This window comes from Nonomuraea sp. NPDC049714, assembly GCF_044465295.1.
Lineage (GTDB): Bacteria > Actinomycetota > Actinomycetes > Streptosporangiales > Streptosporangiaceae > Nonomuraea.
Genome location: NZ_JBITLM010000003.1, coordinates 1 through 210,006 on the forward strand (window position 1 = coordinate 1; position 210,006 = coordinate 210,006).

Below are 210,006 nucleotides of genomic sequence, written 5' to 3' on the forward strand. Positions count from 1 at the left end.
CCTCAACGGCACCGACCACCGCAGCCACGATGAGCAGAACGCGGCGATCGGTGCCTACGTGCGCTGGCGCAACGCTCGCGCACAACCCAAGACAAACTTCGCGGCCAGTTCACCTATCCGCAGCTGGACCAGTTACCCGGCCAAGGTTGCGTGACGGGCCACTAGGCGTCGGTTTGTGTGGGGCGCCGACCACGTACTCAACGTTCTCCTACGAGACGTTCCGGCTGGCCGAGACCGGCGCGGTCTTCTTCGCCGTCGCCAACGTCGTCGCCTCGATCGTCGCCGGACTGGGCGCGGTGTTCATCGGCCTCACGCCGGCCCAGGCGATCGCCGGATGACACGTCTTGAGGCGGCCGGTCAGGCGCGCCATGTCGGCCCCTGGTGGTAAGAATCGCGTCACACGGCCCAGTGATCTTGCTGGTGAGCAGCAGCAGCGTTCGCCGGTCAGCTCGGACAGTACGCGGGGACTGATCAGGCCCGGAATGTCGGTGAGAAGTAGCAGCGCCCGGAGGCCCATGCTCTGCTTGCTGTCGCTTCCGCATGAAGTTGTCGGCAGGGACACACGCTGACCTGTGGAACGACATCTTGTTCTGGCGTTATAGTTCGACTATTCCGGAAATACGGAACAACGGAACAACGGAGTCAGGATGCCCATGGGACTGCTCGAAGAACGGATCGCGGAGCTTGAGCGCAGGGTCGCCCTCCTGGAGGAGGCGCCCGCCGACCGGTCACCGCCCGCGGACGCCCCGCCGCGCCCCATCGCCGACGTGCCGTTCGACCTGCTCGATCTGATCCGGTCCAGGGCCGGAAGGGAGGCCCGCCCAGGCACGGTCATGTACGGCGGCGCGGTGACCTTCGGGGACCGCGACTACATGTGGGCGATGGAGCACGCGGCCGGCGAGGTGGCGGACTCGCACTGGGCCAGGGCCGCGGCCCTGCTCGAACGCCTCGGCAGCGGGCCGCGTCTGGCCCTGCTCGCCGCCCTCCTCAAGGAGCCGAGGACCCGCAGGGAGCTTCACGAGGCGCTCGGCGAGACGTCGACCGGGCACCTGTACCACCACCTCAAGGACCTGCAGAGCGCGGGCCTGCTCATCCAACCGCGGCGCGGCGAGTACGCGATCGCGCCCCATGCCGTCGTGCCGCTGATGACGATCGTCGCCGTCGCCATGGATCTCGGCGCCGCCGAGTCACCCCAGGAGGAACTCGAATGAGAAGCGCTCTGGGCGGATTACTGGACGCCTCGTCACGACCGGCGTGGCGGGCCTGGTCGAAGGGCGATGTAGAGGGCTGCGAGCGCCACGCCGAGACCCTGTCCGGCCCTTCCCGGGATCACCTGCTCTTCCTGTGCCACTCCGTGAAGCAGGCCTACGAGAAGGCGCTGTCCCACTACGCCACCCTCGCCACGGCCGGCCGCGCGCCCAGGGCGCTGGACGAGCCGGTCGTCGAGGCCTGGATGCACCTGGGCCGCCCCGATCGGGCCGTCGAGCACCTACGGCGACGCCGTGACGCCCGGCCGCGGGCCGTCGAGCAGGCGCTGCGCGTGCTCGACCCGAGGCTGACCCGCCCACTAGGGGTGCGGCTCGACGGCGCCACCGTGCTTCCGTTCGCCGACCACGAGCTCGCGCCGTACCTTCCGGCCGTGGCGGCGACCATCGACGGCGTTGACATACTGGCGCATCTCGACACCGGCGGCACGTTTGTCGTCATGGGACCACGACGCGCCGCAGAGGCAGGCGTGGTGACAACCCCGGGCGGCACCAGCTCTCACGGGCTGCAGCGCGCCCAGCTACGTCACGGCACCATCGCCGAGCTGCGCTTGGGCGCCGCGTCGCTGACTAACGTGCCGGTCAAGGTGCTTTCCACCCTCGTCGGCCCCCAGGACCTGGTGATCATCGGCACCAACGTCCTGGAACAGTTCCTGTCCACCGTCGACCACCCCCGCAACCGCCTCATCCTCTCGCCGAGACGCCACCCCGACGCCGCCACCGAGCACTCCAGCCTCCTCACGGACAGCCCCGTGGTGGCGGAGTTCGGCTTCTACCTCTGGGCGGATCACTTCATGTTCGCGCGCGGCGGCTTCGGCCCACGCGACGACCTCACCTTCTTCATCGACTCGGGCCTGGTCTACGTGGACGACGCCGTGGAGCCGCCACGTCAGGCCTGCCTGCTGACCACGCCCCGCCACTACCGCGCCTGGGGCGTCCCGCGCCACCTGACCGGCCGCCCGCACTTCGACAGCCCCGAGCCGGTGTCGCTCGGCCCGCTCACCCGGCGGTACCCGCTCGTGGCCGTCGCGAGATCCCGGACGACGCCGTGGCAGTCCTTCGGTGGCGTACGCGTCGACGGCCTGCTGTCGCACGGCTTCCTCAAGACGTACGCATGGACGCTGGACTTCGACAGGGGACGGTACGTGTTCCGATCGGCGCCCGGCTCGGGCGAACAGTGCGATTGACACTTGCCAACGGGTCGTTTGCGCCAATGGGTTGCCAACTGCGACTGGCGTCCTCTCCGGCCAGCAGCGGATGATTCACTAAGAAGCGGAGGATGCCTGACACCACGGTCAGGCGGGGGGATCACGGCGCGGGCATGCGCGCGGCACACGGCTGGCCGCCCGCTGCCGGAGAAGGAGGAGGCCACGAGCAGGCTCACCACCTCGCTGAACCGGGCGGTCGTGATGGGCGACTCCAACGGCAATCACAAGAGGGCGGCCGAGATTGCCGATGGCCGCTGTCTGAACGCTGGAAACGCTAGGCGGGGGCTCCCCCGTGACGCATCGGTCATCGTGACCGGTGTCCGGGAAGCCGATGACTGACTTCACTTGCCGGTGCTGCGAGTCTCGGGGCGACAGATCGCGTTTTGGGAGCGCTGTTGCCCGAGGAAGTGACGCGGCTGCCGCAGGAGCCAGCCCGGGTCGACGCGCGGATATCTTGGCGAGGGCCGCTGCTGCGGGTCCGGTGATACGCAGGTCGGGCAGGGGGAGGACGGCGGCCAGGGCCAGGAAGCCGCCCACGCCGCCGATCCACGGTCGATGCCCGTTCTTATGGCGGCCTCATGATCCATACTGCATGCATCGTGCGGGCCTCGGGCGCACCATCCGCGAAGAAACCCCAACCGGCATTGCCGAGCTGGGGCTTCTTCGTATGACGCCTCAGTGAATCGCCCGGCCGGGTGCTCTTGCCGACATTCCCTGGTCCAAGGCGAGTGAGGTCAGCGCCAGGCAGGACAGCCGGGCGAGCTCGAAGGCGTCGGTCATCGTCACCTGGCGTAGCCCGAAGCCGGTGAGGACCGCCTTGGCCGCTTTGGCGATCGCCAGGCTCTGATCGGCCGTAGTCCGTTCCGATGGCCTCGCGGGATCGATGACCCGGTTCACCAGGACCGCGGCCAGCCTCTCGATCTCGTCGTCGAGGGTCTTGGTCAGTTTCTTCAGCAGCCGGTCATCTTCCAAGGCGGCCAGGATGACACGGAGCTCGAAGGCGGTCTGTGCCTTCGAGCTGTCTCCGTACGTGGCGAACCACGCGCCGACGTAGCGGTCGATGACCTCGGCCAAGGGCAGCGCGGGGTCGTGCAGCGGCTCGAGCAGCGTGTCGACGCGGGAGATGTCGTCCCCGAGGAGGGATACGAGCAGTTCGCTCTTGCTGCCGAAGATGGAGTAGATCGCCCCGGTCGTGAGGTCGGCCGCTGCGGCGATGGCCTCGACTGAAACGTCCGCACCGTCACGGGCCAGCAGCGTGCGAGCCGCATCGAGCAGGGCTCGCCGGTTGGCTTCTCGCGCTTCGGTCCGGGTGAGTCGCACGGTTCTCCTTCTGTTCATTGACAGCTTGCCATAACGAGATTACCGTAACCCAATTATTACGATAACGACATTACGGGAACTGCTGTGAGCATAGCAACGCACGCGGGCATGGGCCGGTTCTCCACACATCCGCGCATGGCGTTCGCCGCCAGGCGTCTGCGCCGGTTCATCCTGTCGCTGCTGGCTCTGGTCACCGCGTCGTTCGCGATGATCCAACTGGTGCCGGGCGATCCGGTGCGGGCCGCGCTCGGCCCCAGCGCGCCACCGGATCTGGTGGAGCAGACCCGTGCGGCGCTGGGCTTGGACAGGCCGCTGGCCGACCAATACCTCTCCTACCTGCGTGGCGTGTTCTCGGGAGACCTCGGTACCTCGATCATGTCGCGGGAGCCGGTCAGCCTCGTGCTGGAACAGCGGTTGCCCGCGACGGTCGGCCTGGCGGCGGCGGCTCTCGCGCTGACCCTGGCAGTGGGGATACCGCTGGGGATGGCGGCCGGGGTGCTGGGCCGCGACGGCCGGCGACCGGGATCGGACTTCACGTTCACCGTGGTCACCGGCCTGTTCAGCGCGCTGCCCGAGTTCCTGCTGGCCGTCGGGCTGGTGTACGGGCTGGCCGTGTCGCTGCAGTGGTTCCCGGTGGCCGGGGGTACGGGACCCGGCGCGTATGTCCTGCCAGTGCTCTCGCTGGCCGTCGGTCCCGCCACCGTGATCGCACGGATGATGCGGATCGAAACCCGACGGGCCCTGCACGAGGACTATGTCCGCACAGCGCGGAGCAAACGGCTCCGGGGCCGGGTGATCTACCTGAAACACGTGTTGCCCAACGTGCTCACCTCCACGCTGACGGTCAGCGGGCTCCTGCTGGGCGGTCTGATCGCGGGCACGGTGGTGGTGGAGAACGTCTTCGCCTGGCCCGGCATCGGCGGCGCCATCGTCACCGCGATCACCAGCAAGGACTACGCGCTGGTGCAGGGGTTCGTCCTGGTCTACGGGGCCGCGATCCTGGCCGTGAACCTGCTCGTCGATGTCGCGATCGCCGCCATCGATCCGCGATCGAGCATCCTGGAGCGCTGATGAAAAGGTCACTGCTCGTCCTCATCCTGCTCTTCCTCGTCCTCGCCGCGGTCGGGCCGGTGCTGGCCGGGCCCGCCGCCGACCGGGTCGACGTCGCGGGACTCCTGCAGGGTCCCTCCTCCCGCCACTGGCTGGGCACGGACCATATGGGCCGCGACATCCTGGCGCAGATCCTCGTCGCTTCGCGCCTGTCGCTCGGTTCGGCGGTCGCCGCGACCGCCCTGGCCGCCGTCATCGGGGTCGCGATCGGCAGCGCGTCGCTGGCTCGACGGGTCGGTCCGCTGTTCACCGCCGTGCTCAACGTTCTGGTCGCCTTTCCATCCCTGCTGCTCGCGATCTTCTTCGCGGTCATCTTCGGCGTCGGAGCTCAGGGCGCGGTGCTGGCGGTCGGCGTGGCCATGGCGCCGTCCTTCGGCCGCCTCATACAGACGCTCGGCGCCTCGGTGATGGCCAGTGACTACGTGAGCGCGGCCCGGCTTCTCGGTTTGCGGCACAGCAGGGTGCTGACCGGGTACGTGCTGCCGAACGTGGCCGAGCCGCTGATGCTCAGCCTCACCTTCGCGGCGGGCAACGCCCTCGTGGTGATGTCCGGGCTCTCCTTCCTCGGCCTCGGTGTGCAACTGCCCGACTACGACTGGGGGCAACTGCTGCAGTCCGGCCTCAGCCAGATCTACACCGCGCCGGCTGCCGCACTTGGGCCGGCCGTCGCGATCATGCTGGCCGGCATGACCCTCAGCATGGCGGGTGAACACGGCGCCGTGGCGGCGTCCGGCGTCCGGCGTGCCCTGTCATCCACCGCCCGAAGGGCCCGAAGCCCCCTGCCCGCCGTACCAGAAGAAGCGACCGTGGCCGAGGCACGCGGGCTGAGGGTCACCTTCCCGGATTCCGGCGGCCGCCCGGTCACCGTCGTCGACGGCGTCGACCTGTCCATCGGCAAGGGCGAACGCGTCGGGCTGGTCGGCGAGTCCGGTTCCGGGAAGAGCATCACCGCACTCGCCCTGGCCGGTCTCGTACCCCATCCCGGCCAGGTGACAGCGGACAGCCTCTCGGTCTCAAAGGTCAACGTCCTGGATGTACGGCGCAGTGAACGAGACCTGAAAGGCCGCGTGGCCATGGTCTTCCAGGACGCCACTCGCGCGATGAACCCGGTGCTCCGAGTCGGCACACAGATCGCGGAGGCATCAGCCGGGCACGACGTCGTCAAAGCGCTGCGCTCACTGAAGGTCGCCAATCCCGCACTGCGTGCCCGGCAGTACCCGCACCAGTTGTCCGGCGGAACCCTCCAGCGGGCCATGATCGCGATGGCGTTGACAGCGGAACCGGACCTGCTCATCGCGGACGAGCCGACGACCGCGCTGGACATGACCGTCCAGCGGGCCACGCTCCAGGTCCTGCTGGAGGCGGTCACCGAGTCGGGTTCCGCACTGCTGTTCATCTCGCACGACATCGCCGTCGTCTCGGGCATCTGCGAGCGACTGGTCGTCATGTACGCGGGAGGTGTCGTCGAGGACCTGCCGGTCCGGCTGTTGCCCGGCGGCGCCGCCCACCCCTACACCGCGGCCCTGCTGGCGACGCTGCCGAGCCTCGACGCCGATCGTGCGGCGCCCCTGCCGGTGATTCCCGGCTCGCTGCCCGCAGCCGGATCCGCCGGGACGGGCTGCGCCTTCGCGCCGCGCTGCCCGCGGGCCGCGGAACGTTGCCTGAGCGAGCGGCCCCCCTTGGCGGGCCTGGCGCCCGGCCATCGGACCGCCTGCTGGTATCCCCTGGAAGGCGTCGCATGATGAACGGCTTGACGGTCGACGGCCTCACGGTCGCCTTCGGGCACGGCAGGAACCGCCTGGTGGCGGTGGACCGGGTGAGCCTCAGTGTCCCGCACGGCGCCACGCTCGGCGTGGTGGGCGAGTCCGGGTCGGGCAAATCGACGCTCGGCCGGGCCATCGCCGGTCTGGTCACCCCTGGGGGCGGTGAGATCCGGCTCGACGGCCGCCTCCTTCCGCCCCGCCGCTCGCGCTCGGACCTGCGCCGGATCCAGCTCGCGTTCCAGAATCCGGCCAGCTCGCTGAGCCCGAGGATGCCGGTCGCGCGGATCCTCGGCGACGCGGTCGCGGCGGCGACCGTCCCCCGGGAGCGACGCCGTGACCGCATCGACGAACTTCTGGAGGCGGTTCAGCTACCGGCGATACTCCGCGACTCCCGCCCCGGCCAGCTCTCCGGCGGCCAGCGGCAGCGAGTCGCCCTGGCCCGCGCGCTGGCGAGCGAGCCGGAGTTCCTGATCTGTGACGAGGTCACGTCGGCGCTGGACGTCTCGGCACGCGGCGCGATGATCAACCTGCTGATCCAGCTGCAACGTCAGTACGGCTGGGGCCTGATCTTCATCTCGCACGACATCGCGGCCGTGCGGCAGGTGAGCGACGACATCGCCGTCATGTACCTGGGCCGGACTCTCGAGCTGGGCCCCGGCGAGGCCGTCGTCGCCGCGCCACGGCACCCGTACACGCGAACGCTCGTCGAGTCGATCCCGGTGCTGGGCGGAGCACCGGCCGACCTGCTGGATGATTTCGATCCCCCCGATCCCCGGCACCCTCCCCCAGGCTGCCCCTTCCACCCGCGCTGCCCGCTGAGACCGCGCAGCGACCCAGCAGGCACCCGCTGCGCCACCGACGAGCCGACGCCCGTCATCCGTGGCCTCCCGCATCACGCGGCTTGCCATTTCCCCCCACATTTGGAGCGCACCTGATGTTGTCCCCCAGACAAGCGGTACTCGCCGTGGCGCTGGCGGCCGTGACCACCGGCTGCTCGACTCCGCCACCAGCCGCCCCGAGCCGGACCGGCGCCACTGCCAAGGTCTTCACCCTCGCCCTCAACGCCGACCCCGGCAGCCTCGACCCGCATGCCAGCCCGCTGACCGCGGTCCAGCAGCTCGGCCTGTTCCTCTACGACCGGCTGATCCACCAGGACGGCGAGGCGTTCTCGGCGGGCCTGGCCGACAAGTGGAGCCAGGACGGCAAGGTGGTCCGGTTCCACGTCCGTTCGGACGTGACCTGCTCCGACGGCAAGCCGCTCACCGCCGAGACCGTGGCGGCCAACCTCAACTACGTGGCGGACGCCGAGAACGGCTCGCCGCTCGCCAACCTCACCATCCCGGCCGGTTCCAAGGCGACCGCCGACGCTGCGACCTCCGAGGTGGTGCTGACCACCCCGGAGCCTGCGGCCTTCGCCCTGCAGGGTGTCGCCAACCTGCCGATCGTCTGCGACCGCGGGCTGGCCGACCGCACGCTGCTGACCCAGGGGGCCGACGGCACCGGGCCGTACGTGCTCGACTCCAGCGTGGCCGGCTCCACCTACACCCTGTCCCTGCGCCCCGGCTACAGCTGGGGGCCCGGCGGCGCCACCACGGCCACGGCGGGGCTGCCCGCCAAGGTGGCCGTCAACGTCGTCACCAACGAGACCACCACGGCGAACCTGCTGCTGAACGGCGGTCTCCAGGCGGGCATCGTGGCCGGGACCGACGTGCGCCGCCTGCAGGCGGCCAAGCTCACGCGCTACAGCACGTCCTCGGTGTACGGCGAGCTGTTCTTCAACCAGTCGGCCGATTCGCCGCTCCGCCCGCAGGCCATCCGCCACGGCCTGGTCCAGGCGCTGAACCTGGCCGAGCTCATGTCGGTCTCGACCTCCGGGCTGGGCTCCGCGCCGGAGCGGCTGACCGGATCCAGCCCGTGCAAGCAGCCGACCGTGACGGGCAACCTCCCGAGTCAGGACGTCGCGGCGGCGAAGGCGGCACTGTCATCGCTGAGCGGCCGGGAACTCACCTTGCGCTACCAGTCGAAGCTGGGTCCGGCCGCCGCTACGGCGGTGCAGCTCGCCGTACAACAATGGGCGGCTGCGGGCGTGACGGTGAAGGCACACGGTGAGACCGACAGCCAACTGCTCACCTCCGTGTTCGCGACCGGGAACTTCGACATCGCCTGGGTGCCGATCGACGGGCAGAACCCGGCCCAGACGCAGGGCTATTTCTCCGGTCCGACACCGGCGAAGGGCGGCAGCAACTTCGCGAACATCCAGAACAGCACCTACGACAGCGTCGCGGCCCAGGCCGGTGCGCTGGTCGGCAACGCGGGTTGCGACCTGTGGGCGAAGGCGGATTCCGCCCTGGTCGCCGGCTCCGACGTCGTTCCGTTCGCCAACGTCGACTACTCGACGTGGAGCCCGGCCTCGGTGTCGTTCAAGACCGGCTACCACGGTGTCCAGCCGTTGAGCATCCGGATGAGCGCATGACCCCGCAGACGATGCGGCTCTCCGACGGCCGCAGGCTGGCCTGGTACGAGTTCGGTGACCGTGGTGGGGTGCCCTGCCTCTACATTGCGGGCACCCCTGAGTCCGGGCTCGCCGGTGGCTGTTATCACCTCGCGGCGGACAAGGCCGGCGTGCGGTGGATCTCCGTGGACAAGCCGGGTTATGGCCGGTCCGATCCCTGCCCTCGGCGGACTCTCGCCCAGTGGGCGGCCGACGTCGAGGAGTTCGCCGCTCACCTCGGCCTGGAGAAGTACGCGGTGGCGGGCGAGTCCGGCGGCGGCCCGCATGCCCTCGCGGTGAGCCATGCCCTGCCTGCCAGCGTGACCCTGACGGTACTGCTCGCCGCGATGGGTCCGGGCCACGAGCCCTGGGTGCGCGAGGGGATGCGCCCGACGAACGTGATGTTCCACTACCTGGCGCTCTACGTGCCCGCCGCGTTGCGCGTTCCGCTCGCCGTGATGCGGTGGGCCATGCGGGTGCCCGCGATAGCCGGGCGGATGGCGCAGGGGGGCCCGGCGGCGGACCGGGAGGCCGCGGCCGATCCCGACTACCAGATCCGCCACCTCGCCGTGCCCGACGCGTTCCGCGCCGGGACCAGGGCCGCCGCCGGGGAACTGCAGCTGCTGGCCAGGCCTTGGGAATTCGAGTTGGGGGACGTCACCGGGCCGGTGCACATGTGGCACGGAAGCGAGGACGTCAACGTCCCCATCGCGGTGGCTCGCGCCATGGCGGCCGCACTGCCGTCCTGCGTCCCGCATTTCGTGCCCGCCTCGGCCCACGCCGTCGGGTTCGAGCAGCGGGAGGCGGTCATGGCGACCATCGCCGGTCAGGTGTCGTGATGCCGGTCAGCGAATCGGCGATCACCGTGTCGACCGCCCATCCCCTCGACGCCCTGCTCCGGGTCACCCTGGCCACCCGCGCCCGCAGGCGCGTGCGGGTCACCGCCATGAGCCTGCGGGCGACTCCGCCGTACCACGGAAGCGAGATCGAACTGCGGGTGCAGGCCGCCGACCGCGAGGTCGAGCTGCTCTGCGACCGGTTGCGGCGCCTGGTCGACGTGCTCGCCGTCTCGGTGGTGACGCGATGATGCGGGCACTTTCCGACGCGTTCTATCGTGACTGGTTGACGACGCGTCCCTTCATGGCGATGGAGGACGGGATCCCGGGGTACGACCATCTCGTCCCGGACTTGTCGGTGGCGGGCGCCCGGGCGTTCGAGAGCCGATTGAGGGACCTGGCGGATCGGGCCGGCGACGGAGCTGACACGGTGACGCGCAGGGTCCTGCTGTCCGCGATCGATCGGGAACTGGAGGTCCTCGCGATCGGCGCCGTGGAGTACACGGTGTCGGTGATCGCGGCGGAGGGCGCGTCCGCGGTGCTGACCATGGGGTCGTGGAGCAGACCGAGCACTCCTGCCGACGCGGACGCCTATCTGACCCGCTGTGCGGAGCTGCCACGCTATCTGAGCGCGCATGCCGCCCGGCTGCGGGCCGGTGCGGACGAGGGCCGGACGCCCGTCGCCTCCCTCGTGCGTGTCGCGATCGGCCAGGTGGACCGATACCTGGCCGGTCAGGGCAGGGACGTACTGGCCGACGTCCCGCTCCCGGAGGGCTGGCGTGGCGCGGACCGGCTCAAGAGACTGCTCGCGGACGAGGTACGGCCTGCGCTCGCGCAGTGGCGTGACGCGGTCGCGAGCCTGCCTGCCCGCGCCGACGACGAGTGCGGTCTGCCCTACCTTCCCGGCGGCGCGGCCGCCTACAACCGGCTCATCAAGGTGCACACCACCCTGGACGTCACCGCGGCCGAGATCAATGACCTCGGGGTGTCCCAGGTCGCGGAGCTGACCGACCAGATGATCTCGCTCGGCGAGGAGCTGGGCCTGCGGGGTCTGTCCGAGGTCATGCAGGCCTTCGCCGCCTCGGCGACCGGAGGCGCGGCGGAGGCGATGGCACAGGCCCGGGTGGCGATCCGCCGGGCGGAAGCCGTGATGGCGGAGCTGTTCCCCGCGCCGATGCCGCCCCCGTGCGAGGTGGCCCCGATGGCCGTCCATCTCGGCGAGACCGGGCACGCGCCGCACTACACTCCACCGCGGCTCGACGGCAGCACCGGCGGCGTGTTCTGGTTCAATGCGCAGCACCCTGAGACCGGAAGCGGCTGGGCCCTCGAAGCGCTCGCCTTTCACGAGGGGGTGCCCGGCCACCACCTGCAGTTGTCCCGTGCGCAGCTCCTCGATCAGCTGCCGGACCTGCAGCGCTACGGCTTCGTCAACGCGCACGGCGAAGGCTGGGGCCTGTACGCCGAGCTGCTCGCGGAGGATGCCGGGTTGTACTCCGGCGTCGAAGCACGACTCGGCGCCCTGGTGCTTCGGCTGTTCAGAGCCGCCAGGCTCGTGGTCGACACAGGAATCCACGCGCTCGGCTGGTCGCGGAACCAGGCCACGACGTGGCTGACCACGACGGTCCCGCTGCCTGCCGCCTTCGCCGAGGCTGAGATCGCGCGGTACATCGCCGACCCGGCGCAGGCGCTGAGCTACGCGGTGGGACTGCACGAAATCCTGCGGCTGCGCAACGGTTTCGGGTCCGGGACGCTTCGGGATTTCCACGCTGCCGTGCTCGACAACGGGTCGGTCCCGCTGCCGGTGCTGGCGGACATCGTCACATCAGCACAGTCGAATCGACACAAGTGAGGAACTGACATGTTCTCGCATGAGGAAGTCGTCATTCGGGCAGGCGAACGCACCGGACTTCCGGTGCTCGTCGCCGTCCACTCCACCACACTGGGCCAGGCCGTCGGCGGCTGCCGCGTCAACCACTACGCCGACTGGCGAGACGGCCTGACCGATGCGCTCAGGCTGTCCCAGGCCATGACCTACAAATGCGCGATCGCCGGTCTGGACAACGGCGGCGGCAAGACGGTGGTGGCTCTGCCCCCCGGACATGTCGTGGACAGCCGCCGCGATCTGCTTCACGACGTGGCCGACGTGGTGCACTCTCTCGGTGGCCGCTATGCGACCGCTCCGGACGTCGGCACCGGTCCCGAGGACATGGCGGTCATCAAGGAGAGAACGCCACACGTCTTCTGCACCCCCACTGAGCTCGGCGGCAGCGGAGACTCCTCCCCGGGGACGGCCGCGGGAGTGATGGCCGCGCTGAGCGCGGTCTGCGCGTACCTGGGCAAGAGCGGGCTCAAGGGCCGGAGAGTGGGCCTGCTGGGGCTCGGCCACGTCGGCGCGCATCTCGCCCGGCTGCTGGCCGCCGAGGGAGCCGAACTCCTGGTCGCCGACGTCGACCCGGCCAAGCAGGCGCTGGCCGACGAGGTCGGTGCCACCTGGCTCGGCCCGGATGAGGTCGTCACCGCCGAGCTCGACATCCTCGTCCCGGCCGCGCTGGGCGGACTGCTCACCGAGGAGCTCGTGCAGGGCCTGAGATGCGTGGCCATCGCCGGACCGGCCAACAACCAGATCGCCAGTCCGTCAGTGGCCCGGATGCTGCACGGCAAGGGCGTCCTTTGGGCGCCTGACGACATCGTCAGCGCAGGTGGCGCCATCTACGCCCACGCCGTCGAACTTCGCCACGAAACCCCGGCGCAGGCCCGAGCCCGCGTGGCGGGGATCGCCGACACTCTGAGCCGGGTGCTCGACAGCGCCGAGCAGGCCGGCGAGAGCCCCTACTTCACCGCTCAGGAGTTCGTTCGCGCACGTCTGGAAGGGGCGAGCCATGGCCTCGCTCGCTGACAAGTACACCCAGACCGACGGCCGGGTGCTGATGTCCGGGATTCAGGCCCTGGTACGGCTGACGCTGGAGCAACGCCGCCTGGACGAGGAGCGAGGGTTCGACACCCGGGTCTTCGTCAGTGGCTACCGGGGATCCCCGCTCGGCGGGGTCGACGTGGAAATGGAGCGGGCCGCCCCTCTGCTCGAACCCGCCGGTGTGGTGTTCAAGGCCGGGCTGAACGAGGAACTGGCGGCGACCGCCGTCGCGGGTACGCAGCTGCTGGCCCGCGCGCCGGGACGACGCCACGAGGCGGTGACCGGGTTCTGGTACGGCAAGAACCCCGGCCTGGACCGGGCGGCGGACGCCGTACGGCATGGCATGCTCGCGGGCACCGTCCCGCTGGGCGGCGCGGTGGCCTGGATCGGCGACGACCCCGCGTGCAAGTCGTCGACGGTGCCGAGCTCGTGCGAGCAGATGTGCCAGAGCCTGTCGATGCCCCTGCTCGCGCCCGGCACGGTCGGTGAGGTCATCGAGCTGGGGCTGCACGCCGTCGCGATGTCCCGGGCCAGCGGTCTGTGGGTGGGCCTGAAAATGCTCACCGATGTCGCCGACGGTTCGGCCACCGTGGACCTGGCCGGGCTGGGCTCAGGGATCCCGCTACCTGACCGTGATCGGGCTCTGTCTCCGGGGTCGGGCGCGGCGGCGGTGGAGGCCGAGTACGACATGCGGACCCGCCGCCTGGAACTGGCCCTCGCCTACAGCCGGGCGGCCGGGTTGAACCGCATCGTCTCCGATCCGGAGGGCGCCACGCTGGGGATCGTCGCGCCAGGCACCGCCTATCCCATGGTCCTGCGCGCGCTGGCCGACCTTGGCCTGGACGCGGAGCCGTACCGGCTGATCAAGCTGTCCATGCCCTTCCCCCTGTCTGACGAGGAGCTGGTGGAGCTGACCGCCGGGCTGACCCGGGTGCTGGTGGTGGAGGACAAGGTCAGCTTCGTCGAGGCGCGCCTGAAGGAGGCGCTCTACCGGCGTCCCGGCGCGCCCGAAGTGATCGGCCGCGCGCTGCTGACCGCGCGCGGCACGCTCGGTGCGGACGACGTGGCTCGGGCGCTGACCACCCTGACCGGCCACGCGGCCCCCGCCCCTCAGCCGCTCGTACGGCGTTCCCTGCCCATGGTGGCGGCCAGGGCGCCGTTCTTCTGCTCGGGCTGCCCGCACAACATCTCGACCCGCACCGATGACAAGACTCTGGTCGGGGTGGGCATCGGCTGCCACGCGATGGTCGCCTTGGACGGCAAGGGCCGGGGCACCCAGATCGGGTTGACCCAGATGGGCGGTGAGGGCGCGCAGTGGTTCGGGATCGCGCCCTTCACCGACGACCGCCACTTCGTGCAGAACCTGGGCGACGGCACCTTCCACCACTCCGGATCCCTGGCGATCCGGGCGGCGGTCGATGCGGGTGTCACGATGACCTACAAGCTGCTCTACAACGACGCGGTGGCGATGACGGGCGGCCAACGGGTCGAGGGCCGCTTGGATGTGCCGACGCTGACCAGGTGGCTGGCGCTCGAAGGGGTCACCAAGGTCGTCATCACCACCCCGGAGCCCGGCGACTACAGAGGTATCCGGCTGGATCCGATCGCGACCGTACGGCACCGCGACGACTTCGCCGAGGCGGAGCGGGAGCTCAGCGCGCTGAGCGGGGTCACCGTGCTCATCCACGACGACCGGTGTGCGGCGGAGGAGCGGCGCCTGCGCAAGCGGGGCAAGCTGCCCACACCGAAGGAGCGGGTAGCGATCAACGAGCGGGTCTGTGAAGGGTGCGGCGACTGCGCCGAGAAGTCGACCTGCCTGTCGGTGCATCCCACCGCGAACGGCAAGACCCGCATCCATCAGGCGTCCTGCAACTCCGACCTCAGCTGTCTCAAGGGCGACTGTCCGTCCTTCCTCATGGTGACACCGGGACGCAAGGAGAAGAAGGAGCTCCCGGTCGTGCCGGTGGACTTCCCTGATCCGGTACGGCGCTTCGCCGATGTGCTGATCCGGATGCCCGGCATCGGCGGTACCGGTGTGGTGACGGTGTCGCAGGTCCTCCAGATGGCCGCCAGTCTCGACGGCCTGCACGCCGCGGGGGTGGACCAGACCGGTCTGGCCCAGAAGGGCGGGCCGGTCGTCAGCGATCTGCGGATCTCCGCCGAGCCCATCACCGGGGCGGTCAGGGCGTCGCAGCGCACTGTCGACGTGCTGCTGGGCTTCGACCTGATCGGGGCCGCCAGTGACGTCAACCTGAGCACGGCTCGGCCCGGCCACACGGTCGCCGTGGTCAATACGGCGCTGGTGCCCACTCTCGGCATGGTGACCCACCGGGTGCCCCTTCCGACCTCCCCGGCGAACGCGTTGGAGCGCGTCGAGTCGGTGGCCGAGACGCTCTGCCTGGACGCGCTCGGGCTGGCCGAGAAACTGTTCGGCGACCACCTGCCCGCCAACATGGTGCTTGTCGGCGCGGCTTTCCAGTATGGCTGTCTGCCTCTGACCGCGGACGCGATCGAGGAGGCCATCCGGCTCAACGGCGCCGCGGTGGAGGCGAACCTCGCCGCGTTCCGCAGTGGCCGCGCCTCCGTCGTCAACCCCTTGGCCACAGGGGATGTGGAGCCTGTGGAGCCCTCGGGCATGGCTGTGTGGGTCGACGACCTGACCGACTACCAGAGCTCGGCCTACGCCCGTCGCTTCACCGAGGCGGTCTCGCAGGCAGAGGCCGCCGTCGATGGCAAGGTCGACCAGGAGACCGGCAAGGAGATCGTGACGGCGTATGCCAGGAGCTTGCACCAGCTCATGGCGTACAAGGACGAGTATGAAGTCGCCCGCCTCCACCTGGACCCCGTGGAGCAGGCTCGCGTGGTGGCTGAGCACGGACCGGGCGCCAAGGTCGCCGTCCTGCTGCACCCCCCTGTGCTGCGCGCACTCGGTATGAAGCGCAAGATCAGGCTTCGCCGTACGGCGAGACCGCTCTTCACAGTGCTGCGGGCGGCCAGGAGACTTCGCGGGACCCCGCTCGATGTCTTCGGCTTCGCGCGAGTCCGCCGGGTGGAGCGGGAGCTCATCGCGGAGTACCTGCTCTTGATGACGAGCGCCTTCGCGCATCTCACCTCCGATACGGCCAAGCAGGTGCTCGGCATCGCCGAGTTGCCAGAGCGAATCCGCGGCTACGAGGAGATCAAACTTGCCCGTGTCGCAGAATTTCGTGACGAAGCCGCTCGGGCGCTCGCCCAGCTTGATGAAATCCGGACCGGTGCGTGAAAGGCGCTCATCGCGGATTCCCGGGCCAACCGGACCACCAGGTCCCGCCGCCGGTCTGCGGGTTGCGGAACATGGCGACCTGGTTCTCCGAGGCCGCGTCCACGAGAACTTCGTTGCTCCCGACGTAGTCCTCGCTCAGGACGGTGCTGTAGGAGACCTGCGGAGGCCCGAAAACCGGTCCCGCCACGTCGAGGGACCACAGTTGCTCGGCCTCGGGGTCGCCGCTCTGCTGTTCGACGACGACCTGCCCGCCGGAGGTGTCCGGGGCGGTCAGCACGTAGCCGGTCTGCCGGCTGACAATGTAGCCGTCGCTGGTCACGTTCCAGAGCTGGAGCTGGTTGGTGGCGTCAAGGGTCTGAACGACGACCCCGGCACCCTGTGACGCGTCGGCAGGGGCGAGCACCAGTGAAGCGTCCAGCCGGCTGATGATGTGGCCATCGCCGGGCACGCACCACAGCTCGTTCTGCGCGTCGGCGCTCTGCGGACCGGCGACGACGGAGGCACCGGGAGAAGGAGTGCCCTGGACCTCGAGCACGTACTGCTATTCCTGGCTCGCGACGTAGAAGATCAGGGTCGGGGAAGGTGTGGTCGCCATGGTCCACCGCTTTCTTGAGCTCGCCCGATACGGGCTTCAGAATGCGGCGGCTCGGCGAACCTGGCCGCGACACGACGCGCCACTTGAGACAACCGGCTCCACTGGTTTGCCGAAATCAAAAGCGGGCGTCACGGGTGATCACGGCATTGCTTGGATGCTTCCCGGCCGCCGCAGGCCCTGCCAGCCGATGGTGAAGTCTCGGTAAAGAGGGTGTGGCCTGCCGAGCCAAGGGCTGGGCGCTGCCGTCTGAGCCAGATCCGTGCCTGAATGGGTGACAAACTTTCGGGGCATTCGGTCCGACGGAATATCGCTCTCCGCCAGCAAGGAGAGCGGCCACCCTGGCGAACGCTCAGCCGACGGCCAGGGCGGTACGGAGCGCCTCCTCGTTGAGTTGGTGAGGGTGGCCGAGGATCCGATCCAGGTCATCACCCTCTGGGGAGAACTCGCCGCGGCTGGTCGCCTCGTACAGGTCCGATAGCGCTTCAGCGACCTCTTCGGTGGCGCCGACGCTCTTCAGCTCGGTGGCGACGCTCGCGGCGTCCACCTCGCGGAGCGCGATCTCCCGACCGGCGAGCAGCGTGAAGACCGATGCGATGCCGAGCGCGGTCAGGCCGAAGCCGGACAGCTTGAGGACTTCCCCCTCGTGACCGCCGTCAGCCAGCACGATGGCCGCCGCTTCGGCGTAATCCGTCAGCGCGGCGGGCGCCATCGAGCGCCCGCCGAACGCGCAGACGAACTCGCCGCCGGTCATGGCCAGCCGTGCGGCCGGCAGCAGCGCCTCGCTGTGCAGGTTGTTGCGGAGGATGGTGAACGGCACCCCGCTCCTGCGTACGGCGCCCTCCAGCGCGTGGTGCCACTTCAGGTTGGTGCGCTCGCTGTTGATGATGCCCAGGTGGACGAGGTGTGGTACGCCCGCCTCGGCCATGGCCTTGATGCGGGCCGCGGCCAGGTCGATGCTGCCACGTGGCGTCTGCCGGCGGATCCAGCCAGGTGGCGGATTGCTCAGCACGCGCTCGGCCTCGGCGAAGAGCACCGCCTCTCCACCTGGCTCGGCGTAGTCCTCCCGCCGGACCTCGACGCCCAGGGCGGCGAGGTCCGCGGCCTGCGCTGGATCGGTGGTGGTCACGGCCACCCGGCCGGCGGGGACGCGGTCCAGCAGATGCCGCACGACCAGGCGCCCGTAGGGGCTGGTTCCGTCGGTAACCACGATCATTGGGGCACCTTCCTCAGCGACAACTGACCGCCCGCCTCGGGCTCCTCGGCGCGCCGACGTAGCTCCGCCAGATCGACTCGGCCTTCAGCGGTGAGCAGCCCGTCTGTCCGGAGGCGTTCCTCGATGTAGTGCTGTACGGGTAGGGCAACGCCGCACAAGAGCCGACCGTCACGGTCGCGCCGGCGTTGCTCCGGGGTCGCCTCGCCCATGAAGAAGCCGGAGCACGAGCCGAAGTATCGGCAATCGGCGCAGGCGTCCTGCACCCGCGCCCGTGATTGGGCAAGAGCGAGCGCGAAGCCGGCGGATCGGCGCATGTCCGCGAAGGAGTCGCAGAAGATGTTCCCATGACGGAGCGAATCGTCGTAGGCGTCGCCGTTGCTGTACATACCGCCGTCGGTGTCGATGATGAAGACGGCCTCGCCGTGCTCTTTGTCGTAGTAGCGGTGCCCCCGACCGCACACGTGTGACAGTACGTTCGACACGTACGTCTCCACCGGCTCCACCCGGATGGGTATGGCGGAGGCGAACCACCGGTCGGTGGCGACCTTCAGTGCCGCGACTATCTCGCTGTCCGACAGCTCGTGCGGCGCGAGCTGGCCGGCGTACCCCGTGCGATAGATGGGCAGGAAACGGAAACTCAGCCGCAAGTCCTCGAAGAATGTGTAGATGTGTTCGACGTATGGCGCGGTCGCCTTGGAGAGCACGGAGATACAGCCGAAATGAATACCGGCATCCACCAGCTCCTGCATGCCACGAAGAACCTTGGGTTGGGCATCCGCGCCGAACCGATTGACCCGATTTCCGCCAAATAGATCGACCGAAACGCCGACCTCGTCGAACACGTCCCGCAGCACCGAAACAATCTCCGGCCGGACGACTGTGAGATTGGTCTGCACCGCGTTGGTGAACGGCAATTCCAGCGGGTCGAAGACCTCATGCTGGCATTGCAGCACGCGTCGGTAGAAGTCGGCCCCCATCAGCAGAGGCTCACCGCCATGCCAGACGAAATCCAGCCGACGCGGATGCTCGCGGAAATAGTCGCCTACCGTGGTGAACATCATCCGGACGTCATCCAGCGACATGGCGGCTGTGTCGCCAAGCGACGGGAACTCGTAGCAGTAGCGACAGCGCAGGTTGCAGAACTTGGAGACCTTGACCACGAACTCCGCGTACGGCGGGCCGCCGGGTGCGGGCGGCATCTACTGCTCGGCCGATTGCTGCATGCGCATGAAAGCGGCCAGCACCCGGGACTGGCTCAGCATCCGGACCCGTTCGGACACCGGACTGATCAGCTCGCCCTCGTCGACCTCACCCTCCACCTCGTCGAATTTCGGCTTTGGCGGGCCCTTGTCGAGGAACTTCTCGTGGAACGGCGGCCCGTTGTGTGGCGAGTCGACGAAGAAATCAGGATACTTCGTCGCGCCGGCCAGCCTGAGTCGGTCGATCGCGGCCATCCGGGAAGCACGAACCTCGGTTCCCTTCAATTCGGGCGGCCCGACGAATTCATGGAACTGCGCCTGCGGAGACTCCATGAAGAAATCTGCATAGGAGTCCGGCTGCGCCATCACCTCGGCCGCGTACGTCTCCTCAAGGGTCATGGCGTAGAGCCGACTGTAGGCATTGTCCGAGATGTCCGAAAGTGCGTTTGGCTGCCAGTGTTTCGGGGCGTTCTCGATGCGCGCCCGAGCGCTCGGTGCTTCGCCGCCATTGGGCGTGGTCGCGTCAGCCATTTCGGCCTCCGTTCTAGGAGCAGGCCCCCAAGCCATAGTTATCGCCGTATCGGTTCGGGTCAAGCGCCGGCGATCCTGCAAGGACGGCTCGGCGAAATTCTCGCCGAGCTACATCGGCAGGCACGGGCGGCCGGGCCGACCGGCGACCAGCGCAAAGGCCTGAGACGTGCGCCAAGTATCTGACGGCCAAGCGCGGCTGCCTCCACTACGCCGGCGCACTGGGAGTGCGTCAACGGGACGCAGTGGGGCTGCTTGGTTCAGGGCTTGGTGAGCTCGGTGCTGATTGTAGAAGTGTTCGTACTCGCGCAGGGCGTGCCGCACCTCGAGTTACTCGTCACGCGCGCCCGTGCCGAAGGCCGTTCGGGTCACGGTTTGAGGGCAAGCCGGGTGGATCGCTCGGCTTCGTCGATGATCGCTTTGACTCGCGCCGGGGGTGGGGTCGAGATCAGCTGCAGTGCAATCCCGCGGAGGAGGCCAACGAGGGACACGGCCATCGCCTCCGGGTCGGCATCTGCTCGCACCGAGCCGTCGCGGATCCCGTCGCGGACCTTGTCGGCGAGGAGCCGACGGAAGCCGGCGTCATGTTCCGCGTAGAGCGGCATCAGGACGGGATCGGCGGCAATCGCCTCGCCCCACATCTGCAGGAACGCGCCAGCAGACGGACGTCGGCTGGTGACGTTCTCGAGGTAGGCGCGAACCGTCTCCGCCAGCCAGTCCGCGGCGCTGTCCCCAAGCTCCGGGAGGGTGAAGGTCTGAGCATCGCGCATCACCGCGCGGAGCAGATTCTCGCGGCTGCCGAAGTGATGAGAGACGATCCCCCGGCTGTAGCCGGCGGCCTCACCGACCTCAGCCAGGGTGAGCGCGCGTGACCCGCGCTGGGCGATCAGCGCCGTCGCGGCGGCTAGCACCTTGCGTTCGGCCTCTTCGCGACGCTCTCGCTGCGTGCGGCGAGCGGGAGGCTGATCGGGCATCAGGACTGCTCGGACATCGAGTCGGCCAAGCATGTGGTCCGCCGGATCTGACGCAGGCTGCCGCCGCTGGCACTTCGGATCCTCATGTCGGCCAAGCATACGGCCAGGGCGGCGCGAACTGCTACGATACTTGCGTGTTAACAAACAAGTATCTGAGAGGTGGTTTTGTGTCGCGCACTCCATTCGTCCTCGTCCACGGCAACCCCGAGACCGCGGTCATCTGGGGACCGCTCATCGGGGAGCTCGACCGGGCCGACGCGGTCGTCCTGTCCCCGCCCGGGTTCGGCGTCCCCACGCCCCGCGGCTTCGACTCGTCGACGACGGCCTATCGAGACTGGCTGGCGTCTCAGCTGGAGCTGTTCCGCGCTCCGGTCGACCTGGTCGGTCACGACTGGGGCGGAATCCACGTCGCGGCGCTGGCCATGAGTCGTCCGGATCTGATTCGCAGTTGGGCCTCCGATGCCCTGGGCGTGTTCGCGCCCGACTACCTCTGGCATCCGCGGGCACAGGTGTGGCAGCAGGAGGGCCCAGGGGAAGCCTCGGTGCAGGAGTTGTGGGGAGGCGATCTGCAGCAGCGACTCGCGGTGACGTCGGCCCTCGGTATGACCGGGCGCATGGCGGAGCGGGTCGCGGCAGGCATGGATCCCGAGATGGGTCGCGCCGTCCTCAAGCTGTTGCGGTCGGCACGACAGCCGGCGATGGCCGAAGCGGGACGGCTGCTGCCGAACGCCGCACAACGTCCGGGGCTCGCTCTCATCGCCGTTGACGACTTCGAGAGAGCCAGCGGGACGTTGGTGCAGCACGAGTGGGCAGCGCGCCAATCGGGCGCAAGGATGGCGCATCTGGAGGGCGTGGGCCACTGGTGGCCGGAGGAGACGCCGGCGCCGGTTGCTGAGGCTCTGACGAACTTCTGGGCAGAGCTGCCGGATACCGAAAGGGCTCCTGCGATCGACTCCCGGGGGTAACGCCCGCGTACCCACGGCCCGCGAACCAGCCTCGCGCTTTCACGCGGGTTGTGGGCGATCTGATCGTTTACCAGAGAAAAAGGCCTCTGAGCTGGGATGATAGGGCTTTCCTAGAAGTACGTGTCAGCCCGTGCGAGAGGCACTTCTCACGTGCGGCCTATCGACCGCCGGCCGAGCGGCCGCCACGAGCGGTGCACGACCCGGGAAAGGCATCGAATGGTGCATCGAACGCACCGGCCTGACCGGCGAATTGGCAGAGCGAGCCCGCCGAGCAGCCGCGAACAACCGGTGGGACGGATCCGACAGCATGGACTTGCGCCGCAACGAATAGTCGAACGGCCTCCGGAAGTGCGGGCTGCGCGCCGCGCTGGAAGCGCCGACCCCGCACAGGCGGCGGCAAAACCACAGGTCAGTTGATAGGGCTTCCGAGCCGTGCCCACGCATGCAGGGGTGCAGAATCGGCGCCGCGGCGGCGCCGAGTCGGTTGCAGGTCCGGGCACGGCCGCCGGGCGAGCGCGATTTCCTGCTCTCCCCCGCCGGTCGGCGCGCACCAGATGCTCAGTACTGGCGCACGGGGCAGTTGTGCCCAGATCGCCCTCACGGCACCCGCCGGCGTTTTGGCAGGCAGAGGTGACCGGCGCCCGCCGCCAAGCTCAGAGTCGTCGGCGGTGCCGGTCCAGGAAGTCACGGACCGCGGCGGCGAGCTCGGCGTCCTCGGGGCTGGTGCCGCCGAAGCCGCCGTGTGGCATGGCCTCGAAGACGTGCAGTTCGGCTTCGACACCGGCCGACAGCAGCTTGCGGTGCATGCGGACGGTGTTGGACAGGAACAGGTCCCGGGTGCCGGATTGCAGGAAGGTGGGCGGGAAGCCGGACAGGTCGGCGAACAATGGGGACAGGTAGGGGTGGGAGAGGTCGTACCCGTTCGCGTAGAGCTCGTTCACCTCCCGCAGGCTTGACAGGACGTTGTCGATGCCGGCGTTGGTGTGGAAGCTGTCGCCGGACTCGGCGAGGTCGACCTCCGGTGTCCGTAGCACCAGCGCCGCCGGCATCGGAAGCCCTTCGTCCTTGGCCCGCACCAGCAGTGCGGCGGCGAGGTTGCCGCCGGCTGAGGCGCCGCCGACGAAGACGTCGGCGGGATCGCGGACCTTCAGCAAAGCCTGGTAGACGGCGAGGCAGTCATCGAGCGCGGCGGGATAGGGATCCAGTGGCGGCATCCGGTAGTCGATGCTCCAGGTGGTCATCCCGGTGTTCAGCGCGGTTTCGGTGCAGCTGTGAGCGCACAGGTCGCCGCCGCCGTAGAGGAGGGCGCCGCCGTGGATGTCGAGGTAGATCGGCCCTTCGTCGGTGGCCGTGCCGCCCTCGGCACGCAGGACGTAGGTGTGGACGCCGGCGACCTGTGTGTCCTGGGCGGCGACCGGCGACGGAAGGGCTCGGTCTGCGAGCCAGGCGCGGATGTAGCCGTCGGTCTGCTCGACCAGGCGCAGCCAGCCGTCGGTGTCTTCCCGTTCGGGAAGAGAGGGCGCCTGCGTCGGAGGCGGCTGCGTCAGGAATTGGCGGGCTGCCTTGCTGAGGTGTGCGGGGATCGGCAGCGGAGGATGAGAGGGGAGGTTCATGGGGGTGTCTCCTTCAATTGATGATCAAGGCGGAAGCCGGCTTGTTCTGTCTCCTGCTGGAGCCGATCGCCACGTCAGGCTCGCCGTGGAACGGTTTCACGGCTCTCCCTGATCTCAAGGGCGTCTCCAGTGATCGCGGGTTTCGCGTGAGCGGGGAGCAGGTCTGGACGATCGCTTCACAGCTCGATGATCGCGAACGGCATCCCCCCGCACATCCGACCATGGGCCCACAGCGGTACTGGCCGATAGTCGGAGAACGAGACCGTACTTTCGCCACTTTCGCCGCGCTCGACGGTGGACTGTGACGTCACGTGGCCCGGGGGCGTGGTGTCGGCGCTGGTCAGCGAGGTCTGGGCTGGAGGTCGACGACCTTGCTGGGGGCTGTCGGCGGTATGTCGAGCGGTGTCATTCCAGTGGGGCTGGTGCTGGGATCGGGAAGTGATCGGAGTCGAGCCGCCTTCCGGAGGACGCGGTGCGGTCGGTGTTCGTGGTAGGTGTCGCGATGACGTTCGCACCCCGACGGCTGGGACGCTCGGTCAACACCCGCACGAACACGCCGATATGCGCCCGGCTGGCCGTCACCGGGTCGACCCCCTCGCGCTCGCACACCTCCAGGTACTCGGCCGCCCGCGCATGCCGGCTCAGCACCGCAAAGATGATCAAACGGCAGATGGTCGGCCGCGCCGGGCTTCCGCTGCTACGCAAACGGGTCCTGCTCACAGCGGCAGGCCATGCACTCATTGCCCGCAACGGCGTCGGACTGGGACCATCCCAGCGTGCTGATCACGGGCTATGAGAACGATCCGCTGGTCGACGGCTCCGCGCTCCTCATCGACCCGGTCTTGTGGGCGCTCCACGCCATGATGGTCGGGGCCACCGGGCTCGATGACCCCCAGCGTGACTTCGGCGTGGACACCGAGGACGCCGAAGAACTCTGCGAGCAGTTGTTCGACCCCGACCACTGGCCCGTCTTCACGGTCCCGCTTCACAGCGGAGCCGCCCTCCACGTCATCTACCGCAACCTGGCCGACGACATGGGCCTGGACTACCTGCTCTCACATCCGGACTGGCCACACGATCTTCAGTTGGCCGCCGTTGAGGGCTCCTTCGTCGGGCCAGGACTCTCCTGGCACGAACTGATCACCATCGCCCACCAGCCACCCACCTCCGCCCCGGCCAGCACCGGGGACCCTGCCAGGCGGCTCCTCCTGCTGCTGCCCGCTCTGGGAGATGCGGACCTACCCGACAGCGCAGTACCCGCCCTCACCGCGGCGCTGACCCACACCACCGCCAGCCCAGCACCCCAGCACGTCGCCGAAACCCTGCTCCGGAAGAACCAGGCCTACTGGCAGCCCGCCCACTGGGCGAAACTGGCCAACGGCGCTCTGGTCTGCGACGAACGCTACAGTCGCCGATGCCCCTGGCATCCCCGTGCCTTCACCCCCGACCAAGCCCTTGCCATCACCCAAGCACTCACCGGAACCTGATCCCAGCCGGGCCCCCGTCAGCCGACGCCTTCACGAGATTTGGGCCAGCTCCGAGTTCCGGCACCAGATCTCGCTGAGTTCGGCACCAGCGGAATCTCGCCGATCTCGATGTTCGTGAGTTTGGGCGTCACCCCTCGGTGGTGGCGGGATACGTCTGTCGTCGGCCGGCACACCGCTCATGCAGGGTGACGGGTATCGGAGGCGGGACGCGCCTTGTCTGCGGCAGATCCGCATGGGTCAGAATGTGCCGATGACGATCTCCGCTGACGACTCCGGTCCCGTCCGGATTGTGACGGCCGTTCTTCGCGACGGCGATCGGGTGTTGTTGTGTCATCGAAGCGCTGGACGCCGTTGGTATCCCGACGTGTGGGACCTGCCGGGCGGTCATGTCGAGGAGGGGGAGGATCCGAAGGAGAGCCTTGTCCGCGAGCTTCGGGAGGAGCTGGGAATCACGGCGTCGGAGCCGTCCGGCCCGCCGATGCATGAGATCCGGACCGCGACGTTCGACATGCAGATCTGGTTGGTCGACAGGTGGACCGGAACACCCGTCAACGCCGCGCCGGACGAGCACGACGCTGTGGCGTGGTTCGAGACGTCCGACCTCGACAGCCTGCGTCTGGCCCATGAGTCGTATCTCTCGATGCTCGCCGCCGTGCTCGTCACGTGACGTCGCTCCGGAAGCCAGGGATGTGCGCTCAGTTGCCCAGACGGTGAGCATCCCCCACCTCCCGAAAGATGGCGGCGGCGTCCTGGTGGGCGGTGATCGCCTCCTCGAAGCGCCGCACCTCCTGCAGGGCGTTCCCGAGGTTGTTCAGCGCCTGGCCTTCGCCGCGCCGGTCGCCCAGCTCCCAGCCGCCGCCCGGCTGCCGACACTGCCAGGAGATCTTCAGGGCCCAGCCGCACGCGAGAGTGCCGTTCATCCGGGGGAAGCGGTGCTGCCGCTCCTTGTCCGGGTCGTAGGCGTCCGAAGCCAGTGGGATGAACTTGCCGCACAGGTCAGCGGAACGACGCAGCGGTCAAAAAGAGCTGGCTGCGCCGCTACCCGTACCAGGGTGAAGTCGAGATCCGGGGGTAGTGCTCGAGCCCAGCCGAGTACGCCGTGCCGAGTCCGAACGCGAGAACTACCTGCGGAGGCAGATCGCGCACCGATTAGGTTTCCGCGCCGTACCCGTCTGTACGTGTGAGATCGACTCACGGAAGGCTGGCACGATGCGGAAACTGATCTTCGGCATGAACGTGACCCTGGACGGCTACATCGCCGCGACCGGCGACGACATCGGCTGGGGCGGGCCGCCGAGCGACGAGCTGTTCCAGTGGTGGCTCGACCAGGAGCGGGCGAGCGAGATGTCGCTGTACGGGCGCAAGCTGTGGGAGACGATGAGCTCCTACTGGCCGACCGGCGACCAGCAGCCCAACGCCACCCCGGCGCAGATCGAGTTCGCGCGGAACTGGCGGGACACGCCGAAGGTGGTGTTCTCCTCGACGATCGACAAGGTCGACTGGAACACCCGCCTGATCACCGGCGACGCGGTCGCCGAGATCACCCGGCTCAAGGCCGAAAACGGCGGCCCGATGAGCATCGGCGGCGCAACGCTCGCCGGGGCTGCCATGCGGGCCGGGCTGATCGACGAGTACGCCCTGGCCACCTACCCGGTCCTGGCGGGCGGCGGCACGCCGTTCTTCACGGCGCTGGACAGCTGGGTGAACCTGAGCCTGGTGGAGACGCGGACGTTTCCCGGCGGCGTGGTGCTGAGCCGATACGAGACGAGGCGATGAGCACGGGCCAGATGCTCGGCTCGTGAGGCCAGGCCGAAATCCTTCCTGGCGTGCTCACCGTGCCCCTCGGCTATGAGGGAATCTTCCCAGGGCCCTTCCTTGCGTTCCGAGTGAGCTGTTGACCGACTTGCTGGAAATGAGGGACGACGGCGTCGTTGATCGTGACGATGTTCTTCGGGCATGAAGATGCCCCGCCGGCAACGCCGGCGGGGCGGTGGGGTTCGCGTTGTCGCGTTGGTGTTCAGCTGGTGGGGGTGCTCATTCCGCGGTGACTTCGGTGACGGCGGCCCGTGCGCTGGACTCGTCGACGATGGGGCCATTGTCTGATGACAGTGTCGGGGGCAGGCCCAGCCATGGTTTGTCGGTGGCGTCGAATCCGGTGAGCTCGGCGATCTTCCCGTCGACGATGTGCAGGACCGCGATGTTGAACAGCCGGTACTCCGGGTCGTCGGGGGTGCGGAGGTACAGCACGGCGGCAGGCATGCGGTTGACCGTCGTGGTGATACAGCGCCAGTCGTCGTAGCCGCGCTGGAAGAGCCCGCCGGAGACCCAGCCGTCCACCGCGTCCTTGGCCGTCATGTTCAAGGTGCCCGGCTCGGGCAGCATCGCGAAGCGCAGGTCGTCGCGCAGCAGGGACATCAGCCCGTCGAGGTCGTTGCGCTCATGAGCGTCGATATACGACTTCACCACGCCGCGCTCGTCATTCGACAGCTCGTGGGTGGCGGGGGTCCGCCAGTCGAGGCGGCGGTCGGGCAGCTGCTCGCGCATCGTCACACGGGCCCGCTGCAGTGCGCTGGTCACCGATGCGACGGTCAGCTCGAGGGCGTCGGCGGCTTTCGACGCCGGCCAGCCGAGGACGTCGCGCAGGATGAACGCCGCCCGCTGCCGCGGCGGCAGGTGCTGGACGGCGACGATGAACGCCAGCTCGATCGTTTCCCGCGCCACCACCGATTCCTGTGGGTCCTCGGGGAGCATCCGGTCGGGGTACGGCTGCAGGTACAGCACCTCGGAGCCGGGGTCCGGCAGCTCGGACGGTACGGGTGTGCGGTCGTTGCGCTTCTCCAGGAAGTCGAGGCAGGCGTTCGTCGCGATCCGGTACAGCCAGGTCCGCAGGGTCGCGTGGCCCTTGAACGACTCCCGCTTGTTCCACGCTCGCAGGAACGTCTCCTGCGTCATGTCCTGGGCGTCATCGTAGTTCGCGAGCATCCGGTAGCAGTGCACCTGCAGCTCACGCCGGTGGCGCTCCGTGATGAGTGCGAACCGCGCCGTGTCGCCTGAGCGGACCGCCGCGATGAACGTGGCCTCGTCGGCGCCCAGCAGTCTGGCGTCGGTCATGGTCATCAATCCTTCCACAGGTGCGTGAGGGCTAACAGAACTGACGATGTGGCGGAGGATTTCTGATCGGTGAGGCCGCTGACACCGGGCCGTTCGCCAGGCAGGAGGATGGGTCGGGGTCGATCCAGGGGACGTGCTCCGGGTCGGGCACACCCTCGATGTCGAGGTGGGGCCAGCACATCTTTGCCGGTCAGCCATATCCGCCCGATTTCGGCGAGTACTACGGAGAACGCCGCGCAGGTCCGCGCGAATCAGGTCCGCGCCAGCCAGGACCGTGTCGCCCATGAACGCGCCGGCCAGTCAGGTCCACGTCATGCAGAACTGCGTTGGACAGGTCCGCTCTGGGAAAGCGGCTGAGGGAGAAATCTGCACGGCCAGTAACCTCGCCGCCCTTGTTCAAGGCGGTCAGGGTGGGAGCAATGTTCAACGCCGCGACCACATCGGCAGGGGGACGCATGGGGGCGGGGACGCGGCTTACCTTCCGGAACATCGCCCACGTCGGCATCGTGGAGAAGGTCCGCTCCAACGGCACCATCACCACGATCGAGGGCAACCACGGTGACCGGGTGGCGCACGTCAAGCGCTCGGGTTCGATCGTGGGCCCACGGCTACTGGGCCTGACGACTCCTCGGCCCACGCCGGCTTCCCGGCGTGGGCCTTTGTCGCTAGATGCAGATGGGGACCGGCGGCGGGAGGCAGACGATGGGGGCGGGCGCGGCACTCGCGGAAGCTGCGGTGCCAGCGACAAGAGCGCTGGCGGCCAGCACGGTGGCCGACACTGTGAGCAGGATGCGGCGGCACATGACGTGATCTCCGTTCTCAGGAGCGGGCGGGTCCCCATGGTTATCGCCGGACTATCCGGTTACCGAACGTGCCAAGCCAGTCACTTATAGCTGTCTTCGCAGCTAGACGGGCTGTCAGCGAATACAGAGCTTCGGGCCGGTAGGGCTGGTAGGGCTGACCGCCAGCAGATACAGAAGTCGAAACAGCACAAGAGCAAAGCCCAGAAGACCAGGTCAGAGCCTCTGCATCACTTCTGGCACCGGACAGACCAGTGTGAACGGGTGGCCGGGACGAGGTCCCGCAGCCGGGCGGTGAAGACCTCGCCGTATTCGGCTGCAGCCGCAGCGTAAGGTCCCTGGCTTGCCCGATACCGGGCCGCCGTGTACGCAGCGCCTGCTGCCGCTCCGATCGTCTCGTCTGAGCTGTCCGGCAAGGCGCTGAGGCTGTTCAGCACTACGGCAGCGTGCGGGGCCAGCCGTTGCCAGGCCGACCACGTCGGCGGGTCCTCGATTTCCTCGGCGGCTTCTGCCGCGGCCTTCAGCGGGCGGGCGGCCAGTTCCGTAACAGCCAGCAGGTCCGGGTCAGGTGCCGGGCGGCTGGTGTCGCGTACCAGCGGGTGCAGCCGCGCGACCGGCAGCGCGTCCAGCCCGGCCGCGGAGTGCCAAGTCAACTTGACACTTCCTCCCGTCGCCGGTCATCGCCGGCTGTGGCGGGGATGGCGTTGTCGATGAGGACGGCGGCGATGGCGGCGGCGGCGGGGAAGGCGTCGGCGTTGAGGACCCGAGTGCGGGCCGCGGCGCCGTCGATGAGCAGCGCGAGCTGCTCGCCGAGCTGTTCAGGGTCGGCGGCGCCGGCTTCGCGGGCGGTGTCGGCGAGCCGCGCGGCGACGGCTTCCTTGTAGTCGCGTGCGTACTGGGATGCGGGGTGCTGAGGGTCATGGAGTTCGACGGCGGCGGCGATGTAGGGGCACAGGGGGGTGGTGGGGGGGATGTCGAAGGCGGCGAGGAGCCGTTCGCGGGGCGTGAGGTCGGTGCGGTCGAACAAGCCGGACAGAACGGAGGGGTCGAACCGGCGCAGGTACTCGGCGACGAGTTCGTCCTTGCCGGCGAAGTGCTGGTAGGCCGTGCGCTTGGACACCTGGGCCGCCGCGCAAAGCTGGTCCATGCCGGTGCGGTTGATGCCCTGCTCGCGGAACAGCTGCTGGGACGCGCTGAGGATGCGCTCGCGGGCGCCCCGGCCGCGGCGGCGGCCCTTGGGGCCCTTCTCCAACTCCGTCATGGGTCCATGATACCCCAGCTGGGTAACGACCGGTGTACATAGTTTGCGTCCCGGCCGCCCGCCCAGTACCGTAAGCAAACAGATCGGTGTACATAACACTGTCACCCCAGGTGCGCACGGCACCATCGACCCACAGGAGAGACCATGGGAAAGCTTGACGGCAAGGTAGCGGTCATCACCGGCGGCACCACCGGCATGGCGCTGGCCGGCGCGAAGCTGTTCGTCGACGAGGGAGCGCACGTCTTCATCACCGGCCGCAGAAAGGACGTCCTGGACGAGGCCGTGAAGCAGATCGGCCGCAACGTCACCGGCGTCCAGGGCGACGCCGCCGACCTGGACGACCTGGACCGCCTGTACGACACCGTCAAGCGGGAGAAGGGCAGCCTCGACGTGCTGTGGGCCAGCGCCGGCGGGGGCGAGCCCGCCCCGCTCGGCGAGATCACCGAGGCCCAGTTCGACACCTGGTTCGGGCTCAACGCCCGCGGCACTCTGTTCACCGTCCAGAAGGCCCTTCCACTCTTCAACGACGGCGGCTCCATCCTCATGACCGGCTCCAACGCCTCCCTCGGCGCCTTCCCCGGCTGGAGCGTCTACGCCGGCAGCAAGGCCGTCCAGCAGGCCTGGGCCCGCGTCTGGCTCAACGAGCTCAAGGACCGCCGCATCCGCGTCAACGTCCTGACCCCCGGCCAGGTCGCCACCGCCAAGCAGGAAGAACTCTTCGACGAGGCCACCAGGCGCCAGTTCGAGTCCCTCATCCCCCGCGGCCAGATGGGCCGTCCCGACGAAATCGCCACCGCTGCCCTCTTCCTCGCCTCCGACGACTCCAGCTACGTCAACGGCATGGAACTCGTCGCCGACGGCGGCACCACCGCCATCTGAACCGAACGACTCACAACCAGGGCAGGCATCTCATGAGCAACATCAGCATCATCGGCACCGGGAACATGGCCCGCACCATCGGCGCGCGGGCGGTAGCGGGCGGCAACACCGTCGAGGTCCTGGGCCGCGATCAGTCCAAGGCCGCTGACCTGGTTAAGGCTCTCGGCGGCGGCGCCACGACGGGAGAATGGGGCACCGCGCCGGCCGGGGACATCGTCATCGTGGCCCTGTTGTACGACGGTGTCGTGCCAGTCGTCGCCCAGTACGGAGACGCTCTCGCGGGCAAGGTGATCGTCGACATCAGCAATCCCTTCAACTCCACGTTCGACGGGCTGGCCCACCGCGAGGAGACCTCGATCGCGCAGGAAGTCGCCAAGGCGGCCCCGGCCAGCGCCAGCGTGGTGAAGGCGTTCAACACCATCTTCCGTCATGTCCTGGAGAAGGGTCGGCCGGACGTCTTCATCGCCGGCGACAATGCGCAGGCCAAGGCAAGTGTGGAGACGTTCGTCCAGAGCCTCGGGCTGCGCCCGCTGGACGTCGGCGGCCTGAAAATGGCGCACTGGCTGGAAGGAGCGGGCGTGGTCACGGTGGGCCTCGCCAACCACGGGGTGGGCAACTTGGACTTCGCCCTCAGCATCACCGAACTGCCCGGCTGAGCAAACGGTTGACGGGATCACCGAAAGGACCCGCCAGCGGCGATGATCACGCCGGTACGGTGACCGCGTGGGCACTATGGGCACCGTTCACCAGATCAAGGTCACCCTCTGGTGTGGCGGCGCGTCCATCTGCCGTCGACGGCGACCCTGGACCAGCCGCAGGAGGTGATCCAGGTAGCGATGGGCCGGGAGCAACACCACCTGCACCTGTTCGGCGAAGGCGATGCCGGGTACGGCGACAACGCCCGCGACCAGACGGCTGCGACGCTGGCCATGCTGATCCCTCGGGTCGGGGACGTGCTGGTCATTCCCGGCCTGGTCGGCCATGCCGTAGGCGCTGTTCGAAAAGCACGCCAGTCATCTCGGGTGGGGCTGGTCAGCTGGTCGGTGTACCGGCCGGGCGGGAGGGGACAGCGTCGAGCGCGGCCAGGGTGGCCTCGTCGAGGCTGAGTGCGCCCGCGTCGACGTTGGCCTGCAGGTGGTCGGCGTTGGCCGTGCCGGGGATGAGGTGCACATTCGGCGCGTGGTGCAGCAACCAGGCGAGACCGACCTGAGCGGGCGTGCTGCCCAAGCGCTGAGCCGCGGCGATGACGGCCGGCTCGTCGGTCACCTTCGGCAAGCCGGGGAAGGCGCTGCCGAGCGGAAAGTACGGCACCCAGGCGATGTTCTCGGCGAGGCAGAACCGGAGCAGGTCCTCGTCGTCGCGTGCCGCCAGGCTGTAGGCGTTCTGCACGCAGGCGATGCCGGCACCGATCGCTTGGCGCAGCCCGTCCAGCCTCACGCTGCTCAGTCCGATGGCGCCGATCTTGCCCTCGTCGCGCAGCGCGGTCATCTCGGCGAGCTGGTCGTCGAGGTCGACGACCTGGTCGGCGTCGAGGGGGATGCGGGGTGCGGCATCCATGCGGCGCAGGTTCACCAGCGGGATCTGCTCGAGACCGAGGCTGACCAGGTTGGCCTCGACGCTGGCCCGGAGCTCCTGCGGACGCTGGGCGGGTCGCATCGGGATGGGGCCGCCCGGGTTGGGGTCGGCGCCGACCTTGGTGGCGACGAGCACCCCGTCGTCGGGACGCAGCGCCTCGCGCAGGAGTCCGTTGACGAACCCGTCGCCGTAGAACTGGGCGGTGTCGATGTGGTCGATGCCGAGCTCGACCGCGCGGCGAACGATCGCCAGGGCGGTGCTGCGGTCGCCGTGCAGGCGCTCCAGTTGCATCGCGCCGTAGCCGATCCGGAAAACGGTGCGGCCGGCGAAGGGAGCGGTCACGGTGGTCATGAGACTGTCTCCTCAGTCGTTGATCTCAGGGCGGTGTACAGCAGTTCGGCCTGGTAGAGCGCCATGACGCGGCGGGCGATCGGGGCGGCGCGCTCCCGGGCCCCGGACGGCTCGTGGTGCTCGACCTTGACGAGCCAGGCCGTTACGCAGTCGTGCAGCAGCGTGCGCATCCGCTCGGTCATGTCGACGACGATGTCGCGGATGTCCGGGGTGGTGGTCGCCTCACCCCAGGTCTGCACGCCCACCCGGGCCTGGGAGGGGTCGATCGCGGCGATCAGGCGGGCGAGCAGTTCGTCGGGATCGGGTGGGACGTCGTCCGCGGCGTACTCACCGATGACGTCGGCGCGCTTGGCGAGCACCTCGCGGACGACGGCCCGGATCAGGTCGGCCTTGTTGTGGTAGTGCGCGTAGATCGAGCCGGCCGAGAGGCCGGACTCGGCGATGATGTCGGCGATCGAGGTCCCCTTCAGGCCGGTGCGGCCGAAGCAGCGGACGGCGGCCTCGGCGATCTGGGCACGACGGAGCTCTTTCCGCGCGTCGGTGAGCCGCGGCACCACACCCCCACAAAGAGAATAATCATTCGGTTTGCGGGGCAACACTAACAGAATCGACGTTCTTTTTGGCACGGAGGAGTCTGCCCCGGTGTCAACGCGCGCGTACGTACAGGGTGGCGACCTCGGGCAGCCCGCCTGTCATGGTGCACCGCTCGAACATTGCGTTCCATGCCCTGAGCTGCGGCTAAGCGGCGTCGAGTTCGGTCACGTCACGGGAGGGCTGCGTTGCGACGTTCGGAAGCCGCCGACGCCGGGGACTCGGCACCGTAAGGGCTGGAAGTAACGCCAGGCCGCCACCGAGACGGTCGCGAAGCCCGCGCCCGCTCGCAGGAAGAGCTGTCCCGGAAACGGTCGTCTAAGGGATGGAGGTGAGAACGCTACGGCGCGGTCCTAGAGGTCGAGGAACGGCGGAACAGCCATCAGCGGCACGGGGCTGTTCGAGCAGGTCAGGCGGTGAAGACGGCCTCGGAGCGGTCGCGGTTTTCGTGCAGGTTCCAGTACAGGGGCGCGATCTGCTCGGGCGTGGCCGTCGGGCTGCCTTCCGGGCCGCCCCCGCCGATCCAGACGTCGATCACCACGTGCGCGGCGTGCACGCCGCTGCCGGCCAGTTCCTTGTCCAGGTTGATCACCCAGTTGCGCAGAGCCGCCTGGGCCGGGTTGACGTTGCCGAACATCGGCACCGGGTCCACGGAACCGCCGCCCGCGGTGAACAGCAGGGTCCCGGCGCCCGCCTCGCGCATCGCGGGCAGCACCGCCTGGGCCGCCGTGATGGCGCCGTAGAAGGCGTACTCGATCATCGGCTGCAGATTGTCCACCGTGACCTCCGAGGGAGCGGCCAGGGTGAGGCCGGGCACCGGGGAGTGCGGGGCCGGCGAGTACTCCAGTACGTCGATGCCGCCGAAGCGGGCCTTGGCCGCGTCCAGGGCATCGGTCAGTGAGGCGCGGTCGAGGATGTCGGCGGGGAACGCGGCGGCCGTGATGCCTTCCTGGCCGAGCTGGGCGACCAGCGTTTCCAGCTTCTCCTTGGTACGGGCGATCAGGGCGACGTCGAAGCCGCGGCTGCCGAAGGTGCGGGCGACGGCCAGGCCCATGCCGGGGCCGGCGCCGACGATGGCGAGAGTGGGCACAGTGAGATCTCTTCCGTTTTGTGGCCGCCGGGACATGCGGAGATCGGATGCCCGGCTGGCGTGTGGATCAGGTGTGTAGATCAGGCGCGTAGATCAGGCGTGGGCGGCGGGAACCGCGCAGCCGTCCGGGCCGCAGATCGCCGCGTCGTTGTCGGCAACGAGAACGGTTGGGTGGGTCTCGTCCCAGACCTGGTGCAGGATGCCGAGCAGGGTGTCGGTGTCCTGTGCGCCGGAAAGGGCGTATCGGCCGTCGAAGCTGCCCTCGGTGAGCACGCGCCCGTGGTTCTTGCCCTCCGCCGAGGCGTGGGCGAGGAACTGGTGGGCGAGCCGGGTGTTGCTGACCTGCTTGTCCAGCACCCTGTAGGGGCTCAGGCCTTCCTGCTCGGCCATCGCCTCGATCTGGCGGGCTGACGCCTCCAGGCGGGCGTCGGCCAGGCCGTACTTGCGCGACATGGCCTCGCGGACGCTGATCGTGCTGCCGACGGTGACACCGTCGCTCAGCGGGAACGAGCGGTGGATCACTTCCACCTCCTCACCGTGCTCGAACCGCTCCACGGCGCGGTCCAGGCGGTGGCTGCCCAGGCCGCACCAGAGGCAGGTGATCTCGGACCAGATCTCGACTCTCATGGCGCACCCCCAATTCCTACTATTTGTGCGTAGCGCCATGATGGACCAGTATGAAAGGCCGTACAAAAGGCACATCGATGTGCGTACCGGAAGGGAATGTGCCCCATGGACGTCGCAGCCCGGTCAGGTGCCGCAGCAGAGCGAGGACCGTGCGCCGGCATCCCCGCCGAGCAGATGGACTTCATTCGCCAGGTACTGGACCGCGTCGGGGACAAGTGGAGCCTGCTGGTGATCGCCGCACTTGAGGCCGGCCCGCTGCGCTACACCGACCTGCGGCGCGACGTCCCCGGCATCTCACAACGGATGCTCACCCTGACCGTGCGCCAACTCCAGCAGGACGGCTTGGTGACCCGGACCGCCTACGCGGAGGTGCCGCCGCGTGTGGAGTACGCCCTCACGCCCCTGGGCCGCAGCCTCCACCACATCGTCACGTCCCTGATCACCTGGGTCGCCGACCACCACGGCCAGATCCGCGAACACCGGGCCCACACCGCCACCAGGCCCTGATGCCCGACCCGCTTCGGGACGTGTCGGCGGCTTGAGCGAGACAACCGCAAGAAGTTCAACGCGCAGACTTGACGGCTAACGGCAGGGACTCCCCGATCGCCCCCCATGATCACGTTCGCGGTGCCCTAACTGCTCCGCTGCCAGGTCAAGAGGCCGACGATAGGCGGGCGCGCATGCCTTCGAGGATCAGCGACAGGCCGTGTTCGAACGTCTCCTCGCCCTGAGGGTGGCCGCTTTCCAAGAAGACTTCCAGCAGGTGCGGGTGGCCGGCGAGCCATTGGTGAGCCGTATCGAGGTTCTCCCGTTGCCCCTGCGGGGGGCTCGCCTGTTCCTCCAGGACGAACCCGTTGACGTAGTTGCTGAGGGTCAGCAGGCCGCGCAGCGCCTCGCGAGGAGGGAATCCGGCGCGCTCCAGGGATTCCAGCGCGGCGTGCAGGACCGGCAGGGTGTTCAGGCCAGGCAGATCCTGCTGGTCACCCGCACGAGCCAGGCGGTCCGCGAGCGGATGGCGCGCCGTGCTTCGTCGGACATGGCATACCACCGCGCGTAGGCGTCCTGCACGACGTCCTCGGCGTCGTGGGTGGAGCCGAGCATTCTGAACGCGAGATTCATCAAGGTGACGCGATCGTCCAGCGACACGGCGGCGCGCTCGTCGAAGATCGAACCCAGGGGGAGGGCGGCCTGCCCCCGGTCGCGTGGCACGACGGCTCTCCTTCCGCGGTTCACGTGGGCGCACCACCCGAGATCACTGTTTCTCCCGGTTTACAGAGGTTATGCCGCTGTACACCGCATTCATCCCACATCCGAGACAAAAACCCGTACCCCGCAGTGCCCAGGCAGTTCGTCCGCCGCGCTCCAGGAGAAGCGGCCACAGGATGATGTCCGCGTAGATGGCGTCACGCTCGCCGTCGCGGACGGCGGTGAACGAGTCGGCGCTTACGGACGGGCCCGTTGAACTTCCCCCTGCCCAGCCGTCATCGGCCCTTGTGGCTGTTGAGCCAGTTGACGACGTCAGTGGCCGCGCCGCCTTCGTTGTGCGGGGTCAGCACGGAGTAGTGGTCCTTGCCCGGGTAGACGCGGAACTTGACCGTGGTGCCGAATGCGCGGGCGTTGCGTACCGCTTGCCCGGTCACTGCGATCTTGATGGACGGGTCCCGATCACCCTGGAGCAGCAGCATCGGGCCGGGCGTCTTCCCACGAGGCACACTCTGCGCGTCCAGCAAGGGCTGCAACTTCAGCGCGGCCTCCAGGGTCTGGGGCGTGAACTGGAAGTCGTTCAGCTTGTCGCCGAGGTCGGCGGAGAAGTCCTCCCAGATCTTCGCGGTGCACTCCTTCTCGGCCACGGGCAGCATGTGCATGGCCTGGTCGCCGAGGTAATCGTCGTACCGCAAGCTGGGGTGCAGCGTCTTCAAGCCTTGCAGCGCCAGCAGATAGAAGCCGCGGTCCACAGGGCTGGGCGAGCCGTAGTTGTAGGCCTGACCGACGTTGGTCACCGGTGCCAGCCCGACCGTGCCCCGAAAATCGAGGCCCCGGCCCCAGGTCGTGGAGAGTTCCCCGGCGGCGATGGCGGCCTGCCCGCCCTGGGAATGCCCGACGGCGAACCACGACTTCGACAGCGTGGGCTCGGCCTGGACCGCGGCGCGAACGGCATCGATCATGCCACGGCCTTCGCTGTCGGCCACGATGTAGGGATGCTCACCAAGGGTGCCCAGGCCCTCGTAGTCGGTCGCGGCCACCGCATAACCGGCCTTGAGCAGTTCGACGAGAAAACCGCTGTAACCGTACAGGTCGACCTTGCCGTCCTTGTTCGCCGTGATGGACGGAGCGCACTGGTCGTTGGTGCCGGAGGACCCGCGTCCCCACGACACCACGGGCCGGCCTCCCTTGGGCGCCCTGCCTTTCGGCTTGAGAAGCACCCCACTGACCACGATGTCAGCACCGTCCAGCGACCGGGAGCGATAGGTGATCCGATCCGCCCGCCCGGCCACCGACGCCAGCACCAGGTCGAGGGCGGCGACGGCCTTGGCCGACACCAGCTCCCCCGCGCCCTTGGGACTGGTCACCGAATGTGCCTGCGCCGCAGGCCGCTGCGCGGTCACCGGCTGTCGGCCGCTGTTCTGGACGGCGAGCGGCGTTCCCGCGGCCAGTGTCGCCGTCACGGCCGCCCCGAGGGCGAGACTGCGGAACTTCGTTGCTTGCATCGATGACCTCCCCGATCGCTCCCAGCCGTTGCAGCAGGCCAGGAGTCCTGTTGGCTACGACTGTCTCGACGACAGGGACGGGGCCGGTGTGATGATTCCCATCGAACTGTGAGGGAAGCCACACGCGGAAAGGCCCCTATAGATGCAGACGTGATCACCTCAGCCCTCGACCACGGCCCGATGTCAGTGACGCGAATCACCGTCGCAGACGCGTCCTCGCCGTCACACCGACCGGCCCGATTTCGTCATGTGAATGAGGCAAGGTCAGGGGGACCACATGCGTTCGTTGCCGGCCCAGCGCCGCTCATTTCAGTTCTCGCACTGGTCGTTCATGTTCGCGCAGATCGCCGTCTGGTCGTTCGTCGTCCTGGCGGTGACCGGGGCGGTGCTGATGGTGTTCTACGACCCCAGCATGGCCCGGGTGACCTATGACGGCTCGTACGGTCCGCTACGCGGGCTCCTCGTCAGCAAGGCCTTCGACTCCACCATGCATCTGAGTCTGGAGGTGCGCGGCGGACTGCTCATCCGCCAGATGCACCACTGGGCGGCGCTCGTCTTCATGGCGGCCGTCGTGGTGCAACTGCTGCGTATGTTCCTCACCGGCGCGTTCCGCCGCCCGCGCACGAGGCAGTGGCTGATCTGGGTGACGCTGCTGGCCCTGGGCATGGCCGCGGGTGAGAGCGGCAACGCCCTGCCGGACGATCTGCTGTCGGGTGGGAGCCTGTGGCTGATCATGTCGGTGGTGCAGTCCGTCCCCGTGGTGGGAACCTGGGTGTTCTCGCTGCTGTTCGGCCCGGAATTCCCCGGTGAGCGGGTCATTCCGGTCCTGTACGGGGGGCACCTGCTGATCGCGGTCGTCATGGCCGCGCTGCTGATCGCCCGTGAACTGCTCGTGCGGCGGCACGGCCACTCCCGGTTCATCGCCGCGATGCCGGCGCGGCGGAGCGCAGGTCCGGCGATGGCGCTCGCGACGATCGGCATGCTGATCATCCTCGGGTTCGGTTTCCAGATCGCCCCTATATGGCTGTACGGCCCCGCCACGCCGACGCAGAGCTCGGCGGGCTCGGTTCCCGACTGGTACATGGGATTTCTCGACGGCGCCCTCCGGATCATGCCCGGGTGGGAGCTCACCCTCGGCGACTACACGCTCAGCCTCGCGGTCCTCGTCCCCACACTGGTGGTGCCTGGGGTCTTCTTCACCGCCCTGGCCGCCTACCCGGCGGCCGAGCGCTTCCTCGTCTCGCGACGCGGTCGCCGGGACGCGCTGGGCCGCCCCAAGGCCACGAGCCGCATGACCCGCGAGACGCTCGCGCGTGACCTGCTCGACCGGCCACGCGACACCCCGCTGAAGAGTGCCATCGCGGTCGCCGGCGTCACGTTCTACGGCCTGCTGTGGACGGCCTCGGCCAACGACCAGATCGCCCACCAGTTCCACCTGACCGTCGAAACGGTGACGATCTTCTTCAGGTACGCCGTGGTCATCGGCCCCGTCATCGCCTTCATCGGCACACGGTGGATCTGCCTCGCGCTTCAGCGTACGGATCAGCTCGTGGCCGAGCGCGGCGTGGAGACGGGGATCATCACGCGGTCCCCGGACGGCGGATTCCACGAACGGCTGGCGCCCGCGCAGCAGGAGCGCCGCGAGCCGACGATCACTTCAGGGCGATGAAAGCGACACTGAGGATAAGAGGCGAGGCCGAAGGAGGGTCGGTCGATGCGAGGCTCGCCGGACGAGGCTGACTTCAGGTCAGGGCTCGACCTGCATCTCGACCTGACCGGTGACCGCGGGGCCGGGCGGTCGCTGGAGAACGCCCTGCGCGAGGCCGTCCGGCGGGGACGACTGACCGCGGGCACCCGGCTGCCCGGCACCCGTAGCCTCGCCGCCGACCTCGGCTTGTCCAGGGGCACGGTCGTCCAGGCCTACACGCAGCTCATCGCCGGAGGGTGGCTGACAGGCGTGCGCGGATCCGGCACCCGGGTGGCCGATGTGCTGCCGGAGTCCGGCACCAGCGAGGCCGCCGACCACGGCCCTCCGGGGCTCCGCGTCACGGCCCTCGGCGACCTGCGTCCCGGCCGGCCCGACGTCAGCACGTTTCCGCGCGCGGACTGGGTTGCCGGCGTCCGCCGGGTGATGTCGGCGATGGAGTCCGAGCAGATGGGCTACCCCGATCCGGCAGGCATGCCCGCGCTGCGCTCGGCAGTCGCCGAATACGTCTCGCGGACCCGTGGAGTGTGGGCGAGCGCCGGATCGACGGTGATCACCGCCGGGTTCACTCAGGCGCTCGCACTGCTCGCGCGCACCTTCCGCGGTCTCGGCACCCGGCGCGCGGCCACCGAGAACCCGGGGTTCGCGGTGCACCGCGAACTGCTGGCCGCGGCGGGGGTCGACCCTGTGCCGCTGCCGGTGGACACCGGTGGCTCCGATCCGGCGCGCCTGCCGGACGGCGCGGGGTTCGCGCTGCTCACTCCCGCCCACCAGCACCCGTGGGGTGTCGTGCTGGCGCCCGGGAGGCGCTCGGCGTTCATCGACTGGGCCCGGCGGACCGACGCCTACGTGATCGAGGACGATTACGACGGCGAGTTCCGCTACGACCAGCAACCGGTGGGCGCGATGCAGGCGCTGGCACCCGACCGGGTGATCTACGCGGGCAGCACCAGCAAGACCCTGGCACCGGGGGCGCGGCTCGGGTGGCTGGTGGTGCCCGCCCCCCTGCGCGGCCCGCTGCTGCAGACCGTGCGAGAGACCGGCTCGACGCCCCCGGTGATCGACCAGCTCGTGCTCGCCGACCTGCTCTCCCGTGGGAGCTACGACCGGCACGTACGGCGGGCCCGGCTGGCTTACCGGCGTCGCCGCCACGAGCTGGCCGAACGGCTGGCGGTGGTCACCGACACGCCGCTCGCGGGCGTCGCCGCCGGGTTGCACACGCTCCTACCGGTCGCCTCGGAAGCCGCCGAACGTGAACTGGTCGCCACGGCGGAGCGCGCGGGCCTGCTCCTGCAGGGCCTGCACACGGCAGATTACTGGTACCCGATGGCCGAGGAGCGGCCCGCCGCCCTGCTCATCGGCTACGCCACACCGCCGCAGCACGCCTGGCGTCAGGCGCTCGACATGCTGGTCTCGCTGGTCAGCGGGCCGTCCGGAACAAGCGGGTAGGGGTGCCACCGGCGAACGCAGCGAAGCCGTCGTGCCACAAGGGATACCTAGGCACCCAGCCGAGGTGCTTGCGGGCCTAGTGGTTGTCCGCGCCGCGCGCCCACCCGGGCCGGCCGGGGTCCGCAGTCGGCGGAGGTGGTGCGCCCACGGCCGCGCAGAAGGCGGGCACCCACTCCCGGCCCGACACCGGCTCGTCGTCGCAGACGTTGACCGCATGGCCGGCGGGCCAGGTCAGCGCCTGCACTGCCGCGATGGCGGCGTCATCGGCATGAACGAAGGAGACCACCTCGTCGTCGGCGGCCAACCTCTGTGCCACCATCCGGCGAGCGCCGGCGGCGAGTGCCGCATCGACCAGGTTGCGGGTGCCCTCCCTGCGCAGTGCCGCGTTGGCCACGACGTCACCCGCAGCAAGGTCGGTGAGCTGATGCATCACGAGGTCGGGGGCAGCCGCTCTGACGGCGGTGACGATGGCCGCGCGGTCATGGACGTCGGCCACCACCGGCTCCGCGCCCAGGGCGCGCAACGTGGCGGTCCGGTCGGGCTTCCGGGTGAGGGCGATGACCTGGTGCCCCCCGGCGACCAACCGGGGCACCACCCGCCGGCCGATGACTCCTGTCGCTCCCGCGAGGACGATCCGCATGCCGGTCGCCCTCACTACGAACGGGGAGCGCGGCGGTCACGGCGGGCCGCGAGCTCTTCGTCGTCGACGTAGGTGAGCATCGGCTCACCGGGCACGCAGAACATGACCACGACGAACCGGCTCCACCGGTCGGACAGGTTGTTGGCCGCCTGGTAGTGGATGACGTCGCCACCGGGCTCCCAGAACGCCTCGCCCGCGCGGATCACCCGTTCCGGCTCACCCTCGAGCTCGAAGATCATCTCCCCTTCGATCATGTAGCCGTAAACCGGGCCCGAGTGCCGGTGCGGCGGGGAACCGAGGTCGCCGGGCGGCAGCTCGATGAGCACAGTCATCGCATGGGCAGGATCGGGAAGCTTGAGCGGCGTCCCGTCAAGAAGCAGAGTGAGTTCGGAATTGCCTTTGAGATCCATGCCATCGACGCTAGGTGGGAAACGGACCAGTGAACTAGTCCACTTTCAGGCTGCTTGGCTGCACCACTTGCCTCAGTCGAGCGGACCAGAAGCGATCACATGAGCGAGGCGAAGTAGGGGATCACATGAGCGAGGCGAAGCAAGCGATCAGGCTCCGCGAGCTGACGCGGTCGACATCGCAAGCGTGTCGGCGCCGCTCTTGCTTGATCCCTGCGGTGTCCGCCTCACACGGGAACGCCCCTACGTCGTCGTAGAGGTATGAACGTCACACAACCTTGGGCAGTCCGGCTTCGGTGCGGCGGCTACGTGACCGTGGTGTCGGCCAACCGCCTCGCCGGAAGGATCCGGGCGGTCGACGACACGCCCCGCGGCACCGTACTCGACGACGGGCCCGGCGCCTGGTCCGACGAGCTCGGCAGCCGATACGTCCGCCGGATCCTGGGCCAGGAGCGCCGCCGGGCCGGCGCCTGCCACTGGGCCGAGCATGTCCGCCATCGTTCCGTTCGTCATGTCTGAGCCCGACCGGCCCGGGCGCTGGTCCGACGTCGGGATCAGCACGATCGTGGGCGAGCGGCGTCTGCTGGATGCGGTCGCTGAGCGTCTGCTCGGCTCGGCGCGGGACGCCGAGGACGTCGTACAGGAGACCTATGCCCGCTGGTACGCGATGCCGGAGGATCTACAGGACGAGGTCGGTTGGCCTACCGCCTGGCTCACCAGCGTCGCAAGCCGCCTGTGCTTCGAACGGCTGAACGGGGCGCGTGTGAGCCCGCTCCTCCTGGCCGAATCCCGTCACCCTGGCGAACGCGCGCCCCGTGGCGGACCGATGACGGCTCGGGTGCCCGCCTACCGGTATGACCGCATCGTCCAGGCGTTCAAGATGGCTTGCGAGGGGACAGACGGGGTCGGCGAGTTGACCGTACTGCTCGCTCCCGACGTCACCGTGATCACGGACAGCGGCGGCCGGGTACGCGCACCTCTCCAACCGATCACCGGCGCGGACCAGGTCGCGCGTTTCGTCGTCGGCCTGTTCGGCGGGCAGGCCGACGTGACCTTGGTGGCAGCGTCGATCAACGGCGGGCCGGGGCTCGTCGTCCGCGTGGGCGGCGCCACGGCTGCGGTCGTCATGCTGCGCACCTCAGACGACCGCATCCAGGACGTGTGGATCGTGATGAATCCTGACAAACTCCGCGCATGGCGGGGACACGAGGACCCCCCGCCAGACACAACGCGGACTCGATGACGCGGCCCATGGATGGCGGTGTGCCGGGCCCACGTCCTCACGTTCACGCCGGCCACATCGTCATAGAGGCATGAAGGACGATGTGCGGCAGGGGGCGTGGGCCCGTGACCATTCGGCTTCCGCCGAACGGCGGGCCCTGTTGGGGCTCGCGTACCGGATGCTCGGCTCCACCCACGACGCCGAGGACGTCGTACAGGAGACGTATTCGCGCTGGTACACGATGCCCGAGGGGGCACGGCGCGACATCAGAGCGCCCCTCGCCTGGCTGACGCGGGTGGCCGGGCGGATCTGCCTGGATCAGCTGACGTCGGCGAGGGCGCGGCGGGAACATTACGTGGGCGAGTGGATTCCCGAGCCGGTGCGGGACCTCGGGGTGTGGACCAGCGTCGTGGACGGGCTGGATGACCCTGTCGACCGGGTGACGCTGGACGAGTCCGTCAGCATGGGCATGCTGGTGGTCCTCGAGTCGTTCACACCCGCGGAACGAGTCGTGTTCGTGCTGCACGACGTCTTCCGCCTGCCTTTCACAGAGGTTGCCGAGGTGGTCGGCCGAAGCCCGGCGGCCTGCCGCCAGCTCGCCGTCAGCGCGCGGCGGAGGCTGGCAGGGGAACGGGCACGCCCGATGGCCGAGGCCCAGCAGCACCGCGATCTCATCTCGGCGTTCAAGCGAGCCTGCGAGTGCGGAGACTTCGACGCCCTGATCACCATGCTGGATCCCGGCGTGATCGTCCACACCGACGGTGGAGGCAAGGCGCACGCGGGGCGGCGCCCGATCGTCGGCGCCGGCAAGGCGGCCCGTCTGTTCCTCGGCCTGCTGCGCAAACAACCACGCATGGAACTCCGCGAAGAGGACGTCAACGGGCGACCCGGCGCCCTCATCCGCATCGACGGCGCCACCGTGGCCGTGGTCGCGACCGAAGCGCGCAGCGAGGTGCTCACCCGGATATGGCTGATCGTGAATCCCGACAAGCTCCACGGCTGGGACAGGCGCGCCGCAGGTGCCCGGCGTTGACGATGCGGAGGTGAAGCGCGGGTCCCGATCGTGGATCAAGAACCGCAGCCCGGCGATGCGCTTTCCCAGATCCATCACCAGGTCGCGGGAGCCAGAGCCGATCGGTGTGACCCCACCGCGGCCGGCCACTGAGTTGACGGCGGAGCATCAGCAGCCGCCGCGCTGATCGCGCAGCGAAATCCCAGCTCACAGTACGAAACCGTGTTTCCGAGCGGGGACAGGGTGCAGCACGGTGATCATCGCCACGTAGCCTCTCGTGCCGCGATAGCATAACATTGCAGTGTTATGCTTATGATGCCTGTCTAGAGAGGAGCAAGACCATGACCGTGCAGCTGATCCATCCCGAGCGGGTCAACCGGGTCGACGTCCACCACCAGGTCGCCGACACCCAGGGCTCCCGCACCGTGTACCTGGCCGGGCAGGTGTCCTGGGACACCGAGGGCAACCTCGTGGGCCCCGACGACGTCGCGGCTCAGGCCGAGCAGGCCTACCTCAACATCGCCGCGGCGCTCGACGCCGTCGGGGCGACGGTGGCCGACCTGGCCAAGGTCACCGTGTACATCGTGGGCCTCGACGAGGCCAAGGCCGAGCAGTTCGTCGTCGGGCGCGAGCGGGCGGCCGCGACGCTGGGCGTCGAGCTCCAGCAGCCGAGCACCTGGATCGGGGTCACCTCGCTGGCCGCGCCGGGCTACCTCGTCGAGGTCGACGCCATCGCCGTGCTGCCCTGAGGCGGGCGCAGCGCGACCCGGCCCGGCCGCGCCTCTCGTGCCCTCGCGCCTGCGGGGTTAGGCATTCGCCCGGCGGAGGCGTTCGGCTGCCTGTGCCCGCAGCGCATCGCCGCCCGCCGGGGGGCCACCGCACAGTGCCATCTCCCTGGCGTTGTACGCAGCCATCCACACGCCGGCCGCCCATGCGATCTCCATCTCCACGGGCGTGAACACGCGCTCTCGAAAGTCCTGATAAGCCACCAGGAACGCCTCGGAGCTCTCGATCGGCGCCAGCGTCGGCGGCCCTGCACTGGCGAACGACCCGCTCGCCGCTCCCACCAGCGCCGCCTCCGGCTGCCACGCCAGGCTGTCCCAGTCGTGCACCGCCCACAACCGCCGCCCCTGCCACCGCAGGTTCTGCGCCTCGAAATCGGCGTGGCCCAGCACGCACGGCAGACCGGCGGACAGCAGCCGCTCCCGGGCCCGCTCAGCCGCCTCGACAATGTGCTCGGGCAGGACACTCTGGTCCAGGCCGTCGAGGAAGTCGATCGCCGGCCACGTCTCAGAACCGATCTCGTCCCAGCGTACCCAGGGCGGATTCGGCAATGGCGGCGTGACGATCACACCGGCGAGTTCGGCCATCAGCCGAGCGAACACCTCCGCGCAACGCACGGCCATGTCCGGCGAGTCCCCGTGCAGCACCTCGCCGCCGGGCCGGAATTCCTCAGCGTGCACGGCCAGCGCACCGACACCGACCACCGGCGTCAGCGGCCGGGCACACGGAAACCCGCGCTCGGCCAGCCGGGCCTGGGCAGCGACACACGACGCCGCCCGGCCGTCGTCGGCACGCGCCTTGACCACCACGTCCCGGCCACCGGCCAACCGTAGACCGAACACCAGCGAGACCTGTTGGGACCGGAACAGCACGTCGGCGGGTTCGCCGCCCAGATGGTCAAGACACCAAGCCGGCAACCAGTTCGGCAACTCGTCCAGCGGCACGCTCATGACTGTGCCATAGGCGCGAACCCAGCGGAAGCGAGAGGTATGGACACAGGTGGCGAGGCCAAGGCATTGCTACCTCTCGCTGATGTCCCAGGCCCACCAGCCAGATCACCACGGATGCCGCGAGATGACCGCATGAAGGAGAGATGGCGGGGAGACAGGACGTCCACTTGAGTGTGCCCCCAGGGCACGGTGTTCGCTGGTGTGTGGAACAACCATCTCGACCCAGGAGGACCGCCCGATGTCCGCATCAGGACCCGGCCAGAACCCGGCCACGGCCGCGCGCCCGAGCACGCCGCACCAGGCCGACGGCCCGGCACCCGGACGTCGCGGGCCGGGTGTCGACGGCTCCCGGCCGTTCGGTGCCCACGTCCGCATGAGCTGGTGGCGGCCGCTGGTCGTCCTCGTCGTGCCGCCGGTCGTGATGGTGCTCCTGCAGATCCTGATGTACCAGGTCGTGGGCGTCATCGAGGGCAGCGACGACCCGATGTCCGCCACTTTCACCCCGCTGAAGTTCCTGGCCGTCAACCTGAGCGTGGGCATCGCGGGCGTGGTGGCGATCCTGCTGCTGGCACGGCTGGCGAAGGTGCCGTGGCGCAGCCTGATCAGCTCGCCACGGGCGTTCGACGGCCGACGCCTGGCGCAGTACCTGCTCGGCGCGGCCCTGCTGGTGGGCGCCGGCATCGGCGTGGTGGCGCTGGTCGCCCCCGAGTCCCCGGGCTGGGTCGCGTTCGGTGTCTCCGGGACGACGATCCTCATGCTGGTGATCACCGTGCTGAGCACCCCGATCCAGTCCGTCGGCGAGGAGCTGATGTTCCGCAGCGCCGTGCTGCCCGCCGCCGCGTCCTGGGTGCGCGCGGTTCGCCCGGCCCTCGCCGTCGGTCTGGTGGTCTCCAGCCTGGCCTTCGCGGTCGTGCACGGCTCCAGCGACCCCTGGCTGTTCGGCTACTACACCTTCATCGGCGTTGCCACGGGACTGATGGCGATCATCAGCCGCGGCATCGAGGCGCCGGCCGCGTTCCACGTCGCCAACAACGTCCTGTTCTCGAGCGTCAACGCGCTGATGGCAGACGGCGAGGGCTACACCATCGACCGGTCCACCGACACCGGTGACGCGGCCCTCCTGATCCTGGCCGCCGTCAACATCGCCATGGTCCTCCTCGTCTGGGTGCGCGAGCGACGTGCACGGAGCACGACCTAGAATCGGCGCCGGACGACGAGGTGAGGGCCCATGACCTGGAGCACACGCGAGATCGCCGACCTGGCGGGCACCACGGTGAAGACGGTGCGCTACTACCACCAGATCGGGCTGCTCGACGAGCCCGACCGCGAGTCCAACGGCTACAAGCGCTACGAGGTGCACCACCTGACGCGGCTCCTGCAGATCAAGCGCCTGACCGGGCTCGGTGTGCCGCTCGCGCAGGTGGCCGAGATGGGCACGAGCGGCGAAGGGCAGGCCTCGGTCTTCCGGACCGTCGACGCCGAGCTCGAGGCGACGGTCCGGCGGCTGCAGAGCATCCGGCGGGAACTGGCCACCCTGGCGCAGCCGGGTGCGTCACCGGAGGTGCCGACCAGCTTCAGCGGCCTCGTCCAGGACCTGCGCGACAACGACCGCGCCCTGCTGACGATCTACGCCCAGCTCTTCTCGGACGAGTCGATGGAGGTGCTGCGCCGGACGCTCGAGGCACGCCCGAACGACGATCTCGACGAGGCGTTCCGCGACCTGCCCGAAGACGCCGACGATGCCACCCGGCAGGCCCTCGCAGAGCAGCTCGCGCCTTTCATCGTCCCGGGCGCCACCGAGCACGGCGTGACGCTGGAGCCGCGGGCCACCACGCCAGGCCAGGCCGAGGCGGCGCGGCGCGCCGTCGGTCACGCCCTCAGGGCGCTCTACAACCCCGCGCAGGTCGACGTGCTCCGTCGAGCACACCTGCTCCACGAGGCCGACGACGACGGTGCCGACACCGGCGACGAAGCCCCATGACCCCGAGGCCGCCGGTTCCGGGCAGAGTGATCGCGAGCACCGTGCACGCCTCCTCCTGCTTCGCGGGTTACGGCCGGTCAGCCGCCGACTGCGTCTCACGAGCCAGCCGATCGAGGAGTTCGATGTCGGGCGCCCGCACGAGGTCACGCGGGGGGCCGAAGAGTCTGTGGCTGGTGATCACCGCCAGCGTCCTTCGTGCTCGGTCGGCGATAATCTGGTCCTCTACCATCGCGGCCCGGCGCAGAGCTCGCTGCACGGCACGTAAGTCGCCTAGCTCGGCCGGCACCAACCCGAGCATGAGCCCGACCACCGCACGCTTGGCAAGAGGGGCCGGGCGAGCCGCCCTGCGGTAGGCGATGACCGCGCCGAGTGTGTCACCTTGGGTGAACAGAGTGTTGCCGAGGAGCGTCAGCTCGCTCGCCGCGTGTGCCCGCTGCTCGTCTCGCCGCATACGCCCTCCGCGCCAGACTCGCCATGACGTGCTCTATATGATCCCTGTCGTTACGAGGACGCGGGCAGGACAATGGTCATTATGACGCCGAGTACCGGGCGCACCGAGCGGGCCGCTCGCTACTTCCCGTTCCGCGCCGGCCGGGACGCCGACCGCATCATTCACGACGCACCGGACACGGATCGCGACCAGCAGTGCAGGGCGGTCCGGCTGACATCCCGCCACACCTGGGCGAGGGCCGCGGCCCGCCCGATGCGGCTGCCACCGCCGATCCTGATCGGGCAAAGCGATGCACGCCCTTGCGCCGCTACTGGGTGCGCGGCGACATGCACCGATGGCGCTAAGGAACGGCTATCACGCCATGGGCGGTGTGGCCGGGCGGGAGCAGCCCGACACCACCGAGGCGACGGCCTGTTCGCGGAGCTGGGCGGCGACCACCGGATGGAAGGCGTCCTCATCGGTGCGCAGGTGTGCCCGATCCCTCCGTGGCCCCGCCCCGCGGCGTGCGCCGTACGGCCCCGCGTGGAGAAACCTGACCGTCAGGGCCAAATATCCGGGTTCCCCTGTGACCAGCAATCCTCCCTCATGTTTATGCGGATGGGGGCGGTCTGCTCTACGACCCCGTCCGAGGCCCACAGCTCGGCGACATACACGGCGGGCGGAGCCGGTGCGATCGATACGTGGACGAACCCGAGGATGGCGTTGCCGTAATTCTCTCCGGGCGAGATTGCGCCGCCGTTGCTGTATGAGCCGGGAGGCAGGTTACGAATCCCGAGCGTGATCTTGTTCTCCCACTTCCCGTAGACAGGACCGAGAAAGTACGTATTGGGATGGCCGCCGGGCGCGCACATGCGCTGCCCATGGCCGCGCAGCTCCCATGTTGCTTCGGTCGTGGCCGCCGAGGCCGGTAAGGCGCCGGACAGCGTCAGCGCTAGGCCGGCGGTGACGCCGAGCAGCAGCCTGACGGCACGTCGGATTGATCTCATAGAACCTCCCGCATAAGTGCGAAGGCACTTGACACCTTCTCTTGATCATTGTCACCTAATTGGTTGCGAATTCAAGGGTTAAACTTTTATCAATCAACATGGCCGGCATGCGACCTGGCCTGTCGCCTTCCCCACGCCCACGGGCACGCTCCCGGCGCCGTCCACCATCGAGCGGGCGCTGGCGTGCGTGCAGTCCCGCCACAGAAGGCCGGCCTGACCGTCAACGCCGAGGGCGGCCGTCTCGCTCTGCGCGCCTACCGCAAGGAAGGCGCCGCCGAGGGGACCCGCACCCGAAAGGCACCACCCGCCAGATCAAGGTCACCCTGCGCGAGGTTCACCTGCCGGTGTGGCGGCGCGACGCGTCCATCTGCCGTCGACCGCGACCCTGGACCAGCTGCACCAGGTTGTCCAGGTCGCGATGGGCTGGCAGCAGCACCACCTGCACTTGTTCGGCAACGGCCGGCCATTTCCACGGAAGACCCCGGTCTTCCCGACGGTCAGCGCGGGACGGCGATGGGCTCACCGCGAAGCAGGGCGATCCCGAAGGACACGCTGGCCACCGTGAGCAGCACGATCGGCGGCGACGGCAGCAGCGCCACGGACAGGCCGAGCATCACCACCGACGTGACCAGCCCGATCAGGATCGCGGGTCGGGTCCGGTCGGATGAGGACGCGAGTCGCCCGACGAACAGGAGCAGCACGCCGACCGTCACGATCGCCACCCCCATCGCCAGGCTGATCCCCTGCATGACCTCGTAGCTGGTGCGTTGGATACCGCCGAGTTCGAAGACATGGGCACGCAGCGCAGCGTCGACACGCTCCTCGTCGGGCTTCGGGGACAGTCGCATCGCGACGTCCAGGACAGTGTGGCCCGCCCCGCAGACGATCCACGACCAAGCGCCGATCCGGTACGCGAGGGTTGACGACATGAGGAGGCTCCGTTCGATCCAGTGACGCTACAGACGTAGTAAACACTACGGGTGTAGCATCTTGCTACATGAGCGCACGTGACCCCGATCGCAAGCAGATCTTGGCTGACGCCGCGTTCGGCATCGTGGGCGAAGCGGGCCTCAGGGCACTCACCCATCGCGCTGTCGACGTCGCCGCCGGCCTACCCGCCGGCACCTGCAGCTACCACTTCTCCACCCGCCAGGCGCTGCTGGCCGCGGTCCTGCACCGGATCGCCGAACTCGACCGGGCCGACCTCGACGCGGCACTCGCCGGCCGCACGGTCACCGACTTCGACGCCGCCGCCCTGATCGCCGACGGCACCCGGCTGCTCGCCCACTGGCTCGGCCCCGCCCGGGCGCGCAGCCGGGCCAGGATGCTGCTGACGCTCGACCCGCAGACCCGCGAACTGACCAAGGCGACGGCGGCGGCGATCGTCGCCGACCTCCAAGCCCTGGCGACAGCCGTCTTCGGCGACCCCGAACACGGCAGCCTGTTGATGGCCCTCATCGACGGCATCGTCGTCGACGAGCTCACCCACGGCCGGGAGCCTGTCGACGTGACTCGACTCCGGGCCCGATTCGGCGCCGTCGCCGGCCTGGCCCTGCGGGCCTAGTGCTCCTTCCTGATTGGGTAGATGGATCACTTGTCAGGCAATTCCGCGAGCCGCCGCAGTCTGATCGCCGGAGCCAACCCGATCAGCTCGGCACAGAACCGCTCGACATCCGACCGGATGAACGCCACACCCTCGAACTCCGCCATCCGGCAGGACTGACCTGGTCGACCCTGTGCCTGCCGAAAATTCCATCCATGCAGTTCAAGCGGGCATGAGAGAACTCGTGGAGGACTCCGCCGAGCCGGTCTCGACGGCGTACGATCAAGCTCGCGATCCGCTCTGGATCAGTGATCGGATCCAGGACGGGACGCGGTGGGGAACGTCGCACCGCTGACTCGGGTGGCCCAGGTGCCGTCGTTCGCCTTGGATACTTTCGTAACCCCAGCGCGGATTCTCCCGCGCCACAGATTCCAGACAGTCGGCTACATAAGCTGACATAAGTCTGGAACGCGACGACACGGGTGCGGGGGTTTGCCTGGAGCAGCATCGTGATGGTGTGCAGGGACAGCTTGCCAACGTGCAGCGACCGGACGCACTTCACCCGTTCGGGATCTGTGGACACGTCCGCCTGGTCCCACAGGCGCACGAACAGCGGTGACTTCTGGCGGAGCCGGCCGAGTAACGGCTCCCAAGCAGGATCTGTGACCGACTCGCCGTAGTACGCGCGCAGTTCGGCCACGATGGCTGCGCACTCCTGCTCGTGGTCGGAGTGTCCGGCGATCCAGTCGGGGTGGGTGAAGTGCAGATAGGCGCAATTGCGATCGGCCGCCGGCAGTGCCTCCACGTCATCGATCATGAAGCGGAACGGTGCGTTGTAGGCCAAGGGCTCGAACCAGGGATACATCACCACCGCCGGGTGCGGGGAGAGGCTGTCCAACAGTCCTTGCAGCTGGTCGCTGACCTTTTCGGAGCTAGAGGGCTTTTCGACGTCCGCGTGTCCGCCGAGGAGGAACAGGTGCCGGCGTTCGCCGCGCGAGAGCCGCAATGCGTCCGCGATCGCTGTCAGCACCTCAACACTCGGCTGCACGTCGCGCCCTTGTTCAAGCCACGTGTACCAGGTCGACCCGACGTTCGCGAGGACCGCGACCTCCTCCCGGCGCAGTCCCTTGACCCGACGCCGGCCGCCACCACCGAGCAGCTGTGCCGGTGGCGCGCGGGCGAGGTCGTCGTGTCGGACATGCTTCCCCGGCGCTCGGTTGAATGTGGAACAGCAACCGTGTGGTCAGCTCGGAAGGCGCCAATTGCAGATGCCCTCGATGCAGAGCTCGGTGGTCGTCCCGCGGGGGTCCGGCGCCTTGATCGATACCTTGCCGCCCCACCGGCTGTAGCGGGTGTCGACGTGGAGGGTCTTGCCCACCGGTTCGTCGAGACCACCGGCGAACGTGAACGTGCTCTGCACCCTGCTGACCAGGCCCGCGGAGGTCAGCGTGACGGTGTAGGCGAGGGTTGTGTCCGGATCCCAACCGGCGTGGGTCGAGTGCTCCGCCCAATGGGAGACCTGTTCAAGCTTCTTGAAGGTGATCGCGCCGGTGACCGTGTCCCTGCTCCGCTGCCCGTTCTTCAGCAGGGCGGCCAGGGTCGTGGATTCGGCCGGGTTAACGAGTTGCTCGTCGTAGCCGAGCAACTCGGTATGCCAGAGGTGCAACTGGTGGGAATCCTTCCACCAGGTCTTGCCCTTCTTCAGCCATTTCCCCAAGAGGCCGCCGGACCGGTAGCCAGTGCCGCCAATGGCGTGGTTGAAGCCGATGACGCGTTCACGCCCGTGCTCACCCCCGGTGGTGGTGACGTCCAGGGCCTTGACACCACCCTTGGCGTTGTACTCGAAGACCCCTTTGCGCCGGCGTTCCGCCTGTCCGACGATGCCGTCCAACAGGGTGCTCGTCTCGGTGAAGTGCACGCCGTGTCCGGGCGCCAGAACGGCCTTCAGCGCCTGAACGGGGTCCTTGATCACCGCCTGTGCCGGAGCAGCGCCCGTCAGCAGCGCACCACAGGCCACCAAAGTAGTGATCACCCTTCTCATGATGGTGATCCTGCCGCGTCCGGATCACGTCCGGAACACGGGCCAGATGCGACGATCATAAGATCGGGCAGCTGCAGCCAGCCCAAACCCATCTACACCCTCGGTTCAGCGCAGCCCGCACAGCTTGCCGTAGCGCAAAGCCGCATGGCCGGGCGAGCCACCGAGAACGCGAAGCGACGTATCCTCCGCCTGTGGGACTGCGGTTCAAGACGCGCGGGTCGGACTCGACGTGGGTCGACGCCGTGTGGACATGCACGAGTGAGCAGGTCACGGCGATGACGTCCGTCGCAGGGGTGCGTTGGGGGCTGGTGTTCTGGGAACAGGCCGGCCAGGCGTACGCGGGCATCACCGGTCCCGAGACCCGGACTGGCACGGCGCCGGTGCCGGAGGGCGCGACCTTTACGGGCATCGAGTTCGCCGTGGGCACCTCGCTGCGGGCCCTGCCCACGCCGGCGCTGGTCGACGGCGGCATCGGGCTCCCCGACACCACGCGCCGGACGTTCCGGCTGGACGGCGCGCGCTGGGAGACGCCCAGCCCCGACGACGCCGAGGCTCTGGTCGAAAGTCTCGCCCGGGCCGGGATCGTGGTCCGTGACCTGCTCGTCGCCGACGTGCTGCGGGGTCACCGCCCGGCCGTCTCGGGGCGCACGGTCGAACGCCGGTTCCGCGCCGCGACTGGACTGACGCAGGGCGCCGTCCGGCAGATCAAGCGCGCCCGCACGGCGGCGGAGCTGCTGGCTGCCGGTGCCCCGGCCGCCGACGTCGTTGCCAAGCTCGACTACTTCGACGAGCCACACCTGGCCCGGGCATTGCGCTCCTACGTCGGACGCACCCCCAAACAGCTGCGCGAGGGCGCCGGCGGCGCGATCGCCCTCGACCTGGATCACCGCTTGACGTCGTAAACCAGCTTCAGGATCCCGTTCGAGTAGCTCTGCGATTCCCGCAGCTCCAGCATGTGCTTGTCTCGGTCGGCCCGGCCGAACAGGCTCTTCCCGGCACCGAGCAGCACGGGAAAGACGAGCAGGTTGTACTGGTCGATCAGACCCGCGTCTGACAGCCGCCGAGCCAGCTCCGCACTCCCGTGGATGAAGATCGCGCCGCCCTCGCCCTCCTTGAGCGCGGCGACGTCCTCGGTCGAGCGCAGGATCGTGGTCGGCCCCCACCCGTCGACGATGGCGTCGTCAGACAGCGTGGTCGAAACCACATACTTGGGCAGCTCCTTGTAGCCGGCGTGGTCCTCCGAGCCGGGCCAGACCGGCGCGAACGCCTCGTAGCTGCGACGGCCGAACATCAGTGCCGTCGTGTCGGTGAGCTCCTCGCCCTTAAGCGACCAGGCTTCTGGGACGAACTCGAGGTCCTTGACCACCCACCCGCCGCTGCGGTGCTCCTCTCCGGGCCCGCCGCCGGGCGAGTCCACGACGCCGTCGAGCGACATGAAACCGGTGTAGACCAGGTTACGCATTGTGCTGTCTCCTCATGCTCGGGCAAGCTGCCGGGTCCACGCTAGATCGCGGCCGCGGTGGCCGTCTTGGACGGAAACGACAGCGGGTCCACAACGCGTACCTGAACACCGCCGCGACCGGCTCGTCGTTAGCCAGTGTGTGCGATGTTGATCAGGTCCAGGTGAAGGTGCGGCGGAGCTGTCGGCGGGCAGGTTGTCCGCAGGTGATCCGACGAGTATGCCGTTGACGGTGAACGGGGAAGCCACGTTGGCCGGCAGGTTACCGCCACGGACAGCCCGAGCGGACCAGGTAGAGGATCGCGTTGACAATCTCGCACCGGGGATGTGCAGCCGTACGACAGCCGGTGTCCACACTTCGGGGTGAACCCCGGTGCCCCCGCTTGATCCCTAGATCCAGCCTCGTTGTTTGGCCAGGACGGCGGCCTGGATGCGATTGACAGCACCGAGCCGGGCGAGCAGATCCGCCACATGCCGCCGATAACTCCGCAAGCTCATCCCCATCTCGCGCGCCGCGATCTCATCCTTGGCAACCGTGGCCAGCAGGAAAAGGATCCGCCGCTCTCGCGCGCTCAGCCCAGCCGACACGTCCAACTCAAGATCGATCGCATGGTCCCACACCCGCTCGAACAGATCCACCAACGGCGCCACCACACCCGACTGACGGATCATCAGCGCACCAGAGCGGCGACCGTTCACCACCGCCGGCACAAACGCCACCGACCGATCAACGATGACCAACGGCTGAACCGCGCTATCGGCGACCCGATGCCGATCCCCCGCCCTATGCAGACGCGTACCGTACTCCACCGCCTCCGCATCCTTCAGAAGCTCCCGCGGAATGATCGTGCGCCACCGTACCCCCTCACCGAGACGCCGCAGAAGACGAGACAACACCTCCGCCCCAACCCGCCACTCCTGATCACGCATCGCCAGCACCTCCCCCGCATCCAGCGCGAGCGAACAGATCCGCTCATCCAGCTCCGCCTCCTCGACCCGCTCCACAACATCGCCGAAACCCCACCCACGCCGCTCCGACATCAACGCCGGCAGCGTCTCCCACGCCTCACAAACACGACGCAACTCCGCGTTCGCCTCCAGCATCCGACGCCTGACCAAACGCGTGATCCCGACCTCCGGCCCCACCGCGACCGCCCCCTCGCCCCCATCCAGCCGGACCAGCCCCAGCTCCACCAACCGCGCAATCGCCACCCGCACGCCCTCGGGCGCACCCTCCGCCACCCCTCCACGCAGCAGCGCCCGATACACCTCCTCCTCAAACTCGGTCACACCGACCCCAGCAAGGCTCACAACAATCCCCCAAAAAAAGCATCAGAAAATGCGCCATTACACGAGATGACACACACAACCCGGCGGATGTGACCCACCCTGACCTTCCTCGATCAGGCCGTAGGCGAGGGCCGAGCAGCGTCACGATGGGCCAGCCCAACCCCTCCCGCACGCCACGCGAACGGGGTGGGAGTCGCCGATTCCCAGCCGTTGCCCCGGAACCGGCGACCCCGACGTAGGCAGGGAAGGTCTCGTAGGTGACCACCCATGAGACCCCGGGATCCCACAGGGGCGCCCGCGTAGCGCTCGGGAACTCGCTCCGAAGCGGGAGCCATCAAGGAGTCCACGACGTGGACTGCCTCATCACCTCACGCGGGGCCGCAACCGCGCCCTGTTCCTTCCCGTACACCTCGCTGACCGCGTCCAAGCCCGCCACGTGTGTCATGGCTTCTACCCTGCTGACCAGGTACGGCGCGGACCAGAGATACGGTCACGCGTGTGCCGTGACCTCATCATGATCCGGACGCTGATAGACATATCCCTGTGATTCGTGTGCTTCTAGCCGAGGACCAGCACGTCATCAGGGGCGCCCTGGTCGCACTGCTCAGCCTCGAGCCGGACCTGGAGATCGTGGCCGCGGTCGAGTCGGGCGACGCCGCCGTCTCCTCGGCGCTGGTTCACGGCCCGGATGTCGCGGTACTCGACATCGACATGCCCGGCGCGCTCGACGGCTTGGCCGCTGCGGCTGAGCTGCGCGCGAAGCTGCCGTCGTGCCGCACGCTCATGCTGACCGGCCATGGCAAACCGGGCCACCTGCGCCGCGCGCTCGCGGCTCAGGTGGACGGGTATCTGCTGAAAACCGCGCCGCCGGAGGAACTGGTCACGGCGATCCGCGCAGTCACATCGGGCGAACGGGTACTCGACCCCTCCCTGGCGGTGACCGCCTGGGATCTGGCCGACAACCCGCTGACGCCCCGGGAGGCGGACGTGCTGCGCCTGGTGGCAGGCGGCGCCGACGCGACCGAGATAGCGGCCCAGCTCTTTCTCGGCGCGGGGACGGTACGCAATTACCTGACCGCCATCGTCGCCAAGCTCAACGCCCGCAACCGCACCGACGCCGTCCGCATCGCCGCCGAGGCGGGCTGGATCTAACCGACCGGCGAGAAGCTCGGCACCTGGGCCGTCAACTCGAACCAGCCGTCTTCACGAACCGTGCCGAGCCCGCCATCCAGCACCGCCAGGCGGGTGGTGAGGTTGCCGATCCCGGCCGAACCCGGCCGTCCCCCTGACGAACGCACGCCGTCATTGCGTACGCGGAGTCGTACCACGCTCTCCTCGACCACCGTCGTGATCAGGCAATACCGAGCCGAGCTGTGCCTGAGCACGTTGGTCACCGCTTCCCGGAGCACGGTGCCCAAGACGTTCTCCACCTCGGGCGACAGCTCTTCGTGCGCGAAGTCGAGCTCCACCTCTATATCTGCGGCGGCCAGCACCGACCGTGCCGATTCGCCCTCCTCGGCCAGTGACATCGCCGGCCGCCCACCGGACACCACCCGCAGATCCGCCTCTGCCTTCTCGGCCATCACCAGCACGTCCTCCAGCTCGGCACGGGCCCGAGCAGGATCCAGGCGTCTGGCCAGCTCGCACTTGAGCAGGATCGCGGCCATGCTGTGCCCCAGCAGGTCGTGCAGGTCACGAGCGGCGCGCAGGCGCTCCTCGACCACAGCAGAGCGGGCCAGCGCCTGCCTGACCTCCTGCAATTCTTTCACCAGCCGGGCGAGTTCGAGCAGTCCGTACACGACCAGCCCGGTCACAAGCGTGCTCGCGGTGAAATTGACCGTCAGCGGCAAGGGGAGGCCGAGCAGCACTGCGCTCACCGCCACGCTCGCCATCACGCACCCGACCAACGGCCAGGCCACAGCCCACGGGAACGCGAGCAGGACCGGACCGGCGAGGAACCCGGCCGAGCCGAGCCAGGCCCTCCCGAACACCGGGATCGGCAGGTAGGCGAGCAGCACCAGCAACGCGAGCGCACCCATGTGACGCCCGCTGATCCAACGGATCTGCATGATGACGATCACGGCGAGACACGCCGCTGCGGGCACCACCAGGTTCGCGGGGACGAACAGTAGCGCCTTGATCGAGAACCCGACCAGCACGGCGGTGAGCAGCGCGACGGACAGCCTGTACGCGCCCGGATCCTCGGTGGCCTCCGCCGGGCTCTCGGGCAGTACGGCATCGACGGCCAACCAGCCCTCGGCGGACAGGCCCGTGGTCAGGCGGCCACCGGCTTGACTCAGTTGCCGAGCCAGGTCGGCCAGGCCCTCGTCCTCGACCGTCCGGGCGCCGTCGTGGCTGACGCGTAGCCGTACCATCCCGTCAGCCGTGGTGGTCTCGATGACGCACGTTCTGGCCGTGTTCTGCCGTACGGCCTCGGTCACCACCTCTCGCAGCACCGACGCGAGCAGCGCGCCCGCTGGGCCGAGCGGCTCGGAGTGTCCGACACGCGTCTCCGCCTTGATCGCCGCAGCCGTCAGCATCGCGCGGGCGGTCGTCATCTCGGGCACGAGTGACGTGGCGCGGTAGCCGGCGGCGGCGTTCCTCGCATCGGCCAGGAAGCCGCGGGCGGTGCCGACGACCTCGCCGAGGATCTCCACCGAGCCTTCCGGCCGATCCATGACAGACCGGACGCCTGTGGCGATAGCCGTCAGCCCTCTGCCGAGACCGTCGCTCAGCCCGGTGGCGATGCGCAACCGCTCCTCAGCCGCTGCCGCCAGCGCCATGGCCAGCCGGGCGGCATGCATCTCCTCCACTCGATCGGTGAGCCGAGTGAGACCGTAAACCACCAGGGCGACCAGCACCATGCTGATCGCGGGATCAGCCGGACCGACGACGGCGGCACTGACGGCCACCAGTGGGGCCAGCGGCCATGCCGGGGTCAGCAGCAGCGACCCGCCCAGAAAGCCGAGGAGCCCGACCGAGGTGCCGAAGCCCAGCGTTGCTGCGTAGCCGACCAGTGCCTGCAGGATCAGCAGCCACGGTCGCCTGAACCGCCGCAGGGAGCGCAACACGTAGACGAGTTGCAGCCCGAACGCCACGATCGCGAGTGGCGAGCCCGCCAGCAGATAGACGGACGTGAGCCCGGCGAGCACCACGACGACGATCGCTCGCGCCAGGCGCGGCACCGGAACCTGCGACACCCCACCCCCCGCGTCAGACCTGGGCAAGCCTACAGGCGAGGAGGTGAGCGTTACGGGGTGCGGCCGACTTCGTCAGATGAGCGTCTTGTCCAGTTCGTGATGAGGCCACGGGTCTTCGTTGACGCGGTCGCTGGTTCGGAGATCCGCGGTTCGGCAGAGTCGTCGACACACCGCCAAGCCCGCGTTGCGCCGCGGCGTGCTGCTGATCATCCCCGGCGGGCCGGGCAGCCCAGGCCTGAACCGGCCCAGCGTCCAGGTGACAGCAACGACGATCCCGTGTCGAGCCGCCGCACCTGACGTGCACGAGCTGATCCTTGTCGTACAACCGCAGGCGTTAGATCTTCCAGGGGCGGACGGCGGCAAGCTCGATGGGAGTGCACGGCGGCGCTAGGCGGCAGGGCGGGCGACCAGCGCGGTCCCCCGAGAGCAATGGCATCAGGCTGCACGCCTGTGCAACTTGATGCCGAGGGCACGGTCTTGCGGAGGTCACACCGCACCGCCCCATAATGATCTCGTACGCACGAGATCAAGGGGGAAGGCGAGCTGTCCGCGTCCGCCCTTAATACGGAGAACGTCCTAGCGTAGATAGAGCGCATAACCGGACCCTCTAATTGAGGGCACCAATACGGCCCCCCACGGCGCAAACTCATGCAGCCGTGCGCCGGATACTCGAGGCCGACGACTAAAGCGCAGCTCCTCAACCAAGCGCGCCCCCGAATTGTGCCTCCGATTTTCTGCTTAGAAATCTCCGACCAATGCCTTCGCCATGGCTTATATTCAACCGACCCCACAGGTCAGAACCATCTTTACTCGCCCCATTGACACCGAGAAATTACCAGTTTACGGTTTGGACCGTAATAGTCAGGAAAAACGCCCGACCATCCATCCCACACCTGCACAAGGGAGTAATTCATGAAGCTGGCCACGCGCATCGCAGCTGGGTCAATCTCGACTCTTGCGATACTGGGTACGCTACTCGCCACACCGGCAATGGCCGCCGGGCCAAGTCACGACTACCTGGCCAAATATGGCAATAGCTTCACGGAAGGAACCGTGTCCTGGTCTGACTCCGGGTACGACGTCACGATCACCGGCAAGATGCACGTCGCGGCCGGCGCCAGCTGTGGGCAGACCGGTTTCGAGGGCTGGGCCGGCTACTACGTGGATGACAGGGATTCCACTGGTTCGATGTGCACGGCAGGTGACTTCACTGTCAAAGAGACGCTGACGACCGACAGAAGAGGCGGGTTCGATAAAGTCTGGGTCGAATACAAAGTGGGCGGCACTGTCCGAGCCGAGGGTTGGTGCTACAGGACGACCGGCTGCAAGTGGATCTAAATCCATAGCCACCGCTCCCGGCCTGCTTGATCGAGCCTGAAGCGGCAAGGTCGGCTTAGCGGGGCGGAATGCGCGGCGATCGGATCGCACTTCCGAGAAGGCCTACGGGTCCCGGCATTCGCAGTGTGGATCCTCGAACACAAGCCCCGACCTCGTCAACCGCTGATCCGTTCCCACGGTCAAGCCCCCTGGGCGCGTCATCGCCCAGGGGGCTCTCGCGTTGTCGGCCGGTAGCGCCGGCGGCGTATGTATCGCGGCCGGCCCAGCGCGTCGATCCCACTTTGAGCAAGGGCCCGGAAATCTCAAGGGCACCCTGAAGTAATGGCAAGTTCCGGCCGATGCCGAACCTGGAGGCTCTCATGCGCAGACTCCTCATGCCCCTACTCTTCACCCTCCTGATACCTTTCCTGTCCACCCCCGCGACCGCCGTCGCCGTCGCCCTGCCTGGTGGGAAAGCGAATTTCGTCGTCGCGATCGGATCCCTGTCCAGCGGCTCCGCCAGGGACAACTGGGTGCGTCTCGGCAACTACCAGTTCTCCACCGACGGGTCCGTCCGCGCCAGGACGTACCTGTGGTGGCAGCGTGCTCCCGTCGACCGCCAGAGCACCGGCACGAAACCGGATGGTTCCTGCTCCACCAGCAGGCTGGCGGTCGGACAGACACTGGTACGCACCTGCAACGTGCTGACCGCCGGAGGCTACATGGCCAATCCGACGGAAACCAGAACGGGCAGGTTCGCCATCACTGACAGCCGCCTGCACATCACCTGGAACACCGGCCAGGAATGGTCGGAGCAGTGGACCATCGCCTCGCACCCCGACGGCAAGCTCGCCCGCCTCGACTTCGCGTTCAACACCCTCGCCAACTACGGGTACGCCTACGGCAGCAACGCGCCTTTGACCGCACGTCGAGCCATGGACAGTGTGAAGACGTACGTCGGCGAGCTGGCACAAGACCAGGTCAACTGGGCACACGACAAGATCGCCAGAACCCCGGCAGCGGGCGGCGCCTTCAATCTCCCCGTTTTTCGAAACTGCTCGACCACGACCTGGTGCCTGACCTACCTCCAGCCCAGCTCCATGAACGCCTGCCAAGAGAGCGGCGGCTGCGAAGGCACCGGAGGCGGAAGCACGATCAATGACAGCTCGCTTCAGAACTACATCGTTCAGGTATCCAGCGGCGACCGGCGTGACACGCACTGGCACTGGTGCACCTGCCGGACCAGGAACAAGAACGGCACCGACAAGGAAGCATGCTACGGCGGCAATTCCCATGTGAAACCGATGATGCAGATCATCGACGACGACTCCGGCTTCCGCGGCTGGGTCGGCGTAGAGGCGTCCTTCTACCCCTTCCATGACATCCCGGACCCGCGCGAGAGCGACATGCTCTCCGTCTTCCGAGTCACCGGCTTCCGCTAGTCCGCATCAGCGAACCCCGGCGTGCTGCAGCTCGTCGGGGGGGCCGTAAAGGCAGACGCGCAAGGTCCTCCTACCATGGCTACGGGCTACTCGCTAATGACGACGGCACGATCGAACGCGACGAACTTGGCAAAGTCCCTGCCGACCCGCTTGACGGCATCCGCGTTGGGTGCAACGTACGCCCAAGCGACATCCTTCGGGCCGCCGACGAGGGAGTGATACTCGGCCTGCCCCTTCCAGGGGCAGGTGTACACAGTGAGTGGCGAATGCAGCTAGCGCGTGCCGCACTGCGTACGCAGGACTCCCTCACATCCATAGCAGCGGCCATCGGATACCAGTCCGAAAGTGCATTCAGTACCGCTTTTCGGCGCGTTGTTGGGATGTCACCACGAGAGTTCCGCGTCTCACTTCATGCGCAGCCGAGGGACCGTAGGTCCGGTAATGCTGTGCCGGTAGGGCCGTCCGAGGTTGACAATCTGGAGTCCAGAGACGACGACTGAGCCTGGATCGGGAGTGGAGGTCTTGACGCTTTGGGCGTCGATGACGCCGACGCTCGGGTCGGGATTTCGCCCGTCGGCCGGGTTGGGCCGCGGCCGGGGGTGTACGACGGCGATGAGGCGGCGGGTTTCAGGGCGGGTCACCGGGGCCACCCGTTACGGTGTCCCCGCGGTGTTCTCCAGGAGGTGCTTGAGCACGGTGAGGTTTTCGGCGACGGCTCGTTTGACGGTGGCGGTGGCGAGTGCGGAGAAGGCGCGGAGTAGTCCGCGGCCTACCAGTTCGATCTCGTTGGTCAGCCTGGTGGTTTCGCCGTTGGACTCGAGCGTGTAGGTGGAGGTGCCCTCCAGATCGCCGAAGCCGCCGGTGACGGCCAGCAGTCGGTCGGGTTCGTAGCGGGAGATCTCAAGGGTCTCCTGCATGGGTCTGGGCAGCGTGCGCGTCTGCAGGTAGGTGCTTCCGTGGGCGGGCGGGCCGGGCGAGATCTTCCGTGTCTCGGCGATGGCGTAGTTCCAGCGGGGAAGGTTCTCCAGATCCGCCAGATATCGGAACACCTCGCGGGCCGGACGGTTGATCACCAGGTCATTGTGGAACTGCATGGCGGCGTGTCCTGTTCTCGTTCTTGCGGTTGGCGTAGCAGGTGGGCGTGAAGAACGGCACGAGCGGGGAGGCGGCGAGAATCAGCGGAGAAGACTTGGCTGGCGCGGCCGCTACCGGCATCAGCCATGCGAGGAGGACGAGCATGCGTCACTAGCCTCGGGCTTTCGCGGGGAGCTTGAGCCGGGCTGCTCGTTTACATGAGAAAGGTGCCTTTGAACTGGGAGGATGGGGCTCTTCTAAGGTCCTGTCCACGCCAGTTCCGAAGCCTGCTTTCCGAGTACGCGTCACCCCCGGCAGTGCGATGCGCAGCGTCTAATCGCGTCCGCCGATCGCCTCGGCGGGGTGTTGCCGGAGCGCCAGCCGCGCCGGAAGGGCGGTCGCCAGCAGCGCCAGCGCCGTCACAGCGGCGATCACCGCCGCGTAGGTGCTGAGGGGCATGTGCGGCAGCGCCGAACCGGTCATCCCGATTCCGAAGGCCGACAGCGTGGCCAGCGAGATCGCGGTCCCGGCCGCCACCGAGATGAGCACCGAGGTGAGGGTCTCCAAGCGCAGCATGCGCAGGACCTGCCGCTTGGTGGCGCCCACCAGGCGCAGCAACGCCAGCTCGCGGGTGCGGTCGGCGCTGGACATGGCCAGCGTGTTCACCACGGCGATCGCGGTGAACGCGATGATCAGGCCCATCGCGACGTAGTTGACCTCGGCGTTGGGCGCGCTGATCTCGACCGCCTGTGCCTGGTCCAGGATGGTAGCGGCGGGCAGCGCCTGGCGCAGGCCGTCGGCGGTGCCGCCGGCCACCAGCAGCGTCCCGGACGGATCGTCCACATGCCCCGCCACGAGCGGGCGGGCAACGGTGAGCTCGCCGAAACCGAGACCCCGCGAGTAGATCGCGGCCACCTTGAGCGTGGCGGGCGTGCCGTCCCCGAGGGTGAGTTCGAGCTCATCGCCGACGTTCTTGTCAAGCCGGGAGGCGGCCGTCTGGCTGAGGGCGACCGAGTTCGTGCCGAAATCGTTGATCGAGCCCGCGGTGATACCGAGATCCATGGTGCGCGGGTCGACGTCGGCGGCTTGGGCGCTGTATTTGGTAAGCCCGACCCGGACCGACGTGCGCAGCACCTGGCTGACCGCGACCACGCCGGGCACCTCACGGACGGCGGCCGCACTGACGCCGGTGACCACGTGATCCGCCCGGCCGCCCGCGGCGACCTGCTGCTGGGCGGCGTGGCCCAGCGTGGTCTGTACGAACAAGATCGTGCATGTGAGCGCCACCATCAGCGTGAGAGGGGAGATGACCGAGGCCATGCGTTTGGTTCCGGAGCTCAGGTTGCGGGCGGCCAGGTAGCCGCCGACGCGGGAGGTGGCCAGCGGCCGCGCCAGGAGCGCCAGCGCGGCGCGGGCCGGCAACGGGCCCAGCAGGGTGACGGCGGTGGTCCACACCAGCGCGGTCAGTAGGGTCACCGGGCTGGAGGCGGCCTCGGTGGTCAGGAACGACAACAGGATCGTCAACGCGGTGCCTCCCGCCACGCAGACCAGCCCCGCGATCAACCGCCCCGTGGGCAGGCCGGGGCGTTCCAGCGCCGCCTCACCCAGCGCTTCAACCGGCCGGATCCGGTTGGTGCGGCCGGCCGAGACGCGGGCCGCCACCCAGGCGGCGGCCACCGTGGCGGCCAGGGCGCCCACGGCGGGGAACGGGCTGACGACCAGATGGAGATTGGCGGGCATCGCGCCCAACTCCACGAAACGGGAGCGTAGCCAGAAACCCACGCCGATCCCAGCGGCCGAGCCGAGCAGCCCGGCGACCACGCTGATGGTGAGGGCTTCGCCGCCGAGGAGCCTGCGGATCTGCTGGGGGGTGGCCGCGATGGCGCGTAGCAGGGCGAGCTCGCGCTGGCGTTGCTGAATGGACAGGGCGAACGTGCCGACCACGACCAGGATGGCCACCAGGAGCGAGGTGGCGGCCAGCGCGCCGCCCAAGCTGATCAGCTTGATCCGGGCGTTCTCCGCGCCCAGGAACTCCACCGTGCCGCGTTCGTCACCGGTGTAGGTGAGGGCGCCTTCTACGTGGACGTCCCTGTGGGGGAAGACTCCGATGGCGGTGAGCTGACCGGGTCGTCCGGCGAGCTTGCGGGCTTGAGCGGTGGTGAAGAACAGGGTGTCTTGGCTGGGCAGCGCCTGCGCGGTAACGCCGACCACCTGGTAGCCGGCCAGCTTGGTACCGACCGCGTGAGTGTTGCGGGCATCGACCACGACTTCGTCGTCGCTCTTGGGTTCGCGGCCTCGGGCGATGGTGAACGGGGTCAGTTCCGCCGACTCCCACCCATGCCCGAGAAAACGTCCCGCGAACGGGAAGCTCACCTCCGGCACCACCCTGGTGACCCCGGGCGTCTGGCGGAGTCGGTCGGCCAGTTCGGCTCGAATCCACCTGCGCTCCGACAGCGCCTTGGCCTTGGTCTTGGACTTACCGCTGGACTTCACGACTGTCTCGCGGACGAACTGGTCGCCGGCCACGATCACCGGCGCTCCCGCGTACCGTTCCGGTGCCACGCTGCCGCGCAACCCCGTCTCCAGAAGCATCAAACACGCGCACACCAGCGCCGCCGCGCACAGCAGCGCGACGAACGCGCCCGCGAAGGCGGCCTTGCGGTGCCGAATCATCTTCCACGCGATCACTTCCATGCCCCCAGCCTGGTCATCCGCTCAGCTACCTTGTCCGCGCCCGGCGCGCTCATCGCATCGACGATTCGGCCATCGGCCAGGAACAACACACTGTCGGCATAGGAGGCGGCCACCGGATCGTGGGTGACCATCACCACCGTCTGCCCCAGGTTGTCGACCACTTCACGCAGCAGCTTCAGCACCTCGCGGGCGGTCATCGTGTCGAGAGCGCCGGTCGGCTCGTCACCGAAGACCACCTCGGGCCGGGTGACCAGCGCCCTGGCGATCGCCACCCGTTGCTGCTGGCCGCCCGACAGCTGCGCCGGCCGTCGCTCGGTACGGCCTGTCAGACCGACCCGGCGCACGATCTCGGCCAGCCAGGCGGGGTCTGCCTTGACGCCGGCCAGGCGCAGCGGCAGGGTGATGTTCTCCGCCACGGTCAGCGACGACACGAGGTTGAACGCCTGGAAGACGAAGCCGACCCGCTGGCGACGCAGCTCGGTCAGCTGCGTTTCGGACATGTTCGCCAGTTCGGTGCCGCCTAACCGGATCGAGCCGGAGGAGGGCACGTCCAGTCCGGCCGCGCAGTGCAGGAACGTGCTCTTGCCCGATCCTGAAGGCCCCATCACGGCGGTGAAGGACCCGCCGACGATGCTCGCCGACACCTCACGCAGGGCCGCGACCGCGCTCTGGCCTTTGCCGTACACCTTGCTCACCGCGTCCAACCGCACCACGTCTGTCATGCCTGCAAGCCTGCCGACCAGGCCACCCGCGGAACAGAGAGCCGCTCACGTGCTGACCATGACATCGTCATAATCCGGACACTGCTCGACAGCGCCCGTCGTGACAGGCGCGGCCAGGCGAGTAGGGCTGGGCTCCCGCAGCAGTACCGCCGCCGAGTTGGGGCCGCGAATGCTGCCCGGCCCTCCGCCGCCGCGTAGAGGGTGGCTCCCAGCGACCACAGATCGGCCGCTGGATCGTCGGCCTCGCCACGTAACCGCTCAGGTGCGATATAGCCGGGCGAGCCGTTGAGCAGTCCAGCAACGTCTGCCGGCCACGCGGGCTGATTCGTAGCCCATTATGGGGCGACGCGCTGTGATGTCCGCACGATCTGCTCTTGGCATGAGGCTGCACGGTTTGGCAGCCTCATGCCAACCGAGAGGTTATCAATACGCCCTAATGATCAGATGTGTTGCGATAAGCACGAGAGCTAGTCGGCGTGCTCATCCGGTGGCTGACGGTCGGTCTGTGTGGGTGTGATGTCGTCGACTCGACTTACTCCCGATTCGTACGCTATACAGAACCTCCACAGAAACGAATAAAGAAAGGGGTTCATCCCCTTTCCTTCACCGCTACTATGATCGCCGCATTAGCCGCCGGGTTCATGGGATACGCCACACAAACCTAAACAGGCCGTGCAAATCAAGCATCCCGGTGAGGGGTCACACCACGTCATGGAGGCTTCGTGATCAGTAGACGTCAGCTCATGCGTACAGTTGCGGTCGGCCTGCCGACCGCCGTGCTGGGCGGAACGGTATTGCAAGTGTCCACTGCCCAAGCCCGCTCAGGGACGACATCGATCACAGCCGAAGGCTACGAGGCGCAGGCGTGCGCTCCGGGCGAAGGCAAGATCATCCAATGGGGTCCGGCCAATGCCCCGGCAGTGCCCGAGGCGGGGCTCTCGGGAGTGACCGCCGTTTCCGCCGGGGCATGCGCGAACCTGTACAACCTGATGCTCAAGGACGGGCGGGTGACCACCTGGGGAAACTTCAACCTCCAGGATCCCAACCAGCAAAGGTTGTCTCGAGTACCTGTTGCGGCGACCAAAGACGTCACGGCGATCGAGACGGCCGGCCGCTATTCCTTTGCGCTCAGAGACGGGGGCGTAATCGTCTGGGGCGGCACCCGCGACGGCGAATTAGTCCTCCCTGAAGCTACCGAATCCGGTGTCACCGCAATGGCCGGCGCGAATGGCGGAAGCTCGTACGGGCTCTTTCTCAAGGACGGCGGCGTCATCCAATGGCGTGGATTCGTCGCCGTTCCTGACGAAGCGAAGGAGGGTATCGTCGCGATCTCTGCCAGGCAACATGCTCTTGCGCTGCGGGAGGACGGCCGCGTCATTACTTGGGGACCCGACCTTCCTGCGAACCTGACGGTGCCCGCCGAAGCGCAGTCCGGTGTCACCGCCATCTCCGCAGGCCCCGCGTTCAGCCTCGCCCTCAAGAACGGTGCCGTGATCGCATGGGGAAACAACGAGTACGGACAATTGGAAGTCCCGTACGAGGCGCAGTCCGATGTTGTCGCGATCTCCGCGGGGAACGGGGCCAGCATGGCACTCACCGCCGGTGGAAGGATCGTTGTCTGGGCGTACAACGTCTACGGGCAGCTCGACATCCCCGCTGAGGCGCACTGCGGAGCGAGCGCCATCTCGTGCGGGTACGTCTGCATGGTGGTGCTGTGACGGAACTCTGGGACTGAGCCGACTCGGTTGCGGCCACCCCGCCGGTGATCCGTTCGATGCCGGCCAGGAGCGCGTCGTCAAGGCACGAGCGTGCCCTCGGCCGCCGTCGGCTCGGACGGCCGATCCATACGGCCCCTCATTTTCAGGAGGAACAGATGGCGGCGGACCTTACGTCGGCCGGGGTTCGACCGCGTTCGGCTCGCTCATGCCGCGATGACGCGCGCTGCCACGCACCGGGGGTACGGCGATGATACTGGCAGGCCGCTATTCGCTGATGTCGCAGCTGGGTCAGGGCGGCATGGGCACCGTGTGGCTGGCCGTCGACGAACTACTGCGTCAGCAGGTCGCTATCAAGGAAGTACGGCTGCCGGCAGACCTGGACGAGGCGGCCAGGACGGAACTGACCGAACGGACCCTGCGTGAGGCCCGTGCCGCAGCGCGGCTGCGGTCTCATCCGTCGATCGTCACGGTGCATGACGTCGTCATGGACAGCGGCCGGCCGTGGATCGTGATGGAGCTGGTCAACGGCCGCTCTCTCGACCGGATCGTACGCGAGGACGGACCACTGCCACTCGCCCAGGTCGCCTGGATCGGGCGGCACATGCTCGACGCGCTGGCCGCCGCGCACGCGATGGGGGTCCTGCACCGCGACGTCAAGCCGGGCAACGTCCTGATCACCCAGGACGGACGTGTGCTGCTGACCGACTTCGGGATCGCCACCGTGGCGGGGGACGCCGCGCTGACCCAGACCGGCCTGCTGAACGGCTCCCCCGGCTACATCGCGCCGGAGCGGCTGCGCGGCGAAACCGACGGCCCGGAGGCCGACCTGTGGTCACTGGGAGCCACCCTGTACGTGGCGGTGGAGGGCACCGCGGCCTACACCGGCCCCAATGCGGCCGCCGTCATGGCCTCCGTGCTCCTGCGCGAGCCCGCGCCCCCTCAGCGTGCGGGTCCGCTCGCGCCCGTCCTCGCCGGGTTGCTGGAAAAGGAGCCTCAGCGACGCTGCACCCTCGAACAGGCGTCGGCGTGGCTTGAGATGACGTCCCGCGGCGAAGCTCCCGAGATCACCCGGCCCCCGGCGAGGAGGTCCACCCCCACGCTGCGCCGGTTCGCCGTCGTGGGGGGCGCGGTGGCGATCGCGCTGAGTCTCGCGACGGGTGCGGTGATCTGGGGGATCTCCCGCCCCGAAGCCCTCGGCGCGGCCGGTGAGCCAGGCCGCACCACCACGCCGTCCGCGCAGCCAGTGACCACCTCGCCGACCGGAAAGCCGCTTTTCACCACCAACCTGCACTCATGTCGCGTGCTGACCGCGGCTCAGGTACGCACGCTGCTCGGCGACGGGCTCGAAAGCGATCATCGCACCCGGGTGATATGCCAATACCGAGGCGCAAACGGCTCCTACGCGACCGTCTCCGTCTACCGGCTCCCCACCCTCAAAGAAGCCAAAGTCAGCTTCGTCGGCATAAAACAGACCTTGCAGGACCAGCGGGACGAGCACCCGGACATCACATTCTCCCGGACACCCTTGGTCGGCGAGGAATCCTTCACCTCTGTCCACAGGGAGAAGCACGGCATGTACGTGGCCTACATGATCTTCCGCCTGTCCAACGTCACGGTGACCCTCTTCTACAACGGGCGGCGACCAGGGACCAGAGCCGTCGAACGCGCCGCCGCGTCCGTGGCCACGGCGCTGGAGGCGGCACGCCCGGCAGGGCATTGATCCCGGGCCCTTCGGCGGCGCCGCACGTCCTCGATCCTCGCGCCCTCCCGCGCCAAGCTGTCGCCACCGAACCAGCGCCTGGATCCGCCGCGCCGGCGTGTTGCGCGCCGACACGGGCAGCCCCGCGCCTGGGATCGTTCATCTTGCCGGAGTCCAGCGCCGCCCGCTTGTCGGCGTCGCTCAGACCGAACGCCCGGCGCTCGCCACCGACGCAGAGAGGGCTGCCCCTGCTCTGGTGTCCGCTGCCGGCCGGCGTGATGCAGCGTCAGGTTCGGCAGCTGATCTCCATGCCGTCCTCCACGGGGAACGCGATGGTGACGTATCCATGCGCGGGGTCGCGAACGTAGGCGAGATAGTCGGCCATGCTCGCGAAGGTGGTGTCGTCGGCGACGATGAGGGCGGCCGGGGAGAGGCGGTCTTCGAGCAGCCGCAGCACCGGAAGACAGAGGTCTTTCCAGCCGTCGAGCAGCAGCAGGCCGATGGGCCCGCGAACCTCGGCCAGAGTCACGAGAGCGTCGCCCGCCAGGATCGTCACGTGCTGGGCCACGCCGGCCTGCTCCAGGTTGCTACGCGCGGCGTCGACCTTGGTCTGGCTGAGTTCGGTCGTCCATACGTGGCCGACGCCATTGTCCGCGACCGCTGCGGCCAGGTGGATCGTGGAGGTGGCGTACGAGGTGCCGAACTCGACGATCGTCTCGGGGCGGCCGTTGCGTACCAGCGCGTAGAGCAGCTGGCCGCCTGACCTGGAGATCGGCATGTACTCCCCCGCCAGCGCATCGGCGCGCTGTTGCGCCGAGGCGTCGGCGAAGGGCGTGTCCAGCGGCCATGGTGCGGGGTTCGCCTCTTCGAGATCGGCGGCCGCGAACAGCCGATCCAGAACAGCGGCTGTGCCAGTCGTTGTGAGTGTGTTCATGGCCTCTACTGTAGACACACCGTTGCGTCTACACAAGATGCTAAGCTCAGGTGGTCGAAGGGAACGGACCTATGGGCACTGCGGCGAACAGACACCGCGGGAACAGGCACGGCCGCAGCGAAGAAGCACGCCAGAGCGTGCTCGAAGCCGCCGACGACCTGCTGGTGGAGGTCGGATACACGCGGCTGACCATCGAAGGGATCGCCGAACGCGCGGGTGTGGCCAAGCAGACGATCTACCGCTGGTGGTCGTCGAAGAACGACATCCTCATGGACGCCTTCGTCCAGGACGCCGCCGAAGCCCTCATCCCATCAGACACCGCGGACCTTCGACAGGACCTGCGTACCCACGCCCGCAAGATCGCCCATTTCCTGACCGAGTCCGACGCCGGCGCGGTCTTCCGCGCCCTCACCGCCCAAGCCCAGCACGACCCCGCGCTCGCCGCCCGGTTGCGCTTCGAGCACCTCAGCAAACAACGCGGCTACGACCGGCTTCCCTTCGAACGCGCGGTCGCCCGGGGCGCACTCGACCCCGGCATCGACATCGACCTCGCCGTCGACCAGATCGTCGGGCCCATTTACTACCGCGTCCTCGTCACCGGCCAGACCGCGTCTCCGGAGTTCACCGACACGCTCATCGACGCCGTCCTCACCCAGCTGACGCCAGCACACACCGGTGCCTGAACGACCCGGTGCGCTTGTCGGGCATCGTCCGTCGGCCCCATCGAGACCCAGGCGGTCGCGGATGGGCGCTCCCCTTGTTGCTGACCCACGGCTGGCCGGGCTCTGTCCTCGAATTTGAGAACGTCCTCGGGCCGCTCAGTGATCCGGTCGCCCATGGCGGTTCCGCGAGTGACGCCTTCCACGTCATCGTCCCGGCCCTGCCAGGGTTCGGGTTCAGCGACCGTCCACGCGAGCGCGGCTGGCACCCCCGGCGTGACATTCATCTCGCGGACGGATACGGCTTCGGGATGATCATGGGCACGCGCCCGCAGACGCTCGGCTACTCCCTGCTCGACTCGCCCGCCGGCCTGGCGGCGTGGCTCGGCGAGAAGTTCGCCGTCTACTCCGACACCCGAGCGGAGGCCGGCGGCGGGGTGAGCGCGTCGCAACAAGTGGACAACATCGCCCTGTCCTGGCTGACTGGGACGGGCGCCTCCAGCGCTCGCTGGTACTGGGAGGCCATGCGGTGGGTACCACGCAGCGCCGAAGCAGAGCGGCCCTGGTGCCCGCTGACCGAGGGATGCCTTCCAAGCTGCTATCACCGGCTCGATCAGCGCCCGCGGTTGCCCCGGACGTGCTGTGGGTCGGCGACGGCACGCAGATTCGACACCGACGAGAGGCCGCCGTACCTGGCCACCGTGGAGGACCTGTTCGCCCGGCGGCGTCTCGGCTACGCCATGTCAAAGCATCACGACGCCGCGCTGACGGTCGCCTGGCCGCAGATGGCGATGGGACTTCTACAACACCAGTAGGAGGCACAGCGCCAACGACGGACTGCCGCCTGTCACATTCGAGCGTCGGATGAACGGGGAGAGAAAATCATCCACAACACATTCGAGCGTCAGATGAACGAGAGAAGAAAAGCATCAATAGCCCTGCTGGGGCCGCTTTGACATAGAGCCGTCTCCACACTTTCAGGGATTGACGGCTTTCCCAACAACCCTTACCGTGAAGAAGAAAACATACCTACGCGAATCCGAGGAGCATGATGCGCGCGAAGTTTAAATCTCTCGCGGTGACGGCCGCACTGGCGACTGCTTTCACGCTGGCAGCGCCGGCAGGCAGCGCTTACGCCATCAACAATGTCCCGTGCGGCGATCAAAATTTTGTTGAACTGTGGGGACATAACGGCAACACATGCTTCGCTAATGCCGGGACATGGAAGTCGTACGATTTCACCGGATCGCCGAACTGCTGGTGGGCGAATAAAATTTCCACGGGAAACAACGACATCACGTTCTGGGACGATCATTCGACGAATCCAACGTACATCCCCAGGCGCACCATCATGACATTCCCGACGGTGGGTTGGGTATGTGTCGGAACACTTCGGATTCACTGAGCCCGGCTCCACCGAAGCAGATCTGAGGAAGACTTCCTGAAATACCGAGAGGTACCCTCAGGCCTGGGATGATGGGAGTCATTCACGCTTCCAGCAACCCGTCCGGACAGGTACCTCTCGCGTACGATTGTTTTATGCCTCGGCCAAGAGCCACCCGACTTCCGACGACGAGCACCTGATCGGCTACGCCGGGCTCGCGCCGATGCGACTCGTCGAACGTTGCGTCCTGCACACACTGTCCGCCGCACACATCACCGCCGCCGAGTCGCCTGCGGAGCCCGAGGCGGTGTCTTCAGAACCCGGATGCCCATACTGGTGACCACCTCATCGAACGCAGTGGTGAACTTCGCATCCTGGTCACGGATGACGAACCGGAAGCCCTCGGACCGATCTCCCAGCTCGACCAGCCGGCTCTGGTACGTCGTGCGCCCGGCGGTAGGCCACTGGAGACAGGCCCATGTAGATGCGGGACTGTTTGCGCAGTGCGACCGGGTCGCCGAAGCCGCAGGCGATGGCAATGCGTGCGATGGTCGGTTCGGCCAGCTGTTCCAGTGCCCCCCTCCAGCTCCAGCCCCTCTGGGCGCTCCCGCCCTCCTGCTTCTGTACTGGGATCGTCCGGCCCGCCCTTTTCGCGGTATGCGACCTGGTCGCGTGACTTCCGCAGCCCCACTCCGAGAACAGCCTTCGGGGTGGGGCAGGGTGTCAGTGTGCTGTGGTGGATGCCGGCGGGGTGAGTGCGGGTCCGGTTCTGCGGGTGCGCCAGATGATCGCGGTGATGACGATGACGGCGAAGGTAGGGATGAGCTGGGTAGCGGATCCGGCGCCGGCGGAGCGGTCGGCGAGCTCGGCGCCGAGGTCGATACGCATCAGCGGGGCACCGAGGAAGGCGACCGTGTTGAGGACGGCATGGAGGACGACCGCGATTTCCAGGCCACCGGTACGCCAGGTGATGATGGCCAGGCACGTCCACAGCACGAAGTACCAGATGTTGATGTAAGGGTCGGTGGACCCGTGCGCGGCAGTGAACAGCGCGCTCGAGACGAGCACTCCGGCGATCAGCCCGGCCCGAGGACTGCGGGTCCAGCTGCCGACGACGCGGAAGAGCAGCCCGCGGACACCGTACTCCTCCCCCGTCGTCTGCAGGGGTGTGAGCAGGAGGGTGCCGATGAAGATGCCGATGAGATCGAAGCGCGACCAGGGCGCCTCGGTGCTCGGGGCGAAGAATCCGATCACATTGACGATCAGCCAGGCGGGGCCGAACACGATGAGCGCTTTGCCGAACAGATCGAACCGGAACCGGGAGGTCACCGAATGCAGTGAGGCGCCGGGGACGCCGTAGAGCCAGCGCTGGATGAGCATGCTCCATGGGATGAGCAGCCCAAGGGCGATCATGGAACCGGCGTGGTAGAGGGGTGTGTAGTCGGTGCCGCCGAGGATGGGTGGCGTGTTGCCCATCTGTACGTCGATGAGTCCGAGCGCCATGCCGATGCCGGTGGGGAAGAGGACGAACCCGGCCATCAGGAGCACGATCGCGAGGATGCCGCGTCCCATGCGGCGCTTGTCTCCGGCGAGGACTCGGTGGTACTCGACCCCGTCGGGCACAGTTTTCGCGTTGCGCGGGTCGCCGGGACTGACCAGCCAACCTGGTGTGGTCATCGTAGTTGCCATGGGCTTCCTCCTTGCTTGGTCAGTTGCCGGCCATGTCGAGCAGGGGCGTGTAGCGCAAGCGGAGTGCACGCTCCATGCTCGCCAACACGGCCCCCGCGCCGAGGGTGATGTTCAGCCACAGCGGCAGTCGGATGGGGGATTCGAATGTCCCGATGCTCGCCGCGATCGGAGGGATCTGAGAGATCGGTTCCGCGAGTTGGAGCATGTTCAGACCTACACCGATCACGAGCGTCAGGACCGAGACGACACCCATCCCCCTGCTCAGTGCCGGGTGCTCCGCATCCAGGCGGGCGCGGCGTCCCTCGGCCGATGCGGGGTCCGGTGTGAGCCGGCGGGACGCCTCGGCAGTGGCGACGTAGTGGCAACGCTTGAGCCCATAGGCGCTCATCGCCACCTCGAGGGTGCCGCCCTCGACAGGAAACGACGCGGGCAGCTTCGACTCCGCCGCATGCCTCCCGTTCACGAACAGGTGCGCCCGGACCTTGCTGTCATCAACCCGCGCCCAATGCCGCACGTCGACCGCGTAGGTTCTGACGTGGTCATCGTCACCGGTCAGTCGCAGCCAGAACAGTGACCGGAGTGGCAGCTGCCACCAGCGGAATCGCTGCAATTCCCGCCCGTCTCCCGGTTTGAGGCGCTTCGACGCCCACCACTGCTTTCCTGCCATTGGCTCCGATCCCTTCTTTCCTCGCATTACTAACACACTGTGCTAGTGCACACGCTATCACACCGTGCTAGTACACTGACATGGGGAAATCGTGCGTATCTGGAGCAGGGATGACTATGGACTCGCGGGAGAAGATTCTCAAAGCGGCAGCCGATATGATCGCCGAGGACATGACGGCGAAGCTGAGCGTCCGCGCAGTCGCGGCGCGGGCCGGCGTAAGCACGGGCTCGCTCCGGTTCCACTTCCCCACCCAGCGTGCGCTCCAGGACACCGTGCTGGCGAGGATCTACGAGCACATGATCCCGGACGACCCGATCCGGGATCGGTCTCTCCCCGCCCGAGATCGGCTGGTCAACTGCCTGCGGCAGGTGCTCGCGCCCGCCGGCGTCGGCGAGGGTGCACGAAAAGCGTGGGGGGCGGCGTATCAGGCCTTCATCGCACCCGACCCGACCGAGCAGGTACGCACGGCCTTTCTCGCCTACGAACGGGAGTCTGCACGCCGCGTCGAGTACTGGCTGAGCGTGCTCGCCGACGAAGGCGTACTCCCCCAGCAGGACCACACCCGAAAGGTGAGATTCTTGCTCACCATCCTCAACGGGCTCTCCATCGAGCGCGCGCTCCCCGCCGACGAGTCCATCCTGAGAACCGAGACCGAGACGCTCTACACCGCCGTCGACTGCGTCCTCGAGCCGAGCACCACATGACAACGTCCGGCCGCAGCTCGCTCCCCTGCTCCGCGCGCGATGAGAACCCGCACAGGCCGCACCCGATCGCGGCGAACATCGCGACGGCCTGACCGACGGTCGTCCCCCATCAGTTCAGTGACGCCCTCACGCAGAGAACGGGGCGAGGTGTTCGCCAGCACCGCGCACGTTAACCAGCGTTGGTGACGCCCGAAGCGATGGGCGCAGAAAACGCGCGGCAGCGAGGACAGGAAGCGGCGAGAAAGGTTCGATCCTCGGGCGCGCATCCCACCCGGTGTCGTCGCCGAGTTGCCGGTGCAGGACGGTGGTCGGGGGGCAAGATCAGACTGCTCGCAGTGCCGGGCCACGAGGACTTCGCGGCCACCTCAGGACAGTAGGCTAGCCTGCGGGGAGGAAGTTGTGGATCATCAGTCCGAAACCGGGATACGTATCGAGGCTGAGCGCTTGGTCCTGCATGCGGACGCGCCCCCGACGCTGGCACCGCGAGATCCTTGACTCCTTGCCCGAGGTCGCCGACCTCGTTGAGGTCCCAGATGACGGCGAAGTCCAAGCTCGATGAGTAGAGGTCGCCGATCAGGCGTTCGGCTTCCCGGGATGGGGAAGCCACCGGCCGAGTCGGAGACGAAGGTGGCGACGGCGAGCTTCGCCTCATGGCATCGACCGTCGACCCAGGGTGGCCGGGATCGTGAGGCTCGTGGAGGCGTGAGGTGGGGCGAGGCAGAAGGCTCGTCGGGTATACAAGCGCGCCCCTGCGAGGCCTGGCGTTGGCAGGGCTCGCGCTGCTGGGACCGCCGCTCCTGGTCGTGATCTTCGTGGGCGCGCACGCAGGCCTGCCGTCTCCGGCGTTCTTCGTCGAACAGGGCCGCCGGCTGCCGGCGCTGGCCCGGCGGCTGGCCGCCCGGTGGGGTGGCGTGGAGATCGCCTCGCCCTACCGTCCGGCTCCGCCGTCGCCCTTACGCGATCCCGACGGCTGGTATCGCGACGGCGACGCCCTGTTCCGCTCCGCGTTCCTGCCCGCTTACCTGGCGCGGCTGCGGTGGATCGCCCGCGATCCGGCGACCGCGCGCGACCTGTCGTGGATGATGCTCAACCCGCTGGTCGGCGGCGTGCTGGCGGGGCTCGCGCCGGCGCTGATCGGCGGCGGACTCGCGGCGGTGTGGTTGCACCGCCCGGCCGGCGCCGCAGCGATGCTGCTCGGCCTCGCGCTCGGGCCCCGGCTGCTGCACCTGCACGCCCGCTGGACCAGGGTGCTGCTCGCGCCGTCGTCACGCCGCGTGCCGGGCCGCGTCGCGGCGGCCGTCGGGGCGAGGGTCGTCGCCGGGGCGCGTCTGTGCGCGAGCGTCGCGCTGTCCGGGGTGGCGATGGTGTTCGCCGTGGCACAGGTGGTGGCGATCGGGTTGATGCCGGTCCGGCTGTGGCCTGAGACGGTGCTGGGCTCGCGTCGTTTCGTGTCCTGGCGCCGGGCCCGGATCGGCGAGTGGACGGGCGTGCGGATCGCCGAGCCGTACCGCCCCGAGCCTCCGCTGCCCGACCCTGAGCCGGACGGGTCGTACCGGCTGGGATGGGGGCCGGTCGGCACGGTCTATCAGACGCGGGGAGCCGCGGTGCGGGCGCGGCGGTTCGGGTGGATGGCAGGCGACCGGGCCTCGTGGCGGGATCTGGTGTGGTTGTTCCTGGAGGTGCCCGTCGCCGCCGTGCTCTTCGGCGGGCCGGCCGTGCTGATCGTCGGCGGGCTGGCCGTGCTGTGCTGGCTGTGGTTGTGGACCGAGGCGCTGGGCCTCCTCACCGGGCTGACGTGGTCGCCCGACGACCTGCTGCACGCCGCCGTACCGGCGTGGTCGGGCGTCCCGGCTCCGGTGGCCGGTCTGGTCGCCGCCGCCCTTGGCATGGCGGTCGCGCCGGCCTTGCTGCGCTGCCATGCCCTGCTGAGCCGGTCACTGCTCGGCCCGACCAGGGCGGCGCTGCTGACGAGCCGGGTGGACACGCTGACCAGCAGCCGCGCCCAGATTCGGGACGCCCAAGCCGCCGAGCTGCGCCGGATCGAACGCGACCTCCACGACGGCGCGCAGGCCCGGTGGGTGGCCGTCGGGATGACGCTGGGGGCGGCGGAAGGGCTCTTCGATCAGGATCCCGAGGCGGCCAAGGCCATGATCGCCGGTGCCAAGGACATGTCGGTGGTCGCGCTCGGCGAGCTGCGCGAGCTCATCCGGGGCATCCATCCGCCGGTGCTCGCCGACCGCGGGCTCGCCGACGCCGTACGTACCCTGGCGATGGACGCTCCGCTGGAGGCGGAGGTTCGCGTGCTCCTGTCGGGCCGGGTGGCCGCACCGATCGAGGCGGCGGTCTACTTCGCCGTGTCCGAGCTGCTGACCAACGCCGCCAAGCACGCCGCCGCGTCAAGGGTCCTGGTGGAGCTGCGCCACGCGGACGGCGTGCTGTCGGTCACCGTAGCCGATGACGGGCGGGGCGGCGCCGTGGCCCTGCGCGAGGGCGGGCTGCACGGCATCCGCCGCCGCCTCGACGGATTCGACGGAGTTCTGATCCTGTCCAGCCCACCGGGCGGACCGACCGTTGCTACCTTGGAGATTCCATGCGCGTTGTCCTCGCCGAGGACGTCTACCTCCTCCGAGAAGGACTCACCCACCTCCTGAGAGCTCACGGCATCGAGATCGTGGCCGCGGTGGACACCGGCGAGGCATTACTCGACGCCCTGGCCAGGCACCAGCCGCACGCCGCGATCGTGGACGTGCGCCTGCCGCCCAGCTACACCGACGAAGGGGTGCGAGCCGCCATCGAGGCCCGCACCCGCCAGCCCGGTTTTCCCGTCCTGGTCCTGTCGCAGTACGTCGAGCAGATCTACGCCCGCGAGTTACTGGCCGACGGCGCCGGAGGCGTCGGTTACCTGCTCAAGGACCGGGTGTTCGACACGGGCCACTTCGTCGACGCGCTGCGCCGGGTCGCGGCCGGCGGCACCGCCATGGACCCGCAGGTGATCTCGAAGCTGCTCGGCGGTACCTCACCCCTGCACCCGGTCGCGTCGCTGAGCCCGCGCGAGCGCGAGGTGCTCCAGCTCATGGCACAGGGTCGCTCGAACGCCGCCATCGCCGGCCAGCTCAACATCAGCGAGGGTACGGCCGGCAAGCACATCGCCGCCATCTTCACCAAGCTCGGCCTGGAGGCCACCGACGACACCAACCGCCGGGTCCTGGCCGTGCTGGCGTTCCTCAACCACGCACGGCCGGGGCCGCCGCCCTCCGCTGGGCCGTGATCAACGGGTGGGCCGGACGGACAGGGCATGCCGGAACACCCCGCGCGGGTCCCAGCGTGCCTTCACCCGCTGCAGCCGCGGGTAGTTGCCGCCGTAGTAGAGCGTGGACCAGGGCACGCCGGAGGTGTTCCACGCCGGATCGGCCAGATCGATGTCGGGATAGTTGATGTAGGCGCCACCGTTGGCGCCGCCCGGGACCGGTACGCCGCCCGTGTCGGCGTACATCGTCTGGTAGAAGCGCCGCACCCACGCGATCCGCTCGGCGCTCTCCCCTTCCGTCCAGGTGCCCAGATAGAGCGCCTTGAGGATCGAGTCGCGCTCGGCCACGGCGGTCGCGTCGGCGGCCACGGTGTTGACCTGCCCGCCGTACGACGCCAGCAGCATCACTCCGCTCGAAGATGCCGGACCGGCCACGCTGAGGTGGTCGTAAGCGACCCCGATCTGCCGATCGGTGAACCGCCGGCGCAGCTGGGCGGATTTGGCCTTGAACCTCCCGGACTCCTGGTCGCTACCGAGCGCTTGCGTGCTGACCGCGTGGTACCACGGCAGCCGTCGCACCGGAGGGATGTACGCCCGCGTCCGCACTCCTCGCGTCAGCGCCGCGAAGTACTCGGTGAGCAGGCGGTCGGCGTTCGGAACGGAAGCGTCCATCATGGTCGGCAGGATCATGCCGCCGGGATCCGCCCCCTGGGCGCGGCTCTGGATGATCAGCGCGCTCCAGAGCCCCGCGTACGGCGAGCCGGGGGCGCTGTTGCGCTCGTGCCACTCGCCGTGGTTGCGCAGCAAAGTGGTGAAGGACTCCCTGGTCATATCGCTCCACGACCAGGCCGGGTGGCAGACCAGCAGGGCCGGTGGCGGCTTGGGCAGCAGCGTACGGGGATCCTTGCCCTTCGCCTTCGGGTCGCGCATCCAGTAGCGCGTCACGACGCCGAAGTTCCCGCCTCCGCCGCCTGTGTGCGCCCACCACAGGTCATGGTTGGGGTCGGACGGATTCCTCGTGGCGACCACCGCTCGTGCCCGCCCCGAGCGGTCCACCACCACGACCTCCACGGCATGCAGGTAGTCGACCACCGCGCCCAGCCGGCGCGAGTGCTGGCCGTAGCCGCCGCCGGCGATGTGGCCGCCGGCCGCCACCCCGCCGCACTGGCCTCCGGGAATCGTCACCCCCCAGCCCAGGTACAGCTTCCGGTACACCTGCATCAACGTCGCGCCCGCCTCGATCGCGAACGCGCCCCGCTTGTCGTCGAAGTACACCTCCGACATCTCACACATGTCGATCACGACCTGTGCACCGTCACCGACGAAGTTCTCGTAGCAGTGGCCACCGCTGCGCACGGTGACCCGCTTACCGGCTCTGACCGCCTCCTCCACGGCCTTCTCCACCTGCTCGGTCGAGCCGACCACATGGAAGTACTCCGGTCTGGGGTCGAACCGCTGATTCGTCCGGCGTACGACGAGATCCGCATAGCGTGGATCACGCGGGGCTATCCGGACCGGCCCCAGTTCCTGAGCCCCCGCTCCTGACGGCGTGCCAAGGCCCAGCGCCGCCGTTCCGCCGACTGCCACCGCCCCGCCCATGAATCCGCGGCGAGTCACCTTGCTCACGATCGACCACCTCCTGCTCGCAGCTGAAATCCGTGCGATGGCAACGCTAGGAGCGTGATCACCGGGCGGACAACGGCCTTGGCACCCGTCTGAGATGGGAGATAACCCCCAGTCAGCCGCCGAAGAGCCGCTGACGGCGGTGGCCGCCGCGGCTGATCGCCGGACCGCTGGTGGTGGCCGTCTGCGGCGGCGTCTTCATCACCGTGCCCCCTTCGCTTATCGAAGGAAGCTCGTGTCAACGTGTAAGAGGTCGCAAGCCAACAGCCCCTTCGCTTGCAGGGGTAGAAACGTCCGCCACGAGGTATCGAGGCTTCGGGGCGCCGGACCCTGTCGGCGAGAGCGCAGAATCCGCCGCACGGTCGCTTCGCTGCTCTGGAATCCGAGTCGAGCCGGCTCCGATACCCCACCTCGGGTTCTCGCGTGCCAGACGAAAGACCAGGTCCCGGAGGAGACCCCGCAGGACCGCCTCGAATATCCGGATCCAACTGGAGAAATGGGCGCTCGGGCGCACCGGCCCGATCGACGGCGACGGCAGTCTCTACCAGGTGGCCGCCTTGCGCGTCGGCGGCACGGAAATGGCGGTGATGTCGTTTCTTCCCGACTCCGCTTCCACCTAATTTCCTGACTCGGGCACAGCTCGCCGGGTGGCCCGGCGGAGTCTCACCTTCCCAGCGTGCGGACAGGTCGGCTGCCGATGCAGTAGCCCGGTCCACCACCGTTCGGCCTTCTTGACTGACCACAGCCGTTCGAACGGGGATACAGGCACTATCGGTCTCGCGCCCCGAGGCTGGCCTGATCCGCGGCGGTACGGCCGGCCGCCCAGCCCTCCCGGTCCCAGGACGTGCGGACCGCGTGCGAGACCAGGTTCGGGAACATGCGCTCGACCGCCTGCTCCACCTCCTGTTCGCGGGCCGCCAGCACCGGCACCAGGTCGGTGCCCCGGCTGGCGCTCTCCTGCGAGACCGCGGCCGCCGTCGCCTCGGCGAGCCGCTCCCCGATCCTGGAAGCGAACGCCGACAGGAACGACTGGCGGAACGCCTTGTTCCTCGACCTGCCGGTGCCGTGCTTCTTGGTGGCCGAGTTCACCAGCGCGGTCTGCGCCTGCACCAGCAGGGAGGTGAAGAGCATCTCCACCCAGGACAGGTCCGCCCGGAACCCCAGAACGGTGGCGAACCCCAGCTCCTTCGACCAGATCACCCGGCACCTGTTGGCTTCGGCGATGAGGTTGAGCAGCATGGCCTTGGGTTGCTCGTACGGCGCGTCGATGCCGACCCGGATGCCCGCCGGGGCCTCCCCTCCACCTGGCTGCGCGTCCAGCATCGCCTCGTCGATGCTGTACTTCGCCATCAAACTCTGCGCCGCCGACGTGAACGTCTCCGCCTCCGCCTCGTACGTCGTCGACTCCGCCTTGGCAAGCAACGCCCGCACCCGCGTGAGCGTCTTCTCGCTGACCGCGTGCGAGCGTGCCTGGACCCTACGGCGAGCGGCCCCGGGCGGCGGGCTCAACGACTCAAGCCGCGGCAGTCCGGTCAGCGACCCCAGCAGTTCCAGCACACCGGAGACGGTCACCAGCCGGCCGGCCCCGTCGCGCGCCTGCCGCGCCGCCAGGTAGCCGCCCTTCCACCACACCGCGGCCTCCAGGCCGGCGAGTTGGTCGCGCCAGCGCTCGTCCACCGTGGCCGGCGCGTAGGCCCGCATCTCCCAGGCGATGAGGTCAGCCGCCGCCCGCCCGTGCCAGTCGGTCAGCCGTCTGGCCGCGATCCTGACCACGTCGGCGGGCTGCCAGCCGTTCCGCCACAACCCTGAGATCGCACGGGTCACGACCTCCACCAGCACGCGATCGGCATCATCCCGGTCGGCCAGGAAGGCGGCGGCGGAGTCGAAGGCGGCCTGATCCTCGCAGGCAAGCGCCTCCATCGCCGCGCCGATCAGCTCATCAGCCTTACTCACACGTGCCGTCCACCTTGAGGAAAGTCCGCCAGAACCCTACCGTGACGGAGCCTCGTCCCTGCTCACCGCCTCGGTGGAAGGCGGCGAGCGGGCCGTCCAGGTTTCCATCGACCAGGCCTGCCGGATGCTTCGCCTGCCCACCATCCGCAATCACATGTTGCGCTGCGCGGAGGGCTCAGCGGGTCTTGTGGTGGCGTCGTTTCGCCTGGGGCCGCGATCGCACATCGGGCAGGATCCACGGAGGCTGGCCGTGACGGAGGTGACCGGCGAAGAGCACGCCGATCCCCCTGGGCATGAAGTTGGCGGCATGGATAGCGGCAGGGTTGAGTTCAATGCCGTCCCAGAAGCATCCGTTGGGTGCTGGAATGCCGAATCGCCAATCGCGACTGCGGCGTGAGTCGTCGTGATCTGCGATATGGGCCACGAACACGTACTCATCGTGGTCGCCCGTCCGGTCGATGTGAATGAGCGGACCGATTGTCACCTCGATGCCAAACTGCTCGTGCAGAATACGTCGCAGAGCGTCCTCGCAGGTCGCCGTGGAAGCATCGACCACACCACCGGGCAATAAGTGGCATGGGGCGTTGTCGGGCAAGCCTTGTCCCAGGGCCAATAGCCGCCCGTCCGGCGTTCTGACGACGGCGCTCAAGCGAACAGTCATCATCGGCCCCTTCTGGTTGCTCACCTTCGATCTTCCATGAACGGGGCCGAGTTCCGGCCCGCTTCGGTGCCCTTGGTGACCATCAGATGCGGGTTACCGGGGCGCAGGTTCTCGCAGTGTGCCAGACACCACTGCACGATGGTCCAACTGACCGGGTCCAGGGGCAACGGATGGGGGCGTTGCCCGAGACGGATGGCGCAGTCGACCGGATCGATGTCGGCCGGCCGCAGGTGGCGGATCTCGCCACTGGAGGCGCCATGCAGCAGGGCGAGAATGCCCAGCGATGCCTTATGACTCTGGGCGAAGCGGAGGACTTCTCACCATGCCGCTGCCGAGCGGCGGCTCCTTGGCGCCTCCGCCGCTCTGTACCTGCCGAAAAGCCCCATCCACGCAGATCAAGCGGCGTTTGAGTAGTCGTGGAGGATTCCGCCGACCCGGTCTCGTCGGCGCGTAGTCGACGCGGCCACCGTGAGCGCGCGGGCGCTCGGCTTGGACGAGCGGGCGGTGTTCCAGTGGTGCAGCAGACGGCCGGGCATCATCAGGGCGCCGGCGTGGGCCCGGTCGGTGAGGAAGTCATCCGGGTGCGGCACTTTCCCGATGATTCTGCTGCTCATGATGACAACCTCGGTGGAAGAGGGAACAAAGGGTCAGGGCCACGCCTGGAGCTCCTCGCCGTGCGGATCGGCCACCACGCTCCACTCGCCGTCGATGCGCATGGTGGCCCGGCGCCCGGTGTCGTAGCGGTCCCAGCCGGGATCGCCGGTCGTGGCGAAGGCCACCCAGGCCGCGTGCATCCGGACGGTCAGGTCCGACGGCGGCTCGTCCGGACCGAGCAGGGCCTGCGAACCGCGCAGCCGGGGCAGGTCGGTGACGTCGAAGACGAACGGCAGCTCCACCGCGTGGGTGGCGCCCAGCTCGCCGCCCAGCGCGTTCGAGCGCCACGCGAACGAGTAGCGGTAGGTGGCGGCGCCCCGCCCCGCATGCGCGTCGGCGAGGCGCCGGCTTCCCACGCCGAACAGGGCGTCACCCATGATGGCCGAGCGCAGTTCCCCTTCGGACGCCTGCGGCCTGGCCTTGCGGTAGATCTCGACGAGGCGGGCGGGCCGCGGGTGTGAGCGGGCCGCGGCGGCGTCCACGTCCGCCGCCGTCGAGGTGGACAGGTTCCCGAACGGTGCCAGGTAGAGGTTGCCCTCCTCCGTGTTGGTGCCCACCAGCAGGTCCACGCCCGCGCCTCGGCCCGCGGCGACGGCGTCGGCCGGCTGCCGGTCGAGCACGACGCTGAACGGGCTGAGTCCGATGAGCGGGTCACCGTGGGTCTCGGTCCGTAGGTCGATGCCCGACAGTTCGGACATGACCTCGACCAGCCGCTGGTCGGGAATGCCCGCGAAGGCGTCGGCATGAGGCTGGACCCCGAGCGCGTGCGCCGTGGCGCGGGTCACGCGGGCGGCCTGCTCAGGCGTGAAGGCACCCAGGCCGCTGCCGCTCTGCACGATCGCACGCCGGAACAGCCCCTCGGCCTCGGGCGCGGCCAGCACACCGCCCACGATCGTGGCGCCCGCGGACTGGCCGGACAACGTGACGCGGGCCGGGTCGCCGCCGAACGCGGCGATGTTCTCCCGTACCCACCGCAGAGCGGCGATCACGTCGAGCAGGCCGCGGTTGGCCGGCGCACCGGGCAGGTCGAGGAAGCCCGCGATGCCCAGCCGGTAGTTGAGTGTCACGAGCACGACCCCGTCGCGGGCGAAGGCGGACCCGTCGTAGATCTCCGACCGGGTGGAGCCCGCCACGAACCCGCCGCCGTGCACGAACACCATCACGGGCAGCCGCTCCCTGGAGGCCCCCGGCGTCCACACGTTGACGGTCAGGAAGTCCTCGCCGGGGATCCAGCCCGGCCCGAAGTACGGGGCCATGTCCACGCTGCCGAGCCGGCGTTCGGCCTGCGGCGCGGTCGGCCCTGGCTCCGTGGCGTCCCGTACACCGTGCCAAGGGGCATGCGGGCGTGGGGCGGCGAATCGGGCGGCGCCGGTCGGCGGAGCGGCATAAGGGATGTTCAGGAACATGGTCGTCCCGTCGCGCCTCAGGCCGCGCACGGCGCCTTGCGCTGTGACGACGGTGTCTGCCGTGTGGTGGTTCATCGGGCGTCCTTCGAGGTCTCGGAGTAGGAGTCGAACGGAGCCCAGCTCTTGATGGCGAACCCGCTCCCTTCGCGAACCACCTCGGCGGCGCCGTGCCCGCCCAGGTGCGCGGGGATGACCAGGGCGTTGTTGTCGGCGGCCCAGCCGAGGACCTTGCCACGGGAGGCGCGGGCGCCCGCGGGGTCCTCACAGAAGCAGCTGTTGGTGTCCGGCTCGATGAGCTGCACCGGGTTGTGCAGCATGTCTCCGACGAACACCGCGAGGTCGGTGCCCGATCGGAGGGTGAGCACGGAGGACCCCGGGGTGTGCCCGGGCGCGAGGTCCAGGCGCAGGTTGGCGTCGATCGTGTACGTGTCCTCCCACAGCAGGGTCAGGCCCGCCTCGTGGACGGGGACGACGCTGTCCTCGAACACGTTCTGGTTGCCCCGCCCGAACACCGTCGGATGCTCGTTGACCGGGTTCCAGAAGTCGAAGTCGGCCTTGGGCATCACGTACGTGGCGTTGGGGAAGGTCGGCACCCAGCTGCGGCCGTCCAGGTAGGTGTTCCAGCCGACGTGGTCGATGTGGAGGTGGGTGTTGATCACGAGGTCCACGTCCTCGGGCTGCACGCCGGCGCGGGCCAGGTTGTCGAGGAAGTCGGTATCGAGGTGGCCCCAGACCGGCGCGTAGGGCCGCTCCTTGTGGTTGCCGACGCCGGTGTCGACGAGGATGTTCCTGCCTTCGCTGCGGAGCAGCCAGGTCTGGATCGCGGAGTTGACGATCCGCGTCTCGGGGGCCACGAAGTGCGGCTCCAGCCAGGAGGAGTGCTTCTCCCACGTATGTGGCGAGGTTTCCGGGAAGAACGTCTCGGGCGTCATCTCGACGGGCCCGTAGTACTCCCAGATCCGCGTGATGGAGACGTCACCCAAGGTGATCTGGTTGGCAGGCATGAGTATTCCTCAATGAGACGAGTGGTGATGAGTGCGGTGAGATCCGCCGCCCGTCCATCGTGCGCCGCCGCCCGGGGCCGGCGGTATGCGTCAGGTGACTGCATCCGCTGCGGCCACGCGCTTGCTACCGTGGCAGAAAGGGGAACGGACCTGCGATGACCCTGCGGTCCTGCTCGATGAGATCTTTGGAGGGCCTGTGCACGAGCGAGCGCCGGGCTCCCGCGTCACGGCGGAACGTGACGCGATCGTCGGGCGGGACGCCGAGGTCGAGCGGCTCTCCACTCTGGCGGCGGACGCATCCGGTGGCGGCCGGGTCCTGCTCATGTCCGCAGCCGCGGGGATGGGCAAGAGCACGCTACTGGAGTACGCGGCCCGCCGCGCCGAGGAAGCAGGCCATCGGGTGCTGCGGGCGAGCGGTCGCGAGTCGGAGCGAGACCTGGCCTTCGCGGGCCTGCACCAGCTTCTTCGGCCGGTGCTGGACGAGGCGGCCCACCTGCCGGATCGACAGCGCCGGACGCTGCTCGGCGCCTTCGGGTTCGTGCCCGACGCCCCCGATCCCCTGCTGACGGGGGTCGCCGTCCTGACCCTGCTGTCCCAGGTGGCCGAACGGGCGCCGCTCGTGGTCGTGCTCGACGACGCCCAGTGGATCGACTCCGCCTCCGCCGACGTCCTCGCCTTCGCTGCTCGCCGGCTGGACGACGACCCCATCACCCTGCTGGCCGCCGTACGCGACGACGACCCCGGCGCACCGCCGCTCGGCGTACGCGACGGCGGGCCGGGCTTCGGCCGGGGGCGGGACTTCGGCGAGGGGGCACCGACGCTCGTGCTGCCCCCGCTCGACCCCATGGCGTCCCGGCGGCTGCTCGGCCTGCGCGTGCCCGGCCTGACGGGCAGGATCAGGGAACGCGTGCTCGACCAGGCCGCGGGAAACCCCCTGGCCCTGCTCGAACTGGCCGAGAACGCATCGCTCAACCCGGACGACCACGGCCCGCTGCCGGTCGGCCAGCGGCTGGCGGCCATCTACGCCGCCCGGCTGGCGGAGCTGCCGGAAGCCGCCCGGCGGACCTTGTTGCTCCTGGCCGCCGCCGACTTGGAAGATCCGCCCGACGCCGTGCTGGCGCTGCTGCCCGACGCCGACGACAAAGCCTGGCCCGCCGTCGAGGAGTCCGGGCTGATCCGCCGGGCAGGCCGTCACGTACGGTTCCGCCACCCGCTGGTCCGCTCCGCGATCTACCACGCGGCGCCGTTCGACGCCCGCATGGAGGCCCATCGCACGCTGGCCGATGCCCTGCGTGACGAACCGGACCGCCATGCCTGGCATCTCGCCGCCGCCACCCTCCACCCCGACGCGGAGGTCTCGGCCGCCTTGGAGCAGACGGCCGACAGGGCTCGCAGGAGAGGCGGCTACGCGGCGGCGGCCAAGGCGCTGGCCCGCGCGGCGGAGCTGCGTCCCGAGCGCGACGACAGTGCCCGGCTGCTGGCGGACGCGGCCGGCCTGGCCGTCTTCACCGGGGACCTGTCCTGGGTGGAGAAGCTGGCCGACCGGGCCCGCGCCCGTACCGACGACCCGGTCCTGCTCGCCACCGCCTCACTGCACGTCGGGCGACTGTCCGCGCTCACCAGGCAGCACGCCGCCGGCTTCAACGGCATGGCCGCGATCGCCGGCGACCTGGCGGCCACCCACCCCACCATCGCGCTCGACGCGCTCGCCGCCGCCGCGGTGCTGCGCTTCTACTCAGGCGAGGAGTCCCAGCGGCGGGAGATCGACCGGCTCCTGCCGCGCCTGCCCGCCGGAGCGCTGCGGGAGTGGGCGCGCATCGTGTCGGACCCGTTCGGCAGCGGACGCGAACTGGCGCCCCGGCTGCCTGACATGATCGCCGCAGCCGGGGGCGGGCTTTGGGCGGGCGATCGCGGAGGGGTCGGCCGCGGCGCCGGTGCGGGTGCCCGACCCGAACGGTTGACCGCGCTGGCCATCGCGGCGTGGGTGCTGGACGAGACCCCGCTGGCGGTCCGGACGTTCGACGAGGCCGTCCAGTCGTGGCACACCGCAGGACCGCTCCCCGACGGGCTCGGCGGCGTCATCGCGCTGGCCTACTTCGAGTATGGCCGCTGGGATCAGGCCCGCGCTGTCTGCGCCGCCCTCGGCGCACTGCCGGCCGCGGCCGGACTCGGCCACGCCGTCGCGTGCGCGCACGCCATCGAGGCCATGGTCGTGGCGTCCCAGGGCGATGCGGCAGGTGCCCGCGCGCTCGCCGACGAGGCGTTGCGCCTGGTGGACCCGCTGGAGAGCCGATCGGTCGCCGTGTACGCGCACCGCGCCCTGACCGCCGCCGCCATGGTCGAAGGCGACCACGAGGCCGCCTACGAGCACGCGCGGATGGTCTTCGACACCAACGGCGATCCCGTCCATTACCACGCCTCCTACCCGACCCTGCCGGAGCTGGCCGAGTCCGCCGCGCGCAGCGGCCATCACGCCGAGGCGTTCGAGATCGTCGAGCGCTCGGCCCGCGCCCTCGCCAGGGGCGGCTCGCCCCGCCTGCGGAGCCTGGTGCACCGCAGCCGCGCCTTGCTCGCCGAACCCGAGCACGCCGAGCCCGCCTTCCTGGCGGCCCTGGCCGATCCCACGCTGGAACGCTGGCCCTTCGAGCGCGCGCAGACGCTGCTGGAGTACGCGGAATGGCTGCGCCGCCGTCGCCGGATCGCCGAGGCGCGGCCGTTCCTCACCTCGGCGTACGACACCTTCCGCCGACTGGGCGCGCGGCCGTGGAGCGAGCGCGCGCAGGCGGAACTGCGAGCGGCCGGTCTGGACGTCCACCCGGCCGATCCCGGAGCCATCGCCGGCCTTTCTCCGCAACAGCAGCAGATCGTCCGGCTCGCCGCCCGCGGGCTGACCAACCGCGAGATCGGCGAACGACTCTTCCTGTCGCCGCGTACCGTCGGCTCCCACCTCTACCGCACCTTCCCCAAGCTGGGCGTCACCGCCCGCTCCCAGCTTCGCGACCTGGTGGAGGCGGTGGCTGTGGACGGCGGCATGCCGGACTAGGGCGCGTTTCAAAAGTGGATCTTGATGTGTCAAGATCCACTTCATGGAGAGGCATGACCTGACGGATGTGCAGTGGGCGAAGCCGGCGCCGCTGCTCCCGGTCGGAAGGAAGCCTGGACGGCCACCAGTGCGCAGGAAGCGGCAGCTGATGGACGGCATACGATGGCGCACTCGTGCTGGTGCTCGAGCAGATGCCGGCCGAGGCCGCCGCCGAAGGCCTGATCACCTGGGACGTCTCGGTGGACTCGACCATCGCCCGCGCCCACCAGCATGCGGCGGGTGCCCGCAAAAGGGGGATCTGCAGATCGAGCCGCCGAGTGGTGTGTTCACCGAGCCCGACGATCACGGGCTCGGACGTTCCCGGGGCGGGCTGACCGCCAAGCTCCACCTGGCCTGTCGAGCAGGCCCAGAAGCCGATGTCGCTGGTCATCACGGCCGGACCGGCCTGCGGATCTTTAGAACGAGGCGGGCGGGAGAAGGGCGGGGGACGCGTCCAGCAGCTGGAATCGGTTGTCCCACTGCTGGACGCGTCCGCCGGTGGGATGCGTGAAGTGGGTGCCCAGCAGCAGGTCATCGGTACCGGCCAGCTCGGTGAGCAGGTGGCGGCGGGTGGTTCGCGCCTCGGCGGGATCGACGTCGCCGACGCTGCCCATGTCGGGGTACGCCAGTTGCACGGGATGATGCAGGCTGTCACCGCTGATCAGCGCATTGCGGCCGGTGCCTGTCAGCTTGACCGACAGGTGGCCGGGCGTGTGGCCGCGTGTCGGTACCAGGCGGACGCCGTCGGCCACCTCAAGGCCTGAGGCGGGGATGTCGAGCAGGTCGTACAGGCCGTTGTCACGGATGGGTCGCAGGGAGTCGCGGTGCACCTGGGCGACTTCCTCGTCGCTTTCGGCGGTGGCGGTCCAGTAGTCCCATTCTCTGCGGTCGGTGAGGTAGCGGGCGTTCGGGAAGGTCGGTGTCCAGCGGCTGTCGACCAGGTGAGTGTTCCAGCCGACGTGGTCGACGTGCATGTGCGTGGTGATCACCAGGTCGACGGTGTCCGGGGCGAAACCCGCGGCGGTTAGCCGGCGCAGCAGCGGGGTCTGCAGGTTGTCGGCGTCAGGTATCTGCCGGGGCTTGTCGTTGCCGATGCCGGTGTCGACCAGGATGCGCTTGCCGTTCACCTCGATCGCGAAGATGTGAACGTGCATCGCGAAGGCCGTGCCGTCGGTGAAGTCGGGTTGCAGCCAGGGGTGGTGCAAGTGTTCCGGTGTGGCATCGGGCAGCAGCCATTGACTGGTTGCCGGTGACATGTCGATTTCGTCGACTCGGCGCACAACGATGCCTCCGAGGTCCCAGCCCAGGAAGGCCGGGGATACACGGCTTGTGAGCACTTTGAATCCATTCGTCTTGTTTGACTGCCGGTTCCGTGGGTCGACTCTAGGACTGTCGGTGACCTTTCGTAAGTACGTACCTTTTTGTAAGCTGGTGGCATGACGGTGAGTGAGCAGTTGAAGGATGTTTTCGCCCAGCTTCCGGCAGGCTCTTTCGACAAGGACTGCCCGACGCGGCCGGTGATGGCCCAAGTGACCGGCCGGTGGGGTGCGTTGATCATCGCTGCGCTGGTTCCTGGACCGATGCGCTTCTCCGGCCTTCACCGGCACATCGGCGGCATTAGCCAAAAGATGCTGTCGCAGTACCTCAAGTCGGTGGTGCGGTACGGGCTGGTCGAACGCCTGGTGGAGCCGACCGTCCCGCCGCAGGTCACCTACAGCCTGACGCCACTCGGGCAGAGCCTGGCGCAGCAGCTGTGCGCGCTGCTGAGCTGGTTCAGCGCCAACACCCCGGCGCTGGAGGCCGCCCAGCAGCGCTACGACGCTGCCGATTCCCCGGCCCGGTAGCGTGTCACGGGACTGCTTGCCGGCGCGCCATCGGCCTCCTTGCCGCGGTCTGACCTGACTTATGAAACATGCCTTAGGTCGTCGTGCAGAGGACGCGGCCGCCGTCGAAGGTCTGTGCCAGCTCGGCCGTCGCCTTGTCCAGGCGGTCCACGTGAAAGAGTTCGCGCGACGTACGATCGCCGCGCCACCTGCGGTCCGCGGCCAGCCGCGCCAGCGTGCGCCGGTCGTCGTGGCAGGAGATCGCGGGCCACTCGCCGGCCTCCATGAGGCGGATCGCTTGGTCCAGGTTGGCCCGGATGCGCTCGACGGCGCGGACCTCGCACCCTGCCTCGCCCGTCTGAGCCGCGGCGGTCACGGCGGCGAGACTGCGGACGTGGTAGGCACACGACTCCAGCAGGGCGAGCAGGTGGCGGGCGCGGGCTCGGCGGGCTCGGCGCGGGTTCAGCGGGTGGGTCAGCGGGCGAAGGGCGCCGCGCAGGTCCTCCAGAGCCCGATCCAGCTCATGGGCGTCGAGCAGCGCGTCCCCTCCCGGGGTACGCGTACGCCGAAGGGCACGCAGCACCTCAAGCAGCCGCTCGCCACCGGCCCCGCGCACGGTCGTAGGCAGCACGAGCGCCCCCGCCGTCACCCCGCACAGCACCCCGAGCGCGGTCTCCCAGGTGCGCAGCGCGAGCAGTTCGGCCGAGAACGTGCCGAGCAGGACGAACGCCATGGCGATCAAGCAGGTGATGAAGAACGTCACGACCCAGTAGGCGTTCGACGGGGTGCGGAAGACTCCGAAGACACAGACCAGCGACACGATGAGGACCAGCGGCACGTCGCCACCGGCCACGGCGGCCATCGACAGCCCGCACGCCACGCCCAGCACGGTGCCCAGCAGGCGCTGGAAGCCCTGGACCAGAACCTCACCGAAGCTCTCGGTGTTGACGAAGACCACCCACGCGGTGAGCACGGCCCAGTACCAGCGTTCGGAGGACGTCAACTCGCCGATCAGGACGGCGATGGCCGCCGCCGCGGCGGCTTGGACGGCCTGCCGCGTCGCGACACGCCTCAGCCGGTGAGCCGCGCCCTTCGTACGAGGGCCGCGGTCCGAGGGGGCGTCGGCGACCGATCGGAGCCCGTCCACGGCACGCATCAGCTCGCCGATCGCCTGGTGGACGTCCAGGAGCGCGGCAGGGGCTCGGTCGCGCGTCGTCCCCATGAAAGCCGGAACGGAGCGGACGGCCAGCACCGCCAGACGCTGCGCGGCCACTTCGGCTCTCACGATCCCCTGCCGGGCCGAGTCAGCAGCGTGTCCCCGGCTGAGGAGATCGGTGATCATCAGCGTGCTCCGGTGCAGCCTGGCGATCCGGCGTTCCAGTGACCGCGTCAGGCGCGTGTCGTCCCGTCCCGCCCGTACCACCTCGATCGCCCCGAGCACGACGTGCTCCAGATGAAGGTCGAAGGCACGCCACAGCCGCCGCAGCTTCCTGGCGGGGGTCGCCCGCAGCAGGCCGAAGCCCACCAGCGCTTCGGCGGCGAAACCGACGCCCACGGCAGCGTACAAGCCGGGCAACTGGCTCAGCCGTGTGTCGAGGAACTGGGTCAGGAAGTACGCCATGAAGGCGAAGATCCCCAGCGCCTGTCCTCGTGGCCCATACCTGCGGACGAACACCGCCCAGAAGATCAACAGGACGAAGACGGCCTCGGCCGCCACCCGGAAGGGCGCGAGCGCGGCACCCACGAGGAGGACGGCGGACACCAGCGGAACGGCCGCGCCGACCATGAACACCTGCTCTCGCGCGGGGCTGTCACCGACGGCCAGCGCGACGGTGAAGGGGGCGAAGCAGCCCGCGACGAGGAACGCGGCAGGCAGGTCCGTGAAGGACAATACGGCCAGGGTGAGCGCGATGCCCGCGACGGCTCTGAGCGCGATGGTCGTGCCGACGAGCCCGGGATCGCCTGCGCTGAGGCGAGCCCACGCGCGTGCCGCCCGCCGGAGTTGAGTGCCCATCGGTTTCCTCGCGATCGTCCGGTTCCCCGGCCATCATGCGGACGCGCGACCCGCCCGGGGTATCGGACGAATGACTGCACTTCACAAGGACAGGGGCGCAGCGCTCGTCGCCGCCGCTCCGCCGGGCAGTTCGAACATGCCTCGCTCCAGGCGTTTCCTCTCATGCACCGTGACGATTACCCGCTGATGGCCGGTCAGCCGAGGATGACGCCGTACATCGCCTCGATGATCTTGATGGGGATGTCCAAGGTCTTCGGCTCGATGTTGGTGTGGATGGCGACGCGTCGCCGGCCGTCGTCGGTGCTCAGTGCGAGGGTGAAGGATCCCGGGAGGGTGCCGCTGACGCCACGGACGGTCAGGCCGTCCATTCCCGCGCGGTCGAACTCGATCACGCCGAGGCCGTAGCGGGCGTGCGGCAGCCAGACGACGCTGTCGCCGGCGACCGTGGTCCACATCTCGTGGTGCTGAGCCGGGGGCAGGAGGCCGCCGGTCGCGATCGCCTGGAGAAAGCGGGTCAGGTCTTCGGTGGTGGAGACGATGCCCCCGGCCGCCCAGCCCCATGAGGTGTTGAGCGCGGTGACGTCGACGGGCGGCTTGTCGTGGTCGATCATCGACGCCCAGTTCTCAGCGGTGAGCGTCGCCGGGTCGACGCCGTCCTTGAGTGCGCCGGCGACGTAGCTCGTGGGATGCGGGTGGGGATAGCCGGTGGCGTCGGCGGGCCGTACGTAGGTGTGGGTCAGGTCGAGCGGCCGGATGACTGTACGTTCGACCTCGGCGGCGTAGGTGTTGCCGGTGACCTTCTCGATGATCGCGCCGGCCAGGTAGTAGCCGCCGTTGGAGTAGATGAACCGCTCGCCCGGCTCGCCGACCGGCGGCTGGGACACCGCGAGTTCGATCAGCTCGGAGGTGGTCCAGATGCGGTCCGGCTGGGTGGCGATGCTGTTCTGTAGTTCGGGTGCGAGGCCGGTGAGGAACAGGCCGCTGGTGTGGTTGAGCAGATGCCGGATGGTGATCTTGTCGCTGTCGTAGCCGCCCGTCTCCATGACGCCGGGCAGCCACGTGTTCACCGGGTCCTCGAGGCTCAGCCTGCCTTCGGCTGCCAGGGTCAGCACGGCGGCGGCGGTGAAAGCCTTACCTGAGCTGCCGATGTGAAGGTGTTCCCCGGGCTGGCGCCGATGGCCGGTGGCGAGGTCGGCCACTCCTGCGGCGCCGAACCATGTTCCGTCGGCGTCGTGAACCTCGGCGACGATACCGGGAACGCCGTCCTCGGCCACGGCCCAGTTCAGGACCTGCTGCACCTTCTCGCGGGTGTTGTACGTCATGTGCATGCCTTTCGAAGGAGAACCATTGGAGGAGAACAAGACGCAGTGGCCAAGAGCGGCACACTGACCAGGGAGCCGGTGCCGTTGTGCCCGAACGGCACCTCCGCCTGACACCTGGATCACGCTGCCGAAGACGTATCCGACCGGCCGCCACGATCTCCCAAATTTGGGTACGTTGTACGCGGTTATGGCAGTCAGACTAGATTACTGGGTACGATGTACGCAAGTAGAAGGTGCGTATGGCTGCCTTCCGGGGCAACACGGCAGGGCCGTACCTGTTCAGCCGTTCATCTCTGCCTGTCCTCCGTCACGGAAGAAACTCCGCAACCGTTGCGCGACGAGCTCCGGCTTGCCGCCGTTGTCGGCGGCCAGGTGGCCCAGGTGGGGCAGTTCCGTTCGTCGGGCGTGCGGGATGGCGGCGTGCAGGGCGCTCAGCGCGTCCTTGAAGGGCTGTGCGCTCCTGCTGCCGCCGAGCAGAAGGACCTCGGCCCGTACGGCGGTGGCCGCGGAGATCAGGTCGGTGGCGTCGAGAACGAGGCGGGCTTCCTGGCGCATGGTGGGGATGAGGTCGTTGAGTGTGACCTCGCCGTCGGCCTGCCGAGCTTGAGCGCGCATCCCCAGGCTCATGAGCGGTACCAGGACGGCTCGGGGCAGCATCCTGATCACCCGCGAGTCGTCGTTGGTGCCCTTGGCGACGGTCACCAGCGCCGCCGCCGGCCGAGCTCGGGCCATCTCCCGCTCGTAGCGAGGCAGCCATGCCACCGGCGAGTGGTCGCCGACAGGCAGCGGGGGCTCGTACAGAGCGATCTTGTATTCTTCGGGGCAGGTCAGCGCCCACCGCAGGATCGGGATCGCACCGGCGCTGAGGCCGAAGACGTTACGCGCCCCGGTCTGCTCCGTCAGGGCCTGCACGTCCTCGGTGGCGTGCCGCAGTGTGAAGCCGGGCCCGTAAGGGCCGCTCATTCCCCGGCCCCGGCGATCGGGCAGATAGACGGTGAAATCGCCGCTGAGCGCCGCGCCCAGTCGCATGAAGCTGTGGGAGGCCATCATCGAACCGTGCATCAGCACGACCCCCGGCCCCGTCCCGAACCGGCGATAGCCGATGAGGGTGCCGTCCTGAGAGGTCACCGACCCGGTCTCGTAGGAAGTCTCCGCTGCCTCACCCATCGAGTCTCAGACCTTCGCACATCGCGCGCGGATGGTGGTGCGATCCGCGCCGAGCGTGTCCAGCAGAACCGCTGCCGGATCAGGGCGCTGGTTGGACAGCAGGCTGAGCAGGACGTGATGGATGCCGATCCGCTCCCGGCCTGCCTGTTTGCCCAGGCCGGTGAAGACCGCCTTGGCCGCCGGGGTCAGCGGGAGGCGGTCACGTTCCCGGCCCGGAAGGACCGGCCCGGCGGACGTCGCCTGGACTCCCGCCGACGCCAGCGCGTCCTGGTCGAGGCTCTCCAGTGCCTCGCGCGCGGCGTCCAGGCTCACTCCCAGACCCTGGGCAGTGATCGAATCGGGGTCGATCAGCAGCGCCAGGAGCACGTGCTCGGTGCTCACCTTGCGGTCGCCCCTGCGCAGGGCCTCGGCGTTGGCGTCCAGGTACACCTGGCCCATGCCGAACGGCGGCTTCAGTCTCACCATGGCTGCCTCACTTCCCGTACTTGGTGTGAATGGATTGGCGGGTGACGCCCAGGGCGTCACCGATCTGCTGCCAGGACCAGCCCGCACGACGGGCGGCGGCCACTTGATTGGCCTCCATCCGTTCGGCGAGCCGCCGCAGGGCCAGCACCGCCCACAGACCCTTCGCGGGATCATCGGACGTCAGCGCGGAGGACAGACGATTCACGGACATGGTGTCAGTTTGATTTGACACTCCAGCGGATGTCAAATCAAACTGACACCGACTGGCCGACGTTTCTGGGGACCGCCGGGAGGGTGGCTGATGACCGTCCGGGCGTACGCACGCGTCGCGACGCGTGATCAGAACCGCAGCTCCAGCCCGACGCTCTGGCGGCCGGCGGTTACGACGAATCGGCCACGGAGAAGGAGCCGGGCAAGCGCGGGGTCGCGCGACCGGCGCGGGAGACGCTCCTGGCGCTGCCGAGCTGGAGCTGCGCGCAGAGCGCCAGGCAGAAGTGGGCGTGCCGGGGTGTCACCTGACGGCCGCGACGAGTTCGTCGCGGCCGCTCGTGCCGGTCTTGCGGAAGAGCGCCTTGATGTGGTCGCTGACCGTGTAGACGGACAGATCGAGCGCACGGGCGATCTGCTTGGGCGCGGAACCGTTGTAGAGGTGCTGCATGATCTGGCGTTCGCGGGTGGTGACCCCGTACCAGTCGCAGAACGAGGGGATCAGCAACGTACCGCTCGCGCGCTGGATCATGACCGCCACGTCGCCGTCGTCGCCGAGCGGCTGGGCCTCGATGGCGGTCCACCAGCCGCATCCCACCGAGGGGACGCACAGCCGCAGACACCGCGGGTGCTCACGCGCCGCTGCCGCCAGAGACGCGAACGAGGATTCGACCAGCCATTCCGGTATGGCCAGCTGCGCCTTCATCGTTCTCAGCCACGGCTGCGCCTGGGGCGTCATCGTCCCGATCCGGTTGTCGGATCCGATGACGAGCATGCCCGGCGGCGGCTCATGCGCGGAGGGCTTGATGGGCTGCGCCGTCACATAGCGGCGAAGCGCGGCGGCCAACGAGGGCCCGACCCCCGCCAGCCGCCGCGCGTCCGCGTCGTCGAACGGCCGCCTGCCCGTCGCCCGCACCAGGCAGAGCACTCCCCAAACGCCACGCGCGTCCCGCAGCGCGAGGCACAGCTCCGCACCGGCTCCGTACTCCGCCAGCAGCCGATCATGCGCGCCCGGGCGGAGCCGACGGTCGGCCACGGCCACCGGGATGTGCTGTTGCGCCAGGCGAGCCAGCTCCCGCACGGCCGATCCCACGCTGTCCGGCCTCAGCAGCTCGCGACCGACATCGGGCGCGTACCCGTGCCAGAACGCCAGCGTGGTGACGCCCACGCCCGACGACGGATTGTTCGCCCCGCAGCGCAGCGCGTCATGCGGCACCACCGGCGCGATCACCCGGGACAGCTCCGCCGCCACCGCCTCCAGCCCGGCGCCGGGGATCAGCGCCGCACACAGATCTTCATACAGTCGACTACCTACCGTCACCATGCCTCCAGTGTGCGCCAGGGCGGATCGCGCGGGCCGGCGAATATGCGCGCTCGCCTGCACGTGCTGACCGCCGGACGGCAGGGCGCACCTCACCGCCCCCACTCATGACGCAGGCCGGCTGATGTACGCCGCATTCCCCAGAACAGAGCCAGGTCTGGATCGGCCTAACGACGACGATCGCATGCGAGGCGTCCAGGTGGCCGTGGCCGTGCTGGTCGGCCCGCGCCGGACCGTGGGTGGCAGGGCCCCAGGGCGTCATCGGAGGGGCTCCGCACCGGGGCGTACTCCCGGTGCGGAGCGCCGGTCCAGTCAGATGTCGTGCCGGAAGTCCCCTCCGAAGCCGGCGATGAAGACGTGGCTGTTGCTCGCACCTGCGGTGAAGAACAACGAAATCCCGCACCCCCAGCCGATGCCGTCGCGGCCTACCGGAAAGACGTTGTTCCCGTCGATGCCGTGCGAGTGATCACCTTTGATCTCGAGGTTGTCTCTGACCAGGATTTGGTTCGGGCCGTCCCAGACGTGCACGTGGAGAAGCGCGCTGGTCTCTCGTGCGTTGAAGAAAATCAGCACCCTGTCCAGGCCGGCTCGACGGTCTTCGACGATGACCGGGGTGGGAATGGCCAGGTGGATCCAGTCGCCCCCGTTCGCCGGAAGCGTGAAGGTCACGCCGAACCCCTGGCGCAGTGCGCTCGTGCTGGGCTTTTCGGCCACGGCGGTGAACCCGTGCTGCCATGACGCGTACAACTTCGACATCGTCGTACTCCTTGTGGCTGGTTGGCTGTGGATCTTCGGGAGCCGGATTCGTTGGGGGGCAGTTCTGTTTCGCATGCCGGCTTTGCATTTCGAGGCTTTCGGCGTCCCGGTCGCTCCACGGTAAAACGCCTTAGGGAAAGCTCGACATCCCCAATATCAGGGATATTCATCTCGCCATAATTGCGAGGGAAATATATTTCTATGGGACGAAACGTAACAGCCTATATCGTCCTTTTAATCCATATATCCGGATTCGATTTCACAGGCGGTAGACCCGGGTGGCCGTTGCGGTGAACACGTCCCGGATCTCTTCCGCGGATCGGCCGGAGAGCACGTTCTGCCAGGTGGAGACCAAGGTGGCCAGGTCGGTCCAGAGTTTCTCGATCGGGAAGTTGCTGCCCCACATGCAGCGGCGGGAGCCGAACAGGTCCAGGCAGGTGGCGGTCACCTTCTCGATCAGCGGCCGGTCCACGCGATGCACGAAGGTCCCCTGACCGGTGAGTTTCACCACGACGTTGGGCTGCTCGGCCAGGAGCCTCATGCCGCGGGTCCACTCGCCGATGGCCGCCGGCCCTGAGCCCACCGGCATCCCGGCGTGGACGAGCACGAATGTCACGCCGGGGAAGTCCTTCGCCAGGGCCGCGGCGTCGGCCGTCTGCGCGGGGAACACCTGGAGCTCGAACAGCCAGCCGAGGTCGGCGAGCGCTGCGATGTTGCGCCGGAAGACAGGGTCCTTCATCCGATCGGGGGCGGAGGCGAAGCGGAACTCCGGCCGCTCGTGCCAGTGCAGTTGCAGACGGGTACCGCGGACGAGCGGGGTGATGGCGGCCTGGCGGCGCATGACCTCCACCGCGCCCTCGTCGAACAGGTCGGCGGAGCCCACAACGGCAGCGGGCCAGCCGGTTTCGGCGCGGACGTCGCGCAGCCACCGCACCTCGTCCACGCAGCGGTCGAGCGGCCAGTTGGCCTGGACGTAGACCGCCGAGGTGATGCCGCAGGCGGTGGCCTCCGCGGCGTACTCGGGCGCGAGATAGTCACGGCGGATCGGCTCGTACGGGCCGAAGATGCGCGGAACCATCTCCCCCTGCAGCCAGGGCAGGTCGGCGGCGCGCCAAATGTGGTGATGGGAGTCGACGATCCCGTGGGAGAGGGAGAAGGTCATCGGGTTGTTCCCCTGGGTCGTGGGACGGACCAGCGCCTCGCCGCGAGGTGGCGGGGGCCGGACAGGACGGTGGGGAGGCGGCGGACCTCTTCCAGCGCGGTAGGCAGATCCCGGACGCCGCCGAGGTGGTCCAGGCTCGCGAGCTGGGCGGCCATGGCGCGGGTGACGGGGCGGTAGGCCGGCGAACAGGCCAGCGGGGACCACCAGACGAGCCGGTGGCCGAGCCGGGACAGGCGTGCCGCGGCGCGCACCATGGGAGCGTGATCGCCGCGTTCGAGCCCGTCGGACAGCACGACCACGAGGGCGCCGCGGGCGAGCGCCACGAAACGCGGGTTGCCCAGGAAGCATTCGAGCGCCGCGCCGATCGCCGTACCGCCGTCGGCGTCCGTGACCAGCCTCGACACGGCTCGCAGCGCCTGGTCGGCGTGCGGGTGCGCGAGCGCGGCGGTGATCCGGGTGAGCCGGGTGCCGAAGGTGAACACCTCGGTGCGGGCCGGCGCCGCGCGCAGCGCGGTGTGCGCGGCGCGGAGCAGATCCGGGGTGTGCTGCCGTAGCGAGCCGGAGACATCGATGAGGATCAGCAGCCGACGCGGGCGCGGTGGGCGGGCGAGGCGGCGCAGCTGGATGAGCTCCCCGTCGTGGCGGAGGGCCCGTCGCCACGCGTGCCGTACGTCCAGCCGGTCTCCCGACCGGGCCGGGCGTCGCCGCCGTGACGGTACGGCGGGCAGCACGGCGGGCCAGGCGGCTTCGAGTGCGCGCATGAACGCGGTCCGGCGTTCGCCGGTCCGGCCGAAGTCACGTGTGCGGTGAACGCTCAGGGCGCCGGCCTCGACACCGTCGCCCGGCCGCGCCTCGCGGGGCGGCGGATCGTCCTCCCCGGGTCCTCCGGAGGACTGCGCGCCGCCGTCGTCCGCTTCGAGCGGCGGGTCTGCGGGTCCGGGGCCGCCCTGCCGGAACCAGGCGTCGAAAACGCGGTCGAAGGCGGGCAGGTCGCTCACGTCCTGGAGCAGGGTGATCCGGGCGTACCAGTACAGCGCGGTCAGGTCGGGCGGCGAGGTCTCGGCGATCGTCCGCAGCAGGTCCGCCCGCTTGGTCGGCGCGGTGGGGAGGCCCGCGCCGCGCAGCGCGGTCAGGAACCCCCACAGGTGGTCGGCGGCGAGCACGACCGGGTCAGGCATCGCCGAACACGTCCTCAGCATGCGCGAGGGCATCGCCGAACACGTCCTCGGCATGCGCGAGGAGCAGCCGGGTGTCCTCCTCGTCCTTGATCAGCAGCCCGAGGGCCCGGCGCAGTGCCACGGGCCACGGGCTGCCGCCCTCGGCGAGTGCCATCGCACCGCGGCCCCACTCCACCGACTCGGCGATGCCGGGCCGCTTGAGCAGCGGAAGACGGCGTACGCGCTGCACCGCACCCACCAGCCCTGCCGCGGCCTGTTCCGCCAGCCCGGGAACCGCCATGCGCAGGATCGCCCGCTCGCGGTCCGGCTCGGGGAAGGCGATCCAGTGGTAGAGGCAGCGTCGCTTGAGCGCGTCGTGAAGCTCGCGGGTGCGGTTGGAGGTCAGCACCACGATCGGCGGCGTGCGCGCCCGTACGGTGCCCAGTTCCGGGATCGTGATCTGGAAGTCACCCAGGAACTCCAGCAGGAACGCCTCGAACTCGCTGTCGGCCCGGTCGACCTCGTCGATCAGCAACACCGCACCCTGCTCGGCCCGCACGGCGCGCAGCAACGGCCGGCGCAGCAGGAACTCCTCGCGGTACAGGTCGCCGACGTCCTGACCGCGGCTCTCCGCCACCCGGACCTGGAGGAGCTGCTTGGGGTAGTCCCACTCGTACAGGGCCTGGCCGGAGTCCAGCCCCTCGAAGCACTGCAGGCGGATCAGGTCCAGCCCGGTGACGCGCGAGAGCACCGAGGCCACCTCGGTCTTGCCGACGCCGGGCTCGCCCTCCAGCAGCAGCGGCCGGCCCAGCCGCAGCGCCAGGTGGATGGCCGTGCACAACCCCTCGTCAGCGAAGTAGCCCTGCGCCTCCAGCGCGGCGGCCAGCTCGCGCTCGCGCAGGAGACCGGGCACGGCGCCGTCGGTGGTCACAATTGTGCGTGCTCGGTGGTCAGGAGGTGGACGCGCTGGGAGGTGTGCGCGGCAGCGTCGGCCGCCGCGGCCTTGCCGTGCTCGGAGCCGAACGCGGCGGCGCGGGCGTCCTCGTCGTCGAAGTACAGCTCGTTCACCGAGTCATACGCCCCGCCGTCGCCGTTGGTCACGCTCACCGTGTACTTCCGCAGGCCGGGCAGCTTCCTGGCGAATTCGACGTGGTCCTCCACCACCCACTTCGCGAACTCCTCGTGCGACAGGCCCTCGGCACGCTTGAGCAGCGAGACGACTTTCAACATGGTTCCTCCTCAGATTTCCGGTTACCTCGGGCGAGCAGGGCGTCCAGCCCGCGCAGGACACGCTCGGGGGTGAACGGCATCGTGTCCAGGCGTACGCCGCACGCGTCGAAGATCGCGTTGGCGATGGCCGGGATCGGGGCGTTCGCCGTCATCTCGCCGATCCCCTTCGCGCCGTACGGCCCGTTCGCGGCCGGGCGCTCCAGGAACAGGCTGTGCTGGACCGGGATGTCGGCGGGCCCGGGCATCAGGTACCCGGCGAAGTCGCGCGGCCCGTGATCGCGCCAGGGGTAGTAGGGCTCGGTGGCCTCGAACAGGGCGTGCGACACGCCCATCCAGGCCCCGCCCTCCACCTGTTGCGTCGCCATGGCCGGGTTGAGTGCCCGGCCGACCTCGTACGCGTTGTACAGCTCCAGCACCTCGACCACCCCGGTCTCGTCGTCCACCTCGACGACGGCGGCCGTGCACGCGTGCGCCTGGCAGGAGTCGGGGTCCATCTCCCCCGTCTCGGGCACCGGCACGCTCGGCTCCTTGAGGTAGATGCCGCGGCCGGAGATCGTCCGCCCGTGCTTGAAGTGCGCGGCCAGCGCCAGATCGGTGATGTGGATGCCCTTCTCCGCCGCGCCCTTGAGCCTGATGAAGCCGGTGCCGTCGGTCTCCAGGTCCCCGGCGTCGACCTCCAGCTCCTCGGCGGCGACCTCCAGCATGACGGCGCGCGCCTCGGCCGCGGCCATGATGACGGCGTTGCCGACGCGGTGGGTGCCGCGGCTGGCGAAGGTGCCCATGCAGTGCGGCCCGGTGTCGGTGTCGGCGGTGTCGACGAGCACGTTCTCGATCGGCAGGCCGAGGGTCTCCGCGGCGCACTGGGCGGCGATCGTCTTGATGCCCTGGCCCAGGTCCACCGAGGACAGCGAGATCACGAAGGTGCCCGTGGTCGTGGCGTGGATCAGCGCCTGCGAGGGATCGCCGCCGAGGTTCATGCCGGTGGGGTAGTTCACCGAGGCGTACCCCCGTCCGCGGAGCTTCGCCATCGTTACAGCCCTTCCCGGGTCGTGGAGGACATGCGGCGGTACGCCTCGGGCAGCTCGTGCCCGGCCATCTCCGCCACCTTCTGGATCACTTCGACCAGGGCCGTGCCCTCGGCGACCTTGCGGTGGGCCTTGAGGTCCCCGTCCCGGTAAGCGTTGAGCAGACGCAGCCGCAGCGGGTCCAGATCCAGCGCTCGGGCGATCCGGTCCATCTGCGACTCCAGCGCGAAGTCGGCGATGGTCACGCCGAAGCCGCGCATGGCGCTGGACGGCGTGCGGTTGGTGAACACGCAGTGGCAGTCGGCCCACACGTTCGGGATCGAGTAGGGGCCGGGCAGGTGCGCGGCGGCCTTCGTGGTCCCGTACGGGCTGTGGCGGGAGTACGCGCCGGAGTCGACGTACAACGTGACCTTGCGTCCGATGATCCGGCCGTCGTTCATGACCGCATCCTTGATGTAGATGCGCTCGGCGGCTCGCGGCGAGGAGACCTGCATCTCCTCGGCCCGGTCGTAGACGAACTTGACCGGGCGGTCGACCAGCATCGCGCTCACACACGCGACCGGCTCGACCACCACGTCAACCTTGCCGCCGAAGCCGCCGCCGACCGTCCCGCCGACGATGCGTAACTTGTTGAACGGCGTCTCCAGGATCAGGGCGGTGTTGTCCAGGGTGAAAAAGCACGCCTGGGTGTCGGAATGGATGCGCAGCCGCCCGTCGGCCTGCGGCACGACGACGCAGCCGGTGGTCTCGACGGGAGCCTGCTCGATCGGCGCGGACTGGTAGCGCCACTCGAAGACGTGGTCGGCCCGCGCGAACGCCTCCTCCACATCGCCGAACCGGATCCGCCGGCAGTGGTGGCCCTCGTAGCGGAAGTGGTTCTGCCCGTGGTACTCGTTGACCAGCGGCGCGCCCTCTTCCAGAGCCTCCTCGACGTCGAAGACCGGTGGCAGGTCCTCGTAGGTGACCTTGATCCGGGCCGCACCCTCCAGCGCGGCCGCCTCCGTCTCGGCGACCACGGCGCAGATCGGCTCGCCGAGGTAGCGCACCTTGTCCACGGCCAGGATGGGTTCGTCGTCCGGCCCGACGCCGATCAGTTTGAGCGGGGTGAAGAGATTGTTCGGGATGTCGGCGTGGGTGAGGATCCGCAGGACGCGGGGCACGGCCAGGGCCTCGGTCAGGTCCACGTCCAGGAGCCTGGCGTGGTGCCGGGCCGAGCGGTGCATCTTCAGGTGGGCGAGCCGTGGCGGGGACACGTCCTCGAAGAACTCGGTACGCCCCGTGACGTGCCCGCGCGCGTCGGAGCGCTGGACCGCCGAGCCGATGACGGTGAGGTCGCCTTCGTCCGTACCCGTACCCGTACCCGCGGCGGCCCGTTCGGCTGTGAAGGTGCTCGTGTCGATCGGTGCGAGCCTGTAGGTCATCGCGACGCCGCCTCCTGCGTGGCCTGCTCGCGGCGGCGCCTGGCCGCCTCAAGGATGGCGATCACGATGGGCCGGTAGCCGGTGCACCGGCAGACGTTGCCCGAGATCGCCTCGGTGACGTCTTCGTCGCTCGGATCGGCGTTCCCGTCGAGCAGCGCCTCGGCGACCATGATCATGCCGGCTGTGCAGAAGCCGCACTGGGTGGCGAAGCAGTCGACGAAGGCCCTCTGCACCTCGTCCAGCTCACCGCCGGCGCCGACCCCCTCCAGCGTACGGATCGAACGCCCCGCGACGGTCTCCACCGCGACCAGGCAGGAGACCTCGGGCCGGCCGTCGACCAGGACGGTGCAGGTGCCGCAGGCGCCCTGCGCGCAGCCCCGCTTGGCCGCGGTGAGTCCCAGCGACTCACGCAGGCTCGCGAGCAGTGTGGCGCCCGGCGCGGCGATGAACTCCCGTTGCTCGCCGTTGACGACGAGCGAGACGATCTGTGACGGCACGGTCCACCTCTCACTGATGCGGCTGACTGATGCGGCCTTGCTGGTGAGCGCTGCTAGGGGAGGAAGGCTCGGCGCAGATGCACGGGCAGGACCCGCGCCCGGTACCACGCGCTGGCGTAGGCGTCGTCGAAGGGGTCGATGTCGCCGCGGGCCGCTTCGCCCGCCTCGGTGAGGACCTCAGGGGTCAAGGGCCGGCCCTGCAGCAGGTGCTCCGCCGACACCGCGCGCACCGGCCGTGGCGCGACGCCGCCCAGCGCGATCCTGGTAGAGGCGACCACGCCGCCGTCGGCGCGGGTGACGGAGGCGACGGTCACGATCGCCGCCGAGTTCAGGCGACGGCGCATGGCCTTGTGGTAGTACCAGGTGCCCGGCTGGGGCAGCACCACCCGCACCGCCACGACGACCTCGCCCGCGGCGACCCCGGATGCCAGCACGCCTGCCACTGGTGCGTCGCGCCGGCCGTCCGGCCCGGCGATCTCGCACGTCGCGTCGAGGGCGAGCAGACAGACGGCCAGATCGCCGTACGGCTGCGCGACGAACAGATTGCCGCCTACGGTGGCCTGGTTACGGATGGTCGGGAAGGCGATCGTCCGCAGCGCCGGACGCAGGAACGCGAGCTCCGGCTGCTCGCCGACAGCGGTGAACGTGGCCGCCGCCCCGATCGTGGCCACACCGTCGCGCACCTCTACGCCGTCCAGCCCCGCCCGGCGCAGGCTCACCAGCTCGGACACGGGCGCAGTCCCGCTGTTCACCAGCGACATCACGACGGTGCCGCCACCCATGATCCAGCCGCCTCCCGCCAAGCAGTCGACCGCGGCATCGGCTGACTCCGGGACGTGCACCGCGCAGATCACCATGTGCGATCCTCCTCGGTGAAGGTATTATCGATAATTGATTATCGACTGAGAGGCGTCAAGGGATCCGGCAGGACGATCGATAATCGGTAGGATCACCTCATGACCGAGGAGCCCGCCAAGCTGCCACGCCTCACGCTGGCGCGGCAGATCCGCGACTCGCTGGTCGCCAGCATCGTGTCCGGCCACTTCGGCCCGGGCGAACGGCTGGTGGAGACGCGGCTCGCGGCGACCTACGGCACCAGCCAAGCACCCGTCCGCGAGGCGCTACGCGAACTGGAGGCCATGCGGCTGGTGGAAACCCAGCCGCGCCGCGGCACGTTCGTGCGGCCCTTCGTCCAGGAGACCCTGCGCGAAAGCTACGTCGTACGGGCGGCGCTGGAGGAGACGGCCACCCGGCTCGCCCTGCTGGCCGGGACCGTACCGGTAGAGGCCATGCGGGCGGACGTGGCAGCGATGCGGGCCGCCGCCGAAAGCGGCGACCGAGAGGCGTCCGCGCGCGCCAGCGTGTCCTTCCATCGGCGCATCGTCGAGGCCGCGCACAACGAGCTGCTCAAGCTCACCTGGGAGAGCCTGCAGATCGAGGCGCGGACGTCAGTCACGATGGTCGCCGCCGAGGTCGACCTGCTCGACATCGTCCAGGACCACGCCGAACTGCTGGCCGCGATCGAGGACGGTGACCTGGAGGTGGCGTGCCGGTATGCCCGCGACCACCAATGGCACTACGCCGACCTCCCCCACGACGCCCACGGCCGCGCACGCGACTCCGCCGCAGGCTGACCGGGCGCGGGCGAAGGCCGCCGAGCAGGCGATCGAGAAGCTCACCGTCCAAAAGGACCCGGCTGCGAAGGACCGAGACGCCGACCCGCCCTCCGTGGGCGAACCAGTTTTGCCCACGGAGGGGGGACGACGAGAGGAAGGACCGCGTTGCCCGGCCTGGCCGGTCAGCCGAAGTTGATCCAGGCGCGGGTCGCGCCCGTTCCGGGGGCGACGTCGAGGTAGTCGGCCCGGCCGTCGGCGTTGAGGTCGGCGAACTGGATCCGGCTGCCGTCGACGCCGACACCGCTGGCGACCTCGCCGCCCGGAGCCCAGTACCAGTCGCCGCCGCCGGGTTTGGGGCCGCCGTTCTGCCAAACGTGAACGGAGCTGTCGTACTTCACAGAGCCGCCCAGTTCAGGATCCATGGGGTTGGTCCCACCCAGTTCAGGATCCATGGGATTGGTCCCACCCAGTTCAGGATCCATGGGATTGGTCCCACCCAGTTCAGGATCCATGGGATTGGTCCCACCCAGTTCAGGATCCATGGAGTTGAGGCCGCCGATGAGGATGTAGTCGGCAGCCCCGGTCCCGTGAAGCGGGGCGAAGCGGATCCGGTGGCCGGGCTGGCCGATGCCGCCGGCGATGGTGCCCTGGGGCCGCCAGAACCAGTCGCCACCGTTGGGGTTGGGGCCGCCGTTGATCCAGGCCTGGACCGAGCTGTCGTCGTTGACCTTCACGTAGTCGGCCCTGCCGTCACCGTTCAGGTCGGTGAAGCGGATGTTGGCTCCGGGCGCGCCGACGCCACCGGCGATGGTGCCCTGGGGAAACCAGAACCAGTCGCCACCGTTGGGGTTGGGGCCGCCGTTGATCCAGGCCTGGACCGAGCTGTCGTCGTTGACCTTCACGTAGTCGGCCCTGCCGTCACCGTTCAGGTCGGTGAAGCGGATGTTGGCTCCGGGCGCGCCGATGCCGCCGGCGATGGTGCCCTGGGGAAACCAGAGCCAGTCGCCGCCGTTGGGGTTGGGTCCGCCGTTGCGCCAGGCCTTGACCGAGCTGTCGTCGTTGACCTCGATGTAGTCGGCTCTGCGGTCGCCGTCGAGGTCCGCGTAGATGACCCTGCTGGTGTCTCCGCCGTTGGTCCCGGACGCGATCGTGCCCTGGGGGAACCAGCCTCTGATGGGGGCGGGAGCCGGGTTCCCGCCGCCGGGTGCGCCGATCCAACCGCCCCGTCCCACCTGCACCAGGCCGTGGTAGAACGCTCCCGCCATCTTCAGGTAGCCGGAGTCGTTGGGATGCAGGAGGTCGGTCAGGTCAGTGAGCGTCACCGAGGTCATGTTGACCATGTAGACGTGCTTGCCGGAGGCCCACCGCGCCCCTATCTCCGGCCGGATCGCCTCGTTGAACCGCCGGATCCGCTCCTGGGTCGTCCCCGAGTTGGACGGGACGATCGTCGAGACGAGGAGGGTCACGTCGGGGGCGGCCCGGAAGATCTGGTCGATGAGGGCTCCGAGCCTGGCCGGCGCGCCACCCGGGTCGTCGTTGTTGCTCATGTCGTTGGTGCCGATGTGCAGCAGCACCACGTTCGGCCGGTATGTGGCCAGCGCCGAGTCGGTGATGCCGGCGAGCTGGGAGATCCCCCAGGTGGGGTGTCCCTCGTGGGCGTCGGGCGCAGGACCGGAGCGTTGTGAGCCGACGAACGTGACGTTGGCCCCCTCCTCCCTCAGCAGGTTGTTGAGCATCGGCCGGTAACCGCCGCCGTTCGAACTGCCCGCGCCGGCGGTGATCGAGTCACCCAGCGCCATGATCCGTACATCCCGCTGGAGGTTCGATGCATGCCCGCCCCATGACTCGATCGCTTCGTCCAGGAGATTCATCAGCTCCTCGCTACCGAGCTGCTGGGCGAGATTCTCCGCACTCTCGGCGGTCGCGCCGCCGAACCAGCGTCCGAGCCAGGGCACCTGGTTCCTGAGCCACGTGCCGGCCTTCCCGATCGACGTGGCGAAGCTCTCCTTCGCCCACGGGCCGAGGTACTTCTCCCACACGAAGCCACTCGCCAGCCCGAGCAATCCGGCGATGATGATGTCCCTGATCGCCTCAGTGGTACCCAAAGTGCCCGCGAACAGGTGCGACAGGAGCGCCGCCATGATGCCCATGATGGCGTTCCCGAAGGGGGTGCAGATCATCGGAACGAGCGCGGCGCCCACACCGCTGGACGTCAGGGCGCCGATGCACAGCATTCTGAACCCGTATCCGACGATGACGCCGATGGCGGTGGCGGCGACATTGGTCCAGAAGCTGGAGCTGGTGATCTCCCCGGCCGGGACGGTGAGGACCACCCCGCTGCCGTTCGGAGTCAGGTTCACCGTGCCGTCGAAGTCGGGCCACACCGAGGGGTCGACCCGTTCGGGCAACGGGGACGTGCTGTCCGCGACGGCCTGCTTGAGCATTCCGCCCAGGCTGCCGTGTTCCCTGATCTCCGCCTGCAGCTCTACGGGAAAGTACCGCCGGTCAGATGGTCGTGATCAAGGGGCGGATGGCCCGAGCGTGAACACAGTGTGACATGTTCCCGGCTGCGGTCAGCTCGCCAGGTGGCAGGCCGCCAAACTCGCCCGGCCGCCGGTGTGACGCTCAGGATCCCCAGGTGGCACCCGTGACACCGCACGCATGCACCTCTCGGCACATCCGCGGCAACCCCGCCGGCCAAGCCGCTTACCTGGGCTGGTCCTTGAGCTTGCGCCACCCGCCGGCTCGGTTGTCGGCGATGATCTGCCGGAACATGGCGGTGAGGGCAGGAGCGTTGATCGTTTCACCTTCGCGGAAAGCCACCGTACGGGCGGTCTTGTTGTGGTGGCCGGCCGTGATGATGCCTTCGGGGTCGGGGACGATGCCGCCGTCGTACAGGAACACGTTGACGTGGTCCTTGGCCGCGAGCAACGCGCACACGTTGCCCTGAAGCACGAAGTAGGGCCGGACGGTTCGCTTGATGGTCTCGGTGACCTCGGGGTCAGCGGCGTGGATCAGGTCTCGGACCTGCCGGCAGATGTCCTGCTGCCACTCGGGCAGAGCGTTGATGTAGTCGTCCACGCGCGGGTCGGTCTCGTAGGGTCGTACGTCGTTCACAGCCAGGCCCCCACAATCGCCGAGGTGACGAGAATCTTGATCAGCCAGTCGCCCGCGTGCAGCGCTGCGGTGGCGGCGGGTGTCTTCTCCCACATCATGGACCCGGTGAGCAGCACTGCCGGGAACCCGACCCAGAGCACCAGGCCGAGCACCACCACCGACCACACACCAGTGAGGCCGGCGTACCGGGCCAAGCCCGCGATCACCGCGGCGACCACGAGGCTGCGCGCCAGCTCCAGAAGGATCTTCAGCGGCGGCGGCCGATCGCCCCGATCCGGCGAGCGCTCACCCAGCAGGCGCTTTTCGACCGGTGTGAGCAGGGCGTAGTAGGCCGAACTGAGCACGAAAACCACGATTGACGCGGTGACGACGGAGATCGAGCTACCCACGCGTTCACCTCCAAGTAAACTACACGGTATCGTTTCATCGTGAGAAAACTAAACCGGGTAGTGTTCTCTGTCAAGGAGGTAGTTCGTTGACCACTTCGACACGGGCAACGGCCCGCTCGGCGCGCAAGCGCCAGGAGATCCTCACGGCCGCCCGGTCGGTGTTCACGGCCCACGGCTACGTCGGCACCAGCATGGACGCGGTGGCCGCCGCGGCAGGCGCCTCGAAACGGACGGTGTACCAGTACTTCGCCGACAAGGAGGAACTGTTCGCCGGCGTCGTGTTGGACACCGTCGATCGCGGTTATGAGTACTTCAAGCCCGTGATCCTCGCGCTCGCGGAGGTGGACGACCTCGAGACCGCCCTGCGGGACCACGCTCGGATGACGCTCGCCGGGTTGATGAACCCGGAGATACTCCAGATGCGCCGCCTCGTCATCGCCGAGGCGGAGCGCTTCCCGGCCATTGGCCGCGAGTACTTCGAGCGGAGCTGGGGCCGCACCCTGAAACTCCTCGCGGAGACCTTCGCGAAGCTCACCGAACGCGGCCTGCTGAACACGCCCGACCCCGAGCGTGCCGCCTATATGTTCACCTGGCTGATCATCTCGATCCCCACCGGCCGAGCAGCCTTCCTGGGTGACGCGGCCGTCGGCTCCCCCGAGGAACTGACCGACCTGGCCGACGAGGGCACCCGCGTCTTTCTCGCCGCTTTCGCCCGCCGGTAGCTCGGGGAGCGGCTCGCCCGGGTGCCCACCCGTACTGCAGGATGTCGCCGCCCGGCCCGTCCTTGAGCCGGGCGATCTCGGCGACCACGTCGCCGCTGATGACGGTCGTGTTCTCCCGGTCAGCTTCGTCCAGAGCGGTCGAGACGATGTACTTGGACACGGAATTGATCTTGCCGGTGTACGGGTCGCCGGATCGTCCCTGGGCGCTGTTCCGGCGCCTGTCGATATTCGCCGGAGGCTTCGACCTCGCGGCGGACCCCGGCCACACCGCCGACCTGCTCGGGCGCGACTGGTGGACAAGAGCCTCGTCGCGGGTCCCTGTCCGCCTCCCTCATCGAGATCCTCGGTGTGCGGGACGTACCGGAGCCCGACCTCCGGACGGCGGTGGCGGAAGCCGTCCACATCATCGAAGTGATGTGCTCGCGGCTGTGGGAGCTGATGGACGAGCTGACCGGGCACGACGCCACAGCGGGGTGATCACGGCGACGGTTCAGGTCACGTAACCGGTCGCGCCTGCTCGGCAGCGGTGGCCATGATGTGGCGGGTGCGGTCGCGTAGCAATTGGTGCGTGCGGTCGTGGTGGTTGCGGGGATGCCACGCCATGCCGATCGTCGCGGGCGGCAGTGTGAGCGGGATCGGGAACGTACGCAGCCCGAGCGTGTCCAGCATCAGCCGTCCCAGCCTGGCCGGGGCGACGCAGACGAGGTCGGTCTCGCGGGCCAGGAACAGCGCACCCGCGAAGGCGGGGACCACCGCGACCACACGCCGGCGCAGGCCCAGTTCGGCGAGTTGCTCATCGATCGGGCCATGGGTTCGCCCGCGCCGCGACACGACGATGTGGTCGGCCGCGGCGAACCGCTGTGGCGTGACGGTCTTCGTCCTCGCGAGTGGGTGATGCGGCCGCACCACGCCGATCAGGACCTCCGTGAGGAGGGTTTCCGAGCGAATCTCCGGATCACCGGGGCGGATGATCCCGATCTCCAGATCCACCAGCCCTTCGCGCAGGACCGGGGTGTCCTCGAGGTTCTCCGGCCGCAGCCGCAGTGAGATGCCGGGCGCTTGAACCCGCAGGTCGTCGATGAGGGACGGCATGAACGTCGTGGACAGCATGTCACTGACCTGCAGGTCGAACATGCGCACCGCGGTCCGCGGATCGGCGGCGTTCGACGGCTCGAACAGTCCTCGCGCTCGGGTGGCGACCGCGTGCACCTCACCGCGCAGTTCCAGGGCCCGGGGCGTGGGCACGAGATCGCGTCCGGCACGCACGAGAAGCGGGTCGTCGAAGGCGCGGCGCAACCGGGCCAGGGCGCGGCTCATCGCCGGTGCCGACGTGTGCAGGCGCGCCGCGGCCTTCGTCACGCTGTTCTCGGCGAGCAGCGCGTCCAGCGCCACGATCAGGTTCAGGTCGACATAGTCCACCTGCCGATTATCACATTCGAAATAACTGTGTACCAATCTTGCACTGGTGTGAATCGGCTGCCGTTCCTACCTTTGACGCAGACCTGACGAGAACGCAGTGGAGTTCGACATGACCGGAAGTGAGTTGTGATGCGGGCTGTGGTGATCGGTGCCGGAATCGTGGGCCTGACGAGTGGGCTCGCGCTGCGCCGCGCCGGGATCGAGGTGGTGATCTACGAGCACGCACCGGAGATCCGCGCCGCCGGGGCCGGCTTGGGACTCTGGGCCAACGCGCTGGCGGTGTTCGACGAGCTCGGCATCGGCGCGGAGGTGCGCGCCATCGGCAAACCCAGCGAGATGTACTTCCACGACCCGGCCGGGCGGCTGCTCGAAACCCCGGAATTCGGCGTCGAGGACCACCGGTATCTGCTGGTGCACCGGGCGAAGCTGAACGATCTGCTCGCCGACGCCGTGGGGCGGGAGAACATCCGCCTTTCCACCGGGTTCGACGCGTACGACGAGCACGCGGACCATGTCACGGTCCGGTTGACCGACGGCAGCACGGCGAACGCCGACGTGCTCGTCGGGGCGGACGGGGCGTACTCGGCGGTGCGCGAGCGACTGGTGCCGGGCGCCGTCGCGCAGGAACACCCTGGCCACCACGTCTGGCGCGCGGTCATCCCGACCACCGGCCTCACGGTGCCCGAGGACCGGCTGATCCTGGGCACCGACGGCTGCCGCGGCGGGTACGTACGCACCCACGACGGGAACGTCTACTGGCTGCTGAACCAGTTCAACTCCCCCGAGCCGTCCGGCACCCGTAAGCAGCAAGCCCTGGAACGGGTCGTCCACCTCCAGGAGGGAGGAGGGAACGCGCTCCTGACCGAGCTGATCGCCGCGACGCCCGAGGAGCAGATCCTGCACAACCAGATCATGCTCGTGCCGCCGCTGCCTCACTGGGTCTCCGCGCGGGTCGTGCTGGCCGGTGACTCGGCCCACGCGATGTCGCCGCACATCACCGCCGGCGCGACGCTGGGCATCGAGGATGCCGCCCTGCTCGGCCGCCTGCTCTCCCCCGCCGGCGACGTTCCCGCCGCGCTGGCCGCCTACGAGGCCGACCGGATCCCGCGCTACGCCCACGTCGCGCGACTGTCCGCGGCGGTCGAGCACGCGCCCACGCCGCAGGAGTTCGCGCTGCACTACGCCGCCTTCAGCCACTGGATGATCACCTCGCGGTCCCAGCGGCCGGAGAAGGACCGGGTGCGGGCATGACGTTCGCCGTGGAGGTGGACGTGCCGGTGCCGATGCGCGACGGTATCGCTCTGGCCACCAACGTGTGGCGGCCTGCCGGGCCGGGACCGTTTCCCGTGCTGCTGGTCCGCACCCCCTACGGTAAGGACGACGCCGGACTGTACGGCAACCCGAAGCTGCCGGACGTGTTCGCTCTCGTGGCCGCCGGTTACGCGGTGGTGGCCCAGGATGTCCGCGGGACCTCCCGCTCGCCCGGCACGTTCGTACCGCACGCTCACGAGGGCCGTGACGGTGTCGACACCCTCGCGTGGCTGGCGGGGCAGCCGTGGTGTGACGGCGCGGTCGGCATGTGGGGCGGGTCCTACATGGGATTCACGCAGTGGCAGGCGGCCGTGGGTGACGCACCGGCGCTGCGGGCGATCGCGCCCGTGATGAGCTCCGCCGACCTGTACGGGGCGCCGTGGTACTCCCCGGGCGGTGCGTTGTCGCAGGACGCCGTCCTGACCTGGGGCACGCTCTCGGCCCTGCGCAACCTGCGCCGCGACCTCGCCGACGGACACGGTGACCCGGCTGACGCCCACGTACTCCTGTCAGGCCTGTCTGATCCGGGGACGCTGCACGACCCGCTGCCGGTCGCCGACCGAGGCGCACTGACCCGCTGCCTGCCCTGGGTGGGTCAGGTGCTCGGCCATCCGGAAAGGGACGCGTTCTGGCAGGAGGTCGCCGCGATCGACCACTGCGGCGGCATCACCGTCCCGGCGCTCCACGTGGGCGGCTGGTACGACGTGTTCATCGGCGAGACCGTGCGGTCCTACACGATGATGCGCCGCCACGGCGGCAGCGCCGCGGCCCGCGACGGTCAGCGGCTGCTCATCGGTCCCTGGTGCCATGCCGACGGCACCGACCTCGGCACCTTCCCCGACCGGTCGTTCGGACTCGACGGCAGCATCAAGTCCGCCGATGTCACGGGCGCCCACCTGCGGTTCTTCGACCGCTGGGTCCGCGGCCGGACGGACACCCCGGACGACACCCACCGGGTCCGGATCTTCGTCATGGGCGTCGACCAGTGGCGTGACGAGGTGGACTGGCCGCTGCCCGACACCCGCTACACCGACTTCTTCCTCGCCGGGGGCGGCCGTGCCAACACCGCCACCGGCGACGGCCGCCTGACGCGCGATGCCGCATCGGTGGAGGCGGCGGACACCTTCCTCTACGACCCGCGCCGCCCGGTCCCGAGCCTGGGTGGCACCGTGCTCGCCGCCGCGTCCGGCGCCTACCCCGGACCGGCCGACCAGGCGGTGGTCGAGACGCGCGAGGACGTGCTGTGCTTCGCCACCGCCGTCCTTCAGCGTCCGGTCGAGGTCACCGGCCACGTCACCCTGGTCCTGTACGTCTCCTCCTCGGCGCCGGACACCGACTTCACCGGCAAACTCGTCGACGTGCACCCCGATGGCAAAGCGATCATCCTGTGCGAGGGCCTCCAGCGCGCCCGCTACCGCAGGTCGCTCACCGACCCGGCGCCCTTGGAGCCGGGGACGGTCGACGAACTGACCGTCGACCTGTGCGTCACCTCGAACGTCTTCCTGCCCGGGCACCGCATCCTGCTCGAGGTCTCCAGCAGCAACTTCCCCCGCTACGACCGCAACACCAACACGGGCGGGACGATCGCCACCGACGGCGAGGACGACCTGGCCGTCGCGGTCAACCGAGTCCATCACGGGCCGGCCCATCCCAGCCGTCTGATCCTGCCGCTGATCGAACGGCCGGACTCGCGACACCCTGCGACGGCCACGGAAACGGAGGCGCGGGCATGAGCGCACTGGAGGATCTGGTGGACCGGGCGGCTGTCGCCGAGGTCGTCGCCGGTCTCGCCCACGCCCAGGACGACCGGGACTGGACCGCTCTGCGGCGACTGCTCGCCGATGAGGTGCTGCTGGATCTGTCGACCCACCACTTCGGCAGGCCACCGACGACCGTGACGGCCCCCGACCTGGTCGAGCTGGCCCGCGGCACCCTGGAGGGCTTCGACTGCACCCATCACGCCGCCTCCAACCTCGTCGTGCGGCTGTCGGGCGACGAGGCCGAGTGCCGCACGCACATGGTCGCCTACCACCACGTCCCCGCCGCACCCGGTGTCGTCGACTACTGCACGATGCGTGGCTACTGGCAGCTCAAGCTCCGCAGACTCGGCGGACGCTGGCTGATGACCCACTGGGCCGTGGTGCGCACCGCCCCGTGGGAGGGGTCTCCGGACGCCTATGCGCTCGCCGCCGCACGCGTCGCACCCCGGTCCTGACAGGAGAAGCACCGATGTTCTACGAGATCCGTACGGAGCACGCCCGCGCCGGCCGCGGCACCGAACTGGCCCGCTACATGGACGAGACCGTCATCCCGCTGCACCAGGAGATGGGGATGCACGTGGTGGGAGCGTTCACCGTGATCGGCGACGAGGACGCCTTCGTCTGGATTCGACGCTTCGAGGACGCCGCCGACCGCGAACGCACCCTGGACGCCGTCCATCGGCATCCCCGGTGCGCGGCCATGATCGACACCGTTTCCGCGCTGGTGGGCGGGACCGAGTCCACGGTCCGGCTGGCACCGACCCCCGCGTCCCGGCTTCGCTGACCTGACACGCACCCACATCGAGGAGGACACACCGTGAACGCGACTGGCGCATACCGGCAGAGCCGGGACCAGTTGCTGCGACTGCGCGGCGACCACGCCCGCGCCGTGGCCGAGTTCCGATGGCCGGAACTCGGTACGCGGTTCAACTGGGCGGTGGACTGGTTCGACGCTGTCGCGAGCGGCAACGACCGCCCGGCTCTCGTCGTTGTGGAGGAGGACGGGTCCGCGACCGAACGCACCTTCGCCGAGATGTCCCGCGCCTCGGATCGCCTGTCGTCGTGGCTGGCCGCCGGCGGCGTCCGCAAGGGAGATCCGGTCCTGCTGATGCTCGGCAACCAGGTCGAGCTGTGGGAAGCGATGCTGGCCATCATGAAGCTGGGTGCGGTGATCCTGCCGACCACGACCGCGGTGGGGCGGGCAGATCTCGCGGACCGGATCGCCCGTGGCCGCGTCCGGCACGTGATCTGCGACGCCGCGGACACCGGCACGTTCGGCCAGGTGCCCGGCGACTACACGCGGATCAGCGTCGGTGCGGCCGAGGGCTGGTCCGATCTGCGCGAGGCCGCGGACCTGGAGCACACGAGCGTCGGGCACCCGGGCACGACGCCGGACGATCCGCTGCTGCTGTACTTCACCTCCGGTACGACGTCGCGACCCAAGCTGGTCGAGCACACGCAGGTGTCCTACCCGGTCGGTCATCTGTCCACGATGTACTGGCTGGGTCTGCGGCCCGGCGACGTGCATCTGAACATCTCCTCACCGGGCTGGGCCAAGCACGCCTGGTCCTGCTTCTTCGCGCCGTGGATCGCCGAAGCGACCATCGTCGTCCACGACTACCGCCGCTTCGACGCGGCGGCGTTGCTGGATCAGTTGCATCGCAGAAAGGTCAGCTCGTTCTGTGCTCCACCGACCGTCTGGCGGATGCTGATCAATGCCGAGCTCGGCGAGCGCCCGGAGGCTCTGCGTGAGGCGATCAGCGCCGGGGAGCCACTCAACCCCGAGGTCATCGAGCGGGTCCGGCGCGCATGGGGCGTGACCGTGCGCGACGGATTCGGCCAGACCGAGACCACCGCCCAGGTGGGCAACACCCCGGGCGCCGGCGGTTATTACCACACCGGTGACGTGGCGAGTCGGGACGCCGAGGGCTACATCACCTATATCGGCCGTACCGACGACGTGTTCAAGGCGAGCGACTACAAGATCAGCCCGTTCGAACTCGAGTCAGCGCTCATCGAGCATCCGGCGGTCGCCGAGGCCGCGGTGGTTCCGGCGCCGGACCCGGTCCGGCTGGCCGTGCCCAAGGCGTACATCGCGCTGGCGCCCGGCCACGAGCCGACGGAGGAGACGGCGCTGTCGATCCTGCGGTACGCCCGTGAGCACCTCGCCCCGTACCAGCGCGTTCGGCGGATCGAGTTCTTCGACCTGCCCAAGACCATTTCCGGGAAGATCCGGCGCGTCGAGCTCCGGGCCCGGGAGCAGGAGCTCGCGGACGGCCGGCGGGCGAGCGCCGAATGGCGGGACGACCAGTTCCCCGGCCTCAAAGGCTGACCCGGCCGGGCATTCCCCGATGTGCCGACGCCCATCCCGGAAGGAATCACCTGTGACGATCCATCTGCACCTCGCGACAACGGGCGGCGGCCCATGATCGACTGGTTACAGCTCGCCGAATCGCTCATCACCTCACCCTGGCTGTACGCGGTGCTCATCGCGGTGTCCTGCCTGGACTCCTTCCTGCCGCTGATCCCGAGCGAAGCCGTCGTGGTCGTCGCAGGGGTCTACGCCGCCGGCGGACATACCAACCTCCTGCTCGTCATCGCCGCCACGACGCTCGGCGCCTTCCTCGGCGACATGGTCCCCTACGCCGTCGGACGACTGCTCGGTGTACGCGTACTCAAGCGTCTGCCACCCGGCACCAAACGACGAGCGGCGCACGACTGGTTCACCCGCCAACTCGACGCCCGCGGCGGCTTCGTCCTGGTGACCACACGATTCATCCCGGTCGGGCGCTACCTGGCCACCTTGTCCACGGGGATCGTCGGCTATCCGCTGGGCAAGTACGTGCTCTTCGTCGGGTTCGCCACCGCTGCCTGGAGTGTTTACACCGTGCTCACCGGATACCTCGGTGGCGTCGTCTTCCAGGACAACACGCTGCTCGCGATCACCGTCGGTATCGTGCTCGCGTTCCTGGTCACCGGTGTCATCGAAGCCGTACGCCACCTCCGCCGTCGCGCATCCATGCCGCCGACCGAAGCACCTCCATGGTGAAGGGGCGAGGCCGGGTGAAAGGGCTGTTCGTCCACCCGGTGAAAGGGCTCAGCGCGCAGCCGCTGGACCGCGTCGCGCTCCGGCCGGGCAAGGGGATTGCGAACGACCGGATGTTCGCGTTCGCCCGGCCGGAGGGCAGGTACCGGCCCGGGACGCGTGAAGGACTGCCGAAGCAGGAGTTCTTCGCCCTGGTCTCGGACCACCGCTTGGCCGGACTCGACACACACCTCGATGCGGAGACCGAGGTCCTCACCGCGCGCGTCGCGGGTCACGACGTGCTGAAGGCCGACCTGAACACCGCGCAAGGTCGCGACGAGGCGGTGCGGTTCTTCACGCGCGTCCTCGACCTGCCCGCCGGCGTCATGCCGTTGCTCGCGCGGGAACCGGGCAGGCGCTTCACCGACGCGGCCGCGGCCGGGGACGGACCGATGGACTGGATCTCGCTGGTCAACCTGGCCTCGGTCCGAGACCTGGAGTCACGCACGGGCGCCGTGGTCGATCCGCTGCGGTTCCGGGCCAACGTCCTCGTGGACGGCCTGCCGGCGTGGTTCGAATCGGACGCGATCGGTCAGGAGTTCGGCCTGGGCGGCGTGCGGGTGCGAGCCGTGCGCCGGACCAAGCGCTGCGTCGCGACCGAGGTCGATCCGGAGACCGGCCGCCGCGACCTGCCGGTGGTGACCATGCTCGACAGGACGTACGGTCACCGGTTCATGGGAATCTACCTGGAGGTCCGCACAGCCGGAGTCGTGGAGAAGGACAGTGAGTTCGTCATCTGAGCTGCGACTGCGGGTCAGCGAGTCGGCCGACCTCACGCCGACCGTCCGCCGTTTCGTTCTGCGGGACCCCAGCGGGTTCGCGCTGCCGGCATATGAGCCCGGTGCGCACATCGTGGTGACCACCCCAGCCGGGCACAAGCGCGGCTACAGCCTTGTCGAACCGGGCGGTGCCCGGCCACGGGAGTATGTCGTGTGCGTGCGCCGCGACGGCGACGGCCGGGGCGGTTCGGTGAGCATGCACGATGACGTGCTGGTGGGCACCGATCTCGTGGTGTCCGCGCCGGCCAACAGGTTTCCCCTCGAACCCTCGCCTCGGTACCTGTTCATCGCCGGGGGCATCGGCATCACGCCGATCCGGGCGATGGTGCGCCGGTTACGCGCCGAGGGCCGCACCGGTGTGCGGCTGCTTTATCTGACGCTGTCCGCGGCGGAAACCCCGTTCCTGCGGGAGTTCGACGGTCCGGAGGACACCGTGCACCACAGTGACGACCGTGGGCTGCTCGACCTGTGGCCGTACCTTGCCGTTCCGGACGACGACGTGCGCGTCTACTGCTGTGGGCCCGCTCCACTCATGCGGGCCGTACAGACGCTGACGGCCCACTGGCGCATGAGCAGGATCCACATGGAGGAGTTCGCGGCCGGTCACACCGGAATGTCCCTGCCGTTCACCGCGGTCTGGGCCCCCGATGGGCGGCGGGTGGACGTTCCCGCACACCTTTCGCTGCTCGCCGCCCTGCGCCGTGACGGCGTTCGCGTCGAGTCGTCCTGTGAGGCCGGCGTCTGCGGCACGTGCCGCCTCGCGGTCCTCGACGGCGAGGTGGATCACCGTGACTCCGTGTCGACCGAGAAGGAACGCCTATCGAGCGTGGTGGCCTGTGTGTCGCGGGCCAGGTCACCCGAGATCGTCGTCGGCCCCTATGAGAACGAGGAATCGGCGTGACCATCCACGAACTGCATCCCGAGCCCGGATTCACGACGGACGTGTTCGACCGTGACGCGCCGCCCGTGCTGACCGTGGACCCGGGCGACACCGTCGTCGTACGATCACTCGACGCGTCCGGGTTCCTCGAACGGCAGCACTCACCAGGCGAGCAGCGGCCGACCATGTTCGACGGGCGGCGCGGCCACTGCCTCACCGGTCCCATCGACGTGCGCGGTGCGGAGCCGGGGAACGTGCTCGCGGTCCGCATCGTTTCGGCCACCCCGGGCGACTGGGGCTGGACCGTCGCCGGTGCCAAGGACAACGCGCTGAATCGCGCGCTCGGTCTCACCGGAGCGCCCACCTGGCTCCTGTGGGAGATCGACGCCGCCGCCGGGACCGCCACCAGCGACCTCGGTCACACCGTACGGCTCTCGCCGTTCCTCGGCGTGATCGGCATGCCGCCGAACGAGCCGGGCCGGCACTCCACGATCCCACCGCGATCCGCCGGCGGTGGGAACATCGACTGCCGTGACCTGACCGCGGGGGCGACGTTGTTCCTGCCGGTCACCGTACCCGGCGCGCTGCTGCACCTCGGCGACGGCCATGCCGCGCAAGGCGATGGCGAGGTGTCCGGCACCGCGATCGAGTGTCCTATGACAACGGAAGCGGTGCTCGACATCGTCACCGACGTTCCCGTCCCCGGCCTGCACGCCGTGACTCCCCACGGGCGGATCACGTTCGGGTTCGACGCGGACCTCAACGCGGCGATGACGGAAGCCCTCGCCGCGATGGTCACGTGGATGCAGGATCTGTACGACGTCGACAGGGGCACAGCCACGGCACTCGCCAGTTCGGTCGTGGACCTGCGCGTCACACAGGTGGCGAACGAGACATGGGGCGTACATGCCGTCCTGGCACAGGGGGCGATCACCTGAATCAGGGAGAAGCCCTGATCGGTCCCGGCACACGTCTGTCGCGGCCACGGAACGTGGCGCGGTAGGCGCTGGGTGAGACCCCCAGTTCGGCTTGCAGACGCAAGCGCATCGAGCCGGCGGTGCCGAAGCCCGCAGTGACGGCGACCTGGTCGATGGGCATATCGGTGCGCTCCAGGAGGGCGCGGGCTCGTTCGATGCGCTGTTGGGTGAGCCACCGTCCCGGCGAGGTGCCTAATTCGTCACGGAAGCGTCGGGTGAATGTTCGCGTGCTTGTCGATTCCCGGGCGGCCAGCTCCTGCAGCGTGACGGGCCGGTGCAGGTTCTCGAGCGCCCATTGGCGGGCCTTGCTGGTCGAGGAGATTCTCGGGTCCGGCATCGGTCGCCGCACGTATTGCGCCTGCCCGCCTTCGCGGTGTGGCGGGACGACGCTGCCGCGCGCCACTTCGTTGGCGACCGCCGTGCCGTGGTCGGTGCGGATCATGTGCAGGCACAGGTCGATGCCCGACGCCGCGCCCGCAGAGGTGAGCACGCCGTCGTCGTCGGTGTAGAGGACGTCGAGGTCGAAGGCGACGTCCGGGAATCGCTCCCGGAAGCGGGCGGATGAGCGCCAGTGCGTGGTCGCTCGCCGTCCGGTGAGCAGACCCGCCGCGGCCAGCACGAACGATCCGGTGCAGATGGAGGCGATCCGTGTGCCGGGGTGGATCCGCGCCAGCGCCGCAGTGAGCGAGGGCTCGATCGGCCCACCTTGAGGCTCGAAGTCCACGCCGGATCCTGGGACGACGACGGTGTCGGCCTCGGCCAGCGCCTCGAGACCGTGCGTGACGGTGACGGTGAAGTCGGCGTCGGTACGTATTTCCCCGGGCTCGAGTGCGCAGGTCACGACCTCGTAGAGCGCTGCACCCCCGGCCGAGCGCGCCTGGCCGAAGAGGCGGTGAACGATGCTGAGCTCAAATGACAGCGCCTTGTCACGGATCAGGACCGCCACGCGGTGGCGCCCACTACCGGCGAAAGCGGTCATGGCTCGATCTTCGCACATGTTGTCCATCAGGCCAGTCGTCGTGGCGGCGCCGCACGTTGATGATCGATGTCATGAACGTTCTCTGGGTTCTCGCCCACCCCGAACCCCGCTCACTCAACGGCTACCTCGCCACGGAGGGACAGCGCGCGCTCCGCGCCGAGGGCCACCAGGTTGAGGAGTCGGACCTGTACGCGATGAACTGGAACCCCACCGTCGACACCGCCGGCTACGCCCACCGACCCGCGGCACGGTTCCAGGTCGCGGCCGCCGCCGACCGGGCGTACAAGAACGGCACGCAGAGCGCCGATATCCGAGCCGAGCAGGAAAAGATCACCCGAGCGGACGCCATCGTCATCCAGTTCCCCATGTGGTGGTTCGGCATGCCCGCCATCCTCAAAGGCTGGTTCGACCGGGTCTGGCACCAGGGCTTCGCCTACGGCCTGCGCGGCCCGAACGGCGAATGGATCGGCTACGGAGACGGGTTTCTCGCGGGTAAGCGCGCGCTGGCAGTCGTGACCATGGGCGGGCCGGCGTGGCTCTACGGCGAGCGGGGCATCCACGGAGCCGTCGGCGAACTGCTGTTCCCGTTGCAGCACGGCACCCTGTTCTACGCGGGCGCAGAGGTGCTCCCCCCGGTGCTGATCCCCGGTGCCGACAGGCTCACCCCCGAGGAAGGCGAGACGGCGGCCAAGGAACTGCGCGAGCGCCTACTCGCCATGCCGACGACCGAGCCGGTCCCGTACCGAACGCAGAACGGCGGAGACTACGACGACAAGCGCGTGCTGCGGCCGGATGTCGCACCGGGCTTGACCGGACTGGGCGTCCACCTGGCCTGACGCCCGCTGACGGCGCACCGCACCGTAACAGCGCATCCGCGATCGTCGCGGATGCGCTTCCGCCTTTCCGGTCCTGGCTCGCGCCCGCCTCCAGATTGTCGGTGCCCGTTGATACCTATGGCCCCATCACGTTGAACGACCGACGATGGAGCCCCCCATGGCCACGGCCACCTTCAGAGACGAGAGCGCCGCCGGCAGGCGCTCAGTCGAGATCCCTCTTCCCGCTCGGTCCGACGCGAGCCCGGCGCGCGAGATCGCCCGCCTCGTGCCGCGGGCCGGAGGCTGACATGGGCGTCCTTGACAACTTCCCCCGGTCTTACGGCTACCTGCTCGGCCACCGCGTCGAGGGGCTGCCACATGAGCTGTTCGACCTGTACGACGCGGGCGGGCGGCCCGGCGCCGACGAGGCCGGGCGCAGGGCGTTCGGCGTATGGGCGCAACTACTGCTCAGCCTGGGCGACAAGGGCGGCCACGAGCACCCCGAGGAGGTGCTCCGGCTGGTGCGCGAGGTGGCCGACGGCGACATCCCCTGGACGTTCGAGGACACGCGCTTCCTGTGGGAGATCGCCGACGCGCTGTCGTGTTGCGGTCACACCGGCCACGCCGAGCTGTACCGGATTCCGCTGGCCGCCATCGCGACGCTCGGATACTCCGAGCGCCGCCAGATCCTTGGTGACGCGCCGCCGTGGCACCCGGCCCACCGCAGCCCGGGCCGGGCCGCGCTGCGCAAGGACCTGGAGCGCGTCCTGACCGAGCCCCCGGAGCACGGGCCGGCCGGGGTCGTGCGCAGCCTGGTCTGGGACGGCGACCCCCTCGCCCGTGCCATGGCAGGGAAGTACGCCGCCCGGCTGACCCACCCCGCCGTGCTCCCGCTGCTGAAACACTGGTGCAAGGCCAAGGCCAACAAGCCCAGCGAAACCTGGCTCGCCAAGGTCCGCACGCTGCTCACCGACGACGGCGTGGCGGTGCTGCGCGAGATCCTCTCCCGCGTGGCCACCCACCGCGAGAGTCGCGAGCCCGGCGGCAGGGTCTTCCTCGCCCGCCACACCGCCCTCCCGCTGCGCGGCATGCTGTGGACCTGCGAGGTGATCGACGCGCCCTGGGTGTCCACGCTGCTCGGCGACGTCGCCACCAACTGCGGCATCGGGCGCAACGGCACCGGCGGCGCCGCCGTCTGCCGCAACGAGAAACTGGCCAACGCCGCACTGAACGTGCTGGCCAAGCGGGGCGGCCTCGACACGGTGGGCGTGCTCGCGCGCGTGCGAGCCAAGGTGCGCAGACGGGCCCTGCTGGCGAAGGCGTCCGAGGCCCTCGACGCGGTGGCCGTGCATGAGGGGCTGAGCCACGAACAGCTCGTCGACCGGACGGTCCCGGCCTTCGGACTCGGCCCCGACGGGGTCCGGGAGGAGCAGGCCGGCGACTGCGTCGTCCGGCTCGACGTCGACGGGCCGGTGCTGCGGTTCGTCAACGCGTCGGGGCGCGTCGTCAAGTCGGCGCCCCAGTCCATCCGCAAGGATCCGGTGCTCGCCGATCTCAAGGCCACGCTGAAAGACCTCAAACGCACGCAGGCCGCCGAGCGGCTGCGCCTGGAGCAGATGCTCATCGTCGAACGCGAGCTGTCCTGGCAGGAGGCCGAGCAGTACTTCTTCGACCATCCGGTCACCGGCCCCTACACCCGCGCCCTCATCTGGCGGCTCCCCGACGGGTTCGCCGGGCTGCCGGCCAGGAGCGATGGCGGCTGGGCGCTGGCCGAGGCGAGCGGCAGATCCGTGCGTCCGGGCGCAGACACGCCCGTCCGGTTGTGGCACCCCATCCAGGAGGGCGCCGAGGGGGTGCGCGGCTGGCGCGACCACCTGCTGGAGCGGGGGATCAGGCAGCCGTTCAAGCAGGCGTTCCGCGAGGTCTACCTGCTGACCCCGGCCGAGGAGCGCACCCGCACCCACTCCGACCGTTTCAAGGGCCACTTCGTGCGCTACGGGCAGGCCAAGGCGCTGCTGGAGCAGCGCGGCTGGAGCGGGTTGTCGATCGGTCACTGGGACTACGAATGCGGCGGCGACGTGGGGGCGGCCGTCAAGACGCTCGCCGGCTGGCAGGCGAGCTGGGGCATGCAGGTCGCCTCCGACCCTCAGCAGGACGCCTGGGGCACGGCCTCCTGCGCCGCCACCGACGAGATCCGGTTCCGCCACGCGGATCTTCCCGGCGACGCGCCGCTCACCGAAGTGCCGCCGCTGGTGCTGTCGGAACTGCTGCGCGACGCCGACCTCGCCGTGGGGGTCGGGTCTTTGGGGCTCGACCAGCAGGCGGCGGCCGGGCACGACGGCTACTGGCAGTCGTACGGGTTCGGCGAACTGAGCGAGACCGCTCGCACCCGGCATGACGCGCTGGCCCGGCTGCTGCCCCGGCTGAAGATCGCCGACCGGGCGGAGCTGACCGACCGGTTCCTGCGCGTGCGCGGGCAACTGCGCACCTACCGGATTCATCTGGGGTCGGGCAACATCCTGATGGAGCCGAACGACGCCTACCTCTGCATCGTCCCCGGCCGCGACCGCTCCGTCCCATCGGTGTTCCTGCCGTTCGAGGAGGACGGCGGCATGTTGTCGGTCATCTTGTCGAAGGCGTTCCTGCTGGCGGACGACACCGGGATCAGCGATCCCAGCATCACCCACCAGCTCGTCGCCACCTGACGGCAGCCCGCCGGCAGGGCCAGGCCGGTCCCATGCCGCCACCCATGAAGAGCTCGGTGATCAGCCCGATCGCGGTCGCCGAGCTTGCCGGCCTGAGTGTCTCTGGCTGACTGGGATGATTACACTACATCATGCAGTGTAGTAATGCTACAGCAAGCAGTGTAGCTCGGCTAAGATCGGTCCATGCCGACCACGAAGACGCTGCGTGATGGCTCCCCGCAGAAGCGGGCCGCCATCCTCTCGGCGGCCCGGGAGCTGTTCCTCGCCGACGGCTTCGACCGGTCGAGCATCGGCGCGGTAGCCGCCCAGGCGGGCGTGTCCACACGCACGGTCTACGACTACTTCGGTGACAAGCAGACCCTGCTGCAGGCTGTCGTCCAAGCCATCGGCCAGTCACTCGTCACCACGATCCGGCGCACCCTCGACGACACGCTCACCGGGCTCACCGAGGCCGCCGAGCTGGAGGGCGCCCTGGTCACGTTCTCGATGCGGATCGCGACCGACATGCTCGGCTCAGCTGAGTACGCCACGCTGCAGCGCCTGGTCCGGGCCGAACCCGGCCACCTGCGGCACAGGGAGGACCAGCCCATGACCAACGCGCCCGACGAAGCTCTGGGTGAGCGGCTGGCCGTCCTCACCCGAGCCGGACTGCTCGACGCCCCTGACGCGCGGCTCGCGGCCGACCACTTCATCGCGCTGACCTTCGGGGTCGCGCTCAACAGGCTCGGCTCCGCGAACGCCGCCGAGGACCCCCGCGTTCGCCCACTCATCGTCGAGGGAGTGCGGGCGTTTCTCCGGGCATATCGGAGCACATGAGGTGGCGGCGCGCTCGCGCCCCGCCACCCGTGCGAACAGACCATCAAGGCCCGCCGACCAGCATGCAGGTCTCTAGGTGAGTTCCACCCCGTCGATCTCAGGTCCGTTCGGCGGCTGCTGATAGCCGTGCGCGGTCATGCGGGTCTCGGGAAGCTTCTCGCACGGCACGCAGTCGGGCCAGAAATGCTCCGGCGTGCGCCCGCTCACCGGATTGCGGTAGTGGAACCACATCGGCAGAATGGCGGGCCACTCGACGAACGTGCCCGTCCCCCCGCGGAATCCCTCCTGACGCCGGCCCAGGTCGGTCAGCAGGATGTCCGGCGGGTAGGTGCTCAGCAGGCGACTCGGCGGTGGGGGTGGCTCACCTTCCGGCCGAGCCACCGCGGACGCCCAGCCGCCCTTCCAGTCGGGCGACGCGAAGTAGTGTTCATCGATGGTCAGGCTCCACAGCCGCCAGATGCCGTCCTCCAGCACGGCCTGATCGTTGGGATACATCCCGGAGTGCAGGCCGCCCATGTAGAAGTCCTTCGAGGAACTGCCCGGTTCCTTCGATGTGCGCGGCTGGAACAGCCGGGTGCGCAGGTTCGCCGACCGACCGTCGTGCGACACATGGATCACGGGCTGGGTGCGCCAATGGAAGGAGATCGCGCTACGGCGCGCGGGAGACGGACCCCAGCTTGCGTTGGCCGCGCCGATGATCCGGTCGCGACCTACGAAGTAGCCCGCGAAAGGCGCCTGCTTGTGGCCGTTGACCGCGAAGATCGCCGCCATGTCGGACCAGGCGAAATCGTCGAGGTAGTAGCCGTAGGCCGACGAGACGTTCTCGACTCCGTCGTATGCCCGGGAGCGCGCGAGCCGGCGCGCGAGGTCGGTCAGATCGAGCGGGGCCTGGTCCAGCCGGCTCGGGGGCGTTTCGCCGAACAGCGCACGCTCGACGGGCGCCACGTCGAGAAACGCTGGTATGCCGAAGTCCGGCGCGGACGATCGTTCCGTGTCGCGGCCGCCCAGCGGCGCGATACCGCCGCTTCCCCACCCCTCGAAATAGTCGGCGCGAAGCAGCGGCGTCAGCGATATCTCCTTCAGCTTCCACAGCCCGTCCTCCTTGACGAAGCGGTTGCGGAACACGGAGAACTCCCAGAGGCCCGCACGCTTCGTCGCATCGCCCAGAAGACCCAGCTCGATCCCCCGGCCGAGCGCCTCCCGGCCCCCGGGCAGCACCTCGACGATGAGATCGAAGATCAGACGCTCATTGAGCCGGCCGTGGGCGAGGCCCTCCGGCCCCATCCGTTCCATGGCCCGGCGCACGCCCGCGCGTCCCGCGAAATCTCCCACACCGGCGACCGCGACGATCGCATCCTTGGCGAAGAGATCGACCACATCGCTCCACATCCCGCGATCGACGTAGTAGCCATAGGCGTTCTGGAGGTTACGAATCGCGTCCTCGTCGTTCAGCCGGCGGATCCTGCCCGCCAGTTCTTCGACGGTCGCGCCACTGCGCGGCGCGTCGCCGATCGGCGCCGGGATCGGCATCCCCGTCTCATCGCTGGTGAAGTGCTTCGGCACGATCGGCAGATCCTGACCGCCGACGTTGGCCCAGCCGTCGTGATAGTCGCCTTCGAACTGGGGATGGTAACGCATGCTCGCGATGAGCCAGCGCCCGTCCTCAAGGACGTAGTCGCTCTCATAGATCCCCCCTTCGACGCGCGCCGTTCCTTTGCCGTCGCCGAGGAAGCGCATGGCCATCCAGCGGGCCCGTGCCGTGCGTGCGTCGACGGAGAGGTTCACCAGCGGCTCGTCGATGACCTCGGTGTGGAGAGAGCCCGGTGCGCGGCCGTTCATATCCCCCGCACGGGCATCAAGCCATGCCCTGATCGCCTCGCGTCCGGTCACGGTCTCGTCGCCCCACCGCAGTGTGCCGTCCTCGGCGAAGAGCGCGACCATCGCGTGCCACTGCCCGAACTGACTGTGATGCGCGTAGCCACGCTGCACGTTCTTGACGGCGCGAAGCGACTCGACCCGCGCGACATCTCGCGCGAGCTCATCGATCGCCCTCTGCTCCTGCGTATCCATCCCTGCCCCTCCCATCGTTCCCGGAGCGGGGCGCGTCGAGAACGCGCCCACGACCGGCACGGCGGCGAGCACCCCGCCTCGTCTTGCTCATTTCATCGCCTGTTCCTCCTGCCTCTCACTCCGGAACAAAGCTGCTCTGCGCGATATGACGGACTCCGCCATTGGCCTGTACGGCATCGTCGCGGCTGTTGAAGTAATAAATCGCCCCGATTCTGCCCGGCTCGGCCTCGAAGGCGTTCGGATACCCCAGATCCCAACTGCCACCGTCATCGCGGACGATGATCTCAGGACCCCAGCTCTTGCCTTCGTCCTCGCTCACCACGGCGCGAATGCCGTAGGGCTTGAGGCGGTAACCGTAGACGACGACGAGCCGTCCGTCCGCCATCGCGACCAGGCTGCCCGGCGCGCCGAAATCATTGACCCGTGACAGGAACTGCCACGTCAGGCCGCCGTCGTCGCTGGAGAACAGTTCCGTCCACATGACTCCGGTGGGATCGCGCTGGCAGCGCAGCGTGCACAGGATGCGGCCGCTCGGCAGCATCACACCGCGAGGATAGAACCAGCGGTGACCGCCGAAGCGATAGGTGCTCTTCCAGTCCCCTTCCGCCGACGCGAAGGGATCCTGCTTGGGCGTGATGAAGGACAGGAAATGGAACTCTGTGCCGTCGTCGGTGCCGGCGTACACCAGCGGCCGGCGGTTCCACCCGTCCTCGCTGATCAGCGTCAGGAACAGCAGACAGCGGCCGTCGGGTCGTACCGTCGCCGAGTTGATCGCCGACAGCGAATGCAGTCCGTCGAGCGGTAGCTCGACGGACGGCGTCCAGCTGTGTCCCGCATCCGTCGAGACGCGAACGAAGGAACGGCTCTCCGGCTTACCGAAATCGGTGCTGCTGTTGCCCACCAGGACGTCGCGATCCAGGAAGTCGAACGGCCCCCACGGTGAGAGATCCCGGGGACTGCCTTCCTGCGCCGCGGTCGGACGCGGATAGACATCGAACTCGGGATCCGCCCACGTGCGCCCGCGATCGGCCGACCGCATCGTGACCAACCGGCTCCCGCGGCCTCCGCGCTCACCGAGCTGATCATGACTGATCTTGGCGGGGTCGCTGTAATCGGCGTCCAGCGACATGAAATTGGCGACGAATTCGCCCGAGGCCGTCTCCCAGAAGCCCATCGTATAAGGCCATGCGCAGAACTCTCCGTCGCGGCGATAGACGACCGCGTGATCCACGTCCTTGGCGGCGCGAGGCGGGCCGAATCTCCGAATCATCGTCCCTCTTTTCCGTCGTTCCCCGAATAGACGCGGGCGGCGTTGTCGTGGAGGAACTTGCGCGCTTCTTCCGCTGTCAGGAAGTCGGCGGCCGCACGAGCCATGGCCGCTTTCTCGGTGTAGTTCCAGAGCATGCTCTGGCCTACGTCGGATCCCCACATGACGCGGTCAGGGCCGAAGCTGTCGACCATCCGCCGAACGATATGCGCCGGCCGCACGTCCTCCGCGAGCAGTCGCTCCATGTTGATCTCGGTGATCTTGAAATGCACGTTCGGCACGTCGTCGAAGATCTCGATCGTCTGGTCGATCCCGAAATGCGGCGGGCCCGGCAACTGCACCTCCTCGCCTGCTTCCTGGGCGAGCCGGACCTCGTACTGCGTCATCCCGAAGGGCATTCCGCCATGGTCGAGCAGGATCGGCAGCTCGGGGAACCGACGCGCGATGATCTTGATGAGCGGCAACAGGTACGGGAGCTGCTTCATGAAAAGGATCAAGGTCATCGGCGTCCCGAGCTCCGCGCAGGTCTTCCACACCTCCATCGACTGCGGCGAACTCAGCCATGCGGTGTCCAGGATCCACGGCCGGGTATGCGCCATGCGGAATCCGCGGACGTGGTCGTTCCCGACCATCTCGCGATAGCGATCGGGAGTGGCCGGATCCTGAGGGTCGAGGATGACCACCGGATGCAGTCGACCGGGAAACTTCCGCGCCGATTCGAGGATATAGCTGTTGTCATATCCGTAGAGATGGCCGCGTTGCACCAGACACGCCTCGGCGACGCCGTGTTCGTCCATCATCGCGATGAGCGCTTCGGCCGTCACGGTGAAGTCGGTGCGCTTCGGAGTCGGCAGATCGGGCCGTAGGGCCTTGGGCCGGTACGTATCCCAATCGTCAGAGATCAAATGCGCGTGGGTATCGAAGAGTGGCGAGACCATGTTGCTCCGTTTCACTCGGGTGGTCGGGAACTGAAGACCGGATGACGCCGTGACCTGGATCGCGCCGGCCTCACTGCTTCGGCGACATCGTCAACCAGGCCTTACGCTCCGGCGGCGCCTGCGGCTTGTCGTGCCCCTGCCAGCGCGCGGTGCTGATCGTCGAGAAGGAGCCGGTGAACCACGCGAGCGGCGCGAAGAACATCAGCTCCTTCGCCTTGGCCTGCATCTTCTTGAACGCCTCGCCACGCTTGGCCTTGTCGTTGGTGTTGAGCGCGGCGGCAGCGGCGGCGTCGATCTCCGGATCGCAGACGCCGGACGGGTTCGCCGCGGCCGTCTTCTTCTCGTTGCACTCATACCAGCGAGTGATGCCGATGCTCGGATCGGCCCCGAGGTTCGTCCTCAAGAACGAGAGGTCGAAGTCACTCTCGGTGTACATCTTCTCGTTGTACACCGCGCCCGAGGTGCCGATGAGCTCGGTGGCGATGCCGACCTCCGCCAGCATGGACTTCGCCATCTGGGCCGTCTTGGCGACCTCGCTCAGCGGGGTGATGTAGCGCGCCTTCAGGGTGAACCTGGTGCCGTCGGACCCTCGTTCGAAACCGGCCTCGTCGAGGGCCTTGTTGATCGCGTCGAGATCGCGCGGGAAGTCCCGACTGAAATCGATGTCCGGGTTGATCGCCCAGTCCAGCGTCTTCGGGAAGAACGCGTTGGTGGCAGTCCCCAGCCCCGACAGCGCCGTCTTCGCGATGGCATCGCGATCGAGTGCCGCGAACACCGCGGCCCGCACGGCCGGGTCCTTGAGGTACTCGCTCTTCGTGTTCTGCATCATGATGACCACCTGGGGGAACATCCCGTGCGTGAGCAGCTGGGCGTTCGGGTCGGTGGAGACCCGGGCCTGCTGCGACGGGTCCAGCACGGCCTCGTCGATCTCGCCGGCGAACAGCGCCTCCGCACGGCTGTTGGGATCGGCCATGACGGTGAAGACGGCGCGGTCGACCCGCACCTCGCCCTCCCAGAAGTCCGGGTTCTTGACGAGCACGACCTCCTGACCCGGGGTGTAGGAGCCGAACTTCATCGGACCGGTGCCGATCGGCTTCTTGTTCGCCTCGTTGGTGACGTAGTCGGTGCCCGCGTAGACGTGCTTGGGCAGCATGAACTGCTGCGCGACCGTTTCCAGCAACGGGCCGTAGGGCTTGTCGAGGTGCACCACGACGGTGGACGCGCCGGTGACCTCGACCGACTTGATCCGCTCGGCGAGCAGCGCCCCGAAGGTCTGCAGCGGGACGATCTCCTCGAAGTTGAACTTCACGTCCTCTGCGGTGAACGGCTTGCCGTCATGCCACTTGACGCCCTCACGAAGCTGCAGCGTCAGGTCCAGACCGTCCGGGCTGACCTGCCATTCCTTCGCCAGTCCGGGCGAGATCTTGTAGTCGTCCGAGATCCGGATCAGCGGATCCATGATCTGCGAGCTGAACAGCTGCGAGATCGGGGCGCTGACGAACTGCGCGTTCAGTCCCAGGGTCATGGGGTCGCCGCCGACCGCCTGCACGTACACGGTGCCGTCCGCGGCGCTCTCTCCGGCGCACGCGCTCATCGTGAGCACGCCCGCCATCAGGGCCGCCGCGAGCACTCCGCCGCGTCCTGTCCTCTTCGTCTTCAGCTTCCGCTGCATGTGCACGAGCTCCTGTCCGTCTTACCGAGCCGGCGTCATCTTGGACCAGGGCACGCGTTCCGCCATCACCCGCGGCGCGTCCTGCCCCTGCCAACGCGCGGTGCTGATCGTCGGGAAGGCGCCGTTGAACCACGCGAGCGGCGCGTAGTACATCAGCTCCGCCGCCCGGGCCTGCATCTTCTTGAGTGCCTCGGCGCGCTTCGACTTGTCGTTGGTGTCGAGCGCGCCGGTAGCGGCGGCGTCGATCTCCGGATCGCAGATGTGGGTGGGGTTGGAGCCCGGGTTTCTCTTCTTGTTGCACTGATACCAGTTGGCGATGCCGAGGCTCGGGTCGGGCCCGGTGGTCATCCGCACGAAGGCGAGATCGAATTCGCTCTTCTTGTACAGCTTCTCGCTGTAGACCGCGCCGCCCGCGCTGGTGAGCTTGGTGGCGATCCCGATATCCTTGAGCATCGACTGCGCCATCTGGACGGTCGCGCCGACCTCGGTCAGCGTGAAGATGTAGAGAATGTTCAGGGTGAATCTCGTGCCGTCGGGCCCTCGTTCGAAGCCGGCGTCATCGAGGGCCTTGTTGATCGCGTCGAGATCGCGTGGGAAGTCCTTGTCGAAGTCGACATCGGGGTTGACCGCCCAATCGAACGACGGCGGGACGAATCCGGTTGCGGTCTTCCCGATCCCGGACATCGCGGTCTTCGCGAAGGCGTCACGATCGAGCGCCGCGAACAGGGCGGCGCGGACGGCCGGGTCCTTGAGATACTCGCTCTGCGTGTTGAACATCATCGACACCATCTGCGGGAACATCCCGTGCGTGAGCAACTGGGTGTTCTCGTCGGTGGAGATCCGGCCCTGCTGCGACGGGTCCAGCACGGCGCCATCGATCTCGCCGGCGATCAGCGCCTCCGCACGGCTGTTGGGGTCGGCCATGACCGTGTAGACGGCTCGGTCCACCTGGGACTTCTCGCCCCAGTAGTCAGGGTTCTTGACGAGCGCGACCTCCTGGCCCGGGGTGTAGGAGCCGTACTTCATCGGGCCGGTGCCGATCGGCTTCTTGTTCGCCTCGTTGGTGACGTAGTCGGTTCCGGCATAGAGGTGCTTGGGCAGCATGTACTGCTGGGAGACCGTTTCCAGCAGCGGGCCGTAGGGCTTGTCGAGGTGCACCACGACGGTGGACCCGCCGGTGATCTCGACCGACTTGATCCGCTTGGCGAGCAGCGCCCCGAAGGTCTGCAGCGGGACGATCTCCTCGAAGTTGAACTTCACGTCCTCGGCGGTGAACGGCTTGCCGTCATGCCACTTGACGCCCTCGCGAATGTGCAGCGTAAGGTCCAGCCCGTCCGGGCTGACCTGCCATTCCTTCGCCAGTCCGGGCGACATCTTGTAGTCGTCCGAAAGGAAGATCAGGGTGTCCATGATCTGCGCGCTGAACAGGATGGGATACGTACCGCCGGTCAACTGAGCGTTCAATCCCGTGGTCATGGGGTCACCGTTGACGGCGTACACGTACACCTTGTTCTCCGCGCCGCCGCCCTCCGCGGCGCATCCGCTGATCGCGAGCACGCTCGCCATCAGGGCGGCGAGCACTCCGCCGCGTCTTGTCCTCTTCGTGTTCACGGTCTCCTGCCTTTCTGCACGAGTCGTCATACCTCGCGTGCCGTGATGTCCCGTTGCCGCTCGGAGCGCGCCTGGTGCAGGACCGGTGCGGCTGCCAGCAGGGTCTTGGTGTAGGGGTGGGACGGCTCGGCGAAGATGGTCTCCTTGGCACCCTCTTCGACGATCTCGCCCGATCGCATGACATAGACGTAGTCGGCCACCTTCCGCACGACCGGGAGGTCGTGGGTGATGAAGACGTAGCCGACGCCGAGTCGGTCCTTCAGGTCGGCCATGACCCGCAGTACTCCGGCCTTCACCGACGCGTCGAGCGCGGAGACGGCTTCGTCCGCCACGATGATCTGCGGATTCAGGGCGATCGCCCTGGCGATCAGCACGCGCTGGCGCTGACCGCCGCTGAGTTCATGGGGGTAGCGGTCGAGGAATTCCTCGGCGGGGTTCATGCCGACCAGGTGCAGCGCCTCGCGGGTCTTCTCGCGCACCTGTGAGCGGGTCGTCGCGATGCGGTGCAGCCGGATCACCTCGCCGACGGTCTGCTCGACGCGCTTGCGGGGGTTCAGCGACCCCGCGGGGTCCTGCAGCACCGCCTGTACGCGGCGCCGATAGTGGATTCGCTCCTTCTTGGTCATCGCCGAGATCGGCACCCCGTCCAGTTCGACACCGCCGGAGCTGGGCGGGATCAGGTCGAGAAGGATGCGAGCCAGCGTGCTCTTGCCGCTGCCGCTCTCTCCCACGATCGCCACGAAATCGCCCGGCCGGGCGCGCAGCGTGGCGCCCGAGACGGCGCGCACCGCCTCCGTTCCCCGTCCCGACCGGAAGGTCTTCGAGACGTTCTTGGCTTCAAGAAGCATCGACGGCCTCCTCGGCGAGCTGTCGCCGCAACTCGGGCGGTATGGAGTAGAGCTCCACACCGTCATCTGTCAGGCTGCGCACGCTGCGCAACAGGGCTTGGGTGTAGGCGTGCCGTGGCTCGTACAGCACCTGCTCGGTGGCGCCCTCCTCGACGACGCGGCCGCCGTACATGACGTAGATGCGGTCCGTCATGTTCGCGACGACGGCGAGGTCGTGCGAGATCAGCATCAGGGAGGTGCCCAGGTCGGAGACCGTGGTGTCGAGGGTCTTCAGCACGCGCTGCTGGACGGTGACGTCGAGGGCCGTCGTCGGCTCGTCGGCGATGATCAGAGAAGGAAGCTTGGCGATCGCGATCGCGATCAGCACGCGCTGGCGCATCCCGCCGCTCAGTTCGTGCGGAAACCTGGTAGCGACCTCCTCGGGCTTCTCCAGGCCCGCCTGCTCCAGGAACCGGTGCACCGCCCGAGTCCGAGCGGAGCCATCCCCTTCCCGGCCCGGCGGGATGGATTCGGCGACCTGTTTGCCGACCCGCATCGTCGGGTTCAGGAACGTCAGCGGGTCCTGGAAGATCATGCCCACGCGGCTGCGCCTGATCTCGTCCCACGCCTCAGGCGGCGCGCCGACCATCTCCTGCCCCGAGATGCGGATCGATCCGGTCACCCGGACCCGAGGTGAGGTCGGCAGCAGTCCGGCGATGGATCGTCCCGTGACGGACTTCCCCGATCCGGACTCTCCGACGACACCGACGCGCTCACCGTCCCTGATCACCAGGTCCACGCGCCGGACCGCCTCGACTTCGCTGCGCTCCCCCGTCGGAAGCACGACGTGGAGCCCTTCCACCGAGACGAGCGGTTCATCGTCTTGAGGAGCATGCGCCGGAGCGTTCACTTGACCCTCCCGATCGTCGGGTTGAACGCGTCGTTGAGCGCGTCGCCGAGCATGTTGACGGCGAGCACGACGAGGAAGATGCAGGTTCCGGGCAGGAGGGCGAGCCACCAGCTGTCCCGCATGTAGGACTGTGCCTCGTTGAGCAGTCCGCCCCAGCTCGGGTTGCTCGGGTCGCCGACCCCGATGTACGCCAGACCGGACTCGATCAGGATCGCGCGTCCCACGGTCATGGTCGTGGCCACGAGCACGGGGGGCATGGCGTTCGGGATCACATCGGACCAGAGGATGCGGATGCTGTGGAAACCGGCCGCCTTCTGCGACTCGACGTAACCGAGCTTCGAGATCCGCATCGCCTCGGCCCGCACGATGCGGCCGACGCCGGGCCACATCGTGATCGCCAGGAGCGCGCCGACGATGACGATGTTCGAACCGAGCACCGCCGCCGCGACCAAGGCGAGCACGAGGCCGGGGAGCACCTGGAAGAACTCGGCGATCTTGACCATGGCGGTGTCGATCCAGCCGCCGAAGTATCCCGCCAGGCCGCCGACGATCAGTCCGAACGTCATGCACAGCACGGCGACGCTGAAGCCCACCAGCAGCGAGATCTGTCCGCCGTAGACGACTCGCGCGAGGTAGTCGCGGCCGAGCATGTCGGTTCCGAACGGGTGCTCCGCGCTGGGCGGGAGCAGCTTCGGGAAGCTGGTCGCGACCGGATCGGTCACGAAGAACGGACCGATCGCCGCGACAAGCACCAAGATGATCACGAGCGGGAGGAAGACCAGGGTGGAGGGCCGGCGGAAGAACGCGCGCCAGGCCGCGCCCTGCCCGCCATGGGACCGTTCCCGCGCGGCGAGCGGGGCGGTGCGCGCGTTCGGCGCCGGCCCGGACGGCCCCGTCGTGAGCGCCTCCTGTGGGGTCTGCTGCTGCGTCATGTCGTCACCTCCTGCTTGGGCGCGAACCGGGCGCGGAGCCGGGGGTCGACGATCCCGTAGATCACGTCAGTGATGATGTTGACGATGATGATCGTGATGGTGAGCATGATCGTGATACCGAGCACGACCATGTTGTTCTTCCGTTCGATGGCGTCGACGAACAGCAACCCCATCCCCGGCCAGCCGAACACCCGCTCGACGAGCACGGAGCCGGCCAGGATGAATCCCAGGCTGTAGCCCGAGACCGTGACCAGCGGCAGCAGCCCGTTCGGCAGCGCGTGCCGCCACAGCACCCGCCGCGACGACAGTCCCTTCGACCGCGCCGTGTCGATGTAGTCCTGACCCAGCGACTCGATCACCGCCGAACGCGCGATCCGGGCCTTGTACGCCAGCTCGGTGGTGGCCATCGTGATGATCGGTAGCACCATGTACTCCCAGTAGATGCCCGGCTGGCCGTACGGGCTCTTGCCATGCGTCGGCAGCCAGCCGAGCGTGATCGAGAACACCATGATCAGCAGCATGCCGAACCAGAAGTTCGGGATGGAGAACAGACCGACTGCGACGCCCGAGATGCCGCCGTCGAGCCAGCGCTTCCGCGTGCGCGCCGCGATCGATCCCAGCACGATCCCGCCCAGCGTGGACAGGATGAAGGAGGGCACCGCGATGGCGAGCGTGTTGCCCGCACGACTGAGGATGATGTCCAGGACCGGCTCGGCGTTGGTGGCGAACGAGTATCCGAGGTCGCCTTGGAGCACGTTGCCGAGGTAGATCAGGTAACGCTCCCAGAGCGGCTTGTCCAGGCCGTAGGCCGCCATGATGCGCTCACGGAACTCCTCCGTGAGCGGCACGTCGCCGACCAGAGCCTGGACCGGGTCGCCGGGCGCGAGTTCGAGCAGGAAGAACAGAACCGTGATGACGACGATGAAAAGGATGAACGACGACAGCAGCAATCTGCCGTAATGGAGAAGCCCTGCCTTCATCGGTGACTCCTTGCGCTCTAGTGCGTTGTCGCGCCGAGGCCATCACCTCAAGGGACGGTCAACGCGATGTACTTCTACTCGAGGTGCTCGAGGATGCCGTCCGACGGTCTTCGCGGCCGAGGTCCACCGGCTCTTCCTGACCGGCCGCCGGGTGAGCGGGTCGCGGTCGTCCCGATCAGGGCCATCGCAGCCTCGACATCGTGCCCGCCGGGGTCCGGCGCGGCGACCGGGACGAGCGTGGGTGAGCGGCACACGATCGCGGGGTCGGACCTCTGTCCGCGTCCGCAACGGCTAACTCACTGTCGCCACCGTCGGCTTCTAGCTGGGGGTCGCTCCTCATCACATCTCCACGAGGTTCCGTACGATGTTCATTTCACGATCTCGCTGCTCGGAATACGAACATAAAGTGACGGGACATCAACGTCAAGAGCAAGTTTCACCTCGATGTCGCGGACCTCTCCGAGCACATAACCACGGATGTGAGCACCTGTGGGCGTTGCCGACGAGAAGGTGAACAAAACCCCGACCACCCTTCCGTATGACGAAAAGAGGGTTGCATATCGCGAACACAGAAAGTCCCTCATATGCCTTCATCCCTGCTACGGCGGGGCCGACCAGCAGCGACCGTCAACTCCAACGGCGCTGGACGGTAAGAGGGAGCACCGCGCCGGCGATGAGGACGATCACCTGCCAGGAGAGGCGTCGGCCCATGGTGGCGTCGGGACACGGGCGTTCGAACGCCCCGGCCGCCCATGGAAGCCCGGCACATTCGTAGGAGGTCTGTCCGGTTCACGCCGAGCCGCTCAGCCGTGAGCGCGGCGTGAGGTCTCGACCGTCCTACTCGAAGAGCGGAGCAGCTTCGCGGCGCGCCCGGCCGGCTCGAACGTCGTCGCTCCGAGGCGATCGCGACGGCTGGACCGTCGGTGAGAGCGTGCGATGGCCATGCAGGTCAACGCCCCATCTCACCCGCCCTCGTCGGGCCTCGTCGGATGGGCGTGAGGCAACTGAATCGATCAAAGTTCGCGATGCAATATATAACTTCATATGGCGAACATCGGTCCATGGCGTGGTGTCGCGCGTCGCACTCGGGCCCCTGGGGAGCCAGGTCACCGGCCTCATCGCCCCTGGAACACGCACGCGGCCATGATCAGGACAGATCCCCGACTTTCCAGCCCGCCGGCGCCAATTGGGGCGGCCTCAATCGATCGTAGACAGGGGCGTTATTGTTCCGTATGATGAACAACTGGTTCATGCTTCGCACCATATGGATCCCATGAATGCCTCCAGCCGAGGATGCCCCGCCCGCTACCCGGGTCCCTCAGGGATGGTCGGCTGTCACGTCGTTGACCGGACTGCGGGCAGGTTGCCCGGTCAGGACCCGTACAGCCTCTTCTGCGGCGATGCGCCGCACTGTTGTGATGGCCTGCTCGGAGTAGTAGGCGGCGTGGGGAGTGACGATCACGTTGGGCAGGGTGAACAGGGGGTTGCTGGGGCGCCAGTCGCGCTGCTTCGCGGGCTCCTCCTCAAGGTCGTCCAGTGCTGCGCCGGCGATCCATCCCTCGGTGAGTGCCTGGTAGATCGCCGCATCCTCGACGATCGGGCCGCGAGCGGTGTTGACGAGGATGGCGGCCGGCTTCATCCTGCGGAGCGTCGTACGGTCGAAGGTGTGGTGTGTCCCGGGGGTGAGCGGCGCCTGGATCACGAGGTAGTCGGAGCCTTCCACGAGCTGGTCGAAGGACACCGGCCGCACGTGACGCGATCGGATCTCGGACTCGTCGAGGAACGGGTCGTGCGCCCAGACCTCGACGCCGAACCCTCTGGCGCGTTCGGCGATGAGCTGTGCGATGAAGCCGAAGGACAGCAGCCCGAACACCCGTCCCCGCAGCCGCCAGATCGGCTCCCCGCTCTGCCACCGCCATACGCCCTGCCGGGTCGCCTGGTCGTAGGCGCAGATCTTGCGGGCGGCGCCGAGCCAGAGCGCGACGGCGTGGTCGGCGACCTCCTCGGCGCACCAGTCGTTCGGCGCGTTCGTGACCTGGATTCCCCGCCGGGTCGCGGCGTCGACGTCGACGATGTCCACGCCCGTGCCGTAGCGAGCGATCACCCGGCACCGGGTGAACGCGTCGATGGCGCGGGACCCGACCCGAGCGTACTGAGTCAGCACGCCATCGACGTCCCGGCCCTTTTCGATCACCTCGTCCTCGCTCTTGCACTGTGCGGCGAGGAGCTCGAATCCGGCGCCTTCGACGATCGCACGTTCGATGTCCACATCGCCGAAGTCGGAGTCGGCGATCATGATGGTGCCTCTGGCGTCAGTGCGAGTCACGGGGAAGCCCCTTGGTGTGTACGAGATCCTGATAGGCCAAGGCAAGCTCCAAGCAGCCTCCGCTGTCCAGTTGCCCGACCGTGGAGCGGTAGATCTCCTGCCACGGTGTCTGGTTGTCGAATACCGGCGGTGTGTGGTCGGCCCACCGCTCGGCGATCTCCTCGTCCGGCAGCAGGACGTCGACGCGCGCGTTGTCCAGGTCGATGCGAATGCGGTCACCGGTCCGCAGGATGGCGAGATTGCCGCCGGCCGCGGCCTCGGGGCTGGCGTTGAGGATCGACGGCGCGTCCGAGGTGCCGCTCTGGCGGCCGTCACCGAGCGTGGGCAACGTGGTGATGCCTCGCCGGATCAACGCGGCGGGGACCTCCATGTTCACGACCTCGGCCGAACCCGGATAACCGATCGGCCCGGTGTAGCGGATGACGAGGATGCAGTCCTCGTCCAGGCCCAGGCCGGGATCGTCGATGCGGGCGTGGTAGTCCTCGGGCCCGTCGAAGACGACGGCGCGATACTCGGACACCGCGCGGAGGTCGTCGGTGAGGACCGAGGTCTTCATGACCGCGGAGCCGAACAGGTTGCCCGTCATGACGAGCAGCCCGCCGCGCGCGGCGAGAGGCTCGTCGAAGGGACGGATGACCGTCGGGTCGCCGGGCGGGGCGTCGGCCAGGTTCTCGGCCACGGTACGGCCGGAGACGGTCACGGCGTCGCCGTGCAGGCGCCCGGCGGTCAGCAACGACCGCATGACGGCGGGCACTCCGCCGGCGCGGTAGAAGTCCTCGCCGAGGAACTCACCGGCGGGGGCGACGTTCGCCAGTACCGGGATGTCGGCTCCGACGCGTTGCCAGTCCTGGATGGACAGTGGCACCCCGACGTGTCGCGCGATGGCGTTGATGTGGATGGGCACGTTGGTGGAGGCGGCGATGGCCGAGGCGACCACGATCGCGTTCTCGAAGGCCCGCAAGGTCATGATCTTGCGCGGGGTGAGGTCCTCGCGTACGAGATCCACCGCTCGGCGGCCTGTGTCGTAGGCCATCTGCGCTCGCCGGCGGTAGGGGGCCGGGATCGCCGCGCAGTATGGCAGGGACATGCCCAGGGCCTCGGCCAGGCTGTTCATCGACAGCGCGGTGCCCATCGTGTTGCAGTGACCGATGCTGGGCGCGGAAGCGGCCACGCGCGCCGAGAACTCGGCGTAGTCGATCTCCCCGGTGGCCAGCAGCCGCTTCGACTGCCAGATCACCAGCCCCGAGCCCGACGCGGCCATCCGCTCGCCCTGGTGATAGCCGTTGAGCATCGGCCCGCCGGACAGGACGATCGCCGGGATGTTCACCGTCGCCGCCGCGGCCAGGCACGCGGGCGTGGTCTTGTCACAGCCGGTCGTCAGGACGACACCGTCGAGGGGATAGCCGTAGAGCACCTCGACCAGCCCGAGGTAGGCGAGATTGCGATCCAGCGCGGCGGTCGGGCGTTTACCGGTCTCCTGCAGCGGATGGACGGGAAACTCGAGCGGTATGCCACCGCCGTCGCGGATCCCGTCCCTCACCCGGTCGGCCAGGGCGAGGTGGTGACGGTTGCAGGGAACGAGGTCGCTACCCGTCTGGGCGATGCCGATGATCGGCCGGCCGGACTGGAGCTCGGCCGGGGTCAGCCCGAAGTTGAGGAAGCGTTCGAGGTATAGGGCTGTCATCTCCGGATTGCCCGCGTTGTCCCACCAGGCCTGGCTACGCAGGCCGCCCGTGCCACGCTCCGTCGATGGCATCAGCCGCCCCTCACCGAGGTAGGCCCGTCGGATCCGGCCGGGTACTCCTCAAGGGGGACAAGGTCTCTGGACCAGGCCGACATGACCGGTGCGAGGACCCGCCAGGACTCCTCGGCCTCGTCGCCGCGGATGGACAGGGCGGCATTCCCGTGCAGCACGTCCAGCAGCAGCCGGCCGTAGGCAGGCAGTTCGGGGGCCGCCGTCCGCGCGGCGAGGGTGAGCGGGGCGAGGGTGTGGGCGCCGGCGCCGATGCCGGTCAGCGACAAGGACATGCTCTCCGGCTCCAGCCCGAAGCGCAGCACGTTGGGCGCGGCTTCCTCGTCGAAGCCGAAGGGCAGGTGCGGTACGGGCCGGAAGCGTACTGCGACCTCTTTGCGGTCATGGCCGAGCGCCTTGCCGGTGCGGAGCCGGAAGGTCGTGCCGGACCAGCGCCAGCTTTCGAGGTCCAGCTCTACCTCGGCGAAGGTTTCGGTGCGGCGGTGCGGGTCCACGCCGTCCTCCTCGGCGTACGCGGGAACGTCACGATCGCCGATGCGGCCGGCCAGGTAACGGGCACGGCGGGTGCGGCGTACGACGTCGTCGTCCGTGAGCGGGCGTACCGAGCGCAGCACGTCCATCTTCCGGTCGCGCAGGTCGCGCTCGCCGAGGCTGAACGGTGGTTCCATGGCTACCAGGCACAGCACCTGGAGCAGGTGGTTCTGCACCATGTCCTTGAGCGCCCCGGTCCCGTCGTAGTAGCCCGCCCGGCCTTCCAGGGCCAGGGTCTCGTTCCAGACGATCTCCACTTCGGAGATGTGGGAGCTGTTCCAGATGGGCTCCAGTACGCGGTTGGCCAATCGGCTGCCGAGCACGTTCTGGACGGTCGTCATGGCCAGGAAGTGGTCGACGCGGAACACCGCCTGCTCGGGCACGACCCCTGTCAGTAGCCGGTTCAGCTCCACCGCGCTGTCGAGGTCTTCGCCGAACGGCTTCTCCAGCACGATCCGGCTGCCGGGCGGCAGGTTCGCGGCCCCGAGGGCGGCGACCGCACCGGGGAAGATCGCCGGCGGGAGGGCGAGGTAGACGGCGACGGGCCCGTCCCCGGCGACGAGCGAGGCGACGTCGGTGGCGTCGGTGGCGTCCACCCGCCGGTATCGGACGGAGTCGGCGATCGCTTTCCTGACCTCGGTGGGCTCCGTCGCGGCGTGCTGGTCGAGCTGGGCGGACGCCCAGCGGCGGAACTCCTCGTCGGTCCAGTCCCGCCGGTCGGCGCAGGTGGGCTCGAACCGGTCGGCGAGGTGTCCGGCCGCGTGCAGGGCGGCCAGGGCCGGTAGCAGGTAGCGGGCGTTGAGGTCGCCGGTGGCACCGATGACGACGAGCCGGTCGATCATGTCGTGGTACCTGCTTTCGCTCGCGCGAGGTTGACGCCGCTGGCGATGATCCCGATGTGGCTGAACGCCTGCGGGAAGTTGCCCATGAACCTGCCCGTCGATGGATCGATCTGCTCCGGCAGCAGTCCGAGCGGGCTGGCGCGGGCGCACAGTGACGTGTACAGGTCCTCGGCCCGTTCGAGCTCGCCTTGCAGGATCAGGTTGTCGACCAGCCAGAAGCTGCACAGCAGGAAGGCTCCTTCATCGCCGGGCAGGCCGTCGGGTGAGCGATCGTGCAGGTACCGGTAGAGCAGGCCGTCACCGGCGGACAGCCGTTCGGCGATGGCGGCGGTGGTGGCGGCCATCCGAGGGTGGTCGGCCGGGATGACCTTCCGCAGCGGGAGCGCGAGCAGGCTGGCGTCGAGGCTGCCGCCGCCGTCGAGATGCTCGCTCAGGCACTGCGCCTTCTCGTCCCAGGACTGGTCGAGGATGATCCGGCGCAGCTTCTCGGCTTCTGCGCGCCATGTCGCAGCCTGTCCTGGCATGCCGAGACGTTCGCCGATCGCCGCAGCCCGATCGAGGGTGACCTGGCACATCCCCGCCGAGAAGGTGAAGACCCTGCCCTCACTGCGTACTTCCCAGATGCCCTGGTCCGGCTGCCGCCACGTGCTCGCGGCGGCATCGGCCAGCTCCGCCAGGCGGGACCACAGCGGGGGCTGGAGCTCACGACCGGGGAGCAGCCACTGGTCGGCGCAGTCCAGCACCTCGCCGTACACGTCGTGCTGGCGCTGATCGGCCGCGCCGTTACCCCAGCGCACCGGAGCCGAGCGCCGGTAGCCCTCCAGCTCGGTGTCCTGAATCTCCTCGGGTACGGGCTCGCCGCCCAGGGTGTACATGATCCGAGGACCACGGCTTTGCTCGAAGGCGTCCAGGACCCAGCCGAGGAAGGCGTCGGCCTCCTCGCCGAAACCGACGCGGCGCAGCGCGAACACGGCATAGGCCGCGTCCCGGATCCAGGTGTAGCGGTAGTCCCAATTGCGTACCCCGCCGATCGGGGCGGGCAACGACGAGGTCGGGGCCGCGACCAGCGACCCGTTCACCCAGTCGTCGCACAGTTTCAAGGTGATCACGGCGCGCCGGACCAGCGCTGCCTCCGGACCGTCGTAGCTGCACTTCGTCATCCAACGGCGCCACGCGTCGGCGGTGTCCCGCAGCATCGCCTCGGGGGCGAACCGGTGGTGGCGGTGGATACGCCCCCAAGACAGCACCAGATCGAGCCGGTCGCCCTGTTCCAGGTCATGCACGGTGCGCGGGCTGGTCAGCTGTCGGTTGGACCGCAGATGCAGGCGCAGATCCGGCCGCCGCGAAGCCCGTACTTCCAGGCCGCTGCCCAGAGCTCGGGCCTGTCCGCCGCCGCGCGGCTCCAGCTCCGCCCGCAGGCGCGCGGTCCCGCTCAGGACGACGGCGGAACGCACGAGCTCGGCCCGGCCCGCCCCCGCGTCATCACTGAGGTCGGCCCCGGCGCGCAGGGCCAGCGCGTCGGTGATCCTGACCAGGCCGGCCGGACCTCGCAGCTCGGTCACCAGCACGGCGGTGTCGGGCTCGTAGAATTGGCGCGCCTCCAGCAGGTCCTCCACGGTAAGCGTGAAGTGCCCGCCCCGCGCGTGGTCCAGCAGACCGCACACCAGCGGTTCGCTGTCGAAGCGAGGAAGGCACAGCCACGGGATCGAACCGTCCAGGCCGATCAGCGCCGCCGTCTCGCCGTCTCCGATGAAACCCAGGTCCTCCAGCGGCAGATAGCCCTCCTTGCGGCGGACCGGGCGAAAGGGTGGATCGGTATCAAGCATTGCCGAACTCTTTCCGGATGGGCGCCGGCGGAGGCACTGCTCCCTGGCGATGACTCCGCACCAGCGCCCTAGAAGGTGATCAGGACCTTCACGACATCTTCGAGCTTCTTGTCCGCAACCTCGAAGGCCCGTTCCATCTCGTCGAAGCGGAAGGTATGGGTCGTCATGTGGGTGGGGTCGAGCCGTGCCGTCACGAGCATGCGCAGCAGCCGTTCCATGCGCAGCCGGCCTCCTGGACACAGGCCGGTGGCGATCGTCTTGTCGGCCATCCCTACTCCCCATTCGACACGGGGGATGTGCACGAATTCGCCTTCTCCGTAATAGCCGGTGTTGGAGATCGTTCCCCCCGGCTTGGTTATCTTGATGGCCGTCTGGAAGGTCGCGTCCGCGCCGAGTGCCTCGATGGCGGTGTCCACGCCCTGCCCCTGGGTCAATTCGTGGACCCGTTCGACGACGTCCACGGCAGTGAAGTCCACGATTTCGTCGGCGCCATAAGTGCGGGCGAGAGCCTGCCGGCTGGGGACCGATTCGACCCCGATGACAAGGCCGGCGCCGCGCAGTCTGGCCCCTGCGGTGGCCATGAGCCCAACCGGCCCCTGGGCGAGCACAGCCACGGCACCGCCCATCGGGATGTTTCCGTTCTCCGCTCCCATGAATCCGGTCGAGAGCATGTCGGCACAGTAGACCGCCTTCTCATCGGGAACCTCATCGGGGATCTTCGCCAAATTGGCGTCAGCGTCGTTCACATGGAAAAATTCGGCGAACACCCCGTCCTTGGAGTTGGCGAACCTGAATCCGCCCAGCGGCCCGCGCGACTGAGAAGGGTGCCCGTTCTGCGAGGCGAGGTCGGACCAATCAGGAGTGATCGCACCCACAAGAACGCGATCACCGGGCCGGAATACCTTCACCTCGCTTCCCACGTCACGCACCACGCCGACCGCCTCGTGCCCGAGGGTCAAGTTCTCCCGGGGGCCGATGCCGCCCTTGACGGTGTGAGAGTCGGACGTACAGATCAGTGCCACCGTCGTCTGCACGACGGCATCGAGCGGGCCCGGCTCCGGAACAGGTTTCTCCATGAGACCGACACGCCCGATCTCCTTCATCACAAAAGCTTTCATGTCGTCCCCCGGTTCGTTCTTTTCGCCTGTATTCACCGATGTTTCGGATCCCGCAGACAGAACACGGCAGCCGCCTCGCTCAACCTGCTTCGCGTGAGTGCTGCGGGTCAAGAATGCCGCGATTCTCCGGAACGGTGCCGGCTGATGACGTGCCTACCCTCCCGGGTTCATCGCCTAACGCCGGTCTCTCGCGTGCCGGCGGCCGGGGATTAATATATTTTTTTACACATATCTGTCAGGCGCCGCGTTACCCGGGAAACGCGCCGTACCATCGGCGGCGGCCCAACTCGGTCAGGCCCATGTCTGGAACGTTTCGCCTGATGCCGCGCACGGCCGGCCGGGTATGGGGGAAGAAGCGGGGGAGGTCGTGTGATGGTCAGATCTGTAGTGGTCGGTGTGGATGGCTCCGCACCGTCGACGGAGGCGTTGGAATGGGCAGCCGCCGACGCCCGCCGGAGGAGGCTGGACCTGCGGCTCGTGCATGTGCGCGAGCAGTCGCGTTTCACCCGTGAGACAACGGACTACTGTGCCGGGACGCTGGAGGCGGCCCGCGAGCGGGTGCGCGCTCTGATGAACGACGTTCAGGTCACCACCGAGCTGCTGGCCGGCAATGTGATCGATTCCTTGGTCGCCGAGTCCGCCTCCGCGGACAGCGTGGTGTTGGGCAGCCGGGGGCTCGGCGGCTTCGCCGGGCTCGTGATCGGCTCGGTGAGCATGGGCGTCGCCGGCCACGCGAGCAGTCCGGTGGTGATCGTGCGCGGGTCCGGCGCGCAGCACGGCCGGGTGGTCGTCGGCGACGACGGCTCCCCGTACGCTCAGGTCGCCCTGGCCTACGCCGCGGAGCAGGCTCGTGCCCGCGGCGTGCCCCTGCAGGTCACGTACGCCTGGCAGATGCCGGTGACGCCGTCGCACGCGGCGGGATACAGCGCGGTGCGTGCGAGTTCCTGTGAGCAAGAGCTTCGCCTGGCGGCCGAACGTCTGTCGGCGTGGCGCGAGAAGAACCCGGACATCGAGATCGTCGACGAGCAAGTCGTCGGCCATCCGGCGGAGGCACTGATCAAGGCCGCCGAGACGGCCGATCTGGTGGTCGTGGGCTCGCGCGGTCTGGGCGGGTTCGCCGCCGCGGTGCTCGGCTCTGTCAGCCGTACGGTGCTGAATCAGGCGGTCTGCCCGGTCGCCGTGGTCCGGCCTCGACCCAGACAGGCATGAGGCTCACGCCCCTCGTGATCAGGACGCCGGGTCGGCCGGTCGGTCGTTCCGCAGGAGCACTTGCAGATCGGCGACGGGCTGGACTCCGGAGACCGGCGGCCGGCCGTCGATCACCAGGCTGGGCACGCCGGTGACGCCGTGCTCGGCCGCGCGGCGCCGGTCGGCGCGTACCTCGTCGGCGTAGTCGTCGCCGTCCAGGACAGCGCGCACCTCCCCGGCGTTCAGCCCGGCCGCGCCGCCCAGGCGCTGCAGGACGTGCGCATCGGCCACGTTGCGCCCTTCGGTGTGGTAGCCGTGCAGCAGCAGCTCCATCATCTGGTCGGCCCGGCCGCGGTCGGCGGCGAGCTTGACCAGCCGGTGCGCGTCGAAGGTGTTCACCGGGCGGGCCAGATGCAGGTTCAGCTCCAGGCCTTCGGCCGCGCCCAGCGACCGGATCCGGGCGATGCGGGCCGGCGCCTGCTCGCCCCACCAGCCGGACATGGCCTCCGCGGCGGTCGGGCCGGGGGTCCGGCGTTCGTGCGGCGCGAGTTCGTAGCCGCGCCAGACGATCTCGATGCCGGTGCGGCCGGCCGGGTGGGCCAAGGCGGCCGTCAGGCGTCTTTTGCCGATGTAGCACCAGGGGCACAGCACATCGGCGTATATCTCAAGCTTCATGAACGTCCCGCTCAGTGATCGTGGTTGAGGGAGCGTGGTTCGCCCTTTCCCGGCGGCGTGGTGCCGGGTTCGGGCGATCAGGCATCCAGACGCTGGGGTCCGGGACCGATCTCGCGGACGACGGTGTAGGTGGGCACTCCGGTCATACGTGGTTCGGCCTGCCCGGACAGGCCCTCCAGCGCCTTGGCGATGGCGGCCACCCGGCCGTCGGTGTCGGAGGTCTCCACGAAGTGGCGGTAGTCCGCCTCGCTCGCCCAGTGCACGATGTTGTACACGCGGGTGCCGTCGGTGCTCACGTGGAAGCGGGCCGAGCGATAGCCGGGATAGAAACGCACCCACCGCTCCTGGACCTCCGCGAAGGCCTCTACCAGCTCACGCTGCGTGTCGAAGCCGTCAACGGTGTAGTCGATGATCGAATAGAAACCGGTATCCGTGCTCACGGACACACTCCTCAAGGTCGGGATGCGGGGCGACGCCCGGCCACCATCGTGCGACCTCAACCCCAGTTGAGGTCAACACGCCCGCTACCCGACCCTGCTCCGGCTCTACCTCAGGCCACCGACGGACAGCCCGCCGCGCCAGTGCCGCTGCAGCGTGAAGAAGGCGATGACGAGGGGCACGACCGACACCAGTGCGCCCATGATGATGAGGCTCCAGAGGGAGGTGCTGCCCGCGTTGTTCGCCGAGGCGATTCCCTGCCAGAGACCGAGCCCGACGGTGACGGGGAACAGACGGTTGTCGGAGAGCATGGCGAGAGGCAGGAAGTAGTTGTTCCAGGAGGCCACCGCGGACAGGAGCAGAACGGTGACCACCGCGGGCCGCATCAGCGGGAATGCGACCTGGAGGAACGTTCGTATCTCACCCGCCCCGTCGGCCCGCGCCGCGTCCAGGATCTCGTCGGGAACCGCGTCGCGCGCGTACACGTGGATCAGGTACACGCCGAACGGGTTGAGCAGTGACGGGAGGATCACCGCCCAGATCGTATTGGTCAGGCCGAACTCGGAGAACATCATGAAGGTGGGAATCACCAGGGCCGTCGCCGGCACCATCAACGCGCCGAGCACGAGTGAGAAACTGAAGCGCCTGGCGGCGAATCGGTATTTGGCGAATCCGTAGCCGGCCATGACGGCCAGGACCGTGGCGCCGACCCCGCCCGCGAGTGCGTACAGCGTGGAGTTGAGGATCCACCTGCCGTAGATGCCGTTGTCATAGGTGAACAGTTGCGTGAGGTTGCCGAGATAGTCGACGTGATCGGCGAACCACAGGGTGTTGCCGCCGCCGAACAGCCCGGGGGCGTCCTTGGAGCTGTTGACGATGACCCACCAGAACGGCACGAGGAAGTACACGACCAGGAAGCCGAGGAGCACCTGCAGGGGGAGGTGGCGTTGTGGCCGGCGGCGGGCGCCGGCGCGGGAACGGTCGCTCATCACAGGAAGCTCCTCCGCTCGCGGGTGAAGAACAGGAAGGCGTAGACGCCGACGAAGACGATCCCACCGAGAGCGAAGGAGATCGCTGATCCGTAGTTGAAGTTCGCCAGTGCGAATGCCTGCTGATAGGCGTACATGTTGGGGGTGAAGTCCGGTCCGATCGTGCCGGCCGCGAGGGAGCGCAGAATCTGCGGTTCGTTGAAGAACTGCAGGGTGCCGATGAGCGAGAAGACCAGGATCAGGACCAGCGCGGGGGCGATCAGCGGGATTTTGATGCGTAGCGCGACCTGCCATTTGCCGGCGCCGTCCATGCGGGCGGCCTCGTAAAGCGCCGGGTCGATGCCCTGGAGCGCCGCGTACAGGATGATCATGTAGTAACCGGCCCACTGCCAGGTGACGATGTTGACCAGGCCGTAGAAGATCAGGTTGCTGCTGAGGAAATCAGGCGGGGCGACGCCGAACAGACCGAAGAGGTCGGAGAGCGGCCCGAAGCTCTTGCTGTACAGAAATCCCCACATGACGGCCCCGATGACCGTGGGGATCGCGTAGGGGAGGAAGATCATGAGGCGGGAGAAACGGGTGAACATCGAGGTCATGCCGTCCAGGATCAGGGCCATCGCGAGCGCGATGATGATCTGCAGCGGGATGGAGACCAGCGAGAAGCGGATGACGAACCATGACCCGGATAGAAAACTCGGGTCGGTGAACGCCTTCACATAATTGTCGAGGAAGACGAAGCTGGTGCCGCCGATCAGCCTCTTCTGGAAAAGACTGAGGTACAGCGCGTACGCGAGCGGCGCGATGAGCAAGGCCAGGAAGACGATCCCGAATGGCCCGACGAAGAGCCACCCCATCACATGCTCGCGGAGGCGCACCTTGCTGCGAATTCTGTACTTCCTGTCTTGGGTGCTGGGCGCACCTTTTTCGGCCGTGAGGGTCAATCTGGACTCCGGGAGGTCGATGCGGGGGGATCGCGGGTGGGCCGGCCCGTGGAAGACGGCCCACCCTTTCCGTCACTGAACGGTGAAGCCTTGCTCTTTGGCGTACTTCGCCACGTCCTCCTGAATCCGGTCCGCGGCTTGCGCACCGGTGACGGAGCCGTCGATGAGCGCACTGACCTGTTTGGTCATGGCGTCGAAGTAGTACTGGCCGAACGGGGCGTAGGTGACGCCCTTGTAGGCGTTCGCCGCGGGAACGTAGACCTCCTTGTTGGCCTGCTGACCGTCGAAGAACGGGACCTTCAGGTCCACGAATGCGGGGTCGTTGAGCGCCTTGAGGTTCAGCGGGAAGATGATCTGGTTGGTCCAGCCGTGGGTGAGCGACTCCTTGTCGGCGTAGAGGCCGTAGGCCACCTTCGCCGCGAGTTCGGGGTTCTTCGCCTGGCTGGTCACGGAGAAGGCGGATCCGCCCCAGTTCACCTGCACCGGGTTGTCGGCATCCCACTGCGGGAGCGGCGCCACCGCGAACTTGCCGGTGTCCTCGCCCTTGCCGACGCCGGCACCGGAGAGGTAGCCGGGCGCCCAGGCCGCCGAGATGTACGTCGCGTACTTACCGTTGATCACCCCGGAGATGTACTCCGGTGTGAACTGGTCCTGCGTCCCGACCAGCTTCTTGCGCGCGAGGTTCCCCCAGTAGTCGAGCACGTCCTTGGAGGCCTGGTCGTTCAGCTTGACGCCGATGGAGCTCTGTTGCGCCGGGTCGTAGGTGAACGGGGCCGCGCCCTTCTGGATCTGCAGCGCCATCGTGAGGGCCGACACGTTCGCGGCGAAGTCGCCGAACGCCGGGCCACCCGCGTCCTTCATCTTCTGGGCTGCCTGCTCGTACTCCGCCCACGTCTTCGGCGGCGTGATGTCGTACTTCTCGAAGATGTCCTTCCGGTAGATCATCGCCATCGGGCCACCGTCGACCGGCACGCCGTAGACCGCGTCACCGACCGAGACGTCCTTCCACGCGCCATCGCTGTAGTCGGCCTTGACGGCGTCGAAGCCGAACTTCTTGATGTCGACGAGCGCGTTCTGGATCTGGAAGGTCGGGATCCGGTCCATCTCGATCATGATCACGTCAGGGGCGCCGGTCCCCGCCGAGATGGCCGTCTGGAACTTGTCGTACTCGTCACTGCCCTGGCCGACGTTGGTCCAGCAGACCTGCACCTCGCCGTTCTGCTTGTTGAAGTTGTCGACGACGAGCTGCGTGTTGGGGTACCAGCCCCACATCGTCACGACGGGCAGATTCTTCTTGGGGATCGTGTTCGTGCAGTTGCTCGCGCCGCCGCCGCTCGCGGTGTTCGCACCCCCTCCCCCACCCGAGGAGCAGGCCGCGAGCACGGTAGCGAGCACGGTCGCGGCGGCGAGCTTGGCCGTCGCGGAGAGCCATTTCTTCTTCATGGGCACATTTCCCTTGTGGATCGCGGCGCACGAAGGTTCGTGTGCCGGTGAAACCGAGCGAACGGCCGGGACGGGGCACGGGTGACGCGCCCCGTCCTTCGTACCGATCCTCATGTGAGCGCTAACACAGCCCGCGTCAGGCGATGAAGCCGGACAATGGGGCTCGCTCAGCGCTTGAACAGGCGTGGCGCCAGGTCGATGAGGTTCTTCTGCCACACGTCCCAGCCGTGCGGCCCGGGGGTGACCCCGTCGAACTCGTAACGGATGCCGAGGTCGGTCATGGTGGTGAGGGACGTCATGAACGACGGGTAGACGAAGTCCGTCTGGTCGCCGACATACAGGCGCAGCAGCTTGGTGCCACGGTTGATCGCCTCCGCATCGACGCCGGCGGCACTGCCGAACCCGGCCGAGAACGCCGCGACGTAGGCGAACTGACCCGGGTGCGCCTTGAGCATGCCGAACGTCTGCCCGCCTCCCATCGAGAGGCCGGCCAGGGCCTGCTGCGACGGGTCGCTGGAGATGTTGTAGCGAGCGCGGGCCGCCGGGGCGAGGTTCTCCAGCAGCTCCTTGTTGAAGTCGGACACGTTGCCGTTGCCCATCACGACCGCCATCGGCGCCAGGTTCCCGTCAAGGAAGTGGTGGTCGAGGATCTGTTTGGCGCGTCCCATCTCGACCCAGTCCGTGTAGTTCTGACCCCCACCGTGCTGGAGGTAGAAGACGGGGTACGGCTCCGCGCGGTCGGGGTCGTATCCCGGCGGGGTCCAGACCAGCGCGGTCCGGTCCTGGTTCGCGACGGAGCTCCGGTACGTCATGCTCTCGACCTTTCCGCCCTGACCGGCGGGAACATCCGTGAGCAGGCGCGCCTCGTCCCCATGGACGAGGAAGGTGCTCCAGGTCGGCTCGGTGGTCACCTGCGTCGGATTGGCCGTGTCCTTGACCGCGACCCGGTCGACCATCAGCCGGTAGTAGTAGAACCACGGGTCGAGCGGGCCCACGGTCGCCCGCCACCGGTCGCCTGTGCGCGTCAGCGGAATGCGCAGCCAGCTCCCGTTGGGAGCCCAGTTCGCCCACACCGTGACGTGCTGAGCGTCCTGGAAGTCCGTCGTGGTCTCGAAGGTGACGAAGCCGTCCTCGGTCACGAACGGCGTCGGCGTGGTGCCGGGCGCCGGCGGGGTGAACTCGCCCTTCAGCCGCCCGTGACCGGCGCTCGGACCGTGGTCCGACACCTTACGGAACAGCCGCGGCGCGAAGTCGATCAGGTTCTCCCGCCAGGCGTTCCAGTTCCCCCCGGCATCGGGGTTGACCCCGTCGAATTCGTACGCGACATGGGCGTGGTCCAGCGCCTTCGTCAGGCGGTTGGCCACGTTGTACGCGGGGTCCGTCACGTTCCCCGTGTACAGACGCAACAGCTTGACGTGGCGGTTGATCGCGTTCGCGTCCGCCCGGCCGGCGCCATCGCTCAGGAGACCGGAGAACGAGCCGGCATAGGCGTACTGATGTGGGCTGGTCAGCGCGGCACGCAGCGCCTGCGTGCCGCCCTCGGCCACGCCGGCGATCGCCTGGTGCGCCGGGTCGCGATGGACGCGGTAGCGGTCGGCGACCGCTCTCCGGAGATCCTTGTCGTCGCCCGGCCCGTTGCCGTCGCTGATCACGACCACCATCGGCTCCATGGCCTTCTGGATCGACAGGTTGTCGAAGATCTGCTTGGCCCGGCCGAGGTCGAGCCAGTCGGTGGCGCTCCCGCCGTCGCCGGGCCGCAGGAACAGCACCGGGTAGGCCTTATGGCCCCTGGCCGCGTACCCCGGAGGCGTCCATACCAGAGCCGACCGCTCCTGGCGCTTGGCCCGGTAGGTCAGGGTCTCGACCTTGCCGCCCTGGCCCTGGGGCGCGTCCGCCAGCAGGCGCGCCGCGTCGCCCGGCACGAGGAAGGTGCTCCAGAGAGGCTTGGACGCCACGCCGGTGTCGTTCGTCGGATCCTTGAGACCCTTGGTGCCGTCGCCGGTGACCTGGTAGGAGTACAGCCCGGGTTCGAGCGGGCCGAGAACGCCCGACCAGGCGTCGCCCCGGCGGGTCAGCCCGAACTCCGCCCAGGCGAAAGAGGGGCCGAAGTTCCCCTCGATGGCGACCTGCGCCACCTGGCCCACACCGGCCTCGACGGAGGCGACCGGAACGCTGAAGGACGCGTAGCCGTCCGCGGAGACATTGAGCCACGGCGTGTCCGCCGCCGCCGGGAGCGGCGCGAGCAACATCGCCGCGATCGCCATCACCCCAGCGGTGATCGCCGCGGCGAGCCGGCGCCCGCCCTGAGGGCGTGACCTGCCGTGATAACCTAAAAATGGCATACGTAAACTCCCTGATGGCCGGCCACGGTTGACGCCCGACTGGCCGGCCTGATTCATGCGGTGGATAGTTCGTGGTCGGTGTTCGCACCTCCATCCGTCGTGGGGTCGATGTGCCCACCTGACGTTCGTTGCCGCGAATGTCAGGTGTGCTGAGACGCCGTACCGGCGGGTGCCGTCACGGTCACATAGGGTTTTTCGGCGCTGCGGTGGAGCCGACCTCCAGGGCCTTCAGCGCCATTGCGGGCCGATGGGGGCGCCGGCCTCGGCCGGATCGATGACCGGACGGGCCAGTGCCATGGTGCTCGCACTGACGCCGTGCCCCCCGTTGACCACTCACGACACCGTCGCGGTGGAGACGCCCGCAGATCGTGCGACATCACCAAATCGTCACCGGTGCTGCGCCCTTGGCCATGTCGCCCTCACTAGGTGCAATCGCTGTCGGTTACGTTTGCAGCGGCAAAGGTAAGCGATGACGATCGCGGAAACAAGACCTTTCCGGTTGCCGTTCGTCAGGCGTATGCAGAGCATTTCGGTCTCCTCCAGCAGCGGGACGCTCAGGATGACGGGGCGGGGCCCGTCGAGTCGCGGACGCTGAGGGTGGTCGCCAACTGGAGGTGCCGGGAGGCGGGCTGGACGCCGTCCGCCATGCCGAGAACGGCCTCGACGGCCATCCGGCCCATGCCGACGAGAGGCTGCCGGACGGAGGTGAGCCGGGGCGTGGTCCACTCGGTCTGTGGCGTGTCGTCGAACCCGGTGACCGACAGCTCGCCCGAGACGGAGATGCCGAGCTCCTTGGCCGCGGCGAGGACCCCGACGGCGATCTCGTCGTTGCCCGCGACGATGGCGGTCGGCCGCTCGTCGAGTGCGAGGAGGTCATGGCCGTGGCGCTGTCCCGCCTCGACGGAGAACGCCTCGTGGCGGATCAGCGCGCGGTCCGGCGCCAGGTCGGCCGAGTCGAGCGCGGCCTGATAGCCGTGGAAGCGCTCCAGCGAGGGGGCGGAGCCCAGCGGCCCGCCGATCCAGGCGATCCTGCGGTGGCCGAGCTTGATGAGGTGCTCGGTCGCCGAACGACCGCCCGCCCAATTGGTGGAGCCGATGCTGACGAGACGTGATTCGGTCGTATCGATGGGATCGATCGTCACGATGGGCACCCCGAGATCCTCCGCGGCGAGGAGCACCGAGTCGGGCACGGCGACGGCCAGCGCGATGATGCCCACCACCCCGGACGCCCTCTCCGCCTCCAGCCAGGCCCGGGCCGCCGCGCGGCTCGTGCTGATCGGCTCCCCGGGCGGCAGCCGGAGCAAGAGCTCGGCCTGCGCCGAGGTCGCGGCCACGAGGATCCCCTGGAGCACCGTTCCGGCATAACGGGACTCCACGATGTCGAGCACGGTGACGAGGGTGCGGTCCCGTGTCTGCTCGTGTCGCACCGCCGTCGGCTTGTAGCCGATCTCGGCCATGACCCCGAGCACCAGCTCGCGCGTCTTCGCCCCTACATCGCTGCGCCCGTTGAGGACCTTCGAGGCGGTCGTCGGCGAGACGCCGGCAAGCCGGGCGACATCCGCCAAAGTGGCTCGCTCGGAACGACCTCGCCGTTGCATCAGGGCTCCCTTCCTGGCTCCGAAATTATTTCGAAATCTACCACGAACCCTTCTTACCAGGGTTTCACGCTGTTACACCCGTTGACACGGGCCAGACACGACACCTAATGTCCTCGCAACAACGAACAAGTTGCGAACTTTTTTCGGTAGCAGCTCAGGACGAGAGGAGAGGCCCATGCGCCTCCCCCAGAAGGTCAGGCTTCTTGCCGGGGTACTCGTGCCGATGCTCGCGCTGACCGCATGCTCGGGCGGCAGCGGCAGCGCAACTGGCGGTGGCGGCGGTGACGAGCAGGTGAAGGTCACGGTCTGGAGCTGGGACGGCACCGTCGAAAAAGCGGTTCCCGGCTTCCAGGCCGCGAACCCGAACATCAAGGTCGAGGTCGTCAACGCGGGCTCGTCCCAGGATCAGTACAAGTCGCTCGACAACGCCATCCAGGCCGGTTCCGGTGTGCCCGACCTCGTGATGTTCGAGTACTTCGCGGTCCCCTACTTCGCCGTTCCCGGCAAGCTCGCCGACCTCGGGGAGTTCGGCGTGGACAAGCTCAAGCAGGACTACGTCCCGGCCGCGTGGAGCGACGTGACGGTCAACGGCAAGGTTTACGCGCTGCCCTCCGACTACGGCCCGTCGGCGATGTTCTACAACGCGGCCACGCTCAAGAAGGCCGGCATCGAGGAGCCCCCCGCCACCTGGGACGATTACTACGAGGCCGCCAAGAAGATCCGCGCCCTCGGCGACGACTACTACATCGCCCAGGACACGGGCGACATCTTCTTCCTCCTCTCTCTCATCTGGCAGGCCGGCGGCCGGCCGTTCACGGTGGACGGCACCAAGGTGCACATCGACTTCACGGACGCCGGCACGACCAAGGCCGTGGCCTTCTGGCAGAAGATGCTCGACGAGGGCCTGATCAACACCAAGATCACGGGCTGGTCCGACGACTGGAACCGGGCGCTCAACGACGGCACCCTCGCCACCCAGACCATGGGCGGCTGGCTGACCTCCACCCTGCCCGAGCGCGCACCGAAGGCCGGCGGTGACTTCAGGGTCGCCCTGATGCCGCAGTGGCAGCAAGGTGACAAGGTCGGAGCGGCGAACGGCGGAAGCTCCTTCGGCATCCCGGCCGCGGCCGAGCACAAGGAAGCGGCCTTCAAGTTCCTGGAGTACTTCACGCACGGCGGCGGTCTCGCGACCCGCGTCGACGCGGGCGCCTTCGTGCCGAACACATCGGTGCTGGAGAACGAGGAGTTCAGGAGCAAGGCCAACACGTACTTCGGCGACCAGAAGACCGGCGTCGTGCTGGCCGAGGCCACGGAGATCGTCGGGAGCGGCTGGCAGTACCCGCCGTTCTTCGAGTGGGCGCGCTCGATCTACGGCGACCTCGCATCGCCGTTCTACACGACGGGCAAGGGCTCGCTCGCCGAGATCCTCGAACAGTGGCGGCAGCGCTGCATCCAGTACGGCAACGAGCAGGGCTTCCAGGTGGACTAGCGGCTCGGCATCAGGACGGGGGCCGGTCCCGCGAGCGGTCGCGGCCCCCGCGCGAGGGAGCCGGGCATCGCGATGGATCGGAAGGAACACGACATGGACCAGGCAACCGCTTCGGCCATGGCACTGCCGGACGCGAGACAGCGGCATCCGACGCCGACACGCAGACGACGCAGGCCACAGATCGGACTGGCGTTCATCGCACCCTTCGCGGCGCTGTTCGCGCTCGTGTTCATCGTGCCCATCCTGTACGCCGTCTACCTGAGCTTCTTCCAGGACAAGCTCGTCGGGGGCACCACGTTCGTCGGATTCGCCAACTACAGCAAGCTGTTCCAGGATCCGCAGTTCTGGGACGGGGTGGGACGCGTCTTCTGGTTCACGCTCGTCCAGGTGCCGGTCATGCTGATCTTCGCCATGGCGCTGGCGCTCGCGCTGGACTCCCTGCGCCTGCACGGCACGAGATTCCTGCGGGTGACGATCTTCCTCCCCTACGCGGTGCCGGCGATCGTGTCGACGCTCATGTGGGGATTCCTGCTGGGCATCAAGTACGGCCTGTTCGGCAGCCTCAACGAAGCTCTGGGCACGGATTTCAACCCCTTCGCCCCCGACACCACGCTCATCTCCATCGGGGTGATGGTGACGTGGGCGTTCACCGGCTTCAACATGCTCATCTTCTACGCCGCGCTCAAGGCCGTCCCGCGCGAGCTGTACGAGGCCGCCGCGATCGACGGCGCGAACGAGCTCCAGATCGTGCGCGCGATCAAACTGCCGGCACTGCGCGGCTCACTCGTCGTCACGGTCATCTTCTCGATCATCGGCACGTTCCAGATGTTCAACGAGCCGCAGATCCTGCCCTCGATGGTGGCCAACAGCGGCGTCACCACCTTCTACACGCCCAACCTGTACGCCTACAACCTGGCGTTCACCGGGTCCCAGCAGGGCTATGCGGCCGCGCTCGCCCTCGTCATGGCGGTGATCACGATCGTCGTCGCCTACGCCGTCCAGATCAGGGGGTTGCGCAATGCGTCGGACCACTAGCCGACCGGGCGGGGCAGGGCAGACCTCCGGTCGCGGGGGCCGGCTCCACACGGTGGGCAATCCGAGGAAGAGCACGACGCTCACCGTGATGACGGGCCTGTTCACGCTGTACTGCCTGCTGCCGCTGGTGTGGCTGGTCATCAACGCGACCAAGTCGCAGGCCGACTTCGTGTCGTCGTTCGGGCTCGCTCCCGGCCGCGAGTTCGCCCTCTGGGACAACATCGTGCAGGTCTTCGGCTACCAGGACGGGATCTTCTCCCGGTGGCTGCTCAACACCGTGCTCTACGTCGTCGTGGGTGCGACCGTCTCGACCTTCCTGGCCGCGCTCGGCGGGTACGCCCTGGCGAGGCTCGACTTCACCGGCAAACGGGTGTTCCTTCTCGTGGTGCTGGGGTCGATCTCGGTCCCCGGCATCGCCCTGGCGATCCCGCAGTTCCTGCTGTTCGCGCAGCTCGGCCTGACCGATACGCCGTGGGCGGTGCTCATCCCGTCCTTCATCAACCCGTTCGGGTTGTACCTGATGTGGGTGTTCACCGCCGAGGCCGTGCCGACCGGCCTGCTGGAAGCCGCGAAGATCGACGGCGCCGGGGAGTTCAGGACCTTCCTCCAGATCGCGCTCCCGCTGCTCGCGCCGGCGAGCGTGACGGTCCTGCTGTTCTCGTTCGTCTCGATCTGGAACAACTACTTCCTACCGTTGATCATGCTCAAGGATCCCGACTGGTATCCGCTGACGGTCGGCATCAATCAGTGGAACGAGCTGGGCTCGGCGGCCGGGAACGGCGCCCTCGTCCAGAACCTCGTGATCACCTCCGCGTTGCTGACCATCGTCCCCTTGATCATCGCGTTCCTCAGCCTGCAGCGGTACTGGCAGTCGGGCCTGTCGATGGGCGCCATCAAGGGCTAGTCCGTTGAAGTCTTTCGTGAAGAGGGTGCGGCCATGAAGAAGGAACCCCGGCTCCGGATCGACGGGGAGCTGCGCGGGGAGAGCGTGCTCCCGCACGTCTGGAGCTGGTGTATCGGCGCGGGGCGGGCGAACGAGGCGTTGCGCGCGGACTGGCAACGGCAGTTCGCCGAGGTCGCCGCCTTGGGAATCCGGTACATCCGCTTTCACGGCGTCTTTCACGACGACATGTTCGTGTACCGGGAGAGTTACGGTGGCGGTTTCGGCCCGGACGCGCCCCTCGCCGCACCCGTGTACACCTTCAGCTATGTGGACAAGGTGTTCGACTTCCTGGTGGACAGCGGGGTCCGTCCCTTCGTCGAGCTGGGTTTCATGCCTCGCGAGCTGGCGACTCAGACCGAGACCGTGTTCTGGTGGGGCGCTCACTGCAGCCCGCCCAAGGACATGGCGCGCTGGGTCGAGCTGGTCACGAAGGCGGTCGAGCACTGGATCGGCCGGTACGGCCTCGCCGAGGTGCGGCAGTGGCGCTTCGAGGTGTGGAACGAGCCGAACCTCGTCCCCCACTTCTGGACCGGCACCAAGACCGAGTACTTCGAGCTCTACGAGCAGACCGTCCGGGCGATCAAGAAGATCGATCCCGCCCTGAAGGTGGGCGGGCCCGCCACCAGCGTCTTCGTACCCGACGACCGGTACAAGGGCGAGACCGAGGACCGCTCCGCGACGCTCGCGACGGCGGCCGCGACCGACGTGGACGCGCTCGACTGGCAGCCGGTCTGGATCGAGGACTTCATCGCCTGGTGCGAGGAACGCGACCTTCCGATCGACTTCGTCTCGACCCACCTCTACCCCACCGACTTCGCGTACGGCGCCAACGGCGAGGCCGTGCACATCACCCGGTACGCCGATGCCACGTTCGACGACCTGACCCTCCTGCGCAAGCTGGTGCGCAACAGCGCGTACCCCGAGGCGGAGATCCACATCACCGAGTGGTCGACGTCGCCGTCGGCCCGCGACTTCATCCACGACACGCCGTTCGCGGCGACCTCCATCACGCGGTCGTACCTGAAGTGCGCGACGCTCGCCGACTCCATCTCCTACTGGACCTTCACGGACGTGTTCGAGGAGGGAGGCGCCGGGATCGGGCCGTTCCACGGCGGGTTCGGGCTGGTGAACGAGGGCGGCATCCACAAGCCCACGTTCCACGCGTTCACCATGCTGGCCCGGCTCGGCGACCGGCTGCTCCTCGCGACGTCCGACGGGGTCGTGACCCGGGACAGCCGGACGTCGGCCGTGTCGGCGGTGTTCTACAACTACCCCGAGGACATGGCCATGAAGGGCGTGGGCTCCGCGAACTCGTACCCGGCGGCACGCGCGCCGGCCGAGGTGGGGCCGGCCCGGCGGATCCGCCACTCGATCGGCGGGCTGGAGCCCGGCACGACGTTCCTGGTCGAGATCGTGGACTGGGAGCACGGCAACGCCGCCGAGGCCTGGTACCGGCTCGGCTCACCCCTCAACCTGACCAGGGCCGAGAGCGAGTACCTGAGCGGGGTGGCCGACTCGCTCCTCAGGTTCACGCTGACCGTGCCCGCCGACGGCGTGCTCGACCTGGACGTCGAACTCGCGCCCTGGGCGGTGATGTCGCTGCGGCAGCCGGCCTGAGCGCATCACCGCCCCGGGGTCGTGGAGTCCTCAGGTGCGGGTCCACCGCTGGTTGGCACCGCCGTTGCAGGACCAGATGATCAACTTGGTGCCGTCGGCGGTGGCGTTGTTCGGCACGTCGAGGCACCGGCCCGACGGCACTCCGGTGATGGTGCCGTCGGCGTTGAGACGCCACTGCTGGTTGGGCTGGCCGTTGCAGTCCCAGATCTGCGCCTGCGCGCCGTTGGCCGGCGAGGCGCCTGTGACGTCCAGGCACCGGCCCGAGCCGGCCCCTCTGATCGCGACCGCGGGAACGATGCCCCCTCCGGTGACGGTGTACATGGCCGCCCCGTGCCCGGGCACCGACGCGCTGATGGTCCCGGACGAGGAGGACGTCGTGTGCGCCCGCAGGTCGCGCACCGAGTAGGAGAACGCCGAGCCCAGGCCCAGGCCCAGGGCCGAGGCGGTGGTGGAGACCGTCGAGGCCGAGGTGCCCCGGTTGAGCAGGACGACCGCGACCGAGCCGTCGGACATCGGCTTGCGCCAGACCTCCAGGGCACCGTTGGCGCTGATCTTGTGGCCCTGCCTGCCGCCCCAGTCCTGGTTGGCCGCGATGACCTCGGTGTTCGCCAGGATGGAGCGGGTCTCGGCGCTCATCGACCGGAGGTCGTTGCCCGCGATGAGCGGCGCGTTCAGCAGGGACCACAGGGCGGCGTCGCGCTGCTCGTGACCAGGTCGCCGTTGGCGTCGCGGCTCCTGGTGGACCAGCAGTCGTCGATGTTGACGTATTCGTTGCCGGCCGCCGCCATGCCGCTGGATACCATGATGTCCGCGGTCTGCCGGATGAGGCTCTCGCTGACGTCGCAGAAGAAGGTGTTCCAGTCGTTCCACCCCATCTGGGGCGTACGGGCGAGCCCGTTCTCCAGCGCGGCGGCCGGTGAAGACGTACCGCCGATCGCGACCAGGGAACCGGCGGCCAGTGACATCACCAGGAGCCATCTGAGGACCCTACGCATCTGCCGTCCTCCTTCAGGACGCGTCGCAGTTCAGGGTGGGGGTGGCCGGGGCGCCGGCGGCGGTGAAGCCGAACGTGGTGGTGCCGTCGGGGGCGATGGAGCCGTTGTAGGCCTCGTTGCGTACGGTCACGCCGGCTCCGGAGCCGGAGCGGACGCCGTTCCACAGGCTGTTGATCGTCTGCCCGCCGGGCCAGGTCCAGCCGACCGTCCAGCCGTCGACGGCGCCGCCGCCGGCGCGGACGGTCACGGTGGACTGGAAACCGCCGGACCAGGAGTTGACGGTCTCCATCGTGGCCGTGCATCCGCCGGGTTCGGGGGTCGGCGTCGAGGAACTCCCGAACTGGGAGAAGAACGTCCACACCGCTGCCTTGGTCCAGGTCGTGGCGCCGTTGTCGGTGTAGGTGCCGTCCACGGGGGCGGGCGTGTGGCCGTTGTCGAACGCGGCCCAGACGACCGGATAACCGGCCCGGCACCCGGAGTAGGTGGTGATGACGTGGCTGCGGCTGCCCGCACTCGGCTCGGGCGGGTTCTGCGCGGTACAGCCGTTGTTACGGACGAACCTGTCACGCAGCGCCCGTCCCTGCGCGATGCCGAGCACGGTGTCGCCGAGGCCGTGCAACCCAATGTACGCGACGGGCTCGGTGCCGCCGCTGCACCCGCTGAGCTGCGCGCCGGAGAAGACCGCGACCGCCCGGAAGACCGTCGGCCGCGAGCACGCGAGAGAGAAGCTCATCCCGCCGCCGTAGCTGAAGCCGGTGGCGAAGCGCTGCGAGGTGTCGACGCAGAGATCCGCCTCGATGAGCCGGATCAGGTCGTCGACGAAGATGACGTCCTCACCGTTGCTGTTCGCCCAGCCGTTGTTGAAGCCCTGGGGCGCGACGAAGATCGCGCCGTTGTCCGACAGCTGCCTGAGGCCGTAGAAGGACCAGGGATATCCGCTGGTCCCGCCGGAGTCGACGTCCGCGGCGGTGCCGCCCAGCCAGTGGAAGCCGAAGATCAACCGGTAGGGGGTGCCGTTGTGGTAGTCGTCGGGCAGCCGGAGGATGAAGGAGCGGTTCTTGCCGCTGGTCTGCATCGACTGCGTACCGCTCCTCAGCGTCGGGGTCTTGCCGCATCCGGCGGTCGTCGCGAGGGCGCCGGCGGGCGCCGCGCCCGTGCCGGCGTCGCTGCTCATCGCCGCATGGCCCGTGGCCAGGACGAGGAGCGCCGCGACAGCGATCACTGCGAAGAACGTGCGGTGTCTTGACATCACATGACTCCCACTCGGGATCACTGGAAGGAGGCGTCGTCGACGGAGCGGCCGTCGGTGCCCGCGGCCGTCTCGACGTAGAAGGTGGCGCCGGTCGGCGATCCGCTCCCCCGACACGGTCGCCGTACCGGTGTGTCAGGTGCGGGTCCAGCGCTGGTTCGCGCCGCCGTGGCAGGAGTAGAGCTGGATCCGGGTGCCGTTGGCGGTGCCCTGGCCCACGGCGTCCAGGCACAGCCCGGACCGCACGCCGGCGATGGTGCCGTCGGCGTTCAGGCGCCACTTCTGGTTGTCGCCGCCGTGGCAGGAGTAGATCTGGATGACGGCTCCGTTGCCGGTGCCGGCCGCGTCGAGGCACTTGTTGCCGTAGACCCTGAGCTCGCCGGCCGAGGTGGCGTCCCACTGCTGGTTGCCGCGCCCGTTGCAGTCCCACAGCTGCACCGCGGTGCCGTCGGCGGTGGCGGCGCCGGGCACGTCCAGGCAGCGGCCGGAGCCGACTCCCGTGATCTGCCCGGCGGCTGGTGGCGTCGGCGTCGTGGTGGACGAGCCGCCGTCCAGACCGAAGAAGCGGATGGCGTACGCGGCCATCCCGGTGCGCGGCAGGTCGTGGCCGGCGCCGGTGACGGTGTACGCCTCGACCTGCCCGGAGCCGAAGACCCGCCGGGTCCAGCCGGACTGCGGGCTGTCAGTGGAGGCGGGGGTCTGGCTCAGTCCGTGCGCGTTGGTCCACTGGTCGACCTCTTCCTGCAACATCGTGTACGGCAGCACCGAGTCGGCGGTGCCGTGCCAGGCCATCACGCGCGGACGGGGCCCGGTGTAGCCGGGGTAGGCGTTCCTGACCAGGTCACCCCACTGCTGCGGCGTCTTGTCGCCGCACCCGGCCGGGCCGAGGCAACCGTAGGGAACTCCCGCGAACGGCGCGCCGGCCTTGAACACGTCGGGGTAGGTGGCGAGCAGGTTGAGGGTCTCCATGGCGCCGGAGGAGAAGCCGGTGGCGAACACCCGCTGCGGGTCGCCGCCGTAGCGTTGCAGCACGTGGTTCGTCATGGAGACGATCGACACCGGGTCGCTGCCACCGCCGTGCCGCAGGGCCTCGTCGGACCATACGTCGAAGCAGTTCGACATGCCGTTGGCGCTCTTGTTCGCCTGCGGGTAGATGACGACGAAGCCGTACCGGTCGGCCAGCGAGGCGAACTCGGTGCCCTGGTGGAAGTTCGGGGCCCAGCCGTTGCAGCCGTGCATCGCCACCAGGACGCCCGGATTGGGCGCCACCCTGTCCGGGACGTAGAGGTACATCCGCAGACCGCCGGGGTTGGCGCCGAAGCTCGTCACCTCGGTCAGGACCGCCGCCGACGCCCCCGGCGCGGCCGTGAGGAACACGGACAGAGCGGTGGCCACCGCCGTGATCAGAGCCACCAGGGCGGCTCGGATGCCCGTGTACCTTCCCGTACGCGGTTCACTTCGCTTCATGGGTTCACCTCTCGGCTGTTAGCGCTAACAAACCGCTGACTGGTCGAGCTCCCCTCGGGGCCGGGCGGAGGTGGTGGCGGTAGGAGCAAATACGAGGCGGAAAGGTACTGTCAAGAGCGCCTTAACATGCGGCGGTCCGGCGGGGGCGGCACCCCTGCGCGCTGACCTCGGATTATCGATCCGAACCCCGGTCGATCAGCGAGAGCGGCGCCATGAAACTTTCATGTACGCCCCCGCCGGGCGAGGCGGCCGAAAGTTTCAAGGACCCCGGCCAGGCATCGAGCCAGCAAAACCGACGCAGGCGAGGCCGGGCGTCGCCGAAACTTTCTAAGACATCCTTGACAATTTTCGGCGAGATTCCCACACTGATGGCCGAGGTGATCCCCCTACCGGCTCGGTGGCGCTCACGGGGGACCGCCGTCACGACGCCTGTGAAGTGCGTCCCCACCGGGGCGCGGCGTCGGTCCTGCGGGTGTGTCCCGCACGATCCTTTCCCCATGATTCTCTACGGAGGCTCGATCATGCGTGTCAACGCCATGTCCCCACCCACCGCCCGACTGCCGCTCAGGGCACGGCGCCGGGCTCTGGTCACCGGCGCGCTCGGCGCACTCGGCCTGGTCACGGCGCTGGCGACGGCGATTCCGGCCAATGCCGCGGCGAGCACGCTCGGCGCGGCCGCCGCGGAGAGCGGCCGCTACTTCGGCACCGCCATCGCCTCCGGCAAGCTCGGCGACTCCGCCTACACGACGATCGCCAATCGCGAGTTCAACATGGTGACGGCCGAGAACGAGATGAAGATCGACGCCACCGAGCCCAACCGGGGGCAGTTCAACTTCTCCGCCGGGGACCGGGTCTACAACTGGGCCGTGCAGAACGGCAAGCGGGTCCGCGGGCACACCCTGGCCTGGCACAACCAGCAGCCGGGCTGGATGCAGTCGTTGTCGGGCGGCTCGCTGCGCCAGGCGATGATCGACCACATCAACGGCGTGATGAACCACTACCGGGGCAAGATCTACGCCTGGGACGTGGTCAACGAGGCCTTCGCCGACGGCAACTCCGGCGGCCGGCGTGACTCCAACCTGCAGCGCACCGGCAACGACTGGATCGAGGTCGCCTTCCGCACCGCACGCGCCGCCGACCCGGCCGCCAAGCTCTGCTACAACGACTACAACATCGACAACTGGAGCTGGGCCAAGACCCAGGGCGTCTACAACATGGTCCGCGACTTCAAGGCCCGCGGCGTGCCGATCGACTGCGTCGGCCTGCAGTCGCACTTCAACGGCAACAGCCCCTACAACAGCAACTACCGCACGACCATCCAGAGCTTCGCCGCGCTGGGGGTCGACGTGCAGATCACCGAGCTGGACATCCAGGGCGGCTCGGCCACCACGTACGCCAACGTGACCAACGACTGCCTGGCCGTCCCCCGCTGCACGGGCATCACCGTGTGGGGCGTCCGCGACAGCGACTCCTGGCTGGGCGAGAACACCAGCCCCCTGCTCTTCGACCGCAACGGCAACAAGAAGGCCGCCTACACCTCGGTCCTCAACGCCCTCAACGCCGCGGACCCGAACCCGGATCCTGATCCCGACCCGACGCCCACCCCGGGCGATGGGCAGATCACGGGCACGGCCTCCGGCCGCTGCGTGGACGTGCCCGGCGCCGGCACCACCGACGGCACCGCGGTGCAACTGTGGGACTGCAACGGTCAGAGCAACCAGCAGTGGACGCAGACCTCAGCAGGGGAATTGAAGGTCTACGGCAACAAGTGCCTGGACGCCGCCGGCACCGGCAACGGCGCCAGGATCCAGATCTACTCCTGCTGGGGTGGCGACAACCAGAAATGGCGCGTCAACTCCGACGGCACCATCACCGGCGTGCAGTCCGGGCTGTGCCTGGACGCCGTCGGCGCCGGAACCGCCAACGGCACGGGGCTGCAGCTGTACAGCTGCCACGGCGGTAACAACCAGAAGTGGACCCACCACACGGCGTGAGCCGCCTCTGCCGACCACCTTCCCTCGGCCCCGATGAGGAGGCCGAGGGAAGGTGAGCCGGGTGGACCCTGTGAAACTTTCACCTGCGTGAGCGATGCGGAACTCCAGGCGGGACGGCGTTCCGACGGCAGAGCTCAGGCCGGCGAGGGGCGCCGCTCATTGACTCCGGGCCTGATCGTCGGATGTACTCCGCGACGGAATAGGCCGCACTGTTTCACAGGGTCGAATGTTAGCGCTAACACTTCATCCCGAGGGCGGCCTGGCCCGGTGCACCCGTGACCGGCGGACGCCGGTCACCACCCCCCATTTCCAAGGAGCTCCAGATGTCCTTGAGCCGTCGTCAGCTCTTTCAGGCCGCGGGCGCGACCGCCGCGCTCTCGGTCGCCGACCGGTTAGCCGGCGCCTCCCCCGCTCTGGCCGCACTCCCCTGGGCCAGATCCGACATCGGCGTCTCGGCGTACGAGTTCGACCTCGGCCAGGTCCGGCTGACCTCCGGTCGCTGGCTGGACAACCAGAACCGCACCCTCGGCTATCTGCGCTTCGTCGACGTCGACCGGCTCCTGTACGTCTTCCGGGCCAACCACCGGTTGTCCACCGGCGGCGCGGCGGCCAACGGCGGCTGGGACGCGCCCGGCTTCCCGTTCCGGTCCCACATGCAGGGCCATTTCCTGACGGCGTGGGCGCAGGCCTACGCCGTGCTCGGCGACACCACCTGCCGGGACAAGGCCGGCCACATGGTGGCCGAGCTGGCCCGATGCCAGGCGAACAACGGCGCCGCCGGATTCTCCAGCGGCTACCTGTCCGGCTTCCCCGAGTCGGACATCACGGCCGTGGAGAACCGCACCCTGACCAACGGCAACGTGCCGTACTACTGCCTCCACAAGACCCTGGCCGGGCTGCTGGACGTGTGGCGGCTGCTCGGCAACACCCAGGCCAGGACCGTGCTGCTGGCCCTGGCCGGGTGGGTGGACGCACGCACGTCGCGACTCGGCGCGAGCCGGATGCAGGCCATGCTCGGCACCGAGTTCGGCGGCATGAACGCCGTGCTGACGGACCTGTACCAGATGACCGGCGACTCCCGCTGGCTGACCACGGCCCAGCGATTCGACCACGCGGCCGTGTTCGACCCACTGGCCGCGAACCAGGACCGGCTCAACGGATCGCACGCCAACACGCAGGTGCCCAAGTGGATCGGGGCGGCCCGCGAGTACAAGGCGACGGGCACGACCCGCTACCGCGACATCGCCGCCAACGCCTGGTCCATCACCGTCGGCGCGCACACGTACGTGAACGGCTCCAACAGCCAGGCCGAGCACTTCCGCGCACCCGACGCGATCGCCGCCCATCTGACCAGGGACACCGGCGAGGCGTGCAACACCTACAACATGCTCAAGCTGACCCGGGAGCTGTGGCTGCTGTCGCCGACCCGGGCCGACTACTTCGACTACTACGAGAACGCCCTGCTCAACCACCTGATCGGGCAGCAGGACCCGTCGGACCCGCACGGGCACGTCACCTACTTCACCCCGCTCAACCCCGGCGGACGCCGGGGCGTCGGCCCGGCCTGGGGCGGCGGCACCTGGAGCACGGCCTACAACTCCTTCTGGTGCTGCCAGGGCACCGGGATCGAGACCAACACCAAGCTGATGGACTCGATCTACTTCCACGACGGCACCACACTGTTCGTGAACCTGTTCGCGCCCGCCACGCTCGACTGGACCCAGCGCGGCATCACGGTCACCCAGACCACCTCCTACCCGGCCGACGACACCACCTCGCTGCGGGTCACCGGCGACGTGAGCGGATCGTGGACGATGCGCATCCGCATCCCGGCCTGGACCCAGGGCGCGACGATCAGCGTCAACGGGGCCCAGCAGAACATCGCCACCACCCCGGGCACCTACGCCGGCCTCACCCGGTCGTGGACCTCGGGCGACACCGTGACCGTGCGGCTGCCCATGCGGGTGGTCATGAAGGCCGCCAACGACAACCCCGGTATGCAGGCCGTCACCTACGGCCCGGTCGTGTTGTCGGGCGATTACGGCGACACCGGCCTGTCGTCGGCCCCCGCCCTGACCCCTTCCTCGATCACCCGGACCAGCGCCTCCTCCCTGTCCTTCACGGCCACGGCCAACGGGGCGTCGGTGCGGCTGGGGCCGTTCTACGACGCGCACGACCACAACTACGTCGTCTACTGGAACACCGGTGGCCCGGGCGACACCGGCGCGGCGAGCTTCCGGCTGATCAACGCGGCCAGCGGGCTCGCCCTCGGCATCCAGAACATGTCCACCGCCGACGGCGGCCTGGCTCTCCAGTGGACCGACAACGGCACCGCCGACCACGACTGGGTCCCGGTCGTCGACGGCAGTGCCCTGCGGTTCCGCAACGTGCACAGCGGCAAGGTGCTCGGCGTCGACAACATGTCGACCGCGGACAATGCCCGGGTGCTCCAGTGGGGTGATACCGGCACCGCCGACCACCGCTGGACGATCAGCGACGCCGGCGACGGCTCCGTCAAGATCCGCAACGTCCACAGCGCCAAGCTGCTCGGCATCCAGAACGGGTCGACCGCCAACGGCGCCCAGGTGGTCCAGGACTCCGACAACGGCAGCCCGGACAACCAGTGGCGGTTCGTGCCGAACGGCGCACGGCGTGTCCAGAACGTGGGCACCGGGATGGTGCTCGGCGTCACCGACATGTCAACGGCCGACGGCGCGCTCGTCATTCAGTGGGGCGACACCGGCACCGCCGACCACCTGTGGACGGCGATCGTCGACACCGGCGGCTACCTGCGGCTGCGCAACTCGGGCAGCCAGAAGGTGCTGGGCGTGCAGAACATGGGCACCGCCGCCGGGTCGCGCGTCGTGCAGTGGGCCGACAACGGCACCGCCGACCACCGCTGGCGGCTGCGCCACGGGTCGGGCGCCGCCTTCCGCATCCAGTGCGCCAACGGCGGCCGGGTCCTCGGCCTGGCCGGCAGCGCACAGGGCGCGCAGGTCGTGCTCGCCGACGACAACGGCGCGAACGACAACCTCTGGAGGTTCCTGTGAGACGCGTGCTCGCGGTTCTCTCATCGCTGCTTCTCGTGGGCGTGTTCCTCACGCCTTCCCAGGCGTCGGCCGCGACGGTCGACACCAACGCGTGGTACGTCCTGGTCAACCGCAACAGCGGCAAGGCCCTGGACGTGTACAACCTGTCCACCGCCGACGGCGGCCGCATCACCCAGTGGACCCGTAACAACGGCAACCAGCAGCAGTGGCAGTTCGTCGACTCCGGCGACGGCTACTACCGGCTGAAGTCCCGCCACTCCGGCAAGGTCCTGGACGTCTACGACTTCTCCACCGCCAACGGCGCGAACATCGTCCAATGGACCGACCACAACGGCACCAACCAGCAATGGCGACTCGCCGACAGCTCCGACGGCCACGTACGACTCATCTCCCGCCACAGCGGCAAGGCCCTGGAGGTCCAGGGCGCCTCCACCGCCGACGGCGGCAACATCGTCCAGTACGACGACTGGGGCGGCGCCAACCAGCAATGGCAGCTCGTCCGGATCGACGGCGGCAGCAGCGGCTACACCAACCCGGTCGTCTGGCAGGACTTCGCCGACGGCGACATCATCCGGGTCGGCGACGCCTACTACTACTCGGCCTCGACGATGCACTACTCGCCGGGCGCGCCGATCCTGCGCTCCTACAACCTGGTCGACTGGGAGTACGCCGGCCATTCGGTCCCGAGGCTCGACTTCAACTCCGGCGCCTACGACCTCACCGGCGGCCGGGCGTACGTGAAGGGCATCTGGGCCTCGACCCTGAACCACCGGCCCAGCAACGACACCTACTACTGGATGGGCTGCGTCGAGTTCAACCGGACCTACGTCTACACCGCCTCCGCCGTCGACGGCGCGTGGACCAAGCGCTCACAGATCAACAACTGCTACTACGACGCCGGACTGCTGGTCGACACCGACGACACCATGTACGTCGCCTACGGCAACGGCACCATCAGCGTCGCCCAGCTCTCGGCCGACGGGCTCAGCCAGGTGCGGGCCCAGCAGGTGTTCCAGACCCCGAGCAGCGTCGGCACCCTGGAGGGCGCCCGCTTCTACAAGCGCGGCGGCTACTACTACATCTGGCTGACCCGCCCCGCCAACGGCCAGTACGTGCTCCGCTCCACCTCACCGTGGGGCCCGTACGAGATGCGTCAGGTCCTGCTCGACATGCCGGGCCCCATCGCCGGCGGCGGTGTTCCTCACCAGGGCGGGCTGGTCCAGACGCAGAACGGCGACTGGTACTACATGTCCTTCGTCGACGCCTACCCCGGCGGCCGGGTCCCCGCCCTCGCGCCGATCACCTGGACCGGCGACTGGCCGACCGTGCAGACCGTGAACGGTGGATGGGGCGTCAACTACCCGAAGCCGAACATCCAGACCACCCGCACGGTGGCGTCCATGATCGGACCCGACACCTTCACCTCAGGCAGCCTCGGCCACCGCTGGGAGTGGAACCACAACCCCGACACCAGCCGCTACTCCACCGGCAACGGCCTGCGCCTGCAGACCGCGACCGTCACAGGCGACCTCTACAACGCCCGCAACACGCTCACCCACCGCATCCAGGGCCCGTCGTCGACGGCGACGATCGAGCTCGACCACGCGCAGATGACCAACGGCGACCGCGCCGGGCTGGTGATGCTGCGCGACCAGTCGGCCTGGATCGGCGTCAAGCGCGACAACGGCGTCAAGCGGGTCGTGATGACCAACGGCCTGACCATGAACAGCTCGTGGCAGACCACCGGCACCGGCACCGAGGCGGCCGGCGCGAACATCTCGGGCGACCGGCTCTGGCTGCGGGTCAACGCCGACATCCGGCCCGGCTCCGGCAGGCAGGCCCGCTTCTCCTACAGCACCGACGGCAGCACCTTCACCAGCCTCGGCCCCGCCTTCACCTTGAACAACGCCTGGCAGTTCTTCATGGGCTACCGCTTCGGCATCTTCAACTACGCCACCCAGTCCCTCGGCGGCGCGGTCACCGTGCGCCGCTTCGACCTCACCACCCCCTGACCCGGCACGTCGACAGCTGAATCGGAGAACATCATGAGATCCAGACCCCTGACCGTCCTCGCGACGGTGGTCGCCTTACTGGCGAGCCTGTTCGTCGCCCTTCAGACGCAGGCCGCCAACGCGGCCACCGTCGACACCAACGCCTGGTACGTCCTGGTCAACCGCAACAGCGGCAAGGCCCTGGACGTGTACAACCTGTCCACCGCCGACGGCGGCCGCATCACCCAGTGGGCCAGGAACGACGGCAACCAGCAGCAGTGGCAGTTCGTCGACTCCGGCGACGGCTACTACCGGCTGAAGTCCCGCCACTCCGGCAAGGTCCTGGACGTCTACAACTGGTCGACCGCCAACGGCGGCGCCATCGTCCAATGGGCCGACCTCAACGGGACGAACCAGCAGTGGCGGCTGGCCGACAGCTCCGACGGCCACGTACGCCTCATCTCCCGCCACAGCGGCAAGGCCCTGGAGGTCCAGGGCGCCTCCACCGCCGACGGCGGCAACATCGTCCAGTACGACGACTGGGGCGGCGCCAACCAGCAATGGCAGCTCGTCCCGGTGGGCGGCGGCGGCAACCCCGGTGCGTGCGATCTTCCGTCGACGTACCGCTGGACATCGACGGGCCCGCTGGCGAACCCGAAGTCGGGCTGGGTCTCGCTCAAGGACTTCACCGTCGCCCCCTACAACGGCAGGCATCTCGTCTACGCCACGACGCACGACACGGGCACGAGATGGGGTTCGATGAACTTCAGCACCTTCACCAACTGGTCCGACATGGCTTCGGCGAGCCAGAACACGATGTCCGCCTCCACCGTCGCGCCCACGCTCTTCTACTTCGCCCCGAGGAACATCTGGGTGCTCGCCTACCAGTGGGGCGGGACCGCCTTCTCCTACAGGACCTCCAGCGACCCCACCAATCCGAACGGCTGGTCATCCGAGCAGGCGCTCTTCTCCGGAAGCATCTCCGGCTCCGGAACAGGGCCCATCGACCAGACGCTCATCGGTGACAGCACGAACATGTACCTGTTCTTCGCCGGGGACAACGGCAGGATCTACCGGGCCAGTATGCCCATCGGGAACTTCCCCGGCAGCTTCGGCACGTCATCGACGGTGATCATGAGCGACACGACGAACAACCTGTTCGAAGGGGTTCAGGTCTACAAGCTCAAGGACCAGAACCGGTACCTCATGCTCGTCGAGGCGATCGGCTCGCAGGGCCGCTACTTCCGCTCGTTCACGGCCACCAGCCTGGGCGGTTCGTGGACCCCGCAGGCCGCGACCGAGGGCAATCCCTTCGCCGGCAAGGCCAACAGCGGCGCCACCTGGACCAACGACATCAGTCACGGCGAACTGGTCCGCAGCAACGCCGACCAGACCATGACCGTTGATCCCTGCAACCTGCAGTTGCTCTACCAGGGACGCAACCCCAACTCCGGCGGCGACTACGGCCTCCTGCCCTACCGGCCGGGGCTGCTGACGCATCAGCGCTGATGGCGTGAGACGGGTCCGGTTCGGACACCGTTTCAGGGCGGCCCGGTGCTCCGGGCCGCCCTGACTAGACTGCCGCCATGACCACGGAGTCGTCCCGTCTCACCATCGCTCAGCTCGCCGAGCTGGCAGGAGTTTCCACCGCGACGGTCTCCAAGGTCGTGAACGGCCGTTCCGAGGTCTCGTCCGAGACCCGCGCCGCCGTGGAGGAGCTCATCCGCCGGCACGGCTACCGCCGCCAGCGCCGCCGCTCCACGCCGACGGCCCTGGTGGAGCTGGTCTTCCACGCGCTGGCGGGCGACTATCCCGTCGAGATCACCAAAGGGGTGGCGGAGGTCGCGCGTGAGCACGACCTCACGGTGGGGATATCGGTTCTGCGGCGCGACCGCTCCGCCGCGGACGCCTGGCTGGAGGGTGTGCTGCGGCGCCGTCCGAGCGGCGTGATAGCGGTGTTCTCCGGCCTGGCCGAGCCTCAGCTCGAACAGCTCGCCCGCGGCGAGATCCCGCTGGTCCTGCTGGATCCGGCCGACGCCCCCGCGCGGGACATCCCGTCGGTCGGCGCCGGCAACTGGAACGGCGGGCTCACGGCCACCCGCCACCTCCTGGAGCTCGGGCACCGCCGCATCGCCATCATCACCGGGCCCGATTCCGCGCTCTCCAGCCGGGCCCGGCTCGACGGTTACCGGACCGCCCTCGACATGGCCGGCGTGCCCGTCGACCCGGAGCTGATCGGCCGGGGGGACTTCCTCATCGAGGGCGGCCTGGCCGCATCGCACCGCATGCTGCGCCCGCCCGACCGGCCGACCGCGATCTTCGCCACGAACGACGGCCAGGCCATCGGCGCCTACCACGCGGCCCATCGGCTCGGCCTGCGCATCCCGGACGACCTCAGCGTGGTCGGCTTCGACGACATGCCCTCGGGACGCTGGGCCATTCCGCCGCTGACCACCATCCGCCAGCCCTTCACCGAGATGGCCGCCGCGGCCACCTCGATGCTGCTGAAGCTGGCCCAGGGCGAGCCGCAGCCCCAGAGCCGCGTCGAGCTGGCCACCGAACTCGTCGTGCGGGAAAGCACCGCGCCTCCCACACTCCCGTTCGCCTGAGCCAGGACGTCGTCCTCCGGAACCACGGCGCCACCCCGGTCACCGAGCTTTCACCTCAGCAGGCGCCACGGCCCGTTCGGCTTGCCCGGCTCCTCGTTGCGGGTCCACCACGCGGCCTGGTACCGCTGCCCGCGGTGCTCCACCACGTCACCGGCCTCGGCGATACGGCTCGGCGTCCAGACTGCGGTGCCGTCGGCGGTCGTGGCGATCTCCTGCCACGGCCCGAACGCGTAGCCCGGCTCCTGGTCGCGGGTCCACCACGACGCCCGCCAGACGGCGCCGCGGTAGGTCACCTCGTGGCCCGCGGTGTACGCGGTCCCGGCGTTCCATGCGGGCAACGCCGGCGCCTCGGCCACGGTGAAGGTGCTGACGGCGCTGCGGGTCACGTGCCCCGCCGGGTCGCGCAGCTCGGCGTACCACTCGTAGGAGCCGCCGCCCTTGAGGCCGTCCAGCACCACCGAGACCTGCTCGGCGCCGACCGCCGACCGCACGTCCCCGACCTGCTGCCGCGCGCCGGCCGCGACGGTGAGCGACTCGGCCGCGAGGGTCCGCGTCGTGCTGCCGCCGAGGTCGATCTCCAGAGCGAAGTTCTCCGTGTCCGCGCCGTGGAAGCCGGGGATCGCGCCTGCGGGGACCTTGTGATGCCAGTTCCCGTCGGACGTCGCCTTGCCCAGCAGGGGCGACCAGGTGTTGAAGTACATCAGGTCGTTCTCCGTGTCGACGCTGATGTGCTTGAGGTACTCCTGCCCGCCGTAGACACGCGACTGGTAGTCGGTCAGGACGCCGTAGGCACGGTTGCCGCCCGCCGTCTGCCGCGAGGCGACGCCGGTACCGGCGATGTGGCCGCCGAGCACCAGCTTGACGTTCGGGTACGGATCGACCAGCGCCCTGGTGACGTTGTCGTTCGACCAGCCGTTGACGCCCTGGTTAACCGAGTTGTGGGGGGCGAGGATCACCGCGTGGTCGGGGTGGGCCTCGATGACCCCCTTGGCCCAGGCCAGTCCGGCGTCGCCGGCGTTGTCCGCGGAGAAGAAGCCGACGGTGAGCAGCAGGAGCTTCGCCCCGTCGATCTCGGCCGTGTAGTAGTAGTTGTCGATGTTGTCGCTGCCGCCGAACCGCCAGGGGCTGCCTTCGAGACTCTTCTCGAACCGCTCCATCGGGAAGTACTTCGGCAGCATGACCCGGCCGTTGCGCGCGTCAGAGTAGTCGTGGTTGCCCCACGAGATCATGTACGGCAGGTCCGCCTCCTCCAGCGCTCGCGCCGACGGCTCGGCGTTCACCCACTGGTACTCCTGCGACAGGTACTCGCGGTTGACCCAGTCACCCGACTGCAGCACCAGCTTGGTCTTGCGCGCTGCCGCGACGTCGGCGACGTACTCGAACTGGTGCGTCATGAGGTCGGGCGTCGCCTGCGCGTAGAGCTGGGAGTCCGGCACGTGGTCGAACGCCCAGTCGTACCGGTCGGCGGCGGGCGGCGACTGGATGTCGTCGCCCTTCTGCCCCGGCAGCACGGTCAGGCCGCGCCAGACCAGCAGGTGCAGCTTCCCGCCGGCCACGACGTTCTCCTCGGCGCGGGCGGTCACGTCCAGCTCGACCGCGGCGCCGGACGGGTCCGCCCCGGAGTCCTTCAGGATCCAGCGGCGGGCCGTGTGGTCGTACACGTGGGCCGAGACGGTGCGCTCGTCCCCCGAGCCCGTCCAGGTCAGATGGAACTCCTTCTGCTCGGCCTGCTCGCCGGTCAGCGAGATCTCGTACACCTGGAACGGGTTCTCGTTCGTGCCCACCGTCGTCGGCAGCCGCTGCTCGCTGACGGTGCCGCTGGCGGGCGTCAGCGCGTCGGGCACCCGGTCCGGGGTGGTCCCGCTGCGCACCACGACGTTCGAGTCGTCGAGCGGGATGGTCGGGCCCGCGTAGAACGTGGCCTCGACCCGCTCGCGGTCCTTGGTCTGCGGCGTCGCGCTCAGCGTGACGCTCGGCTTCTGCCCGGAGGCCGCCGACGCGTCGTCGCTCACCTTCGGCGCGGCGGGCGCCACGGTGTCCTTGACCGTGACCGGCACCTCGACCGGCTCGGCCACATCACGCGGCCCACCGGAACCGGGCCCACGGGAACCGGCCTGATCGGAAGCGGCCTTACCGGCCTTACCGGTCCCGCCCGGCCGGCCGACGGCGGCGGCGTCCACCGTGAGCGTCTGCTCGCCGATCTCGTTCACGGGCACGGTGACCGTGAACGGCCCGGCGTCGACCTGCTGGGTGAGCACCCGCTTGCCGGCCACCTCCGCGGTGAGCACCGCGCGCCGGCTGACCGTACCGGTCACCTCGACCAGACCTGCCTCCAGCGAGCTGTTCGCCCGCGGGGTGCCGACCACCAGCGTCAGGCGCTCGTCCGCACGCTCGACCCGCGCGCCGAAGCTCACGGCGTCGCCGAACAGGTTCGCGTACCGGAAGGCCTCGAAGTCGGGGGTGAACGGCACGCCCGCGATCTGCACCTCGTCGACCAGGCCACGGAACGGCGACCGGAGGGTGCCGTCGTTCGTGTAGTAGTCGCCGATCGTCGTCTGCACGGCCGGGTCCGAGTACGTGCTGCGGTACTCGACCATCTGGCTGTGCACCTCGCGGCCGTCGACGAACACCGAGTACGTCATGCCGTCGTAGGTCTGGGTGACCAGGTGCGGCTTGCCGTCGGCCGGGAAGCCGAACCGGTGGCTCAGGTCGACGTTCCCGAACTCGAAGCTGTTGCCCGCCAGGAGCGTGCCGACCTGCCGCTCGGCAGACCGCACGCCCTGCCAGAAGGTGAGCTGCCCGTCACCGGTCGCGCTCTCCTTCGCGACCACGGGGGCTGCCGAGCCCAGTGCGGCCAGGTCCTCCTCGGTGAGCGAGTACACGCCGCTGATCGCTATGCGGTCGTGACCGCCGCCGACGTCGCCCGGATACTGCAGGCGCGAACCTTCGAACCGTGCCTGGCCGGTGCCCCGCTCCGAGGCGCCGGTGGCCAGGTCCTTGCCCAGCACGAGGCCGGCCTGCCGGCCCGTGGAGTCGGTGCGGCGCTCGCCGCTCGCGGTGCCGCTGCCGAAGTGCTCGACCAGGGAGTACGCCTCGCCCCACACGGCCGTGGGGTCGTTGCCGGGGGCCCCGCCGCCGAAGTAGGCCCACACCTGCCGCGCCGACCTGGCGGGCAGGCTCGGCAGCCGGACCCACACCGTCGAGGTGCTGCCCGGCTGCCAGGTCTCCACCTCGAACGGCAGAGGTGCGCCGTCGGCGGCGAAGAAGGACAGTTTGTCCCGCTCGACGCCGGGCGCCGACGGGATGCGCAGCTGTACCGGCGTGCCCGTGAAGTCCGACGCGGTGTCGTTGCGGACGGTGACCACCTGGCGGGCGGTCGCGCCGGGGTCGGCCCAGGCCACGGTCTTGCCGTCCTTGGACACCAGGCCGCCCAGCTCGCGCAGCCGCCGCTCGGCGGCCTCCAGGCGTGACAGCCCGGTCAGGGCACCGCGCTGCGCCTCGGTGAGGCCGTCGACGGCGTCGCGCACCGCGGCCACCGCCTCGGCGTCCTTCAGCGTGACGTCGTCGACGGCCGGCAGCTTGTCGACCTGGGCGGCGACCGGGGAGATCGCGCGGTCGACGCCGAAGCCCTCGAAGAGGCGTGGCACGCCGCGGTCGCGGATGTCGTAGACGTTCACCGTGAGGCGGCCGGCCGTGACGTTCACCGCCGTGAAGTTCTCGCCGGCCTGCTCGCCGGTGCGGTCGAACAACCGCAGGTAGGGCTCCAGGTCCACGCCCTGCGGGTTGGTGGCCTGCGTGTAGTGCTTCGCACCGGCGGTGTTCGGCAGGAAGTAGATGGTGCCCTCGGGATCCACCGCGTACTCGACGCGCTTCCCGTTGCGAACCTCGGTGATCTTGGTGGTCTTGACGACGCGAGCGCCCTCGACCCCGTCGGGGTCGGCGGCCAGCACCTTGGACCGGCTCATCACGTGGTCGTGGCCCTGCAGCACCAGGTCGATGTCCAGCTCGTCGATCACCGGCACGAGGGTGCGGCGCATCGCCATGACGTCCTGGTCGTCCAGGTGGGTCGCCGTCGTGTAGGTGCCCTTGTGCATGGACAGGATGAGCCACTGGGCACCGGCGGCGCGCGCGGCCTCGGCGTCGGCCCGGAGCCAGTCGATCTGCTTCTGGGAGATCCCCTCGGCCCCGCCCTCGTTGGTGTTGAGCACCATGAAGTGCGCCCGGTTGTACGTGTACGAGTAGTACACGCCCCTGGACCGGTCCTGGTCCTGCGGGCCCTCCAGCGTGAAGTGGTCGGCGAACGCGTTCGTCGCCGCGTCGTGGTTGCCCGACGCCACCGCGAGCGTGGTGCTCAGCAGGCTCGGGCGGGCGGAGTCGATCAGATCCACCCAGTCCTGCTCCCGGCCGCCGTCCTCGACGACGTCGCCGTTGTGCATGACGAACTCCGCGTCCGGCACGTGCTTGAGCGCCTTGGCGATGGTCTGCGCCGAGAGCTGCGCCTCGGCCAGGTTCTGCGACTGCGTGTCGGTCAGGTCGACGAACGTGAAGTCCTCGTCCCCGCCGTCCGCCGTGACGAACGTGCCGGTGGCGCTCCACACCTGCCCGGCCGCGTCGCCCACGCGGTAGTAGTAGGCGGTGCCGGGCCGCAGGTCGCGGGCGATGGCGCGGTAGAAGATCTCTCCGTCCTCGCTCTCCTCACGCTGCGCCCCGACCGTCACCGTGGCCGAGCCCTCGGGGAACTCGCGGTCCGTGCTCAGCACGGCGGCGGCGCTGCCCGTGTCCAGCGTCGAATACCAGGTGAAGGCGCGCTGAGTGCCCGGGTCGCCGTAGAAGGTGGTGGTGATCCGGTTCGGCGCCTCGTCCGAGGAGACGTACTTCGGCACGGGATGGCCGAGCTTGCCGTCCCAGCTCCACTTCTCGGCGAAGTCCCAGCCGCGGGCGGTGTAGGTGTCCTGACGTGCGAGCGCGTCAGCCGCCGAGTCGGTTCCGTGCTGGTTCTTGGTGCCCGGACCGGTGACGGTCTGCCCGCCGATGGTGATCTCGCTGCTCGCGAGGTTGTCCTGCGCGGTCCAGCCGTCGTACCCCGTGTAGCCGACGACGCGGCCGACGAAACCGTCGGTCTTGCCCGTGTAGTCGATCGAGCCGGGCAGCGCGACGTTGCCGGTGAACGAGCTGCCCGAGCTCGGGTTGCCCGGGTATGCCACGACGTAGGCGGCGTCGATGCCGCGGGTACCGCCCGCGCCGCCGTCGGCCGCCACGGTGAGGTCCGCGTCGACGAGGTTGTTACGGACCGTCGCGCCGTTGTTCGTGTAGGACACGAGACCCGCCGGCATCTTGTGCGCCCTGATCGTGCCGCGCACCCAGTTGTCGGTGACGGAGCCGCCGCGCAACTCGGCGACCAGGCCCGCCACCTTCTCGGCGCTGGTGGCCGTCAGGTCGGCGTCGAGCACGGTGTTGCCCGTCAGGGTCGCGTCGGTGGCGACGACGGCGAGGCCGGCCACCAACCCGCCGCGGGTGCCGCCGTCGGCCTTGACGTTCGCCAGGGTGAGGCCGCGGATGGTGCCGCCATTGAGCTGCCGCACCAGGCCGAGCCGGTCGGCCTCGCCGCCGGCACTCTGCTGCGGGGCGTAGACCAGGCCGCTGACCGTGTGCCCGGCGCCGTCCAGCACGCCCTCGAAGCGGTTGATGCCGCCGAACGGCTCGCGCCCGGCGAAGTCGAGGTCGGCGGTCAGGACGAAGTGCTTGTCGCCGGTGTACCGCGCGTTGCCGGCGTTGAGCTGAGCGGTGAGCAGCTCCAGGTCCTCGGCGGAGGCGAGCTCGTAGGGCTGCTGCGCGGCGCCGCTGCCGAACAGCGTCGAGGTGTACTGCGGCACCGGGTGGCTCAGCGCGTCGTCCCAGCGCCAGGCGTTGGTGAAGTCCCAGCCCAGGCCCTCGTACGTCGCTCGCTGGGCGAGCTGCTCGGCCGTGGCGTCCGTGCCGTGCTGGTTCTTGGTGCCCGGACCGGTGACCGGGTTTCCGCTGATGGTGATGGCGGCGTTGGCCAGGTTGTTCTCGGCCGTCCAGCCGTCGTAGCCGGTGTATCCGAGGATGCGGCCGGCGAAGCCGTCGACCTTGCCCGCATAGGCGATCGAGCCGGACAGCGCGACGTTGCCGGCGAAGGTGGAGCCGTTGGGTGTGCCCGGGTAGCCGGCGATGAGCCCCGCGTCGATGCCGCGCGTGCCACCGTCCCCGCCCGGGGCGGCCAGCGTCAGATCGGCCGCCACCAGGTTGTGCCGGACCTGGGAGTTCTGATTGACGTAGGCGGCGATGCCGGCGGGCATCTTGTTCGCGCTCAGGGAGCCGGTCACGAGGCTGTCCTCGATGGTCCCGTTGCGCAGCTCGGCGACGATGCCGCCGACCTTCTCGGCGCTGTTCGCCGTGAGCGCGGCGTTCTTCACGGAGTTGCCCGTCAGGGTGGCGTTGGTGGCCACGACGGCGACGGCGCCGATCCAGCCGCTGGTGCTCGTCCCGGCGTCGGCCCGCACACCGTCGAGGGTGAGGTTGCGGACCGTGCCGCCGTTCAGACGACGAACCAGGCCCAGGCGGTCGGCCTCGCCGCCCGCCGACGCCTCCCGCACGAGCTGGAGGTCGCTGATCGTGTGACCCGCGCCCTCGAACGTGCCCGTGAAGGTGTTGATGCCGCCGAACGTGCTTCCGCCGAAGTCGACGTCGGCCGTCAGCCGGTAGGCGGCGCCGCCGTAGGCGCCGGGGTCGGTGTTGATCGCGCCGGCGACGGTGCGCAGGTCGTCGGCCGAGTCGATCTGGTAGGGGTCGCGGGGCGTGCCGCCGCCATCGATCCCGGGCAGCGGGGCTGCTGCCGCCTGGGCCGCGGGAAGACCCGCTCCGAGGGCAAGAACTACGCCGAGCACGATGGCTAAGGGTGCGCGGGCGCGGGTGCGTGACAGCACGTGGGAAGGCATGGTGGGAGTTCATCGAGCAACGCTGAATGCTCTCCGGCCGCCCGGCAACACCACGGTGAACATCACAGCTTCGCACACAACGCTTTGGTATCGGCGCCGATTCGCAGGACGAGCACGGTGAGCTGTCCCGAAGGCGGGGACAGGGTGCCGGCCTTTAGCATTGCGCAGGTGACCATCTACGACGATCATGAGACGTTCGATCACCTGGACTACTCGTCCCTGCCGCAGCGCCAGCAGCGGATCCTGGTCACGATCCGCGACTGGGTGGTCAAGTATGGACACCCCCCGAGCACACGCGAGATCGGCCGCGCGGTCGGGCTGCGGTCGTCCTCGTCGGTCTCGAAACACCTGAGGAGCCTGGAGGAGAAGGGGCTCCTCCATCGGGGCACGGCGATGACCCGGCCGATCGACGTGCGCCCGTTCCTGCGAGCCCCGGCCCCCGAACCGGCCGACGACCTGGTGACCGTGCCCGTGGTCGGAGACATCGCCGCAGGCAGTCCCATCCCGGCCGACGAACACATGGACGGCACGCTGACGCTCCCTCGCGACCTCACCGGGCGGGGCAACGTGTTCGGCCTCCGCGTGCGGGGCGATTCAATGATCGACGCCGCCATCTGCGACGGCGACATCGTCGTCGTACGGCAGCAGCCCGAAGCGCACTCCGGCCAGATCGTCGCCGCGATGATCGACGGTGAGGCCACCGTCAAGGTGTACCGCCGGCGCGACGGGCACGTCCATCTCGAACCGCGCAATCCCCTCTACGACATCATCGACGGCGACAGCGCCGTGGTGCTGGGCATCGTGGTCTCTGTCCTGCGCAGCGTCTGAACCTGGTAAGCCCGAAAATCCACCGGCGTGCGATCGAAAACAATTCGGGTATCCGAACTGCGCCGGTGATCAGCTTACGACGGCGGAAATGCAAACGCATTCGGATCATGCCTACGGTAAACTCGACTTGACAGACGCCTGCCTGGATGAATGCGAGTCAATAGGCTGATCGGATGGGTGGTGCCGTGGGCCGCCGGCGCAATACCGCAGGCCGCTGGGCGTTTCTGCTCCTTATCGCTGCAATCATTGCTCTCCTGATATGGGTGGGCCTGGCCTTCTTCGACGGTGGCACGGACACGGGTGACCAGGTCGCGGGCATAGCTTCGGCGCTCTTCGCCGCGACAGCCTTGTTCCTCCAGGTCCGAGCGACGCAGTCGCCACCACGTCCGGACGTGACCGACACGGATTTACGGATCGATTCCACCGCCCGCGTGCTCGCCCTGCGCGTGCAGGAGATCAGCCAGCGGGAGGAACGCAACTGGCGTATCGGCGATCCGTGGCCACTGCAGGTGAGATGGAGGGCCGCCTCCGATGACGTGGTCGATCACCGGGAGAACATCCGCGCCTCCGCGGCCGACAGCGCTGATAGCGCTGATAGCGCTGACGGGCCTTCGCCGCTGGCCGGAAATCTCCCCAGCATTCACAGCGTCTACCAGAGCGTGCCCACCGGCCGTCTGGTCATCATGGGCCGGGCCGGAGCGGGGAAGACCGTACTCGCCCACCGGCTGATCCTGGAGTGTTTCAACCACCCCGGGGATCTGCTCCGCGTGCCGGTGTTGTTCAGCCTCGGCGGCTGGGATCCCAGCCGCACCGGCCTGCACGACTGGCTGGCCGACCGGCTCATCGGCGACTACGCCTTCCTGGAGAGCGTCGACGCCACCGGGACCGCGCTGGCCCGGGTGCTGCTGGGGGCCGGGCGGATCCTGCCGGTGCTGGACGGCTTCGACGAGATCCAGCGGCATCACCGCGGTGCGGCCATCAGCGAGCTCAGCCGCTTCGACGGGCCGCTGATCCTCACCACCCGGCCCGACGAATACGCCGCCACGGTCAGCGCCACCAGGGCGCTCAGCAGAGCCGCCGCCATCGAGCTCGAAGACCTCTCCCTCGACGAGGCCCAGCGCTACCTGCGGTCCGTCAGCAGTAAGACCCGCACCGCCCAGTGGGAGTCGGTCTTCTCGCACCTGCGCACCCGTCCCGACGACGTCACCAGCCGGAATCTCGCCGCGGCCCTGAGCACCCCGCTGCTGGTCATGCTCACCCGGACCATCTACAACGACACGCCGCACCACGACCCCGCGCACCTGCTCGACGGCGGCAGGTTCCCCACCCAGAACGCGCTCGAAGAACATCTTTTCAGCGCTTACCTCACCGCCCTCTACGACCCACGCCGCACAGTCCCGTCCGGCAGTGGAAAGACCACCTGGACGGACCACCAGGCCCGGCGCTGGCTCGGCCACCTCGCCGACCACCTCGCTCGGCTCAACACCCAAGACCTCACCTGGTGGCGACTCGACGTCACCCTCCACCGCCGGACTCGCGTCCTCGTCACCGGCCTGGCGGCCGCGCTGGTGGGTGGGATCGTGGGCGTACTGGGCTACTTCATCGCCGATCACCTGTTCTGGACGGTGGCCGACGGGCTCCGGTTTCGTCAAGAACTGCTGGGGTCCCAGTTCCGTCAAGGACTGCTGGAGACGGTAACCGGCCTCGTCGCAGGCCTCGCCGCCGGACTCGTGAACGAGACGAGGACTCGGCGCCGAGGCACTGGCCGCAACCCCGAACGGCTGCGCCTGCGTCCCTTCCGACAGCCCGTCCCCGCGCCGTCGCGAGCTTCGCGCGACATCGGCGCCGAACTCGTCATCGGGCTTACGGCCGGTCTCGTATTCTCGCTCGCCTCGTGGTTCGCCTACGGCTTCGCGTACGAATTCTCGCACCATTCCGCCGAAGTTTTCGTGCAGGCCTTCGCACCGTTCCCGGTCACCTGGCTTCCCCCCACGGGCGCGCTCACCTATGTGGCGGCCGGTCTCATCCTCGGCTTGCTGGTCGGAATCTCGTACGCGTTCGTGAACGCGGTCGTGTACATGTTCAGCGGGCCGAACGACGGGAATTCCGCGGTGAATACCTGGGACTTACTGTCCACAGACCGTGGGGTGACGCTTTTCCGCGTCGGCCTGGTCGGACTCACGGTCTTTCTGGTGAACTTCATCCTGGTGGGCGGCCAGTACGGCGGCCAGTACGGCAACTGGGAATCGTTCCTCAGGCAGGGCTTCCTCTACGGCTTTCTGTACGGATCCTTCGCCGCACTGACCCGGCTCTTCCTCTCGGCGTGGGGAGGCTGGCTGCTCTTCGCACGCCTGTGGCTCCCGCTCACCGGCCGGCTGCCGTGGCGGCCGAAGCTCTTCCTCGACGACGCCCACGACCGGGGCGTACTGCGGCAGTCCGGTGCGGTGTACCAGTTCCGCCACGTCAGGCTCCGCGACCACCTTGCCTACCAGCACCGTGCCCGCCTCGGCATCCCGGAAGAGCCGCCGGCTTCACGTGCGGAAGGCGACCACGCGGCTGACCGACAGGCGCCGAAACACGTCTGACGCGTGAGCGGATCACGTGTCACCTGGACGTCCAACCGTCGAACGTGCTCATGTGCGAGACGGCGTCGTAAACCATGCCGGGGTATCGCAAGCCCATGCCGCCTATCGACAGGCCTGGCCGATCTCCCATCGCGACGTACATATACGGACATCCTGGCCGCCACTTCCGAAAAGTGGCTCGTCACAAAGAATGACGGCCGCCCTCAGCGCCAGCCGAGTGCGGGGGCGACGTGGGTCAGGATCGATGAGAGCAGGTGCGCGTTGTAGTCCACGCCGAGCTGGCTGGGCACCGTCAGCAGGAGCGTGTCGGCCGCGGCGATCGCCTCGTCGGTGGCCAGCTCCTTGACGAGCACGTCGGGCTCGGCGGCGTAGGTGCGCCCGAAGATGGCTCTGGTGGTGGCGTCGATGAAGCCGACCTGGTCGGAGCTGACGCGCTCGTGACCGAAGTACGCGCGGTCCGTCTCGTTGACGATCGGCATGATCGAGCGGCTCACCGACACCCGCGGTTCGCCCTCGTGACCGGCCTCCTTCCACGCCTCCCGGTAGGCCGCGATCTGCTCGGCCTGCTGCACGTGGAACGGCTTGCCGTTCTCGTCGTTCTTGAGGGTCGAGCTCATCAGGTGCATGCCCAGGCCGGCGGCCCACTTCGCGGTGGCGTTCGAGCTGGAACCCCACCAGATCCGCTGCCGCAGACCCTCCGAGTGCGGTTCGAGGCGCAGCAGCCCCGGCGGGTTGGGGAACATCGGCCGCGGGTTCGGCTCAGCGAACCCCTCGCCCTCCAGCACCTTGAGGAAGGTCTCCGCGTGCCCGCGCGCCAGGTCAGCGTCGGTCTCACCCTCGGCCGGCTCGTGGCCGAAGTAGCGCCAGCCGTCGATCACCTGCTCGGGTGATCCGCGGCTGATGCCGAGCTGAAGCCGCCCACCCGCGATGAGGTCGGCCGCGCCGGCGTCCTCGGCCATGTAGAGGGGATTCTCGTACCGCATGTCGATGACGCCCGTGCCGATCTCGATCCGGCTCGTCCGCGCGCCGACGGCCGCCAGCAGCGGGAACGGGCTCGCGAGCTGCTGGGCGAAGTGGTGGACGCGGAAGTAGGCGCCGTCGGCACCGAGCTCCTCGGCGGCCACCGCCAGCTCGATCGACTGCAGCAAGGTGTCGGACGCGCTGCGTGCCTTCGAGTACGGCGACGACGACCAATGCCCGAAGCTCAGAAAACCGATCTTCTTCATGTGCTCTTCAACCTTCCTCGCGTCAAGGACATTCCGCGAATCCAGCCGGCGGGAGGCGGCTCCGCCCGGGTGAACACCGATCCGCCCCGGGACCACCGCTTCTGGTCGCAGCTGCGTCGAAGACGGGCCGCCTGGCAGCCGCGTTCCCGGCGATGCTAGGGTCTGCGGACATGAAAACCATTTCCATTCGGTTGGGCGTGGTTGCCGGTCTGCTGACCTTGGTCACCGCATGCGGGAGCGGTACGGCGGAGACCACCGCCGCCGCACCTCAGGAAGCCCGGCTGACGAGTTGCGGGATTCCGCTGCGGATCGCCGCCCCACCGGAGCGGGCGATCGCCATGGAGCAGAACGCCGCGGAGATCATGCTGGTCCTGGGGCTGGCCGACCGCATGGCCGGCACCGCCTACCAGACCGACCCTGTGCTGCCCGAACTGAAGGAGCCCTACTCCCAGGTGCCCGTGCTCTCGGCCCAGTACCCGGGCCGCGAGGCGCTCCTGGCCAAGAAGCCCGACTTCATCTACTCCATGCGAGCCTCGGCCTTCGCGCCCGAGGCCGCCGGATCCCGGCAGGACCTCGCCAAGCTGCGCGTTCCCGCGTATCTGTCGTCCAACGACTGCGAAGATCGGGCGCTCATCCCCGCGACGGCCGAGTTCGAGGCGATCTTCAAGGAGATCGACGACATCGCCACGGTCTTCGGGGTGCCGGAGCGGGGACGAACGGTGGTCACCGACCTGAGGCGGCGACTGGAGGAGGCCGAGCGTTCGGTGCCGCAGGACCTCGACGCCGACGTCATGTGGTACTACTCCGGCACCAAGATCCCCGCCATCGCCGGAGACACCGGCCTGCCCGGCACCATCACCAAACTGCTGGGAGCACGCAACGCCTTCGCCGACGTCAAGCAGCAATGGCCGGAGGGCAACTGGGAGGAGATCGCCACCCGCGACCCCGACGTGATCGTGCTCGCCGACCTCACCCGCGGCGGCGACGGCGACAGCGCCGAGGCCAAGAAGCGCTTCCTGCGCGAAGACCCCGTCGCCGCCAAGCTCACAGCGGTCAAGAACGACCGCTTCGTCGTCGTCCCCGGCTCCTCCATGGACCCGTCCATCCGCAGCGTCACCGCCGTCGAGCAGGTCGGGAAGGGCCTTACCCGCCTGTACGACTGAACCTCGCGCAAGCACCACCTCTTGGAGACATCCCCTTGACCTCCCCCTTGACCTCCCCCTTGACCTCCCTGTCCCCCCGCGACCTGCTGGCCCACTGGGAGGAGCAGCAGAGCGCCTACGTCGCCCACCGCGAGAACCGCTTCGAGGCGATGCTGGACGTCCTCCGCCTGCACTCCCCCGCCGAGCCGACCGTGCTGGACCTGGCCTGCGGGCCGGGCTCGATCGCGGACCGGGTGCTGACCCGCCTGCCCGGCTCCCGTGTCGTCGCCACCGACTACGACCCCGTGCTGGCCCAGCTCGCCGAGACCGTGCTCGGCGAGTACGGCGAACGCGCCACGGTGGTCGACGCCGACCTGGCCGAACCCGGATGGAGCCGGCGCTTCACCGAGTGGCACTTCGACGCCGTCCTGACCTCGACCGCGCTGCACTGGCTCTCCCCCCAGCAGTTGCTCGGCGTCTACACCGAGCTGGCCGCGATCCTTCCGCCGGGCGCGGTCCTGCTCAACGCCGATCACCTCCGCTTCGGGCCCGAGCACCCGACCCTCGCCGAGATGTCGGTTCGCCACGACGAGCACGTGCAGCAGGCGGCCTTCGCCGCCGGCGCCGGCACCTGGGACGAATGGTGGACCCTGGTCGCGCGACAGCCCGACCTTGCCGACCGGCTGGCCGAGCGCGAACGGCGCTTCGCCGACCGCCCGCCCCAGCCGCTGGCCCCGCTGGCCTTCCACCTCGCCGTCCTGCGTACCGCCGGCTTCGCCGAGGTGGGGACCGTCTGGCAGTACCTCGACGACTACGTCGTCTTCGCCAGGCGATGACGGAACGGACTCCGCCACGGCCCCGCACCGTTCTCATGATCGCCGGGGGCCTGCTGCTCCTGGTGCTGTCGATCGCGGCCGCCTCCGTGGTGGGGGCGGCCGGCCTGTCTCCCACCGACGTGCTCCGAACGGTCGCGGCCCATGCCGGTCTGCCGGTGGAGCCGCTCGCGCCGCTGGACGACGGCATCATCTGGGAGCTGCGCCTGCCCCGGGTCCTGCTGGCCGTGCTGGTGGGAGCCGGCCTCTCGGTGTGCGGGGCCGTCCTGCAGGCGCTGACCCGTAACCCGCTGGCCGATCCGTACCTGCTGGGGATCTCCTCCGGTGCCTCGACCGGGGCCGTGGCCGTGCTCGTCCTCGGGCTCGGCACCGGTGTCACGGCACTGACGACGGGCGCCTTCGGCGGGAGCATGCTCGCCTTCTGCTGCGTCCTGGCCATGATCGGCCGGGGGTTCGGCAGCGCGGTCCGGGTCGTGCTGGCCGGGGTCGTGGTCTCGCAGCTGTTCAGCGCCCTGACCAGCCTGGTCGTGATCTGGGCGGCGGACGCGCAGAGCACCCGTGGGATCACCTTCTGGCTCCTGGGCTCACTGGCCTCGGCGAGCTGGACGAGCGTGGCGCTGTGCGCCGCCGTCGCGACGGCGGGGCTGCTCGTATGCTGGCTGGCGTCCTCCGCGCTGGACGCGTTCGCCTTCGGCAGGGAGGCCGCCGCGTCGCTGGGCATCGCCCCGGCCAGGACGGAGGCGATCCTCTTCACGGTCACCGCGCTCACCACGGCGGTGCTGGTCGCGGCGAGCGGCGCCATCGGCTTCGTCGGCCTGATCGTCCCGCATGCCGTACGCGCCCTCACCGGCGGGCGGCACCATGCGCTGCTTCCGGCCTGCGCCCTGTACGGCGGTGTGTTCCTGCTCGCCGCCGACACCATCGCCCGCACCGCCTTCGCCCCCCGCGAGATCCCCGTCGGCGTGCTGACGGCACTGATCGGCGTGCCCGCCTTCGCGCTCATCATGCGGCGGCGAAAGGAGACACCGGCTTGACATCCTCCCCCTCGTAAACGAGGGGGATTCCCACGGTCACCCGTGAGGGTTCCTGCTTCACCGCCGGTTGCCCGCCCGAGAGGACTCTCGTTGAGGCCTTACACCAGCTCCACAGGCGTTTCAGCTCTCCGCAAGCCCTGCGGCGAGCACATTCTTGGCCGCGTTCACATCCCGGTCATGGACCGCGCCGCAGGCGCACTCCCACTCCCGGATGTTCAACGACATCTTCTCTTGCAAGGCACCGCACGCCGAGCACAGCTTGGAGGAGGGGAACCAGCGGTCCACTGCGACCACGGCCCGCCCGTACCAGGCAGCCTTATACTCCAGCATCGACCGCAACTCACGCCAGGACGCATCAGAGATGGCGCGGGCCAGCGAGTGGTTCTTCACCATGTTACGGACGGTCAGGTCTTCCACGGCGATCACTTGGTTCTCGCGAACAAGCCGTGTCGTGACCTTGTGCAGGTGGTCGCGCCTGCGGTCGGCAATCCGGGCGTACACCTTGGCCGCCTTGAGCCGGGCCTTGGCTCGGTTGTTGCCGCCCCTGGCCTTGCGGGCGAGCATCCGCTGAGCCTTGGCCAGCTTGCGCCGGTCGGCCCGCTCATGCTCCGGGTTGACGATCTTCTCACCGGTCGAGAGCGTCGCCAGTGCGGTGATGCCCGCGTCCACACCCACGTTCCGCCTGGCAAGGGGGAGAGGGCTGATCTTCTCCTCGACCAGCAGCGAGATGAACCAGCGCCCCGCCGCATCGCGGGAGACGGTCACCGTGGACGGCGCCGCGCCCTCGGGCAGCGGACGCGACCACACGATCGCCAAAGGGGCGTCCATCTTCGCCAAGGTGAGTCGGCCCTCCCGCCAGCGGAACGCCGAGCGGGTGTATTCGGCCGACAGTCGCGACTTCTTGCGGGACTTGAACGTCGGGGACCTGGCCCGCTTGGCGAAGAAGTTCGCGAACGCCGTCTGCAGATGGCGAAGCGCCTGCTGCAACGGAACCGACGACACCTCCGACAGGAAGTCGTACTCGCCGCCGCGCTTCCACTCTGTCAGGCGCGCAGAGGACTCCACGTAGGAGACGCGACGCCCTTCCAGCGTGTAGGCACGGGTGCGTTCCTCCAACGCCTTGTTGTAGACGAGCCGGACGCAGCCGAACGTCCGGGCAAGCTCTTCGGCCTGCTCGGGGGTCGGGTAGAAGCGGTACTTGTAGGCCCGCTTCACCATCTGCGCCACGCCTCACATTCTACCGCACGATCAGCTGAGAATCGCTCAGGTGTTCTATATGGCGGTCCGCCTGGCGGCGAATCGCCTGCCCCTGTCCAGCTCCGCAAAGGTCCGATTCCTCCCCCGCCTGAAGGCGGGGGATTCCTCGGAGGTACTCGATGACCTTCCACGCCCACGACGTCAGCTGGACGGCTCAGGGCAGGCCGATCGTGGACGGCGTCACGGTCGAGATCCCTCCTGGCGGACTCACGGGCCTGCTCGGCCCGAACGGCTCCGGCAAGTCCACCTTCTTGCGGCTGCTCGCCGGGCTGTTACGACCGCACGGCGGCACGGTCCTGCTGGACGGTCACGACCTGAACCACCTGCCGCGCCGGGACGTCGCCCGCCGCCTCGCGGTGGCCGCGCAGGAGGTGAGCACCGACGTGGAGATGACCGTGCTCGACGTGGCCCTGCTCGGACGCGTCCCGCACCACCGCCGTCTGGCGGCCTCCGCCGGCGCGGATGATCTGTCGCACGCCCGCCGCGCCCTGCGGCAGTGCGGCGTCGCCGCTCTGGAACGCCGCCGCTGGTCCACCCTCTCCGGTGGTGAGCGCCAGCGGGTGAACATCGCCCGCGCTCTCGCCCAGGAACCCACCGAACTGCTGTTGGACGAGCCCACCAACCACCTCGACATCGCCCACCAGCTCGCCCTGCTGGACCTGCTCGCCACGACTCCCGTCACCGTCGTCACCGCCCTGCACGATCTCAACCTCGCCGCGCAGTACTGCGACCACCTCCTGCTGCTGCACGAAGGGCGGCTCGTCGCCGCGGGCCCTCCCGCGCAGGTCCTCACCGAGAAGACGGTGGAGCGCGTCTACCGTGTACGGACCGAGATCGCCACCTCTGCCACGGACCGTCCCATCCTTCGTTTCCTGAGCCCGTCCCTCCCCGCACCGGTCGGGGACGTCGCGGGTGCCCACGGTGTTCAGGCCGGCGGCTCGTCTTCGGACAAGGCCCGGTGAGGCTGCGGTGTCGAGCCCGCCGATACCCACCATATGTACACTTGTACGCATGATGTCTGAGGCGGATGGCCGCTCCATGCGTGACCGGATGCTCGCCGGCGACCTGTACCTCGCCGACGACCCCGAGCTGGCCGAGCTCATGCTGGGCGCAGCGGAGCTGATGGAGGCGTTCAACGCGTCGTCGGCCCGCGATCCGATCGAACGCCGCCGGCTCCTCACCGAGCTGCTGGGCGCGATCGGGGAGGACACCGAGATCCGGCCGCCGCTGCGGGTGGACTACGGCCGCCATCTTCGGATCGGTGCCCGTTCCTTCGCCAACTACGGCCTGGTCGCCCTCGACGTCGCGCCGATCACCGTCGGCGACGACGTGCAGATCGGCACCAACGTGCAACTGCTGACGCCGACCCATCCGGTCGATCCCGAGCTGCGCCGGGCCAAGTGGGAGGCGGCCGAGCCGATCACCGTCGGCGACAACGTCTGGCTGGGCAGCGGGGCAATCGTCCTGGGCGGGGTCACGATCGGGGACAACACCGTGGTCGGCGCGGGCGGCGTGGTCACCCGCGATCTGCCGGCCAACGTAGTGGCGGTGGGCAACCCCGCCCGGGTGGTCCGCACGATCGGGCCGGGCATCGAGCCGGGCATCGAGCCGGCATGAGCAGCCCTGGGTCACCCGCACCGCGGCGGCCGCGCCGGCACGACCCGGGACGGCGGGACCGGCTGATCGACGCCGCGCTGGCCGTGATCGTCGAGCGTGGCGTGGCCGCCACGACGCACCGGGAGATCGCCCGCGTCGCCGACGTGCCACTGGGCTCGATGACCTACCACTTCAGCTCGCTGGAGGAGGTGCTGGCCGAGGCGTTCACCCGGCACGCCGAGGCGGTGGCCCGGGTCTTCGACGAACGGCTCGCCGCCGCGCCCGACCGGAAAGCGGCGATCGAGGCCGTCATCACGCTGGTGGCCGACGACCTGCTCGGCTCGCAGGACGATCTCGTCCTGTCCGTCGAGCTGTACGTGGCGGCCGCGCGCAACCCGGCCCTGCGGGCCGTCACCCAGGCCTGGATGGCACGCAGCCGCCAGGCGCTGGAGCGTCACTTCGACGCCACCACCGCCCGGGAGCTGGACGCGCTCATCGAAGGTCTCGTGCTGCACAGCGCCCTGTCGACCGACCCGATGACGCCCGAGCAGATCCGCCACGCCATCCACCGCTTGCTTCGCTGAAACTCCTTCCTGCCCCTCGCACGCAGCTCTGTCACCGTGATCGGAAAGCCGATGTCCGCTGTCGCCATGCCTCCCACTGGGCCTCCCACTGTGCCTTCCAACGGGCCTCCCACTGGGCCCACCCGCCGGGCCCGCGCCGCCGTCGCGGCCCTGTTCCTCACCAACGGCGCCGTGTTCTTCAACGTCGTCCCGCGCTACCCGCAGATCAAGGCCGACCTCGGCGTGAGCAACGCTGTCTTCGGCGCCGCCGTGGCCGGCTACTCGATCGGCGCGCTGCTGGCAGGGCTGCTGGCAGGCCTGTTCATCCGCCGCTTCGGCTCTGCCCGCGTGGCGGCGTTCGGGATCGTCGTCACCACTGTCGCCACGCTGGCCATCCCGTTCACGCCGAGCTGGATCGCCCTCGGCGGTGCGCTGTTCGTCGTGGGCGCGCTCGACGCCGTCGTCGACGTCGCGCAGAACGCCCACGGCCTGCGCGTGCAACGGCTCTACCGGCGCTCCATCCTCAACTCGCTGCACGGCTTGTGGAGCATCGGCGCCGTGCTGGGCGGCCTGATGGGCTCGGCCGCCGCCGGGCTCCACCTGCCCCTGGCCGTCCATCTCGGCATCTCCGCGACGTTGTTCAGCATCGTCGCCATCGTCGCCTACCGGTTTCTGCTGCCGGGCCCGGAAGACGCCGAACGCGCCGCCGAAGCACAGAACCTCGCCGACGGTCATCCCGCTGCTCCGCCCACCCGGCCGGGCCGGCGCTGGTTCACCGGCGCTGCCGTGCGGATGCTCGCCGCACTCGGCGTGCTGGCCGCATGTGGCGCGCTGGTCGAGGACGCCGGCGCGTCCTGGGGCGCCCTCTACCTCACCGGGCTGCACGCCGACGCCGCCACCGCCGGCTTGGCCGTCGTCGCCTTCCAGACCGCCATGACCATCGGCCGCCTGTCCGGCGACCGCGTCGTGAACCGTTTCGGACAACGTACGGTGGCCCGCGCCGGAGGCGTGCTGGCCGCCGCCGGCATGGGCGCCGCCCTGGCCCTGCCGTCCGTCCCGGCCGCGCTGGCCGGCTTCGCCCTGGCCGGGCTCGGCTTCGCCACCCTCGTCCCGGCGGCCATGCACACCGCCGACGAACTGCCCGGCCTGCCCTCCGGCACCGGCCTGACCATCGTCAGCTGGCTGCTGCGCGGCGGCTTCCTGTTGTCCCCGCTCCTGGTCGGGTTCATCGCCGACCTCGCCAGCCTGCGCGCCGGCCTGCTGTCGGCCGTGCTGGCCGGCGGCGTCACCATCGTGCTCGCCCGCGTCCTGGTCAGCCGTACCCCGGCCTGACCGATGCCTCGAACGCGAGCGGCACGGCGGCGCTGTCCGGCTCCGGTAAGGCGCCCACTCCTCGCGGGCGGACAGCGAAGAACCTTCTCCCGCCTCTCCCAACGTATAGCGCAGCGGGGGGCTTGCGGCAAGACCCGGGTCGTACCGCAGAATCGTCCGCCGAGACCGCAACCTGCGGAAGGGGGCACGACGGCGTGTGTGGGGGACGTGGTGGCGTCGAGCCGGTGATGGCACTGGCGGCGCGGTCGCGACGGAGCATGGCTACCTCGGAGGTGTCCCGATGATCGAGCGGTACGTACTGGGTCTGCGAGAGGTCGACGAGACGCGGGTCGCGGTAGTGGGCGGCAAGGGCGCGAACCTGGGCGGGCTGTCGCGGATCGAAGGTGTCCAGGTGCCGGCCGGCTTCTGCGTGACGACGGACGCCTTCCGGCGGATCCTGGCGGCTGCGCCGTCGATCGGCGATCGGCTCGATCAGCTGTCGCGTCTGAACCCGGACGACCGGGAGGCGATCCGCACGCTCAGCGCGGAGATCCGCCGGACCATCGAAGAGATCGCCGTCCCGGGCGATCTCGCGGCGGCGATCACCCGCGCTCTCGCCCAGCTCGGCGAGCAGGGTGCCTACGCCGTCCGATCGAGCGCGACGGCGGAGGACCTGCCGACGGCCTCCTTCGCGGGCCAGCAGGACACGTACCTGAACGTCGTGGGGCCGGCGGCGATCCTCCGCCACGTCAGCCGGTGCTGGGCCTCGCTGTTCACCGAGCGGGCCGTGACCTACCGCCTGCGCAACGGCTTCGACCACCGGAAGGTCCACATGGCCGTGGTCGTGCAGCGGATGGTCCTCCCACAGGCGGCCGGCGTCCTGTTCACGGCCGACCCCGTCACGGGCAACCGGAAGGTCGCCACCGTGGACGCCGGCTTCGGCCTCGGCGAGGCCCTGGTCTCCGGTCTGGTGAACCCGGACGTGTTCCGGGTGCGAGACGGCGAGATCGTCGCCAAGGCGGTCGCCGCCAAGAAGCGTGCCATCCACCCGCTGCCGGGTGGCGGCACGCGGGAAGTGACGATCGACCCGCGGCGCCAGGAGCAGCCGGCGTTGACGGACGCGCAGGCCGTGCGGCTCGTGCGGCTCGGGCGGCGGATCGAAGCGCACTTCGGCCGCCCGCAGGACATCGAATGGTGCCTGGTCGATGATGACTTCCAGATCGTTCAGAGCCGGCCGATCACCACGCTGTTCCCCATCCCCGCGACCGGCGACCAGGACGATCACGTCTACGTCTCCGTCGGTCATCAGCAGATGATGACCGACCCCATGAAGCCCCTGGGGCTCTCCTTCTGGCAGCTGACGGCCATGGTGGCGATGCACGAGGCCGGCGGGAGGCTGTTCGTCGATGTCACCCGGAACCTGGCGTCGCCCGCGAGCCGCGCCGGCCTCCTGGAGATGGCGGGGAGGTCCGATCCGCTGATCAGGGACGCGCTGGAGACCGTCCTCGACCGCGACGGCTTCGTCCCGTCGCTCCCGGACGGAGGTCCCGGCGGCTCACCGGCCGGCGGCGCGCCCGCCCCGATCGAGACGGATCCGGCCATCGTCACCGGGCTGATCGAGCGCAGCGAGGCGTCCGTCGCCGCCCTGCGGCGCGAGATCCGGACGAAGACCGGACCGGCGCTGTTCGACTTCCTGCTGGAGGCCTTCGAGGAGCAGAAGCGAGTCCTCAAGGATCCGCTGAACCTCCAGGCGATCATGGCGGGGATGGAGGCCACCTGGTGGCTCAACGACAAGCTGCAGGAGTGGCTGGGCGAGAAGAACGCGGCCGACACGCTCACGCTGTCCGCCCCGGACAACGTCACGTCGGAGATGGGGCTGGCGCTGCTCGACGTCGCGGACGTGATCCGGCCGCATCCGGAGGTGGTGGCGTTCCTGCGGAACGTCGAGGACGAGGGCTTCCTGGAGGAGTTGCCGAAGCTCGCGGGCGGGACCGAAGCGCGCGACGCCATCAACGCCTACCTGGACCGGTACGGCATGCGCTGCGTCGGCGAGATCGACATCACGAGGCCGCGGTGGAGCGAGCGCCCCAGCACGCTCGTGCCCGTGATCCTCGACAACGTGAAGCTCTTCGAGCCGGGCGCCGCCGAACGGCGCTTCGAGCAAGGTCGGCAGGCGGCGGCGGAGAAGGAACGGGACGTGCTGTCACGCCTGCGGGCCCTGCCGGACGGGGAGCGGAAAGCCGACGAGGCCAAGCGGATGATCGACCGGGTCCGGACCTTCATCGGCTACCGGGAGTATCCGAAGTACGCCATCATCAGCCGCTACTTCGTCTACAAGCAGGCCGTGCTGGAGGAGGCCGAGCGCCTCGTGCGGGCCGGCGTGCTGCCCGAGGAGGAGGACGTCTTCTACCTCACGTTCCAGGAGCTCCACGACGTCGTGCGCTCGCACCGAGTGGATGACCGGCTCATCCAGCAGCGCAAGGCCGCGTTCCGGTCCTACCACGCGCTCACGCCGCCCCGGGTGCTCACCTCCGACGGCGAGGCCGTCGCCGGCGCGTACCGGCGCGACGACGTGCCGGCCGGTGCCCTGGTCGGTTTGCCGGTTTCCGCCGGGACCGTCGAAGGGCGGGCCCGCGTCATCACGGACATGGCCCAGGCCGATCTCGAGGCGGGGGACATCCTGGTCACGGCCTACACCGATCCCAGCTGGTCGCCCCTGTTCGTCGCGATCACCGGCCTGGTGACGGAGGTGGGCGGCCTGATGACCCATGGCGCGGTGATCGCGCGGGAGTGCGGCTTGCCGGCCGTCGTGGGTGTGGAGAAGGCCACCCGGCTGATCCGGGACGGGCAGCGGATCCGCGTGCACGGAACCGACGGGTACGTCGAGATCCTGCCCTGACTCACCACACCGTGAAGACCCATCCGCAGCTTCCGGCGGTTCTCCCTACGCTGTCGCCCGGCCTGCCGCGCGGGCTTCGGCGGCCGGACGTTGGGCGGCGATCTCGTCCGCGAAGTCCTTCGCCAGGCCGGTGAGGTGCTCCAGGACGTCCGGATGGCCGTCCTTCAGGTCGTACGTCTCAGCAGGGTCGATCTCCAGGTTGAACAGCTGAGGCAACTCCATGCCGTGTGCCCGGTTCGGGTCGCGCGGGAAGCGGTCGAGGTGGAGTTTCCACGGGCCCGATCGGACGGCGTTGAGCGTCCACCAGTGGAAGAAGAACAACGGCCGCGGTCCCGGGATCGATCGGCCGGCGAGGACCTCAGAGACGTCCACGCCGTCGATCGGCCGGTCCCGGGGCACCGTGCCGCCGGCCAGGGCGGCCAACGTCGGCAGCAAATCGAACAGGCACACCGGCTCGTCGGACGCCGCGCCGGCAGGGATCCGCCCCGGCCATCGGGCGACGAAGGGGACGCGGATCCCGCCCTCGTACGTGTGCAACTTGGTGCCGCGGAGCCCGCCGGTGCTGCCCTCGAACCACGGCCCGTTGTCGCTGGTCACCATGACCAGGGTGTCGTCGGCCAAGCCCAGGTCGTCGAGCCTGCCGAGCAGCCGTCCGATGTGGTGGTCCAAGCTCTCGACGACGTCGCCGTACCTGCCGCCGGCCGACCGGCCGCGGAACTGCTCCTCTACGTGGAGCGGAATGTGCGGCATGGTGTGCGCGAGATAGACGAAGAACGGCTGGTCGACGTGCCGCTCGATGAAGTCGATGGCCTGATCGGTGTATGCACCGGTGAGCGTGGCCTGGTCGACGTCGGTGGTAGAGATCTCCTCCCCCTCGAACAGCTCGACCGGATGCATGTCGTTGCTGTAGAGAAGCCCGGCGTACTCGTCGAAACCGTGCCGGGTCGGGTAGTGCTCCGGCCGGCAGCCGAGATGCCACTTGCCGAACATCGCCGTCCGGTATCCGGCGTCCCTGAGCATCTCCGGCAGGGTGTGCTCCCAGGACGACAGGCCGGTGCCGTCACGGGGGGACAGCACCCGTGGCAGCCCGACCCGTTGTGGATACCGTCCGGTCAACAGCGCCGCGCGCGACGGGGTGCATATCGCCGAGGCCGCGTACATGTGGCGCAGGGTGATCCCGTCGGCGGCGATGGAGTCGATGCGCGGCGTGCGCAGGATCGTGTTCCCCGTGCACCCGAGGTCTCCGTAGCCGAGATCGTCCATGACCACCAGGACGATGTTCGGCTGGATGCGTGTCGGCGACTGGTCACTCATCGCTCCCCCGGTTCCTCGTGAGGTGTGCGGGTCGTAGCGTGATCGAGATCCAGCCAGACCGCGCCGAAGGGAGCGAGCAGGCCGTCGAAGTCGGCGCCGTCGCTGGCCAGCAGCACCTGACCGTGGAGTGGGATCGGCGCCGGGACCGGTCCGAAGTTGACGAGGCAGCCGAAGCCGGGTGAACGGGTGAACAGCAGCACGTCGTCACGCGGCGCGTCGTGCCAGGTCACAGCGTTCGTGCCGCCCAATGCCGGATGCGTGCGTCGCAGGTGGAGGGCCTGACGGTACAGCTCCAGGAACGAGGTGTCGTCGCCGTCCTGGGCCTCTACCGCGTGACTCCCCCATCCTGCGGGCTGAGGGAGCCACGCGCCGTCGTCGCCGAACCCGTACGAGCCGCCGTCGGTGGTCCAGGGCAGCGGCACCCGGGTGCCGTCACGCCCCCACCGCCGGCCCCCGGACCGGATCCAGATCGGGTCCTGCCGAGCGGCCGGGGGAATCTGGGCGTCCGCCAGCCCGAGCTCGTCGCCCTGGTAGATGTACGGGCTGCCGGGGAGCGCGAGCGTCAGCAGTGCCGCCGCACGAGCCCGGCGCCGGCCGAGCCGCTCGTCGACCGGACCCAGCTCCGGCCCGGACACGCCCGGGATACGCCGGGTGTCGGCCCGGCCGTATCGCGTGACGACCCGTTCGACGTCGTGGTTGGACAGGGACCAGGTGGTGGGTGCGCCCACCGAGGCCGTGGCCGCGATCGAGGAGTCGATGGCCGTGCGCATGCTCGCAGCGGACCACGCGGACTTCAGATAGAACAGGTTCAACGTGGTGTTCAGCTCGTCGGGCCGGACGTAGCGCGACAACCGGTCCGCGTCGTCGACCCACGCTTCGGCGACGAACATGCGTGGCGGGTCGTAGGAGTCGGCCAGCTTGCGCCAGCTGCGGTAGATCTCGTGGACCTCGTCGCGGTCGCGGTGCGGGTGGTTCGGGCGGGTGAGGTCCGCCAGGAACGCGCCGTCCGGATACCCCAGGTCCGGCAGCCCGGGCGCCTTCATGAGGGCGGTGGCCACGTCGATCCGGAACCCGTCGACGCCGAGGTCGAACCAGAATCGCAGGATGTCCTCGAACTCCGCGCGCACTTCCTGGTTGTCCCAATTGAGATCCGGCTGGGAGGCGTCGAACAGGTGGAGGTACCACTCGCCCTCGTCCTGGACGCGGGTCCACGCGGACCCGCCGAACACGCTCAGCCAGTCGTTGGGTGGACTGTCCCCTCCGTCGCGCCCGGTGCGGAAGTGATACCAGGACCGCGCAGGTGATCCAGGCGATGCACGCAGCGCCTCGACGAACGACGGGTGCGCCGAGGACGTGTGGTTCGGGACGATGTCGAGGATGACCCGGAGGCCCGCGGCGTGGCACTCACGGATCAGCTCCCGCGCCTCGCTCAAGGTCCCGTAGCGGGGGTGGATGGCGCGATAGTCCGCAACGTCGTATCCGGCGTCGTGCAGCGGCGAGCGATACCACGGGGTGATCCAGATGGCGTCGATCCCGAGCGCCGACAGGTAGCCGACCCGGCTGCGCAGCCCGGCGATGTCGCCGATTCCGTCGGCGTTACCGTCGGCGAAGGACTGGATATAGACCTGATAGATCACCGCGTCCCGCCACCACGGGGTCGCGGTCATGTCATCACCCATGTTCGAAGAATCTCTCTCGTGTCGTCACCGGGGGGCGCGGAAAGTGCCGGTGCCTCCCGCGCCCTCATCAAGCTTCCTGGCGAGGTCGGCGCTACCCGATGGCGTTGCCGAGGGGCAGGCGGCGCCACGACCTACCGTCCGACATCGCCATGCAGGGCGCGCCGTCGTGACCGTCGTCGACGTGGATCAACGCACCCGGCGCCTCGGCGGCCGTGGGCAAGGTCGCGACCGTGTACGGGTGCAGCCGGGTGGCGTGGGCGAACACGGTCCGGATACGTGCGTCCTCGCTGCCGATGTCGCGCGCGTTGTCCACAGGCGGAATGAGCCCGGCGGCGCCGGCCTGGAAGGAGACGATCTGGTTGGTGGAGTTGGTCGAGCACAGCAGGTTGGTGGCCGCCGAGCCGGACGCGTTCACCGCCACCACCTCGACACCACCCTTGACTCCAGGTCCCGAGCCTGCCGGCAGCGCGCCCTCGACGAGGTAGCCGCCGTAGCTGTCGTCCGCGGCGATGCCGTCCACGGCGGTGCTGAGGACGCGCATGGCGGCGGCCTTCGGGGCGACCAGCTGGAGCCTGGTGAACCGGCCCGGTTCGAACTCGACGAACGAGTCGGCATCGATCGACCCGGCGGCGACCAGTCCCTCCTGCTCGAACACGTTGCCGACCACGTTGGACTGGCTCAGCTTGCCGGTGACTCGGACCGGCAGCCCGGCCGGTCTCGGATTGGCCGAGATGACGTTGCCGAGGATCGCGAACCGGGTGGCGTCGGCGTTCACGAGCACCGCGGCGTGGGTCGACGAGTTGCTCAGGTTCCAGTGATCGAAGGAGTTGTCCGTGATGCTGACCTTGTCGGCGGACTGGTCGAATCGGATGGCGGAGCCACCGATCCAGTTGAACGAGTTCGCCGAGATCGTGACGTTCTTCGCGGACACCCCGCTGGTGAAGTGGATCGCGTATCGGGGCGGGTCCCACGCCCCCGGCGTCGTGTCGAACCCGCCGATCACGTTGCCGGTGACGGTGAGATTGTGACCACCGGCGTCGATCTGGATGATCGCGTTCCCGGTGCCGTTCTCGATCACGTTGCCGGAGATGGTGGAGTTCGTGAGGCTGCCCTTGAAGAGCCGGCGGCCGATGTCGAGCAGGTTGTTGCTGATCACCGCGCCGCGGAAGTCGCCATCCGGAGCACCGTTGAACACGATCGCGTCGAAGTTCGAGTGGAAATGGTTGTCGGTGATCAGCCACTTGCGCAGGCCGTAGGGCAGGACATGCACGCCGCTGCCCTGGACCCCCTCCGTGGGCCACGAAATGGCGATTCCTGTGGTGCAGACGGCGACCTTGTTCTTCGTGAAGAGGAATCCGCGGCCGACGCTCTCGATCGCACGCTGGAAGCGAAGGAATGAACACTCGACGATGGTGACGTCGGTGTCGTCGGTGTTCGCCGTGCGGGCGACGTGGAGCGCCACGTTGTTGGCGGTCTTCTGCGGCGCGTCGAAGGCGACGCCGTGGATCCCACCGAGTGACGCCTCCCACCGGATGCCCACACCGTCGTGGTGGAAGATGATCTTCGACGGCTCCTCGCCGAACATCCCGTAGCCGCGCAGCACGAACCGGTTGAGGTGCTCGCCCGGCGACTCGTATTCGTGATCACCCACCGCGATCGTCGAGGTGACCTTGTACTGCCCAGGCGGTAACACGACGATCTTGTTCAGCTGCGAACGGGCCGCATTGATCGCTGCCTGGATGGCGGCGGTGTCATCGGCCTCACCATCACCGACGGCGCCGAACTGCTGCGGCGTGAGGACCGGGGAACCGTCGGCATCGACCAGGCTCGGCGGTGCCGATTCGGCGCGGGCGGCCTCGCTCATCGCGAGCCCGCCGACGCCGACGACGCCTGCGGCGGCGGAACGGATCATCATGCGACGGTTGATTCGGTCGGTCATCTGCGTTTCTCCCTACGGTGGCGGAGATGGGGGGTGGGCCGTGGTGGTCGGTCTCAGCGGCTCACGTCGAGATCGACGGCGGCGGCGAGGAGCTCTCTGGTGTATTCGTGCTGGGGCGCGGCGAACAGCGACTGCGCATCGGCACTCTCGACCAGCTCACCCCTACGCATGACCGCGACGCGGTCAGCCACCTGACGCACGACGCCGAGGTCATGGGTGATGAACAGCATCGACAGCGAGAGCGCCTCACGCACGCTCACCAGCAACTGCAGAACCTGAGCCTGTACGGAGACGTCGAGCGCCGAGACCGCCTCGTCGCAGATGAGCAGCCGTGGGCCGAGCGCCAACGCGCGGGCGATGCTCACCCGCTGGCACTGACCACCGGACAGCGCCGTCGGTCGCTTGCCCGCGACGTCGGGATCGAGCCCGACCTGGCCCAGCAGGTGGACGATGGCGTCCCTGCGGCGCCGCGGATCAGTGCGCGCACCCGCCGGGGCCGCTTCCGGGTGCGCATGCCAGGCCTCGCCGATCGACGCCTCCACCGACATGCGCGGGTTCAGCGAGGAGCGCGGATCCTGGAAGATCATCGCGATGTCCCGTCCCTGGGCGCGGTGACGCCGGTCCAGGAGCGAGACTCCGTCGTATTCGATGGTGCCCGATGCCGGGGCGACGAGCCCCACGATCGCCCGGGCGATCGTCGACTTGCCGGATCCCGACTCGCCCACCAGCGCAACCGTCTCCTGTGGTGCGACATCGAGACTGACGGAACGCACCGCCGTGGTCGGCGATCGTCGGCCCAGGCCGCCGGCGCGAGGACCGGGATACGTCACCGTGAGATCCGCGATCCGCAGTCCTGTGGCGCTGGTCATCGCAACTCCTCCGCGAAATGGCAGGCGCTGGCTCGTCCCGGCGCGATCTCCCGCAGTTCGGGCACCTCGGTTCGGCATCGGTCGACGGCCCGCGGACAGCGCGGGTTGAACGGGCAGCCGGGCGGGCGGTCGAACGGATTCGCCGGGCTGCCCGGCAGGGGATCGGCGATCGCCGCCTGCGTCCGCACCGATGGCACGCTACGCACGAGCGCGTCGGTGTACGGGTGCAGGGGACGCGAGAGAACCGTCTTCGCCGGTCCGTGCTCGCAGACGCGGCCGGCGTACATCACGACCAGGTCGTCGGCCACGTGCGACATCACCCGCAGGTCGTGGCTCACCAGAAGCATGGCGAGGTCGTCCTCGTCGCGGAGCCGGGCCAGCAGACCCAGGATCCGCGCCTGCACGGTCACGTCCAACGCGGTCGTCGGCTCGTCGGCCAGGATGAAGCGCGGCCCGCCCGCCAGCGCCAACGCGATCATCGCCCGTTGCCGCATCCCGCCGGAGAACTCGTGTGGATAAGCGCGCACCCGGTCCGCAGCGTCGGGAATGCCGACGTGGTCGAGCAGGTCAGCGGCCCGCTCCCGCGCCTGGCGCCGGGACAGCCCGCGGGAGCGCAGGATCTCACCGACCTGGTCACCGATCGTCATCGTCGGGTTGAGAGCCGTCGACGGATCCTGGAACACCACCGAGATCTCCGAGCCCCGGACCAGCCGGACCCGCGCCGGGGTGGCCAGCAGCAGGTCCTCGTCGTCCAGGAGCACCTGCCCGCCGATCTCGGCGGTGTCCGGGGTCAGGCCGACCAGCGCCATGGCCGTGAGCGACTTGCCGCTCCCCGACTCGCCGATCAGTCCGGTCGTCCGGCCCTGGACGACATCGAACGAGACCCGATCGACCACGGTCGCCATGCCGCGAGGGCCGGGCAGCCGGATCGACAGCTCGTGCACCCGGAGGGCACCAGAGGATGTCTCGGGTGCGCGGTCGGACATCATGGCCGTAGCGCTCGTAGGCTTGGGTCGGTCATTCATCAACCGAGACCGTGTCGAATCGTGGCAGACCTTCACCGTCGGGTACGAAACCTTGGACTCCGGCCCTGGTGGCGAATACGTTCTTGACGAACATGGGATACATTCCCACCGCCTGGTTCCAGATCAGCTCGGTCGCCTCGGCGTAAGCCGCCTGCCGCTTGGCGGGGTCGGTGGACGTCCCGGCCCGCTTCAGCGTGTCGTCCAGCTCCGGATTGCAGTAGCCGGTCCGCTTCGCGGCGCAGGTATAGAGCCGGCCGAGGTTGTACGACGCGTCCAGCCCGAGCGTTCCGACCTGCTGGATATTGATGTCCCAATTCAGCGCCAGGAGGTCTTCGGTGTAGACGGCCTGCTCCTTCTCCAGCACTTCCACCTTGACGCCGATCGCGGCGAGATCGGATGCGACCGAATTGACCCACTGCCGGAACTGCGCTTGGGAGAAGTGGAAGCGCAACGTCTTGCCGAAGTCGAAGCCGGCGTCGACAAGCGCCTTTTTCGCCGCGGCCGGGTCGTGAACCACCGGCTTCTGCGGCGCATAGCCGAACACCGTGCGGCCGATGACCGAGTCGGCGAGCTCACCGGTTTCCGGGAACAGCGCCTTGATCTTCTTGTCGAAGTCCACTGCCTGCCACAGCGCCCGTCGCACTTCGGCCTTCTCCAACGCGGGCGTCGAGGCGTTCATCCACATGGTGATGACACCGGAACCCGCCGCGGAAACGACCTTGATCTCGGGGTTGCCCTTCAGCTGTGCCACCTGGTCGTCGGAGATGCCCCAGATGACGTCGAGCTCACCGGTCTGCAAGGCGGTGACCCTCGCGGCGACCTCGGGAATGGACCGGATGGTGAGCTTGTCGACCTTCGGCTTCTCTCCCCAGTACTTCTCGTTGGGGACCATGACCAGGTTTCCACCAGGGGTGAACGACTCCACCTGGAACGGACCGGACGTCACCGGCTTGGCCAAGTAGCTGCCTTCGGTGGCGCCGGCCGGGGTGATCATCACTCCGGTCAGCTTGGCCGGAAGAGCGGGGTCGGGATCAGCCGGTGTGAACGTCACCGTGTCGTCGGTCGCCTTGACGCCCACACCCTTGAAGTTCGCCGAGAACGGACTGTCGGAAGCCACCGTGCGCTCGAACGACGCGGCCACGTCCCGGCCGGTGATCGGCGAGCCGTCGGAGAAGGTGATCCCGTCACGCAACGTGAAGGTGAACTCCGTCGCGGCGTCGTTGATCTCCCAGCGCTCCGCGGCTCTACCGTCGAACTTGCCCGGGCCGACCGTTTCCAGCAGCGGGCTGTACAGCTGTAAGGATGCGACGCGAGTGCCGCCGTCAATGGCCAGGGGTCCGTTCGGATCGATGGACTCGGTGGGGAACGGACTGGCGACAGCGACTTCCCCTCGGCCCGCGTCGTCACCGCTACCGGTCGAATCTCCATCGGCGCCGCACGCTGCGACCGCAAGCAGGCTCAGGAGGGCGGTTGCCGCGATTGCGGCGTGCCGTGGGAATTTCATTGCCTTACTCCTTGCTGGGCTGGGTCCATCAGCCATGGGGGGGTGGACCGGAACTGCGCTCGTCTCGTCATTGCTGTCGGCTGAAGTAGCGGGTGAGGCGATCTCCGGTGAAGCCCACGCAGATCACGAGCACCGCGAGGGCGATGCCAGGAATGGCAGAGATCCACCACGCACTGGCGAGATATTCCTTGCCGGAGGCGATGGTCTGCCCCCAGGAGACCGACGCCGAGGGCAGGCCGAGCCCGAGGAAGCTCAGGGAGGCCTCAGCCAGAATGGCGGCGGCGAACTCGGTGGTGGCCAGCGCCAGTGTCGGTCCGGCGATGAACGGCAGGATGTGCCGTGCGATGATGCGTCCCCGGCGGACTCCCATGACCGTCGCTGACTTGACCCAGTCGCGTTCCCGCAGCGTCATGGCCATGGAACGCGACAGGCGGGCGAAGCTGATCCAGTTGGTGACACTGAGCGCGATGACCACGATCGCGAGGCTTCGGTCGAACACCCCGGCGATGACGATGGCCAGCAAGATGCCGGGGAACGCGAGCAGCACATCGATGACGCGCGACGCCACGAGATCGGTCTTGCCCCGCAGATATCCAGCGACGGTGCCGACCGTGATTCCGACCAGGCCACTGAACAGCACGACGAGCGTGCCGATGACCAGGGACGTCCGGGCGCCATAGACGACTTGGCCGAAGAGATCCCGGCCGAGCGCGTCGGTTCCGAACACGGCGGTGCTGCCGTCGCTCACCACCGAACCGGGGGGCAGGAGGCGATCATCGAGCTCGCCGCCCACCGGCGAGTAGTCGATGAACAGCGGCCCGAGCACTCCCGCCACGACGTACAGGCCGAAAATCACGACCGGCACGGCTACGACGACTCGACGCATCCTGGTCCGCCCGGTCCGCATCGAATCCGACGCCGTCGTCGGCGTCACCGGGTTCGGTGCCAGGCCCATCGTCGTCATGAGGTGACCCCCGCCCGGATGCGTGGGTCCAGCCGGGAATTGACGACGTCGGCGAGCAGGTTCATCGTCACCACGACGATCGCGAGCAGCACGGTCGCGCCTTGCACGATGGCGTAGTCGCGATTGCCGACCGCATCGACCAGGAGCGATCCGACCCCTTCCCACGCGAAGACCTGCTCGACGATGACGGCGCCGCCCAGCAAGGTGCCGATGTGCAGCGACACGATCGTCACGACCGGGATCATCGAATTGCGCACGGCATGTCGGGCCAGCACGGCGCGCTCGGACAACCCCTTCGACCGCGCGGTCAGGATGTAGGGCTCGGCCGTGACCTCGGCGACGCTGCTGCGCGTGATCCGGGCGACCAGGGCGGTGAACGGGATCGAGAGGGTGATCGCCGGAAGCACCAGGTGCCGCAGGTCACCGGAGCCCGCACTGGGCAAGAGCCGCAAGGTCAACGCCACCAGGAGGATGAGCATGATGCCCGACCAGAACGACGGAATCGCTTGCATCACGAGAGCGATGCCCGAGATGGCGCGGTCGACAGGTCGTCCCGGCGAACGGCCGGCGACCACGCCCGCGACCAGACCGATCGTCAACGCCAGAACCGTCGCGGTGACCGCGAGCAGAACGGTTGCCGGAAATCGCTCGAGTATGACCGTCATCGCAGACTCACGGAACCGGTACGACTCACCGAAATCACCGGTTACCGCCGAGCGAAGATAGTCCAGGTACTGCGCGAAGATCGGCTGATTGAGTCCGAGCTCCTCGCGCAACGCGGCCACATCGGCGGCCGTCGCATCTGGTCCTAGCTGCACGGTGGCCTGATCCCCGGGCGCGAGCCGAAGGATCACGAAAGTGAGGCTGACCGCACCCCACACGGTGAACACCATGAGGCCGAGTCGACGTACGAGTTGGGCGAGCATCAGCCCTCCCCTCCTCTCGATCGCAGCGAGGACGAAGCGTCCCGGCTACGGGTTATCCCTTCAGGGCGAGGTGGACGAGCACGGTCGCCGGCTGTTCGGGCGTCGCACCGGAAATGGCCAAGCGGAGCCACCCGCCGAAATTCACCAGGTCGATCGAGGCGATCTCCTCCTGCGCGGACATCACGCAGGAGCGGCCCCGATCAATCCAATGCAGCCCGTCCGGGGAGATCTGCGCCTGAATGGACAGCTCTGGGTGCCGGCCTTCGACCTGAATGAAGAAGACCGCTTCGCCGGCCCAGCCGGCCTCGTACGGGTGGGTGGTGTGCACGGCGCTGATCTCGAGCCGGCGTTCGATCACCGAGGTGGCAAATGTGAGCACAGAGCGGACCCTTCTCGAATAATATCGTCAGTGGTTCTGGTGATCTCATTCCGTGGAATACACAACAGAATCGAGGAAGAGGTTCACGCTTCGGTTCGTGTCGGTTTCGACGAAGAAGATGGGGTTGATCAGATTGGTGATGCTCTTGTAGGGATCAGACAGGGTCGGCGTCAGGCCGCGCAGGTCGAAGGTTCGGTCCATGCTCTGCATTTCCACGTACTCGCGCCGCTGGTAGTCGACCAGGAGCCGGAGATACAGCCAGTTGATCTTGTCTGGGCTCTCGTTGTAGAGCAGATCCTGCTCACCGTCAGGCATCCATTGGAAAGCATCGGCGGAGCCGTCGGGAAAGCGGCGCCCGTACCAGAGATTGTCGATTCCCGGTCGCTGCCAGCCGTCCTCACGCCCATAACACCAGTCCTTCTTCGTCACCCCGTCAGCGACTTTCCAGTACTGCCATTTCTTGGTCAGTTCGCCGTTGACCGAGTTGACGTAGCGAAGGCCGGGCATCCAGCGGTACTGGGAATCCTGCAAGTCGAAGTAGAAGCCGAACGCACGCATGTCCTCTTCGCCGAAGCCCAGCCGGTCCTGCTGCGGGGTGTAGGCATACCACGTCTCCATCTGGATGTACCGCATGGCGGGGTCGAAGTTGGAGAGCCGTTTGAGCGCGACGCCCATGCTTCCGTTCGCCGGCTTCTCCTCGTAGCGGTTGGCGACCGGTTTGGTGTTCAGCTTGAGCGAGTATGTGCCTTCCATCGATCCGTGGGTGGCGGCGAATCGCATCGGCGCCGCGCTGATCATGCTCGGCGCCCAGCTCGCCAGGTCCACTTCGGACGGATGGTGCCGGTAGTCGTCGTTGACGAAGTTCGGAGTCAGATCCATCCAGCCGTTGAAGCCACGATCGAAGTCGTCGTAGGTGACGATGTTGCGCAACGGCTTGAACTTCTCGAGGCCGCGTTCATAGGCAATGACCTTGTGCATCGTTCCTCCGTGGTGACGAATGCCCGCTTCGCGGGTGCGTTCGGGCCGGTATGAGAAGGGGTCGCCGGTCGATCAGCATCGATTGCGGTGGAGCATCTCGCCGCTCCCTCCGGTGCAGGTTCGCCGCGAGCCGGCGGCTGGTTCGACCTGCCGTTCAACGGTCATGGCGGCCACCTGTGGGCGGTTCCGCCACCGAGTCGCCGGGGATCTGGGTGCAGTCCAGGTACAGCTGCCGGGCACTTCTGGTGTCGTCGTCCAGCAGTTCGAGGAGCAGCCGGACGGCTTCGCGACCCATCTCCTCGCGGCGGATGCTGAACCGTGTCCAGTCGCGTCTGGTCGCCTCGACGAGTGGCGGGTCACCGAGCACGACCACCGAGAGGTCGTGCGGGATGCCGACTCCGGCTTCGGCGGCCCCGCGCTCTACGGCGACGATCGCGCGGTCGTCGGCGCTGGGCTCGATCACCACCGCTGTGATCCCCGCGGCCAGCCATTCCGAGAGCTGCAGACCCGAGACGTAAGCCGTCTCGTCCATCGTGTGGACGAGGACCTGGTCGTCCGAGATCCCGGCCTCCACGAGTCCCTGCCGGAACCCGGCCTCCCGATCCCTGGTCCATTCCTTGTCATCGGCCAACTTCAGGTACGCCAGTCGCCGATGTCCACACCGGATCAGCGAGCGCACCGCATCGCGCGTCGCACCGACATAATCGGCCGCGACGTAGGACAGCTCCTCGCCCGGCACCTCACGCCGCCCGATGAAGACGAACGGAAAGTCCTCACGGAGGAGCCCGGCCATGTCGTCGTGATGGAGGCGACGACCGAGGAGAACGCAGCCGTCGGCCACCTTGAGCCGGTTGACCCCGCCGGCGTATATGCGTCGATCACCGCCTGAGGTGGCCGAGCTGAAAAGCAGGAGGTCGTAGCCGTACTCGGCGGTCGCCTCTTCCACGCCGAGCAGGAACGGGAAGTAGAAGTCACGCTGGTCCACCGGGAAGACCGGCTCGAAGGTGTACACGCCGAGCATCCGGTTACGCCCGCCCTTGAGATTGCGCGCCGCGGCGTTGACCGCGTAGCCAAGCTCGGCGGCCGTTCGGAGCACCGCCTGCCGCGTGTCTTCAGCGACCTGGTCGCTCGCCGCGCCACCACTGATGACCAGGGAAACCGTCGCCTGGGACACGCCGAGGCGACGGGCTATGTCAACCTGCGTGGGGCGCCGCCGTTGCGCTGCCATATCCGTCCTTAATACGTATCAGGTCGAGTGGCGCTTACGTTACGTACAGATGACGCGCGCCGTCAAGAGTCCGTCGTCGGGTCGCCGGGGGCGACGTCGCGGAGCCGGTCGCCGTCGCAGCCGAAAGGACGGGACACCGTCAGCTCGCCATCGGGCGCGCTCTCGTCGCGCTGCGGTGGCGGTTGCGGAACCCTTCCGGTTATGGCTTTTCGATGACCGTCAGGCGGATGAATCGCGCCATTTCCCGGGTGGTCCGGTCGAAATACGTGCCATTCTCCGCGCCGGGCCGATTCGAGGTCCCGATTCGCGGATTGAAGAACCCGTGCCGCTGGCCGGGGTACAGGATGATCTCGGCGTGCCCGCCGTGCGACGTCACTTTCCTGGCGAAGTCGACCGAGTTCTCATGGTGCACCGCGGTATCCGCCATGCCATGCATGATCAGCATGGGGGGCGTCTTCTCGCCGACGTGATGCATCGGCGAGTAGAGCCGGGCTTGATCGGCATTGTCGAAGTGTCGTCTGCCGAATCCGGCCGGGAAGTCACCGGAGGTGTCCGTGACCGGATTCAGCAGGACGAGAGCCGCCGGCCGATGGGCCGGGTCGGTGTTCGGCAGGTCGAGCACCGCCGTCGCCAGTGCCAGGTGTCCCCCGGCCGAGCCGCCGATCGCCACGATGCGCGCCGGGTCGCACCCGATGTCGTGGCCCATCTCGACGACGGCGTTCATGGCGGCCACCGCGTCCTCGGCGGCCACCACGGGCCCCTCCGTGCGGTACTCGACCAGGACGGCGAGCACGCCCAGCGCGTTGAGGCGAGCGGCCTGCGGCAGGAACATCCGCCAGCTCCCCGCCACCCACCCACCACCGTGGTAGAAGACGGCCGTCGGCGCCGGCGAGCCGATCGACTCGCGCGGTGGCGACACATGGAGGAACAGCGTCCTGCCGCCGGCGACCGCCTTGTAAGGGATCTCGCGCACGATGTCGAATTATGCCCGGTGCTGGTTATCGCAGACGAACGCCTCCCGGACGGAACAACGGATCCCGCTGAAGACACCATGGTCAGTCAGGGCGAGAGCCAGGTTCCGCCGGGAGGCGTTCAGCTACATCCGCACTGTCAGGTCAGGATGCGGGTCGAGCCGCTCCAGCCGTGCCCGACCTCGCGCGGCTGACTCCCCGTGAACGGCTGACCATCGT

187 protein-coding genes and 1 pseudogene are annotated in these 210,006 nt (G+C 68.7%); 82 read left to right on the forward strand and 106 right to left on the reverse strand.

The window, feature by feature from the left end:
• Positions 1–29 precede the first annotated feature (29 nt).
• The 3 genes from ACIBQX_RS13275 to ACIBQX_RS13285 all read left to right on the forward strand — a co-directional run bounded on the left by ACIBQX_RS13275 (position 30) and on the right by ACIBQX_RS13285 (position 2,452).
• The gene (locus ACIBQX_RS13275; RefSeq protein ID WP_397005417.1) at positions 30–338 is read left to right on the forward strand and encodes a fluoride efflux transporter FluC; all 309 of its coding nucleotides are present in this window, start codon (positions 30–32) and stop codon (positions 336–338) included.
• Between the two features lie 309 nt (positions 339–647).
• Positions 648–1,211 carry a hypothetical protein gene (locus ACIBQX_RS13280; RefSeq protein WP_397003904.1) on the forward strand — a complete coding sequence of 188 codons (564 nt, stop codon included), beginning with the start codon at positions 648–650 and terminating at the stop codon, positions 1,209–1,211.
• Positions 1,208–2,452 carry a retropepsin-like aspartic protease gene (locus ACIBQX_RS13285; protein WP_397003906.1) on the forward strand — a complete coding sequence of 415 codons (1,245 nt, stop codon included), beginning with the start codon at positions 1,208–1,210 and terminating at the stop codon, positions 2,450–2,452. Before ACIBQX_RS13280 ends, ACIBQX_RS13285 begins: the two co-directional genes overlap by 4 nt.
• 696 nt (positions 2,453–3,148) lie before the next feature.
• Here the strand turns inward: ACIBQX_RS13285 and ACIBQX_RS13290 are convergent.
• Positions 3,149–3,793 (reverse strand): TetR/AcrR family transcriptional regulator, encoded by a 645-nt coding sequence (locus tag ACIBQX_RS13290; protein ID WP_397003908.1) that lies wholly within the window; start codon positions 3,791–3,793, stop codon positions 3,149–3,151.
• Between the two features lie 84 nt (positions 3,794–3,877).
• Here ACIBQX_RS13290 and ACIBQX_RS13295 point away from each other — a divergent pair, with 84 nt between their 5' ends.
• Genes ACIBQX_RS13295 through ACIBQX_RS13335 form a run of 9 tightly spaced genes read left to right on the forward strand, consistent with a single transcriptional unit; the run spans position 3,878 to position 16,166 of the window.
• Positions 3,878–4,864, forward strand: a complete 987-nt coding sequence (locus tag ACIBQX_RS13295) for an ABC transporter permease (RefSeq protein WP_397003910.1) — start codon at positions 3,878–3,880, stop codon at positions 4,862–4,864.
• Complete coding sequence (locus ACIBQX_RS13300; RefSeq protein ID WP_397003912.1) at positions 4,864–6,645, forward strand: dipeptide/oligopeptide/nickel ABC transporter permease/ATP-binding protein; 1,782 nt, start codon at positions 4,864–4,866, stop codon at positions 6,643–6,645. The genes ACIBQX_RS13295 and ACIBQX_RS13300 overlap by 1 nt, the downstream gene beginning before the upstream one ends.
• The gene (locus ACIBQX_RS13305; RefSeq protein WP_397005419.1) at positions 6,645–7,601 is read left to right on the forward strand and encodes an ABC transporter ATP-binding protein; all 957 of its coding nucleotides are present in this window, start codon (positions 6,645–6,647) and stop codon (positions 7,599–7,601) included. The genes ACIBQX_RS13300 and ACIBQX_RS13305 overlap by 1 nt, the downstream gene beginning before the upstream one ends.
• Positions 7,601–9,139, forward strand: coding sequence for an ABC transporter substrate-binding protein (locus ACIBQX_RS13310; RefSeq protein ID WP_397003914.1), 1,539 nt, complete (start codon positions 7,601–7,603; stop codon positions 9,137–9,139). The genes ACIBQX_RS13305 and ACIBQX_RS13310 overlap by 1 nt, the downstream gene beginning before the upstream one ends.
• Complete coding sequence (locus ACIBQX_RS13315; protein WP_397003916.1) at positions 9,136–9,996, forward strand: alpha/beta fold hydrolase; 861 nt, start codon at positions 9,136–9,138, stop codon at positions 9,994–9,996. Before ACIBQX_RS13310 ends, ACIBQX_RS13315 begins: the two co-directional genes overlap by 4 nt.
• Positions 9,996–10,244 carry an ACT domain-containing protein gene (locus ACIBQX_RS13320; protein ID WP_397003918.1) on the forward strand — a complete coding sequence of 83 codons (249 nt, stop codon included), beginning with the start codon at positions 9,996–9,998 and terminating at the stop codon, positions 10,242–10,244. The genes ACIBQX_RS13315 and ACIBQX_RS13320 overlap by 1 nt, the downstream gene beginning before the upstream one ends.
• A 35-nt stretch (positions 10,245–10,279) precedes the next feature.
• A complete protein-coding gene (locus ACIBQX_RS13325) occupies positions 10,280–11,842 on the forward strand; it encodes a DUF885 domain-containing protein (protein WP_397003920.1) in 1,563 nt (520 codons plus the stop codon).
• Between the two features lie 9 nt (positions 11,843–11,851).
• On the forward strand, positions 11,852–12,889 hold the full coding sequence (locus ACIBQX_RS13330) for a Glu/Leu/Phe/Val dehydrogenase dimerization domain-containing protein (RefSeq protein ID WP_397003922.1): 1,038 nt from the start codon (positions 11,852–11,854) through the stop codon (positions 12,887–12,889).
• Complete coding sequence (locus ACIBQX_RS13335) at positions 12,873–16,166, forward strand: indolepyruvate ferredoxin oxidoreductase family protein (protein WP_397003924.1); 3,294 nt, start codon at positions 12,873–12,875, stop codon at positions 16,164–16,166. Before ACIBQX_RS13330 ends, ACIBQX_RS13335 begins: the two co-directional genes overlap by 17 nt.
• Positions 16,167–16,173: 7 nt before the next feature.
• Here ACIBQX_RS13335 and ACIBQX_RS13340 read toward each other — a convergent pair whose 3' ends face one another.
• The 5 genes from ACIBQX_RS13340 to ACIBQX_RS13360 form a co-directional block, all read right to left on the reverse strand.
• Positions 16,174–16,701 carry a ricin-type beta-trefoil lectin domain protein gene (locus tag ACIBQX_RS13340; RefSeq protein WP_397003926.1) on the reverse strand — a complete coding sequence of 176 codons (528 nt, stop codon included), beginning with the start codon at positions 16,699–16,701 and terminating at the stop codon, positions 16,174–16,176.
• 409 nt (positions 16,702–17,110) lie between these two features.
• The gene (locus tag ACIBQX_RS13345) at positions 17,111–17,974 is read right to left on the reverse strand and encodes an NAD(P)H-binding protein (RefSeq protein WP_397003928.1); all 864 of its coding nucleotides are present in this window, start codon (positions 17,972–17,974) and stop codon (positions 17,111–17,113) included.
• Positions 17,971–19,173 (reverse strand): radical SAM protein, encoded by a 1,203-nt coding sequence (locus tag ACIBQX_RS13350; RefSeq protein WP_397003930.1) that lies wholly within the window; start codon positions 19,171–19,173, stop codon positions 17,971–17,973. The genes ACIBQX_RS13345 and ACIBQX_RS13350 overlap by 4 nt, the downstream gene beginning before the upstream one ends.
• Positions 19,174–19,704, reverse strand: coding sequence for a hypothetical protein (locus ACIBQX_RS13355; RefSeq protein ID WP_397003932.1), 531 nt, complete (start codon positions 19,702–19,704; stop codon positions 19,174–19,176).
• 365 nt (positions 19,705–20,069) lie between these two features.
• The gene (locus ACIBQX_RS13360; RefSeq protein ID WP_397003934.1) at positions 20,070–20,675 is read right to left on the reverse strand and encodes a TetR/AcrR family transcriptional regulator; all 606 of its coding nucleotides are present in this window, start codon (positions 20,673–20,675) and stop codon (positions 20,070–20,072) included.
• Between the two features lie 167 nt (positions 20,676–20,842).
• Between ACIBQX_RS13360 and ACIBQX_RS13365 the strand changes: the two genes are divergently transcribed.
• On the forward strand, positions 20,843–21,640 hold the full coding sequence (locus ACIBQX_RS13365) for an alpha/beta fold hydrolase (protein ID WP_397003936.1): 798 nt from the start codon (positions 20,843–20,845) through the stop codon (positions 21,638–21,640).
• Between the two features lie 653 nt (positions 21,641–22,293).
• Here the strand turns inward: ACIBQX_RS13365 and ACIBQX_RS13370 are convergent.
• A complete protein-coding gene (locus tag ACIBQX_RS13370) occupies positions 22,294–23,253 on the reverse strand; it encodes an alpha/beta hydrolase (RefSeq protein ID WP_397003938.1) in 960 nt (319 codons plus the stop codon).
• Positions 23,254–23,273: 20 nt separating this feature from the next.
• Here ACIBQX_RS13370 and ACIBQX_RS13375 point away from each other — a divergent pair, with 20 nt between their 5' ends.
• Positions 23,274–23,558, forward strand: a complete 285-nt coding sequence (locus tag ACIBQX_RS13375) for a hypothetical protein (protein WP_397003940.1) — start codon at positions 23,274–23,276, stop codon at positions 23,556–23,558.
• A gap of 100 nt (positions 23,559–23,658) precedes the next feature.
• Here the strand turns inward: ACIBQX_RS13375 and ACIBQX_RS13380 are convergent, their stop codons facing one another.
• On the reverse strand, positions 23,659–23,916 hold the full coding sequence (locus tag ACIBQX_RS13380) for a hypothetical protein (protein WP_397003942.1): 258 nt from the start codon (positions 23,914–23,916) through the stop codon (positions 23,659–23,661).
• A gap of 113 nt (positions 23,917–24,029) precedes the next feature.
• Between ACIBQX_RS13380 and ACIBQX_RS13385 the strand changes: the two genes are divergently transcribed.
• A complete protein-coding gene (locus tag ACIBQX_RS13385) occupies positions 24,030–24,740 on the forward strand; it encodes a hypothetical protein (protein WP_397003944.1) in 711 nt (236 codons plus the stop codon).
• A 250-nt stretch (positions 24,741–24,990) separates the two neighbouring features.
• The gene (locus tag ACIBQX_RS13390) at positions 24,991–25,407 is read left to right on the forward strand and encodes an NUDIX domain-containing protein (protein ID WP_397005421.1); all 417 of its coding nucleotides are present in this window, start codon (positions 24,991–24,993) and stop codon (positions 25,405–25,407) included.
• Positions 25,408–25,435: 28 nt separating this feature from the next.
• Here the strand turns inward: ACIBQX_RS13390 and ACIBQX_RS13395 are convergent, their stop codons facing one another.
• Positions 25,436–25,660 (reverse strand): tetratricopeptide repeat protein, encoded by a 225-nt coding sequence (locus ACIBQX_RS13395; RefSeq protein ID WP_397003946.1) that lies wholly within the window; start codon positions 25,658–25,660, stop codon positions 25,436–25,438.
• A 289-nt stretch (positions 25,661–25,949) separates the two neighbouring features.
• On the opposite strand from ACIBQX_RS13395, the gene ACIBQX_RS13400 reads away from it, so the two are divergent.
• On the forward strand, positions 25,950–26,516 hold the full coding sequence (locus tag ACIBQX_RS13400) for a dihydrofolate reductase family protein (RefSeq protein WP_397003948.1): 567 nt from the start codon (positions 25,950–25,952) through the stop codon (positions 26,514–26,516).
• Positions 26,517–26,774: 258 nt separating this feature from the next.
• Here ACIBQX_RS13400 and ACIBQX_RS13405 read toward each other — a convergent pair whose 3' ends face one another.
• The 3 genes from ACIBQX_RS13405 to ACIBQX_RS13415 all read right to left on the reverse strand — a co-directional run bounded on the left by ACIBQX_RS13405 (position 26,775) and on the right by ACIBQX_RS13415 (position 29,912).
• Positions 26,775–27,851, reverse strand: coding sequence for an RNA polymerase subunit sigma-70 (locus ACIBQX_RS13405; protein ID WP_397003950.1), 1,077 nt, complete (start codon positions 27,849–27,851; stop codon positions 26,775–26,777).
• A 1,030-nt stretch (positions 27,852–28,881) separates the two neighbouring features.
• Positions 28,882–29,304, reverse strand: coding sequence for a hypothetical protein (locus tag ACIBQX_RS13410; RefSeq protein ID WP_397003952.1), 423 nt, complete (start codon positions 29,302–29,304; stop codon positions 28,882–28,884).
• Positions 29,301–29,912: a TetR/AcrR family transcriptional regulator gene (locus ACIBQX_RS13415; protein ID WP_397003954.1), complete on the reverse strand. Its 612-nt coding sequence runs from the start codon at positions 29,910–29,912 to the stop codon at positions 29,301–29,303. The genes ACIBQX_RS13410 and ACIBQX_RS13415 overlap by 4 nt, the downstream gene beginning before the upstream one ends.
• Before the next feature lie 144 nt (positions 29,913–30,056).
• Between ACIBQX_RS13415 and ACIBQX_RS13420 the strand changes: the two genes are divergently transcribed.
• The 3 genes from ACIBQX_RS13420 to ACIBQX_RS13430 all read left to right on the forward strand — a co-directional run bounded on the left by ACIBQX_RS13420 (position 30,057) and on the right by ACIBQX_RS13430 (position 31,897).
• Positions 30,057–30,791 carry an SDR family NAD(P)-dependent oxidoreductase gene (locus ACIBQX_RS13420; protein WP_397003956.1) on the forward strand — a complete coding sequence of 245 codons (735 nt, stop codon included), beginning with the start codon at positions 30,057–30,059 and terminating at the stop codon, positions 30,789–30,791.
• 32 nt (positions 30,792–30,823) lie between these two features.
• Positions 30,824–31,447: an NADPH-dependent F420 reductase gene (locus ACIBQX_RS13425; RefSeq protein WP_397003958.1), complete on the forward strand. Its 624-nt coding sequence runs from the start codon at positions 30,824–30,826 to the stop codon at positions 31,445–31,447.
• Positions 31,448–31,558: 111 nt separating this feature from the next.
• Positions 31,559–31,897: a hypothetical protein gene (locus tag ACIBQX_RS13430; RefSeq protein WP_397003960.1), complete on the forward strand. Its 339-nt coding sequence runs from the start codon at positions 31,559–31,561 to the stop codon at positions 31,895–31,897.
• On the opposite strand, the gene ACIBQX_RS13435 is transcribed toward ACIBQX_RS13430, so the two are convergent.
• The 4 genes from ACIBQX_RS13435 to ACIBQX_RS13450 all read right to left on the reverse strand — a co-directional run bounded on the left by ACIBQX_RS13435 (position 31,824) and on the right by ACIBQX_RS13450 (position 35,025).
• On the reverse strand, positions 31,824–32,717 hold the full coding sequence (locus ACIBQX_RS13435) for an aldo/keto reductase (protein WP_397003962.1): 894 nt from the start codon (positions 32,715–32,717) through the stop codon (positions 31,824–31,826). The two genes, ACIBQX_RS13430 and ACIBQX_RS13435, sit on opposite strands and share 74 nt — an antisense overlap.
• On the reverse strand, positions 32,714–33,271 hold the full coding sequence (locus ACIBQX_RS13440) for a TetR/AcrR family transcriptional regulator (RefSeq protein ID WP_397003964.1): 558 nt from the start codon (positions 33,269–33,271) through the stop codon (positions 32,714–32,716). The genes ACIBQX_RS13435 and ACIBQX_RS13440 overlap by 4 nt, the downstream gene beginning before the upstream one ends.
• Positions 33,272–33,717: 446 nt before the next feature.
• The gene (locus ACIBQX_RS13445; protein WP_397003966.1) at positions 33,718–34,398 is read right to left on the reverse strand and encodes an SDR family NAD(P)-dependent oxidoreductase; all 681 of its coding nucleotides are present in this window, start codon (positions 34,396–34,398) and stop codon (positions 33,718–33,720) included.
• A 93-nt stretch (positions 34,399–34,491) separates the two neighbouring features.
• Complete coding sequence (locus tag ACIBQX_RS13450) at positions 34,492–35,025, reverse strand: DsbA family protein (RefSeq protein ID WP_397003968.1); 534 nt, start codon at positions 35,023–35,025, stop codon at positions 34,492–34,494.
• Positions 35,026–35,130: 105 nt separating this feature from the next.
• Here ACIBQX_RS13450 and ACIBQX_RS13455 point away from each other — a divergent pair, with 105 nt between their 5' ends.
• Positions 35,131–35,532 carry a winged helix-turn-helix transcriptional regulator gene (locus ACIBQX_RS13455; protein WP_397003970.1) on the forward strand — a complete coding sequence of 134 codons (402 nt, stop codon included), beginning with the start codon at positions 35,131–35,133 and terminating at the stop codon, positions 35,530–35,532.
• Between the two features lie 145 nt (positions 35,533–35,677).
• Here the strand turns inward: ACIBQX_RS13455 and ACIBQX_RS13460 are convergent, their stop codons facing one another.
• The 3 genes from ACIBQX_RS13460 to ACIBQX_RS13470 form a co-directional block, all read right to left on the reverse strand.
• Positions 35,678–36,073 (reverse strand): TetR/AcrR family transcriptional regulator C-terminal domain-containing protein, encoded by a 396-nt coding sequence (locus tag ACIBQX_RS13460; RefSeq protein WP_397003972.1) that lies wholly within the window; start codon positions 36,071–36,073, stop codon positions 35,678–35,680.
• On the reverse strand, positions 35,983–36,234 hold the full coding sequence (locus ACIBQX_RS13465; RefSeq protein ID WP_397003974.1) for a sigma factor: 252 nt from the start codon (positions 36,232–36,234) through the stop codon (positions 35,983–35,985). The genes ACIBQX_RS13460 and ACIBQX_RS13465 overlap by 91 nt, the downstream gene beginning before the upstream one ends.
• Before the next feature lie 272 nt (positions 36,235–36,506).
• On the reverse strand, positions 36,507–37,733 hold the full coding sequence (locus ACIBQX_RS13470) for an alpha/beta hydrolase family protein (protein WP_397003976.1): 1,227 nt from the start codon (positions 37,731–37,733) through the stop codon (positions 36,507–36,509).
• Positions 37,734–38,010: 277 nt separating this feature from the next.
• Here ACIBQX_RS13470 and ACIBQX_RS13475 point away from each other — a divergent pair, with 277 nt between their 5' ends.
• Positions 38,011–39,402, forward strand: a complete 1,392-nt coding sequence (locus ACIBQX_RS13475; RefSeq protein WP_397003978.1) for a cytochrome bc complex cytochrome b subunit — start codon at positions 38,011–38,013, stop codon at positions 39,400–39,402.
• Positions 39,403–39,447: 45 nt separating this feature from the next.
• Positions 39,448–40,887, forward strand: a complete 1,440-nt coding sequence (locus tag ACIBQX_RS13480) for a PLP-dependent aminotransferase family protein (protein WP_397003980.1) — start codon at positions 39,448–39,450, stop codon at positions 40,885–40,887.
• A 76-nt stretch (positions 40,888–40,963) separates the two neighbouring features.
• Here ACIBQX_RS13480 and ACIBQX_RS13485 read toward each other — a convergent pair whose 3' ends face one another.
• Positions 40,964–41,527 (reverse strand): SDR family oxidoreductase, encoded by a 564-nt coding sequence (locus tag ACIBQX_RS13485; RefSeq protein WP_397003982.1) that lies wholly within the window; start codon positions 41,525–41,527, stop codon positions 40,964–40,966.
• Positions 41,528–41,541: 14 nt separating this feature from the next.
• Positions 41,542–41,859: a cupin domain-containing protein gene (locus ACIBQX_RS13490; RefSeq protein ID WP_397003984.1), complete on the reverse strand. Its 318-nt coding sequence runs from the start codon at positions 41,857–41,859 to the stop codon at positions 41,542–41,544.
• A gap of 384 nt (positions 41,860–42,243) precedes the next feature.
• Here ACIBQX_RS13490 and ACIBQX_RS13495 point away from each other — a divergent pair, with 384 nt between their 5' ends.
• The 4 genes from ACIBQX_RS13495 (at position 42,244) to ACIBQX_RS13510 (ending at position 44,917) form a co-directional block, all read left to right on the forward strand.
• Positions 42,244–42,453, forward strand: coding sequence for a hypothetical protein (locus ACIBQX_RS13495; protein WP_397003986.1), 210 nt, complete (start codon positions 42,244–42,246; stop codon positions 42,451–42,453).
• Positions 42,446–43,177: a sigma factor gene (locus tag ACIBQX_RS13500; RefSeq protein WP_397003988.1), complete on the forward strand. Its 732-nt coding sequence runs from the start codon at positions 42,446–42,448 to the stop codon at positions 43,175–43,177. The genes ACIBQX_RS13495 and ACIBQX_RS13500 overlap by 8 nt, the downstream gene beginning before the upstream one ends.
• Before the next feature lie 70 nt (positions 43,178–43,247).
• Positions 43,248–44,189, forward strand: a complete 942-nt coding sequence (gene sigJ, locus ACIBQX_RS13505) for an RNA polymerase sigma factor SigJ (protein WP_397003990.1) — start codon at positions 43,248–43,250, stop codon at positions 44,187–44,189.
• A gap of 320 nt (positions 44,190–44,509) precedes the next feature.
• Positions 44,510–44,917 (forward strand): RidA family protein, encoded by a 408-nt coding sequence (locus tag ACIBQX_RS13510; protein WP_397003992.1) that lies wholly within the window; start codon positions 44,510–44,512, stop codon positions 44,915–44,917.
• Between the two features lie 57 nt (positions 44,918–44,974).
• Here ACIBQX_RS13510 and ACIBQX_RS13515 read toward each other — a convergent pair whose 3' ends face one another.
• Positions 44,975–45,901 carry a phosphotransferase gene (locus ACIBQX_RS13515; RefSeq protein ID WP_397003994.1) on the reverse strand — a complete coding sequence of 309 codons (927 nt, stop codon included), beginning with the start codon at positions 45,899–45,901 and terminating at the stop codon, positions 44,975–44,977.
• A gap of 238 nt (positions 45,902–46,139) precedes the next feature.
• Between ACIBQX_RS13515 and ACIBQX_RS13520 the strand changes: the two genes are divergently transcribed.
• Together ACIBQX_RS13520 and ACIBQX_RS13525 are read left to right on the forward strand one after the other, a co-directional pair.
• Positions 46,140–47,099, forward strand: coding sequence for a lysostaphin resistance A-like protein (locus ACIBQX_RS13520; RefSeq protein ID WP_397003996.1), 960 nt, complete (start codon positions 46,140–46,142; stop codon positions 47,097–47,099).
• A 30-nt stretch (positions 47,100–47,129) separates the two neighbouring features.
• Complete coding sequence (locus ACIBQX_RS13525) at positions 47,130–47,882, forward strand: MerR family transcriptional regulator (RefSeq protein ID WP_397003998.1); 753 nt, start codon at positions 47,130–47,132, stop codon at positions 47,880–47,882.
• 67 nt (positions 47,883–47,949) lie between these two features.
• On the opposite strand, the gene ACIBQX_RS13530 is transcribed toward ACIBQX_RS13525, so the two are convergent.
• The 3 genes from ACIBQX_RS13530 to ACIBQX_RS13540 all read right to left on the reverse strand — a co-directional run bounded on the left by ACIBQX_RS13530 (position 47,950) and on the right by ACIBQX_RS13540 (position 49,319).
• Positions 47,950–48,333, reverse strand: coding sequence for a hypothetical protein (locus ACIBQX_RS13530; RefSeq protein WP_397004000.1), 384 nt, complete (start codon positions 48,331–48,333; stop codon positions 47,950–47,952).
• Between the two features lie 354 nt (positions 48,334–48,687).
• Positions 48,688–48,882 carry a hypothetical protein gene (locus tag ACIBQX_RS13535; RefSeq protein ID WP_397004002.1) on the reverse strand — a complete coding sequence of 65 codons (195 nt, stop codon included), beginning with the start codon at positions 48,880–48,882 and terminating at the stop codon, positions 48,688–48,690.
• Positions 48,873–49,319: a DUF5980 family protein gene (locus ACIBQX_RS13540; RefSeq protein ID WP_397004004.1), complete on the reverse strand. Its 447-nt coding sequence runs from the start codon at positions 49,317–49,319 to the stop codon at positions 48,873–48,875. The genes ACIBQX_RS13535 and ACIBQX_RS13540 overlap by 10 nt, the downstream gene beginning before the upstream one ends.
• A gap of 346 nt (positions 49,320–49,665) precedes the next feature.
• Between ACIBQX_RS13540 and ACIBQX_RS13545 the strand changes: the two genes are divergently transcribed.
• On the forward strand, positions 49,666–49,884 hold the full coding sequence (locus ACIBQX_RS13545; protein WP_397004006.1) for a hypothetical protein: 219 nt from the start codon (positions 49,666–49,668) through the stop codon (positions 49,882–49,884).
• On the opposite strand, the gene ACIBQX_RS13550 is transcribed toward ACIBQX_RS13545, so the two are convergent.
• Complete coding sequence (locus tag ACIBQX_RS13550; protein ID WP_397004008.1) at positions 49,817–50,248, reverse strand: hypothetical protein; 432 nt, start codon at positions 50,246–50,248, stop codon at positions 49,817–49,819. The two genes, ACIBQX_RS13545 and ACIBQX_RS13550, sit on opposite strands and share 68 nt — an antisense overlap.
• A gap of 68 nt (positions 50,249–50,316) precedes the next feature.
• Between ACIBQX_RS13550 and ACIBQX_RS13555 the strand changes: the two genes are divergently transcribed.
• Positions 50,317–50,883 carry a TetR/AcrR family transcriptional regulator gene (locus ACIBQX_RS13555; protein ID WP_397004010.1) on the forward strand — a complete coding sequence of 189 codons (567 nt, stop codon included), beginning with the start codon at positions 50,317–50,319 and terminating at the stop codon, positions 50,881–50,883.
• A gap of 82 nt (positions 50,884–50,965) precedes the next feature.
• Here the strand turns inward: ACIBQX_RS13555 and ACIBQX_RS13560 are convergent, their stop codons facing one another.
• The gene (locus ACIBQX_RS13560) at positions 50,966–52,021 is read right to left on the reverse strand and encodes a helix-turn-helix transcriptional regulator (protein WP_397005423.1); all 1,056 of its coding nucleotides are present in this window, start codon (positions 52,019–52,021) and stop codon (positions 50,966–50,968) included.
• A gap of 84 nt (positions 52,022–52,105) precedes the next feature.
• A complete protein-coding gene (locus ACIBQX_RS13565; protein WP_397004012.1) occupies positions 52,106–52,903 on the reverse strand; it encodes a hypothetical protein in 798 nt (265 codons plus the stop codon).
• A gap of 191 nt (positions 52,904–53,094) precedes the next feature.
• On the opposite strand from ACIBQX_RS13565, the gene ACIBQX_RS13570 reads away from it, so the two are divergent.
• On the forward strand, positions 53,095–53,805 hold the full coding sequence (locus ACIBQX_RS13570; RefSeq protein ID WP_397004014.1) for a helix-turn-helix domain-containing protein: 711 nt from the start codon (positions 53,095–53,097) through the stop codon (positions 53,803–53,805).
• Here the strand turns inward: ACIBQX_RS13570 and ACIBQX_RS13575 are convergent.
• On the reverse strand, positions 53,787–54,365 hold the full coding sequence (locus ACIBQX_RS13575) for a dihydrofolate reductase family protein (protein WP_397004016.1): 579 nt from the start codon (positions 54,363–54,365) through the stop codon (positions 53,787–53,789). The two genes, ACIBQX_RS13570 and ACIBQX_RS13575, sit on opposite strands and share 19 nt — an antisense overlap.
• A gap of 387 nt (positions 54,366–54,752) precedes the next feature.
• Positions 54,753–55,652, reverse strand: coding sequence for a hypothetical protein (locus ACIBQX_RS13580; RefSeq protein ID WP_397004018.1), 900 nt, complete (start codon positions 55,650–55,652; stop codon positions 54,753–54,755).
• Between the two features lie 543 nt (positions 55,653–56,195).
• Here ACIBQX_RS13580 and ACIBQX_RS13585 point away from each other — a divergent pair.
• On the forward strand, positions 56,196–56,804 hold the full coding sequence (locus tag ACIBQX_RS13585) for a response regulator (protein ID WP_397004020.1): 609 nt from the start codon (positions 56,196–56,198) through the stop codon (positions 56,802–56,804).
• Here the strand turns inward: ACIBQX_RS13585 and ACIBQX_RS13590 are convergent.
• Positions 56,801–58,879 (reverse strand): histidine kinase, encoded by a 2,079-nt coding sequence (locus ACIBQX_RS13590; RefSeq protein ID WP_397004022.1) that lies wholly within the window; start codon positions 58,877–58,879, stop codon positions 56,801–56,803. The two genes, ACIBQX_RS13585 and ACIBQX_RS13590, sit on opposite strands and share 4 nt — an antisense overlap.
• 885 nt (positions 58,880–59,764) lie before the next feature.
• Between ACIBQX_RS13590 and ACIBQX_RS13595 the strand changes: the two genes are divergently transcribed.
• Complete coding sequence (locus ACIBQX_RS13595) at positions 59,765–60,190, forward strand: hypothetical protein (RefSeq protein ID WP_397004024.1); 426 nt, start codon at positions 59,765–59,767, stop codon at positions 60,188–60,190.
• Positions 60,191–60,549: 359 nt separating this feature from the next.
• Positions 60,550–61,611, forward strand: coding sequence for a hypothetical protein (locus tag ACIBQX_RS13600; RefSeq protein ID WP_397004026.1), 1,062 nt, complete (start codon positions 60,550–60,552; stop codon positions 61,609–61,611).
• 86 nt (positions 61,612–61,697) lie between these two features.
• Here the strand turns inward: ACIBQX_RS13600 and ACIBQX_RS13605 are convergent, their stop codons facing one another.
• Positions 61,698–61,865 (reverse strand): DUF427 domain-containing protein, encoded by a 168-nt coding sequence (locus tag ACIBQX_RS13605; RefSeq protein WP_397004028.1) that lies wholly within the window; start codon positions 61,863–61,865, stop codon positions 61,698–61,700.
• A gap of 12 nt (positions 61,866–61,877) precedes the next feature.
• Here ACIBQX_RS13605 and ACIBQX_RS13610 point away from each other — a divergent pair, with 12 nt between their 5' ends.
• Entirely contained in the window at positions 61,878–62,111 is a 234-nt protein-coding gene (locus ACIBQX_RS13610) for a helix-turn-helix domain-containing protein (RefSeq protein ID WP_397004030.1), read from the forward strand.
• A 153-nt stretch (positions 62,112–62,264) separates the two neighbouring features.
• Here ACIBQX_RS13610 and ACIBQX_RS13615 read toward each other — a convergent pair whose 3' ends face one another.
• From ACIBQX_RS13615 to ACIBQX_RS13630, 4 genes are all read right to left on the reverse strand, one after another.
• Complete coding sequence (locus ACIBQX_RS13615) at positions 62,265–62,705, reverse strand: SRPBCC family protein (RefSeq protein ID WP_397004032.1); 441 nt, start codon at positions 62,703–62,705, stop codon at positions 62,265–62,267.
• On the reverse strand, positions 62,689–62,850 hold the full coding sequence (locus ACIBQX_RS13620) for a hypothetical protein (RefSeq protein ID WP_397004034.1): 162 nt from the start codon (positions 62,848–62,850) through the stop codon (positions 62,689–62,691). Before ACIBQX_RS13620 ends, ACIBQX_RS13615 begins: the two co-directional genes overlap by 17 nt.
• A 168-nt stretch (positions 62,851–63,018) precedes the next feature.
• Positions 63,019–65,379, reverse strand: a complete 2,361-nt coding sequence (locus ACIBQX_RS13625; protein ID WP_397004036.1) for an FtsX-like permease family protein — start codon at positions 65,377–65,379, stop codon at positions 63,019–63,021.
• Positions 65,370–66,101, reverse strand: a complete 732-nt coding sequence (locus ACIBQX_RS13630) for an ABC transporter ATP-binding protein (RefSeq protein WP_397004038.1) — start codon at positions 66,099–66,101, stop codon at positions 65,370–65,372. The genes ACIBQX_RS13625 and ACIBQX_RS13630 overlap by 10 nt, the downstream gene beginning before the upstream one ends.
• Before the next feature lie 722 nt (positions 66,102–66,823).
• On the opposite strand from ACIBQX_RS13630, the gene ACIBQX_RS13635 reads away from it, so the two are divergent.
• Positions 66,824–67,819 (forward strand): RCC1 domain-containing protein, encoded by a 996-nt coding sequence (locus tag ACIBQX_RS13635; RefSeq protein WP_397004040.1) that lies wholly within the window; start codon positions 66,824–66,826, stop codon positions 67,817–67,819.
• A gap of 274 nt (positions 67,820–68,093) precedes the next feature.
• Entirely contained in the window at positions 68,094–69,539 is a 1,446-nt protein-coding gene (locus tag ACIBQX_RS13640; RefSeq protein ID WP_397004042.1) for a protein kinase, read from the forward strand.
• A 265-nt stretch (positions 69,540–69,804) separates the two neighbouring features.
• Here ACIBQX_RS13640 and ACIBQX_RS13645 read toward each other — a convergent pair whose 3' ends face one another.
• The gene (locus ACIBQX_RS13645; RefSeq protein WP_397004044.1) at positions 69,805–70,452 is read right to left on the reverse strand and encodes an O-methyltransferase; all 648 of its coding nucleotides are present in this window, start codon (positions 70,450–70,452) and stop codon (positions 69,805–69,807) included.
• Between the two features lie 137 nt (positions 70,453–70,589).
• Between ACIBQX_RS13645 and ACIBQX_RS13650 the strand changes: the two genes are divergently transcribed.
• The 3 genes from ACIBQX_RS13650 to ACIBQX_RS13660 all read left to right on the forward strand — a co-directional run bounded on the left by ACIBQX_RS13650 (position 70,590) and on the right by ACIBQX_RS13660 (position 72,516).
• On the forward strand, positions 70,590–71,135 hold the full coding sequence (locus tag ACIBQX_RS13650; RefSeq protein ID WP_397004046.1) for a TetR/AcrR family transcriptional regulator: 546 nt from the start codon (positions 70,590–70,592) through the stop codon (positions 71,133–71,135).
• A gap of 74 nt (positions 71,136–71,209) precedes the next feature.
• On the forward strand, positions 71,210–71,926 hold the full coding sequence (locus ACIBQX_RS13655; protein ID WP_397004048.1) for a hypothetical protein: 717 nt from the start codon (positions 71,210–71,212) through the stop codon (positions 71,924–71,926).
• Positions 71,927–72,159: 233 nt separating this feature from the next.
• A complete protein-coding gene (locus tag ACIBQX_RS13660; RefSeq protein WP_397004049.1) occupies positions 72,160–72,516 on the forward strand; it encodes a beta/gamma crystallin domain-containing protein in 357 nt (118 codons plus the stop codon).
• Between the two features lie 702 nt (positions 72,517–73,218).
• Here the strand turns inward: ACIBQX_RS13660 and ACIBQX_RS13665 are convergent.
• On the reverse strand, positions 73,219–74,184 hold the full coding sequence (locus ACIBQX_RS13665; protein ID WP_397004051.1) for a lysostaphin resistance A-like protein: 966 nt from the start codon (positions 74,182–74,184) through the stop codon (positions 73,219–73,221).
• Positions 74,185–74,203: 19 nt separating this feature from the next.
• Positions 74,204–74,851 carry a hypothetical protein gene (locus ACIBQX_RS13670; protein ID WP_397004053.1) on the reverse strand — a complete coding sequence of 216 codons (648 nt, stop codon included), beginning with the start codon at positions 74,849–74,851 and terminating at the stop codon, positions 74,204–74,206.
• Between the two features lie 110 nt (positions 74,852–74,961).
• Between ACIBQX_RS13670 and ACIBQX_RS13675 the strand changes: the two genes are divergently transcribed.
• The 3 genes from ACIBQX_RS13675 to ACIBQX_RS13685 all read left to right on the forward strand — a co-directional run bounded on the left by ACIBQX_RS13675 (position 74,962) and on the right by ACIBQX_RS13685 (position 78,823).
• Positions 74,962–75,555, forward strand: a complete 594-nt coding sequence (locus tag ACIBQX_RS13675; RefSeq protein ID WP_397004055.1) for a TetR/AcrR family transcriptional regulator — start codon at positions 74,962–74,964, stop codon at positions 75,553–75,555.
• A gap of 764 nt (positions 75,556–76,319) precedes the next feature.
• On the forward strand, positions 76,320–78,206 hold the full coding sequence (locus ACIBQX_RS13680; protein WP_397004057.1) for a sensor domain-containing protein: 1,887 nt from the start codon (positions 76,320–76,322) through the stop codon (positions 78,204–78,206).
• A complete protein-coding gene (locus ACIBQX_RS13685) occupies positions 78,146–78,823 on the forward strand; it encodes a response regulator transcription factor (protein WP_397004059.1) in 678 nt (225 codons plus the stop codon). Before ACIBQX_RS13680 ends, ACIBQX_RS13685 begins: the two co-directional genes overlap by 61 nt.
• On the opposite strand, the gene ACIBQX_RS13690 is transcribed toward ACIBQX_RS13685, so the two are convergent.
• The 6 genes from ACIBQX_RS13690 to ACIBQX_RS13715 all read right to left on the reverse strand — a co-directional run bounded on the left by ACIBQX_RS13690 (position 78,824) and on the right by ACIBQX_RS13715 (position 86,103).
• A complete protein-coding gene (locus ACIBQX_RS13690; protein WP_397004061.1) occupies positions 78,824–80,428 on the reverse strand; it encodes an FAD-dependent oxidoreductase in 1,605 nt (534 codons plus the stop codon).
• A gap of 765 nt (positions 80,429–81,193) precedes the next feature.
• Positions 81,194–82,378 carry a DUF2786 domain-containing protein gene (locus tag ACIBQX_RS13695; RefSeq protein WP_397004063.1) on the reverse strand — a complete coding sequence of 395 codons (1,185 nt, stop codon included), beginning with the start codon at positions 82,376–82,378 and terminating at the stop codon, positions 81,194–81,196.
• A 175-nt stretch (positions 82,379–82,553) separates the two neighbouring features.
• The gene (locus tag ACIBQX_RS13700; RefSeq protein WP_397004065.1) at positions 82,554–83,063 is read right to left on the reverse strand and encodes an NUDIX hydrolase; all 510 of its coding nucleotides are present in this window, start codon (positions 83,061–83,063) and stop codon (positions 82,554–82,556) included.
• A gap of 371 nt (positions 83,064–83,434) precedes the next feature.
• Complete coding sequence (locus ACIBQX_RS13705) at positions 83,435–83,653, reverse strand: hypothetical protein (RefSeq protein ID WP_397004067.1); 219 nt, start codon at positions 83,651–83,653, stop codon at positions 83,435–83,437.
• Positions 83,654–83,686: 33 nt separating this feature from the next.
• A complete protein-coding gene (locus ACIBQX_RS13710; RefSeq protein WP_397004069.1) occupies positions 83,687–85,174 on the reverse strand; it encodes a carboxylesterase/lipase family protein in 1,488 nt (495 codons plus the stop codon).
• Positions 85,171–86,103 (reverse strand): MBL fold metallo-hydrolase, encoded by a 933-nt coding sequence (locus tag ACIBQX_RS13715; protein ID WP_397004071.1) that lies wholly within the window; start codon positions 86,101–86,103, stop codon positions 85,171–85,173. The genes ACIBQX_RS13710 and ACIBQX_RS13715 overlap by 4 nt, the downstream gene beginning before the upstream one ends.
• 196 nt (positions 86,104–86,299) lie before the next feature.
• Here ACIBQX_RS13715 and ACIBQX_RS13720 point away from each other — a divergent pair, with 196 nt between their 5' ends.
• Positions 86,300–89,146: an AAA family ATPase gene (locus ACIBQX_RS13720; protein WP_397004073.1), complete on the forward strand. Its 2,847-nt coding sequence runs from the start codon at positions 86,300–86,302 to the stop codon at positions 89,144–89,146.
• A gap of 173 nt (positions 89,147–89,319) precedes the next feature.
• Positions 89,320–89,520 carry a hypothetical protein gene (locus ACIBQX_RS13725; RefSeq protein WP_397004075.1) on the forward strand — a complete coding sequence of 67 codons (201 nt, stop codon included), beginning with the start codon at positions 89,320–89,322 and terminating at the stop codon, positions 89,518–89,520.
• A gap of 81 nt (positions 89,521–89,601) precedes the next feature.
• Here the strand turns inward: ACIBQX_RS13725 and ACIBQX_RS13730 are convergent, their stop codons facing one another.
• Complete coding sequence (locus ACIBQX_RS13730) at positions 89,602–90,390, reverse strand: MBL fold metallo-hydrolase (protein WP_397004077.1); 789 nt, start codon at positions 90,388–90,390, stop codon at positions 89,602–89,604.
• Positions 90,391–90,621: 231 nt separating this feature from the next.
• Here ACIBQX_RS13730 and ACIBQX_RS13735 point away from each other — a divergent pair, with 231 nt between their 5' ends.
• Positions 90,622–91,029: a winged helix-turn-helix transcriptional regulator gene (locus ACIBQX_RS13735; RefSeq protein ID WP_397004079.1), complete on the forward strand. Its 408-nt coding sequence runs from the start codon at positions 90,622–90,624 to the stop codon at positions 91,027–91,029.
• Positions 91,030–91,102: 73 nt separating this feature from the next.
• On the opposite strand, the gene ACIBQX_RS13740 is transcribed toward ACIBQX_RS13735, so the two are convergent.
• The 15 genes from ACIBQX_RS13740 to ACIBQX_RS13810 form a co-directional block, all read right to left on the reverse strand.
• Entirely contained in the window at positions 91,103–93,022 is a 1,920-nt protein-coding gene (locus tag ACIBQX_RS13740; protein ID WP_397004081.1) for an FUSC family protein, read from the reverse strand.
• 194 nt (positions 93,023–93,216) lie between these two features.
• Positions 93,217–94,344 carry a serine hydrolase domain-containing protein gene (locus ACIBQX_RS13745; protein ID WP_397004083.1) on the reverse strand — a complete coding sequence of 376 codons (1,128 nt, stop codon included), beginning with the start codon at positions 94,342–94,344 and terminating at the stop codon, positions 93,217–93,219.
• Between the two features lie 279 nt (positions 94,345–94,623).
• Entirely contained in the window at positions 94,624–95,511 is an 888-nt protein-coding gene (locus tag ACIBQX_RS13750) for an alpha/beta fold hydrolase (RefSeq protein ID WP_397004085.1), read from the reverse strand.
• Positions 95,512–95,517: 6 nt separating this feature from the next.
• Positions 95,518–95,976 (reverse strand): Clp protease N-terminal domain-containing protein, encoded by a 459-nt coding sequence (locus ACIBQX_RS13755; RefSeq protein WP_397004087.1) that lies wholly within the window; start codon positions 95,974–95,976, stop codon positions 95,518–95,520.
• A 7-nt stretch (positions 95,977–95,983) separates the two neighbouring features.
• Complete coding sequence (locus ACIBQX_RS13760) at positions 95,984–96,187, reverse strand: hypothetical protein (protein ID WP_049557494.1); 204 nt, start codon at positions 96,185–96,187, stop codon at positions 95,984–95,986.
• A 300-nt stretch (positions 96,188–96,487) separates the two neighbouring features.
• On the reverse strand, positions 96,488–97,507 hold the full coding sequence (locus tag ACIBQX_RS13765; RefSeq protein ID WP_397004089.1) for a LuxR C-terminal-related transcriptional regulator: 1,020 nt from the start codon (positions 97,505–97,507) through the stop codon (positions 96,488–96,490).
• Positions 97,508–97,816: 309 nt separating this feature from the next.
• Entirely contained in the window at positions 97,817–98,260 is a 444-nt protein-coding gene (locus ACIBQX_RS13770; protein WP_397004091.1) for a DUF6623 family protein, read from the reverse strand.
• 259 nt (positions 98,261–98,519) lie between these two features.
• Positions 98,520–99,422 (reverse strand): amidohydrolase family protein, encoded by a 903-nt coding sequence (locus tag ACIBQX_RS13775; protein WP_397004093.1) that lies wholly within the window; start codon positions 99,420–99,422, stop codon positions 98,520–98,522.
• Positions 99,419–100,600: a VWA domain-containing protein gene (locus ACIBQX_RS13780; RefSeq protein WP_397004095.1), complete on the reverse strand. Its 1,182-nt coding sequence runs from the start codon at positions 100,598–100,600 to the stop codon at positions 99,419–99,421. The genes ACIBQX_RS13775 and ACIBQX_RS13780 overlap by 4 nt, the downstream gene beginning before the upstream one ends.
• Positions 100,593–101,510 carry an AAA family ATPase gene (locus tag ACIBQX_RS13785; RefSeq protein ID WP_397004097.1) on the reverse strand — a complete coding sequence of 306 codons (918 nt, stop codon included), beginning with the start codon at positions 101,508–101,510 and terminating at the stop codon, positions 100,593–100,595. Before ACIBQX_RS13785 ends, ACIBQX_RS13780 begins: the two co-directional genes overlap by 8 nt.
• Entirely contained in the window at positions 101,507–101,809 is a 303-nt protein-coding gene (locus ACIBQX_RS13790) for an EthD family reductase (RefSeq protein WP_393174154.1), read from the reverse strand. The genes ACIBQX_RS13785 and ACIBQX_RS13790 overlap by 4 nt, the downstream gene beginning before the upstream one ends.
• Positions 101,803–102,837, reverse strand: coding sequence for a xanthine dehydrogenase family protein molybdopterin-binding subunit (locus ACIBQX_RS13795; protein WP_397004099.1), 1,035 nt, complete (start codon positions 102,835–102,837; stop codon positions 101,803–101,805). Before ACIBQX_RS13795 ends, ACIBQX_RS13790 begins: the two co-directional genes overlap by 7 nt.
• Positions 102,838–102,839: 2 nt before the next feature.
• Positions 102,840–104,255 (reverse strand): xanthine dehydrogenase family protein molybdopterin-binding subunit, encoded by a 1,416-nt coding sequence (locus ACIBQX_RS13800; protein ID WP_397004101.1) that lies wholly within the window; start codon positions 104,253–104,255, stop codon positions 102,840–102,842.
• Positions 104,252–104,752 carry a (2Fe-2S)-binding protein gene (locus ACIBQX_RS13805; RefSeq protein WP_397004103.1) on the reverse strand — a complete coding sequence of 167 codons (501 nt, stop codon included), beginning with the start codon at positions 104,750–104,752 and terminating at the stop codon, positions 104,252–104,254. The genes ACIBQX_RS13800 and ACIBQX_RS13805 overlap by 4 nt, the downstream gene beginning before the upstream one ends.
• 53 nt (positions 104,753–104,805) lie before the next feature.
• Positions 104,806–105,609 carry an FAD binding domain-containing protein gene (locus ACIBQX_RS13810; protein ID WP_397004105.1) on the reverse strand — a complete coding sequence of 268 codons (804 nt, stop codon included), beginning with the start codon at positions 105,607–105,609 and terminating at the stop codon, positions 104,806–104,808.
• Positions 105,610–105,708: 99 nt separating this feature from the next.
• On the opposite strand from ACIBQX_RS13810, the gene ACIBQX_RS13815 reads away from it, so the two are divergent.
• On the forward strand, positions 105,709–106,386 hold the full coding sequence (locus tag ACIBQX_RS13815; protein WP_397004107.1) for a GntR family transcriptional regulator: 678 nt from the start codon (positions 105,709–105,711) through the stop codon (positions 106,384–106,386).
• Positions 106,387–106,550: 164 nt separating this feature from the next.
• Here the strand turns inward: ACIBQX_RS13815 and ACIBQX_RS13820 are convergent, their stop codons facing one another.
• The 3 genes from ACIBQX_RS13820 to ACIBQX_RS13830 all read right to left on the reverse strand — a co-directional run bounded on the left by ACIBQX_RS13820 (position 106,551) and on the right by ACIBQX_RS13830 (position 109,874).
• Positions 106,551–108,812, reverse strand: a complete 2,262-nt coding sequence (locus tag ACIBQX_RS13820; RefSeq protein WP_397004109.1) for a GDSL-type esterase/lipase family protein — start codon at positions 108,810–108,812, stop codon at positions 106,551–106,553.
• Between the two features lie 262 nt (positions 108,813–109,074).
• The gene (locus tag ACIBQX_RS13825) at positions 109,075–109,485 is read right to left on the reverse strand and encodes a DUF1801 domain-containing protein (RefSeq protein WP_397004111.1); all 411 of its coding nucleotides are present in this window, start codon (positions 109,483–109,485) and stop codon (positions 109,075–109,077) included.
• Entirely contained in the window at positions 109,482–109,874 is a 393-nt protein-coding gene (locus ACIBQX_RS13830) for a DUF1761 domain-containing protein (protein WP_397004113.1), read from the reverse strand. Before ACIBQX_RS13830 ends, ACIBQX_RS13825 begins: the two co-directional genes overlap by 4 nt.
• Before the next feature lie 86 nt (positions 109,875–109,960).
• Here ACIBQX_RS13830 and ACIBQX_RS13835 point away from each other — a divergent pair, with 86 nt between their 5' ends.
• Both ACIBQX_RS13835 and ACIBQX_RS13840 read left to right on the forward strand, forming a co-directional pair.
• The gene (locus ACIBQX_RS13835) at positions 109,961–110,596 is read left to right on the forward strand and encodes a TetR/AcrR family transcriptional regulator (protein ID WP_397004115.1); all 636 of its coding nucleotides are present in this window, start codon (positions 109,961–109,963) and stop codon (positions 110,594–110,596) included.
• 348 nt (positions 110,597–110,944) lie between these two features.
• Positions 110,945–111,073: a hypothetical protein gene (locus ACIBQX_RS13840; protein ID WP_397004117.1), complete on the forward strand. Its 129-nt coding sequence runs from the start codon at positions 110,945–110,947 to the stop codon at positions 111,071–111,073.
• Positions 111,074–111,091: 18 nt separating this feature from the next.
• Here the strand turns inward: ACIBQX_RS13840 and ACIBQX_RS13845 are convergent, their stop codons facing one another.
• Positions 111,092–112,015 carry a LysR family transcriptional regulator gene (locus tag ACIBQX_RS13845; RefSeq protein WP_397004119.1) on the reverse strand — a complete coding sequence of 308 codons (924 nt, stop codon included), beginning with the start codon at positions 112,013–112,015 and terminating at the stop codon, positions 111,092–111,094.
• Positions 112,016–112,144: 129 nt separating this feature from the next.
• Here ACIBQX_RS13845 and ACIBQX_RS13850 point away from each other — a divergent pair, with 129 nt between their 5' ends.
• The 9 genes from ACIBQX_RS13850 (at position 112,145) to ACIBQX_RS13890 (ending at position 120,768) form a co-directional block, all read left to right on the forward strand.
• Positions 112,145–113,266 (forward strand): FAD-dependent monooxygenase, encoded by a 1,122-nt coding sequence (locus ACIBQX_RS13850; protein WP_397004121.1) that lies wholly within the window; start codon positions 112,145–112,147, stop codon positions 113,264–113,266.
• Entirely contained in the window at positions 113,263–115,059 is a 1,797-nt protein-coding gene (locus tag ACIBQX_RS13855; RefSeq protein ID WP_397004123.1) for a CocE/NonD family hydrolase, read from the forward strand. Before ACIBQX_RS13850 ends, ACIBQX_RS13855 begins: the two co-directional genes overlap by 4 nt.
• A complete protein-coding gene (locus ACIBQX_RS13860) occupies positions 115,056–115,541 on the forward strand; it encodes a nuclear transport factor 2 family protein (protein ID WP_397004125.1) in 486 nt (161 codons plus the stop codon). Before ACIBQX_RS13855 ends, ACIBQX_RS13860 begins: the two co-directional genes overlap by 4 nt.
• Positions 115,542–115,555: 14 nt before the next feature.
• The gene (locus ACIBQX_RS13865; protein ID WP_397004127.1) at positions 115,556–115,870 is read left to right on the forward strand and encodes an NIPSNAP family protein; all 315 of its coding nucleotides are present in this window, start codon (positions 115,556–115,558) and stop codon (positions 115,868–115,870) included.
• A gap of 33 nt (positions 115,871–115,903) precedes the next feature.
• A complete protein-coding gene (locus ACIBQX_RS13870) occupies positions 115,904–117,418 on the forward strand; it encodes an AMP-binding protein (RefSeq protein WP_397004129.1) in 1,515 nt (504 codons plus the stop codon).
• 93 nt (positions 117,419–117,511) lie between these two features.
• The gene (locus tag ACIBQX_RS13875) at positions 117,512–118,135 is read left to right on the forward strand and encodes a DedA family protein (RefSeq protein WP_397004131.1); all 624 of its coding nucleotides are present in this window, start codon (positions 117,512–117,514) and stop codon (positions 118,133–118,135) included.
• Positions 118,129–118,911: an MOSC domain-containing protein gene (locus ACIBQX_RS13880; protein WP_397004133.1), complete on the forward strand. Its 783-nt coding sequence runs from the start codon at positions 118,129–118,131 to the stop codon at positions 118,909–118,911. The genes ACIBQX_RS13875 and ACIBQX_RS13880 overlap by 7 nt, the downstream gene beginning before the upstream one ends.
• The gene (locus tag ACIBQX_RS13885) at positions 118,895–119,851 is read left to right on the forward strand and encodes a PDR/VanB family oxidoreductase (protein ID WP_397004135.1); all 957 of its coding nucleotides are present in this window, start codon (positions 118,895–118,897) and stop codon (positions 119,849–119,851) included. Before ACIBQX_RS13880 ends, ACIBQX_RS13885 begins: the two co-directional genes overlap by 17 nt.
• Complete coding sequence (locus tag ACIBQX_RS13890; protein ID WP_397004137.1) at positions 119,848–120,768, forward strand: acetamidase/formamidase family protein; 921 nt, start codon at positions 119,848–119,850, stop codon at positions 120,766–120,768. The genes ACIBQX_RS13885 and ACIBQX_RS13890 overlap by 4 nt, the downstream gene beginning before the upstream one ends.
• Position 120,769: 1 nt before the next feature.
• On the opposite strand, the gene ACIBQX_RS13895 is transcribed toward ACIBQX_RS13890, so the two are convergent.
• Positions 120,770–121,786 (reverse strand): GlxA family transcriptional regulator, encoded by a 1,017-nt coding sequence (locus tag ACIBQX_RS13895; protein WP_397004139.1) that lies wholly within the window; start codon positions 121,784–121,786, stop codon positions 120,770–120,772.
• Between the two features lie 71 nt (positions 121,787–121,857).
• Between ACIBQX_RS13895 and ACIBQX_RS13900 the strand changes: the two genes are divergently transcribed.
• From ACIBQX_RS13900 to ACIBQX_RS13910, 3 genes are all read left to right on the forward strand, one after another.
• Entirely contained in the window at positions 121,858–122,622 is a 765-nt protein-coding gene (locus ACIBQX_RS13900) for an NAD(P)H-dependent oxidoreductase (protein WP_397004141.1), read from the forward strand.
• Positions 122,623–122,909: 287 nt separating this feature from the next.
• A complete protein-coding gene (locus ACIBQX_RS13905) occupies positions 122,910–125,306 on the forward strand; it encodes a DUF4132 domain-containing protein (protein ID WP_397004143.1) in 2,397 nt (798 codons plus the stop codon).
• Positions 125,307–125,489: 183 nt separating this feature from the next.
• Positions 125,490–126,122: a TetR/AcrR family transcriptional regulator gene (locus tag ACIBQX_RS13910; protein ID WP_397004145.1), complete on the forward strand. Its 633-nt coding sequence runs from the start codon at positions 125,490–125,492 to the stop codon at positions 126,120–126,122.
• 72 nt (positions 126,123–126,194) lie between these two features.
• On the opposite strand, the gene ACIBQX_RS13915 is transcribed toward ACIBQX_RS13910, so the two are convergent.
• The 14 genes from ACIBQX_RS13915 to ACIBQX_RS13980 all read right to left on the reverse strand — a co-directional run bounded on the left by ACIBQX_RS13915 (position 126,195) and on the right by ACIBQX_RS13980 (position 145,725).
• On the reverse strand, positions 126,195–128,192 hold the full coding sequence (locus tag ACIBQX_RS13915; RefSeq protein ID WP_397004147.1) for a nuclear transport factor 2 family protein: 1,998 nt from the start codon (positions 128,190–128,192) through the stop codon (positions 126,195–126,197).
• A gap of 115 nt (positions 128,193–128,307) precedes the next feature.
• Positions 128,308–129,462 carry a sialidase family protein gene (locus tag ACIBQX_RS13920; protein WP_397004149.1) on the reverse strand — a complete coding sequence of 385 codons (1,155 nt, stop codon included), beginning with the start codon at positions 129,460–129,462 and terminating at the stop codon, positions 128,308–128,310.
• Complete coding sequence (locus tag ACIBQX_RS13925) at positions 129,459–130,397, reverse strand: amidohydrolase family protein (protein ID WP_397004151.1); 939 nt, start codon at positions 130,395–130,397, stop codon at positions 129,459–129,461. Before ACIBQX_RS13925 ends, ACIBQX_RS13920 begins: the two co-directional genes overlap by 4 nt.
• 70 nt (positions 130,398–130,467) lie before the next feature.
• Positions 130,468–132,069: an ABC transporter substrate-binding protein gene (locus ACIBQX_RS13930; RefSeq protein WP_397004153.1), complete on the reverse strand. Its 1,602-nt coding sequence runs from the start codon at positions 132,067–132,069 to the stop codon at positions 130,468–130,470.
• A 21-nt stretch (positions 132,070–132,090) separates the two neighbouring features.
• Complete coding sequence (locus ACIBQX_RS13935) at positions 132,091–133,680, reverse strand: ABC transporter substrate-binding protein (protein WP_397004155.1); 1,590 nt, start codon at positions 133,678–133,680, stop codon at positions 132,091–132,093.
• A gap of 26 nt (positions 133,681–133,706) precedes the next feature.
• Positions 133,707–134,528 (reverse strand): ATP-binding cassette domain-containing protein, encoded by an 822-nt coding sequence (locus tag ACIBQX_RS13940; RefSeq protein WP_397004157.1) that lies wholly within the window; start codon positions 134,526–134,528, stop codon positions 133,707–133,709.
• Entirely contained in the window at positions 134,518–135,351 is an 834-nt protein-coding gene (locus tag ACIBQX_RS13945) for an ABC transporter ATP-binding protein (RefSeq protein ID WP_397004159.1), read from the reverse strand. Before ACIBQX_RS13945 ends, ACIBQX_RS13940 begins: the two co-directional genes overlap by 11 nt.
• 62 nt (positions 135,352–135,413) lie before the next feature.
• A complete protein-coding gene (locus ACIBQX_RS13950; protein WP_397004161.1) occupies positions 135,414–136,349 on the reverse strand; it encodes an ABC transporter permease in 936 nt (311 codons plus the stop codon).
• The gene (locus ACIBQX_RS13955) at positions 136,346–137,329 is read right to left on the reverse strand and encodes an ABC transporter permease (protein WP_397004163.1); all 984 of its coding nucleotides are present in this window, start codon (positions 137,327–137,329) and stop codon (positions 136,346–136,348) included. Before ACIBQX_RS13955 ends, ACIBQX_RS13950 begins: the two co-directional genes overlap by 4 nt.
• Positions 137,330–138,647: 1,318 nt before the next feature.
• Positions 138,648–139,655, reverse strand: a complete 1,008-nt coding sequence (locus ACIBQX_RS13960) for a C-terminal binding protein (protein ID WP_397004165.1) — start codon at positions 139,653–139,655, stop codon at positions 138,648–138,650.
• On the reverse strand, positions 139,642–141,411 hold the full coding sequence (locus tag ACIBQX_RS13965; protein WP_397004167.1) for an IlvD/Edd family dehydratase: 1,770 nt from the start codon (positions 141,409–141,411) through the stop codon (positions 139,642–139,644). Before ACIBQX_RS13965 ends, ACIBQX_RS13960 begins: the two co-directional genes overlap by 14 nt.
• Complete coding sequence (locus ACIBQX_RS13970) at positions 141,411–142,781, reverse strand: glucose-6-phosphate dehydrogenase (protein WP_397004169.1); 1,371 nt, start codon at positions 142,779–142,781, stop codon at positions 141,411–141,413. Before ACIBQX_RS13970 ends, ACIBQX_RS13965 begins: the two co-directional genes overlap by 1 nt.
• Positions 142,778–144,607 (reverse strand): glycoside hydrolase family 15 protein, encoded by a 1,830-nt coding sequence (locus tag ACIBQX_RS13975; protein ID WP_397004171.1) that lies wholly within the window; start codon positions 144,605–144,607, stop codon positions 142,778–142,780. The genes ACIBQX_RS13970 and ACIBQX_RS13975 overlap by 4 nt, the downstream gene beginning before the upstream one ends.
• 68 nt (positions 144,608–144,675) lie before the next feature.
• The gene (locus tag ACIBQX_RS13980; protein ID WP_397004173.1) at positions 144,676–145,725 is read right to left on the reverse strand and encodes an NAD(P)-dependent alcohol dehydrogenase; all 1,050 of its coding nucleotides are present in this window, start codon (positions 145,723–145,725) and stop codon (positions 144,676–144,678) included.
• Between the two features lie 372 nt (positions 145,726–146,097).
• Here ACIBQX_RS13980 and ACIBQX_RS13985 point away from each other — a divergent pair, with 372 nt between their 5' ends.
• A complete protein-coding gene (locus ACIBQX_RS13985; RefSeq protein WP_397004175.1) occupies positions 146,098–146,934 on the forward strand; it encodes a universal stress protein in 837 nt (278 codons plus the stop codon).
• A gap of 18 nt (positions 146,935–146,952) precedes the next feature.
• On the opposite strand, the gene ACIBQX_RS13990 is transcribed toward ACIBQX_RS13985, so the two are convergent.
• The 7 genes from ACIBQX_RS13990 to ACIBQX_RS14020 all read right to left on the reverse strand — a co-directional run bounded on the left by ACIBQX_RS13990 (position 146,953) and on the right by ACIBQX_RS14020 (position 155,339).
• Positions 146,953–147,588, reverse strand: coding sequence for a DsbA family protein (locus ACIBQX_RS13990; RefSeq protein ID WP_397004177.1), 636 nt, complete (start codon positions 147,586–147,588; stop codon positions 146,953–146,955).
• Between the two features lie 77 nt (positions 147,589–147,665).
• On the reverse strand, positions 147,666–148,028 hold the full coding sequence (locus tag ACIBQX_RS13995; protein ID WP_397004179.1) for an antibiotic biosynthesis monooxygenase family protein: 363 nt from the start codon (positions 148,026–148,028) through the stop codon (positions 147,666–147,668).
• Positions 148,029–148,133: 105 nt separating this feature from the next.
• Positions 148,134–149,015, reverse strand: coding sequence for a carbohydrate ABC transporter permease (locus tag ACIBQX_RS14000; RefSeq protein ID WP_397004181.1), 882 nt, complete (start codon positions 149,013–149,015; stop codon positions 148,134–148,136).
• Positions 149,015–149,890, reverse strand: coding sequence for a carbohydrate ABC transporter permease (locus ACIBQX_RS14005; RefSeq protein WP_397004183.1), 876 nt, complete (start codon positions 149,888–149,890; stop codon positions 149,015–149,017). Before ACIBQX_RS14005 ends, ACIBQX_RS14000 begins: the two co-directional genes overlap by 1 nt.
• 138 nt (positions 149,891–150,028) lie before the next feature.
• Entirely contained in the window at positions 150,029–151,399 is a 1,371-nt protein-coding gene (locus ACIBQX_RS14010; RefSeq protein WP_397004185.1) for an ABC transporter substrate-binding protein, read from the reverse strand.
• A gap of 167 nt (positions 151,400–151,566) precedes the next feature.
• On the reverse strand, positions 151,567–153,741 hold the full coding sequence (locus tag ACIBQX_RS14015) for an alpha/beta hydrolase (RefSeq protein WP_397004187.1): 2,175 nt from the start codon (positions 153,739–153,741) through the stop codon (positions 151,567–151,569).
• A 554-nt stretch (positions 153,742–154,295) separates the two neighbouring features.
• Positions 154,296–155,339, reverse strand: coding sequence for a LacI family DNA-binding transcriptional regulator (locus ACIBQX_RS14020; protein WP_397004189.1), 1,044 nt, complete (start codon positions 155,337–155,339; stop codon positions 154,296–154,298).
• 175 nt (positions 155,340–155,514) lie between these two features.
• Between ACIBQX_RS14020 and ACIBQX_RS14025 the strand changes: the two genes are divergently transcribed.
• The 4 genes from ACIBQX_RS14025 to ACIBQX_RS14040 all read left to right on the forward strand — a co-directional run bounded on the left by ACIBQX_RS14025 (position 155,515) and on the right by ACIBQX_RS14040 (position 160,423).
• Positions 155,515–156,828 (forward strand): ABC transporter substrate-binding protein, encoded by a 1,314-nt coding sequence (locus tag ACIBQX_RS14025; protein ID WP_397004191.1) that lies wholly within the window; start codon positions 155,515–155,517, stop codon positions 156,826–156,828.
• A 93-nt stretch (positions 156,829–156,921) separates the two neighbouring features.
• On the forward strand, positions 156,922–157,863 hold the full coding sequence (locus ACIBQX_RS14030; protein WP_397004193.1) for a carbohydrate ABC transporter permease: 942 nt from the start codon (positions 156,922–156,924) through the stop codon (positions 157,861–157,863).
• Positions 157,864–157,915: 52 nt separating this feature from the next.
• On the forward strand, positions 157,916–158,767 hold the full coding sequence (locus ACIBQX_RS14035; RefSeq protein ID WP_397004195.1) for a carbohydrate ABC transporter permease: 852 nt from the start codon (positions 157,916–157,918) through the stop codon (positions 158,765–158,767).
• A 33-nt stretch (positions 158,768–158,800) separates the two neighbouring features.
• Complete coding sequence (locus ACIBQX_RS14040; protein WP_397004197.1) at positions 158,801–160,423, forward strand: beta-xylosidase; 1,623 nt, start codon at positions 158,801–158,803, stop codon at positions 160,421–160,423.
• A gap of 30 nt (positions 160,424–160,453) precedes the next feature.
• On the opposite strand, the gene ACIBQX_RS14045 is transcribed toward ACIBQX_RS14040, so the two are convergent.
• The 4 genes from ACIBQX_RS14045 to ACIBQX_RS14060 all read right to left on the reverse strand — a co-directional run bounded on the left by ACIBQX_RS14045 (position 160,454) and on the right by ACIBQX_RS14060 (position 164,134).
• Positions 160,454–161,059: an RICIN domain-containing protein gene (locus ACIBQX_RS14045; RefSeq protein ID WP_397004199.1), complete on the reverse strand. Its 606-nt coding sequence runs from the start codon at positions 161,057–161,059 to the stop codon at positions 160,454–160,456.
• Between the two features lie 35 nt (positions 161,060–161,094).
• A complete protein-coding gene (locus ACIBQX_RS14050) occupies positions 161,095–161,418 on the reverse strand; it encodes a hypothetical protein (protein ID WP_397004201.1) in 324 nt (107 codons plus the stop codon).
• A gap of 13 nt (positions 161,419–161,431) precedes the next feature.
• Complete coding sequence (locus tag ACIBQX_RS14055; RefSeq protein ID WP_397004203.1) at positions 161,432–162,667, reverse strand: cellulose binding domain-containing protein; 1,236 nt, start codon at positions 162,665–162,667, stop codon at positions 161,432–161,434.
• 135 nt (positions 162,668–162,802) lie between these two features.
• Positions 162,803–164,134 carry a PHB depolymerase family esterase gene (locus ACIBQX_RS14060; protein ID WP_397004205.1) on the reverse strand — a complete coding sequence of 444 codons (1,332 nt, stop codon included), beginning with the start codon at positions 164,132–164,134 and terminating at the stop codon, positions 162,803–162,805.
• Between the two features lie 497 nt (positions 164,135–164,631).
• On the opposite strand from ACIBQX_RS14060, the gene ACIBQX_RS14065 reads away from it, so the two are divergent.
• The 5 genes from ACIBQX_RS14065 (at position 164,632) to ACIBQX_RS14085 (ending at position 173,778) form a co-directional block, all read left to right on the forward strand.
• Positions 164,632–166,128 (forward strand): endo-1,4-beta-xylanase, encoded by a 1,497-nt coding sequence (locus ACIBQX_RS14065; RefSeq protein ID WP_397004207.1) that lies wholly within the window; start codon positions 164,632–164,634, stop codon positions 166,126–166,128.
• 323 nt (positions 166,129–166,451) lie between these two features.
• The gene (locus ACIBQX_RS14070; RefSeq protein ID WP_397004209.1) at positions 166,452–169,178 is read left to right on the forward strand and encodes a beta-L-arabinofuranosidase domain-containing protein; all 2,727 of its coding nucleotides are present in this window, start codon (positions 166,452–166,454) and stop codon (positions 169,176–169,178) included.
• Positions 169,175–171,190, forward strand: a complete 2,016-nt coding sequence (locus tag ACIBQX_RS14075; protein WP_397004211.1) for an RICIN domain-containing protein — start codon at positions 169,175–169,177, stop codon at positions 171,188–171,190. Before ACIBQX_RS14070 ends, ACIBQX_RS14075 begins: the two co-directional genes overlap by 4 nt.
• A gap of 33 nt (positions 171,191–171,223) precedes the next feature.
• On the forward strand, positions 171,224–172,678 hold the full coding sequence (locus ACIBQX_RS14080) for a non-reducing end alpha-L-arabinofuranosidase family hydrolase (RefSeq protein ID WP_397004213.1): 1,455 nt from the start codon (positions 171,224–171,226) through the stop codon (positions 172,676–172,678).
• A gap of 77 nt (positions 172,679–172,755) precedes the next feature.
• Entirely contained in the window at positions 172,756–173,778 is a 1,023-nt protein-coding gene (locus ACIBQX_RS14085; RefSeq protein WP_397004215.1) for a LacI family DNA-binding transcriptional regulator, read from the forward strand.
• A 50-nt stretch (positions 173,779–173,828) separates the two neighbouring features.
• Here ACIBQX_RS14085 and ACIBQX_RS14090 read toward each other — a convergent pair whose 3' ends face one another.
• Positions 173,829–180,737, reverse strand: coding sequence for a DUF2341 domain-containing protein (locus tag ACIBQX_RS14090; RefSeq protein WP_397004217.1), 6,909 nt, complete (start codon positions 180,735–180,737; stop codon positions 173,829–173,831).
• 168 nt (positions 180,738–180,905) lie between these two features.
• Here ACIBQX_RS14090 and lexA point away from each other — a divergent pair, with 168 nt between their 5' ends.
• The gene (gene lexA / locus ACIBQX_RS14095) at positions 180,906–181,565 is read left to right on the forward strand and encodes a transcriptional repressor LexA (RefSeq protein WP_397004219.1); all 660 of its coding nucleotides are present in this window, start codon (positions 180,906–180,908) and stop codon (positions 181,563–181,565) included.
• Between the two features lie 392 nt (positions 181,566–181,957).
• Positions 181,958–184,150, forward strand: coding sequence for an NACHT domain-containing protein (locus ACIBQX_RS14100; protein WP_397004221.1), 2,193 nt, complete (start codon positions 181,958–181,960; stop codon positions 184,148–184,150).
• Between the two features lie 203 nt (positions 184,151–184,353).
• On the opposite strand, the gene ACIBQX_RS14105 is transcribed toward ACIBQX_RS14100, so the two are convergent.
• Positions 184,354–185,376: an LLM class flavin-dependent oxidoreductase gene (locus ACIBQX_RS14105; RefSeq protein WP_397004223.1), complete on the reverse strand. Its 1,023-nt coding sequence runs from the start codon at positions 185,374–185,376 to the stop codon at positions 184,354–184,356.
• Between the two features lie 170 nt (positions 185,377–185,546).
• Between ACIBQX_RS14105 and ACIBQX_RS14110 the strand changes: the two genes are divergently transcribed.
• The 3 genes from ACIBQX_RS14110 to ACIBQX_RS14120 are packed head-to-tail and all read left to right on the forward strand — an operon-like array spanning position 185,547 to position 188,385.
• Positions 185,547–186,539, forward strand: coding sequence for an ABC transporter substrate-binding protein (locus ACIBQX_RS14110; protein WP_397004225.1), 993 nt, complete (start codon positions 185,547–185,549; stop codon positions 186,537–186,539).
• 35 nt (positions 186,540–186,574) lie between these two features.
• Positions 186,575–187,354 (forward strand): class I SAM-dependent methyltransferase, encoded by a 780-nt coding sequence (locus tag ACIBQX_RS14115; protein WP_397004227.1) that lies wholly within the window; start codon positions 186,575–186,577, stop codon positions 187,352–187,354.
• The gene (locus tag ACIBQX_RS14120) at positions 187,351–188,385 is read left to right on the forward strand and encodes a FecCD family ABC transporter permease (protein WP_397004229.1); all 1,035 of its coding nucleotides are present in this window, start codon (positions 187,351–187,353) and stop codon (positions 188,383–188,385) included. The genes ACIBQX_RS14115 and ACIBQX_RS14120 overlap by 4 nt, the downstream gene beginning before the upstream one ends.
• Here the strand turns inward: ACIBQX_RS14120 and ACIBQX_RS14125 are convergent.
• Positions 188,354–189,612: pseudogene (locus ACIBQX_RS14125) on the reverse strand (RNA-guided endonuclease InsQ/TnpB family protein). The gene ACIBQX_RS14120 and the pseudogene ACIBQX_RS14125 overlap by 32 nt on opposite strands.
• A gap of 149 nt (positions 189,613–189,761) precedes the next feature.
• Between ACIBQX_RS14125 and ACIBQX_RS14130 the strand changes: the two are divergent.
• From ACIBQX_RS14130 to rph, 5 genes are all read left to right on the forward strand, one after another.
• The gene (locus ACIBQX_RS14130; protein ID WP_397004231.1) at positions 189,762–190,604 is read left to right on the forward strand and encodes an ABC transporter ATP-binding protein; all 843 of its coding nucleotides are present in this window, start codon (positions 189,762–189,764) and stop codon (positions 190,602–190,604) included.
• 49 nt (positions 190,605–190,653) lie between these two features.
• Positions 190,654–191,259, forward strand: coding sequence for a sugar O-acetyltransferase (locus tag ACIBQX_RS14135; RefSeq protein WP_397004233.1), 606 nt, complete (start codon positions 190,654–190,656; stop codon positions 191,257–191,259).
• A complete protein-coding gene (locus tag ACIBQX_RS14140) occupies positions 191,256–191,822 on the forward strand; it encodes a TetR/AcrR family transcriptional regulator (protein WP_397004235.1) in 567 nt (188 codons plus the stop codon). The genes ACIBQX_RS14135 and ACIBQX_RS14140 overlap by 4 nt, the downstream gene beginning before the upstream one ends.
• 90 nt (positions 191,823–191,912) lie before the next feature.
• On the forward strand, positions 191,913–193,133 hold the full coding sequence (locus tag ACIBQX_RS14145) for an MFS transporter (protein ID WP_397004237.1): 1,221 nt from the start codon (positions 191,913–191,915) through the stop codon (positions 193,131–193,133).
• Between the two features lie 280 nt (positions 193,134–193,413).
• Complete coding sequence (gene rph, locus ACIBQX_RS14150; RefSeq protein ID WP_397004239.1) at positions 193,414–196,011, forward strand: rifamycin-inactivating phosphotransferase; 2,598 nt, start codon at positions 193,414–193,416, stop codon at positions 196,009–196,011.
• Between the two features lie 45 nt (positions 196,012–196,056).
• Here rph and ACIBQX_RS14155 read toward each other — a convergent pair whose 3' ends face one another.
• The 12 genes from ACIBQX_RS14155 to ACIBQX_RS14210 form a co-directional block, all read right to left on the reverse strand.
• The gene (locus tag ACIBQX_RS14155) at positions 196,057–197,325 is read right to left on the reverse strand and encodes a sulfatase (protein WP_397004241.1); all 1,269 of its coding nucleotides are present in this window, start codon (positions 197,323–197,325) and stop codon (positions 196,057–196,059) included.
• On the reverse strand, positions 197,322–198,992 hold the full coding sequence (locus tag ACIBQX_RS14160) for a glycoside hydrolase family 13 protein (RefSeq protein ID WP_397004243.1): 1,671 nt from the start codon (positions 198,990–198,992) through the stop codon (positions 197,322–197,324). The genes ACIBQX_RS14155 and ACIBQX_RS14160 overlap by 4 nt, the downstream gene beginning before the upstream one ends.
• A gap of 103 nt (positions 198,993–199,095) precedes the next feature.
• Positions 199,096–200,943, reverse strand: coding sequence for a glycosyl hydrolase family 28-related protein (locus tag ACIBQX_RS14165; protein ID WP_397004245.1), 1,848 nt, complete (start codon positions 200,941–200,943; stop codon positions 199,096–199,098).
• A 53-nt stretch (positions 200,944–200,996) separates the two neighbouring features.
• On the reverse strand, positions 200,997–201,812 hold the full coding sequence (locus tag ACIBQX_RS14170; protein WP_397004247.1) for an ABC transporter ATP-binding protein: 816 nt from the start codon (positions 201,810–201,812) through the stop codon (positions 200,997–200,999).
• The gene (locus ACIBQX_RS14175) at positions 201,809–202,756 is read right to left on the reverse strand and encodes an ABC transporter ATP-binding protein (RefSeq protein WP_397004249.1); all 948 of its coding nucleotides are present in this window, start codon (positions 202,754–202,756) and stop codon (positions 201,809–201,811) included. The genes ACIBQX_RS14170 and ACIBQX_RS14175 overlap by 4 nt, the downstream gene beginning before the upstream one ends.
• Before the next feature lie 73 nt (positions 202,757–202,829).
• Complete coding sequence (locus ACIBQX_RS14180) at positions 202,830–204,341, reverse strand: ABC transporter substrate-binding protein (RefSeq protein ID WP_397004251.1); 1,512 nt, start codon at positions 204,339–204,341, stop codon at positions 202,830–202,832.
• A gap of 67 nt (positions 204,342–204,408) precedes the next feature.
• Positions 204,409–205,305, reverse strand: coding sequence for an ABC transporter permease (locus ACIBQX_RS14185; protein WP_397004253.1), 897 nt, complete (start codon positions 205,303–205,305; stop codon positions 204,409–204,411).
• On the reverse strand, positions 205,302–206,231 hold the full coding sequence (locus ACIBQX_RS14190; protein WP_397004255.1) for an ABC transporter permease: 930 nt from the start codon (positions 206,229–206,231) through the stop codon (positions 205,302–205,304). Before ACIBQX_RS14190 ends, ACIBQX_RS14185 begins: the two co-directional genes overlap by 4 nt.
• A gap of 52 nt (positions 206,232–206,283) precedes the next feature.
• Entirely contained in the window at positions 206,284–206,610 is a 327-nt protein-coding gene (locus ACIBQX_RS14195; protein ID WP_397004257.1) for a DUF6385 domain-containing protein, read from the reverse strand.
• Between the two features lie 45 nt (positions 206,611–206,655).
• On the reverse strand, positions 206,656–207,588 hold the full coding sequence (locus ACIBQX_RS14200) for a DUF6772 family protein (RefSeq protein ID WP_397004259.1): 933 nt from the start codon (positions 207,586–207,588) through the stop codon (positions 206,656–206,658).
• Between the two features lie 154 nt (positions 207,589–207,742).
• Entirely contained in the window at positions 207,743–208,816 is a 1,074-nt protein-coding gene (locus ACIBQX_RS14205; RefSeq protein ID WP_397004261.1) for a LacI family DNA-binding transcriptional regulator, read from the reverse strand.
• Positions 208,817–209,015: 199 nt separating this feature from the next.
• On the reverse strand, positions 209,016–209,789 hold the full coding sequence (locus ACIBQX_RS14210) for an alpha/beta hydrolase (RefSeq protein ID WP_397004263.1): 774 nt from the start codon (positions 209,787–209,789) through the stop codon (positions 209,016–209,018).
• Between the last annotated feature and the right edge of the window lie 217 nt (positions 209,790–210,006).

Coding starts and splice junctions, on each gene's coding strand:
- ACIBQX_RS13645 (WP_397004044.1), bottom strand. CDS start 70,452: ATGAACACACTCACAACGACTGGCACAGCCGCTGTTCTGGATCGGCTG.
- ACIBQX_RS14065 (WP_397004207.1), top strand. CDS start 164,632: ATGATTCTCTACGGAGGCTCGATCATGCGTGTCAACGCCATGTCCCCA.
- ACIBQX_RS13285 (WP_397003906.1), top strand. CDS start 1,208: ATGAGAAGCGCTCTGGGCGGATTACTGGACGCCTCGTCACGACCGGCG.
- ACIBQX_RS13280 (WP_397003904.1), top strand. CDS start 648: ATGCCCATGGGACTGCTCGAAGAACGGATCGCGGAGCTTGAGCGCAGG.
- ACIBQX_RS13305 (WP_397005419.1), top strand. CDS start 6,645: ATGAACGGCTTGACGGTCGACGGCCTCACGGTCGCCTTCGGGCACGGC.
- ACIBQX_RS14180 (WP_397004251.1), bottom strand. CDS start 204,341: ATGAAATTCCCACGGCACGCCGCAATCGCGGCAACCGCCCTCCTGAGC.
- ACIBQX_RS13595 (WP_397004024.1), top strand. CDS start 59,765: ATGAAGCTGGCCACGCGCATCGCAGCTGGGTCAATCTCGACTCTTGCG.
- ACIBQX_RS14140 (WP_397004235.1), top strand. CDS start 191,256: ATGAGCAGCCCTGGGTCACCCGCACCGCGGCGGCCGCGCCGGCACGAC.
- ACIBQX_RS14025 (WP_397004191.1), top strand. CDS start 155,515: ATGCGCCTCCCCCAGAAGGTCAGGCTTCTTGCCGGGGTACTCGTGCCG.
- ACIBQX_RS13515 (WP_397003994.1), bottom strand. CDS start 45,901: ATGAGCGTGCCGCTGGACGAGTTGCCGAACTGGTTGCCGGCTTGGTGT.
- ACIBQX_RS13615 (WP_397004032.1), bottom strand. CDS start 62,705: ATGCAGTTCCACAATGACCTGGTGATCAACCGTCCGGCCCGCGAGGTG.
- ACIBQX_RS13630 (WP_397004038.1), bottom strand. CDS start 66,101: ATGACAGACGTGGTGCGGTTGGACGCGGTGAGCAAGGTGTACGGCAAA.
- ACIBQX_RS13625 (WP_397004036.1), bottom strand. CDS start 65,379: ATGGAAGTGATCGCGTGGAAGATGATTCGGCACCGCAAGGCCGCCTTC.
- ACIBQX_RS13300 (WP_397003912.1), top strand. CDS start 4,864: ATGAAAAGGTCACTGCTCGTCCTCATCCTGCTCTTCCTCGTCCTCGCC.
- ACIBQX_RS13275 (WP_397005417.1), top strand. CDS start 30: ATGAGCAGAACGCGGCGATCGGTGCCTACGTGCGCTGGCGCAACGCTC.
- ACIBQX_RS14205 (WP_397004261.1), bottom strand. CDS start 208,816: ATGGCAGCGCAACGGCGGCGCCCCACGCAGGTTGACATAGCCCGTCGC.
- ACIBQX_RS14055 (WP_397004203.1), bottom strand. CDS start 162,667: ATGTCAAGACACCGCACGTTCTTCGCAGTGATCGCTGTCGCGGCGCTC.
- ACIBQX_RS13815 (WP_397004107.1), top strand. CDS start 105,709: ATGACCGAGGAGCCCGCCAAGCTGCCACGCCTCACGCTGGCGCGGCAG.
- ACIBQX_RS13510 (WP_397003992.1), top strand. CDS start 44,510: ATGACCGTGCAGCTGATCCATCCCGAGCGGGTCAACCGGGTCGACGTC.
- ACIBQX_RS13740 (WP_397004081.1), bottom strand. CDS start 93,022: ATGGGCACTCAACTCCGGCGGGCGGCACGCGCGTGGGCTCGCCTCAGC.
- ACIBQX_RS13860 (WP_397004125.1), top strand. CDS start 115,056: ATGAGCGCACTGGAGGATCTGGTGGACCGGGCGGCTGTCGCCGAGGTC.
- ACIBQX_RS14015 (WP_397004187.1), bottom strand. CDS start 153,741: ATGCCATTTTTAGGTTATCACGGCAGGTCACGCCCTCAGGGCGGGCGC.
- ACIBQX_RS13315 (WP_397003916.1), top strand. CDS start 9,136: ATGACCCCGCAGACGATGCGGCTCTCCGACGGCCGCAGGCTGGCCTGG.
- ACIBQX_RS13425 (WP_397003958.1), top strand. CDS start 30,824: ATGAGCAACATCAGCATCATCGGCACCGGGAACATGGCCCGCACCATC.
- ACIBQX_RS14105 (WP_397004223.1), bottom strand. CDS start 185,376: ATGAAGAAGATCGGTTTTCTGAGCTTCGGGCATTGGTCGTCGTCGCCG.
- ACIBQX_RS13770 (WP_397004091.1), bottom strand. CDS start 98,260: ATGTCGAAGTTGTACGCGTCATGGCAGCACGGGTTCACCGCCGTGGCC.
- ACIBQX_RS13670 (WP_397004053.1), bottom strand. CDS start 74,851: ATGGCAGGAAAGCAGTGGTGGGCGTCGAAGCGCCTCAAACCGGGAGAC.
- ACIBQX_RS13390 (WP_397005421.1), top strand. CDS start 24,991: ATGACGATCTCCGCTGACGACTCCGGTCCCGTCCGGATTGTGACGGCC.
- ACIBQX_RS13920 (WP_397004149.1), bottom strand. CDS start 129,462: ATGATTCGGAGATTCGGCCCGCCTCGCGCCGCCAAGGACGTGGATCAC.
- ACIBQX_RS13420 (WP_397003956.1), top strand. CDS start 30,057: ATGGGAAAGCTTGACGGCAAGGTAGCGGTCATCACCGGCGGCACCACC.
- ACIBQX_RS13530 (WP_397004000.1), bottom strand. CDS start 48,333: ATGCGGCGAGACGAGCAGCGGGCACACGCGGCGAGCGAGCTGACGCTC.
- ACIBQX_RS14070 (WP_397004209.1), top strand. CDS start 166,452: ATGTCCTTGAGCCGTCGTCAGCTCTTTCAGGCCGCGGGCGCGACCGCC.
- ACIBQX_RS13480 (WP_397003980.1), top strand. CDS start 39,448: ATGCGAGGCTCGCCGGACGAGGCTGACTTCAGGTCAGGGCTCGACCTG.
- ACIBQX_RS13520 (WP_397003996.1), top strand. CDS start 46,140: ATGTCCGCATCAGGACCCGGCCAGAACCCGGCCACGGCCGCGCGCCCG.
- ACIBQX_RS13310 (WP_397003914.1), top strand. CDS start 7,601: ATGTTGTCCCCCAGACAAGCGGTACTCGCCGTGGCGCTGGCGGCCGTG.
- rph (WP_397004239.1), top strand. CDS start 193,414: ATGATCGAGCGGTACGTACTGGGTCTGCGAGAGGTCGACGAGACGCGG.
- ACIBQX_RS13400 (WP_397003948.1), top strand. CDS start 25,950: ATGCGGAAACTGATCTTCGGCATGAACGTGACCCTGGACGGCTACATC.
- ACIBQX_RS14155 (WP_397004241.1), bottom strand. CDS start 197,325: ATGAGTGACCAGTCGCCGACACGCATCCAGCCGAACATCGTCCTGGTG.
- ACIBQX_RS14045 (WP_397004199.1), bottom strand. CDS start 161,059: ATGAGCGCCGAGACCCGCTCCATCCTGGCGAACACCGAGGTCATCGCG.
- ACIBQX_RS14010 (WP_397004185.1), bottom strand. CDS start 151,399: ATGAAGAAGAAATGGCTCTCCGCGACGGCCAAGCTCGCCGCCGCGACC.
- ACIBQX_RS13970 (WP_397004169.1), bottom strand. CDS start 142,781: ATGATCGACCGGCTCGTCGTCATCGGTGCCACCGGCGACCTCAACGCC.
- ACIBQX_RS14185 (WP_397004253.1), bottom strand. CDS start 205,305: ATGACGACGATGGGCCTGGCACCGAACCCGGTGACGCCGACGACGGCG.
- ACIBQX_RS13485 (WP_397003982.1), bottom strand. CDS start 41,527: ATGCGGATCGTCCTCGCGGGAGCGACAGGAGTCATCGGCCGGCGGGTG.
- ACIBQX_RS13715 (WP_397004071.1), bottom strand. CDS start 86,103: ATGCCTGCCAACCAGATCACCTTGGGTGACGTCTCCATCACGCGGATC.
- ACIBQX_RS13915 (WP_397004147.1), bottom strand. CDS start 128,192: ATGGATACGCAGGAGCAGAGGGCGATCGATGAGCTCGCGCGAGATGTC.
- ACIBQX_RS13500 (WP_397003988.1), top strand. CDS start 42,446: ATGTCTGAGCCCGACCGGCCCGGGCGCTGGTCCGACGTCGGGATCAGC.
- ACIBQX_RS13575 (WP_397004016.1), bottom strand. CDS start 54,365: ATGCGTAACCTGGTCTACACCGGTTTCATGTCGCTCGACGGCGTCGTG.
- ACIBQX_RS13640 (WP_397004042.1), top strand. CDS start 68,094: ATGTCGCAGCTGGGTCAGGGCGGCATGGGCACCGTGTGGCTGGCCGTC.
- ACIBQX_RS13755 (WP_397004087.1), bottom strand. CDS start 95,976: ATGGTGAGACTGAAGCCGCCGTTCGGCATGGGCCAGGTGTACCTGGAC.
- ACIBQX_RS13855 (WP_397004123.1), top strand. CDS start 113,263: ATGACGTTCGCCGTGGAGGTGGACGTGCCGGTGCCGATGCGCGACGGT.
- ACIBQX_RS13610 (WP_397004030.1), top strand. CDS start 61,878: ATGCAGCTAGCGCGTGCCGCACTGCGTACGCAGGACTCCCTCACATCC.
- ACIBQX_RS13765 (WP_397004089.1), bottom strand. CDS start 97,507: ATGGTGACGGTAGGTAGTCGACTGTATGAAGATCTGTGTGCGGCGCTG.
- ACIBQX_RS14190 (WP_397004255.1), bottom strand. CDS start 206,231: ATGCTCGCCCAACTCGTACGTCGACTCGGCCTCATGGTGTTCACCGTG.
- ACIBQX_RS13985 (WP_397004175.1), top strand. CDS start 146,098: ATGGTCAGATCTGTAGTGGTCGGTGTGGATGGCTCCGCACCGTCGACG.
- ACIBQX_RS14090 (WP_397004217.1), bottom strand. CDS start 180,737: ATGCCTTCCCACGTGCTGTCACGCACCCGCGCCCGCGCACCCTTAGCC.
- ACIBQX_RS13930 (WP_397004153.1), bottom strand. CDS start 132,069: ATGCAGCGGAAGCTGAAGACGAAGAGGACAGGACGCGGCGGAGTGCTC.
- ACIBQX_RS13705 (WP_397004067.1), bottom strand. CDS start 83,653: ATGAGCAGCAGAATCATCGGGAAAGTGCCGCACCCGGATGACTTCCTC.
- ACIBQX_RS13750 (WP_397004085.1), bottom strand. CDS start 95,511: ATGGGTGAGGCAGCGGAGACTTCCTACGAGACCGGGTCGGTGACCTCT.
- ACIBQX_RS13345 (WP_397003928.1), bottom strand. CDS start 17,974: ATGATCGTGGTTACCGACGGAACCAGCCCCTACGGGCGCCTGGTCGTG.
- ACIBQX_RS13865 (WP_397004127.1), top strand. CDS start 115,556: ATGTTCTACGAGATCCGTACGGAGCACGCCCGCGCCGGCCGCGGCACC.
- ACIBQX_RS13660 (WP_397004049.1), top strand. CDS start 72,160: ATGATGCGCGCGAAGTTTAAATCTCTCGCGGTGACGGCCGCACTGGCG.
- ACIBQX_RS14060 (WP_397004205.1), bottom strand. CDS start 164,134: ATGAAGCGAAGTGAACCGCGTACGGGAAGGTACACGGGCATCCGAGCC.
- ACIBQX_RS13675 (WP_397004055.1), top strand. CDS start 74,962: ATGACTATGGACTCGCGGGAGAAGATTCTCAAAGCGGCAGCCGATATG.
- ACIBQX_RS14110 (WP_397004225.1), top strand. CDS start 185,547: ATGAAAACCATTTCCATTCGGTTGGGCGTGGTTGCCGGTCTGCTGACC.
- ACIBQX_RS13795 (WP_397004099.1), bottom strand. CDS start 102,837: ATGGCGAAGCTCCGCGGACGGGGGTACGCCTCGGTGAACTACCCCACC.
- ACIBQX_RS14170 (WP_397004247.1), bottom strand. CDS start 201,812: ATGACCAGCGCCACAGGACTGCGGATCGCGGATCTCACGGTGACGTAT.
- ACIBQX_RS13455 (WP_397003970.1), top strand. CDS start 35,131: ATGGACGTCGCAGCCCGGTCAGGTGCCGCAGCAGAGCGAGGACCGTGC.
- ACIBQX_RS14120 (WP_397004229.1), top strand. CDS start 187,351: ATGACGGAACGGACTCCGCCACGGCCCCGCACCGTTCTCATGATCGCC.
- ACIBQX_RS13735 (WP_397004079.1), top strand. CDS start 90,622: ATGACGGTGAGTGAGCAGTTGAAGGATGTTTTCGCCCAGCTTCCGGCA.
- ACIBQX_RS13335 (WP_397003924.1), top strand. CDS start 12,873: ATGGCCTCGCTCGCTGACAAGTACACCCAGACCGACGGCCGGGTGCTG.
- ACIBQX_RS13880 (WP_397004133.1), top strand. CDS start 118,129: ATGGTGAAGGGGCGAGGCCGGGTGAAAGGGCTGTTCGTCCACCCGGTG.
- ACIBQX_RS13940 (WP_397004157.1), bottom strand. CDS start 134,528: ATGCTTCTTGAAGCCAAGAACGTCTCGAAGACCTTCCGGTCGGGACGG.
- ACIBQX_RS13950 (WP_397004161.1), bottom strand. CDS start 136,349: ATGACGCAGCAGCAGACCCCACAGGAGGCGCTCACGACGGGGCCGTCC.
- ACIBQX_RS13550 (WP_397004008.1), bottom strand. CDS start 50,248: ATGTCGTCAACCCTCGCGTACCGGATCGGCGCTTGGTCGTGGATCGTC.
- ACIBQX_RS13790 (WP_393174154.1), bottom strand. CDS start 101,809: ATGTTGAAAGTCGTCTCGCTGCTCAAGCGTGCCGAGGGCCTGTCGCAC.
- ACIBQX_RS13490 (WP_397003984.1), bottom strand. CDS start 41,859: ATGACTGTGCTCATCGAGCTGCCGCCCGGCGACCTCGGTTCCCCGCCG.
- ACIBQX_RS13800 (WP_397004101.1), bottom strand. CDS start 104,255: ATGACCTACAGGCTCGCACCGATCGACACGAGCACCTTCACAGCCGAA.
- ACIBQX_RS14200 (WP_397004259.1), bottom strand. CDS start 207,588: ATGCACAAGGTCATTGCCTATGAACGCGGCCTCGAGAAGTTCAAGCCG.
- ACIBQX_RS13435 (WP_397003962.1), bottom strand. CDS start 32,717: ATGACCACCGTGACCGCTCCCTTCGCCGGCCGCACCGTTTTCCGGATC.
- ACIBQX_RS14085 (WP_397004215.1), top strand. CDS start 172,756: ATGACCACGGAGTCGTCCCGTCTCACCATCGCTCAGCTCGCCGAGCTG.
- sigJ (WP_397003990.1), top strand. CDS start 43,248: ATGAAGGACGATGTGCGGCAGGGGGCGTGGGCCCGTGACCATTCGGCT.
- ACIBQX_RS14135 (WP_397004233.1), top strand. CDS start 190,654: ATGATGTCTGAGGCGGATGGCCGCTCCATGCGTGACCGGATGCTCGCC.
- ACIBQX_RS14160 (WP_397004243.1), bottom strand. CDS start 198,992: ATGACCGCGACCCCGTGGTGGCGGGACGCGGTGATCTATCAGGTCTAT.
- ACIBQX_RS13475 (WP_397003978.1), top strand. CDS start 38,011: ATGCGTTCGTTGCCGGCCCAGCGCCGCTCATTTCAGTTCTCGCACTGG.
- ACIBQX_RS13875 (WP_397004131.1), top strand. CDS start 117,512: ATGATCGACTGGTTACAGCTCGCCGAATCGCTCATCACCTCACCCTGG.
- ACIBQX_RS13395 (WP_397003946.1), bottom strand. CDS start 25,660: ATGAACGGCACTCTCGCGTGCGGCTGGGCCCTGAAGATCTCCTGGCAG.
- ACIBQX_RS13820 (WP_397004109.1), bottom strand. CDS start 108,812: ATGCTCAAGCAGGCCGTCGCGGACAGCACGTCCCCGTTGCCCGAACGG.
- ACIBQX_RS13745 (WP_397004083.1), bottom strand. CDS start 94,344: ATGACGTACAACACCCGCGAGAAGGTGCAGCAGGTCCTGAACTGGGCC.
- ACIBQX_RS13350 (WP_397003930.1), bottom strand. CDS start 19,173: ATGCCGCCCGCACCCGGCGGCCCGCCGTACGCGGAGTTCGTGGTCAAG.
- ACIBQX_RS14080 (WP_397004213.1), top strand. CDS start 171,224: ATGAGATCCAGACCCCTGACCGTCCTCGCGACGGTGGTCGCCTTACTG.
- ACIBQX_RS13910 (WP_397004145.1), top strand. CDS start 125,490: ATGCCGACCACGAAGACGCTGCGTGATGGCTCCCCGCAGAAGCGGGCC.
- ACIBQX_RS13555 (WP_397004010.1), top strand. CDS start 50,317: ATGAGCGCACGTGACCCCGATCGCAAGCAGATCTTGGCTGACGCCGCG.
- ACIBQX_RS13540 (WP_397004004.1), bottom strand. CDS start 49,319: ATGAGATCAATCCGACGTGCCGTCAGGCTGCTGCTCGGCGTCACCGCC.
- ACIBQX_RS13955 (WP_397004163.1), bottom strand. CDS start 137,329: ATGAAGGCAGGGCTTCTCCATTACGGCAGATTGCTGCTGTCGTCGTTC.
- ACIBQX_RS13470 (WP_397003976.1), bottom strand. CDS start 37,733: ATGCAAGCAACGAAGTTCCGCAGTCTCGCCCTCGGGGCGGCCGTGACG.
- ACIBQX_RS13620 (WP_397004034.1), bottom strand. CDS start 62,850: ATGCTCGTCCTCCTCGCATGGCTGATGCCGGTAGCGGCCGCGCCAGCC.
- ACIBQX_RS13355 (WP_397003932.1), bottom strand. CDS start 19,704: ATGGCTGACGCGACCACGCCCAATGGCGGCGAAGCACCGAGCGCTCGG.
- ACIBQX_RS13850 (WP_397004121.1), top strand. CDS start 112,145: ATGCGGGCTGTGGTGATCGGTGCCGGAATCGTGGGCCTGACGAGTGGG.
- ACIBQX_RS14130 (WP_397004231.1), top strand. CDS start 189,762: ATGACCTTCCACGCCCACGACGTCAGCTGGACGGCTCAGGGCAGGCCG.
- ACIBQX_RS14030 (WP_397004193.1), top strand. CDS start 156,922: ATGGACCAGGCAACCGCTTCGGCCATGGCACTGCCGGACGCGAGACAG.
- ACIBQX_RS13980 (WP_397004173.1), bottom strand. CDS start 145,725: ATGAAAGCTTTTGTGATGAAGGAGATCGGGCGTGTCGGTCTCATGGAG.
- ACIBQX_RS13895 (WP_397004139.1), bottom strand. CDS start 121,786: ATGACCGCTTTCGCCGGTAGTGGGCGCCACCGCGTGGCGGTCCTGATC.
- ACIBQX_RS13665 (WP_397004051.1), bottom strand. CDS start 74,184: ATGGCAACTACGATGACCACACCAGGTTGGCTGGTCAGTCCCGGCGAC.
- ACIBQX_RS13810 (WP_397004105.1), bottom strand. CDS start 105,609: ATGGTGATCTGCGCGGTGCACGTCCCGGAGTCAGCCGATGCCGCGGTC.
- ACIBQX_RS13405 (WP_397003950.1), bottom strand. CDS start 27,851: ATGACCGACGCCAGACTGCTGGGCGCCGACGAGGCCACGTTCATCGCG.
- ACIBQX_RS13370 (WP_397003938.1), bottom strand. CDS start 23,253: ATGAACCTCCCCTCTCATCCTCCGCTGCCGATCCCCGCACACCTCAGC.
- ACIBQX_RS13775 (WP_397004093.1), bottom strand. CDS start 99,422: ATGACCTTCTCCCTCTCCCACGGGATCGTCGACTCCCATCACCACATT.
- ACIBQX_RS13450 (WP_397003968.1), bottom strand. CDS start 35,025: ATGAGAGTCGAGATCTGGTCCGAGATCACCTGCCTCTGGTGCGGCCTG.
- ACIBQX_RS14020 (WP_397004189.1), bottom strand. CDS start 155,339: ATGCAACGGCGAGGTCGTTCCGAGCGAGCCACTTTGGCGGATGTCGCC.
- ACIBQX_RS13600 (WP_397004026.1), top strand. CDS start 60,550: ATGCGCAGACTCCTCATGCCCCTACTCTTCACCCTCCTGATACCTTTC.
- ACIBQX_RS13360 (WP_397003934.1), bottom strand. CDS start 20,675: ATGCCCGATCAGCCTCCCGCTCGCCGCACGCAGCGAGAGCGTCGCGAA.
- ACIBQX_RS13760 (WP_049557494.1), bottom strand. CDS start 96,187: ATGTCCGTGAATCGTCTGTCCTCCGCGCTGACGTCCGATGATCCCGCG.
- ACIBQX_RS13905 (WP_397004143.1), top strand. CDS start 122,910: ATGGGCGTCCTTGACAACTTCCCCCGGTCTTACGGCTACCTGCTCGGC.
- ACIBQX_RS14165 (WP_397004245.1), bottom strand. CDS start 200,943: ATGACCGACCGAATCAACCGTCGCATGATGATCCGTTCCGCCGCCGCA.
- ACIBQX_RS14000 (WP_397004181.1), bottom strand. CDS start 149,015: ATGAGCGACCGTTCCCGCGCCGGCGCCCGCCGCCGGCCACAACGCCAC.
- ACIBQX_RS13415 (WP_397003954.1), bottom strand. CDS start 29,912: ATGACGGAGTTGGAGAAGGGCCCCAAGGGCCGCCGCCGCGGCCGGGGC.
- ACIBQX_RS13320 (WP_397003918.1), top strand. CDS start 9,996: ATGCCGGTCAGCGAATCGGCGATCACCGTGTCGACCGCCCATCCCCTC.
- ACIBQX_RS13565 (WP_397004012.1), bottom strand. CDS start 52,903: ATGAGAAGGGTGATCACTACTTTGGTGGCCTGTGGTGCGCTGCTGACG.
- ACIBQX_RS13975 (WP_397004171.1), bottom strand. CDS start 144,607: ATGCTTGATACCGATCCACCCTTTCGCCCGGTCCGCCGCAAGGAGGGC.
- ACIBQX_RS13990 (WP_397004177.1), bottom strand. CDS start 147,588: ATGAAGCTTGAGATATACGCCGATGTGCTGTGCCCCTGGTGCTACATC.
- ACIBQX_RS13525 (WP_397003998.1), top strand. CDS start 47,130: ATGACCTGGAGCACACGCGAGATCGCCGACCTGGCGGGCACCACGGTG.
- ACIBQX_RS13780 (WP_397004095.1), bottom strand. CDS start 100,600: ATGCCTGACCCGGTCGTGCTCGCCGCCGACCACCTGTGGGGGTTCCTG.
- ACIBQX_RS13710 (WP_397004069.1), bottom strand. CDS start 85,174: ATGAACCACCACACGGCAGACACCGTCGTCACAGCGCAAGGCGCCGTG.
- ACIBQX_RS13375 (WP_397003940.1), top strand. CDS start 23,274: ATGATCAAGGCGGAAGCCGGCTTGTTCTGTCTCCTGCTGGAGCCGATC.
- ACIBQX_RS13925 (WP_397004151.1), bottom strand. CDS start 130,397: ATGGTCTCGCCACTCTTCGATACCCACGCGCATTTGATCTCTGACGAT.
- ACIBQX_RS13685 (WP_397004059.1), top strand. CDS start 78,146: ATGCGCGTTGTCCTCGCCGAGGACGTCTACCTCCTCCGAGAAGGACTC.
- ACIBQX_RS14050 (WP_397004201.1), bottom strand. CDS start 161,418: ATGCGTAGGGTCCTCAGATGGCTCCTGGTGATGTCACTGGCCGCCGGT.
- ACIBQX_RS13330 (WP_397003922.1), top strand. CDS start 11,852: ATGTTCTCGCATGAGGAAGTCGTCATTCGGGCAGGCGAACGCACCGGA.
- ACIBQX_RS14040 (WP_397004197.1), top strand. CDS start 158,801: ATGAAGAAGGAACCCCGGCTCCGGATCGACGGGGAGCTGCGCGGGGAG.
- ACIBQX_RS13965 (WP_397004167.1), bottom strand. CDS start 141,411: ATGCCATCGACGGAGCGTGGCACGGGCGGCCTGCGTAGCCAGGCCTGG.
- ACIBQX_RS13900 (WP_397004141.1), top strand. CDS start 121,858: ATGAACGTTCTCTGGGTTCTCGCCCACCCCGAACCCCGCTCACTCAAC.